This window comes from Streptomyces sp. GS7 (genome assembly GCF_009834125.1).
GTDB lineage: Bacteria > Actinomycetota > Actinomycetes > Streptomycetales > Streptomycetaceae > Streptomyces.
In genome coordinates this window covers 3275754-3501195 of record NZ_CP047146.1, presented here as the reverse complement: position 1 = coordinate 3501195, position 225442 = coordinate 3275754, and the positions used below count along the sequence as shown (strand labels likewise).

General features: G+C 73.0%; 206 protein-coding genes, 3 rRNA genes, 3 pseudogenes and 2 riboswitches (2 of these 214 only partly in view). Of the genes and pseudogenes, 89 read left to right on the top strand and 123 right to left on the bottom strand.

Annotation, left to right across the window (positions count from 1 at the left end):
* Positions 1–1256: the 3' portion of an ABC transporter ATP-binding protein gene (locus GR130_RS15280; protein WP_159505243.1), read on the top strand. It extends 130 nt beyond the left edge of the window; 1256 of the gene's 1386 nt are visible here — the last part of the coding sequence; the start codon falls outside the window, past its left edge; its stop codon occupies positions 1254–1256.
* Positions 1257–1330: 74 nt separating this feature from the next.
* On the opposite strand, the gene GR130_RS15275 is transcribed toward GR130_RS15280, so the two are convergent.
* From GR130_RS15275 to ggt, 3 genes are all read right to left on the bottom strand, one after another.
* Complete coding sequence (locus tag GR130_RS15275; RefSeq protein ID WP_159505242.1) at positions 1331–1573, bottom strand: hypothetical protein; 243 nt, start codon at positions 1571–1573, stop codon at positions 1331–1333.
* 23 nt (positions 1574–1596) lie between these two features.
* Complete coding sequence (locus GR130_RS15270) at positions 1597–2073, bottom strand: VOC family protein (protein ID WP_159505241.1); 477 nt, start codon at positions 2071–2073, stop codon at positions 1597–1599.
* A gap of 499 nt (positions 2074–2572) precedes the next feature.
* Positions 2573–4423, bottom strand: a complete 1851-nt coding sequence (gene ggt, locus GR130_RS15265) for a gamma-glutamyltransferase (protein WP_159505240.1) — start codon at positions 4421–4423, stop codon at positions 2573–2575.
* A gap of 308 nt (positions 4424–4731) precedes the next feature.
* On the opposite strand from ggt, the gene GR130_RS15260 reads away from it, so the two are divergent.
* Positions 4732–5562 carry a M55 family metallopeptidase gene (locus GR130_RS15260; protein WP_236573030.1) on the top strand — a complete coding sequence of 277 codons (831 nt, stop codon included), beginning with the start codon at positions 4732–4734 and terminating at the stop codon, positions 5560–5562.
* Between the two features lie 99 nt (positions 5563–5661).
* Complete coding sequence (locus GR130_RS15255) at positions 5662–6144, top strand: SRPBCC family protein (protein ID WP_159505238.1); 483 nt, start codon at positions 5662–5664, stop codon at positions 6142–6144.
* Here the strand turns inward: GR130_RS15255 and GR130_RS15250 are convergent.
* Both GR130_RS15250 and GR130_RS15245 read right to left on the bottom strand, forming a co-directional pair.
* Positions 6122–6787 (bottom strand): GDSL-type esterase/lipase family protein, encoded by a 666-nt coding sequence (locus tag GR130_RS15250; protein ID WP_159505237.1) that lies wholly within the window; start codon positions 6785–6787, stop codon positions 6122–6124. The genes GR130_RS15255 and GR130_RS15250 overlap by 23 nt on opposite strands.
* Before the next feature lie 461 nt (positions 6788–7248).
* The gene (locus GR130_RS15245; protein ID WP_159505236.1) at positions 7249–8076 is read right to left on the bottom strand and encodes a ZIP family metal transporter; all 828 of its coding nucleotides are present in this window, start codon (positions 8074–8076) and stop codon (positions 7249–7251) included.
* 294 nt (positions 8077–8370) lie between these two features.
* Between GR130_RS15245 and GR130_RS15240 the strand changes: the two genes are divergently transcribed.
* Genes GR130_RS15240 through GR130_RS15230 form a run of 3 tightly spaced genes read left to right on the top strand, consistent with a single transcriptional unit; the run spans position 8371 to position 9663 of the window.
* The gene (locus GR130_RS15240) at positions 8371–8799 is read left to right on the top strand and encodes a nuclear transport factor 2 family protein (RefSeq protein ID WP_159505235.1); all 429 of its coding nucleotides are present in this window, start codon (positions 8371–8373) and stop codon (positions 8797–8799) included.
* A gap of 36 nt (positions 8800–8835) precedes the next feature.
* Complete coding sequence (locus tag GR130_RS15235) at positions 8836–9081, top strand: hypothetical protein (RefSeq protein WP_201304893.1); 246 nt, start codon at positions 8836–8838, stop codon at positions 9079–9081.
* Positions 9082–9102: 21 nt separating this feature from the next.
* Positions 9103–9663: a nucleotide triphosphate diphosphatase NUDT15 gene (locus tag GR130_RS15230; RefSeq protein WP_159505234.1), complete on the top strand. Its 561-nt coding sequence runs from the start codon at positions 9103–9105 to the stop codon at positions 9661–9663.
* Between the two features lie 60 nt (positions 9664–9723).
* On the opposite strand, the gene GR130_RS15225 is transcribed toward GR130_RS15230, so the two are convergent.
* The 4 genes from GR130_RS15225 to pdxR form a co-directional block, all read right to left on the bottom strand.
* Positions 9724–10518: an SDR family NAD(P)-dependent oxidoreductase gene (locus tag GR130_RS15225; RefSeq protein ID WP_236573029.1), complete on the bottom strand. Its 795-nt coding sequence runs from the start codon at positions 10516–10518 to the stop codon at positions 9724–9726.
* Positions 10511–11209, bottom strand: coding sequence for a VC0807 family protein (locus GR130_RS15220; protein ID WP_159505233.1), 699 nt, complete (start codon positions 11207–11209; stop codon positions 10511–10513). The genes GR130_RS15225 and GR130_RS15220 overlap by 8 nt, the downstream gene beginning before the upstream one ends.
* 44 nt (positions 11210–11253) lie before the next feature.
* Positions 11254–11895, bottom strand: a complete 642-nt coding sequence (locus GR130_RS15215; RefSeq protein WP_159505232.1) for a TetR/AcrR family transcriptional regulator — start codon at positions 11893–11895, stop codon at positions 11254–11256.
* A gap of 92 nt (positions 11896–11987) precedes the next feature.
* Positions 11988–13505, bottom strand: a complete 1518-nt coding sequence (gene pdxR / locus GR130_RS15210; protein WP_443043604.1) for a MocR-like pyridoxine biosynthesis transcription factor PdxR — start codon at positions 13503–13505, stop codon at positions 11988–11990.
* Positions 13506–13632: 127 nt separating this feature from the next.
* On the opposite strand from pdxR, the gene GR130_RS15205 reads away from it, so the two are divergent.
* Positions 13633–14058, top strand: a complete 426-nt coding sequence (locus GR130_RS15205; RefSeq protein ID WP_159509989.1) for a carboxymuconolactone decarboxylase family protein — start codon at positions 13633–13635, stop codon at positions 14056–14058.
* 98 nt (positions 14059–14156) lie between these two features.
* Here the strand turns inward: GR130_RS15205 and GR130_RS15200 are convergent, their stop codons facing one another.
* The 17 genes from GR130_RS15200 to GR130_RS15120 all read right to left on the bottom strand — a co-directional run bounded on the left by GR130_RS15200 (position 14157) and on the right by GR130_RS15120 (position 39639).
* Positions 14157–15398: an MFS transporter gene (locus GR130_RS15200; RefSeq protein WP_159505231.1), complete on the bottom strand. Its 1242-nt coding sequence runs from the start codon at positions 15396–15398 to the stop codon at positions 14157–14159.
* Between the two features lie 92 nt (positions 15399–15490).
* Positions 15491–17296, bottom strand: coding sequence for a 3-hydroxyacyl-CoA dehydrogenase family protein (locus GR130_RS15195; protein ID WP_159505230.1), 1806 nt, complete (start codon positions 17294–17296; stop codon positions 15491–15493).
* Between the two features lie 29 nt (positions 17297–17325).
* On the bottom strand, positions 17326–18555 hold the full coding sequence (locus GR130_RS15190) for a beta-ketoacyl-[acyl-carrier-protein] synthase family protein (RefSeq protein WP_201304892.1): 1230 nt from the start codon (positions 18553–18555) through the stop codon (positions 17326–17328).
* Complete coding sequence (locus GR130_RS15185; protein WP_159505229.1) at positions 18552–18806, bottom strand: acyl carrier protein; 255 nt, start codon at positions 18804–18806, stop codon at positions 18552–18554. Before GR130_RS15185 ends, GR130_RS15190 begins: the two co-directional genes overlap by 4 nt.
* A gap of 86 nt (positions 18807–18892) precedes the next feature.
* A complete protein-coding gene (locus GR130_RS15180; RefSeq protein ID WP_159505228.1) occupies positions 18893–19948 on the bottom strand; it encodes a beta-ketoacyl-ACP synthase 3 in 1056 nt (351 codons plus the stop codon).
* Complete coding sequence (locus GR130_RS15175; RefSeq protein WP_159505227.1) at positions 19945–20946, bottom strand: AfsA-related hotdog domain-containing protein; 1002 nt, start codon at positions 20944–20946, stop codon at positions 19945–19947. Before GR130_RS15175 ends, GR130_RS15180 begins: the two co-directional genes overlap by 4 nt.
* A 321-nt stretch (positions 20947–21267) precedes the next feature.
* Positions 21268–22095, bottom strand: coding sequence for a thioesterase II family protein (locus GR130_RS15170; RefSeq protein ID WP_159505226.1), 828 nt, complete (start codon positions 22093–22095; stop codon positions 21268–21270).
* 65 nt (positions 22096–22160) lie between these two features.
* On the bottom strand, positions 22161–23018 hold the full coding sequence (gene fabD, locus GR130_RS15165; protein ID WP_159505225.1) for an ACP S-malonyltransferase: 858 nt from the start codon (positions 23016–23018) through the stop codon (positions 22161–22163).
* 79 nt (positions 23019–23097) lie between these two features.
* Positions 23098–23652 carry a flavin reductase family protein gene (locus tag GR130_RS15160; protein ID WP_159505224.1) on the bottom strand — a complete coding sequence of 185 codons (555 nt, stop codon included), beginning with the start codon at positions 23650–23652 and terminating at the stop codon, positions 23098–23100.
* 73 nt (positions 23653–23725) lie between these two features.
* Positions 23726–24775, bottom strand: coding sequence for a MupA/Atu3671 family FMN-dependent luciferase-like monooxygenase (locus tag GR130_RS15155; protein WP_159505223.1), 1050 nt, complete (start codon positions 24773–24775; stop codon positions 23726–23728).
* A 68-nt stretch (positions 24776–24843) separates the two neighbouring features.
* Positions 24844–26157, bottom strand: coding sequence for an MFS transporter (locus GR130_RS15150; RefSeq protein WP_159505222.1), 1314 nt, complete (start codon positions 26155–26157; stop codon positions 24844–24846).
* Positions 26158–26238: 81 nt separating this feature from the next.
* Positions 26239–27831: an amino acid adenylation domain-containing protein gene (locus tag GR130_RS15145; protein WP_159505221.1), complete on the bottom strand. Its 1593-nt coding sequence runs from the start codon at positions 27829–27831 to the stop codon at positions 26239–26241.
* Positions 27824–31258 carry a beta-ketoacyl synthase N-terminal-like domain-containing protein gene (locus tag GR130_RS15140; RefSeq protein ID WP_159505220.1) on the bottom strand — a complete coding sequence of 1145 codons (3435 nt, stop codon included), beginning with the start codon at positions 31256–31258 and terminating at the stop codon, positions 27824–27826. The genes GR130_RS15145 and GR130_RS15140 overlap by 8 nt, the downstream gene beginning before the upstream one ends.
* Positions 31255–34854, bottom strand: a complete 3600-nt coding sequence (locus GR130_RS15135) for a non-ribosomal peptide synthetase (protein WP_159505219.1) — start codon at positions 34852–34854, stop codon at positions 31255–31257. Before GR130_RS15135 ends, GR130_RS15140 begins: the two co-directional genes overlap by 4 nt.
* Positions 34855–34868: 14 nt before the next feature.
* Positions 34869–36335, bottom strand: a complete 1467-nt coding sequence (locus GR130_RS15130) for a condensation domain-containing protein (protein ID WP_159505218.1) — start codon at positions 36333–36335, stop codon at positions 34869–34871.
* Positions 36336–36528: 193 nt separating this feature from the next.
* Entirely contained in the window at positions 36529–38388 is a 1860-nt protein-coding gene (locus tag GR130_RS15125; RefSeq protein WP_201304891.1) for a non-ribosomal peptide synthetase, read from the bottom strand.
* Positions 38389–38898: 510 nt separating this feature from the next.
* Positions 38899–39639 (bottom strand): SDR family NAD(P)-dependent oxidoreductase, encoded by a 741-nt coding sequence (locus GR130_RS15120; protein ID WP_236573027.1) that lies wholly within the window; start codon positions 39637–39639, stop codon positions 38899–38901.
* A 281-nt stretch (positions 39640–39920) separates the two neighbouring features.
* Between GR130_RS15120 and GR130_RS15115 the strand changes: the two genes are divergently transcribed.
* Genes GR130_RS15115 through GR130_RS15100 form a run of 4 tightly spaced genes read left to right on the top strand, consistent with a single transcriptional unit; the run spans position 39921 to position 43185 of the window.
* Complete coding sequence (locus tag GR130_RS15115) at positions 39921–41423, top strand: sodium:solute symporter family protein (protein ID WP_236573026.1); 1503 nt, start codon at positions 39921–39923, stop codon at positions 41421–41423.
* Between the two features lie 17 nt (positions 41424–41440).
* Complete coding sequence (locus GR130_RS15110; RefSeq protein WP_159505216.1) at positions 41441–42046, top strand: RNA polymerase sigma factor; 606 nt, start codon at positions 41441–41443, stop codon at positions 42044–42046.
* Positions 42043–42360, top strand: coding sequence for a hypothetical protein (locus tag GR130_RS15105; protein WP_159505215.1), 318 nt, complete (start codon positions 42043–42045; stop codon positions 42358–42360). Before GR130_RS15110 ends, GR130_RS15105 begins: the two co-directional genes overlap by 4 nt.
* A 36-nt stretch (positions 42361–42396) precedes the next feature.
* Positions 42397–43185 (top strand): PIG-L deacetylase family protein, encoded by a 789-nt coding sequence (locus GR130_RS15100; RefSeq protein ID WP_159505214.1) that lies wholly within the window; start codon positions 42397–42399, stop codon positions 43183–43185.
* A 50-nt stretch (positions 43186–43235) separates the two neighbouring features.
* Here the strand turns inward: GR130_RS15100 and GR130_RS15095 are convergent, their stop codons facing one another.
* Positions 43236–44045, bottom strand: a complete 810-nt coding sequence (locus GR130_RS15095; protein WP_159505213.1) for an alpha/beta hydrolase — start codon at positions 44043–44045, stop codon at positions 43236–43238.
* A gap of 108 nt (positions 44046–44153) precedes the next feature.
* Positions 44154–44687 carry a SixA phosphatase family protein gene (locus tag GR130_RS15090; RefSeq protein ID WP_159505212.1) on the bottom strand — a complete coding sequence of 178 codons (534 nt, stop codon included), beginning with the start codon at positions 44685–44687 and terminating at the stop codon, positions 44154–44156.
* Positions 44688–44920: 233 nt separating this feature from the next.
* Between GR130_RS15090 and GR130_RS15085 the strand changes: the two genes are divergently transcribed.
* Together GR130_RS15085 and GR130_RS15080 are read left to right on the top strand one after the other, a co-directional pair.
* A complete protein-coding gene (locus GR130_RS15085; protein ID WP_236573025.1) occupies positions 44921–45652 on the top strand; it encodes a metal-dependent hydrolase in 732 nt (243 codons plus the stop codon).
* 110 nt (positions 45653–45762) lie between these two features.
* Positions 45763–46398 (top strand): C39 family peptidase, encoded by a 636-nt coding sequence (locus tag GR130_RS15080; RefSeq protein WP_159505211.1) that lies wholly within the window; start codon positions 45763–45765, stop codon positions 46396–46398.
* A gap of 34 nt (positions 46399–46432) precedes the next feature.
* Here GR130_RS15080 and GR130_RS15075 read toward each other — a convergent pair whose 3' ends face one another.
* Both GR130_RS15075 and GR130_RS15070 read right to left on the bottom strand, forming a co-directional pair.
* Positions 46433–46990, bottom strand: a complete 558-nt coding sequence (locus GR130_RS15075) for a DinB family protein (protein ID WP_159505210.1) — start codon at positions 46988–46990, stop codon at positions 46433–46435.
* Positions 46991–47060: 70 nt separating this feature from the next.
* Complete coding sequence (locus tag GR130_RS15070; RefSeq protein WP_159505209.1) at positions 47061–47645, bottom strand: helix-turn-helix domain-containing protein; 585 nt, start codon at positions 47643–47645, stop codon at positions 47061–47063.
* A gap of 64 nt (positions 47646–47709) precedes the next feature.
* On the opposite strand from GR130_RS15070, the gene GR130_RS15065 reads away from it, so the two are divergent.
* From GR130_RS15065 to rodA, 5 genes and pseudogenes are all read left to right on the top strand, one after another.
* A complete protein-coding gene (locus GR130_RS15065; protein ID WP_236573024.1) occupies positions 47710–48648 on the top strand; it encodes an alpha/beta fold hydrolase in 939 nt (312 codons plus the stop codon).
* 196 nt (positions 48649–48844) lie between these two features.
* Positions 48845–50494 carry an APC family permease gene (locus tag GR130_RS15060; RefSeq protein ID WP_159505208.1) on the top strand — a complete coding sequence of 550 codons (1650 nt, stop codon included), beginning with the start codon at positions 48845–48847 and terminating at the stop codon, positions 50492–50494.
* Between the two features lie 64 nt (positions 50495–50558).
* Entirely contained in the window at positions 50559–51305 is a 747-nt protein-coding gene (locus GR130_RS15055; RefSeq protein WP_159505207.1) for a class I SAM-dependent methyltransferase, read from the top strand.
* Positions 51306–51388: 83 nt separating this feature from the next.
* Positions 51389–51742, top strand: a pseudogene (locus GR130_RS41820) (DUF7639 domain-containing protein); the annotation flags it as partial.
* Between the two features lie 68 nt (positions 51743–51810).
* On the top strand, positions 51811–53007 hold the full coding sequence (gene rodA / locus GR130_RS15050; protein WP_443043602.1) for a rod shape-determining protein RodA: 1197 nt from the start codon (positions 51811–51813) through the stop codon (positions 53005–53007).
* Between the two features lie 106 nt (positions 53008–53113).
* On the opposite strand, the gene GR130_RS15045 is transcribed toward rodA, so the two are convergent.
* Both GR130_RS15045 and GR130_RS15040 read right to left on the bottom strand, forming a co-directional pair.
* Positions 53114–53566, bottom strand: coding sequence for a hypothetical protein (locus GR130_RS15045; protein WP_159505205.1), 453 nt, complete (start codon positions 53564–53566; stop codon positions 53114–53116).
* A gap of 552 nt (positions 53567–54118) precedes the next feature.
* The gene (locus GR130_RS15040; protein ID WP_236573023.1) at positions 54119–54703 is read right to left on the bottom strand and encodes a TetR/AcrR family transcriptional regulator; all 585 of its coding nucleotides are present in this window, start codon (positions 54701–54703) and stop codon (positions 54119–54121) included.
* Positions 54704–54865: 162 nt separating this feature from the next.
* Between GR130_RS15040 and GR130_RS15035 the strand changes: the two genes are divergently transcribed.
* Together GR130_RS15035 and GR130_RS15030 are read left to right on the top strand one after the other, a co-directional pair.
* Positions 54866–56035, top strand: coding sequence for an FAD-dependent oxidoreductase (locus tag GR130_RS15035; RefSeq protein ID WP_159505204.1), 1170 nt, complete (start codon positions 54866–54868; stop codon positions 56033–56035).
* A 506-nt stretch (positions 56036–56541) separates the two neighbouring features.
* Complete coding sequence (locus GR130_RS15030; RefSeq protein WP_159505203.1) at positions 56542–57303, top strand: GNAT family N-acetyltransferase; 762 nt, start codon at positions 56542–56544, stop codon at positions 57301–57303.
* A gap of 63 nt (positions 57304–57366) precedes the next feature.
* On the opposite strand, the gene GR130_RS15025 is transcribed toward GR130_RS15030, so the two are convergent.
* The 5 genes from GR130_RS15025 to GR130_RS15005 all read right to left on the bottom strand — a co-directional run bounded on the left by GR130_RS15025 (position 57367) and on the right by GR130_RS15005 (position 61711).
* On the bottom strand, positions 57367–58110 hold the full coding sequence (locus tag GR130_RS15025; RefSeq protein WP_159505202.1) for a TetR/AcrR family transcriptional regulator: 744 nt from the start codon (positions 58108–58110) through the stop codon (positions 57367–57369).
* Positions 58111–58119: 9 nt separating this feature from the next.
* Positions 58120–58620 (bottom strand): thiol-disulfide oxidoreductase DCC family protein, encoded by a 501-nt coding sequence (locus GR130_RS15020; RefSeq protein WP_159505201.1) that lies wholly within the window; start codon positions 58618–58620, stop codon positions 58120–58122.
* Entirely contained in the window at positions 58617–59036 is a 420-nt protein-coding gene (locus GR130_RS15015; RefSeq protein ID WP_159505200.1) for a hypothetical protein, read from the bottom strand. The genes GR130_RS15020 and GR130_RS15015 overlap by 4 nt, the downstream gene beginning before the upstream one ends.
* Before the next feature lie 201 nt (positions 59037–59237).
* On the bottom strand, positions 59238–59972 hold the full coding sequence (locus GR130_RS15010) for a DUF4389 domain-containing protein (protein WP_159505199.1): 735 nt from the start codon (positions 59970–59972) through the stop codon (positions 59238–59240).
* Between the two features lie 290 nt (positions 59973–60262).
* Positions 60263–61711, bottom strand: coding sequence for a glutamate decarboxylase (locus tag GR130_RS15005; RefSeq protein ID WP_159505198.1), 1449 nt, complete (start codon positions 61709–61711; stop codon positions 60263–60265).
* A gap of 438 nt (positions 61712–62149) precedes the next feature.
* On the opposite strand from GR130_RS15005, the gene GR130_RS15000 reads away from it, so the two are divergent.
* Positions 62150–63172: an alcohol dehydrogenase gene (locus GR130_RS15000; RefSeq protein ID WP_159505197.1), complete on the top strand. Its 1023-nt coding sequence runs from the start codon at positions 62150–62152 to the stop codon at positions 63170–63172.
* A 191-nt stretch (positions 63173–63363) separates the two neighbouring features.
* The gene (locus GR130_RS14995) at positions 63364–64353 is read left to right on the top strand and encodes an alpha/beta fold hydrolase (protein WP_159505196.1); all 990 of its coding nucleotides are present in this window, start codon (positions 63364–63366) and stop codon (positions 64351–64353) included.
* A 57-nt stretch (positions 64354–64410) separates the two neighbouring features.
* On the opposite strand, the gene GR130_RS14990 is transcribed toward GR130_RS14995, so the two are convergent.
* A complete protein-coding gene (locus tag GR130_RS14990) occupies positions 64411–65358 on the bottom strand; it encodes a helix-turn-helix domain-containing protein (protein WP_159505195.1) in 948 nt (315 codons plus the stop codon).
* Between the two features lie 182 nt (positions 65359–65540).
* Here GR130_RS14990 and GR130_RS14985 point away from each other — a divergent pair, with 182 nt between their 5' ends.
* The 3 genes from GR130_RS14985 (at position 65541) to GR130_RS14975 (ending at position 67743) form a co-directional block, all read left to right on the top strand.
* Complete coding sequence (locus GR130_RS14985) at positions 65541–65855, top strand: cupin domain-containing protein (protein ID WP_236573964.1); 315 nt, start codon at positions 65541–65543, stop codon at positions 65853–65855.
* 341 nt (positions 65856–66196) lie between these two features.
* Positions 66197–66337 (top strand): hypothetical protein, encoded by a 141-nt coding sequence (locus GR130_RS14980; protein WP_159505193.1) that lies wholly within the window; start codon positions 66197–66199, stop codon positions 66335–66337.
* A gap of 131 nt (positions 66338–66468) precedes the next feature.
* A complete protein-coding gene (locus GR130_RS14975) occupies positions 66469–67743 on the top strand; it encodes a cytochrome P450 (RefSeq protein WP_201304890.1) in 1275 nt (424 codons plus the stop codon).
* Between the two features lie 33 nt (positions 67744–67776).
* Here GR130_RS14975 and GR130_RS14970 read toward each other — a convergent pair whose 3' ends face one another.
* Positions 67777–69180, bottom strand: a complete 1404-nt coding sequence (locus tag GR130_RS14970; protein WP_159505192.1) for a DUF5685 family protein — start codon at positions 69178–69180, stop codon at positions 67777–67779.
* A gap of 290 nt (positions 69181–69470) precedes the next feature.
* Between GR130_RS14970 and GR130_RS14965 the strand changes: the two genes are divergently transcribed.
* Positions 69471–69935 (top strand): hypothetical protein, encoded by a 465-nt coding sequence (locus tag GR130_RS14965; protein WP_159505191.1) that lies wholly within the window; start codon positions 69471–69473, stop codon positions 69933–69935.
* 118 nt (positions 69936–70053) lie between these two features.
* Here GR130_RS14965 and GR130_RS14960 read toward each other — a convergent pair whose 3' ends face one another.
* Positions 70054–70926 (bottom strand): bifunctional 5,10-methylenetetrahydrofolate dehydrogenase/5,10-methenyltetrahydrofolate cyclohydrolase, encoded by an 873-nt coding sequence (locus GR130_RS14960; protein WP_159505190.1) that lies wholly within the window; start codon positions 70924–70926, stop codon positions 70054–70056.
* Between the two features lie 21 nt (positions 70927–70947).
* A riboswitch (ZMP/ZTP riboswitch) is annotated at positions 70948–71035 on the bottom strand.
* Positions 71036–71100: 65 nt separating this feature from the next.
* The gene (locus GR130_RS39790) at positions 71101–72120 is read right to left on the bottom strand and encodes a hypothetical protein (RefSeq protein WP_201304889.1); all 1020 of its coding nucleotides are present in this window, start codon (positions 72118–72120) and stop codon (positions 71101–71103) included.
* 175 nt (positions 72121–72295) lie between these two features.
* Here GR130_RS39790 and GR130_RS14950 point away from each other — a divergent pair, with 175 nt between their 5' ends.
* The 3 genes from GR130_RS14950 to GR130_RS14940 all read left to right on the top strand — a co-directional run bounded on the left by GR130_RS14950 (position 72296) and on the right by GR130_RS14940 (position 74627).
* On the top strand, positions 72296–72706 hold the full coding sequence (locus GR130_RS14950; RefSeq protein ID WP_159505189.1) for a hypothetical protein: 411 nt from the start codon (positions 72296–72298) through the stop codon (positions 72704–72706).
* A gap of 282 nt (positions 72707–72988) precedes the next feature.
* Positions 72989–73216, top strand: coding sequence for a hypothetical protein (locus GR130_RS14945; protein WP_236573022.1), 228 nt, complete (start codon positions 72989–72991; stop codon positions 73214–73216).
* A gap of 91 nt (positions 73217–73307) precedes the next feature.
* The gene (locus GR130_RS14940) at positions 73308–74627 is read left to right on the top strand and encodes an SPFH domain-containing protein (RefSeq protein WP_236573021.1); all 1320 of its coding nucleotides are present in this window, start codon (positions 73308–73310) and stop codon (positions 74625–74627) included.
* Here GR130_RS14940 and GR130_RS14935 read toward each other — a convergent pair.
* Both GR130_RS14935 and GR130_RS14930 read right to left on the bottom strand, forming a co-directional pair.
* On the bottom strand, positions 74624–75106 hold the full coding sequence (locus tag GR130_RS14935) for a hypothetical protein (RefSeq protein WP_159505188.1): 483 nt from the start codon (positions 75104–75106) through the stop codon (positions 74624–74626). The genes GR130_RS14940 and GR130_RS14935 overlap by 4 nt on opposite strands.
* 181 nt (positions 75107–75287) lie before the next feature.
* The gene (locus tag GR130_RS14930; RefSeq protein WP_159509980.1) at positions 75288–75926 is read right to left on the bottom strand and encodes a TetR/AcrR family transcriptional regulator; all 639 of its coding nucleotides are present in this window, start codon (positions 75924–75926) and stop codon (positions 75288–75290) included.
* A gap of 194 nt (positions 75927–76120) precedes the next feature.
* Here GR130_RS14930 and GR130_RS14925 point away from each other — a divergent pair, with 194 nt between their 5' ends.
* The 5 genes from GR130_RS14925 (at position 76121) to GR130_RS14905 (ending at position 79877) form a co-directional block, all read left to right on the top strand.
* Complete coding sequence (locus GR130_RS14925) at positions 76121–77311, top strand: cytochrome P450 (protein WP_159505187.1); 1191 nt, start codon at positions 76121–76123, stop codon at positions 77309–77311.
* Positions 77305–77535, top strand: coding sequence for a ferredoxin (locus GR130_RS14920; protein ID WP_443043601.1), 231 nt, complete (start codon positions 77305–77307; stop codon positions 77533–77535). Before GR130_RS14925 ends, GR130_RS14920 begins: the two co-directional genes overlap by 7 nt.
* Before the next feature lie 51 nt (positions 77536–77586).
* A complete protein-coding gene (locus GR130_RS14915) occupies positions 77587–78273 on the top strand; it encodes an alpha/beta fold hydrolase (protein WP_328707554.1) in 687 nt (228 codons plus the stop codon).
* A 12-nt stretch (positions 78274–78285) separates the two neighbouring features.
* A complete protein-coding gene (locus GR130_RS14910) occupies positions 78286–78810 on the top strand; it encodes a MarR family winged helix-turn-helix transcriptional regulator (RefSeq protein WP_159505185.1) in 525 nt (174 codons plus the stop codon).
* Between the two features lie 302 nt (positions 78811–79112).
* Positions 79113–79877, top strand: a complete 765-nt coding sequence (locus GR130_RS14905; protein ID WP_159505184.1) for a PE-PGRS family protein — start codon at positions 79113–79115, stop codon at positions 79875–79877.
* 384 nt (positions 79878–80261) lie between these two features.
* Here the strand turns inward: GR130_RS14905 and GR130_RS14900 are convergent, their stop codons facing one another.
* Positions 80262–80654: a zf-HC2 domain-containing protein gene (locus GR130_RS14900; protein ID WP_159505183.1), complete on the bottom strand. Its 393-nt coding sequence runs from the start codon at positions 80652–80654 to the stop codon at positions 80262–80264.
* 49 nt (positions 80655–80703) lie between these two features.
* Between GR130_RS14900 and GR130_RS14895 the strand changes: the two are divergent.
* Positions 80704–81285: pseudogene (locus tag GR130_RS14895) on the top strand (sigma-70 family RNA polymerase sigma factor); the annotation flags it as partial.
* A 333-nt stretch (positions 81286–81618) separates the two neighbouring features.
* On the opposite strand, the gene GR130_RS14890 reads toward GR130_RS14895, so the two are convergent.
* The 8 genes from GR130_RS14890 to GR130_RS14855 form a co-directional block, all read right to left on the bottom strand.
* The gene (locus GR130_RS14890) at positions 81619–82092 is read right to left on the bottom strand and encodes a copper chaperone PCu(A)C (RefSeq protein ID WP_159505182.1); all 474 of its coding nucleotides are present in this window, start codon (positions 82090–82092) and stop codon (positions 81619–81621) included.
* Positions 82089–84374 (bottom strand): heavy metal translocating P-type ATPase, encoded by a 2286-nt coding sequence (locus GR130_RS14885; protein WP_236573963.1) that lies wholly within the window; start codon positions 84372–84374, stop codon positions 82089–82091. Before GR130_RS14885 ends, GR130_RS14890 begins: the two co-directional genes overlap by 4 nt.
* A gap of 95 nt (positions 84375–84469) precedes the next feature.
* The gene (locus tag GR130_RS14880; protein ID WP_159505180.1) at positions 84470–84805 is read right to left on the bottom strand and encodes a hypothetical protein; all 336 of its coding nucleotides are present in this window, start codon (positions 84803–84805) and stop codon (positions 84470–84472) included.
* An 878-nt stretch (positions 84806–85683) separates the two neighbouring features.
* Positions 85684–86151 (bottom strand): cyclic nucleotide-binding domain-containing protein, encoded by a 468-nt coding sequence (locus GR130_RS14875; protein ID WP_159505179.1) that lies wholly within the window; start codon positions 86149–86151, stop codon positions 85684–85686.
* Positions 86152–86240: 89 nt separating this feature from the next.
* Positions 86241–89129 carry an NHLP bacteriocin export ABC transporter permease/ATPase subunit gene (locus tag GR130_RS14870; RefSeq protein ID WP_159505178.1) on the bottom strand — a complete coding sequence of 963 codons (2889 nt, stop codon included), beginning with the start codon at positions 89127–89129 and terminating at the stop codon, positions 86241–86243.
* Position 89130: 1 nt separating this feature from the next.
* Positions 89131–91419 carry an NHLP family bacteriocin export ABC transporter peptidase/permease/ATPase subunit gene (locus tag GR130_RS14865; protein WP_159505177.1) on the bottom strand — a complete coding sequence of 763 codons (2289 nt, stop codon included), beginning with the start codon at positions 91417–91419 and terminating at the stop codon, positions 89131–89133.
* Complete coding sequence (locus GR130_RS14860; RefSeq protein ID WP_159505176.1) at positions 91416–92222, bottom strand: HlyD family efflux transporter periplasmic adaptor subunit; 807 nt, start codon at positions 92220–92222, stop codon at positions 91416–91418. Before GR130_RS14860 ends, GR130_RS14865 begins: the two co-directional genes overlap by 4 nt.
* A gap of 215 nt (positions 92223–92437) precedes the next feature.
* A complete protein-coding gene (locus tag GR130_RS14855; RefSeq protein ID WP_159505175.1) occupies positions 92438–92653 on the bottom strand; it encodes a type A2 lanthipeptide in 216 nt (71 codons plus the stop codon).
* A 675-nt stretch (positions 92654–93328) separates the two neighbouring features.
* On the opposite strand from GR130_RS14855, the gene GR130_RS14850 reads away from it, so the two are divergent.
* Positions 93329–94369: a PHP domain-containing protein gene (locus tag GR130_RS14850; protein ID WP_159505174.1), complete on the top strand. Its 1041-nt coding sequence runs from the start codon at positions 93329–93331 to the stop codon at positions 94367–94369.
* Between the two features lie 13 nt (positions 94370–94382).
* Here the strand turns inward: GR130_RS14850 and GR130_RS14845 are convergent, their stop codons facing one another.
* Genes GR130_RS14845 through tdh form a run of 3 tightly spaced genes read right to left on the bottom strand, consistent with a single transcriptional unit; the run spans position 94383 to position 97606 of the window.
* Positions 94383–95291, bottom strand: a complete 909-nt coding sequence (locus tag GR130_RS14845; protein WP_159505173.1) for a LysR family transcriptional regulator — start codon at positions 95289–95291, stop codon at positions 94383–94385.
* Between the two features lie 51 nt (positions 95292–95342).
* Positions 95343–96536, bottom strand: coding sequence for a glycine C-acetyltransferase (locus tag GR130_RS14840; protein ID WP_159505172.1), 1194 nt, complete (start codon positions 96534–96536; stop codon positions 95343–95345).
* A 41-nt stretch (positions 96537–96577) separates the two neighbouring features.
* Positions 96578–97606: an L-threonine 3-dehydrogenase gene (gene tdh, locus GR130_RS14835; RefSeq protein ID WP_159505171.1), complete on the bottom strand. Its 1029-nt coding sequence runs from the start codon at positions 97604–97606 to the stop codon at positions 96578–96580.
* Positions 97607–97955: 349 nt separating this feature from the next.
* On the opposite strand from tdh, the gene GR130_RS14830 reads away from it, so the two are divergent.
* A complete protein-coding gene (locus GR130_RS14830; RefSeq protein WP_236573019.1) occupies positions 97956–99551 on the top strand; it encodes a S1 family peptidase in 1596 nt (531 codons plus the stop codon).
* 195 nt (positions 99552–99746) lie between these two features.
* Here GR130_RS14830 and GR130_RS14825 read toward each other — a convergent pair whose 3' ends face one another.
* Positions 99747–100541 (bottom strand): VOC family protein, encoded by a 795-nt coding sequence (locus GR130_RS14825; protein WP_201304887.1) that lies wholly within the window; start codon positions 100539–100541, stop codon positions 99747–99749.
* A gap of 205 nt (positions 100542–100746) precedes the next feature.
* Between GR130_RS14825 and GR130_RS14820 the strand changes: the two genes are divergently transcribed.
* The 3 genes from GR130_RS14820 to GR130_RS14810 all read left to right on the top strand — a co-directional run bounded on the left by GR130_RS14820 (position 100747) and on the right by GR130_RS14810 (position 104080).
* The gene (locus GR130_RS14820; protein WP_159505169.1) at positions 100747–103170 is read left to right on the top strand and encodes a SpoIIE family protein phosphatase; all 2424 of its coding nucleotides are present in this window, start codon (positions 100747–100749) and stop codon (positions 103168–103170) included.
* Positions 103171–103279: 109 nt separating this feature from the next.
* Positions 103280–103471, top strand: a complete 192-nt coding sequence (locus GR130_RS14815) for a hypothetical protein (protein WP_159505168.1) — start codon at positions 103280–103282, stop codon at positions 103469–103471.
* Between the two features lie 102 nt (positions 103472–103573).
* Complete coding sequence (locus GR130_RS14810) at positions 103574–104080, top strand: DinB family protein (RefSeq protein ID WP_159505167.1); 507 nt, start codon at positions 103574–103576, stop codon at positions 104078–104080.
* 26 nt (positions 104081–104106) lie between these two features.
* Here GR130_RS14810 and GR130_RS14805 read toward each other — a convergent pair whose 3' ends face one another.
* From GR130_RS14805 to GR130_RS14790, 4 genes are all read right to left on the bottom strand, one after another.
* Entirely contained in the window at positions 104107–104994 is an 888-nt protein-coding gene (locus tag GR130_RS14805; RefSeq protein WP_159505166.1) for a GNAT family N-acetyltransferase, read from the bottom strand.
* A 34-nt stretch (positions 104995–105028) separates the two neighbouring features.
* Entirely contained in the window at positions 105029–106480 is a 1452-nt protein-coding gene (locus GR130_RS14800; RefSeq protein WP_159505165.1) for an amino acid permease, read from the bottom strand.
* 162 nt (positions 106481–106642) lie between these two features.
* On the bottom strand, positions 106643–107599 hold the full coding sequence (locus tag GR130_RS14795) for a hypothetical protein (protein WP_201304886.1): 957 nt from the start codon (positions 107597–107599) through the stop codon (positions 106643–106645).
* Between the two features lie 217 nt (positions 107600–107816).
* Positions 107817–109247 carry an MFS transporter gene (locus GR130_RS14790; protein WP_159505164.1) on the bottom strand — a complete coding sequence of 477 codons (1431 nt, stop codon included), beginning with the start codon at positions 109245–109247 and terminating at the stop codon, positions 107817–107819.
* 120 nt (positions 109248–109367) lie between these two features.
* On the opposite strand from GR130_RS14790, the gene GR130_RS14785 reads away from it, so the two are divergent.
* Together GR130_RS14785 and GR130_RS14780 are read left to right on the top strand one after the other, a co-directional pair.
* Complete coding sequence (locus GR130_RS14785; protein ID WP_201304885.1) at positions 109368–109565, top strand: hypothetical protein; 198 nt, start codon at positions 109368–109370, stop codon at positions 109563–109565.
* Between the two features lie 311 nt (positions 109566–109876).
* The gene (locus GR130_RS14780; RefSeq protein WP_236573018.1) at positions 109877–110533 is read left to right on the top strand and encodes a winged helix-turn-helix domain-containing protein; all 657 of its coding nucleotides are present in this window, start codon (positions 109877–109879) and stop codon (positions 110531–110533) included.
* A 124-nt stretch (positions 110534–110657) separates the two neighbouring features.
* Here GR130_RS14780 and GR130_RS14775 read toward each other — a convergent pair whose 3' ends face one another.
* A complete protein-coding gene (locus GR130_RS14775; RefSeq protein WP_159505163.1) occupies positions 110658–112397 on the bottom strand; it encodes a hydrogenase maturation protein in 1740 nt (579 codons plus the stop codon).
* Between the two features lie 400 nt (positions 112398–112797).
* Here GR130_RS14775 and GR130_RS39785 point away from each other — a divergent pair, with 400 nt between their 5' ends.
* The 6 genes from GR130_RS39785 to GR130_RS14750 all read left to right on the top strand — a co-directional run bounded on the left by GR130_RS39785 (position 112798) and on the right by GR130_RS14750 (position 117715).
* Positions 112798–112953, top strand: a complete 156-nt coding sequence (locus GR130_RS39785; RefSeq protein ID WP_201304884.1) for a hypothetical protein — start codon at positions 112798–112800, stop codon at positions 112951–112953.
* A gap of 127 nt (positions 112954–113080) precedes the next feature.
* Positions 113081–114322, top strand: coding sequence for a hypothetical protein (locus GR130_RS14770; RefSeq protein ID WP_159505162.1), 1242 nt, complete (start codon positions 113081–113083; stop codon positions 114320–114322).
* Positions 114319–114828 carry a hypothetical protein gene (locus GR130_RS14765; protein ID WP_159505161.1) on the top strand — a complete coding sequence of 170 codons (510 nt, stop codon included), beginning with the start codon at positions 114319–114321 and terminating at the stop codon, positions 114826–114828. The genes GR130_RS14770 and GR130_RS14765 overlap by 4 nt, the downstream gene beginning before the upstream one ends.
* A gap of 293 nt (positions 114829–115121) precedes the next feature.
* Positions 115122–115538 (top strand): hypothetical protein, encoded by a 417-nt coding sequence (locus GR130_RS14760; protein WP_159505160.1) that lies wholly within the window; start codon positions 115122–115124, stop codon positions 115536–115538.
* Between the two features lie 102 nt (positions 115539–115640).
* On the top strand, positions 115641–116243 hold the full coding sequence (locus GR130_RS14755) for a carbonic anhydrase (RefSeq protein ID WP_159505159.1): 603 nt from the start codon (positions 115641–115643) through the stop codon (positions 116241–116243).
* Positions 116244–116260: 17 nt separating this feature from the next.
* Complete coding sequence (locus GR130_RS14750; protein WP_159505158.1) at positions 116261–117715, top strand: SulP family inorganic anion transporter; 1455 nt, start codon at positions 116261–116263, stop codon at positions 117713–117715.
* A 76-nt stretch (positions 117716–117791) separates the two neighbouring features.
* Here GR130_RS14750 and GR130_RS14745 read toward each other — a convergent pair whose 3' ends face one another.
* From GR130_RS14745 to GR130_RS14735, 3 genes are all read right to left on the bottom strand, one after another.
* Positions 117792–119786 carry an ABC transporter permease gene (locus GR130_RS14745; protein WP_159505157.1) on the bottom strand — a complete coding sequence of 665 codons (1995 nt, stop codon included), beginning with the start codon at positions 119784–119786 and terminating at the stop codon, positions 117792–117794.
* A gap of 93 nt (positions 119787–119879) precedes the next feature.
* Positions 119880–120677 carry a molybdate ABC transporter substrate-binding protein gene (modA, locus tag GR130_RS14740; protein ID WP_159505156.1) on the bottom strand — a complete coding sequence of 266 codons (798 nt, stop codon included), beginning with the start codon at positions 120675–120677 and terminating at the stop codon, positions 119880–119882.
* 164 nt (positions 120678–120841) lie between these two features.
* Complete coding sequence (locus tag GR130_RS14735; protein ID WP_159505155.1) at positions 120842–121237, bottom strand: TOBE domain-containing protein; 396 nt, start codon at positions 121235–121237, stop codon at positions 120842–120844.
* 257 nt (positions 121238–121494) lie between these two features.
* Here GR130_RS14735 and GR130_RS14730 point away from each other — a divergent pair, with 257 nt between their 5' ends.
* The gene (locus GR130_RS14730; protein ID WP_159505154.1) at positions 121495–121923 is read left to right on the top strand and encodes a TOBE domain-containing protein; all 429 of its coding nucleotides are present in this window, start codon (positions 121495–121497) and stop codon (positions 121921–121923) included.
* Positions 121924–121965: 42 nt separating this feature from the next.
* Here GR130_RS14730 and GR130_RS14725 read toward each other — a convergent pair whose 3' ends face one another.
* The 3 genes from GR130_RS14725 to GR130_RS14715 all read right to left on the bottom strand — a co-directional run bounded on the left by GR130_RS14725 (position 121966) and on the right by GR130_RS14715 (position 126311).
* Complete coding sequence (locus GR130_RS14725) at positions 121966–122484, bottom strand: molybdopterin-dependent oxidoreductase (protein WP_159505153.1); 519 nt, start codon at positions 122482–122484, stop codon at positions 121966–121968.
* Positions 122485–122676: 192 nt separating this feature from the next.
* Positions 122677–125472: a molybdopterin-dependent oxidoreductase gene (locus GR130_RS14720; RefSeq protein ID WP_159505152.1), complete on the bottom strand. Its 2796-nt coding sequence runs from the start codon at positions 125470–125472 to the stop codon at positions 122677–122679.
* A complete protein-coding gene (locus GR130_RS14715) occupies positions 125469–126311 on the bottom strand; it encodes an FAD binding domain-containing protein (RefSeq protein ID WP_159505151.1) in 843 nt (280 codons plus the stop codon). The genes GR130_RS14720 and GR130_RS14715 overlap by 4 nt, the downstream gene beginning before the upstream one ends.
* A 205-nt stretch (positions 126312–126516) precedes the next feature.
* Between GR130_RS14715 and GR130_RS14710 the strand changes: the two genes are divergently transcribed.
* On the top strand, positions 126517–128037 hold the full coding sequence (locus tag GR130_RS14710) for a helix-turn-helix domain-containing protein (RefSeq protein WP_159505150.1): 1521 nt from the start codon (positions 126517–126519) through the stop codon (positions 128035–128037).
* Between the two features lie 24 nt (positions 128038–128061).
* On the opposite strand, the gene GR130_RS14705 is transcribed toward GR130_RS14710, so the two are convergent.
* Together GR130_RS14705 and GR130_RS14700 are read right to left on the bottom strand one after the other, a co-directional pair.
* Positions 128062–128469, bottom strand: coding sequence for a TOBE domain-containing protein (locus tag GR130_RS14705; protein ID WP_159505149.1), 408 nt, complete (start codon positions 128467–128469; stop codon positions 128062–128064).
* Positions 128470–128535: 66 nt separating this feature from the next.
* Entirely contained in the window at positions 128536–128904 is a 369-nt protein-coding gene (locus tag GR130_RS14700; RefSeq protein ID WP_236573017.1) for a MarR family winged helix-turn-helix transcriptional regulator, read from the bottom strand.
* A 478-nt stretch (positions 128905–129382) separates the two neighbouring features.
* Between GR130_RS14700 and GR130_RS14695 the strand changes: the two genes are divergently transcribed.
* The 6 genes from GR130_RS14695 (at position 129383) to GR130_RS14670 (ending at position 134194) form a co-directional block, all read left to right on the top strand.
* The gene (locus GR130_RS14695; protein WP_159505148.1) at positions 129383–130159 is read left to right on the top strand and encodes a GNAT family N-acetyltransferase; all 777 of its coding nucleotides are present in this window, start codon (positions 129383–129385) and stop codon (positions 130157–130159) included.
* 178 nt (positions 130160–130337) lie between these two features.
* Complete coding sequence (locus GR130_RS14690) at positions 130338–130520, top strand: hypothetical protein (RefSeq protein ID WP_159505147.1); 183 nt, start codon at positions 130338–130340, stop codon at positions 130518–130520.
* A gap of 50 nt (positions 130521–130570) precedes the next feature.
* Positions 130571–131233, top strand: a complete 663-nt coding sequence (locus tag GR130_RS14685; protein WP_159509975.1) for a hypothetical protein — start codon at positions 130571–130573, stop codon at positions 131231–131233.
* Positions 131230–132213 (top strand): DUF6895 family protein, encoded by a 984-nt coding sequence (locus tag GR130_RS14680; RefSeq protein WP_159505146.1) that lies wholly within the window; start codon positions 131230–131232, stop codon positions 132211–132213. Before GR130_RS14685 ends, GR130_RS14680 begins: the two co-directional genes overlap by 4 nt.
* Positions 132210–133154, top strand: a complete 945-nt coding sequence (locus GR130_RS14675) for a DUF6895 family protein (RefSeq protein WP_159505145.1) — start codon at positions 132210–132212, stop codon at positions 133152–133154. The genes GR130_RS14680 and GR130_RS14675 overlap by 4 nt, the downstream gene beginning before the upstream one ends.
* Positions 133154–134194 carry a serine hydrolase domain-containing protein gene (locus GR130_RS14670; RefSeq protein WP_159505144.1) on the top strand — a complete coding sequence of 347 codons (1041 nt, stop codon included), beginning with the start codon at positions 133154–133156 and terminating at the stop codon, positions 134192–134194. Before GR130_RS14675 ends, GR130_RS14670 begins: the two co-directional genes overlap by 1 nt.
* A gap of 46 nt (positions 134195–134240) precedes the next feature.
* Here the strand turns inward: GR130_RS14670 and GR130_RS14665 are convergent, their stop codons facing one another.
* The 3 genes from GR130_RS14665 to GR130_RS14655 form a co-directional block, all read right to left on the bottom strand.
* Entirely contained in the window at positions 134241–136280 is a 2040-nt protein-coding gene (locus tag GR130_RS14665; protein WP_159505143.1) for an ATP-binding protein, read from the bottom strand.
* 55 nt (positions 136281–136335) lie between these two features.
* Positions 136336–138198, bottom strand: a complete 1863-nt coding sequence (locus tag GR130_RS14660; RefSeq protein ID WP_236573015.1) for an alkyl/aryl-sulfatase — start codon at positions 138196–138198, stop codon at positions 136336–136338.
* 108 nt (positions 138199–138306) lie between these two features.
* A complete protein-coding gene (locus GR130_RS14655) occupies positions 138307–139017 on the bottom strand; it encodes a methyltransferase (protein ID WP_159505142.1) in 711 nt (236 codons plus the stop codon).
* Between the two features lie 229 nt (positions 139018–139246).
* On the opposite strand from GR130_RS14655, the gene GR130_RS14650 reads away from it, so the two are divergent.
* Entirely contained in the window at positions 139247–139603 is a 357-nt protein-coding gene (locus GR130_RS14650; protein ID WP_159505141.1) for a hypothetical protein, read from the top strand.
* 113 nt (positions 139604–139716) lie between these two features.
* Here the strand turns inward: GR130_RS14650 and GR130_RS14645 are convergent, their stop codons facing one another.
* Together GR130_RS14645 and ribA are read right to left on the bottom strand one after the other, a co-directional pair.
* Positions 139717–140157, bottom strand: coding sequence for an SPW repeat protein (locus tag GR130_RS14645; protein ID WP_159505140.1), 441 nt, complete (start codon positions 140155–140157; stop codon positions 139717–139719).
* Between the two features lie 179 nt (positions 140158–140336).
* Positions 140337–140939: a GTP cyclohydrolase II gene (gene ribA / locus GR130_RS14640; RefSeq protein WP_236573961.1), complete on the bottom strand. Its 603-nt coding sequence runs from the start codon at positions 140937–140939 to the stop codon at positions 140337–140339.
* A 210-nt stretch (positions 140940–141149) separates the two neighbouring features.
* On the opposite strand from ribA, the gene GR130_RS14635 reads away from it, so the two are divergent.
* Positions 141150–141896, top strand: a complete 747-nt coding sequence (locus GR130_RS14635) for a creatininase family protein (protein ID WP_159505138.1) — start codon at positions 141150–141152, stop codon at positions 141894–141896.
* Positions 141893–142735 (top strand): RibD family protein, encoded by an 843-nt coding sequence (locus GR130_RS14630; RefSeq protein ID WP_159505137.1) that lies wholly within the window; start codon positions 141893–141895, stop codon positions 142733–142735. Before GR130_RS14635 ends, GR130_RS14630 begins: the two co-directional genes overlap by 4 nt.
* Before the next feature lie 121 nt (positions 142736–142856).
* Here the strand turns inward: GR130_RS14630 and GR130_RS14625 are convergent, their stop codons facing one another.
* Genes GR130_RS14625 through GR130_RS14605 form a run of 5 tightly spaced genes read right to left on the bottom strand, consistent with a single transcriptional unit; the run spans position 142857 to position 147349 of the window.
* On the bottom strand, positions 142857–143888 hold the full coding sequence (locus GR130_RS14625; RefSeq protein WP_159505136.1) for a lysylphosphatidylglycerol synthase domain-containing protein: 1032 nt from the start codon (positions 143886–143888) through the stop codon (positions 142857–142859).
* Positions 143885–144766 (bottom strand): SAM-dependent methyltransferase, encoded by an 882-nt coding sequence (locus GR130_RS14620; protein WP_159505135.1) that lies wholly within the window; start codon positions 144764–144766, stop codon positions 143885–143887. Before GR130_RS14620 ends, GR130_RS14625 begins: the two co-directional genes overlap by 4 nt.
* On the bottom strand, positions 144766–145884 hold the full coding sequence (locus GR130_RS14615; protein WP_159505134.1) for a glycosyltransferase family 4 protein: 1119 nt from the start codon (positions 145882–145884) through the stop codon (positions 144766–144768). Before GR130_RS14615 ends, GR130_RS14620 begins: the two co-directional genes overlap by 1 nt.
* Positions 145885–145903: 19 nt before the next feature.
* Positions 145904–146302, bottom strand: a complete 399-nt coding sequence (locus GR130_RS14610; RefSeq protein WP_159505133.1) for a 6-pyruvoyl trahydropterin synthase family protein — start codon at positions 146300–146302, stop codon at positions 145904–145906.
* Between the two features lie 51 nt (positions 146303–146353).
* Positions 146354–147349 (bottom strand): zinc-dependent alcohol dehydrogenase, encoded by a 996-nt coding sequence (locus GR130_RS14605; RefSeq protein WP_159505132.1) that lies wholly within the window; start codon positions 147347–147349, stop codon positions 146354–146356.
* A gap of 123 nt (positions 147350–147472) precedes the next feature.
* Between GR130_RS14605 and GR130_RS14600 the strand changes: the two genes are divergently transcribed.
* Complete coding sequence (locus GR130_RS14600) at positions 147473–148192, top strand: CDP-alcohol phosphatidyltransferase family protein (RefSeq protein ID WP_159505131.1); 720 nt, start codon at positions 147473–147475, stop codon at positions 148190–148192.
* 19 nt (positions 148193–148211) lie between these two features.
* Here GR130_RS14600 and GR130_RS14595 read toward each other — a convergent pair whose 3' ends face one another.
* On the bottom strand, positions 148212–148625 hold the full coding sequence (locus tag GR130_RS14595; RefSeq protein WP_159505130.1) for a hypothetical protein: 414 nt from the start codon (positions 148623–148625) through the stop codon (positions 148212–148214).
* 62 nt (positions 148626–148687) lie between these two features.
* The gene (locus GR130_RS14590) at positions 148688–148888 is read right to left on the bottom strand and encodes a hypothetical protein (RefSeq protein WP_159505129.1); all 201 of its coding nucleotides are present in this window, start codon (positions 148886–148888) and stop codon (positions 148688–148690) included.
* 276 nt (positions 148889–149164) lie between these two features.
* On the opposite strand from GR130_RS14590, the gene GR130_RS14585 reads away from it, so the two are divergent.
* A complete protein-coding gene (locus tag GR130_RS14585; RefSeq protein WP_159505128.1) occupies positions 149165–149941 on the top strand; it encodes an alpha/beta hydrolase in 777 nt (258 codons plus the stop codon).
* 56 nt (positions 149942–149997) lie between these two features.
* Here GR130_RS14585 and GR130_RS14580 read toward each other — a convergent pair whose 3' ends face one another.
* Positions 149998–150882: a siderophore-interacting protein gene (locus tag GR130_RS14580; RefSeq protein ID WP_159505127.1), complete on the bottom strand. Its 885-nt coding sequence runs from the start codon at positions 150880–150882 to the stop codon at positions 149998–150000.
* An 87-nt stretch (positions 150883–150969) separates the two neighbouring features.
* Between GR130_RS14580 and GR130_RS14575 the strand changes: the two genes are divergently transcribed.
* From GR130_RS14575 to GR130_RS14565, 3 genes are all read left to right on the top strand, one after another.
* Positions 150970–151797 carry a TetR/AcrR family transcriptional regulator gene (locus tag GR130_RS14575; protein WP_159505126.1) on the top strand — a complete coding sequence of 276 codons (828 nt, stop codon included), beginning with the start codon at positions 150970–150972 and terminating at the stop codon, positions 151795–151797.
* A 393-nt stretch (positions 151798–152190) separates the two neighbouring features.
* Positions 152191–153297, top strand: coding sequence for a right-handed parallel beta-helix repeat-containing protein (locus GR130_RS14570; protein WP_159509973.1), 1107 nt, complete (start codon positions 152191–152193; stop codon positions 153295–153297).
* A 7-nt stretch (positions 153298–153304) separates the two neighbouring features.
* Positions 153305–154333: a methyltransferase gene (locus tag GR130_RS14565; RefSeq protein WP_159505125.1), complete on the top strand. Its 1029-nt coding sequence runs from the start codon at positions 153305–153307 to the stop codon at positions 154331–154333.
* An 84-nt stretch (positions 154334–154417) separates the two neighbouring features.
* On the opposite strand, the gene GR130_RS14560 is transcribed toward GR130_RS14565, so the two are convergent.
* The 7 genes from GR130_RS14560 to GR130_RS14530 all read right to left on the bottom strand — a co-directional run bounded on the left by GR130_RS14560 (position 154418) and on the right by GR130_RS14530 (position 159701).
* Positions 154418–154750, bottom strand: a complete 333-nt coding sequence (locus GR130_RS14560) for a TcmI family type II polyketide cyclase (RefSeq protein ID WP_159505124.1) — start codon at positions 154748–154750, stop codon at positions 154418–154420.
* 56 nt (positions 154751–154806) lie between these two features.
* Positions 154807–155283: an SRPBCC family protein gene (locus GR130_RS14555; RefSeq protein WP_159505123.1), complete on the bottom strand. Its 477-nt coding sequence runs from the start codon at positions 155281–155283 to the stop codon at positions 154807–154809.
* A gap of 1 nt (position 155284) precedes the next feature.
* A complete protein-coding gene (locus GR130_RS14550) occupies positions 155285–155548 on the bottom strand; it encodes an acyl carrier protein (protein WP_159505122.1) in 264 nt (87 codons plus the stop codon).
* 13 nt (positions 155549–155561) lie between these two features.
* The gene (locus GR130_RS14545; RefSeq protein ID WP_159505121.1) at positions 155562–156812 is read right to left on the bottom strand and encodes a beta-ketoacyl synthase N-terminal-like domain-containing protein; all 1251 of its coding nucleotides are present in this window, start codon (positions 156810–156812) and stop codon (positions 155562–155564) included.
* Entirely contained in the window at positions 156809–158077 is a 1269-nt protein-coding gene (locus tag GR130_RS14540; protein ID WP_159505120.1) for a beta-ketoacyl-[acyl-carrier-protein] synthase family protein, read from the bottom strand. The genes GR130_RS14545 and GR130_RS14540 overlap by 4 nt, the downstream gene beginning before the upstream one ends.
* Positions 158074–158508 (bottom strand): cupin domain-containing protein, encoded by a 435-nt coding sequence (locus GR130_RS14535; RefSeq protein WP_159505119.1) that lies wholly within the window; start codon positions 158506–158508, stop codon positions 158074–158076. Before GR130_RS14535 ends, GR130_RS14540 begins: the two co-directional genes overlap by 4 nt.
* 74 nt (positions 158509–158582) lie before the next feature.
* The gene (locus GR130_RS14530) at positions 158583–159701 is read right to left on the bottom strand and encodes a SchA/CurD-like domain-containing protein (protein WP_159505118.1); all 1119 of its coding nucleotides are present in this window, start codon (positions 159699–159701) and stop codon (positions 158583–158585) included.
* 270 nt (positions 159702–159971) lie between these two features.
* On the opposite strand from GR130_RS14530, the gene GR130_RS14525 reads away from it, so the two are divergent.
* From GR130_RS14525 to GR130_RS14510, 4 genes and pseudogenes are all read left to right on the top strand, one after another.
* Positions 159972–161609 (top strand): FAD-dependent oxidoreductase, encoded by a 1638-nt coding sequence (locus tag GR130_RS14525; protein ID WP_159509972.1) that lies wholly within the window; start codon positions 159972–159974, stop codon positions 161607–161609.
* Between the two features lie 174 nt (positions 161610–161783).
* Positions 161784–162089: a hypothetical protein gene (locus GR130_RS14520; RefSeq protein ID WP_159505117.1), complete on the top strand. Its 306-nt coding sequence runs from the start codon at positions 161784–161786 to the stop codon at positions 162087–162089.
* A gap of 8 nt (positions 162090–162097) precedes the next feature.
* Positions 162098–162347 (top strand): annotated as a pseudogene (locus GR130_RS14515) (glutathione peroxidase); the annotation flags it as partial.
* Between the two features lie 1070 nt (positions 162348–163417).
* Positions 163418–163957 (top strand): hypothetical protein, encoded by a 540-nt coding sequence (locus tag GR130_RS14510; RefSeq protein ID WP_159505116.1) that lies wholly within the window; start codon positions 163418–163420, stop codon positions 163955–163957.
* A 428-nt stretch (positions 163958–164385) separates the two neighbouring features.
* Here the strand turns inward: GR130_RS14510 and GR130_RS14505 are convergent, their stop codons facing one another.
* Both GR130_RS14505 and GR130_RS14500 read right to left on the bottom strand, forming a co-directional pair.
* The gene (locus GR130_RS14505) at positions 164386–164673 is read right to left on the bottom strand and encodes a hypothetical protein (protein WP_201304883.1); all 288 of its coding nucleotides are present in this window, start codon (positions 164671–164673) and stop codon (positions 164386–164388) included.
* 235 nt (positions 164674–164908) lie between these two features.
* Positions 164909–165151: a hypothetical protein gene (locus GR130_RS14500; protein ID WP_159505115.1), complete on the bottom strand. Its 243-nt coding sequence runs from the start codon at positions 165149–165151 to the stop codon at positions 164909–164911.
* A 503-nt stretch (positions 165152–165654) separates the two neighbouring features.
* On the opposite strand from GR130_RS14500, the gene GR130_RS14495 reads away from it, so the two are divergent.
* Complete coding sequence (locus GR130_RS14495; RefSeq protein ID WP_159505114.1) at positions 165655–167337, top strand: sensor histidine kinase; 1683 nt, start codon at positions 165655–165657, stop codon at positions 167335–167337.
* Between the two features lie 74 nt (positions 167338–167411).
* Here the strand turns inward: GR130_RS14495 and GR130_RS14490 are convergent, their stop codons facing one another.
* The gene (locus GR130_RS14490; protein WP_159505113.1) at positions 167412–167603 is read right to left on the bottom strand and encodes a hypothetical protein; all 192 of its coding nucleotides are present in this window, start codon (positions 167601–167603) and stop codon (positions 167412–167414) included.
* 370 nt (positions 167604–167973) lie between these two features.
* Here GR130_RS14490 and GR130_RS14485 point away from each other — a divergent pair, with 370 nt between their 5' ends.
* The 3 genes from GR130_RS14485 to lnt all read left to right on the top strand — a co-directional run bounded on the left by GR130_RS14485 (position 167974) and on the right by lnt (position 172099).
* Positions 167974–169962 (top strand): ABC transporter ATP-binding protein, encoded by a 1989-nt coding sequence (locus GR130_RS14485; protein ID WP_159505112.1) that lies wholly within the window; start codon positions 167974–167976, stop codon positions 169960–169962.
* Positions 169963–170022: 60 nt separating this feature from the next.
* A complete protein-coding gene (locus GR130_RS14480) occupies positions 170023–170505 on the top strand; it encodes a nuclear transport factor 2 family protein (protein ID WP_159505111.1) in 483 nt (160 codons plus the stop codon).
* Positions 170506–170566: 61 nt separating this feature from the next.
* Complete coding sequence (gene lnt, locus GR130_RS14475) at positions 170567–172099, top strand: apolipoprotein N-acyltransferase (protein WP_159505110.1); 1533 nt, start codon at positions 170567–170569, stop codon at positions 172097–172099.
* On the opposite strand, the gene GR130_RS14470 is transcribed toward lnt, so the two are convergent.
* Positions 172071–172976: a Gfo/Idh/MocA family protein gene (locus GR130_RS14470; RefSeq protein WP_159505109.1), complete on the bottom strand. Its 906-nt coding sequence runs from the start codon at positions 172974–172976 to the stop codon at positions 172071–172073. The two genes, lnt and GR130_RS14470, sit on opposite strands and share 29 nt — an antisense overlap.
* A gap of 122 nt (positions 172977–173098) precedes the next feature.
* Positions 173099–174325: an FAD-dependent monooxygenase gene (locus GR130_RS14465; protein WP_159505108.1), complete on the bottom strand. Its 1227-nt coding sequence runs from the start codon at positions 174323–174325 to the stop codon at positions 173099–173101.
* A gap of 126 nt (positions 174326–174451) precedes the next feature.
* On the opposite strand from GR130_RS14465, the gene GR130_RS14460 reads away from it, so the two are divergent.
* Positions 174452–175096: a TetR/AcrR family transcriptional regulator gene (locus GR130_RS14460; protein ID WP_159505107.1), complete on the top strand. Its 645-nt coding sequence runs from the start codon at positions 174452–174454 to the stop codon at positions 175094–175096.
* Positions 175097–175170: 74 nt separating this feature from the next.
* On the opposite strand, the gene GR130_RS14455 is transcribed toward GR130_RS14460, so the two are convergent.
* The 5 genes from GR130_RS14455 to fabG form a co-directional block, all read right to left on the bottom strand.
* Complete coding sequence (locus GR130_RS14455) at positions 175171–175647, bottom strand: hypothetical protein (RefSeq protein ID WP_443043761.1); 477 nt, start codon at positions 175645–175647, stop codon at positions 175171–175173.
* Between the two features lie 271 nt (positions 175648–175918).
* On the bottom strand, positions 175919–176587 hold the full coding sequence (locus GR130_RS14450; protein WP_159509969.1) for a uracil-DNA glycosylase: 669 nt from the start codon (positions 176585–176587) through the stop codon (positions 175919–175921).
* 131 nt (positions 176588–176718) lie between these two features.
* Entirely contained in the window at positions 176719–177684 is a 966-nt protein-coding gene (locus tag GR130_RS14445; RefSeq protein WP_159505106.1) for an aldo/keto reductase, read from the bottom strand.
* A 239-nt stretch (positions 177685–177923) separates the two neighbouring features.
* On the bottom strand, positions 177924–178694 hold the full coding sequence (locus GR130_RS14440) for an SDR family oxidoreductase (protein ID WP_159509968.1): 771 nt from the start codon (positions 178692–178694) through the stop codon (positions 177924–177926).
* 52 nt (positions 178695–178746) lie between these two features.
* A complete protein-coding gene (gene fabG / locus GR130_RS14435) occupies positions 178747–179508 on the bottom strand; it encodes a 3-oxoacyl-ACP reductase FabG (protein WP_159505105.1) in 762 nt (253 codons plus the stop codon).
* 482 nt (positions 179509–179990) lie between these two features.
* Between fabG and GR130_RS14430 the strand changes: the two genes are divergently transcribed.
* Together GR130_RS14430 and GR130_RS14425 are read left to right on the top strand one after the other, a co-directional pair.
* Positions 179991–180650, top strand: coding sequence for an NADPH-dependent FMN reductase (locus GR130_RS14430; RefSeq protein WP_159505104.1), 660 nt, complete (start codon positions 179991–179993; stop codon positions 180648–180650).
* 248 nt (positions 180651–180898) lie between these two features.
* Positions 180899–183067, top strand: coding sequence for a S9 family peptidase (locus GR130_RS14425; protein ID WP_159505103.1), 2169 nt, complete (start codon positions 180899–180901; stop codon positions 183065–183067).
* 66 nt (positions 183068–183133) lie between these two features.
* Here GR130_RS14425 and GR130_RS14420 read toward each other — a convergent pair whose 3' ends face one another.
* Positions 183134–183778: a cysteine hydrolase gene (locus tag GR130_RS14420; RefSeq protein WP_159505102.1), complete on the bottom strand. Its 645-nt coding sequence runs from the start codon at positions 183776–183778 to the stop codon at positions 183134–183136.
* 225 nt (positions 183779–184003) lie between these two features.
* Between GR130_RS14420 and GR130_RS14415 the strand changes: the two genes are divergently transcribed.
* The 3 genes from GR130_RS14415 (at position 184004) to GR130_RS14405 (ending at position 187564) form a co-directional block, all read left to right on the top strand.
* Positions 184004–184468 carry a pyridoxamine 5'-phosphate oxidase family protein gene (locus tag GR130_RS14415; protein WP_159505101.1) on the top strand — a complete coding sequence of 155 codons (465 nt, stop codon included), beginning with the start codon at positions 184004–184006 and terminating at the stop codon, positions 184466–184468.
* Between the two features lie 167 nt (positions 184469–184635).
* A complete protein-coding gene (locus GR130_RS14410; protein WP_159505100.1) occupies positions 184636–186117 on the top strand; it encodes an acyl-CoA synthetase in 1482 nt (493 codons plus the stop codon).
* Positions 186110–187564, top strand: coding sequence for a carboxyl transferase domain-containing protein (locus GR130_RS14405; protein ID WP_201304882.1), 1455 nt, complete (start codon positions 186110–186112; stop codon positions 187562–187564). The genes GR130_RS14410 and GR130_RS14405 overlap by 8 nt, the downstream gene beginning before the upstream one ends.
* 24 nt (positions 187565–187588) lie before the next feature.
* Here the strand turns inward: GR130_RS14405 and GR130_RS14400 are convergent, their stop codons facing one another.
* Positions 187589–188515: a LysR family transcriptional regulator gene (locus GR130_RS14400; RefSeq protein ID WP_159505099.1), complete on the bottom strand. Its 927-nt coding sequence runs from the start codon at positions 188513–188515 to the stop codon at positions 187589–187591.
* A 74-nt stretch (positions 188516–188589) separates the two neighbouring features.
* Between GR130_RS14400 and GR130_RS14395 the strand changes: the two genes are divergently transcribed.
* Positions 188590–189735: a DMT family transporter gene (locus GR130_RS14395; protein WP_236573012.1), complete on the top strand. Its 1146-nt coding sequence runs from the start codon at positions 188590–188592 to the stop codon at positions 189733–189735.
* Positions 189736–190216: 481 nt separating this feature from the next.
* Here GR130_RS14395 and GR130_RS14390 read toward each other — a convergent pair whose 3' ends face one another.
* Positions 190217–191548: an aminotransferase class I/II-fold pyridoxal phosphate-dependent enzyme gene (locus GR130_RS14390; RefSeq protein ID WP_159505098.1), complete on the bottom strand. Its 1332-nt coding sequence runs from the start codon at positions 191546–191548 to the stop codon at positions 190217–190219.
* 35 nt (positions 191549–191583) lie between these two features.
* Here GR130_RS14390 and GR130_RS14385 point away from each other — a divergent pair, with 35 nt between their 5' ends.
* Together GR130_RS14385 and GR130_RS14380 are read left to right on the top strand one after the other, a co-directional pair.
* Complete coding sequence (locus GR130_RS14385; RefSeq protein ID WP_159505097.1) at positions 191584–192255, top strand: pyridoxamine 5'-phosphate oxidase family protein; 672 nt, start codon at positions 191584–191586, stop codon at positions 192253–192255.
* Positions 192256–192264: 9 nt separating this feature from the next.
* Complete coding sequence (locus GR130_RS14380; RefSeq protein WP_159505096.1) at positions 192265–192948, top strand: FMN-binding negative transcriptional regulator; 684 nt, start codon at positions 192265–192267, stop codon at positions 192946–192948.
* A 184-nt stretch (positions 192949–193132) separates the two neighbouring features.
* On the opposite strand, the gene GR130_RS14375 is transcribed toward GR130_RS14380, so the two are convergent.
* Positions 193133–194368, bottom strand: coding sequence for an NAD(P)/FAD-dependent oxidoreductase (locus GR130_RS14375; RefSeq protein WP_159509965.1), 1236 nt, complete (start codon positions 194366–194368; stop codon positions 193133–193135).
* A 220-nt stretch (positions 194369–194588) separates the two neighbouring features.
* Between GR130_RS14375 and GR130_RS14370 the strand changes: the two genes are divergently transcribed.
* Positions 194589–195203, top strand: a complete 615-nt coding sequence (locus tag GR130_RS14370) for a helix-turn-helix domain-containing protein (protein WP_201304881.1) — start codon at positions 194589–194591, stop codon at positions 195201–195203.
* 63 nt (positions 195204–195266) lie between these two features.
* Here GR130_RS14370 and GR130_RS14365 read toward each other — a convergent pair whose 3' ends face one another.
* The 3 genes from GR130_RS14365 to GR130_RS14355 form a co-directional block, all read right to left on the bottom strand.
* Positions 195267–196295 carry a DMT family transporter gene (locus tag GR130_RS14365; RefSeq protein WP_159505094.1) on the bottom strand — a complete coding sequence of 343 codons (1029 nt, stop codon included), beginning with the start codon at positions 196293–196295 and terminating at the stop codon, positions 195267–195269.
* Positions 196296–196473: 178 nt separating this feature from the next.
* Positions 196474–197634, bottom strand: a complete 1161-nt coding sequence (locus tag GR130_RS14360; protein WP_159505093.1) for an EamA family transporter — start codon at positions 197632–197634, stop codon at positions 196474–196476.
* A gap of 90 nt (positions 197635–197724) precedes the next feature.
* Positions 197725–198258, bottom strand: a complete 534-nt coding sequence (locus GR130_RS14355) for a Clp protease N-terminal domain-containing protein (RefSeq protein ID WP_159505092.1) — start codon at positions 198256–198258, stop codon at positions 197725–197727.
* Between the two features lie 423 nt (positions 198259–198681).
* On the opposite strand from GR130_RS14355, the gene GR130_RS14350 reads away from it, so the two are divergent.
* Both GR130_RS14350 and GR130_RS14345 read left to right on the top strand, forming a co-directional pair.
* Positions 198682–199206: an HAD domain-containing protein gene (locus GR130_RS14350; RefSeq protein WP_159505091.1), complete on the top strand. Its 525-nt coding sequence runs from the start codon at positions 198682–198684 to the stop codon at positions 199204–199206.
* Between the two features lie 154 nt (positions 199207–199360).
* Positions 199361–199789, top strand: coding sequence for a type II toxin-antitoxin system Rv0910 family toxin (locus tag GR130_RS14345; protein ID WP_159505090.1), 429 nt, complete (start codon positions 199361–199363; stop codon positions 199787–199789).
* 82 nt (positions 199790–199871) lie between these two features.
* On the opposite strand, the gene GR130_RS14340 is transcribed toward GR130_RS14345, so the two are convergent.
* A complete protein-coding gene (locus GR130_RS14340; RefSeq protein ID WP_159505089.1) occupies positions 199872–200498 on the bottom strand; it encodes a PadR family transcriptional regulator in 627 nt (208 codons plus the stop codon).
* A 173-nt stretch (positions 200499–200671) separates the two neighbouring features.
* On the opposite strand from GR130_RS14340, the gene GR130_RS14335 reads away from it, so the two are divergent.
* A complete protein-coding gene (locus tag GR130_RS14335) occupies positions 200672–201493 on the top strand; it encodes a PhzF family phenazine biosynthesis protein (RefSeq protein ID WP_159505088.1) in 822 nt (273 codons plus the stop codon).
* A gap of 101 nt (positions 201494–201594) precedes the next feature.
* On the opposite strand, the gene GR130_RS14330 is transcribed toward GR130_RS14335, so the two are convergent.
* Positions 201595–202437: a CPBP family intramembrane glutamic endopeptidase gene (locus GR130_RS14330; RefSeq protein WP_159505087.1), complete on the bottom strand. Its 843-nt coding sequence runs from the start codon at positions 202435–202437 to the stop codon at positions 201595–201597.
* Between the two features lie 189 nt (positions 202438–202626).
* Between GR130_RS14330 and GR130_RS14325 the strand changes: the two genes are divergently transcribed.
* Positions 202627–204123 (top strand): substrate-binding and VWA domain-containing protein, encoded by a 1497-nt coding sequence (locus tag GR130_RS14325; RefSeq protein ID WP_159505086.1) that lies wholly within the window; start codon positions 202627–202629, stop codon positions 204121–204123.
* Positions 204124–204277: 154 nt separating this feature from the next.
* Here GR130_RS14325 and GR130_RS14320 read toward each other — a convergent pair whose 3' ends face one another.
* Positions 204278–205828, bottom strand: coding sequence for a glutamate-cysteine ligase family protein (locus GR130_RS14320; RefSeq protein ID WP_159505085.1), 1551 nt, complete (start codon positions 205826–205828; stop codon positions 204278–204280).
* Between the two features lie 564 nt (positions 205829–206392).
* On the opposite strand from GR130_RS14320, the gene GR130_RS14315 reads away from it, so the two are divergent.
* Both GR130_RS14315 and GR130_RS14310 read left to right on the top strand, forming a co-directional pair.
* The gene (locus GR130_RS14315; RefSeq protein WP_159505084.1) at positions 206393–206989 is read left to right on the top strand and encodes a hypothetical protein; all 597 of its coding nucleotides are present in this window, start codon (positions 206393–206395) and stop codon (positions 206987–206989) included.
* Between the two features lie 325 nt (positions 206990–207314).
* Positions 207315–207521 (top strand): DUF5999 family protein, encoded by a 207-nt coding sequence (locus tag GR130_RS14310; RefSeq protein WP_328707593.1) that lies wholly within the window; start codon positions 207315–207317, stop codon positions 207519–207521.
* An 80-nt stretch (positions 207522–207601) separates the two neighbouring features.
* On the opposite strand, the gene gcvP is transcribed toward GR130_RS14310, so the two are convergent.
* Entirely contained in the window at positions 207602–210487 is a 2886-nt protein-coding gene (gene gcvP, locus GR130_RS14305) for an aminomethyl-transferring glycine dehydrogenase (RefSeq protein ID WP_159505082.1), read from the bottom strand.
* 189 nt (positions 210488–210676) lie between these two features.
* A riboswitch (glycine riboswitch) is annotated at positions 210677–210774 on the bottom strand.
* Positions 210775–210876: 102 nt separating this feature from the next.
* Between gcvP and GR130_RS14300 the strand changes: the two genes are divergently transcribed.
* Positions 210877–211272: a PRC-barrel domain-containing protein gene (locus tag GR130_RS14300; protein WP_201305173.1), complete on the top strand. Its 396-nt coding sequence runs from the start codon at positions 210877–210879 to the stop codon at positions 211270–211272.
* On the opposite strand, the gene GR130_RS14295 is transcribed toward GR130_RS14300, so the two are convergent.
* The 13 genes from GR130_RS14295 to GR130_RS14235 all read right to left on the bottom strand — a co-directional run.
* Positions 211182–212615, bottom strand: coding sequence for a DNA polymerase IV (locus tag GR130_RS14295; protein WP_159505081.1), 1434 nt, complete (start codon positions 212613–212615; stop codon positions 211182–211184). The genes GR130_RS14300 and GR130_RS14295 overlap by 91 nt on opposite strands.
* A 66-nt stretch (positions 212616–212681) precedes the next feature.
* Positions 212682–213287: a MerR family transcriptional regulator gene (locus GR130_RS14290; RefSeq protein WP_159505080.1), complete on the bottom strand. Its 606-nt coding sequence runs from the start codon at positions 213285–213287 to the stop codon at positions 212682–212684.
* Positions 213288–213472: 185 nt separating this feature from the next.
* Positions 213473–213946: a bifunctional nuclease family protein gene (locus GR130_RS14285; RefSeq protein WP_043263312.1), complete on the bottom strand. Its 474-nt coding sequence runs from the start codon at positions 213944–213946 to the stop codon at positions 213473–213475.
* A gap of 53 nt (positions 213947–213999) precedes the next feature.
* Complete coding sequence (gene ftsR / locus GR130_RS14280) at positions 214000–214746, bottom strand: transcriptional regulator FtsR (RefSeq protein ID WP_159505079.1); 747 nt, start codon at positions 214744–214746, stop codon at positions 214000–214002.
* A gap of 16 nt (positions 214747–214762) precedes the next feature.
* Positions 214763–215599: an FHA domain-containing protein gene (locus GR130_RS14275; protein WP_159505078.1), complete on the bottom strand. Its 837-nt coding sequence runs from the start codon at positions 215597–215599 to the stop codon at positions 214763–214765.
* A gap of 130 nt (positions 215600–215729) precedes the next feature.
* On the bottom strand, positions 215730–216707 hold the full coding sequence (locus GR130_RS14270) for a DUF881 domain-containing protein (protein ID WP_159505077.1): 978 nt from the start codon (positions 216705–216707) through the stop codon (positions 215730–215732).
* A gap of 5 nt (positions 216708–216712) precedes the next feature.
* A complete protein-coding gene (locus GR130_RS14265; RefSeq protein ID WP_003984969.1) occupies positions 216713–217045 on the bottom strand; it encodes a small basic family protein in 333 nt (110 codons plus the stop codon).
* Positions 217042–217965 carry a DUF881 domain-containing protein gene (locus GR130_RS14260; protein WP_159505076.1) on the bottom strand — a complete coding sequence of 308 codons (924 nt, stop codon included), beginning with the start codon at positions 217963–217965 and terminating at the stop codon, positions 217042–217044. Before GR130_RS14260 ends, GR130_RS14265 begins: the two co-directional genes overlap by 4 nt.
* Positions 217966–218049: 84 nt before the next feature.
* Positions 218050–220545: a mannose-1-phosphate guanyltransferase gene (locus GR130_RS14255; RefSeq protein WP_159505075.1), complete on the bottom strand. Its 2496-nt coding sequence runs from the start codon at positions 220543–220545 to the stop codon at positions 218050–218052.
* Positions 220546–220660: 115 nt separating this feature from the next.
* Positions 220661–221269 (bottom strand): CDP-alcohol phosphatidyltransferase family protein, encoded by a 609-nt coding sequence (locus tag GR130_RS14250; RefSeq protein WP_159505074.1) that lies wholly within the window; start codon positions 221267–221269, stop codon positions 220661–220663.
* A 145-nt stretch (positions 221270–221414) separates the two neighbouring features.
* Positions 221415–221531, bottom strand: a 5S ribosomal RNA gene (gene rrf / locus GR130_RS14245).
* 77 nt (positions 221532–221608) lie between these two features.
* Positions 221609–224731 (bottom strand): 23S ribosomal RNA (locus GR130_RS14240).
* Between the two features lie 300 nt (positions 224732–225031).
* A 16S ribosomal RNA gene (locus GR130_RS14235) occupies positions 225032–225442 on the bottom strand (it continues 1118 nt past the right edge of the window).
* Together the 16S, 23S and 5S rRNA genes form the textbook arrangement of a ribosomal RNA operon.

Sequence of the window (225442 nt, the reverse complement as noted above, 5' to 3'; positions counted from 1 at the left end):
TCGACCTGGCCGAGGGCGAGATCGTCGCGCTGCTGGGCAAGTCGGGGTCCGGCAAGTCCACGCTGCTGCGCTGTGCCGCCGGGCTGATCGCGCCCTCGACGGGCAGCGTCGCCTACCGGGGCACACCGCTGACCGGCGCCAACCCGGGTGTGGCGATGGTCTTCCAGTCCTTCGCGCTGCTCCCCTGGCTGACGGTGCAGCAGAACGTCGAACTCGGCCTGGAGGCCCGCGGCATCGGCGAGGAGGAGCGGCGACGCCGGGCGCTGAAGGCGATCGACCTGATCGGCCTGGACGGGTTCGAGAGCGCCTACCCGAAGGAGCTGTCCGGCGGGATGCGGCAGCGGGTCGGCTTCGCCCGCGGCATCGTCGTCGAGCCCGACGCGCTGCTGATGGACGAGCCGTTCTCCGCGCTGGACGTGCTGACCGCCGAGAACCTGCGTACGGAGCTGGTCGGCCTGTGGGAGGGGCACGAGGCACCGGTCAGGTCCATCCTCATCGTCACCCACAACATCGAGGAGGCGGTGCTGCTGGCCGACCGGATCCTGGTGCTCTCCGCCAACCCGGGCCGTATCCAGGCCGAACTCACCGTCGGCCTGCCGCGGCCCCGCGACCGCCAGCACCCCCGCTTCGCGGCGCTGGTCGACACCGTCTACGACATCCTCACCGGCCGCGAGGAGGCCGCCGCCGCGGCGGTCGGGGCGGAGCCCGCCGGCGCGCCGGCGGGCGGTGCGGCACACCGGCCGGCGCCGGCGCCGACGCCGATCAGCGCCCCGCTGCCGAACGTCAGCGTCGGCGGGCTGGCGGGCCTGCTGGAAATCCTGGTCGCCCGCGGCGGGGAGGACGGCCTGGCGGAGATCGCCGACGAGCTCAACTTCGAGGTCGACGACCTCCTGCCGCTCGTCGACGCCGCGGTGCTGCTGGGCCTGGCCCGGACCGACGGCCCGCGGATCGTCGTCACCGACGCGGGCCGGGAACTGGTCGCCGCCGACATCCTCACCAGCAAGCAGCTCTTCGCCCGCCATGCCGCCACCCATGCGCCGCTGGTCCGCGCCATCGTCCAGGCCCTGGCGGCCACCGAGGACCACACCCTGCGCGAGGACTTCTTCCTGGACCTGCTGCGCCGCGGCTTCTCCGCCGAGGAGGCGCGCAACCAGCTGGAGACCGCGGTGGACTGGGGCCGTTACGCCGAGCTGTACGACTACAACCGGGACGACGCCGAACTCACCCTGGAGCCGGGGGCGCAGGCGAAACTGTGACCCGGGGCCCGTCCGGCGGGCCGGCCCCCGGGGCGCGGACGGCACCGGCGGGCCGCCGTCCTCATCGGCGCCGGCTACGGCTGCCGGGCGGCCGCCACGATGCGGTACGCGGCGGCCCACGGCAGCCCCACGTACCGGGTCAGCCACGCCGCGTCGCGCCCCTGCTGGGCGAGGACGTAGGAGAGGTGGACCCAGACGTCGTAGGACGGCGGGGTGTCGGTCGCGAGCGCGGCGGGCGTCGGCGATTCGAGCAGATAGGTGCGCTCGATCCCGTCGTCCAGGACGAGGCGCAGGGCGTTGAGTGCAGGGCGGGTCATGGCGTACCTCCCGGGGGTGCCGCTCAGGAAACGGACGCGACGGACGCGACGGACGCGGCAGACGCGGCAGACGCGATGGATGCGGCCGGCACGACGGGTGCGGCGGGCGCCGGCAGCTCGGCGAGTCCGGCCGGCTCGATGGTCTCCAGGAATTCCAGGCGGTTGCCCACCGGGTCCTGGGTGTAGAAGCGGCGCTGGCCGAGCCGGCTGACACACCAGACGACCGGGGCGCCATGCCGTTCCAAGTGGGCGGCGAGCGCGTCGAGTTCGGTCACCCGGACCGCGGGGTGCGCCCGGCGCGGCGGACGGAAACCGGTCTCGACGTCCACCCTGATCTGCACCTGGCCGCCGTCGGCCTCGAACCAGCAGCCGCCGTGCCGGGCGAGCCCGGACGGTTTGGGGACCTCCGTCATCTGGAGCGCGGTGAGGTAGAAGGCGCGCAGGACGTCTTCGGAGCCGGCCGGGGCGGCCAGCTGAACGTGGTCGAGTGCGACGAGCATGGTGAACGGACCTCCGTTCCCTGTCCCCTGGTCAGAGGGGCAGCCCCTTGGTCAGAGGGGAGTCGAGGGCCGCGGGGTGGCTACCGCGTGCCGGAAGAGTGCGAGGACAAACGGGGAAGGGGCCGATGACGGCCCGGACTACTGCAACTGCAATCCATGTCTCTCGCCTCCTTCCGGCCAAGGACGCACGCGGTGCGCGTCGGTGACGTCTCGACTCGGCGAAGGGCACGCGGGCGGTCCGGCCGCACCGGCCGGCCTGCCCGACTCACCGGAGTTCGAGGGGGCCTGCGCGAAGCGGCCTCTGCAAACCTCAAAGAGTGTAGGCCCGGGTTCGGACGGCGGCGCAACCGCTTGGCGGTTTCTTAACTGACCGGCAATGTGTGTACGGGATCGGCGAGGTACGGGGGTCGACCGGGTGCCCGTCACGGCGTAGCGAGTGCGGTCCCCCTCCCCCGCGGGGAGAAGGACCGCACTCGCCGTCGTTCCGGACCGGCTCGGCTCACCCGGCCTTGTGGACGACCATGGCGGATCCGCCGTCGCGCCGGACGGGTTCGGCGACCGCCTGGATCGTGCCCCGGGGCCGGAACTCCAGCGCGGCCACCGCGCCGATCTCGGGCGACGGGGTGAAGGCCGGCGGTGCCAGCACGAACTTCTGGCCGAGGGCTTCCAGCGCGGCGCGGTCGGGCGACTTGAGGAAGGCGGGTTCGGCTTCGGTCGTGGTCCGGTTCCGCTGCGAGATGCGCGGGGCGGCCACCGCCTGCGGCAGCGTCATGCCCAGGTCGATCCGGTTGACCAGGGTCTGGAGCACGGTGGTGATGATGGTCGCGCCGCCCGGCGAGCCGACGGCGATGTACGGCTTGCCGTCCTTCAGCACGATCGTCGGCGACATGCTGCTGCGGGGCCGCTTGCCGCCGTCGGGGAGGTTCGGGTCGGGTACGCCGGCCGAGATCGGCGCGAAGTCGAAGTCGGTCAGCTCGTTGTTGAGCAGGAACCCGCGTCCCGGCACGGTGATGGCCGAGCCGCCGGTCTGCTCGATGGTGAGGGTGTACGAGACCACGTTGCCCCAGCGGTCGGCGGTGACCAGGTGGGTCGTCGACGGCCCCTCGTAGGCTTCCGGGCTGCCGGTACCGGCGACGCAGCGCGAGCCCGGCCTGCTCGGGTCCGCGGGAGCCAGCGGGCTGGTGAGCGCCGCTTTCGGACTGATCAGGCAGGCCCGGTCCCTGGCGAACTTCTTGGCGAGCAGGCCCTGGGTCGGCACCCGCGAGAAGGCGGGGTCGCCCACCCAGCGGTTCCGGTCGGCGAAGGCGATCCGGCTGGCTTCCAGGTAGTGGTGCAGGGCCTGGACCCGGTCGGCCGGGGAAAGGTGGAAGTTCTCCAGGATGTTCAGGGCCTCGCCCACCGTGGTGCCGCCCGAGGAGGAGGGCGCCATGCCGTAGACGTCCAGCCCGCGGTAGGTGGTTTTGGTGGGGGCCTGCCCCAGGGCGTGGTAGCTCGCCAGGTCCTTCGGCTTCATCAGTCCGGCGCGCACCGCGGGCGCCCCGGCGGCCATCGGCGGCTTCTGGACGGTCTTGACCACGTCCCGGCCGATGTCGCCGTGGTAGATGGCGCCGACTCCCTTGCGGGCGAGTTCGCGATACGTACGGGCCAGGTCCGGGTTGCGGAAGCGCGAGCCCACGACGGGCAGTTCGCCGCCGGGCAGGAACAGTTCGCGGGTGGAGCTGAACTGCCGGAACCGGGCCTCGTTCATCTCGGTCTGGGCCCGGAACTGACCGCTGACGACGAAGCCGTCACGGGCGATGGCCGTGGCCGGTTCGAGGGCCTTGGCCAGCGAGATGGTCCCCCAGTCGTGCAGCGCCTTCTGCCAGAGGGCGGGCGTGCCCGGAACTCCCACCGACAGCCCGGAGTTGACCGCGGTGTCGAAGTCGATCGGCTTGCCCGTCGACGGGTCGATGAAGGAATCCGGCCGCATGCGGGCCGGCGCGGTCTCGCGGCCGTCGATGGTGCGGATCTGGTGGGTGCGGGCGTTGTACGAGACCAGGTAGCCGCCGCCCCCCACGCCCGCCGAGTAGGGCTCGACCACGCCGAGCGCGGCCGCGGTGGCGACCGCCGCGTCCACGGCGTTGCCGCCGTGCTTGAGCACGTCTATCCCGACCTGGGTGGCATAGGGGTTCACGCTGGAGACCGCACCGCCGTTCCCGACGGCGACGGCCTGTTTGGCGGGGGGCCGCTGCCCGGATCCGGTGGACGGCTGCGAAGCGGCCGAGCCGAGAGCGGTGGAGGAAACGAGGAAGGGGACGGTGACCACAGTCGCCGCGGTGACGGCAGCGGCAAGGACACGACGGATAGTCATAAACGCTCCGTATACCTCGGGTGCTGAGGGGGGGTACCGAAACCCTGGCAGCGAGTGACGGCACCAGCAACGAATGGCGAGAAGAATTGCGCTAAACCTGAGGTTCCCGGCCAGTAGTCGGGAGCGGTCCTCGCCCGTGTCGTCCCGGCCGGGACGCTGCTGCCGCGATGGCGGGAAGCGTCCCCCGGCCGGCGCCCGCCGCTTGCCGGTCCGTCGGGTACGGCACTAGCTTCGCCTCGCACCGGCGCCCCGGTGACCTTGGTACCAGCGCGCAGCGACATCGACGGACCACCAGTGGGAGCGCCAACGTGAAGATCTTCGTCTCCTCCGACATGGAAGGCACCACGGGAGTCGTCGACTGGTCCCAGTGCCGGGCCGAGGAGTCGGCCGCCGAATACGCCTACTACCGGGGCCTGTTGCAGCACGAGGTCAACGCGGCGATCGACGGGGCGCGAGCCGGCGGCGCGACCGCGTTCCTGGTCAACGACTCGCACGGGCGGATGGCCAACCTGCGTCCGGACGCCCTCTCGGGACGGGCCCGCTATCTGTCCGGCCGGCACAAGCCCCTCTACATGATGCAGGGCCTGGACCCGTCGTTCGACGCCGTCTTCTTCGTCTCCTACCACGGTTCGATGGCGGGCTCCCCGGCCGCGCTCTCGCACACCTACAACCCCCGGGCCATCAGCGAGGTGCTCCTCAACGGCATCACCGCCGGGGAGAGCGCGATCAACGCCCTGGTGGCGCTGGGCCACCGGGTACCGGTCGCGCTCATCACCGGCGATGACACGACGGCCGCCGAGATCGCACCGTTCTGCCCGGACGTCCGCAGCGTCGTCGTCAAGTCGTCCGTCTCCCGGTTCGCGGCGGACAGCCTGCACCCCGAAGACGCCCGCGAGTTGATCCGCCGGGCCGCCCGGGAGGCCGTCCGCGCGCTGCCGGAGACCGGCCTTCCGCGCATCGCGCTGCCGGCCACGCTGACCGTGCGGTTCCGCAATCCGGACCTGGCCGACATGGCCGCCTGGATCACCGGCGTCGTCCCCGTCGACGCCGTCACGGTCCGGCTCACGGACGAGGACCCGGTCCGCCTCTACCGGCGGTTCGTGACCGTCGTCCTCCTCACCCGGGGCATCGCGGAGTGAGGAAGGCGGCTGCCGACACCCGGATCCCGCAGGTCTGTTGACGTACCGACGCCCCCTCCGCTGAGGTAGGCGCTGCATACCGTCGGCGGAGGAGAACCCATGCGCATACCGCGATTCCCGGAGCCCGGGGCGACCGGCTCGGTGACCATCCGGACCACGCCCGAGGACGCGTACCGCGTCATCAGCGACCCGCCCGTGATGGTCCGGTTCGCCGAGGAGGCGCATCGGGCCCGGTGGCTGGGGGGCGCCGGGACCGCGGCGGTGGGTGCCCGCTTCCGCGGCTACAACCGCAACGGTGTCCGCCGCTGGGTCACCACCTGCCGCGTCACGGACGCCGACGCGGGCCGGCGCTTCGCCTACGAAGTGGCGGCGTCACCGCTCCGCATCCCCATCTCCCGCTGGCAGTACGACATCGAGCCGACCGCCGAGGGCTGCACCGTCACCGAGACGAACTGGCTGCGGGTCCCGCAGTGGTTCGTCCCCTTCGCCATCGCGATCACCGGCGTCTCGGACCGCATCGGGACCAACGAAGCCCACATCACCACCACCTTGCGGCGCCTCAAGACGCACCTGGAGCCGTAGCGCACGAGCCCGCGGGTCGCCGGATTCGGGCGAACAGCGCCGGGTCGACGGCGTCGGCGAGGGCTCGGGCACCGGCTCCTCCCGGATGGACGCCGTCGCCCGAGTCGTACGCCGCGGCCAGCCGGGCCGGGTCGTCCGGGTCCGCGACCGCGGCCGCGAAGTCCACGACGGGCCAGTCCCGTTGGGACCTGATCGCGTGATTGGCCTCCTGCCGGATGCGCTCGTTGCCCTCGGTCCGGAACGGCGCGAGGGTGCTGCCGCCGAAGGGGGTGATGGTGCCCAGGACGGGCCGGAAGCCGTGCTGCCGGGCGCGCGAGGCCAGTGCGAGGAGCCCGCCGGTGATCTCGTCGGCTGCCGGGGGCCGTTCGCCGAGCAGGCCCGGCAGGGCGATGTCGTTGGCGCCGCCCATGATGATCACGTGGGTCGCCTCGGCGACACCGAGGACGTCACGCCCGAACCGCTCCCCCATCGAGGGCCCGAGTCCCGTCCGCAGCAGGCGGTTCGCGCCGAGCCCGGCGTTCAGCACCACGGCGCCGCCGGCTCCCGCGGCGTGCAGCCTGCGCTGGAGGTGGTCGGGGTAGCGCTGCTCGCGGTCCGCCGGGGTGCCGTCGCCCCTCGTGATCGAGTCGCCGTACGCCACCACGACCGGACCGCGCGCCAGTGCGTCGACGAGTACGCGGGCGATCCAGTGCAGCGAACGGAACGGTTCGGCGCCGGCCGGTCGCGGCCGGGCACAGCGGGGACGACCGGCATCCGGACACCTCCGATCTGCGACTGCCGAAAGTCCTGGCGGCACTGGCCGATCCGGTGCGGCTGACGGCCCGCAGCGCATCCTCACCGTCCGCCGCGCGGACCTGGACGCCTGCTTCCCGGGGCTCCTCGCGGCCGTCCTCGCGACGCCTGCGGAGTTGACGGGCGCGCTGTAGGGCGTCACCACGGGGAGCACCGGGCCCGTCGGCACGGGGCACCGCGGCGAACCGCGCGGGGAAAGGCCCTCCGTCAGCACCGGACGGCCCCCGGCAGGGCGGCAATACGGCAGCGGTCCCCGGCAGGCCGTGTGACCGTCCTGCCGGGGACCGCTGCCGCGCGATCAGCGTGCCGCGCTCACGCGCCGGCCGCGGTGACGACGGCGTCCGTGGCGAAGCCGAGGATCAGGCCGAGGAAGATGCAGCAGGTGGTGAGGTTCTTGAGACCGGTCTTGCGGGCCACGGCGAGCAGTTCGATCACGACGTAGAGGATCGAGCCGGCGGCCAGACCGAGAAAGGCGATCGACAGGGTGTCGTTGACCAGGTGCTGGCCGACGACGGTGCCGATGAAGGTCGGGCCGCCACCGATCAGGCCGAGCAGGAGCAGGGTGGTCCAGGAGGGGCGTTCGCCCTCCGCCGCGAGCGGGGCGACGATGCCGAAGCCCTCGGTGGCGTTGTGCAGGCCGAACCCGATGATGAGCAGGACGGCGAGCGAGAGTTCGCCCTGCGCGGCGGAGTTGCCGATCGCCAGGCCCTCGGCGAAGTTGTGCAGCCCGATACCGGTCGCGATCATCAGCGCGAGCGAACCGGCCTGACTGCGCTGCCGCGGCGCCAACTCGGTGGCCGCCGCGGCGCCGGGGCCGGCGGGACGCCCGGCGGCCTGCCGTCGGCGGGCCATCCAGCCGTCGTAGTACACGAGCCCCACCAGCCCGATCGCCAGCCCCGCGACGAGCACCAGCCCGCCGGACGCGACCGGCCCCCAGTGGTGCTTGCTCAGCCCCTCGTCGATGGGCTCCCAGGCATGGGTCAGCACATCCCACACCAGGAAGATCAGAATGCCGATGGCGACGGCGTTCAGCCCGGCCTTGAGCCGCGGAGTCGGCGTACGCAGCCGGCCCAGTGGCAGACCGAGGTAGATGGTGAAGCCGGCGATGGCGCCGAGCAGGGCGATGTTCGTGCTGGACATGACGGGGACTCCAGTCAGCATGCGCGGGGACGACCACAGACAGTAGGTCAGGCAAGGCTCACCTAACAGCCTCACGGGTCGGTTTTGGGAAACCTTGGCGAATTCATGGACCGCAGCCGGGCGTGTTGCGGACCAGTGGGCGGCTGGAGGCAGCAGAGGGCGAAGTCACCTCCTTCACTCCATCCCGGACACCCTCTCCGCTAATCAAGTTTGACTAGCATCTTCGCGGACTCTACTCTCTCCTCACTAGTCAAAGTTGAAGACTGCTCATCGAGCACTACCCAAGGAGCCCCTGTGATCGTTCTGCCCGACACCGGGTACGTCCCCACCGACGAAGACCGCACGAGCCTGGACGACTGGTTCGCGGAGTACGACGCGCACAGCGCGCGACGGAAGATCGAGCGGATGGCCGACATGGCGGTGTTCCCGCTCAACCTCGTGAGCGACGACTCGGCCGGCAACGGCCGTACGGCGCAGTGGAACCGGGAGCAGTTCGTCGCGACGATGACGCGGGTGATGGGCGAGGGCGGCGAGGACATCGCCTTCCGGTCCACACGGACGCCCGTCTTCCTCTCGCCGTCCCTGGCCGTGATGTTCAGCGATTCGGCCATGACGGTGGGGGGCCGGACCCGGCAGTTGCGCTATGCCGACATCCTGGTCAGGCGGGACGGCGTCTGGGCGTTCCAGACCATGATGCAGAGCGGCTGGGGCGACAACCTCTAGCGGTACACCGTCGCCGACCGCGAGACGCTTGACCTGATGGTGGCCGTGCTCCGGCTCAGGCCCGTCATGTTCGTGGTGTTGGCGCCCCCGGTGGAGGTCTGCCGGGAGCGCAATGCCACGCGGGCGGCGGTGGCGCGCGTCGACTACGACGTGGCACCGTTCTACCGGGCGATGGAAGAGGAGTTGGCCGGGGTCGGGTGGTGGCTGGACAGTGCGGGGCTGACAGCCGAGCAGACGGCCGCGGCGATCGCGGCGGGGGCTCATGACAAGGCCGTCGTCTGAGGTGAGGGGCGGGGAGCGGGATTGAAGGGGCAGACGGTCACCAGCCGGCAGCGTGGCGATCGGCCGCCACTGGCGCAGGCCGCGTTCGGGGTCGGCGTCATCGTTCTGGACGCGGACGGCAGGGTACTGCTCGGGCGGCACCGGGCCGGGACGTGGGAGCTTCCCGGCGGCAAGGTCGAGCCGGGTGAGAGCGTGCAGGCCGCCGCCGCACGCGAGTTGGCGGAGGAGACCGGGCTGCGCGCCGAGCCGGCCGCGGTCCGGGTGTTCGCGATGCTGCACGATGCGGTCCACGGCCTGAACCGCATCACGATGGCCGCGGTCCTCACCGCGTACGACGGTGTGCCGTACGCGGCCGAGCCCGAGCACGTCAGCGCGTGGGAATGGCGCTCCCCGGCCGGTCTGCCCAGCCCGCTGTTCACGCCCTCCGCACAGATCCTGGCGGCCTGGCGCCCGGACCTCGACATCGTGTTCCCGGCGGCGCACCGGTTGCCCGTGACGGGAGTCGACGGCGATGCGGTCGACGGCGACGCGGAAGGTGACCGGCCGCGTCGGGTACCGGGGCGTCGGCCCGGGGACGCGTGAACCGGCGGCGGACGCGGCTCTCCCGGCGCCTCGTCGAAGGGGCAGTCACGTAGCGGCGCTTCACGGGTCGGCGGGGTCGTCGGCGCCGTCTCCGGGTGGCCCGGGGACGTCGAGCCGGCTGAGGGTGATGTCGGGGAAGGCGTACGGGGCGATGGGCCGGTTGGCCTGGACCAGCCATGCCTGGCCGGTGTTGCCCGTCTCCAGGATGGTGGCGACGGCCGTTGCCACCCGGTCGGGGTCGGCGACGGCCAGTCCGAGGGCGTCGACGGCGTCGCGCTGGGGTGCCACCAGGCGGGTGTCGACGATGCCGGGGCACACCGCGTTGACGGTGATGTGGTCCTGGTGCGTGTGCAGGGCGAGGGAGCGGGTCAGGCCGATCAGGGCGTGTTTGGCCGCCGAGTAGTACAGATCGCGCGACGGCGCCAGACCGGCCAGGCTGGAGGTGATGACGATGGCTCCGCCGCCGCGGGCCGTGAGATGCGGGAGCGCCGCGTTGGCGCCGTAGACGACGCCGTCGAGGTTGACGCGCATGGCCTGGCGGTAGCGCTCCGGGTCGAAGTCGGCGCCGAGTGAAATGCCCCCGGGGACACCGGCGTTGAGGCAGACGACGTCCAGGCCGCCGAACCGCTCCACTGCGGCGGCGACGGCGGCGCGGTTGTCGTCCGGCCGTCCGACGTCGGTGCGGACGAACAGGCTGCCGGTGGTCCCGGCGAGGTGGGTGCCCCGCTCCACATCGGTGTCGGCGATCACCACATGGTCTCCGGCGGCCGCAAAGCGCCGGACGATGGCCGCTCCGATGCCCTGCGCGCCGCCGGTGACCAGTACGACACGGGGACGGGCCATCGGTTCAGCCACGGCCGCGCACCCGGGCGAGGGCGCCGCTGCGGCGGCCGTACACCATCACGACGGCCTGTGCCAGGCAGAGCATCACGACCAGCGCCACCACGCCGAGCGAGGGAACGCTGTCGACCGGGAGCGTATAGGCCATCACCACGCGGGCGACGGCGTCGAGCAGGAACGCACCGCCCCAGGCCACGCTGGACACCGTCAGCCACCGGCGGACGACGGGGCTGCCGTGCCAGAGGCACTCCAGGCGCCGCGCCATGCCGGGCGGTGTGACCTTGACGGCGACGTCCAAGAGGAAGGGGCGGGCCAGCGCCAGGGATCCGAGGATCCACAGCCCCAGCGCCGCGGTGATCCAGCTCTCCCGCGCCAGCAGCACCCGGGGGTCACCGGTGACCATGGCGACCAGTACGGACAGCAGCATGGCGGCGAGCACGAACAGCGCGGTGGGGTCGGCACGCCGCTGCCGCACCCAGGTCAGGGCGAGGCCGGCGAGCGGTGCGATGCCGGCGAGGACCAGCGACAGCCACTGGCCGGCGCCGGCGGCCCGGCTGCCGTAGAACACGCCGAGGGGAACCACGACATCGAGCGCCAGCGCCGCCCCTGCGCGCCCGCCCGGCGCTCCCCCGCCGCGCGTTCCCCGCGGCTGTGCCGCCTCGTCGGTGACCCCGCGGTCGGTGCGAAGGTCGTGTGTGTGGTCCATCCCTGACTCCCCGTCGTGTGGTTGGGCGTTCTCGGCGCGCGGGCTCATGCCCGCTCGTCCTTCGCTGTGGCGCGGCCGAACAGCTGGACCAGGTCGCGGGCGTAGCCGTCCAGGTCGAGTTCGGGCAGCGCGCCGAGCTGCGGTCCGATCGCGTCGATGGACGCGCGGATCGTCATCGCCATCGTGCGGGTGGCGAACTCCCCGAAGTGGCCCTGCTCCTGGCCGCGCCGCAGGATGTCCTGGAGTGGCGCGAGGCTGTCGCCGTAGACCGACGCGTCGAGCGGCAGGAGCCGGGAACGGCCGTCCTCGTCGGTGAAGTTCATCGCGATCGAGACCAGCGCCCTGACCCGGTCGCGGTGAGTGGCGATGTACTCCACGTTGGCCTCGATGTAGGCCCGCAACTCGTCGGCAGGCGTGGGCTGCCGGCGTGACCGCTCGGCCATGAACTCCGCGCCCTGCCGCGTGACCACGGCCAGGACCTCGTGGATCAGCGCGTCGCGGGTGGCGAAATGGTAGAAGATCGCCTGCTTGGTGATTCCCGCCCGCCGCGCGATCTCGGCCAGCGACGCCCGGTGCAACCCCAGTTCCGCTATCGCCTTGATCGCACAGTCCACCAGTTGCGCACGCCGCGCCTCCTCGATGAAGGTCCGTTCCTGCTTACCGCTCGCTCTGTTTTTTGACCGCACGGTAAAAACGTAGCATGCGTCGACCCGGGTGGTTGACCAAATCGGTTTCCACGTCGTGCCGTTGGCGGCAGTCGGGGCCCGGGGGGGCGGCCTCAGCCGGTGGCCGGCTCGTCGTCCGGCGCGGGCGGCAGGGCCAGGCAGAGGGCGTCGAGGGCGCCGCTGAAGGCGTGCTCGGGCGGGGTGCCGTAGCCGAGGACGAGGCCGTCGTGGGCGGGCATCGGGCTGTCGGGGTGGCGGTAGGGGGCGAGGCCGTTGAGGGCGAGGCCGAGGCGGTTGGCGGCGCGCAGGGACTGCCGCTCGGTGCCGGGCGGGAGGGCCAGGACGGCGTGCAGGCCGGCGGCGATGCCGGTCACCCTGATGTGCGGGGCGTGTCGGGCAAGGGTGGCGAGGAGCTGGCCGCGGCGCCGACGGTAGATCTGCCGGGTCCGGCGCAGGTGGCGGTCGTAGGCGCCGCAGGCGAGGAAGTCGGCGAAGGTGAGCTGCTCCAGGGAGCCGCACCACAGTTCACGGGCGCCCTTGGCGGCCAGGAGGGCGTCGACGAGGTGGTCGGGCACGGCCATCCAGCCGATGCGGAGGGCCGGCGAGAGGCTCTTGCTGAGCGAGCCGAGGTAGACCACGCGGTCCGGGTCGAGGCCCTGGAGGGCGCCGACCGGTTCGCGGTCGTAGCGGAACTCGCCGTCGTAGTCGTCCTCCAGCACCAGCCCGCCGGTGGTGCGGGCCCAGTCGACGACGGCCGCCCGGCGCTCGGCGTGCAGCGGGCCGCCGGTGGGGAACTGGTGGGCGGGGGTGAGGAGTACGGCCCGGGCGGCGGTGCCGCGCAGTGCGCCGACGTCGGCGCCGTGGGCGTCCACCGGGAGCGGGACGAGGTCGCGGCCGGCGGTGGTGAGCAGCGAGCGGTGGAAGTCGAGGCCGTACGACTCGACGGCCACCGTGCCGCGCAGGACGGTGCCGAGCAGGGTCAGGGCCTGGGCGACGCCGGTGCAGATGATGACGCGGTGCGGCGCGGTCCGTACGCCGCGGGCGCGGGCGAGGTATTCGGTGAGCTGGGTGCGCAGTTCGATACGGCCGCGCGGATCGCCCACGCCGAAGGCGTCGTTGGGGGCGGCGGCCAGCGCGCGGCGGGCGGAGGTCTGCCAGGCCGCGCGCGGGAACTCGGCGGCGTCCGGGGAGGTGGGGGTCAGGTCGTAGGCGGGGCGGCGGGGTGGCGGGGCGGAGCGGTGGGTGCGCTCCTGCGGGAGGGGGGTGCCGCGCCGGGCGACGCGGGTACCGGATCCCTGACGTGCCGTCAGCCAGCCTTCGGCGACGAGTTCGCCGTACGCGGAGCCGACGGTGTTCGGGGCGACGCCGAGGTCCTTGGCCAGGCTCCGGTATGGGGGGAGCCGGGTGCCGGGGGTCAGCCGGCCGGTGCCGACGGCCTCGCGCAGGGCGCGCATGAGTTGCGCGCGTTTGGGGCCGGGGCCGGTGAGTTCCAGGTAGAGGTCGGTACCGAGGGCGGAGGCGGCGGCGGTCTGCGCGGCCTCCACGGGCGCCGTTCCGGACGCCGCCGGCGCCCCTTCGGCCTCGTGCCCGGCGTCGCGCACCGCTCCTCCGCCCCCGTCGGTCGACCGCATCGATTGCCCCAACTACCCGCTACGGAAATGCACCATACCGTGGGGCTGATCCACGCCTACCGTTCTTGGCATGACAGCACACATGACAGCACAGGAGATCGCCCAGCCCGTCCGGATCCCGCAGCGGATGAACTTCACCGGCGTCGCCCCGAAGGTCTTCAAGGCCGTCCTCGCCCTGGACGCCGCGGCCCGCGAGGGGCTCGACCCGGTGCTGCTGGAACTGGTGCAGATCCGCGCCTCGCAGATCAACGGGTGCGCCTACTGCCTCGACTACCACACCGGTGACGCCCGCCGGGCAGGCGAGTCCGAGGACCGGATCTACCAGCTCGACGCCTGGGCGGAGTCCAGCCTCTACACGGCGAGGGAGCGGGCCGCGCTGGCGCTGACCGAGGCGGTGACCCGTCTCCCGGAAGGCGTTTCGGACGCCGTGTACGACGAGGCGGCCCGCCACTTCGAGGAGGCGGAGCTGGCGCATCTGATCGCGCTGATCTTCACCGTGAACACCTGGAACCGGATGAACGTCACGACACGCAAGACCCCCGGTACCCGCTAGTCCCCCGCTCCCCCTTCGCGCGGTGGCCGACCTCGCCGTTCCGCACGGCCGGCCACCGCCCGCGGTACGTCCCTCTGTGGCGCGGCCGGGTGCGCCGGTCAACCGGCCGTGGCGCGCCGGGACTTCGCCGTCACGGTGATGCTGACGAGGGCGAGGACCGTGACCACCGCGGCGAAGGCCGTCGCGGCGGTGCCGAGCGAGGTGGCGGTGACCAGGAGGCCGACGCCGATCGCGGGAACCGCCAGGCCCAGGTAGGCGGCGACGAAGTAGCCGGAGACCAGTTCGCCGGCACGGCCGGCCGGTGCCTGGGCCACGACCAGCGCGAGACCGGAGCGGAACGCCACGCCGCCGCCGGCGCCGGCCACCGCCGCGCCGAGGAGGAAGAGCGGCAGGGACGAGGCCGGCAGTGCGGCGACGATGGCGGCCAGGCCGAGCGGGACGACCACCATGCCGGCGATGGCACCGGGGCGCGGCGCCAGCCGGGCGGCGGCGAGTTGGGCCAGCCCGGCGCAGCCGAAGGCGCAGCAGACGACCGTGCCGGCCATGACGGGGCTGGTGGTGTGCAGGCCCTCGGCCAGGAACTTGCCGGCGAGTGCGGAGAGCAGGCCCAGGACCGCGAAGGAGCCGAAGACGGCGACGGCCGCCGCGGTGAAGGCGGGGCGGGCGTCGGCAGGAACGGCGAGGCGTTGCGGGCGGAGGCGGACCGCGGCCGCGTCGCCGGTGCGCACGGTTTCGGGGAGGGCCAGGACGAGTGCGCCGGGCAGCAGCAGGACGGCCAGCACGGCGTACGGGGTGACCAGGGGGTGCGGGGCGTAGCTGATGAGGAGGCCGGAGAGCAGCGGGCCGACACCGAGGCCGACCATGTTGGTGACGGCGGCGACGAGGGCGGCGCGGGGCGGCCGGGGGTGGAGTTCGCCGAGGTAGGCGGTGGCGGCACCGGTGGTGAGACCGACCGAGATGCCGGAGAGGACGCGGCCCGCGAGCAGGCCGGGGAGGGTGGGGAAGGCCGCGAAGACGGCGCAGCTGAGGATGCCGGTCGCGACGGCGGGGACGAGCACCCTGCGGCGGCCGATGTGGTCGGAGAGGCCGCCGGCGAGCAGCAGGGGGCCCAGGATACCGAGGGCGTAGGCGGCGAAGACCAGGGCCACCAGGAGCGGGGAGAGGTGCAGGCGCTGGGCGTAGAGGGGGTAGAGCGGGGTCGGGAGGGTGCCGCCGAGCATGACGGTGAACAGGAGGTAGGTGACGGTGAGGAGGGCGGGGTAGGGCGACTTGTGACGGGTGGTCCGTGTCCCGGAGGGGGCCGGGCGGGGGTGGGTGGCGGTCGGGTTGTCCGTGGTCATCTGGTGCGGCTTCCTGGCCGGGTGTGCGGCCGTTGTGGTGGGTGGCGGGTCCCCCGCCGTGGCGGTTGCCGGGCCGGTGCCGGGTGCCGGCGTCAGGCGGCGGTGGCGGGTCCCGGCCGGGTCGTCAGGTAGGTGCGGACGCCGCGGCCCGGGGTCTTGCGGCCGAGGTGGCCGTGGGCGACGAGCTGTTCCAGCAGGGGTGCGGGGGCGAACTCCGGGCGCCGGCCCGAGGCTTCGTACAGGTGGCGGGTCACGGTGAGGGCGACGTCCGTGCCGACGGTGTCCAGGAGCCGGGTCGGGCCGACGGGCTGGCCGCCGACGGACTTGAGCGTGGCGTCGAGGAGGGCGGGGCTCACGGTGCTGTCGGCCAGGAGGCGCAGCGCGTCGTTGAGGTAGGGGAAGAGCAGGGCGTTGACGAGGAAGCCGGTGCGGTCGGTGCAGTCGACCGGGGTCCTGCCGAGGCGGGCGAGCACGGTGCGGGCGGTGGCCAGGGCGGAGTCGCCGGTGGCGGGGGTGCGGACGAGTTCCACCAGCGGCATGGCCGGGGCGGGGTTGAAGAAGTGCAGGCCGAGGACGTCGGCGGGGCGCCCGCTCGCCGCGGCGCACTCCCGCACGGGCAGGCTGGAGGTGGTGGTGGCCAGCAGAGTGCCGGGACGGCAGACCGTGCCGAGTTCGGCGAACAACTCCCGTTTGGCGGTGAGGTCTTCGGCGATCGCCTCGACCACCACATCGGCCCGGGTGAGCGCGGTGCGGTCGGCGGTGGCCGTCCAGCGAGCCAGCGCGGCGGCCGGGTCCGGGCCGTCCGCGGCGGTGCGGAGCAGGGCGAACTCGACGGCCTCGGTGGCGGCCGCCGCCTTCTGCGGCGTACGGGCCAGCAGCACCGTGCAATAGCCGCCGCGGAGGAAGACCTCGGCGATACCGGTGGCCATCGTGCCGGAGCCGACGATGACGGCGGTGGCGGGTGAGGGGTGCGGCGGCTTCCGGGCCGCGCCGTCCTCGTCGTGGTCGTAGCCGTGGCCGTCGCGGTGGGCGTGCCCTTGCCCGGGTCCCCGCCCCCGGCCGTCGTCCTCCGTACGGGGTTCGCCCCCCTTGTAGTAGCCGCGGCCCGCCTTCGTGCCGAGGGCGCCCGCGGCGGCCATCCGGCGCAGACCGGGCGGGGGCGCGAAGCGGGGGCCGAGGCGGCGGTGGAGCCCTTCGAGGACGGCGAGGGCGGTGTCCACGCCGATGGCGTCGAGGGTGCGCAGGGGGCCGTCGGGCCAGCCGCAGCCGAGTCGGACGGCGGTGTCGAGGGCGGCGCGGCCGGCGTAGCGGTCCGCGTGCATCCAGGCGGCCTGGTTGAGGAAGGCGAAGACCAGTGCGGGGGCGATGCCGCCCGGCAGGTCCGGGGTCCGGTGGGTGGTCAGACCGAGGTGGTGGAGCAGCGCCAGGGCGGTGCTCAGGTGCTGGTCGGGGGTGTGCGGTGCGGTGGCCACCTCGACCGCGGTGAGCGGGTCGGCCCGGAGGAAGCGCACGGCGGTCAGGCCGAGTTCCGGGGTGCCGGTCGCGTGGGCCAGTTCGGCCGCGGTGAGGGTGAGCGCGGTGGTGAGCGCGGGCGCCCGGGTGGCGCGGTGTTCGGCGAGGGCCTTCAGGACGGCCCGTTTGGTGTGGGCGTGTTCCGGGACGGCCTCGATGACGGCGTCGGCGACGGCCACGGTGGCGAGGTCGTGGGTCACCTCGACACCGGTGCCGGCGAGCCGGTGGCGGGCGCGGGACGCCGCCGCCGGATCCGCCTCGATGCCGAGGGTGCGCAGGCCGGCCGCGGCGCACCGGCGGGCCAGGGCGGAGCCCGCGGTGCCGAGGCCGGCCACCGCCACCGTCCGCGGGAGCGTGCCGGGTTGCGGTTGCGTCGGCGTGTGCATGGGTGTGGTTCCCCGTTCGTTCGGCGTGGTCAGGCGGCGGTCAGGACGAGTGCCGCGTTGTGGCCGCCGAAGCCCAGCGAGGTGCTGACGGCCACCTGGAGGTGTGTCGTACGGGCCGTGCCGGTCACCACGTCGACCTCGACCTGCGGGTCGAGGGTGGTCGCGTTGGCGGTCGGCGGGACCACGCCGTGGCGCAGTGCGAGTGCGGTGTAGGCCGCTTCGATGGCGCCGGCCGCGGCCAGGGTGTGGCCGGTGACGCCCTTGGTGGAGGTGACGGCCGGCCGGGAGCCGAGGACGCGGTGCAGGGCGCGGGATTCGGTCAGGTCGTTCATCGGCGTCGAGGTGCCGTGGGCGTTGACGTGGTCGACGTCGCCGGGTGCCACTCCGGCGTCGCGCAGTGCGGTGCGCAGGGCGCGGGTCATGCCGGTGCCGTCCGGGTCGGGGGCGGTGGCGTGGTGGGCGTCGGAGGAGGCGCCGAAGCCGGTGAGGTGGGCGTAGCGCCGGGCGCCGCGGGCCCGGGCGTCGGCCGCGCGTTCCAGGACGAGGACGCCGGCGCCCTCGGCCGCCACGAAGCCGTCGCGGTCCGCGGCGAACGGGCGGGACGCGGTGGCGGGGTCGTCGCGGCGGGCCGAGAGCGCGCCCATGCGGGAGAGTCCGGTGAGGGTGGCCGGGCTGATGGCGGACTCGGTGCCGCCTGCGAGGACGATGTCGCAGAGGCCGGCGGCGAGCCAGTCGCGGGCGATGCCGAGGGCGGCGGCGCCGGAGGCGCAGGCGCTCGCGGTGACCAGGCTGGGGCCGTGGATGCGGTGGTCCATGGCGAGGTAGCCGGCGACCATGTTGACCATGGCCATGGGGATCATCAGGGCGGACACCTCGTCGGGTGCGCCGTCGTAGTACGTCCGGTGCTGCGCCTCGAACGTGGCGGTGCCGCCGAGGGAGTTGCCCATCACCACGCCGACGCGGGTGCCGTCCCAGCTCTGCGGGTCGTGGCCGGCGTCGGCGACGGCCTGGCGGGCGGCCACCATGGCGAGCTGGACGAAGCGGTCCAGCCGCCAGGCGGTGCGCCGGCCGAGCAGGGCGTTGGCGTCGAAGCCGGGGACGCGGCAGGAGAAGTCGACGGCGAGGCCGGCGAGTTGCGGGTCGGGGGCGGCGGCGGAGCGGCCGGCGCGGATCCGCTCCCAGTTGGCGTCGGCGCCGATGCCCGCGGGGGTGACGAGGCCGAGGCCGGTGATCGCCACGTCCCGGTGCGAGGCCGTCATGCCGCGGCGCCCTTCGCGGCGACGACGGCGACGGCGTCGTCGATGCGGAAGGAGGACTGGAGGTCGCCCTCGGCGAGGACGACGCCCAGTTCCTTGCGGACGAGGAGGCTCAGCTCGACGAGGATCAGCGAGTCGATGTCGAGTTCGTCGAAGGTGGCGCCGGCCAGGATCTCGTCCTCGGGCAGCCCGAACTTCTCGCTGAGGAGGGAGATGAGACGGGGCTTGATGTCGGCGGGGGCGAGGGTGGTCATGTCGGTTCCTTGTGGGTGTGGGTGTGGGTGTGGGTGTGGGTGCGGGGGTCGGTTGACGGTGACGGCGGGTGTCCGGTGATGGGGCGTCAGAGCGGGTCGGCCATGCCGGGGACCGGCTCCACGTGCAGGGCGGACGGCCAGTGGAGCGCCGTCGAGCCCCAGGTGAGGCCGCCGCCGAAGCCGGTGAGCAGGACCCGGTCGCCGGGGCGCAGGGTGCGGCGGGCGGCCGCGTCGGCGAGGGCGAGCGGGACGGAGGCGGCCACGGTGTTGCCGACGCGGTCGAGGTTGACGGCCAACTGGTCGTCGGTGAGCCCGAGTTGTTCGCCGACGGCGCGCAGGATGCGGATGTTCGCCTGGTGGGCGACCAGGCGGTCCAGGTCCGTGCCGCGCCAGCCGATCCGGTCCAGCAGCGTGTGCGCGGACTTGCTCATGTTCAGTACGGCTTCGGTGAAGACGCTGCGGCCCTCCATCGCGAAGAACTCGTCGCCCGCGGGCGGCGGGGTGGCGGTGGAGCGCTGCCGGGAGCCGCCGGCGCGGACGGTGATCAGCTCCGCGCCGCTGCCGTCGCTGCCGAGGTCGAAGCCGAGCAGCGCGCCCGGTTCGTCGGCGCTGCCGGCGCGCAGCACGACCGCTCCGGCGCCGTCGCCGAAGATGGCGCGGGTGGTGCGGTCGGCCGGGTCGAGGAGGGTGGAGAAGGTGTCCGCGCCGATGACCAGGGCCCGTTGTGCGGCACCGGCGGCGATCATCGAGGCGGCCGCGGCCAGGGCGTAGAGGAACCCGGTGCACACGGCGCCGATGTCGAAGGCGGCGACGCCGGACAGTCCGAGCCGGTGGGCCACCGCGGGGGCGGTCGCCGGGCACGGGTGGTCGGGGGTGCTGGTGGCCAGTACGACGAGGTCGGTGGTGTGGTCGGCGTGCGGGTCGCCGGTGGTCCGGCGGGCGGAGTCCAGGGCCCGGCGGCCGGCCGCCACGGCGAGGTCGGAGGTGGCCTCGCCGGGGGCGATGACATACCGCCGGCGGATGCCGGTGCGGGTGCGGATCCAGGTGTCGGAGGTGTCCAGTTGGGCGGCGAGGGCGCTGTTGGGGACGGCGGTGGACGGCACGGCGCCGCCCAGCCCGCAGACGACTGCGGCACGGGTCATGACGGGTCCCCTCCCGGGACGAGGGCGGGCGATGCCACCGTGGTGAGCTGGGTGCGGCCCTCGGCGGCGACGGTGTCGTTCTGTTCGAACACGACGCGGAAGCAGCGCATGTGGGGCAGGTGGGTGCCGAGCGCGCCGTCCTGTTCGGCGGGTTCGTAGGCGCTCAGCCGGACGGTGACCGGGGTGTGCGGTTCGACGAAGCGGTGGAAGGCGAAGTCGTAGCCGGCCACCGCGGTGTGCTGAGGCAGCGCGCCCCAGGTCTCGGCGGCGGTGAAGAGGGACAGTTGGCGCGCCGCTTCGAGCAGTGCCATGGCCGGGACGTGGTCGTGGGCGGGGTCGAAGAGCCCGGGGTTGCCGGATGGCACCCGCAGCCGGGCCTGGGCCCGGCCCTGGCGGAGCGAGACCTGGGTGAGGACGACGTTGGCGGGCCGGGTGCGGCCGACGAGGTGGGGCGCGACGGGCGTGCCGGCCGCGACGGGGGCGCCGGGGCGGACGGTGGCGCGCCGGGCGCGCGGCGGGCGCAGGCCGTCGTACAGGTCGCGGGACAGATGGCGCACGCCCAGCGCGGCGGTGCCGAGGCGGCCGGCCGGCAGGGTCATGTCGCAGGTGTAGGTGATACGGCGGGCGGTGCCGGCGCCGGGGCGGTGGCGGGCGGTGACGGCGAGGGCGAGGTCCGCGGGGCCCTCGGTGCGTCCGGCGGAGAGGATGCCGGGCAGTGCGAGGGTGCAGGATTCGAGCAGGAAGCGTCCGTCCGGCTCCAGTTGCAGCAGTTCCCGGCCGCCGTAGGGTCCGGCCTGCCGGCAGCATTCCAGGAGGAGCAGCGGGTCGATTCCGCCGGCCCGGCCCATATCGGGGAGCCGGTCGGTGTAGTAGGGGTGATCCGCCGGAATGCGGGCGGTGGCGAGGTATTCGGTCGCGGTCAGGGTGCGTACCGCGGTCAGAAAGAGTTCGGGGAGTGCCCAGCGGTCGATCGCGGGCAGGTCACGCCCGCTGGGCAATTCCTCCGTGGCTCTTGGGAGTTGCATGGTTCCCCCGGTGTCATCGCGATGAGGTGTCCGCTGCGGAGGCCGCGAACGAGGTGAATGCGGTGAACGACGTGAATGCGGTGCGTGCGATCACGGTGATGAAGGCGGTGCATTCGGTGAATGCCGCGGAGGCATCGAACGCAGCGCATCTGTCGCGGCGGATTCCCCTACCGGAACAATTTCGCGCTGCGGATTTCCCTTTCCGCATCATCGATGATGTCACTGCATTCACTGCCCCGTCAACCCGCTTTTCCGACCGATTCGCAAGCCGCGACGCAATACTTTTCCCGATGTTTACGCGACGTCTGTCATCGCCGTGCGGATATCCCGGACCAACTGCCCGACGACCAATGCCGACTGCCCTTCGAAGTAGAAGTGGCCGCCCGGGAAGAAGTGCTGCCCGAGGTGCACCTCGGCGCCGTCCGCCCACTCCAGCAGATCGTCCCGGTGCACGACCGGGTCGTCCCGACCACCGAAGAGGGACAGCGGCGGCCGGATCTCCGATGCCGCCGTGCGCGGCTCCCAGGTCTCGACGACGGAGAAGTCGGCACGCACCCGGGCCTCGAACAGCGCCCAGACGTCGTCGTCCGCGAGCACGGTCTCCGGCATCCCGCCCAGGGCTCGCAGCGCCGCCCGGAGCCGGCCGGCGGGCATCCGGTGCAGCGCCTCCCCGCCGGCACCCTCCCCCGGGATCGCGTCGTACGGCGCCTCACAGGCCGATACGCCCAGCCAGCGCGGCTGCGGCAGGCCGCGGGTGCCGAGCTGGGCGGCGGTCTCGTACGCGACGAGGGCGCCCATGCTGTGGCCGAAGAGCACAAAGGGCGTATCCAGCAGGCCGGTTGTCGCCTCGATGAAGAATCCGGCGAGGTCGGCGGCGGTGCGCAGCGGGGGCAGTGGCGCCACCCTCCCCCGGCCGGGCGCCTCGAAGAGGCAGACCTCCCAGTCGTCGGGGAAGTGGGCGACCCAGTCGGTGTAGGCGAGATGGGAGCCGGCCGCATGGTGCAGCAGGAAGACGCGCAGGGCCGGATCGGGTACCGGGCGGGGCCGTACGACGGCGTCGGCGGGGGTGACGGGAGGGCCGGGGGCGGCGGCGTCGGAGTCGGGGGTGAATGCGGTGGTCACGGTCGGTTCCTCCGGTGGGTCGGTCGTCGGCCGGCGGGGTGCGGCCGGGTACGGGACAACTGCCGTCACACGCTGGCGAGTTCGCGGCGAAGGGCGCGCAGCATGCGGGTCAGCACGGTGCTGCCGCCGGCCTCCTGGAAGCGGGTGCGGCCCTCGGACAGCAGCCCCTCGACGGTGTGCCGCCACAGCACCGGGTGGTCGATCTGTTCCAGCAGCACACCGGCGATCCCACCGGCTCGGTAGGGCCGGGCGGTGCGGTTCGCGACCACGGGGAAGGCGGGTGCGGCCAGCTCGGCAGCCGCCAGCTCCGGCGCGAACTCCGCCGCCGCCGGGGCCATGTGCGAGGTGTGGAACGGGCCGCTGACGTCCAGGGGGCGCACCGCACGGGCGCCGGCGGCGCGCAGGGCGCCGCCCGCCTCCGCCAGTTCGTCCACGGGGCCCGCGATCACGGTCTGGTCGGCGGTGTTGAAGTTGGCGGCCTCGACGCCCGTGAGGCCGGAGCGGCGCAGCACCAGCCGGAGCACCGCGTCGTCCAGTCCGACCACCGCGGCCATGCCGCCGCCGGTGACCGCGGACATCGCGCGGGCCCGGGCCGCCACCAGCCGCAGGCCGTCGGCGAAGCCGAACACCCCGGCGGCTTCCAGGGCGTTGTACTCCCCCAGGCTGTGGCCGATCGCGAGGTCGGGTTCGCCGTCCGCCTCGCGCATCACCCGCCAGCCGAGGGCGTTGACGGTGTAGACCGCGGGCTGGGTGTACTCGGTCCGGCCGAGGAGCCCGTCCGGGTCGTCGACGCACAGGTCGCGGAGGGAGTAGCCGAGGATCTCGTCGGCGGCTTCGGTCAGTTCGGGGAAGCGGTCGAACCACTCGGCGCCCATACCGGGGCGCTGGGCCCCCTGGCCGGGGAACATCAGGACGTAGCTCATGGGGTGTGTTCCTCGCTGCGTGCGAATCGAAGGGACGGTGCGGGCCGGCGCCCGGGGGTGGCGGGGGTTCCGGTACGGATCACGGGCCGGGGAGCAGCCGGCTGTCGGCGAAGAGCAGCGGCGGGCCGTCCGACAGCACGTCGAACCGCTCCACCCGGCCGAGCAGCACGGTGTGGTCGCCCGCCGGGAAGGCGGCGGCCAGCGAGCAGTCGAAGGCGGCGACGCCCTCGGTGAGCACGGGCGAGCGGGCGTGGCCGGCCGTCCGCCACGGGCGTCCGGCGAAGCCCGCGGCGCCGGGCGGGCGGGCCGGGTCGGCGAAGTGGCGGGCGTCCGCCTCCTGGTGGGCGGCGAGCACGGTGACCGCGAACGAGCCGCTGTGCAGGGCGTGTTCGCGGAGCCGGGAGTCGTTGCCGAGGGCCACCAGGATCATCAGCGGGTCCATCGAAGCGGTGCTGAAGGCGTTGACGGTGGTGCCGTGCGGCTGTCCGTCGGCCGTCGCGGTGACCACGGTGACGCCGGTGGGGAAGCGGCCCGCGGCGCGCCGGAAGCGCCGGCGTTCGGCCGCGTCGGGGCCCGCGGTCCCGGCGGACGGCGCGGGCCCGGTGGCCGTCGGGCTCGCTGCCATGGCACTCATGCGGAAACCTCGCTTCGCCCGGCCCCGCATGCGCGCGGCACGCGCCTTTCGACGATTCGCTCGCCGCGCTCGCTCATGAGGCCGCCTTCCGCAGGTCGTTGAGGTGACCGAGCCCGTCCAGCACGGTCTTGGCCGGCAGGCCGAAGTCGATGAGGCAGGCCACCTCGTCGACGCCGAGGCCGGCCAGCCGCTCGACGATGCGGGCCGCCTTGGGCACCGTGCCCAGCAGCCCGCCGTCCTCGTAGTGGCGGTCGAAGGCCCGGTCGACGACGAAGTCCACGTCCTTCTCGCGGAGCCTGGCCGGGTCGACGCGCCGGGCGCCGGCGGTCTGCGAGCCGAGCAGCAGCCCCAACGAGCTGCGCAGATAGGCCCGTAGCGGCCCGCGCACCTGGTCGCGTACGGCGTCGTCGTCGGTGCCGAGGAAGGTGTGCACCATCAGCGCGACATGGCCGCTGCCGCCGTCCGCGTCCGGGCGGGCGGCGTACGCCTCGCGGTAGGCGGCGATCTTCCCGGCCAGTTCGTCGGGGTCCTGGCCGAGGAGGTGGGTCAGGACGCCCGCACCGAGCGTCCCGGCGGCGCGGAAGGTCTCCACACCGCCCGCGCTGGTGACCCACACCGGCAACTCCCGCTGGACCGGCTGCGGATACGCGCGCACCCGCTGCTCGGTGCCGCCGCCGTCCCGTACGGTCAGCTCCTCGCCGCGCCACAGGTCGCGCACCTGCCGCACCGTGTCGAACAGGACGGTGCGGCGGTCCGCGTAGTTCTCGGGGCGGAGCGCGAAGTCGACGGCGTGCCAGCCGGAGGCGAAGGCGAGTCCGACCCGGCCGCCGGAGAGGTTGTCGACCACCGCCCACTCCTCGGCGATCCGCAGCGGATGGTGCAGCGGTGCCACGACGCTGCCGGCGCGGACCGCGACCCGGCTGGTGACCGCGGCCACGGCGGCGCCGGTGACCGCGGGGTTGGGGTAGAGCCCGCCGAAGGGGTGGAAGTGGCGCTCGGGGGTCCATACGGCGCTGAAGTCGTTCTCGTCGGCGAACCGGGCGCCCTGGAGCACCAGTTCGTAGCGGCCGGGGGAGGCCGGGTCCTGGCCGTCGTCCCCGAAGTAGAACAGGCTGAAGTCCATCGTCTTCTCTCTGTGGTGGGTGGAGGTGGGTGGGGTGGGGTGGGGGCGGCGCTCGGCGGGGGGCCGGGTCAGGCCGAGGTCGGTGCGGCGGCGCCCGAGGTACGGCTCGCGGCGGCGTCCCCGGTGCCGCGGCCGTCGGCCCGATCGCCGCCGGGGCAGTCGTCCGCGCCGTCGAACGGCCGGTTCCGTTCCGCCCAGCGGGCGACCGCCGGGGTGGCCAGGCCGCCGGCCAGCAGCACCGCCGCGAAGACCAGCCAGCCCGGCCATCCCCAGCCGATGAGCAGGGCGGTGGTCAGCACCGGGGTGATCGCAGTCCCGGCGCGCTGGGCGATCCCGTACAGGCCCTGGTATTGGCCGTGCGCATGGGCGGGGGCCAGTTCGTACGACAGCGCCCAGGAGCCCGCCGAGTGCAGCATCTCGCCGATGACCTGGGCGAGGGCGCCGGCCAGCAGGCAGCCGACGGCCATCCAGGCGGGCCGGCCGGCCGACAGCGCGAAGACGCCGCAGGCCGCCGCGAGCAGCACGCCCGAGCGGCGCATGGCGCGGGCGCCGCCGCGGACGTCCTCCGCGCCGCGGCTCAGGCGGACCTGGAACAGCACGCACATCGCGGTGTTGAGGAACATGATCGCCGCGTAGACGGAGACCGGGGCTCGGGTGCGGTCCGCGATCCAGATCGGCAGCGCGGCGGTCAGCAGGGCGTCGGTGCCCAGCACCAGCACCGCGTTGCACAGCGAGACCGCCAGGTACGGCACATCACGCAGCACGTGCCGGTCGCGCTGCCCCTTGGGGGCGCGGCGGGGGGCCTGCGGCGGAAGTGCCAGGCAGGTCAGACCGCCGACGGTGAAGAGCGCGCCGGCGCCGAGCAGCATGGCGGTGTAGACGGTGCGGGAGTCCGCGGACAGCGCCACACCGCCGAGCAGTGTGCCGCCCGACAGGCCGACGTTGATGACGGACTGGAGGTAGGCGCGGGCGCGGACCCGCTCGCCCGGCGGCAGTGCGTCCGCGATCAGCGCGCCCCGGGCGGCGGTGCTCGCGGAGTCGGCCATCGCGGTCAGGCTGACCACGGCCAGGAATCCCGCGAAGCCGCCGGCCAGGGCGTATCCGCAGACCAGCAGCCCCTGGGTGACGCCGAAGGCGAGGGACGCGGTGCGCGAGCCGAGCCGGTCGGAGAGCTGTCCGGCCGGGATGCTGACGGCCATCGCCAGTACCGCCGAGACGGTCAGCCCCAGGCCGACCTGCCCGGCGGGCACGTGGACGGCGCGGATGAAGTACAGCACGCTGACGGAGAGCAGGAAGCCATTGCCCACCGTGCGTGCCAGGTTGCTGATGGTGAGGACGGTGACGACTCCCGGGGGAGGCATCAGGGTGCGCAGTGCCCGCATCGTCTCGCTGCTCCTTCTGCGTCTGCCGGTACTTGGGTGACTGCCGGACTCCCCCGGCCTGTTGGGCTGCTTCCGGGGCGGTCAGGCGGCCGGGGCCGCGGTGCCGAACCGCTGCCGGAGCGCGGGGCGGTCGATCTTCCCGTTGGGGTTGAGCGGCAGCTCGGCCAGATGGACCAGGCGGCGCGGCACCATGTGGACGGGGATGTGCCTGCGCAGCCAGAGCATCGCGGCGGTGGCCTTGAGTTCCTCGCCCGTGTAGCAGCCGACGAGTTCGGTGCCGCCGTCGCCGGGCACCGCGACCACCACGGCTTCCCGCATGGCCGGGTGCCTGCGCATCGCCGCCTCGATCTCGCCGAGTTCGATGCGGTAGCCGCGCACCTTGACCTGGTTGTCCAGCCGGCCCAGGTGGACCAGGGCGCCGTCCTCGTGCCGCACCCGGTCGCCGGTGCGGTAGTAGTGGGCGGCGGTGAGCGGGTGGCGGCCGTCGTACGGTGTGGCCCGCTCGCCGTCGAAGGAGAGGAAGCGGCCGGTGTCGTCCGCCGGGTTCAGATAGCCGTCGAAGCGCTGGGAGCCGCGGACGCACAGTTCGCCCTCGGCGGCCGGGCGGCCGTCCTCGTCCAGGATCAGGGTGTCGAGGAAGTCGTAGACGGGCCCGATCGGCACGGTGCCGTTGGAGGTGGCGGGCCAGTCGTCCGGGTCGGCGGGCAGCCGGAACTCGGTGCAGGCGACGGTGAGTTCGGTCGGGCCGTAGACGTTCTCGATGACCGCGTTCGGGGCCACCTCCTGCCAGGCGGCGGCCTGGCGGTAGGTCAGCTGCTCGCCGATGAAGATGCCGTAGCGCAGCCCGGTGGCCAGTCCGGTGGGCAGATTGCCGAGCCCGGCCGCCACCGAGACGAGCGAGGGCACCGAGAACCAGTGGCTGATGCCGCGCTCGACGAGGTAGTCGACCGGTGTCAGCAGCTCGGTGCGGCCCGGCGCGACCAGTGTGGCACCACCGCCCCAGGTGACGAACAGGTCGAAGACGGACGGGTCGAAGGTCAGGTCGAAGGTGTGCGAGACCCGGCAGCCGGGCCCGACCTCGAAGCGCGCGATGTTGCGGGCGATGTACGGGGAGAGGTTGCGGTGCCGGATCGGCACGCCCTTGGGCCGCCCGGTGGACCCCGAGGTGAACAGGACGTAGGCGATGTCGTCCGGGGCGGTGTCCGGTGCGGGCGGCGCCGGCAGCGTGGCCGCCGTGCCGCCGTACGCCGCCGCCTCGTCGTCGGGCAGGGTGAGACCGGTGTGCCTCGACCTCTCCAACTGCTCCGCGAAGTCGGGTAGTTGGGCGGAGCCCGCCTCGTCCGTGAGGAGCACCTCGGCGCCGGCCAGCTCGTACACGCCCAGGTTGCGGCGGGCCGGGTAGGCCGGGTTGAGCGGGGTGACCACCGCTCCCAGCCGCAGCGCGGCCAGGTAGCCGGCGAACGCGGTGAGGCTGCGCGAGGCGAGCAGCGCGATCCGCCGCGGCGGGCGGCCGTGCGCCGCGAGGATCCGGGCGGCCACCCCGGTGGCGCAGTCGTGCAGCTGCCGGTAGGTGAGGGTGCGGTCCCCGACCTCCAGGGCCGGCGCGTCGGGGAAGCGGTCGGCGGAGCGGGTGAACCAGTCGTACAGCGTGCGGTCGTCGGTGCGGTCAGTCATCTCGGTCCTCGGTGAGGGTGGCGGCGAGCAGCGCCGCGATCTCGGGGTCGTGGGCGGCGGTGCGCCGCAGGCCGTGCAGGAGGAGGTCGCCGACCGGCAGCTCGCCGTCCGGCTGCCGGTCGCGCCAGGCCCCCCAGGCGCGCGCCTGGATCCGGCCGGCGCCGGGGGCGCTCGCCGCCAGGGTGCGGAGCGCGAGCGGGTCCAGGGCCCGCGGGTCGGGGTCGCTCTCCAGGGCCCGCAGAGCGACCGCGCGCTGCCACCGGCGCACGGGGACGCCTTCGGTGGCGAGGCCGGCCGCGGCGAGCCGGGCGAAGAGCGCGCGGACGGTCAGCGGTTCCTCGTCCACCAGGTGGTACGCGCGCCCCACCGAGCCCGGCGCGGCCAGGAGTTCGGCCATCGCGCGGGCCGCGAGCGGGAGCGGGGTGAGCGGCAGCGGCTGATCGTCCAGCGGATGCCGGCCGACCGCCGCACTGCCGATGAGGAGGTGCGCGAGGGCGTCCCCGGTGCTGCCGCCCGGCGCCCCGAGGAGCAGCCCGGTGCGGAAGACCCGTACCCGCATACCGTCCCGCTCGGCGCGCTCCAGGAGCCGTTCGGCCACCCAGGCGGCCTGCGCCGCGCCGCCGCGCCGCGGGTCGAGCGGCTGCTCGCGGCTCTCCTCGATCACCGCTTCGGCGCCGAGCGCGGGCGCGCAGGCGGCGAGCGGGGAGATCAACGTGCAGTCCGGGACGGCCTGTTCGCGCATCCAGCCGAGGATGTCGGCGAACGGGAGGACGCGGTGCAGCCGGGCTTCCCCGTACGGGAGACCCGGGCCGGTGCCGGTGGTCGCGTGCACCACCCGTCCGATACCGGCGGCCGGTTCGGCGTCGTGGTGGCGGCGGAGCGCCTTGCCGACCGCGGACGGCTCGGCGGGGACGATCCGGACCCGGGCGGGGTCGGGCTCCGGGAGGCCGAGCCGGGCCGCCGCCGCGGCGAGCAGCGCCCGGCCGCTCTCCTCGTCGGGCACCGGCAGCAGCCGGTGCACCGGTGCGGCGGACCGTGTCAGCAGCTCGTGCAGCAGGGTGGTTTCCAGTGCGCCGGTGTCGCCGCTGAGCAGCGTGCCGGGGCCCGGTGTGCGGTCGGCGGCCGCCAACTCGCCCAGCGGCAGGGCCAGATCGGCATCCAGCGGATCGGCCTCGCGGCCGTCGGCCGGCTGTGCGGGCCGGGCCGCCGCCGGATCCTGCGGAGTGCCGGGGCTCCGGAGCCCGCGGACGATCTGCGCCATCCGCCCGGCGGTGGCCTGGCCGCCGCCGGCCCGGTGGACGTTGACCGACACGCCGTGGCGGCGCTGGACGGCGGCCTCGATCCGCATGGCGGTCAGCGAGTCGCCGCCCAGCTCGCCGAAGGCGCGGTCCGGACCGAGGTCGGGGATCCCGAAGATCTCCCGCCAGAGGTCGACGAGGTCGGCTGTCAGGTCGTCGCGCTGCCGCCGCTCCGGCCGGGCGTCGGGTGCCGCCAGCGGGGCGGCGAGCGGCGGCAGCCGGTCCAGCGCCCAGTAGCGGCGCCGGGTGAACGGGTAGGTGGGCAGCGGCACCCGGCGCCCGCGGCCCGCGGCCGGCACCTGCCAGTCGACGTCGACGCCGTGCAGCCAGGCCGCGCCGAGCGCCTCGTCGAGCCGGTCGTCGAGCCGGTCTCCGGCGGGGTTGCCGGTTGCGTTGCCGAGGGGGCCGGTAGCAGCGGCGGACAGCGCCTCGGCCGCGATGACGTACCGGTCGTCCGCCGGACCGCCCTCCTCCGGGTCCGTCACGAACTCGGCGCGCCCCCGGAAGGCCGCGGCCAGCCGTTCGCGTACGCCCTCCGGCAGCCCGGCCGGGGGCAGGACCAGCCGGACGCCCCGCCGGGCGGGCGGGGTCGCCGGTGCGGGGGCGCGCAGCGCGGCGGGCAGGTCCACCGGGGCCGCGCACACCACCCGGCGCCGCGCGAAGGCGGTCCGCCCGACCCGCAGCGTATGGGCGGCATCCGCGGCGGCGACCGCGCCGTGCTCCAGTGCGTCGGCCAACTCCCCTGCCATCCGGTCCAGTTCGGTGTCGCCCCGGGCCGACAGCAGCAGCCGCACCCGGTCTCCGGCCGGCGCGGCGGGCCGGACGGGAGGCGGCGGCGGGCCGATGACCACGGTCGCGTTGGTGCCGCCCAGGCCCATCGAATTGACCAGGACGTAGCGGTCGTCGCCGGCGATCCGCTCCGGCTCGACCGGAATGCGGAACGGGCTGTCGGCCAGCACGCCGGGGCTGCGCGGGCGCTCGAAGAGCGGCTGGGCGGGCAGTACGCCGGTACGGGCCACCTCGACGGCCTTGATGAGGCCGGCGATCCCGGCCGCCGGTCCGCAGTGGCCGATGTTGGCCTTGACCGAGCCCAGACCGCAGAAGCCGGTGACGCCCGGGGCGACGCCCAACCCCTCGGTCAGACCGCGCAGTTCGATCTGGTCGCCGAGGGGGGTGCCGGAGCCGTGCGCCTCGACGTAGCGCAGCTGGTCGCCGCGGACCCCGGCCACGTCGAGTGCGGCGGCCACCACGTCGGCCAGCCCGGCGGGGCTGGGCGCGGTGAAGCCGGAGCGGGCGGAGCCGTCGTTGCCGACCGCCGAGCCGTGCACCACCGCGAGCACCGGGTCGCCGTCCGCCAGCGCGTCGCGGAGCCGGCGCAGCACGACGGCGCCTACGCCCGAGCTGAAGGACGTACCGGTGGACCGCGCGTCGAACGGCCGGCACCGGCCGTCCCGGGAAGCCAGCGCGCCGGGGTGGTGCCGGTAGCCGAGCACCGGCTCGTTGACCGCCGCGCCGCCGGCCAACGCCAGGTCGCACTCTCCGGACAGCAGGCTGAGCACCGCGTAGTGCACCGCGGTCAGCGACGACGAGCAGGCGGTCTGCACGCCGACGGACGGTCCGCGCAGGCCCAGCTTGTACGCCACCCGGGACGGCAGGAAGTCGCCGAGGCCGCCGAGGTGCAGCAGCACGTCGTCGACCGCGCCCAGCACGCCGTCCGTCCGCATCCGGGCGGCCTGGAGCGCGGCCAGGTAGGTGCCGGCGCTGCCGCCCGCGAACACGCCGGTGATCAGGGGGTCCCCGCTCGGCGCGTGCCCAGCGGACTCCAGTGCCTGCCAGCACACTTCGAGGAAGATCCGCTGCTGGGGGTCGGTGGCCTCCGCCTCGGTGGGCGAGTAGCCGAAGAACTCCGCGGCGAAGTCCTCCGCGCCGGGCAGCGTGGCCGCCGTCGTCACATAGGCCGGGTCGTCCAGGGTCTCCTCGGTCAGCCCCGCGGCCAGCAGCGCGGACCGGTCCAGGTCGCGGAAGGCCACCCGGCCCTCGGCGATGTTGCGCAGGAACTCCGCGTGGTCGCGGGCGTCGGGGAAGCGGCAGCCGACCCCGATGACGGCGATCGCCGCATCGTCGCTCACGCCCGGACCTCCCCGCCGCGCCGCTCCCGGCCGAGCAGCCGGACGCGTCCGGCGGCCGGGGAGCGCTCGGCGGCCGGTGCCGCCGCGCTCCGCGGCCCGCCCGCGAGCAGTGCCGCCTGGGCGAACACCGTGCTGTGCTGGAAGAGATCGGCGGCGTCCAGTTCGCGGTCCGTCAGCCCGGACAGCTGGTCCAGCAGGACGATCAGCAGCAGTGAATCGCCGCCCGCGTCGAAGAAGTTGACGTCGTACGGGACGCTGTCGACGTCCAGCACCTCCCGCCAGGCGGCGCCGACCCGCTCGGCGAGTGCGGCCGGGTCGGGCCCGGTCTCCGCCGCCTCGGGCGCGGTTGCGGGGTGCGGGGTGGTGTTCTGCTGTGCGTCGGTGAGCACGGGAGCCTCCGGATCGGTGGTGAGGTCGGCCGCGGCGGCGGTCAGTTCGCCGAGCAGCGCATCGACGGTGTCGGCGTCGAAGAGGGCGGTGGCATAGGTGAGCTGGAGGCCGATGCGGTCGCCGCCGGCGGCGGCGGTCAGCTCCAGCTCGTACTTGAGCCTGAGCGCAGGCGGCCGGGCGTAGCGGGTGGCGATACCCGCGCCCAGATCGGGCGGACGGGACGCCTCGTCCAGGGCGTCGACGTAGACAGGGGTGACCGGCGGCCGGCTCAGATCGCGGCCGGGGTGCAGTGCGGCGGCCAGCGCGTCGAACGGGGCGTCCGCGTGCCGGAAGGCGGTCATCGCGGAGGTCCGCACCCGGGTCAGCAGGGTGCGCCAACTCGGGTCTCCGGTCAGATCCGCCCGTACCAGCAGGGTGTTGACGAACATCCCGACGGTCCCGGCCGCCCGGGCGCCGTCCCGGCCGGCCCAGGGGAAGGCGAACAGGAAGTCCCGCTGGCCGCCGCGCCGGGCCAGGACCGCGGCCAGCAGTGCGGTCGCGGTCATGAAGGTCGTGCAGCCCAGTTCGGCGGCGATCTCCCGGATGCGGGCGCTGTCCGCGGCCGGCAGCAGCGTCTCGCGGACGTCCGCCTCGATGCTCTGCGCGGCCGGGCGCGGCCGGTCGTACGGCAGGGCGATGTCCGTCGGCGCGCCGCGCAGCCCGTCCAGCAGGGCGCCGGGCGCGCCGTCCGCCGCCGGAGCGGCGGGGAGCCGGGCCGGGTGCGGGGCGTCCGGCAGGTCGCCCGGGAGCCGCCCGCCACCGCTCAACGTGCGGTAGGTGTCCGCCAGTTCGGTCATGACCAGGCCGAGCGACCAGCCGTCCGTGACGATGTGGTGCACCGCGTACAGCAGCACCGTGCGCTGCCCGGCCAGGGCGATCACCTCACCGTGCGCGGGGGCCTGCCGGGCGAGGTCGACGGGGGCCCAGCACGCGCGCGCCAGATGCTCGCGCAGTTCCCCGTCGGTCCAGGCCGTGCCGTCGACCCGGTCGACCTCCGGCGGGCCGCCGTCGGTCCGGTAGTGGACGCGCCGCGCCCGGGCGTCCAGCGTGAAGCGGGAGCGCAGGCCGGGGTGGCGGGCCAGTACGGCGGCGAAGGCGTCGCGCAGCAGCGCGCGGTCCACCGGCCCGTCGATCTCGACGACGCTGGGCGCGAGATAGGCCGCGCGGAGCGCGGGCAGCCGGTCCATGAACCACAGCCGCTGCTGTACGGGGGACGCCGGGTAGCGGCCGTCGTGCGGGTCCGCGGCGGTGTGCTCCTCCCGGGCCGCGCCGGGGGCCCGGTCGAGGAAGCGGGCGAGTCCGGCCACCGTCGGATCGGCGAGGAAGTCCCGCAGCGGGACCGCGGTTCCGCATTCCCGTTCGACGGCGGCCAGCATCCGTACGGCGAGCAGGGAGTGCCCGCCCAGGGTGAAGAAGTCCCCGTCCGCGGGGATCGCGGCGCCCGCCCCGGCGTCCTCGGCGGCCGCGGTGCCGTCCGGCGACGCGCCGCCCGCGCCCGCTTCTGCCAGGGTCTGGGCCATCAGGTGGGCCACCCGCCGCTGCGTGTGGGTCAGTTGCGCCGGGTGGCGCTCGCCGCGCGGCAGCGTCCGGCCGCCACGCGCCACCAGCGCCGTCAGCGCCGCGAAGTCGACCTTGTCGTTGGCGGTGCGCGGCAGCGCGTCCACCACGTGCACCTCGGCGGGCAGCACGGCCGCGGGCAGCCAGCTCAGCAGCGGGCGGACGACCTCCTCGTGGGTGGGGGCGCGGCCGGGGGCCAGGACCACGTAGGCGACCAGGCGCTCGGGGGAGCCGGCCGGGTGGACCGCGGCCGCCGCGACGGCCGGGTTCTCCTCGATGAGCGTGCGGACCTCGTTCGGCTCGATCCGGTTGCCGAGGATCTTCACCTGGTCGTCGATGCGCCCCAGGTATTCCAACTCGCCGTCGGGGCGCACCAGTACGCGGTCGCCGGTGCGGTACATCAGCGCGCCAGGTGCCGGTGCGTACGGGTCGGGCAGGAACGCCGCGGCGGTGCGCTCCGGCTGCCCGAGGTAGCCGAGCGCCACCCCGGTGCCCGCGACGTACAGCTCACCGGGCACCGCGGCGGGCAGTTCCTCGCCGTGCGGACCCAGCACGTAGGCACGGGTGTTGGGGAGCGGCCGGCCGATGGCCGGGGCACGGTCGTCGCCGGGGTCGGCCACCGCGCGGGTGCTGTTGCAGGACGCCTCGGCGGGGCCGTAGACGTTGCGCACCTCGGCGCCCCACCGGCGGGTGCAGGCGGTGGCCAGGGACCGCGGCAGCGCCTCGCCGCCGGAGTAGACGACCCGCAGCGAGGACGGGGCACCCGGGCCCGCCCTGTCGGCATCGGCCGCGTCAGCCGCTTCGAGCATCGCGTGCAGCAGGCTGGGGGTGACCGAACCGGCCACCGTGGCGCCCTCCGGGCCGTGGATCAGCCGCAGCAGCGCGGCCGGATCGCGGCGTTCGACATCGTCGGCGAGGACGATCCGGGCCCCGGCGAGCAGCCCTTGGACGACGTTGAAGGCGGCGGGGTCGAAGGCGGTGCCCGCGGTCACCAGCAGCCGGTCGGCGGTGTCCAGCGCGCAGTCGTCGGCCCACCACAGGGCGGTGTTGAGCAGACCGCGGTGCGGGACCAGGACGCCCTTGGGGCGCCCGGTGGTTCCGGAGGTGTAGATCACCACGGCCGGGTCCTCCAGACCGGGGCGCCCGGCGTCGAGGGGCTCCATCGCGGCCCCGGAGGCCGGAGCCTGCCGCAGCGCCCGGATCTCCTCCAGCGCGACCGGCTTTGCCGCGGTGTCCAGCCCGCGAAGCAGCTCCGCGCCCGCCTCGTCCACCAGCACCGAGGCGGCCCCGGTCTCCTCCAGGACGTAGCGGATGCGGGCCGGCGGGGTGTCCATCGCCAGCGGTACGAACGCGGCTCCGGCGCGCAGTACGCCCAGCCAGCCCGCCACCAGGGCCCCGCCGCGGGCGGCGAGCACCGGCACGAAGGCGCCGGGCCCCGCACCGTGCGCCACCAGGTGCCGGGCCACCCGGCGCGACCAGTCGTCCAGCTGCCGCCAGCTCAGGTCGGCCCCGGCGCAGCGCACCGCGGTGCGGGTACCGCCGTCGGCGGCCTCCTCGGCGGCGAACCGCAGCTCCAGCAGCTCCACCGCGGTTGCGCCCGGACCGTTCACGGCCGGTGTACTCCTCATGCCTCTCCCTCTCGTGAGACGTCCCGGCCGCCGGTCACGGCGCCGATCCGCTGCCGGTAGTGCGCGGCCAGGTCCCGCCGCCCGCCGTCGAGTACGGTCACCGGCGGCCGGCCGGCGGTCCGCTCGGTGAGGGGCAGCGCGCGCAGCGCGGTACCCGGAGCGGCGACCGCCGCCGCGAGCAGCGTGGTGAAGTTCCCGGCGAGCTGCCGGGCGGTGGACTCGCCGTAACGGTCGAGGTCGTACTCGACGGTGCCGAGCAGCCCGTCGTCGCCGTACTCCAGCGTGAGCGTGACATCGAGCTTGGTGGTGCCGGTCGGCAGCAGTCGGGGCGGGCCGAACCGGGGCCGGTCGCCGAGCCGCGGCGCGGGCGCGTTCTGGAGGACGAAGCCGACGCTGACCAGCGGGCCCGGTTCACGGAAGCGGTCCGCGCCCGCCGCGGCCGCCAACTGCTCGTACGGCAGCCGCTGATGGGACAGCGACCGGAACGCCTCGCCGCGCACCTCGGTGCACAGCCGCGCGAACGGCCGGTCCGGCTCGGGCCGGCAGACCAGCGGCACGGTGTTCACGAAGAACCCGATCAGCCCTTCGACGGCCGGGTGCGCACGGTTGGCGGCGACGGTCCCGAGCAGGAACTCCTCCCGGCCGGTCCAGCGCTGCACCACGGCCTGGAAGGCGGCGAAGAGGACGACGAACGGGGTGGCCCGCAGCTCCGCCGCCAACTCCTCGGCCGCGGTGGACAGTTCGCCGGGCACGGTGAAGAGGTGCTGGGCTCCCCGGCGGTCCCCCTCCGGGACCTGGGGGCGGGGCGGGCAGCTGCCCAGCGCCAGGTCGCCGGAGGCACCCCGCAGCTGCGCGAGCCGGGCGCCGACCCGCTCGGCCGTCGCCGACGGGGCCGAGACCTCCCGGTCCCACTCGGCGAAGTCGGTGTACTGGAGCGGCAGTTCGGGCAGCCGCGGGACGCCGCCGCCGAGCGCCTGGCCGTACGCCGCGGCCAGGTCCTCGTACAGCGCGCCGAGCGACCAGCCGTCCACCGCGATGTGGTGCACCACCAGCAGCATCAGATCGCCGTCCGGGCCGCCCTGCCACACGGCGCAGCGCAGCGGCGGCCCCGCCGCCAGGTCGAACGGCGCACGGGCGTGCCGGGCCAGCTCCTCGTCCCCTTCCGGCGGCCGGGCCGTCACCTCCAGGGGTACCGGACCCGGCGCGCCGACGTGCTGGACGGGGCGGCCGTCGCGCAGTCCATAGGTGGTGCGCAGGATCTCGTGGCGCTCGACGACGGCGGCCAGCGCCGACGCCAGCGCGCGGGGGTCGAGCGGCTCGTACCAGCGGGTGAGGAGCGGGACGTTGTAGGCGGCCGATCCGGGCGCCGCGGCGTCGATGAACCACAGCCGCTCCTGCGCGCGGGACAGCGGCGCGGTCGCGGCGTGGCGACGGGTCAGCGGGGGCGAGGGGAGCCGCGCCATCAGGACCCCTTTCTCGGGTCGTTCTCGGGCCCTTTCGCGGGCCGTGTCTCGGTGGTTTCTCGGGCTGTGCCCGGGTTTCGGCGACCTCCCGTGAGCGGGAGCGGGAGCGGTGGCAGGGGCGTGGGGACGGGGAACGGGAACGGGAACGGCAGCGGGGCGGGCGCCGGGACGGCCCGGCTCCGACGGCCGGCGGTCACGGCAGGCTCGGCGCCGACTCCGCGACGCGCTCGGCGAGTTCGTCGATCCCGGCGGCGAGCAGGACGTCGTACGGTTCGAGGTCGACAGCGAGCAGTTCGCGGATCCGGGACGCGGCCTGGGCGGCCAGCAGCGAGGTGCCCCCGAGCGAGAGGAAGTCGTCGGCGGGGCCGATGACGCGGACGCCGAGCAGCTCGGCCCAGATGCCGCGCAGGACATCGGCGGGTTCGGTGCCCGCGGCCCCCTCCCCCGCGGGGACCGGGCCCGTACCGGCGGACTCCGCGTCCGCGGCGATCAGGGCTTCGATGCTCCGCCGGTCGGCCTTCCCGGTGGAGTGCAGCGGCAGGCTCTCCAGGGGCGTCCAGCGGCCGGGCAGCATGTACGCCGGGAGCGACGCGGCCAACTCGGCGGTGAGCGCGGCGATCTGCTCGTCCGCGCCGGCGGGCGGACCGGACGCCAGGAACGCCCCGGCCAGCCGGGCCGCCGGGCCCTCCCCCACCTTCACCACGAAGGCGGCCTCGGTGCGGCCGGTGGCGACCGCCGCGCGCTCGATCTCCTCCAGCTCGACGCGGAAGCCGCGCAGCTTGACCTGGCGATCCGCCCGACCGATCAACTCCAGTTCTCCATCGGGAAGTTGACGTACGAGGTCGCCGGTGCGGTACATCAGTCCGGCGGTGCCCGGCTCGGGGACGAAGGAGCGGGCGGTCCGCTCCGGCCGGCCCAGGTAGCCGAGCGCCACGCCGGGGCCGCCGATGCACAGTTCGCCGGGCTGCCCGGGTGGCACCGGCCGCAGCGCCTCGTCCAGCACCGCGAGCCGGGTCTGCTGGATGGCCCGGCCGATGGGGATCCGGTCGCGTCCGGCGAGCGAGGCGTCGGTGCAGTCGAAGAAGGTGGCGAACACGGTGGTCTCGGTCGGCCCGTAGCCGTTGACCAGCCGCCCGGGGGCGCCGGCGGCCAGCACCGCGCGCACCGCGGCCGGTTCCAGTTGCTCGCCACCGACGACGAGGGTGCGCAGCGACGCGAGTGCGCCGGGGCTGCTGCGGGCGACCAGGTGGAAGAGCGAGGTGGTCAGGAAGAGGGTGGTGATGCCCTCGTCCCGCAGGAGGGCGGCCCAGCGGTCCAGGGCGAGGTCGACGACGGTCGGCAGGACGACGAGGGTGGCGCCCGCGGTGAGCGCGCCCCAGACCTCGAAGGTGGTGGCGTCGAAGGCGGGGTTGGCGGCCTGCCCGACCCGGTCGCCGGGTGCGATGGTGCAGAAGGTGGCGCCGGTGACCAGCCGGCGTACGGCGCGGTGCGGTACGACGACGCCCTTGGGTGCGCCGGTGGACCCCGAGGTGTAGCCGACGTACAGGGGACTGTCGTCCGTCACCGCCGAATCCGGGACCGCGGCCTCGCCGGCCTCCGCCCCGGCCTCGCCCTCGCCCTCGCCTGCGGGCACGGACAGCCGCCGCAGCCCGTCGACCGCGGCCGTCCGGCCGGCCCGTGCGGTGTCGTTCCCGTCGGCGACGAGGGTGCGGACCCGTGCGTCGGCCAGGATCGTCGCCACGCGTCCGGCGGGCGCCTGGGCGTCGAGCGGCACGTAAGCGGCGCCGGCCCGCGCGATGCCGAGCAGGGCGACGACGAGGTCGGCGCCGCGGGCGAGGTCGACGGCGACCGGTTCGCCCGCCCGCACGCCGTGTGCGGCCAGGGCGGCGGCCAGCCGGCCGGCCCGCCACCACAGCTGACGGTAGGTCAATTCGGTGCCGCCGGGCTCGCGTACGGCACAGGCGTCGGGGTACTCCCGGACGCGGTCGGCGACGATGTGGTGCACCCCGCGTGCACCGGCCCGGGGGGCGGCAGCGTGCGCATACATACCCATGGCTCAATTCCTCAGGTCGAATTCGTGGAACGCGGTCCGCGCGGGCACACCACGGCTTCCGGCAGGGCATGCCGGACCGCCGCACGGCAACCGCCGCGCTGGTAAGGGGAATGAGGCGCGGGAAAACATCCGCCCCGGCACCCGGGCATGCGGAATCGCGCGGCGCCGGCGCGTGCACCACACCGGCGGCCGAATGCGACCGCAGCCGAAGGAAACCCCCGCCCCGTGAAACTGGAAAACCGGCAGCGAAAGAAGACGTGGACGTCCCAGAGGAAAATGCGCGCAGGCGCCCCATCGCGCTTGCGCCGTCCTCTCACCGTGCGATCGCCGGTGGCTTTCAGTCATGAGTTGCGCGGGAATCCCGTTCGGTTTACGCCCCGGCCGCACCTCTTGGAGTGACCTGCGCCACTCCGTACCGCGCGCCACGACGCGAACGGGCCGGCCCCAGGGACCGACCCGTTCTCCGGCCGACGCGTTCCGGACACCCCGCCTCAGGCGTGAACCGTTCGCTCACACCAGATGCCGGCCACCGTCCACCAGCAGCACCTCGCCCGTGGTGTACGCGGCGTGGGCCACCGCGTGCACCGCCTCGGCGACGTCCTCGGGCGTACCGACCCGGCGCTGCGGGGTGTTGGCGGTGATCCAGTCCCGCGAGCCCTCCCACACCTCCTGGGCCCCGTCGTACCAGGCGGTGTCGACCAGGCCGGGCGCTACCGCGTTGACCCTGACGTCCGGGCCGAGGGTGGCGGCGAGCAGCCGCGTCATGTGGTCGACGGCGGCCTTGCTCACGGCGTAGGGGATCGAACTGCCCATCGCCCGGCTGCCGGAGACCGAGGAGATGTTGACGATCGATCCGGCCCCGGTCGCCTTCAGGTGCGGCACGGCCGCGGTGATCACCTGCCAGGTGCCGAAGACGTTGACGTCGAAGATGTCGCGCCAGACCGCGGGTCCGGCGGCCGGCAGGTCGCCGAGCGGGATGAACCGGGTGCGGCCGGCGTTGTTGACCAGAATGTCGAGCCGGCCGAACGCCTCGACCGCGGTCTCGACGATACGCCGGGCGTCGGCCGGGTCGGAGATATCGCCCTGGACGTAGACCGCGTCCGGCAGCGCGGCGGCGAGTTCTTCACCGGCACGGACCGACGAGGCCGAATTCACCACCACGCGCAGTCCGGCGTCCGCCATACGGCGCGCGACGGCGGCGCCGATTCCCGAGGACGAACCGGTGATGAGGGCAACGCGTTGTTCACTCACACAGACCTCCGCATAACTGCCTTCAGAAAGGGGCCATTTCATCTCCCGGGCCGGCCGCCCGCGGTGCGGGCAAAAGAGCCTTGACGGCCCGTGGGGCAATCCCTAGGGTATCAGTGCATGGAATTCATATTCCACATTATGGAATATGAAGGTGGGAGTGGGGGTCTCTCGCCTGCCCCGTCGCCGCCCGCCCGTCCGCCGGGGCCGCCACGGAGAGGGACCGCCCGCCGATCGAGGGGGTAGTCATCAACGCGGCACTGTTCGTCCCGTTCGCGCTCGTCGTGTGCGGGGCGGTGCTGGTCGGGGTCGCCGGCCGGCCGTCCCGAGAACTTCCGCACCCCAGAGGCTGGGCACTGGGCGGCGGACGACTGGGCACGCTGCCCACCGGCTTCCTCATGGGCGGCACGGTCATCACCGCCTACACCTATGTGGCCGTCCCGGGGCTGATGTTCGGCGCGGGCGGGCTGGCGCTCTACGCACTCACCTACCTCCTCCTGCTCACCCCGCTGATCACGCTGGTACTGCCCCGGCTCCACCGCGTCGCGGCCCGGCACGGCATGGTGACCGCGGCCGACTACGTACGCGCCCGGCACGGATCGCACGCGCTGGCGCTGGCCGTGGCCCTCACCGGAATCCTCGCGACCATGCCGTACCTGGCCCTCCAGGTCATCGGTATGGCCACCCTGCTGGACGCGATGGGCCTCCCGGCCGGCACCGCCGCCGGCTGCCTCGGCCTGGCACTGCTCTTCGGGCTCTGCGCCGCGGCCACCCAGCCGGCCGGACTGCGCGCCACCGCCCGGATCGCCCCCGTCAAAGCGCTGCTGACCACCACCGCGCTCGCCGTCACCCTCGTCCTCGCCATCACCCGCCTCGGCGGCCCCGGCGCGGTCTTCGCCGCCGCCGGCCACCGGCTCTCCGGCGAAGGACTGGCCCTGGTCGTCCCGCCGCAGTCCGCGTTCGCCTACGCCACCCTCGCCCTCGGCACGGCGCTCGCCCAGCCGATGTACCCGCAGATCGTGACGGTCGCGCTGGCCGCCGGCGACCGCCGTCGGCTGCACGCCGCCACCGCCGCACTCCCCCTCTGGGCCGCCTCGCTCGCCCTGACCGCCCTGCTGGGCGTCGCCGCCCTGGCCGCGGGCGTACGGGCCCGGCCCGGCCACGCCGAACTCGCCGTCCCCCTCCTGATCCGCACCCTGACCCCCGACTGGCTGACCGGGCTCCTCTTCGGCGCCCTCGCGGTCGGCGCCCTGCTGCCCGCCTGCGTGATGTCCATGAGCATGGCCACACTGCTCGTCCGGAACATCTACACCGAGTACCTCAACCCCACCGCCACCCCCAAGCACGAGGTGCGGATCGCCCGCACCAGCTCCCTGTGCATCATGGCCGGCGCGGTGCTCTTCGCCCTCGTCCTGCACCCGCAGGACGCGGTCAACCTCCATCTCCTCGGCGGCGTCTGGATCCTGCAGACCCTGCCCGCCGTGGCGATCTCGCTCTTCACCCGCTGGTTCCACCACCGCGCCCTGATCGCCGGCTGGGCCGCCGGGATGGCGGCCGGCACCGCGCTCCTGTGCCTGCACGACTTCTCGTCCGTCGTGAACCTCTCCCTCGGCCCGCTGCACGCCTCCGTCTACGCGGCGCTGACGGCCCTCGCCCTCAACCTGGCCGTCTCCGCGGTGCTCACGCCCGTGCTGGACCGCCTCGGCATCCCCCGCAACAGCGACTCCACCCTCTCCGGCCCGCCCCTGGAACGACGCGGATCCAAATACACCGTCATCGTCGACTGACCAAGGACGCCACCACCATGACGTGCGACACCACCACGAAGACCCCTCCCGCACCGCAGCCCGGCCCCGCCCCGGTCGGCACCGCCCCGCCGGCCCGCCTCACCCCGCTCGCCCTCGACCTGAGCGACGCCGACCGGCAGGCCGCCATCGCCCATCTCTTCGACACCCACTACACCCAGCTGCTGCGGCTGGCGGTGCTCCTCGGCGCGGACGCCGACGCCGAGGACATCGTCTCCGAGGCGTTCTACCAACTGCACCGGCGCTGGCCCAAGTTGAAGACACCGGAGGCCGCGGCCGGCTATCTCCGCTCCATCGTCTGCAACCTCACGCGGATGCGGATCCGGCACCTGCGCGTCGCCCGCCGCCACGCCCACCGCGAGGTCGACGAACACGTCAGTTCGGCCGAGCACCAGGTACTCCTCCAAGACGACCACCACGCCCTCGTCGCGGCGCTGCGCTCGCTCTCCGCGCGCCAGCGCCAGGCACTCGTCCTCAAGTACTGGCTGGACCTGAGCGAATCGGAGATCAGCGCGACCATGGGCATCTCGCCCGGGGCCGTGAAGTCGCACACCGCACGCGGCATGACCAAGCTCAAGAGCGTGCTGCGGGGTGCCCTCCGGTGATCGACAAGGCACACCCCGCAAGCGAGAAGGCGGAGCCCGCGATGGACGAGGAAGAGGACTGGCTCCGCCGGGCCTTCGACGAGCTCGCCTGTTCCGTATCGGCCCCTCCCCAGGCGTACCGCAAGGGCCAGGCCCACTGGCGCCGCCGCGCCTACCACCGCAAGGCCCTCATCGCCACCATGGTGCTCGTGGTCGTCACCGTCGTCTGTCTCATCGGCCTCCTGGTCCTGGGCAAGGGCTCGGCCAGTACCCACGTCATCTACGACGACAACCGCACCGGGGCGGGCATCCCGTTCCCGCCCGCGTCCTCCTGAGCGGGCGCGCCCGGACGCCTCCCGCACAATGGCCCCATGGCAACCGTCCTCGCGTTCCACGCACACCCCGACGACGAAGTGCTGATGACCGGCGGCACGCTCGCCCGTGCCGCCGCCGAAGGCCACCGGGTGGTGATCGCGGTCGCCACCGACCACCTGGCCGCCGGCCCGCACACCGAGTCGCCCCGGCTGCGCGAACTCCGGGCGAGCGCCGAGGTCCTCGGCGCGCACCGGGTCGTCCACCTGGGATACGCGGACAGCGGCCACGGCCCGGTGCTCTACCCCGACCCGCCGGGCCGGACGCGCTTCGCACGGGCGGACACGGAGGAGGCCGCCGAACGCCTCGCCGCCCTGCTGCGCGAGGAGGACGCCGACCTGCTCCTGAGCTACGACGCACATGGCGGCTACGGCCACCGCGACCACGTCAAGGTGCACCAGGTGGCTCGGCGCGCCGTCGAACTGGCCGCTACGCCACGCCTGTTGGAGGCCACCATGCCGCGCGAGACCATCGCCCTCACGGTGCGCCTGATCCGCGTCCTGCGGATCCCGTTCCGCTACGACCCGGAAGCGCTGCGCACCGCCTACAGCCCGCGCTCCGCCATCACCCACACCCTCGACGTCCGGCGCTTCGCCCGGCAGAAGCGGGCGGCACTGGCCGCACACCGCTCCCAGGTCACCGGAAACGGTCGGCTGGCCCCGGTGATGAGGACGCTGATCCGCCTACCCGCCCCACTCTTCGGACTGCTGCTGGGCCGGGAATGGTTCACCGAGGTGGCCCTACGGCCGGCACACCGGCCACCCACCGCCGAACAGCGCGCACAATGACCGCAGGCAACGCCAGGTCCCGGTACGACAGTTGCGCCACCAGCCACCCCTCACCCCACCCGGCGCAGGAACTCCGTCACCGCGGCGGCGACGCCCGCCGGATCGTCGTCGTGAATCCAGTGCCCGGCGTCCGGGAAGGAGACCAGGTGCGTATCGGCCCGGCGGTCGACCATCTCCCGGGCCAGGTCGGCGGGCAGCATGGTGCTGCCGCCCCCGCGGAGCACCAGGGCGGGGCAGGTCGAGCCGAGCCAGTCGGCCCACCACTCCCCCGTGTTGCCCTCCTGGACGGCCATCATGTCGTCCCAGTCGAACAGGAAGCGCCACCGGCCCCGTTCCTCGTCCCGGACCGCGCTCTGGAGGAAGTAGCCGACGTCCGCCATGCCGGCCGCCTCCGCCACCTGCCGGGCGAGTTCCTCCTTCGTGGGGGCGGAGGCGGGCCAGCCCCGTACGTCCAGCACCGGATGGGCGATCTCCGGCCGGCGCATCAGCGGACCGGCGTCCTCGATGACCAGCGCGCGCACCACATCGGGGTGGTGCGTGGCGAGTTGAAAAGCCGTCACACCGCCCGACGAGTGCCCGAGGACCACCGCGGGCCCCAGGCCCAGCGCCCGCAGCAGATGCGCGGCGTCCTCGACGAAGTCCTCGCGCGCATAGCCGTCGGTGCGGTCGCTCAGACCGTGGCCGCGCTGGTCCGGGGCGATGACCCGGGCGTGCGCCACGAGCCCCCGCGCCAGCTCCGCGAAGATCGCTCCCCTGCCGAAGGTGCCGTGGAGCAGCAGTAGCGGTGTTCCGCTGCCGCCGAAGTCGACGTACGAGAGGGCGGGGTGGCCACGGTGCGAGGAGAGCTGACGCTGCTGCATGGTTATCAGCCTATTGCGGCCGTGCGCCGCCCGGTGTCCACTCCCGCCCCTTGCTTCCGGCCCGTCTCCCCCAGCGGCAACTCCCGCTTCCGCTACGGGCCGGACGCGCTACCCGGCGTCGGACGGCCGTGTCCCGCGGGGCACGGCGAAGTCGGTGAGCAGAGCCGTCCGCGGGCCGGCCGCCGACCAGGTGCCGCGCTGCGCGAGGACCGCGATCGCGCTGGTCGGGAACTTCTCCCGGGCACGGTCCAGGGCGTCGCCCAGAGCCTGGGCGGCACACCGCAGCACCACGTCCTGGACGGCCGGGTTGTGGCCGACCAGCAGCAACGTCCCTACGTCGTCGGGGGTTTCCCGGACGACGGTGATGACGTCGGCGGGCTCCGCGGCGTAGAGGCGGGGGTCGTGGCGGACCGGCGGCGGGGCCGGGAGCTGCGCGGCGGCGAGTTCCCACGTCTCGCGGGCGCGGGCGGCGGTGGAGCAGACCACCAGGTCGGGTACGCAGTCGGCGTCGCGCAGCCAGCGTCCCGCGGCCGGCGCGTCACGCCGGCCCCGCCCGGCCAGCGGGCGGTCGTGGTCGGCGACGTCCGGCGGCCAGGCGGACTTGGCGTGCCGGAGGACGACCAGTCGGCGCGGTCCTTGCATGGGGGTGGCCTCCCTGTCTCGGTGAGCGGCGACCGTCTCGGGCGAGTCTCGCATCCCGCGCCGCCGTCCCCGCGGCGGCGGACGCCGCGATTCGGATGCGCCGGCGTCCGCGTCCGCGCCTCCTCCGTACCGTTCCGCGGTCCACTCCCCGTGGCCAGGACCACCGGCCCCCCGCCCACCTGATGCGATCACGCTGATAGCGTCTCCGCCGATGTTGAGGGCATGTCACCGGCATGCCACCGAACGGGGAGGACACACCCACCATGATGGGCCACTCGCACGCGGTGAGCGGCGCCCTGCTCTTCGCGGGCACCGCACCTTTTCTGCCGCCGCTGCTGATGCACACTCACCTGACGCCGCAGGAGATCCTGATGGGCACGGTGCTGTGCGCCGGTGCCGCGCTGCTGCCCGACCTGGACCACCACGACGGCACCATCGCCAACTTCCTCGGCCCGGTCTCCAAGGTCCTGTGCCGCTTCGTCGCGTGGATCTCCGGCGGCCACCGGCACGCCACCCACTCGCTGTTCTTCATCGCCCTGATGACGGCCGGCACCTGGGCCGGGGTGACGTACCTGGGCCGGCCCTTCACGCTCGTCATGACCTTCTTCCTGCTGGCCCTCGCGGTGCGCGCCCTCAACCTCTGCCCGCCCGGCCACGGCTTCTCCGCCTGGAGCACGATCGTCGCCATGGCCGGCATCGGCACCGGCGTCATCGCCAAGTTCATCCCCTCGGCCCCAGGCTGGCTGCCGTACGCGATCGGGCTCGGCTGCCTGGCCCACCTGCTCGGGGACTCCATCACCAAGCAGGGCGCACCGTGGCTCTGGCCGCTGAAGACGCGCTACGAGATCGTCATCATCAAGCACAGCGGCAACAAGCTGGAGACCGAGATACTCACCCCGATCATGGGCGTCGCCACCGTCGTGCTGCTCTGGTTCACGGCGCTCTCGCCGCACTCCTTCAGCTAGGGCCGGTCCGGCAGTTCCGGGGGGCCGACGGGCCGGGGTCGCCGCCCGGACCGCGCCCCGCGGCACGTCCGGGCCCGCCCCGCCGCGGCCGTTGCGGCAGACTGCGGGGCATGGCGACCTCCCGCACCTCCGCACGTGTTCACCCGGTCCCGTACCACTCGCAGTGGGCGTCCCCGGAGCTCGTTCCCGCGATCCTCAGCGGGGCGATGTCGGCGGCGGAGGATCCGCGCTGGTCGGCGTACGGGGCCCGGAGCCCCGAGGAGTACGCGTGGTGGTCCTGGCGGCTGTGCGGTGTGGCGTGCCTGCGGATGGCGCTCGCGTACTGGCGGGACGCCGCACCGACCGCGATGGAGCTGGCGGCCGAGTGCCTTGAGGCCGGTGCCTATGTGCGGCACGACGAGGGCCTGCACGGTCTGGTCTACGCGCCGTTCGCCGCCTACGTCGAGCGCCGCTGGGGCCTGACCGCGCAGTCCCGGCCCGATCTCCCGCGGAGCGAGATCCCCGGACTCGTCGCCGCCGGCAGGCTGCCGCTGCTCTCGGTGCATCCGTCCATCCGGGACGCCGACCCCCGGCCGCCGCACCGAGGAGGTCACCTGGTGCTGGCCGTCGGCAGCACGGACGACCATCTCGTCGTCCACAACCCCTCCGGACTCCCGGCGCACTCGCAGGAGTTCGCCCGCGTGCCCTGGGAGACCTTCGACCGGGTCTACGCGGGCCGCGGCGTCGTCCTGGGGCCGCGGCCCTGACGCCCCTCGGCGGTTCCCGTACTCCCGCGCCCGGTCACACGCCGATCGCCCCGTCGATGCGTTCACGGAGCAGATCGGCGTGCCCGTTGTGCCGGGCGTACTCCTCGATCATGTGGATGAGCACCCACCGCAGCGACACCCGACCGCGCCAGCCGTCGTCGCCCGCGACGTCGAGTCCGGGCGCCGCGGCGACGAAGGCATCGGCGAACGCCACCTCGGCGCGCCAGGCTTCCCATGCCGCGGCGATGACGGTGGGGTCGGCCACGGCGCCGTCGAAGTCGCCGTCCGGGTGCGCCGTGGAGGAGAAGAGCCGCGGCGCCTCCTGGCCGGCCAGGACGTACCGGAACCAGCGGCGTTCGACGTCGGCGAGATGCCTGACCAGCCCGAGCAGCGAGAGCGTGGAGGGTGCGACGGAGCGGCGCGCCAGCTCCGCTTCCAGGCCGGAGCACTTCAGTTCCAGGGTCCTGCGCTGAGCGCGCAGGAAGCCGGCGAGCACGGCGCGTTCGTCGCCGGTGGTGGGCGCGTCGAGCCGGTCGTCCCGCTCCTCGTCGACGAACAGTTCGGCTCTTCTGCGCGGACCGCTGGTGCTCATCGTCAACTCCGTTACGGGTTCCGGCGGGTGAGTCGGCGGAGGGGTCCGGCGGCGCGCCACCGGACCCACCCTACTTCCCCGGGTCTTGAGGATCATCCCGCCGCGGGCCGTCAGGCGCAGCGGTCGGCACCTGCTCCGCCGGGAACAGGATCGGGCTGAGCAGATACCGCCTGCGGTCCGGCGACGGCTCGTTCGCCAGCTGCCCGAGGATCGCCGCGCGCATCTGGCCGATCAGCGTGGCCAGTTCCTCCTCGCTGAGCCAGACCGCGTGCTGCCGGTAGCCCACGGAGTCGGCGGTCGGGTCGGCCCCGTCCCGGTCGAGGTAGGCGTCGAACTCGGCGAGCAGCGCGGCCATCGCCACCGCGAAGATCCGGCGGTGGTCCTCCACGGGCACCGCGGCCGCGGTCTCCGCGTCGACCACCGCCCGCGCCCGCTGGAGCCGGTAGCGGCGTTCGACCGAGCCGCGCACCCGCTGTTCGCCGACCACTTCGAGGAGGCCGCCGTCGGCCAGCGTGCCGACGTGCCGGTAGACGGTGGCCTTGGACACGTCGGGCAGCAGGGCGCACAGCTCGGACGTGGTGAGCGTCCGCCCGCCGGACATGGCGTGCACGATGCGCAGCCGCACCGGGTGCAGAAGCAGTTCGACGCTGTCCATGGACGAATGTTCTCACGTCGGATACGTTTCTCAAAGTTGAGAACATTCGAACGAGGGAGCCCCCATGCCACTCCAGCCGACCGACGGCCGCCCCGGAACCGCCGTCACCCCGACCACCGAGCCGCCCCTGGGCCACCTGTACGAGGTCGCGCCCGGCCGCCGGCTGATGCTGCACCGCTCCGGCACCGGCGGACCCACCGTGGTCTTCCTCCCCGGTGCCGGTCTCATCGGCCTGGACTTCCTCAACACCCACGACCGGGTGGCCGAGTTGACCACGAGCGTGCTCTACGACCGGGCCGGCACCGGCTGGAGCTCACCGGTCGGCCTTCCCCGCACCGCCGCCGACGTCGTCGGCGAGCTGCACGGTCTCCTGCGTACCGCCGCGGTCCCCGGCCCGTACGTCCTGGTCGGCCACTCCCTCGGCGGGGCCTATGCGCGCCACTTCGCCCAGCGCTTCCCCGACGAGGTCGCCGGCCTGCTCCTCCTCGACCCCTTCCACGAGGACATCCGCGACCGCGCACCCCGCGAAGTCCGGGAGAAGCTCGCCCTGATGACCGGCCAGGAGGAGCCGCCGGAGCCCACCCGGGAGCAGCTCGACACCGCCCGCACCCAGATCGCGCCGCTCTTCGCCGCATGGCCGGACACCGTGCGCGAACCGCTCGTCGACTACCACCTCACGGCCTGGCGGACCGCGTTGCGCGAGGGCAGGAACGTCTACGACGAGGTCGCCGACGAGCTCCGGCACGCCCCTGCCCTCCCCGACGTCCCGCTGATCGTGCTCAGCGCGACCGGCTACGACGCCACCCAGTCCCAGCTCTGGTCCGAGGAAACCCTCCGCGAGATCAACAGGGGCAAGTGCGCCCTGCACGCCCAACTGGCCGCGTCCGTACCGCGCGGCGCACACCGCGTCCTCGACGACGCCGGCCACGGCTTCCCGCACGAGGAGCGCCCGGACGCGGTACTCCAGGCCATCACCGACCTGCTCGCCCGGCCCGGCGACTGACCGCCGCCGCCAACCCGGGCCCCTGGTGGCGCGCACCCCTCGCGCGCCCATCGCGGGGGACCGCGCGCCGACACCCCGGCGCGGCGCTGCCGTTCTCCCCCGCGTCCTTCCTGAAGTATGGGTGCAAACCTCCCGTAACCGCGCATAGCTCACTGCGCCCGTCGCACCCATCCCCGGCAGAACAAGGGCACGCACCATGGAGATGCACCAGCCGGCCGCCCCGGCCGCGCCCAGGAATCCCGGCCTCAAGCGGGACATCGGGCTGATCGGACTGATCTGGGCCTCGGAAGGGTCCATCATCGGATCCGGGTGGCTGTTCGGCGCCCTGTTCGCCGCGCAGGCGGCCGGCACCGCGGCGCTGGTCTCCTGGGGCATCGGCGCCGTCGCCATCATCATCCTGGCGTTCGTGCACGCCGAGCTGGGGGCGATGTACCCGGTCGCGGGCGGCACCGCGCGCTTTCCGCACTACGCGTTCGGCAGCGCGGCCGGGGCGTCCTTCGGCTGGTTCTCGTGGTTGCAGGCGGTCGCCGTGGCGCCCATCGAGGTCATGGCGTCGCTGAACTACCTGAGCGTGCACGTCCCCTGGGTCCAGACCGAGAAGAACCATCTCACCGGCGCCGGTTACGGTCTCGCCGTCGCCTTCATGGCGTTCTTCGTCGTCGTCAACTTCTTCGGCGTCAAGTGGCTGGCGCACACCAACAGCGTGGCGACGTGGTGGAAGGTGGCGGTCCCGGTCTTCACCATCGTGGTGATGGCCGCCGCCACCTTCCGGGCCGGCAACTTCGGTTACCGGGGCTTCTCCCCGTTCGGTGCCAAGGGCGTGCTCTCCGCGATCAGCACCAGCGGCGTCATCTTCGCCCTCCTCGGCTTCGAGCAGGCCGACCAACTGGCGGGCGAGAGCCGGAATCCGGCCCACGACATCCCCCGCGCGGTCATCGGCTCGATCCTGATCGGCGTCCTCATCTACATGGGCCTCCAGGTGGTGTTCATCGGCGCCCTCCCGCACAGCGCGTTCGCCCACGGCGGCTGGGCCGACCTCTCGTTCAGCGGCAAGGCGGGCCCGTTCGCCGGACTCGCCGGCTCCATCGGCCTCGGCTGGCTGGCCACCCTCCTGTACGTGGACGCGGTCATCTCCCCCACCGGCACCGGCCTGATCTACACGACCGCCACCTCCCGCATCTCGTACGGCCTCTCCCGCAACGGCTATGTGCCGGAGGTCTTCGAGCGCACCAGCAAGGGCGGTGTCCCGTGGTTCGGCCTGCTCTTCGCGTTCGCCATCGGGCTGATCGTCTTCCTGCCGTTCCCCACCTGGCAGAAGCTGGTCGGCTTCGTCACCTCCGCCAGCGTGCTGATGTACGCGGGCGCCCCGCTCGCCTTCGGCTGCCTGCGCAAGCAGGACCCGGACCGGCCGCGTCCGTACCGCCTGCCCGGCGGACTGTTCTGGGCCCCGGTGGCCTTCGTCGTCGCGAACCTGATCATCTACTGGACCGGCTGGGACACCCTGTGGCGCCTCGGCGTGGCGATCGTGCTCGGCTACCTGCTCCTCGGCGGCTCGGCGCTGCTCAGGCTCAACCCCAGGGCCCCGCAGCCGAACTGGCGGAACGCGCAGTGGCTGCCGGTGTACCTGGTGGGCATGGGCGTCATCTCCTGGCAGGGCGGCTTCTGCAGTACGGGCCCGGCATCCAAGGTCTCCTGCGGCGCGACGGACGCCCTCCCCTTGTGGTGGGACATCGCCCTCATCGCGGTGTTCAGCCTGGCCATCTACTTCTGGGCGCACTCCGTGCGACTGCCGGCCCCCCAGACGCAGGAGTACATCGGGTCCGTGGAGGTGGTGACCGGACGATGAGTGCGAAACCGCCCTCGGGATCATAGAATCACCCGAACGGGGAAGATCCTCGAAGGGGGACCGGATGGACCGCAGCATACGCACCGTGGACGACGTACTCAGGCTCCTGGACGGTCTGTTCACTCCGGACGCCGACCGCTGGTCGGAGACCGGGGCCTCCTGGTGGGACGGGTTCTACGCGGACCGCACCAAAGACGTGCCGTTCTTCGTCGCGAAGCCCGACGAGAACCTGGTCTCGTACCTCGACCGCGGTCTGATCACCACCGGCCGCGCCCTCGACCTGGGCTGCGGCCCGGGCCGCAACGCCCTCCACCTCGACGCACGGGGCTTCACCGTGGACGCCGTCGACCTCTCCCCCACGGCCGTGGCCTGGGCCGCCGACCGGGCCCGCGAGGCACAGGCCGGGGTCCGGTTCCACTGCGGCGACGCCTTCGACCTCGTCGGCACCGAACTCCGCGGCCCCTACGACCTGATCTACGATTCCGGCTGCTTCCACCACCTGCCGCCGCACCGCCGCCTCAGCTACCTGGACCTCCTCGACCGCGCCCTGGCTCCCGGCGGCCATCTCGCCCTCGTCTGCTTCGCGGCCGGTGACCAGGGCATGGGATCCGAACTCCCCGACGCCGACTTCTACCGCCAGTCCCGCCTCCACGGCGGCCTGGCCTACACCCCCGAGTCGCTGCGCCACATCTTCGCCGGCCTCACCGAGCTCGAACTCCGCCGCATGCACGACGAATCCCCCGAGTCCGGCCGCTACGGCGAACCGTTCCTCTGGACGGCCCTGTTCCGGCGCGACGCGACCGGTCGGTGAAGCCCTTCCGCGGTGCGCAGCGCGCCTCCCTCAACCGCCCGTCCCCTGGCCTCCGTTGACGCCGGCCCACCGACCGGACGAACGGGAACGGGGCCGCCGCACGCGCCGCGTATCCGGCCGTCCCCGAAGCCCGGCGCCACCACGCGCTCGGCGGCAGGGGCCACAGGGACGGGCCGCGCCGGGCGCCGGCGGCCGGTTCCGGCGGCGAGCGGGAGAGCCGGCGCGACAAGCCGCTCACCCGGAAGGATGACGGCGCGGCCATCGCCTCCTTCGAGGAGGGGGCCCGGAACTTCGCCGCACGAGCCGGGACCGGGGCCCGGGCGATCGCCCGGCACCCCCCGGTGGCGCAGCCCACGGACCAGCCGTCACCGGGCGGATCGCAGTCGTCGGCCGAATACGCCGCGGTTCTACCGCAACGCATCCCGACACGCAGATAGCTTTAGAGGTTGCTCACCATTGAAGGTACTGTCTGCGTGTCATGGCTCGGTACAGGCGGGAGGCCGAGGTGAGCGCAGTCAGCTACCCCGTGCGCGGGACCACTCGTGCGAAGTCGGCCTGGGGCAGAGTCCTCGGGCGGGGCTCGATCATCCGGCGGCTGGACTGGATGCTGTTCGGATCGGCCTTCGCCCTCTCGACCATCGGCGCGGTGCTCGTGTACTCCGCGACCCGCGGCCGTATGGAGCTGAACCAGGGCGACCCGTACTTCTTCGTGCTGCGGCACATCATCAACACCGGGATCGGCCTCGCCCTCGGGGCCCTCACCCTCTGGTACGGCCACCGGCGGCTGCGGGACACCGCGGCCATCCTCTACGTCCTCACGGTGGTGCTGGTCGCGCTGGTACTGACGCCGGTCGGCGCGACGATCAACGGCTCCCGGCGGTGGATCGTGATCGGCGGCGGGCTGTCCATCCAGCCCGCGGAGTTCGTCAAGGTCTCGATCATCATCGCGATGGCGGTGGTCCTCACCGCCAGAGTGGACGCGGGCGACCTGGCCGGCCCGGACCAGCGCGGCATCATCCGGGCACTGGCCCTGGGCGGCTTCCCCGCGCTGCTGATCCTGCTCACCCCGGACCTCGGGCAGGTGCTCGGGATCGTGGCGATCGTGCTGTGCATGCTGATCGCGGCGGGCGCACCGAAGCGGTGGGTCCTGGGGCTGGTGGGGACCGGAGTGGTGGGCGCTCTGGCGGTCTGGCAGTTCCATCTGCTGGACCAGTACCAGATCAACCGGTTCGCGGCGTTCGCCGATCCCGCGCTCGACCCCTCCGGCGTCGGCTACAACACCAGCCAGGCGCGGATCGCGATCGGCGCCGGCGGGCTGACCGGGTCGGGCCTCTTCCAGGGGGCCCAGACCAACGGCCAGTTCGTCCCCGAGCAGCAGACCGACTTCGTCTTCTCGGTCGCCGGCGAGGAACTGGGCTTCCTCGGTGCGGGCCTGATCATCGCCCTCATCGGCGTGGTGCTCTGGCGCGCCTGCCGTATCGCCCGCAGCTGCCCCGACCTGTACGGGACGGTGGTCGCGGCCGGGATCGTCGGCTGGCTGGCGTTCCAGGCGTTCGAGAACATCGGCATGAACCTCGGCATCATGCCGGTGACCGGACTGCCACTACCGTTCGTGAGCTACGGCGGGTCGTCGATGTTCGCGGGGTGGGTCGCCATCGGCCTGCTGCAATCGATAAAGGTCCAGCGGGTGATGTCGGCCTGAGCCGGGCCGCGGACCGGCTCACCCCGTGCGGTACGCCGCCGGCTCCCGGGGAGGAATTCCCGGGAGCCGGCGGCGTGTGCGGCGAGGGGCCCGTTCGGGCCCCGGTCTAGCCGAGCCGCCGGGCGGCGAACACCGACCGCAGCTGCTTCCCGTTGACGAGCACGGCGACCCCGATCAGCGCGAGCCCGCAGACGCCCTGCTCGACCTTCAGCCATATCGGGAAGGTGCCCGGCAGCGCGATGACGGCCGCAATGGCCGCGATCATGACGGCGGAGACGATCCGCAGCCTGCGGTACGCCCCGCGTGAGCCGCGGGCCGTCCGGACGGCGAACGCGAACGTCAGCAGCGCGCTGGCGGCGACGACGGCGCCACGCACCCACACCGCTTCGTTCACCACCGCGGCGTCGTTGCGCAGCGCGACGATGGCGACGAGGGTGAGCACACTGATGCCGAGGTAGCCGCCAGCGAGCCACTTCGTCCCGCGGAACGCAGCCTGGCTGCGCGGATGCTGGAGGTCTTCCTCGGACAGCGCGGCAGGGCGCGGGCTCCGGGCGTTCATGCTGGTCGTCTCCTTGGCGATGCGGACCGCGGCGGCGGTCGAAGCGGTGGCACCGCCCTGTCCGGACGGCTGCTCCCAGCATCCGGCCCGATCGCCGCCCCTACGTCGCCCCCGCGGACGAGACCCGGAGTGATCCTGCGTCAGGGACCGGTCGGGGCCGCCCCGTAGGCGAGGTAGGGGGGATCCCGTAAGGGCCGGAGTTCGACCTCGATGACCAGCGCGGACGCGGGGCGGGGGACCGCAGGGCGTGGGGTTCCAACGAGGTCAGGTTGCGGTTGAGGCTGCCGGAGCGCGACCGCACCAGGACGCCCACGACGACACGGTGGCCGAGCTGAAGCGGGCCGGATATCCCGTCGACCGCCTCTGCCTCAGGCCGGACGGCAGTGCGGCGGGAAAGGCGGAGGTGAAGCGCAACTGCCGGATCGGGGACGAGAAAAGGGGTTCACGCTGACCGCCGGCATCGGCAACCGCGATACCGATCTCCAGGGCGGTCATTTCGAGAAGGGCTTCCAACTGCCGGACGACGACGGCTGGTTGAGCTGACCCGGGGTCCTACCGCCCCAACCCATGGCCCCAGCCGTGTTCCAGCAGGTCGAAGATCTCACGGAAGGCGCGCTCAGGGTCCTCGTGAGTGCCCGGCAGATTCCGGCTCTCCAAGGTGAAGCGGGCCAGCGCGGCGGACTTGAGGTCCCCCTCGGGCGCCCCGGTCGCCTCGGCGATGGCGGCGGCCAGGGCGGTCTCGTACCGGAGCCACATGCGGTGCTGGTACTCCTGGAGAACGGGGGTCGATTCCACCATCCGCCGGAAGGCGCGGAATTCCGGATCGTCGCCGCGGAACGCGGCCCGCATACCCACCAGGTGATCGCGCAGAGCGTGGAGGACGGACTGGCCGGGAGCCCGGTCACGGACCGCCGCGACGAGGGCGGCCTCGTGGTCCTGGTCCTCGTCGAAGACCAGGGCCTCCTTGCCGGGGAAGTGCTTGAACAGCGTGGTCACCGACACGTCGGCCGCCTCCGCGACCTCCCTGACGCCGACGTCGTCGTAGCCGCGCTCCAGGAAGAGCCGTAGCGCGGCGTCCGCCAGCGCCTTGCGCGTCTGGGCCTTCTTGCGTTCGCGACGCCCCATCGCTTCTGTCATGCCGTCCACCCTACCGCAACGGTTGACCGGATACGAAAGTTGAGTTGTTGCACTTATTTAGCTGCTGTGCTTTTCTGGGTGAGGCAGGACGGTCCGCCGGCACACCGCCGCACCGTCCCTTCCACCCTCCCGACCGTGCCCTCCACAAAGGAGCGATCCGCCATGTCCGCACAGCACGTGACGCACACCCCCGCAGACCGCCGCAGCCCCCGTATCGCGATCGTCGGCGGCGGTCTCGGCGGCCTCGTCTGTGCTCGCGTCCTGCAACGTCACGGCCGCACCGTGACCGTCTACGAGCGCGAGCCCTCACCCGAGGCCCGGTCGCAGGGCGGCACCCTCGACATCCATGCCGACACCGGCCAGCAAGCGCTGCGGGCCGCCGGCCTGTTCGACGCATTCAGTGCCCTGGCCCGACCGGAGGGCCAGGAGATCCGCATGCTCGACCACACCGCCACCGTGGTGCGCCGCCTCCTGCCCGAGAACGAGGCCGACCGGCCGGAGATCGACCGCGGCCAGCTCCGCGACCTCCTCCTGAACTCCCTCACCCCGGGCACCGTCCGATGGGGCGCCGGCGTCGACGCGGTCGCTCCGCTCGACGACGGCACCTGCCGCGTCCACTTCACCGGAGGCGCCACCGACGACTTCGACCTGGTCATAGGCGCCGACGGTGCCTGGTCACGGGTCCGTTCGGCACTCTCCGCCGCCCGCCCCCGCTACACGGGCGTCACCTTCGTCGAGTCCTCCTTCGACGACTGCGACACCCGCCACCCCGGGATCGCCCGGCTCGTCGGGCACGGCAGCATGACGGCGAAGGGCAGCCGCAAGGCCCTGACCGCCCAGCGCAACAGCAACGGCCACATCCGCGTCTACAGCGCCTTCCGCGCGCCGCAGGACTGGCACACCGCCCTCGACCTCACCGACGACGCGGCGGTACGCGCCCATCTGCTCGGCCGCTACGACGGCTGGGACGAGAGCCTGCTGGCCCTCCTCCGCGACAACGACGGCGGTTTCGTCCACCGCCCCCTGCACGCCCTGCCCGTACCGCACACCTGGGACCACCTCCCCGGCGTCACCCTGCTCGGCGACGCCGCCCACCTGATGCCCCCGCTCGGCGTCGGCGCCAACCTCGCCCTGCTCGACGGCGCCGAACTCGCCCGGGCCCTCGTCACCGAACCGACCCTCGACAGCGCCGTCCGCGCCTACGAGGACGTCATGCTCCCCCGCTCCGCCGAGCACGCCACAGCCTGCGGCGAGGGCCTGAACCGCATGATCACCGTGGACGACGCGCAAGAGGTGCTCTTCCCCGACCTGGAGGGGATGCGCTCCAGCTGAGGGCGGGAACGCGCTCGACGCCCTCGCGGGACGGCGGGCAGCCGGCACACCACCGAACGCGCCCGCGCGGCACCCCCGTTGGCACGCTTCACATCCCACAGGAGGCTGCCGCCGCCGCGGCGGGGAGGGGCCGCTGATCGGCACCCGCCGGGCGGTGCGGCTACCGCCCGGCCAGGCCCGGTTCGCCACCCGGAGGCGGGGTGCGGAGCCGGTACGGACGGTGTGGATCCCATCGGGGCGACCTACGCGGACCGCGCCTGCGTTCCGGTCACGGATCGCGCCCCGTCCGTCACCATTCGCCCCTGGTCGCGGGACGTCCGCTCCGGCCCGCGCCGCGGATTTGCCCCGGGTCGGGGGCGGTATGCCACAGTGAGCCTGCCGACCGGGCGCCGCCGCGCGCGGGACCCGTCGGGATGCCCCTCCCTCATACCCCGTACAACGGCCCCGGCCGCGCCCTGCGCACGCCCGGATCGTCCCCGCCCCCTCACGTCCTTCCCCAGAGAGCGATGCAGGCAACGACCCTTGTCCCCCGGACCGCGGACCTCTTCGACCAGGGCCTGGAGCGGCAGGCCGGCTCCGCCCTGCTGCGCTTCGGCGCCGCGCGGCAGCGTCCGGCCCACCGGATCAGCTGGTCCGGCGACGGTGCCGCCGCCTGGCTCGACGAGCCGCGCGGCCATGTGTGGAGCGTCGGCGACGCCACCGCCGCCGCCGGGCTCGTACTGCGCGCCGCGCACCAACTTCCGGGCCGCGTCACGGAGTTCACCGGACCCCGAGGGACCGATTCGCTGCTCGGCCGGCACCTGCCGGTGACCGACGCCATCGCCTGGGTCTTCCGCTGGACGGTCCAGGAGCCCCCCGTCCACCGGGCCGAGGAGCGGGTGGTGGTCCTCGGCGAGGCGCACCACGACGAGCTGCTCGCCTTCCTCACCGAACACAGCCCGGCCCACTCGACCGGCCCCGGCTCCTCGGCGGTCAGCCTCTGGGCCGGGATCCGCGGCACGGGCGGGCGGCTGGTGGCGTGCGGTGCGCTGAGCAGTCTGCGCGACAGCGGCGCCCCGCTGATGGCGTCGGTCGCGACCGACGCCGCACAGCGCGGCCAGGGGCTCGGCGCGGCGCTGACCTCCTGGCTGACCCGCTACGCGATCCGCCACCACGGCTTCTGCACCCTGTGGCAGCTGGCCGACAACGCCCCCGCCGAGCGGCTCTACACCCGCCTCGGCTACCGCAACGAGGACCCCTGCGTGGCGGCGCGCATCGCCACGGGCTGACACCGGCGCGCCCCACGGCGGGCGAGCGCCGCACACGACACGCCCGCCGGGAACCGGGGGCCGTCAGGATCCGGCGCCGGTCGGCCCCGGATCCGCTGCCTTCTTGCGCCCGACCGCCGTCTGGGCCATACCGGGCAGGAAGTCGGCGAACAGCTCGTGCACTTCGTGGACCAGCGGGCGCAGGACCCGGAAGCGGGCCAGGGACACCCCACGGGCGGTCAGCCGGGCGCCGCGGCCCGCCAGTTGACGGCTGCGCTCACGGCCGGGCGAGCGGTCGAAGACCCAGTACAGGACGAGTCCCATCTGCGACAGCCACATCAACTCGGGCAGCACGTCGGCGAGTTCGGGCGGGACCTTGGCCTTCGAGCCCGCCAGCACTTCGCGGTGCACGTCGATGGCCGCTTCGCGTGCGTGCCGGGAGTCGGCCGAGAAGGGGCTGAGGGGACTGTCCGGGTCCGCGGCGTTCTTGAAGAACTGGGCCGCGAACTCGTGGTACGGCGCGGCGATGTCCAGCCATGCGCGCAGCACCCCGGCGAGCCGCGCCTCCAGGTCCGTCTCCCGGTCCAGTACGTCGCGGACCGCCGCCTGGTGCTCGGCGGCGATCCGGTCGTAGAAGCCCTGGATCAGGTGCTCCTTGCCCGCGAAGTAGTAGTACGCGTTGCCGACCGAGACCCCGGCCTCCTTGGCGATGACCCGCATGGTGGTCTTGTCGTAGCCCCGTTCCTGGAACAGCCGCATGGCCGTCTCCAGGATCAGGGTGCGGGTCTGCTCGCTCTTGGCCGGTCGGGGCGGGTTCTCTGCTGGCACGGTCAGAGCCTAATCGGGCACCGCGCAGCCACTGCGGCAGCCCTGCGGGGCGGCGGAATCCGCCGGGGCGGCCCAGCCGTTGCCGGGGGCGTGAACCGCCCGGCCGGCGGGCCGTGGGCCCCGGTGCGACTCGCGGTACCTGGCCGCGGCGAGCACCGCGCCACGCGCGAAGCGGAGTCCGGAGGGGGTGCTGAACTTGTGGGCGAGTGGCCGGTACCTGTCCAGCGCCCACAGGCACACGACCCAGGCGGCCGGGCCGCGGTACACCTGCCCGCCGTCCCCGACGACGGTGATCTCCTCCAGTGTGGTGGTGTGGTCCAGCTCCGGCAGGCGCCGCCGGGCCTCCTGCGTACCGGCCGGCACCAGCTCCAGCGGCACCAGCTGACGCTGCCGGCCGAGCCAGTCGCGGAGGAAGGCGCAGAGCGGGCACTGCGCGTCGTACAGCACGGTGAGCCGGCGGACCGGGACGCCGGTGGCGCCCCGGTCCGCGGCGACGGCGGTCGCCGTCATCCCTGCACCTGCCCGGCGGGCGCCGGCCGGGTGTACCCCTGCGGCGCCACCGGCGGAGTCTGCTCACGGTCCATGATCCCGCGCCGGCGGAACTTGTTGAGCGCGAAGACGTTGCCGAGGTGCATCAGCCCGAGCACCAGCAGCACCACGCCGAGCTTGCGCGACAGCGCCTCGAACACCTGCCGGGAGGTGTCGACGGTGCCGTCGTCCTGGAGGTACAGCGCGACGAGGCCGAGGTTCACGAGGTAGAACCCGACCACGAGCAGGTGGTTGACGGCGTCCGCCAGCTTCTCGTTCCCGTGCAGGACGTCCGCCAGGAAGATCCGCCCGTTGCGGCTGAGGGTGCGGGCGACCCAGATGGTCAGGCCGATGCTGACGAGCAGGTAGATGGCGTAGGCGACGACGGAGAGGTCCACGTCCCGACTCCTTCTTGAACGTGTTCAAAAACGTTGACGGTGGCGACTGTAGACCTGTTTTTGAACGCGTTCAAGTGAGGTGCGGAGCCGGGGCAGGAGCGCGGGTGGGGCGGGGAGCGCGCGACCGCGGCCTACCGGCGGGCCACGCTGCGGACCAAGTGGCGCTCCGGCGGCGGGAGTTGCCCGTCCGCCTCGGCGCCGTCACACGCCGGGACGCGGACGCACCCCGTGGCGCGGGCCCGTCGAGGCGCGGCGGTGCCGGTGGAACTGCAGCCGCCTGCCGGACTTCTCCGGGCGCAGCGGCGGAAGCACGTCGGTGAGGAGGAAGAAGTACGCGAGGACGTGCGCCAGCCAGCGGTAGCAGACCATCAGCCCGCGGAACTGGCGCCGCGGATAGTGGCCGGTCCACACGAGCATGCCCGCGGGAGAGGTGAACACCAGGGCCACCACGGCGGCCACCATCAGCAGCGCCGAGAGCCCGCCGAGCCACCACACCAGCCGGACGATCAGGGCGACCAGCACGAGCAGGAGGTACACCGGAAGGGCGCGCAGCCACGACGCCACCAGCCGCCAGCCGCGCGGCATCCGGGGCGGACCGTCGATGTACAGACGGGTCGGGTAGTCGGGGACGGCGCCCAGGCTGAAGGGCGGATAGCGGTCCGTGGCCAGCGCCCCGTAGGAGTAGTAGGCCACCCGCCACGTCCACCGAAGCACCCCCGTGGTGAAGCGGAACAGCACACGCGGATACCGCCCGGTGAAGAGCAGGGAGACGAACGCGAGCGCGCTCGCGGCCAGGAACAGGATGCCCAGCACGGTCAGCGCGATGTGGTGCGGCACGAGCAGCAGCCATTTCACCGCCCAGAGCCAGCGCGACAGCGGCTCGTCCAGCTCCGCCTCGATGCGCACCGGCCGGCACTCCTCCGCGAGCGTTGCCATGACGGTCAGCTCCTTCCCGCAGGGGGAACGACACTCCCAGCCTGACCCGGGCGGCGCGGGCGGACCAGGGCTGTTCGGCCCCTTCCCGCCGGGCTCTTCGACCGCGGCGCGCTCGGCGTTCCCCCACGGGAGGCGGCACCGTGCAGACGCCGCAGGCAGGCGCCGAGCGCTCACCGTGCGGTGCGGGTGCACCCGCCGTGAGCACGCTCATCGGGGGCCCGTCCATACGGCGGGTGCCCTGTCGCGCGTGGGCGGGACGGGGCACCCGTGGTACGGAGCGGCGAGCCGCGCTATCCGCGCGCCACCTGCTCCGGGATGGCCGGGCGGCCGGCGGTCTTGGTCTCGGCGCCGTGCGCGAAGGAACCGGCGTCGTCCGCGTCGCGGTGCGGCTGCTGCTGGGCCTGGAGGCGGGGCAGGACGCGGCGCAGGTCCTCCAGGAACAGGTCGCCGAGGTCGTGGCCGAAGCCGTTGCGGATCACGACGCGCAGCGCCGCGAGGTCGGTGCGGTTGGCGGGGAAGGTGTACGCCGGCACCAGCCAGCCGCGCTCGCGCAGCGCGGCGGAGACGTCGAAGACGGTGAAGTTGGTGATGTCGTCGCTGACCCGGAAGGCGAAGACGGGGAGTTCGCTGCCGTCGGTGATCAGCGTGAACGGCCCGAGCTCGGCGACCTCGGCGGCGAGCCGGGTGGCGACGTCCCGGCAGGTCTGCTGGACGACCTGGTAGCCGTCGAAGCCCAGCCGCAGGAAGTTGTAGTACTGGGCGATCACCTGGGCGCCGGGGCGGGAGAAGTTCAGCGCGAAGGTCGGCATGTCGCCGCCCAGGTAGTTGACGTGGAAGACCAGGTCCTTGGGCAGCGCCGCGGCGTCCCGCCACAGGGCCCAGCCCACGCCGGGCATGACCAGTCCGTACTTGTGGCCGGAGGTGTTGATGGAGGCGACGCGCGGCAGCCGGAAGTCCCAGGCCAGGTCGGGGTCGAGGAACGGGGCGATCATCGCGCCGGAGGCGCCGTCCACGTGGACGGGCACGTCGATGCCGGTGCGCTCCTGAAGGTCGTCGAGTGCCGCGGCGATCTCGGCCACCGGCTCGTAGGCGCCGTCGAAGGTGGAGCCGAGGACCGCGACGACACCGATGGTGTTCTCGTCGCAGAGCTTGACGGCCTCTTCCGCGGAGAGGATGAAGCGGTTGCCTTCCATCGGGACGTACCGCGGCTCGACCTCGAAGTAGTCGGCGAACTTCTCCCAGCAGATCTGGACGTTGATGCCCATCACCATGTTGGGGCGCTCGGTGGACTTGCCCTCGGCGCGCCGGCGGTGCTGCCAGCGGCGCTTGAGCGCCAGTCCGGCCAGCATGGCCGCTTCGCTCGATCCGGTGGTCGAACAGCCCACCGCCGCATGCGAGTCGGGGGCGTTCCAGAGGTCGGCGAGCATGTGGACACAGCGCGCCTCGATCTCGGCGGTCTGCGGGTACTCGTCCTTGTCGATCATGTTCTTCTCGGCGCACTCGGCCATCAGCCGCTGCGCCTGCGGCTCGGCCCAGGTGCTGACGAAGGTGGCCAGGTTCAGCCGGGCGTTCCCGTCCAGCATCAACTCGTCATGGACGATCTGATACGCGGTGTCCGGGTCCATCCCCTCCCCCGGCAGCTCGAACCGGGGAACCTTGAGCGGCTCCCGGCTGAAGACCGGGTTCACGGTGAGATGGGGGCTGGCGTCGCGGTGCTGGTGGGGTCGCTTGAGTGGCATGGTGAGCGTGTCCTCTTCCCGGTACGTGCCGAACCTTGCAGCGGCGACCGGCCAGGCCGACCCTCCCGCCCGGCCCGGCCGGTCCACGCGCGGCGGCCAGGGTAACGGCTTTCACTGTGCGGGCAACGGACACCGCCGGGCCACGGGCGCACCTGCGGCGCCATCAGGCCACGTCGCCCGATTCCTCCGCCCCGCACCACGCGACGTGACGGAGCGGGGTCGCGCGGTGATCGTCACGGAGGGGCGTCGCCGGATCGCCGAGCGTGCGCTCGTCTCCCTTCCGTGTCCCCGTCGTCCCGGTCGTGCCGTCGCACCGCGCGCGGCCGGGCGCCGGATCCCGCGCGCCGTACCCCCGTTCGGCGCGCGGGATCCGGCCGGAGCTGCTCTTCTGGTGGGGGAAGTCCGTGGCGGGAGATCCACATCCGGGGAGAGATCCAGATGAGCAGCTACCGAGTCGCGCAGGCCGGCGCCGTGGGCGCGCCGTTCGAGATCGTCGAGCGGGAGGTGCCGGAGCCGGGCCCCGGCCACGTACGGATCGCCGTGGACGCCTGCGGGGTCTGCCACAGCGACGCGATGTTCGTGGGAGCCATGGTGCCGGGTGTCCGGTTCCCGGTGGTCCCCGGGCATGAGGTCGCCGGGCGCATCGACGCGGTCGGCGAGGGGACGTACAGCGGCTGGCGGGTGGGCGACCGGGTCGCGGTCGGATGGTTCGGCGGCAGCTGCGGGCACTGCACGCCCTGCCGGCAGGGCGACTTCATCGTGTGCCCGCAGCTGAAGGTGCCGGGGTGGGCGTACGACGGCGGTTTCGCGGAGATGATGGTCGCGCCGGCCGACGCGCTGGCCCGGATCCCCGACGGGCTGGCGGCGCCCGACGCCGGGCCGCTGGCGTGCGCCGGGGTCACGACGTACAACGGGCTGCGGCGCAGTTCGGGGCGGCCGGGCGACCTGGTCGCCGTGCTCGGCATCGGCGGCCTGGGCCACCTGGGCGTGCGCTACGCGGTCGCGATGGGCTTCGAGGTCGTGGCGATCGCCCGCGGCGCCGACAAGGGGGACCTCGCCAAACAGCTGGGCGCGCACCACTACATCGACAGCACGGCGAAGACCGGCGTCGCGGACGCGCTGCAGTCCCTCGGCGGCGCCAGGGTCGTCCTGGCGACGGCCGCCAACTCCAGTGCCATCACGGCGACCGCGGACGGGCTGGCCCACCGCGGCGAGTTGGTGGTCATCGGCGCGGACACCGAACCCCTGGGGATCAACCCCACCCAGCTCCTCATGCGCGCCCGGGTCGTCCGCGGCCACCCGTCCGGTACCGCACAAGACGTCCAAGAAACAATGGAGTTCAGCGTGCTGCACGGCATCCGCCCGATGACCGAGAGCATGCCGCTGGAGCAGGCCAACGAGGCATACGGGAAGATGCTGGCGGGGGCGGCGCGGTTCCGGATGGTGCTGACCGGCGGTTGAGGAACGGGCGCCGGTCCGGCGCAGGACGGAAGGGTACCCCGACCGTCCTGCGCCGCAGCGCGTTCCGCCGCCCCGAACCGCCCGCGACCGACCCCGACCGCCCACCACCGCACGGATATCGACGCCGGGGCGCGGCTCGACCGCCGGCCGCCCCGCCGCCGGTGCACGCTCGTCCCGACCCAGGAGGATGCATGTCCCAGTCCGCCACCCAGGCCGCCGGCCGCACCCATCGTCTGGTCCCCTCCCCCGCGGGCCGGATCCATCTCGTGGAGCAGGGCAGCGGACCGCTCGTCCTGCTGGTGCACGGGTTCCCGGAGTCGTGGTACTCGTGGCGCCACCAGATGGCGACGCTGGCCGCCGCCGGGTACCGCGCGGTCGCCATCGACGTGCGCGGCTACGGGCGTTCGTCCAGGCCCGCGAACGTGGACGCCTACCGTATGCGCAACCTCGTCGAGGACAACGTCGCCGTGGTGCACGCCCTCGGCGAGCGGACCGCGGTGGTCGTCGGGCACGACTGGGGCTCGCCCATCGCCGCCCACTCCGCGCTGCTGCGGCCGGACGTCTTCCGCGCGGTCGGGCTGCTCAGCGTGCCCTACACGCCCCGCGGCGGCCACCGGCCCAGCGAGGTCTTCGCCCGGATCGGCGGGGACGACGAGTTCTATGTGAGCTACTTCCAGGAGCCGGGCCGGGCCGAGGCCGAAATCGAACCGGACGTCCGCGGCTGGCTGGCCGGCATCTACGCCGCCCTCTCCGCCGACACCATGCCGGCGCCCGACGCCCCGCCCCCGTTCCTCGTGAGCCCGGGCGGCAGGCTCCGGGACCGCTTCCCCGCCGGCCGGCGCCCCGCCTGGCTCAGCGACGACGATCTCGACGTCTACGCAGGGGAGTTCGAGCGTACGGGCATGAGCGGGGCCCTCAACCGCTACCGGAACATGGACCGGGACTGGGAGGACCTCGCCGACCTCGCCGGCGCCCCGCTCACCCAGCCGTCCCTGTTCATCGGCGGCAGCCAGGACGCCACCCTCGGCTGGCTGGCCGACGCGATCACGGCGTTCCCCACCACCATGCCGGGTCTGGTCGCCTCGCACCTCCTCGAAGGCTGCGGGCACTGGATCCAGCAGGAGCGCCGCGACGAGGTCGACCAGCTGCTGACCAAGTGGCTGGCGAACCTGCCCGGTTGACGGCCGGGCTCGCCTACGGAGGACCGACCTCCCCCTGCCCCGACCCCGCTGCCGCCGTCACGGCTCGGCGCGGAACGCGCGCCGGTAGGCACCCGGCGTCGTCCCCACGGCGCGCAGAAAGCGCCTGCGGAGATTGACGGCCGAGGAGAGGCCGACGCGACGCGCGACGGCCTCCAGGGGGAGGTCGGTGGATTCCAGCAGTTCGCGGGCGGTGGCGATGCGCTGCGCGAGCAGCCACCGCCCCGGACTGGCGCCGAGCTGATCGGCGAACCGACGGGCGAGGGTACGGGCCGACACCCCTGCGTGCGCGGCCAGTTCGTCGACGGTGAGCGGCTCGTCGAGCCGTCCGGTGATCCACTCCAGCAGGGGCGCGAGCGTACCGTCGATCTGGGCGGGGTGCGGCGGCGCCGAGTACTGGAGCTGCCCGCCCTCCCGGTGCGGCGGCATGACCATGCTGCGGGCCACCTGCGCGGCGTACCCGGCGCCGTGGTCCGCGCGGACGAGATGCAGGCAGAGGTCGATGCCCGCGCCGGAGCCCGCGCTGGTGGCCACGTCACCGTCGTCCACGTACAGCACGTCCGGGTCCACCCGCGCGGCCGGGAACCGGTCGGCGAGTTGGCCCGCCCGCGCCCAGTGCGTGGTCGCCCGCCGCCCGTCCAACAGCCCGGCGTGGCCCAGCGCGAAGGCGCCGGAGCAGATGCTGACCACCCGCGCTCCGCGCCCGTGTGCGCGGCGCAGGGCCGCGACGACCGGGGGCGAGGGCGGCTGCTCCGTGGGCAGCCACCCGGGGACGACGACGGTGTCCGCGCGGTCGAGTGCCTCCAGCCCGTCGGTCACGAGCATGTCGTACCCGGCGAGGGTCGGCACCGGACCGGGGTGTTCCGTGCACACCCCGAAGGCGTACCGGGCCGGGATTCCCCGCCGGGAGATCCCGAACACCTCGGCCGCGCAGCCGAGTTCGAAGGTCGACTGCGGTGGATGGACGAGCGCGACCACATGATGCATGGCAGGAAAATACCTCAGGATGTCTTTTCTGACACTCGGCGGGTCGGCGGCGGCAGACCAGGCTGGTCCTCATGACGAACCAGCAGACGAGCCAGCAGACGCAGCAGCAGACACCGCACCCCGCACAGCGGCCGGCGGCGGAAGGGACGGCCGGACGGACGGCGGCGCGGACACGGGAGCAGGTGCCCGGCTACGTCTGGTCCGCCGTACGGGACGCCCCGGTACGGGAGATCTTCCCCGGCATCCGCGTCCGTCCGCTGTGGACCGGGGACGACGGCGCGAAGGCCCAGGTACTGGAGATGGACCCGCACTCCTGCTGGGAGGGCATCGACGTCCACGAACCCGGACCCGAGGAGGTCTACGTGGTCTCGGGGGTCTTCCACGACGGCGAACGGGACTACCCGGCCGGGTCGTTCATCCACGCGCCCGCGGGTTCCTGGCACGTCCCGCAGACGACGACCGGCTGCACGCTGTTCGTCTTCTACCCCGAAGGCTGAACGGTGCCCGACGGGCGGTGGCCCGTCGGGCGAGCCGATGGGCGCCCGCCTGGGCGGAATGCGACCGGCACCGTGGGCCCGGTCGCGCCCCGTCAACCGGAGGCCGGTGCGGGGCACTCAAGGAAGCGGGGCACGTGAGGGAGCGGGGCACGTGAGGGAGCGGGGCACGTGAGGGAGCGGGGCACGTGAAAGAGCGGGGCACGTGAAAGAGCGGGGCAGCTGAAGAATCCGCAGTTCACCGGCGCTCCACCTGTCATGACGAGCCATCAGCGCCATACGCGGGGCCATATAACACCACCACGGCACTAACAATGGCGCCAAGCGTGTGCCATTATGGCGTCATGGACCTCACGCCATGTACGTCGCCGTTCTCCGGCACGAACTGCGTCATCCGGACCCTGGTCAGCCGCGCCGTGGTCGGCCACGTCCGGGTCGGCCACGTCCGGGCGCTGACGGCCCTCCACCGCACGGCGGAGCGCTGAACGGCGCCCCGAAGGCGGCCACTTGGCCCCGCCGCGGCACCACCCGGCTCGCCGCAGGTCGCCGCCCCCTGCCCGCGTGCATCCCGCACGCCGGCATCCCTGCACACCCGCACTCCGCACCGGAGGACACCATGGACCACGAACCCACGCCCGAGACGAGCCCCCAGGCAGCCCCGGCGACCGCCTCGGAACGGCATTCCGACCCGGCCCCCCTTTCCGAGATGCCGGTGACCCGCCCCACCGGATGCCCCTTCGATCCGCCCGCCGAGCTGGCTCACCTGCGCGAGGAGCAGCCGCTCCGCCGCATGCGCTACCCGGACGGGCACCTGGGCTGGCTGGCCACCGGCCACTCCGTCGCCCGAGCGATAGCCGCGGACACCCGCTTCAGTTCGCGCTACGAGCTGATGCACCTCCCCTTCCCGGGAGCGGAGGGCGTCACCCTGCCCCCGGCGCCGGTCGGCGACCTCACCGGGATCGACGCTCCCGAGCACACCCGCTACCGGCGGCTGCTCATGGGCAAGTTCACGGTCCGGCGGATGCGCGAACTCACCACCCGCGTAGAGGAGATCACCGCCGAGCATCTGGACGCCATGGAGCGCCGCCGCGCGACGGCGGACTCGGTGGACCTCGTGGAGGCGTATGCGCATCCCGTCCCGGCACTGATGATCTGCGAACTGCTCGGCGTGCCCTACGCCGACCGCGATTCCTTCCAGCACCACGCGAGGGCGGCGACCGCCACGGACGGGTCCGTGGACGACCAGTACGCGGCGCTGGCCGCACTTCAGGAGTTCGTCCGCGGGCTGGTCGTGGCGAAGCGCGCCGAGCCCACCGACGACCTGCTCAGCGATCTGACCACCACCGACCTCACCGACGACGAGCTGTCCGGTGTCGGCAGCTTCCTCCTCGGCGCCGGTCTCGACACCACCTCGAACATGATCGGGCTCGGCACCTTCGCGCTGCTGACCAACCCGGAGCAGGCCGCGGCCCTGCGCGCCGATCCGGGCCTGGCCGACCAGGCGGTCGAGGAGCTGATGCGCTACCTCACCATCGCCCACACCGGCCTGCGGGCAGCGCTCGAAGACGTCGAGGTGGACGGCCAGTTGATCAGGGCCGGAGAGTCGGTCACCCTCGCGATCCAGGCGGCCAACCGCGACCCGCGCCGCTTCCCCGACCCGGACACCCTCGACCTGCACCGCAAAGCCACCGGCCATCTGGCCTTCGGCCACGGCATCCACCAGTGCCTGGGGCAGCAACTGGCCCGCGTGGAGATGCGCGTCGCCTTCCCGGCCCTCTTCACCCGGTTCCCGACACTGCGGCTCGCCGTCCCACCCGAGGAGGTTCCGCTGCGCACCGACATCACCCTCCACGGCGTCCAGCGGCTCCCCGTCACCTGGGACGTGCGGTAGCGCCGGAGCGCCGTGGGGCCGACCGGCCGCCGGTCAGCAGTCGCAGCAGCTGCAGCAGTCGCAGCAATCGCATCCGCCGTTGGCGCATTCACAGCAGCAGCTGCAACTGTTGCAATTACTGGTGCTGCAACAGGTGTCACAGCAGTCACAGGCTTGGCAGCACCCCTCGCGCGTCTTCCGCGACCACGGGCCCTCGAACTCCGAGGAGCAGCACACCTTGCAGGTGCAGCAGAGCCCGATGGCGAGCGCACAGCCCTCCCAGAAGCCGCGGGGCTTCTTCGGCTCCTGCGGAATGTGCGGCATCCCGCCGCCCCCGCCGCCCGGTCCGCCGCCGTAGCCGCCGCCCTGCCCACCGGGCGGCACGGGGCCTTGGCCGTTGTACGGGTTCTGCCGGCCGTCGTACGGGCCACCGGCCGGCGGCTGGCCGTACTGGGGCGGCTGGCCGTATCCGTTCCCGTTGCCGTACGGGTTCTCGTAGGGATTCCCGGGGTTCCCGTACGGGTTCGGGTTCCCGTACGGGTTCGGGTTGCCGCCCGGGCCGTCGTACGGGCTCGGTGCCCCGTACCCCTGGTGGGAGCAGCCGGCCGTACCGAAGGCGCGGTCCACCGACCGGCGCAGCTCGTGCACCAGCAGGACGTGCACCAGCTTCGAGTCGGTGAACTCCACGTCGCGCAGGGCCAGTCGGATGCCGTGCAGCGCGTCGTCGCACAGTCGGCGGGCCTCCGCGAGGTCGGCGCCGGTGGCGGTGATCGGGTTCCAGGCGCCCTCTGCGGCGTCGGACGTCCGGTCTTCCACGGCGTCGAGGAGGTGTGCCAGCCGCCCGAAGAGCCGCCCCGCTTCGGCCAACGGCGCGGCGTTGCCCGGTCGGCCCGCCAGCACCGCGGTGTGCGCGAAGGCCGCGGCGGTCGCCGTCTCGGTGGGCTCGGTGACGACCGTCAGCGGCGTGCCCGGCCCGGCCAGTTCCTCGATGCCCACCTGCCGGTCGACCGCGTCCACGAGCACGGCGGTGTCGAAGCCGAGGGTGGCACCGGTGCGTGCCCCGGCCCGGTCCCATCCGGCGGCGACCCGGCGCGCCGCGGCGGCCATCGGGCGACGGCGCAGCACTCCGTTCCCGTCGGCGACGTGGTCGCGTATCTTCGCCGAGGCGAGGACGAGGGAGACCGACGCCGCCAGCCGCGCACCCTCCCCCTTCGCCACCGACGCGGTCCGCATACCCCGCAGCGGGCAGGGCCCGGCGGTACGGCGCCGGAGGTCCGCCGGGCCGGACTGAGCATCCGTCAGCACCGAGACGATCAATCCGTCGTAGTTCGTGACGATGCGGGCGAACTGCCCGTGATCGCCGCGCAGCGCGAGGCAGAGGCCGCACAGATGGGCCATCCACTCCGCCTTGAGCCCCTGGGACAGGCGGTGGGCACAGGGCCTGACGATTCCGAACACGTGAAAACAAACCCCCGGGAGACTTCGACTTGGGCCGGCTGCGGCAGCGCATCGTATCCACCTCGCCCATGACCTGCGCGCTCAGCCCGCGCAGGGAGGTGCCACGGACCCCAGTTGCCACAACATGCCCTCGTCGTCCGGGTCGTGGCTTCGGTGCCCCGTTGCCGGATCCGGCCGAGGCCTCCCGATTCCCTCTCTTTTCACTCTTTTCACTGATACCGAAGGTTCGCCCCGCGATGGGAGCATGACCCCGCTCAAGTGGCAGGCACTGCAGGGACATTGGGAGAGCTATGAAGACCGTGCGATATCTGGCCGCCACCTGCGTCGCGGGACTGGCGCTCGGCGCGGGACCGGTGCTGGCTACGGGAGCCGCCGCGGCTCCCGCGGCCACCGGCTCCACCACCGCACGGCCACCGCACCTGGCCCCCGTCCCCATCGGCAGGGGCAGAGTGCTGACCGGCGCCGACAACGGGCACACCGTCACCGTGCACCCCGGAGAGACGGTCACCGTCCGGCTCAACGGCCGCCGCACTCATGGCGTCACGTTCTTCTGGAGCGCCCCGAGGTCCGGCGACTCCGCGGTCCTGCGGCAGACCGACGGGGGCACGACACCGACCGGCGACGCCGGCGGCCGTTTCCGCGCCGGCCACCGCGGAACGGCCGGGCTCAGCGCGCGGCGCACCTGCCGCGCCGGTCACGGGCACGTCTGCCCGCACGTGGTCGTCACCTGGCGGGTGACGGTCAAGGTGTCCTGAAGGTGTCCTGACGGAAGGTTGCGCCCCGAGCGGCCGGTATCCCCGCCGCGGGCCCGGAACCCACGGCGCCGGGGCGTCGCCGCCGCGAGTCCCGTCTCCCGCTCCTGGTCAGCCCTTGTCAGAGGGCCGTCGCCCCCAGTTGCCTGGCCGCCGCGTCGACGGTCTGGGTGAGGAGGGTGGCGATGGTCATCGGGCCGACGCCGCCGGGGACCGGCGTGAGCAGGCTCGCGCGGGTGACCGCCGAGTCGAAGTCGACATCGCCGACGTTGCCGGGGTTGTAGCCGGCGTCGATGACGACCGCGCCGGGCTTGATGTGGTCCCCGTGGAGGAAGCGGGGGCGGCCCACCGCGGCGATCAGGACATCGGCCTCCCGCGTGACGGCGGCGAGGTCGGTGGTGCGGGAGTGGCAGTAGGTGACGGTGGCGTCGCGGCCGAGCAGCAGCATTCCCACGGGCTTGCCGAGGATCGCGCTGCGGCCGACGACGACGGCGTGCTTGCCGGTCAGGTCGACGTCGTAGTGGTCCAGGAGCCGCATGATGCCGCCGGGTGTGCAGGACGCGAAGCCGTCCAGGCCGAAGCTCATCCCGGCGAAGGAGTGGAAGGTCACGCCGTCGACGTCCTTGGCGGGGGCGATCGCCTCGAAGGCGGCGCGCTCGTCGATGTGCGGACCTGCCGGGTGCTGGAGCAGGATCCCGTGGACGCCGGGGTCGTCCGACAGCTCGCCGATCGTGTCGACCAGCTGGGCCGTCGTGGTGGCGGCCGGCAGCGCGATGTGCCGGGAGCGGATGCCGGCCTTCTCGCAGCGGGCGCGCTTCATCCGCACATAGGTCACGGAGGCCGGATCCTCACCGACCAGCACGGTGGCCAGACACGGGGCCTGGCCGGTCTGCCGGGTGAGGGCCGCGGCGCGCTCGGCGGCCTGCTCGACCATCCGGCGGGCGAGTGCGCTGCCGTCCATCAGGCGAGCGGTGGGTGCGGTGGTCTGCGGCATGGGCTGCTCCTGAGCGTCGCGGGGAATCGCCCAGGCGCACGGCAGGGACCACGGAGGCCGAGCCGCTCCCCGGTGGTACTCCACCCAAGCGCCAGTCACGGCTCGGGACCACTCTAGGCGATGGGCGGACGCGGGTCGACGGCGGTGCGACGGGGCACCGCGCCCCCACCGCCGTCAGGGGCCGGGCTGGCCGGGGGTCGAGGGATACGGCGTGCTGGCGGCCTCCCACTGGCTGAGGATGCCGTCCCAGTCGTGCTGGGTGACAGTGACGGCGCTGGGATCCCAGGTGGGGGGCGAGGGCACCGGCGCCGGCTGGGGTGTCCACGCGGCATGCGGATCGTGCGGTGTCCAGGGGGCGGTGTGCTGCTGCGGCATCCAGGGGGTCTGCGGCTCGTAGGGCGGGAGTGGCGGATGTTCCTGACGGGGCAGCGAGGTGGTGTCGGGCTGCTGGACGGGCGGGACGTCGGTCATCCGGCGGTGGCGGCCGATGCGGTCCGAGGGCGGGCGGTGGTGCAGGCGTGGCTCGGAGGCGAGTTGATGGGCGCGGGCGGCCAGGATGGAGACGTCCAGGCCGAGTTCGGCGGCGAGCGCGCCGAGGTCCACGCCGCTGTGCCGGCTGTTCACGAGGACCGCGTCCAGGGCGGGCGACCAGGACGGTTCCGGGGCGGGGGTGTGCATGGCGGCGGCGTACGGCTGCTGGGTGGGGCGGGGCGGGACGTAGGAGGCGGAGTCGGCGGGGGTGGGCGGGGCGGTGGGCGGGCCGGCGGCGAACGTTCCCGTGCGGCTGCCGCTTGCGGCACCCGCCATGACTCTTCTGGCGGTGGCGGCTGCGGAGCTGGGGGTGGATGCGGCGGCGCTCGTCGCGGCGGACAGCACCGGCTCCGGTTGTGGAGCTTCGGCCGGTGGGGCGGGGCGGCGTTCGCGGGCGGACTCCTCCAGCAGGCTCTTGGCCACGGCGCGGGCGTCGTCCTTGCCGACCGTGCGGCGGGCCAGGCGCACTTCGCGGGCGTCGAGTCCGAGCAGGTCGGCCACCACCTCGTCGCTGCCCACGGTCACCGCGAAGGCGGCCAGGGTCCGCGAGCGGCGCGCCTCGGCCTCGTCGAGGAGTCCTTGCGTCCGGCGGACCTCGTCATCGCTGCTGCAAAACGCCTGGGCGAGTACCGCGTGGCGCTCCCACAACTCCCTCGGTTCCATGTCAGCGACAACGTTTTATAGCCGATGTTGGTCCGGTTATCGATGAGAGATCACTGTAAGAGGTGATATTCCCTGCAAAGGGGACGGAGCTTTGGGGTGTTATGCGGGGAAGCATCCGAAGGTGCTCCAGGGTGTCTGCAGTGACCATCTGATGGAGTGAATCGTTTCTACGGCCATGAGTGCTCCCTCGTCCGTCACTGTCGCCGGTCACGGTCAGACCGCCTTCGTCCCCAGCCCCGTGATGCACCACCCGCCGCTCCCGGCTCCGGGTCCCGTCCCCGTACCGCCGCGGATCAACGCGGAGGTACGGATCAACGCGGAAGTCCTGAGACAGACGCCCGTGTACGCGGGCCTGGTGAAGATCTGGGCGGAGCGGTCCGCCACGGTGCCCGGAGTCGCCGATCCGGAGTGGCAGCGGCTGGTCTCCTACCGCGCGCTGATGGAGGAGACGGAAACCGCGCTGGCGGCGCTGCGTCCACACCGGGCGCCGGATGTCCTGCCGTCCCGCCGGCCGATGCCCGGTCCGTCCCTCTCCATCGAACTCTCGGCGCCGCGCGGCCCGTTGCGGCCGGTCGTCCACCATTGACGGTGCGTCGGCGGCACCGCCGGCCGCGGTACGGTGCCGCCGCGCGCGCTCGGTGAACGGCGGGCGGTGATCACGGGGGCCGCCGCGGCGCACGGCCGGGGACCGCCGGCGTCGTGATCGTCGCCCGCTCCGGGAGGGCCGTGGCGCAGCGTCGGGACGCCGTCCGGCCGGGCCTGCGCGGGGCCCGGCCGGAGTACCGTTGAAGTGTGGAAACGGCCGGTTTCCGCGCCGGGGACGGGTTCGCGTCATGGTCACGGTTTCGGGCGAGAACGGAGAGCTCGGGTGAGCGCGACGGATGAGGTGGACTTCAATCCGATCGGGGTGATCGGTCGGGTGACCGTCTCGATCCCGAGCGACGGACCGGGCGAGGTGCTGCTGCCCGTACGGGGCGGGAGCGAGGCGTTCGCGGCCTGGTCCGGCGGCCGGCCCATCGCCCGGCACACGCAGGTGATCGTGACGGACCGGACCTCGGCGCGGTCGGTGATCGTCGTGCCGCTGCCCGCCGCCTGACCGCCCTGCGCGCGGCATCCGCGCGCCCTTCCGCACCGCCCCGTGCACCCGCCCCGACCGAGGCCGGTCCGACGAGACCAGGAGCCTTGCGATGTTGTTCTGGCATGTACCGGCGCCCAATGAGGCGCTGTTGATCTCCGGTTCGAAGCGCCGGGCCGGGGACGCGCAATTCCGTATCGTCACCGGCCATGGGTGCTGGGTGATGCCCGTCAAGCAGAAGGCCAGCGTGCTGTCGCTGTCGTTGCGGGAGTCGGAGATCTCCGAGGACTGCGTCACCCAGCAGGGGATCCGGCTCGCCGTACGGGCGGTGGCCGTGTTCAAGGTCGGTGACGATCAGGCGTCCATCGCCAATGCCGCCCGGCGCTTCCTGGACGAGCAGCGGAGCATGGAGGAGCTGGTGGGGCGGATCTTCGCCGGCCATCTGCGCTCGATCGTCGGCGGGCTGACCGTCGAGCAGATCATCCGCGAGCGGGACCGGGTCGCGCAGGAGGTCAAGGAGGGCAGCCACTCGGAGATGGAGAAGCTCGGGATCGTCGTCGACGCGTTGCAGATCCAGGAGATCGGCGACACCTCCGGCTACATCACCAATCTCGCCGCGCCGCATGCCGCGGCGGTGGCCAGCGCCGCGCGGATCGCACAGGCCAAGGCGGATCAGGAGGCGACCGAGCGGGAGCAGCAGGCGGCGGCGCTGAAGGCGCAGTACGAGCGGGACACCGCGATCAAGCGGGCCGGGTTCCTGGCGGAGACCGAGCAGTACAACGCGCGGGCGGCGCAGGCCGGTCCGTTGGCGCAGGCCAGGGCCTCGCACGAGGTCATCGAGGAGCAGACGGCACTGGCGGAGCGGCAGGCGGCGCTGGCCGCCAGGCGGCTGGAGGCCGAGATACGGCGGCCGGCGGACGCGGAGGCGTACCGGCTGCGCACGCTGGCCGAGGCGCAGCGGGACCGGGTGCGGTTCGAGGCGGATGCCCGTGCGTACACGGAACGGGAGGTCGCCCGGGCGCGCGCGGACGCGAACAGCGCGCTGGCGGCTTCGCTGCGGGACGGCAACCAGGAGCTGATCGCCGCGAACCGCACGGTCGAGAATCTGCCGGCGCTGGCCGAGGCGGCGGCGAAGGGGATCTCCGGGTCCCGGCTGACGGTGCTGAACGGGACGGACGGGGTGAACGACATCGTCTCGGGGATCGTCGGCCAGGGGCTGGCCATTCTCGGCAGCCTGAAGACGGTGACGGGGACGGAGCGGGGCGCGGGGGCGGCGGGCGCGGCCGTACCCGGCGAGGTGTCCGGGCCGGAGGGCGGGGCCCGTACGACGGCGGAGGCGCCGTCGGGCGACGGGGCGGGGAGCCCGGTCATGCCTGTGGGCCCGGGTCGTCGACCCGAGCCCACAGACGCGACGACGCGACGGGACGGCTAGAGGACGCCGAGGACACCGAGGCCGAGGAGGCCGTCCCGGCCGAGACCGTTGCCTTCGGCCGCTTCGGGGCGGGCGAGGTCCTCGCGGTGGCCGCGGTCGCTGCCGCGGTCGTTGCCGCGGCCCTCGTCGTCGCCACGGCCCTCGTCGTCACCGCCACGGCGGCCCTCGTCGTCACTGCGGCGGCCCCCGTCGTCACCACGGCTGCCGTGGTCATCGTCGTCGTAGCGGCGGTGGTCGCCACGGCGGCCGTAGTCGTCGTCGCGGCGGAGGTGATCGCGCCGGCTCTCGCCGCTGCTGCCGCCGTGGCCGTGGTGGCGGCCCGGGGTGTGGTGGCAGCGGGCGTGCGTGCTGTGCGCGTGGCACATGGCGGTGTGCGCGTGGTCGTGGGGGGCCGCGGTCGCGGCGCCGGTCATCGGCACCGCCAGGGCAGCCGCGGTCAGGCCGGCCACCGCGAGCCCACGAGGAATCGAACGAAGCATTCTTCCACCTTTTCTCGGCTGTATGTGCAGAAGAAAGAGCATTCTCTGCATACGGGACAATTAAGGCGGAACTTGGACAACAGCGTCGGCGACCCGCCGGAGGATCACTGGAACGCGGCACGGATTGGGACAGGGGACGGGAGTGTCCGCGGCCGGTGCGGCGCCGGGATCTGGCGCGCCGTCAGCCGCCCGCTCCCGCCGCCCCCTCCCCCGCACCGTCCGCCGGCAGCCCCTCCAGCAGGGAGCCCAGCGCGCCCACCACCAGCCGGCAGACCACGTCCGGGTCGGCGCCGGCCAGCGGCTCCTTGCCGACCACCACCCGCATCAGACCGATGCCCAGCAGCCAGGACACCGCCAGATCGCCGCGCAGATCGCCGTTGTCGGCCTTGGAGAGGGTGGCCAGCACATCGGCGTACTCGTCACCCAGGCCCTTGAGGGCCTCGGAAATCTCGTCGCTGCCGCCGATCGAGCGCAGGCAGACCTCCAGCGAGCGGTCGGCGCCGGGGCCGCGGCCCTCGCCGAGCATGCCGCGCAGCGCGACCTCGAACAGCCGCTCCGCGGGGGTGGTGCGCAGCTGCTCGTGGCCGCCGCGCGCCATGACCTCGCCGAACAGGGCCTTTTTCGAGCCGAAGTAGCGGAACAGCAGGGCCTGGTTGACTCCCGCACGGGCCGCGATGTCGCGTACCGTCGCGCGCTCGTAGCCCCGTTCCGCGAACAGGTCCGAAGCGGCTTCGAGCAACAGCCGCCGGGTGCCCTGCGCGTCCCTGCGGTGCTCGCCTCCGGTGCCGCCGCGCGAGGACTCCGTCATCGCCTCCCCCATCGCCACGCGCCACTCCCCTTTCCGCCGCCCGCCCCGGGCCGCCGTCGTCCGACCTGACCCCGCCATGATCCGTGCTGGACCGCGGTCCCCAACATCCCACAGCCCGTCACGATGACGGCCACAAATGATCGTTGACCGCCGCGGGAGACCGCCCTACGGTGATGTAAGCAGGTGCTTACACAAGGGAGGTCACCGTGACCACAGCCGATACGGCACCACTCACCTATCCCTTCAACACCCCTGAGAGCCTTGACCTTTCGGCGGAGTACGAGCGGGCCCGCAACCGCCCCGGGCTGCTGCGTGTCCGGATGGCATACGGCGAGCCGGCCTGGCTCGTCACGCGGTACGCCGAGGCCCGCCTCGTCCTCGGCGACCAGCGGTTCAGCAGGGCCGACGGAGCGCTGCACGATGAACCGCGGGCGTCCGAGGGGCGCCGGGACAGCGGCATCCTGGGCATGGATCCGCCCGACCACACCCGGCTGCGCTCCTTGGTGGCGAAGGCGTTCACGGTCCGTCAGGTCGAGAAGCTCCGGCCGCAGGTCAAGGAGCTGACCCGGGAGCTGCTCGACGAGCTGGAGGCCGCCGGGCCGCCGGCGGACCTGGTCGACCGCTATGCGCTGCCGATTCCGGTGGCGGTGATCTGCCGGCTGCTGGGGGTGCCGACGGAGGACCGCCCGCTGTTCCGGCGGTGGAGCGACGCGGCCCTGTCGACCAGCTCGCTGACCGCCGAGGAGTTCGACGCGAACCAGGAAGAACTCCGCGCGTATATGCGGGGGTTGATCGAGGAGCACCGGCGCGCACCGCAGGACGACCTGATGACGGCGCTGATCGATGCGCGGGATGTCGACGACCGGCTGTCGGAACTCGAACTGGTCGATCTGTGCGTGGGGATCCTGGTCGCCGGGCACGAGACCACCGCCACGCAGATTCCCAACTTCGTCCTGGCGCTGCTGGACCACCCCGGGCAGCTCGGGCAGCTGCGGGAGCGCCCGGAGCTGATCGGGACCGCGGTGGAGGAGTTACTGCGCTTCGTACCGCTCGGCAGCGGGGCGAGCCAGCCGCGTTACGCCAAGGAAGACATCGATGTCGGCGGCACGCTGGTCCGGGCCGGCTCGCCCGTCCTGGTCGCGGTGGGCGCGGCCAACCGGGACGCGCTGCGGTTCGACGCGCCGGGGACGCTGGACATCTCGCGGGCCGGCAACCAGCACCTCGGCTTCGGCCACGGGGTCCACCACTGCCTGGGGGCGCCGCTGGCCCGGCTGGAACTCCAGGAGGCGATCCTGGCCCTCGTCACCCGGTTCCCGGAACTCCATCTGGCCGGGGACGTGGTGTGGAAGACCGAGATGCTGGTGCGCGGGCCGCGCGTCATGCCGGTGGGGTGGTGAGCGAGGTGGCCTGGCAGGTGGAGATCGATCCGCAGCTCTGCATCGCCTCCGGCGCCTGCGCCGGGATCGCGCCGGAGCTGTTCGTGCTGGACGGCGCGCATTCCCGGCCGGTGCGTACGGACATCGCAGCGGACGAGCGCGCGTTGGACGCGGCGGAGGTGTGTCCGGCGATGGCCATCACGGTCCGGGACGGCGAGGGGCGGGTGATCGGGCCGCGGCCGTAGACGGACCCCCGAGGACGGCGGGGCGCGGCCGGTGGGCCGCGCCCCGCCCTGGTGGTCCTGCCGGGAATCACCGGTCCGGCCGTGGCCATGGACTTCGTCGCACGCGAACTCACGGACCTGGTACGGCCGTTGGTGGTCGACGTGCGCGGCCGGGGGCTGTCGGACGGCGAGTCCCCGGGCCCGGGTGGCGGGGGCGGCGGCTACGGCCTGGCGGCGTACGCCGAGGACACCGAGGCGGTCAGCGCGGCACTCGCGCCGAGCCGACCGGTGCTTTTCGGGCATTCGACGGGCGGGCGGATCGCGGTGGCCGGGTCGTGGCCGCGCCGACCGCGCCGGGAGCAGGAGTTGCGGGCCCGCCGGCCGTCCAGCCGCGAGCGGCGGGCGGTCGTCGCCACCCATCGCGGTTTCGCGACGGAGGACTTCTTCGACCGGTGGCCCCCGGTCCCCGGCCCCGCCGCGCTGCCGTACGGCGCGGACAGCCCCGCGGTCACGGCGGTGGGGGCCGAGGAGGCGCGGGCGCTGCTGCCGTCGGCCTCGTTCACCGCGGTGCCGGACGCGGGCCACATGATCCTCTGGGGCACCCCCTCGGCGGCACCGCGGGCGGCACCGCGCCCGATGCTCGGGTGGGCGCCGTCGGCGGGGCGCGCCGGTGGCGCGGTGCTGGGCGGTGCTGGCGTGAATGATGGTGATGTGAGCATGGCGATGCCGGTCCGCGGTGGCCGGCCCGGCTCACCGTGATTGAGTGGCCCCATGGCTGACGAGACCGCGCCCCACGTGCCCGCATCCCCCGCGTCCGCGCCCGCCGGACCGGCGTCCAGCGCACCGGAATCCGGGATTCCGCACGCCCTGACGGCCGCTCCCGGGTACCAGGTGCGCCGGCTCTACCAGGCGTATCTCGCGGTGTGGGTGCGCGCGGTCGATCCGACGCTCACCGGCCCGCAGTTCGCGGTGCTGACGGCCGTGGACGCGGCGCCGGGGCGGGATCAGCGGTCGATGGCCTCGGCCGTGGCGCTGGACACCTCCACGATGGCGGATGTGGCCCGGCGGCTGGAGAGCCGGGGCCTGATAGTCCGCCGCGCCGACGCCGCGGACGGACGGCGCAAGCTGCTGTACCTCACCGAGGAGGGCAAGCGGACCCTCCACGGCGCCCACGAACGGGCCCGCCGGCTGGACGAACGGCTGCTGGAGCCGTACGACCCCGTGCAGCGCGCCGACCTGATGCGCCTGCTGTCATCCCTGGCCGACCGCTGGGAGGGCATGGCCGGGGACCTCTGACGGGCGCCCCGCCGATACGCCCGAGGGCCCTTCTCGTGTCCTCGGGCCCGCGTGCCGCCCGGGCGTTCACGGCGAGCCCGGCCTGGTCGAGCGGCTCGGCGGTCCGGTCGGACGGGAGCCGGTAGACGTCGAGCGGGAGTTCACGGCCGTGGGCGTGGTCCAGGTGGTGCGGCTCGTCGCCGGTCGTGAAGGCGAGCGGCAGACGTCCGCCCGGGGCCGGCACCCGCGCGAACCCGGCGGGCGGCGCCTGCGACGGGGGTGCGGAGACCCGCGCGGAGGCGGGGTGCGACGATGGGGCTGTCATGGATGCGGGGCGGGTTCTGAGGGGGCTGCGCGCCGCGGTGTTCGCGACGGTCTGTGTGCTCCTGGCTGCGCTGGGGCACGTGGTGATGTCGGAAACCGCGGTGCCCGGTTGGATGCTGCTCGCGGCCGGTCTGCCGACAGCGGCCGGGGCATGGTGCCTCGCCGGCCGGGAACGCGGGCCGGTACTGGTCGGGTTGCTGACCGTGGCCACCCAGGCGGGGCTGCACAGCGCCTTCTCGTTCGGGCAGGCGCTTGCCGCCCCCGCCGACGGGCGAGGGGCCTCGCTGGCACGGGAGTGGGCCAACACCTGGCTCTGCGGCGGGCAGGGACTGTCGGCCGCCGACATCGACGCGGCGCGGATGGCGTCGCAGATGGGTCAGATGGGGGCGGCGGGCCCCATGGGGTCGGCGCATTCCCCGGGAGCGATGGACGCCATGGGCGGCATGCCGGGGATGGCGGGCATGGCGTCGGGGCATCCGGGCATGCACGGCGGCAGCGCCGGCGGCATGCTCGCCGCGCACCTGCTGGTCGCCCTGCTCAGTGCGTGGTGGCTGTGGGGCGGTGAGCGGGCGGCGTTCCGGCTCGTACGGAGCGTTTCCGCCCGGCTGTTCGCGCCCCTGGTGCTGGTGTTGCGGGTCGTACTGCCCGATGCGGGGTCCGCCCCGCGCCCCGCCCGGCAGGAGCCGCGGTGTGCGGTGCGCCGGTTGCTGCTCGCCCATGCGATGTCCTTGCGGGGCCCGCCGCGTGAGCCGGCTGTCGTCTGACAGCACGGTCGAACTTCCCGGCCGGACCGGCACGGAGGCACACAGGCGCACACAGGGGTGGACAACGGCCGCTCCTGCGAAACGGCTCGCCCTGAGAGGCCGTTGCCCCGAGGGCGCTCGCCCTCGGAGGCCGTCGCCGCGTGCCCCGACGTCCGGCTTCGCATTCACCGGTCGCCCGCGCCGTACGCGCGATGACCGGATCACGCAAAGGACTCCAGAGGACTCCCGATGACGAATCCTGTCCGGATGCCGGCGGTTCCGCCGCCCGCGTCCATATCCCTCTCCGTATCCGTATCCGTATCGGTTGTGCCTTCCGGCCCAGCGGTGGGTGAGAGCGGGTACCGGGCACCCGCCGAGGGACCGGCCGGTGGGTGTGCCGGTCGGTCAGTGCGTCCGTCCGCCGGACGCGTCCACCGGTGCGGTGGGCGCGGCGTCCGGTGCGGGCACCGGACGCACACGGGCGAGCAGCGCCTCGACGGCCGCCGGGTCGCCGAGCGGAACCACGGTCCCGCCGGCGGCGGGTGCCCGTCCGTCGGAGGGCGGCGCGCCCGCGTCGGAGGGCGCGGCGCCGGCGGTACGCGTGCGGAGGCCGCCTCCTTCCGCACGCGCGGCGGCGCGGTCGATGGCCGCCGTCAGCGCTCGCGCCTGGGCGTCCCATGCGCGGCAGTCCGGACAGTCCGCGAGATGGCCGTCGAGGCCGCGGGCGGTGATCCCAGGGGGCAGCTCCTCGCCGTCGAGGCGGGCGGAGAGTGCCGTACGGATGCGCGAGCAGAGCATGCGCCCATCCTCCATCACGCCTTCATGCGCGGCGAGGGGCGGTCCCGGTATGCGTGACGGAGCACGGGACGGTGTGCGGGACGACGAGTCGGTGACCGGCTGGGCGCTGGCCGCCCGCACCGGTGACGAGCGGGCCGTCGAGCAGTTCGTGAAGGCCACGCAGCTCGATGTGCGGCGCTATGTGACGCACCTCAGCGGGGAGGCGCAGGCGGCCGACGACCTGGTGCAGGACACCTATGTACGGGCGTTGCGCGCTCTGCCGCGGTTCGAGGGCCGGTCGTCGGCGCGGACCTGGCTGCTGACGATCGCCCGGCGGGTGGTGGCGGATCGCATCCGCTCCCATGCGGTACGGCCGCGGCTGGCCGCGACCGACGACTGGCAGACGGCGGCGGAACGGGTGCAGCCGCGCGGCGTTCCGGGCTTCGACGAGGGGATCGCGCTGGCCGAACTGCTCGCGGCGCTGACCCCGCAGCGGCGGGAGGCGTTCGTGCTGACGCAGCAACTGGGGCTCCCGTACGCGGCGGCCGCCGGGGTGATGGGCTGCCCGGTGGGAACGGTGCGGTCCCGGGTGGCTCGTGCCCGGGAGACGCTGATCGCGCTGCTGGCGGACGCCGAGGCGGGGAGCGCGGCCGGGACCGAGGCGGAGACCGAACGGCGGGGCGCGGACGGCGGGGGCGCGCTTCGGGCCTCCCGCCCGGGGAGCGTGGCGTTCGGAAGACCGGGGCCGGGTGACCGGCAGCCGCGCGATCTCGCCGGCGCCGTGGCCTGACGGTCCGCGGCCCGGCGCCGCGGCGGGTTCACGGTCGGGCGGTGGCCCGTCCGTGAACTTCCCGGCGACGACCGGTTCTTCGGAGCCCGGAGCGGCAGGCGCTCCCGTGTGATCGGGAGCGCCTGCCGCTCCGCCTTCTGCTCCTCCTCCCGCTCGCCGGGGCGAAGCGCCTACCGCATCGCCGGGGCGAGCCGCCTACTGCTCGCCGGGGCGAACCGCACGGGCCCGCACGGTCAGCGGGGGGCTGTCGCGGAAGTGAAAGGTGAAGGTGAGGCGGTCGCCGGGGGTGAGCCGGGGCGGCGGGCTGATCATGACGTCCAGGGTCGCGGGCGTCATGGCCAGCGATCCGCCGGCCGGGACGGTCGCGGAGGGGACCATCGCCATGGTGCGGGCGTTGCGGCCGGCGGGGACGTCACGGCTGAGCATGGTCCGGTGGCCCGCCGGACCGGTGACCGAGGTCAGGACGTCGTCCGCGGTTCCGGTGTTGCGCAGGGTGAAGAACGCGGCGGTGGCGTCGTCGCCGGCGGGGATCAGCACGCGCCCCTCGCCGGCGGTCAGCCGGGCGGGGGTGCCCGCGTTACCGGTCGCGGCCCAGGCCGTGAGCGTACCGAGGGTCGCCAGGCAGGTGAGGAGCGGTACGGCGACCGCCACCAGGCGCGGGCGGTTCATGAGGTCCCCCAAGTGGCCTTGTTGCGAGGTGAGTCGGTGCGCCGGGCGGAGCGTGCGGCGCCCGGGGGCCGCCAGGCGCACAGGCGCAGGCTGTTGCCGACGACGAGCAGGGAGCTGGCGGACATCGCGGCTGCCGCGAGCATCGGGTTGAGCAGACCGACCGCGGCGAGCGGCACGGTGACCAGGTTGTAGCCGAAGGCCCAGAGGAGGTTGCCGCGGATGGTGCCGAGCGTGCGGCGGGCGAGGCGTACGGCGTCGGCGATGGCCTGGAGGTCCTCGCGTACGAGGGTCACGTCCGCGGCGCCGATCGCCGCGTCGGTGCCGCTGCCCATGGCGATGCCGAGGTCGGCGAGCGCGAGGGCCGCCGCGTCGTTGACGCCGTCGCCGACCACGGCGACCCGGCCGCCCTGCTCCTTGAGGGTCGTGACCAGCGCTGCCTTGTCCTGGGGGCCGGCCTGGGCGTGGACCTCGGTGATGGCGAGCGCTCCGGCGACCGTGCGGGCGGTGGCCGCGCGGTCGCCGGTGGCCAGGACGGGCCGCAGGCCCAGGCGGCGCAGATGGTCGACCGCGCGGTACCCGTCGGGGCGCAGGGTGTCGCCGACGGCGATGACCGCTTCCGGGACTCCGTCGACGGTGACGAGGACCGCGGTGTGGCCGGCGGTCTCGGCCGCCCGCACCGCGTCCGGCAGCGGAGCCGGGAGGTCGCCGGGGTCGTCCGGCGGCCGGACGACCGTCACCTCGTGCCCGTCCGCCGTACCGCGTACGCCGAGGCCGGGGGTGGCGGTGAAGTCGCGTACGGAGGCGGCCGGTTGCAGGGGGCGGTCCGCGGTGCGGTCGCGGGCGTACGCGGTGATGGCGCGCGCCACGGGGTGCTCGGAGCCCTGCTCGACGGTGGCGGCGAGCCGGACGGCTTCCTCCGGACCGAGGCCGCCGGCCCGCGGTGTCAGGGCGCCGACCGTCATCCGCCCCGTGGTGAGGGTGCCGGTCTTGTCGAGGACGACGGTGTCGATCCGGCGCAGTCGTTCCAGGGCGCGCGGGCCGCTGACCAGGATTCCGAGCTGGGCGCCGCGTCCGGTGGCGGCCAGCAGCGCGGTCGGGGTGGCCAGGCCCAGCGCACACGGGCAGGCGACGACGAGTACCGCCACCGCCGCGGTGACGGCCGCCTGCGGATCGGCCCCGGCGCCGAGCCAGAAGCCCAGGACGGTGACCGAGACGGTCAGTACGGCGGGCACGAAGACCGCGGCCACCGCGTCGGCGAGGCGCTGCGCCCGGGTCTTGCCGGTCTGGGCGTCCTCGACGAGCCGGGTGATCCTGGCGAGTTGGGTGTCGCCGCCCACGGCGTCCGCCCGGACTTCCAGCAGACCGCCGGAGTTGACCGCGCCACCGACCACCTCGGAGCCCGGCCCGACCTCGACCGGACGGCTCTCACCGCTGATCAGCGAGAGGTCCAGTGCCGAGCCGCCGGCGACGACGGTGCCGTCCGTGGCGACCCGCTCCCCCGGCCGTACCAGGAACCGGTCCCCGACCCGCAGCCGATCGGCCGGGATACGGCGCTCGACGCCGTCCTCGCCGCGTACCGCCACCTCCTTCGCGGCGAGTTCGGCCAGCGAACGGAGCGCCGCGCCGGTGCCCCGCCGGGCCCCGGCTTCCATCCGGCGTCCGGCCAGGACGAACAGCGGTACGCCGACGGCCGCTTCGAGATACAGGTGCGCGGTCCCGTCGCCGGCGCCGGGCAGCAGGCTGAACGGCATCGTCATGCCGGGCGCGCCGGCTCCGCCGAGGAAGAGCGCGTAGGTGGACCAGGTGAACGACGCGGCGACGCCGAGGGAGACCAGGGTGTCCATGGTCGCGGCGCCGTGGCGCAGGCCCCGCAGTGCGCGGAGGTGGAAGGGCGCGGCGCCCCATACGGCGACCGGTGCGGCGAGCACGAAGCACAGCCACTGCCAGTTGCGGAACTGCCAGCCCGGCACCATCGACAGCACCAGTACCGGCACGGACAGCAGGGCGGTCAGCAGCAGCCGCTGCCGCTCGGCGCGCGATCCGTCGTCGTGGCGGCCGGTGTCCTCGGCCGGCCGCCGGGTGCCGTCGGGCTCCGGTGCGACGGGGTCGGGAAGCCGTGCCGTGAACCCGGCGGCCTCCACGGTGGCGATGAGTTCGCCTACGGAGACCGCCGCGGGGTGAGTGATCCGTGCCCGCCCCGTCGCCAGGTTCACCGAGGCGGTCACGCCGTCCATCCGCCCGAGCTTCTTCTCGACCCGCCCCACGCAGGCGGCGCAGGTCATGCCCCCGACGGTGAGGGTCGAGGTGGTGGATTCGGCGTCGGCGGCGCTGGGTCGGGGTGGTGCGGGCGGGGTCCGGCGGGGGTGGGGGTCCGGTGTCATCGCAGGTCTCCCGCGGTCACCGGGCCGGGGGACGGGGCTCCCATGGAGCCCATGCCGGGCATACCGCCCATGCCTCCGTCGCCGGTGGGTTCGGTGGTGCCGGTGCGGGGGCGGTCGGCGGGGTGCAGACCGGGTGCCACGGGGCCGACGGCGGTTCCCACCGCGTACGAGAGGGCGAACAGCAGCGCCAGGAGGGCGAGGAAGCCGACGACCGGACGGGCGGGCAGGAACCGCGCGGGGAACGGGGGACGGGCCGGTGTGCGGGCGGCGGCGGGGGAGGCCGTCCGCTGCTCGCGGTGGGGTGACGCGGGGGACGTCGCGGGGGTGGTCATCGCGTCATCGTGGCAGGTGGGAGCGGGGGTGGGCGGACGATCGCGGGGTGTTCGCGACGTGAGGTTCCTCCCGTTCCCGGAGGGGAACCGGGGGCCGTCGCGGGACGACTAACTGGGTTTGCCCGCGGCGTCGTTCGGAGCGGTGCGGCGCTGCTCGGACCGGCGCGACCCCGGTCGGCCCCGTGAGGCGGCCGGGCCCGCTCGGCCCGTCCCGCGCCTTCTCCGGGCGGGGGGTTTTCCCGGTTCGGCGGGAACCCGGTCCGCCTCCCGCCCGACCTCTCACACGCCGAGCCGTTCCGGCCCGCCCCGAAGGAGACCCCCATGCCCAGACCAGGCCACCCGCCCCCACCCCACCGACCTCTACGGCGCCGACTGCAAGCGTGACCCGTATCCCCTCTACGCCGCGTTGCGGGCGCGCGGCCCGGTGCACCGGGTGCGGTTTTCCCCAGCGGGGTGTGCGCCTGGCCGGTCACGGGGTACGACGCCGCGCAGCAGGCACTGACCGATCCCCGCCTGGGCAGGCACCACTCGCGCGGCAACGCGGCATCGTCACGATCCTGCGCGGTGGAGCGGTGAAGGTGGTCTCGGCGCCCTTGCAGTCGGCGGCCTTCCCGGGAAGCCGGAACCGCCGCTCCCGGAGGCGCCGCTCCCGCTTCCCGTACCGCCGGCACCGCCGCCACCGCACGCGGTGGCGGTCAGCGCGACCGGCATCGCGACACCGCACGACTTCCCAGGGCGCATGGGCCTTCTCCCCTACCTGCAACGCACCGGCCGGTCGGCCGGCCGGCCGCGGGGGCACGCTCGCGGCCCGGCACAGGTAGCCGGCCGGATCACGCGTCCGGTTCCCGGCTCCTGGGCTCTCTGCCGGGACAGCGCACCTAGAGCTCCATCTGCTCCGTCCCGCCGCTCTGGGGCCCGTAGAGTTCCAGCAGCCGCACGCGGGTGCCGTGCAGCCGTTGGGCGACGGTCTCGGCGACGTAGAGGTACATCGCCCGGCCCAGCACCGGGTCCGACTCGCACAGGGCGCGGACGACGGTGGCGTCGAACTCGACGGCCTCCACGGCGCTGACGGTCTCCGCTCCGAGGTGCCAGAGGTAGGGCGGGAACAGCCAGGACCAGCCGAGGAGTTCGTCTCGGCCGAGGGTTTCCACGACAGCGGCCTGCCGGCCGGGGACGCGCTGGTCGAGGGCGACCCGGCCGCTGCGGATGATCCAGAAGCGGTCGGCCCTGCGGCCCTCCTCGAAGACGCGGGTGGCGCGGGGGAAGGACACCTCCTGGGCGGTTTCGGTCAGCCGCCGGCGCCGGTCGGGGGGCATCGCATCGAACAGGTGCTTGACCGTGGGCATCTCGTCCTCCATCCGCCGCCGGCACTCCGCGCAGGCACTGCCGTGCACCCTATGCGCCGGTTCGGGGGGATTACGGGAAGGCCTGCCCCTCACGCCAGCTGGCGCCGCACCAGATCGTGCAGCCGGCCGCCGGTGTCCGCGAGCAGGTCCGCCGGGGCGCCCTGCTCGACGACCCGGCCGTCGGCCATGACGATGACGCGGTCGGCGTCCATGACGGTGGAGAGCCGGTGGGCGATCACCAGGCGGCTGGCGCTGAGCTTGCGGGTGCTGTCGATGACGATGCGCTGGGTCTCGTTGTCGAGGGCGCTGGTGGCCTCGTCGAAGAAGAGGATGCGGGGGCGGCGGACCAGTGCCTGGGCGATCATCAGCCGCTGGCGCTGGCCGCCGGATATCGCGCCACCACCGGAGATCATGGTGTGCAGCCCCATCGGCATCCGCTTGATGTCCTCGGCCAGGCCCGCCATTTCGGCCGCCGCCCAGACCTCTTCCTGGGTGAACGCCTCGGTGCCGCTGATGCAGTCGAGGAGGGAGCCGGTGAGCGGCTGGGCGTTCTGCAGGACCACACCGCACTGCCGGCGCACCGCCGCCTGGTCGAGCGCGGCGAGGTCCTGGCCGTCGTAGAGGACGCTGCCCGAGGAGGGCTTGTCGAAGCCGATGAGGAGGCGGAGCAGGGTCGACTTGCCACAGCCGCTGGGGCCGACGATGGCGACGAACTCGCCGGGTTCGACCTGGAGGGAGACGTCGTCGAGGACCAGGGGGCCGTCGTCGGTGTAGCGGAAGGAGAGCTTGCGCGCCGCGATGCCGCCGGAGAGGAGGCCGGGCTGGGCGCTGCCGCCGCGGACCTCCGGAGCCTCGTCCAGCACCGGCTTGATCTGCTCGAACATCGGGAGGGCGGCGGCGGTCGAGACGAACGCGCCGGTGATCTGGGTGACCGAGGTGAGCAGCATGGTCACCGAGGTGTTGAACGTCAGGAAGGAGCCGGCCGACATGCTGCCGCGGGCGGGGCCGGCCAGCAGCAGGAAGAAGACCAGGGAGCAGAGGGGGAGGTAGACCGCGTTGAGGACGGTGGTGAGGTTCTTGATGCGGCCGGCCTTCTGCTGGAGTTCGCGGGAGCGGGCGAACTCGCGGGCCCAGGCCGCGTACGCGAAGCTCTCGGCCGCCGCGACCCGCAGCTTGGGCAGGCCGCGCAGGGTCTGGAACGCCTGGTTGTTGAGCTTGTTGCCGAGCGTCACCAGCCGGCGCTGCCAGCGCAGTTCCCACAGCCCCATGACCAGGAACACCGCGCCGATCACCAGCAGCATGGCGATCGCGGCGAGGGCGAGCGGGACGCTGTAGAGGAGCAGCAGGACGAGGTTCATGGCGCCGACCGTGGTGGCCTGCACCGCGACCGGCCCGACGCCGGCAAGCACCCGGCGGATGGCGCTGATGCCCATCGCGGCGCTGGCCAGTTCGCCGGTGGAGCGCTCGGCGAAGAACTTCGTCGGAAGGCGCAGCAGCCGGTCCCAGACGGCGGGCTGCAGGGTGCTCTCGATGCGGCCCTCCATGCGCAGCACGGTGAGGTTCTGGAGGAGCATGAAGGCGGCGGACACCACGCCGGAGACGATGACGGCGAGGGCGACCTGGACGATCAGGCTGCGCTCGGCGGCCGGTACGTAGACGCCGAGGACCCTGCCGGTGGCGATCGGGACGAGCGCGCCGAGGCCGACCGTCACCAGGCCGCCGAGAGCGAGATTACGCACGTCCATGCGGGTGCCGCGCAGGCTGAAGCGCATCAGCCGCCACATGCTCATCGGGCGGTCCGGCAGCGGCCGGTAGAACATCACCGCGCGCGGCTCGAACTCGTCGGCGTTGTCCTTGCCGATGCGGATCCGCAGGCCGGAGGCGGGGTTGACCGCCTCGTAGCCCCCGCGGCGCCACAGCAGCGCCACGGGCGCGCCGGACTTGGCGCGCATGCCGACCAGGGGGCCGGCGTCGGTGCGCCACCAGCGCCCGTCGAGGCGTACGGCGCGGGTGCGGATCCGGGAGCTGACCGCGATGCGTTCGACGGGGCTGATCCGGTCGTTGGCCGCGGCGCCCTTGGGGGGCTCGGTCAGGGTGATGCCGGCCGCCGCGGCGACCTGGCGGCAGACCGCGAAGGTGGCGTCGTCGCCGGCCCGGTCGCGGCCCGCGGCGGAGCGTCCCGAGCGGTCCTTGCCGATGGAGGCGAGCAGCGCCTGGTCGGCGCGTTCGCGGACGGCCTCGCCCGCCTTGATGCCGGCGGCGGTGCGGTCCTCGTGGGCGCGCTCCAGCTGCTCGATCCAGCGGTCGACGGCGGAAAGCAACCGGTACTGCTGGTTGACCATGCGCTGCCACAGCGCGGGGTCGACGAGCAGGTCGGCGGCGGCCTCGGCGCTGTAGGAGGCGCCGTACTGGACGCTGCCGGGCGGTACCGGCATCCAGAGGATGTCGTCGTCGGCCACCGCCTCGTCGGTGGGCCTGCCGTCCAGCGGTGCCTCGAACAGCACGCCCAGGCTGCGGGCGGTGCCGAGCGCGAAGGCGTGCTCCAGCGCGGAGGGTGCCTGCCCGCCGTAGGTGTCGTCGTAGCCGTACGCGTACTCGCCCTGCTCGCCGTAGCCGGCGTAGTCGGGGCGGGGCAGTTCGCGCAGCGCGATCCGGCGCAGCCCGCAGTCCTGGGAGGGGCGGCCGAAGAGGGTGTGCTGGGGGCCTTCGACGGGGCCGAGCAGCAGGGCGCCGGCTTCGAGGCGGCCGAGGAAGTGCCAGTGGCCCTCCTGGGCGGCGTCGACGGCGAAGAGGTCCAGGAAGCCGCCGGTGACCAGCCACAGGACGTGCGGTCCTTCCAGGGGGACGTTGCGCAGCCCGGTGCAGTCGACGGGGGTGCCGAGGCCGCCCAGGGCGTACGTCACCGCGTCGCTCTCGCCCGGTCCGCCGGTGGATCCCGCGCCGGGTCCCGTGCCCGGGGACGGGTGTACGGATGCCACGTCAGTGCTCCTTGACCAGCTCGGCGTACGCGCCTCCGGCGGCGACCAGGTCCTGGTGCCGGCCGCGTTCGACGACCACGCCGTGGTCGAGGACCACGATCTCGTCGCTGTCGCGGACGGTGCTCAGCCGGTGGGCGATGACGACGCAGGCGCAGCCGCGCCGCCGCAGGTTGTCCATGATGACCGCCTCGGTCTCGGCGTCCAGGGCGCTGGTGACCTCGTCGAGGACCAGGATGCTGGGGCGCCGTACCAGTGCGCGGGCGATTTCCAGGCGCTGCCGCTGGCCGCCGGAGAAGTTGCGGCCGTCCTGTTCGACGCGGCTGTGGATGCCGTCGGGGCGGCGGGCGATGACGTCGTCGTAGAGGGCGGCGTCCTGGAGGGCTGCGATGACCGCGTCGTCCGGGATCGACGGGTCCCAGAGGGCGACGTTGTCCCGGACGGTGCCCTCGAAGAGGAAGATGTCCTGGTCGACGAAGGAGACCGAGGCGGCCAGCACGCTGCGGGGGATGTCCTCCAGGCGCTGTCCGTCGATGCGGATGGTGCCTTCCCAGGGGGCGTAGAGGCCGGAGATCAGCCGGGAGACGGTGGACTTGCCGCTGCCGGAGCCGCCGACCAGGGCGACCTGGCGGCCGGGGCCGACGGCCAGGGAGAAGCCGCTGAGCAGCGGTTTGTCGAGCGGGCTGTAGCCGAAGGTGATGTCCTCCAGCGTCACATGGCCTTTGAGGCGGCGGGTGCCGGCGTCCGCCTCCGGGCGGGAGTACAGGGTGTCGGCGGGGAAGCTCTCGACGTCCTTGAGGCGGGCGACGTCGGCGGCGAAGTCCTGTATGCGGCCGGCGACGCCGTTGAGCCGGGTGACCGGCGCGGTGAAGCGCGTCACCAGGGCCTGGAAGGCGACCAGCAGGCCGATGGAGATATGTCCCTCGACCGCGCGCAGCCCGCCGATCCACAGGATCAGGGCGCTGTTGAGGGTGGCGAGGGTGGGGGCGACGACCGCCAGCCAGGCGCTGGGAACGCCGAGCCGCTGCTGTTCCTCCAGGGTGCTGGCGTGCTGGCCGGCCCAGCGCCGGAAGTAGCCGCTCTCGCCGCCGGTGGCCTTCATGGTCTCGATGAGCTGGAGGCCGGTGTACGAGGTGTTGGTCAGCCGGGCGGTGTCGGCGCGCAGCTTCTGGACGTGAGTGGCGCGCAGCCGGACGACGATCCGCATCGCGACGACGTTGAGCAGCGCGATCAGTACGCCGATGACGGTGAGTTGGGGGTCGTACGTCCACAGCAGCAGCGCGTAGAGGACCACGACGACGCCGTCCACGGCTGCCGCGGCGAGGTCCCGGGCGAGGGTCTCGGCCACCGCGTCGTTGGACTGGAGCCGTTGGACGAGATCGGCGGGCGAGCGCTGGGCGAAGAAGGTGACCGGCAGCCGCAGGAGGTGGCGCAGGAAGCGGGCGCTGCTGAGGGTGGAGGAGATGATCCGGCCGCGCAGCAGGTTGGCCTGTTGCAGGCCGGTCAGGACGGCGGTGAGCGCCACCATCGCGGTCATCGCGGCGAACAGCGGCCCCAGCAGCGAGGTCTGGTTGCCGATCAGGAACATGTCGATGTACGTACGGCTGAGCGCGGGTACCGCGGCGCCGACGCCGACGAGCAACAGGCTGGCGAGCAGCGCGGCCAGCAGGGTGCCGGTGGTGCCGCGCAGCCGGGCGGGCAGGGCGCTGAGCACGCTGGGCTTGCGGCCCCCCTTGCGGAAGGCGTCGGTGGGCTCGAAGACCAGGGCGACACCGGTGAAGCTGGTGTCGAAGTCCTCCATGGCCACGAAGCGGCGGCCCTTGTCGGGGTCGTTGATGTGCACACCGCGGCGGCCGAGGCGGCGGCCCATGCCGTCGTAGACGACGTAGTGGTTGAACTCCCAGAAGAGGATGGCCGGCGCCGAGACCTCGGCGAGCGCGGCCGGTTCCATCTGCATGCCCTTGGCCTGGAGGCCGTAACTGCGGGCGGCCTTGAGCAGGTTGCTGGCGCGCGAGCCGTCGCGGGAGACGCCGCAGGCTATTCGCAGCTCCTCCAGGGGGACGTGGCGCCCGTAGTGGGCGAGCACCATGGCCAGGGAGGCGGCGCCGCACTCCACGGCCTCCATCTGGAGCACGGTGGGCGTGCGGACGGACTTCCCGGCCTTCCCGGTCTTGGCGGTGGGCGGCGGCCCCTTGCGGCGGCGGGCGGCCGGCGCGGGCTCGGGGCGGTGCCGGCCGCGGCCGGCCGGCGGCAGGTGCTGCGGGGGTGCCGCGGAGTCGTTCGGGGCGGTCACGGGAGCAGCCAATCGATCGGGTGCTGCGCGGCCAGGTGGACGGCGCCGGTGGCCTGGGTCATCGAGTCCAGCGCGAAGGGCGGGCCGTCCGAGGTGGACCAGGCGTAGCCGGAGGCGGTGTGCGCGGTGTCGAGCGTCACCAGGACCGCGACCGGCTGGCCGTGCTGGGAGAACTGCTGGCCGAGCTGGTCGCTGCCGAGGAAGGCGGAAATCCGCTGGCGGGTCTGGGTGTTGCGGCCGATGGCCGCGATCTTGCCGCGCAGTACGCCGTACTGCTGGGTCGGCGCGGACTGGACGCTGAGGTCGACGGCGGCGCCGAGGGGGAGGGTGGCGGCGCTGTCGGCGGGGACGTAGAGGGTCGCGGTCAGCCGGTCCCCGGCGCCGGCGGTCTTCTCGACGGAGGCGAGGTCCGCGCCGGTCGTGACGACCGAGCCGATGGTGGCGGACAGGGTCGTCAGCCGTCCGGCGGCGATGGCGCGGACGACGGTGGTGGTGCCCTGCGCCGTACGGACCTTCACGACGGGCGCGTTGGCGGCGACCTGCTTGCCTTCCTCGGCGAGCACCGAGGTCACCTGGCCGGCGACGGGGCTCTGGAGTACGTAGCTGCCCTGGCCGTGGGTGAGGATCGCCGGGGCGCCGAGGGTCGAGGAGACGGTGCCGGCGAACGCCCAGACGGCGGCGCCGGCCATGACGAGGACCGTGACGATCAGGACGAGCCAGCCCTGCGGCCGGGCGAAGCGCACCGGCAGGTCGAGCTCCTCGGGCGACTGCAGCTTGGAAAGGGCCTGCTGGCGGAACTGCACGTCACTCTTCCCTCAACTGCACGATGTGGTACGGGACATCATGGCACGGCGCAGACGGCCGACGGTATGTCCGGGCGACGAACGGCCAGGCGCCCCGGGGCCCGGTCGGAACCGGGCTGTCCGGGGCACTCGGCCCGGCATGTCGGCAAGGAGGGGGCGCCGACGTGCCGTTACCTCCGCTCGATGCCGGATGTGCCGCTCAGCGGCACAGGGGCTCAGAGACCAGCGGTCAGGCCACCGACGGTGCCGTTCAGGTCCACGCCGCTGGCGCCCTGGACCAGGCTGGTGACGGTGGTGAGCGCACCCGCGACCTGCGGGACGGAGTCGGTGGTGGTGGTGACGGTGCTCAGCACGCCGCCGACGAGGCCACCGGACACGTTGTCCAGGTCGGCGTCGGAGATTTCCTGGGTCTGAACCTGGGCGTTGTTCATGATGTTTCCCTTCGGATCAATATCAAGAAAAAGCACGCGAACGGGCCGTCCGGTGGGGTTGACCCGGCCGCGGCAACGGTAGTCGGAGTCCCGAATTCGGGAAACCCCGTGACTCCCGCGGTGCGAAGGATCAAAGCATGTAGGCCCGTTGCCCTGCTAATCGGACAACCGCCCATCTGGACGCCAACGCCCCACCGAATTACCGGACGTGTACATGCGTCCATGGGTTGGTGGCAGCTTCTTCACATCTCCTGCGGTTTCTTTTCCGTAGACCCGTCGTTGCGCTCCGTAGCGAACTGGACATTCCCGCACCAAACCGCTGAACCGCAGGTCAGGGCTGTGGCACAAAACCATCGGGCGTGTGCCGACTGCGCATTCGGTGTGCAGATTTTCCGAAGGCCACCGATCTTTACGACTCCACAGCGCGGCACCCCGACGGGAAGTCCGGCGAGTGTTTCGGGCACTCGCCCGGGATGTTGCAGAGGCTTTAACCGCACATGATTCTCTGCGACTTCCCCTGTGGTAATGACCGAAATGATCCCCCGATCCATACGTCATTGCCGTGGAAACGGATCGACTATCCAGAGAACGGACATATTCGCATAACTGCGATAGGGGAAGTTCGCGGCACCGCCCGCGGTGGCAGCCGGTCCCCCGCTGGGGCACGGTGGGGAGGTGGATCCCGTGGCGGCGCTGGAGCGGATCGCGTTCCTGCTGGAGCGGCAGGGCGCGGTCACCTACCGGGTGCAGGCGTTCCGTACGGCGGCGTCGGTCGTCGGCGAACTGCCCGCGGAGGAACTGCGCGAGCGGGCGGCGAACGGGACGCTGGGCCGCCTCAAAGGGCTCGGCCCGAAAACCACCCGGGTCGTCGAAGAGGCCCTCGCGGGGCGGCAGCCCGCCTACCTGGCGCGGCTGGCGGAGGAGGCCGGCGGACCGCTGGTCGAAGGGGAGCAGGGGCGGGCGCTGTTGCGGGCGCTGCGCGGGGACTGCCATCTGCACTCGGACTGGTCGGACGGCGGCAGCCCCGTGGAGGCGATGGCCAGGGCCGCCCGCGACCTCGGCCACGACTGGTGCGTGCTGACCGACCACTCCCCCCGCCTCACCGTGGCCCGCGGGCTGACCGCCGAGCGGCTGCGGCTGCAACTGGCGCTGGTGGCGGTGGTGAACGCGCAACTGGCGCCGTTCCGGCTGCTGACCGGCATCGAGTGCGACATCCTCGACGACGGCTCGCTCGACCAGGAGCCGGAGCTGCTGGACGCACTCGACGTGGTGGTCGCCTCGGTCCACTCCAAGCTGCGGATGCCGAAGGGCCCGATGACCCGCCGGATGCTGGCGGCCGTACACAACCCTCTGGTGGACGTGTTGGGCCACTGCACCGGGCGGCAGATCACCGGCAAGCCGCGCCCGGAGTCGGAGTTCGACGCCGGGGAGGTCTTCGCGGCGTGCGCCGAGCACCGCACGGCCGTGGAGATCAACTGCCGCCCGGACCGGTTCGATCCGCCGCGCCGGCTGCTGCGGCAGGCCCTCGACGCCGGTACCCTCTTCTCCATCGACAGCGACGCGCACGCGCCCGGCCAGCTGGACTGGCAGATCTACGGATGCGCCCGCGCCGAGGAGTGCGGCGTGCCGACGGAGCGGGTCATCACCACCTGGACGGCCCGCCAACTGGCAACCTGGACCCGCACCGGCCGGACCCCGCACCGGGCCGCCGGCTGACCGCCCCGCCCGGTCAGCCCTGGGCGGCCGCCGCCGTCCGCAGCGCCGTGAGCACCGGGCGCAGCAGCGGGTGGTCCTCGGCGCCGCGGCGTACGGCGGCGAAGACCCGGCGGGTGGGGGCGACCCCGTCGACCGGGCGGACCACCGCATCCGTCAGATCCATCCCGCGCAGCGCCGAGCGCGGCACCAGCGCGACGCCTGCCCCCGCGGAGGCGAGCGCCACCACCGCCCGGAAGTCGTCCGAGGAATGCTCCAGGCGCGGCTCGAAACCGGCGTACTCGCAGGCCAGGACGACCACGTCATGGCAGGGGTTGCCGGAGTACGGGCCGATCCACGGGTCCTTGGCCAGACCGGCGAGCGGCACCCGCTCCGCGCCGGCCAGCGGGTGGCCGGGCGACAGCACCGCGTCGAACGGCTCGGCGTACAGCGGGACACGGGTCAGCCGCGGATCGTCCTCGCCCGGCGCGCCGCGGTACTCCACCGCGACCGCGACATCGACCTGCCGGTCCAGCACCATCAGCAGGCTGGCGTCGCCCTCGGCGTCCTGGACGCGGACGCGGATGCCGGGCGCGGACCGGGCCAGCTCGGTGATCGCCGGGGCGAGCACCAGGCCGATGCCGGTCGCGAACGCCGCCACCGTCACCGTGCCCGCCTCCCCTGCCTCATAGGCGGCGAGCTCCGACTCTGCGCGCTCCAGCTGGGCCAGGACGGCGTTGGCGTGGCCCAGCAGGATGTCGCCCGCGGCGGTCAGCCGGACACCGCGGGCGCCGCGCTCCACAAGGCGGTGGCCGGTCTCCTGCTCCAGGGCCGCCAACTGCTGGGAGACCGCCGAGGGCGTGAGATAGAGCGCGGCTGCCGCGGCGGTGACCGTGCGGTGGTCGGCCAGCGCGCGGAGGATGTGCAGCCGGCGTGCTTCGATCATGCTTCCAGTCTCGCAGGGTGCGGCCGGTTGTTCCCTTGCGGACCGGTCGCTTCAGCGGGCCAGCGCGGCGCGGGCGGCCACGAAGGCGTCCACCGCGCGGTGCACGTCGTCGGTGGAGTGCGCCGCGGACAGCTGGACGCGGATCCGCGCCTGCCCCTGGGGGACGACCGGGTACGAGAACCCGATGACGTACACCCCGCGCTCCAGCAGCAGCTCCGCCATCCGGCCCGCCTCGGCCGCGTCGCCGATCATGACCGGGGCGATGGCGTGCTCGCCGGGCAGGATCTCGAAGCCCTCCTCGGTCATCCGGGAGCGGAACAGCGCGGTGTTGGCGTGCAGCCGCTCGCGCAGGTCGCCGGCGGACTCCAGCAGGTCGAGCACCTTGAGGGAGGCCGCCGCGATCACCGGCGCCAGCGAGTTGGAGAAGAGGTACGGGCGGGAGCGCTGGCGCAGCAGGGCGACGATCTCGGCGCGGGCGGCGACATAGCCGCCGGAGGCGCCGCCGAGCGCCTTGCCGAGGGTGCCGGTGATGATGTCGACGCGGTCCATCACGCCGTGCAGCTCGGGTGTGCCGCGCCCGCCGGGGCCGACGAAGCCGACCGCGTGCGAGTCGTCGACCATCACCATCGCGCCGTAGCGCTCGGCCAGGTCGCAGATCTCGCGCAGCGGCGCCAGGTAGCCGTCCATGGAGAAGACGCCGTCGGTGACGACGAGGGTGCGCCGGGCGCCCTCGGCCTCCTTCAACTGGCGCTCCAGGTCGGCCATGTCGCGGTTGGCGTAGCGCAGGCGGCGGGCCTTGGAGAGCCGGATGCCGTCGATGATGGAGGCGTGGTTGAGAGCGTCGGAGATGACCGCGTCGTCCGGGCCGAGCAGGGTCTCGAAGACACCGCCGTTGGCGTCGAAGCAGGAGGAGTAGAGGATGGTGTCCTCCTGGCCGAGGAATCCGGAGATCCGCCGCTCCAGCTCCTTGTGGACCTCCTGCGTACCGCAGATGAAGCGGACCGAGGCCAGGCCGTAGCCCCAGCGGTCGAGCGCTTCGTGGGCGGCGGCGACGACCTCGGGGTGGTCGGCCAGGCCCAGGTAGTTGTTGGCGCAGAAGTTGAGGACCTCGCCGGGACGGCCGCCGGCGGTGACCGCGACGGTGGCGGACTGCGGGGTGCCGATGACCCGCTCCGGCTTGTGCAGCCCGGCGGCGCGGATCTCGTCGAGGGTGGTGCGCAGGTCCTCGCGTACGGAGTCGAACATGGGCCTTCCTTAGGGGTGCGTTGGGGGGACCGGGCCGGGGATCAGGCGGCCCAGTCGAGGATGACCTTGCCGCCCTGGCCGCCGGCCGCTTCGGCGAAGGCGGCGTCGAACTCCTGGTACGGATAGCGGCCGGTGATCACCGGTGCGAGGTCGAGGCCGCCTTCGAGCAGGACCGACATCGCGTACCAGGTCTCGAACATCTCCCGGCCGTAGATGCCCTTGATGGTGATCATGGAGGTGACGATCCGGGACCAGTCGACCGGGAACTCCTGGGACGGCAGGCCCAGTACGGCGATCCGGCCGCCGTGCGTCATGTTGCCGATCATGTCGCGCAGCGCCTCGGGGCGGCCGGACATCTCCAGGCCGACGTCGAAGCCCTCGCGCAGGCCCAGTTGGCGCTGGCCGTCCGCGATCGAGGACCGCCCGACGTCGAGGGCGAGGCTGACGCCGACCTTCCGGGCCAGTTCGAGGCGCTGCTCGCTGACGTCGGTGATCATCACGTTGCGGGCGCCGGCGTGCCGGGCGACCGCCGCCGCCATGATCCCGATCGGCCCGGCCCCGGTGATCAGTACGTCCTCGCCGACCAGGGGGAAGGAGAGCGCGGTGTGCACGGCGTTGCCGAAGGGGTCGAAGACCGCGGCGATGTCGAGGTCGACCGGGACCCGGTGCACCCACACGTTGGCCGCCGGCAGCGCCACGTACTCGGCGAACGCGCCGTCCCGGCCGACGCCGAGCCCGACCGTGGCCCGGCACAGGTGGCGGCGCCCGGCCAGGCAGTTGCGGCACTTGCCGCAGACCAGATGGCCCTCGCCGCTGACCAGGTCCCCGGCGTGTATCTCGGCCACGTCCCGGCCGGTCTCGACGACCTCGCCGACGAATTCGTGGCCGATTGTCAGTGGGGCGTTGATGGACTGCTGGGCCCAGCCGTCCCACGACCGGATGTGCAGGTCCGTGCCGCAGATGCCGGTGCGCAGCACCTTGATCAGCACGTCCCCCGCGCCGATCGCGGGCTCCGGCACGTCCGTGAGCCAGAGTCCCGGCTCCGCCTTCTGCTTGACCAGTGCCTTCACCGTTAGAGCTCCCGTACGTGAAGAGGTTGCCGCGCCGTCGCGGGGGCCCGATCCGGCCGCCCGTTCCCCGGCCAGAAATCTCCCCTACGGCGGGCGTGCGGTCCATCGAGGATTTCTTAAGCGCGGCGACAGCTGCCCTTCACGCCCGGCCGGGCGGACGGGCCGGGGAGTGTAGGGCTTCGCAGCGGTGAACGTCGGAATTCATCACAGCTTGAGTGCCACGGGCCCGGGGCGGGCGGGGCTGCGTAGGAAGGGAGGCAACGCACGGGTGCCGGCTCGACGCACCACGGCAGCCCGTGTCCCCCCACCCTGTGCGTCCCTGGAGGTCAGTGAATTGAGCCACCGACATGTGAACAAGCGGACCGGCGTCATGGCCGGCGCCGCCGCGGCCGCCATCGTGGGCGCGGCCGTCCTGCTGCCCAACGCCCATGCGAGCACGGACCGGCCGGCGGCTCCGAGGACGCTCAGCAGCCACGCGGCCACCCAGCTGGCGGCGGCGCTCAAGGCGGACCTCGGGGACCGGACCGCCGGCTGGTACCTGGACGGCGCGAACGGCCACCTCGTCGTGAACGTCCTCTCCCAGGACGCCGCGCAGCGCGTCACGGCCAAGGGCGCCGTCGCCAAGGTCGTCCACAACAGCCTGACCGCGCTGCAGGCCGGCACGAAGACGCTGCGCGACAGCGCCTCGGTGCCGGGCACGGCCTGGTCGATCGACCCGAAGACCAACAAGATCGTGGTGACCGCCGACCGGACGGTCACCGGAGCAAAGATGGCCACGCTCACCAAGGCCACCGCGGCCATGGGCGCGGGCATGGTCACCGTCCAGCGGTCCCAGGGGGTGTTCCAGCGGTACGACGGCGGGAGCACGGGTGGCCCGGCGGGCGGCAACGCGGGGGGCGCAGCGGGGAGTTCGACGGGCGGTTCGGCGGACGGCGGTGCCGGACAGAATGGCGGCGGTGCCGGGCAGAGCGACGGTGGCGCCGGTCAGAGCGGAGGCGGCACAGGACAGAACGGCGGCGGTACAGGACAGAACGGCGGCGCAGGACAGAGCGGTGGAGGACAGAACGGCGGCGGGCAGGGCGGCGGTGGCGCCGCGGGCCCGATCGGCGGCAGCGCCATCTTCGGTGGCAACGCCCGCTGTTCCCTGGGCTTCAACGTCACGGTCAAGGGAGCACCCGCCTTCCTGACGGCCGGTCACTGCGGCAACGACTCCAAGACCTGGTCGGCGGACCAGGGCGGCCAGCCACTGGGTACGGTGAGCAACTCCCAGTTCCCGAAGACCGACTTCGCACTGGTCACCTACAACGACCCCGGTACGAAGCCGCAGAGCGCGGTCGACCTGGGCAACGGCAGCACCCAGCAGATCACCAAGGCCGCGGAGGCGGCCGTCGGCATGAAGGTCCAGCGGTCGGGCTCCACCAGCGGGCTCCACGACGGCACCGTCACGGGCCTGGACGCGACGGTCAACTACGGCAACGGCGACATCGTCAACGGCCTCATACAGACGGACGTCTGCGCGGAGCCCGGCGACAGCGGCGGCTCGATGTTCGCCGGCGACGCGGCCGTCGGGCTGACCTCCGGCGGCAGCGGCGACTGCAAGCGTGGCGGTCAGACGTTCTTCCAGCCGGTCACCGCCGCGCTCCAGGCCACGGGGGCGCAGATCGGCGCCGGGAGCGGCGACGGCAACGGCGCGGGTGGCGCCAACGGCGCAGGAGGCGGCAACGGCGCGGGAGGCGGCGACGCGGGGGGCGCCTCCGGCGGGGCCGGCAGCTCCGGTGCGGGGACCCAGGACCCGGGCTCGACGGCCGGCGCGGGCGCGCAGGATCCCGGTACCGGCGGCCAGGACCCGGGTACCGGAGCCCAGGACCCCGGAACCGGAGCCCAGGACCCGGGTACCGGCAGCGGCGCCGACCCCGGCACGGGAAGCGGCGGATCGATGAACTGACGTACACCGAGGGGGAGTTCACCGCAATACGGCTCCCGCCCGCCATGACCAGGGCGGCGGGGGCCGCTCCCCCGGGACGCCCCAAGTGCCCGGTCATGGCCGCGGAGTTCGGGGGGCCGGGTGCTGCCGGGTCCCCGTCCCGGGCTCCGACGCCGGGTTCCCGTGCCGGGCTCCGGGCGTCGAGGTCCCCTGCCCTCAGACCGGAACCTGCACGGGGGACGTCACCGTGAACAGGCCGCCGTCGGGGTCGCGGATCAGCGCCTGACTGCCCGTGCCGTCCCGCGTGGCGGTCACCGGCGTGGCGGTCCCGCCGGCGGCCACCGCCGCATCGCGCACCGCCCCGATGTCCCGCACCCGGAAGTGCACATGCCACTGCGGGCGCACCCGGGGGTCCGGCGCCGCCTCGACAGCGCCGCCGCGCAGCAGCGCGACGGTGTGCGTGCCGTCGTGGACGACCACCTGGTCGTGCTCGTACGTCACCTGGCAGCCGCCCGGCCGCTCGGCGGCCCAGTCGAAGACCTCCGCGTAGAAGATGGCGGCGGCGAACGCGTCCCGGGTGCGCAGCTCCAGGACCGCCGGAGCGCTGCCCAGGCCCACGGACCAGGCCGTGGTCCGGCCCTCCCAGAAGCCGAAGGCGGCACCGTCCCGGTCCGCGCCGAGGGCGGCCCGCCCGGGTCCCAGCTTCAGGGGCCCGACCGCCACGGTGCCGCCGCGCTCCCGGATCCGCGCGGCGGTGTCGTCGGCGTTCTCCACGGCGAAGTACGCGGTCCAGGCCACCGCGACCTGAAAACTGGGCGTCAGCGCGCCCATTCCGGCGACCGGTTCCCCGTCCAGCAGCGCGACCGAGAACTCCTCCCCCAGGCTGGCCGGCCGGAACCGCCAACCCAGCACGGTGCCGTAGAACGCCTGCGCGGCCGGCAGATCGCGGGTCATCAGACTCACCCAGCAGGGCGCGCCGCGTACCGGAGTGGTGGAGCGTGAGGACGGCATGGCCATCTGCCTCCAGCTGCTCGGTGCTGCCCGACCGGCCGGCGTGTCGTCGGGCCGGCGCCCCTCCCCACTGTGCCAGCGACCCGCCCGGCCCGCACCAAGGGACGGCCGCGGCCCGGTGGTCCCCCGCTCGGGGCGGGGCCGGTTGTGCGGGTCCGGCCCCGGCTCGATGCTTGAAGGTACGGAACCGGGCTGGACAGATGCCATGAACACATGGAACGCGGCGGAGAGCGCCGACTTCCGTGGTCCCCTCGACGTCACCAGGGCGGCCACCGCGGTTCTGGACGCCCTGGGCCGGGTCATCGGGTGGAGCCCGGCCGCCCGGGAGTTGCTGGGCTATGCGCCGCAGGACATCGTCGGGCGGCCGCTGGCGACGTTCCTGCCGTCCGTGTCGCCCGGGGTGGCCGGGGAGCCGTCGTCGCTGCCGGGGCGGGACATCGAGGTCCGTACGGCGCGGCACGCGGACGGCCGGTCGCTGCCGGTGGCGGTCACGGTGTGCGCGCTGCACGACGTCCCGCCGGCCGCCGCCTCGGCCGACGGGGCGCGGCCGGCCCGGGTGCTGGTGGCGGCGGCACTGGAGAACCTGCGGAAGTGGGAGTCGCGGCAGGCGATGCTGCACGGGCTGGCCACCCGGTCGCCGGTGGGGCTGGCGATCTACGACGGCGATCTGCGGCTGACGTGGTTCAACTCCTCGTACGGGCGGGAGATCGGGCTGCCGCTGTGGCAGTTGATCGGCAAGCGGGCGGACGAGCTGTATCCGGGCGGGTTCGTGACCGAGGGGTATCCGCAGGGGCTGGACGAGGTGATGCGCCATGTGCTGGCGACCGGTGAGGCGATCGTCGACCTGCACTTCGTGGGCGAGCAGCCGACCGACCCGGGGACCGAGCACGTGTGGTCCTGCTCGTACTACCGACTGCAGGATCCGGACGGCCGGGTGCTGGGGGTGTGCGAGGACTCCTTCGACATCACCGACCGCTATCGGGCGCAGCGCCGGCTGAACCTCCTGGTGGAGGCCGGCAGCCGGATCGGCACCACGCTCGACATGACCGTCACCGCGCGCGAGGTCGCCGAGGTCGCGGTGCCGGTGTTCGCCGACGAGGTGACCGTCGACCTGGTGCGGTCCGTGCTGGAGGGCGGGGACCCGGATCCGGGTGGGAGCGGGGTCCCGGCGCTGGTGCGGGTGGCGGCCCGTTCCGCGGCCGACCGGCCGGACGAGCCGCCGCGTGCGCCGTACCCGGTGGTGTACCGGCCGGGCACGCTCCAGTACCGGAGTCTGTCCTCGGGCGGGATGATCCGCGACGAGCGGACCATGGTCGTACCGCTGCGGACCGGCGGGCGGCAGATGGGGCTGGTCACCTTCTCCCGCGGCACGCGCCCCGCGGTCTTCGACCGCGGCGAGATCGACCTCGCCGACGAGCTGGTCCTGCGCACCGCGGTGTCGCTGGACAACGCCCGCCGCTTCGCCCGGGAGCACGCCGCGGCCCTGACCCTCCAGCGCAATCTGCTGCCGCAGCGCCTGCCCGACCAGTCGGCGGTCGACATGGCCTACCGCTATCTGCCGAGCGACGACCGGGCCGGGGTCGGCGGCGACTGGTTCGACGTCATCGGCCTGTCCGGGACGCGGGTCGGCCTGGTGGTGGGAGACGTGGTCGGCCACGGCCTCCAGGCGGCGGCCACGATGGGGCGGCTGCGGACGACCGTACGGGCGCTGGCGCGGCTGGACCTGGCGCCCGACGAACTGCTCGGCCGGCTGGACGACCTGGTGGGGCAGACACCGGAGGAGCGCGCCGCCGGGGACGCCGCGGAGCCCGGCCCGGACGACATGGCGACCGGGGTGACCTGCCTGTACGCGGTGTACGACCCGGTGTCGCGGCACTGCACGATGGCGCGCGCGGGGCATCCGCCGCCGGCGGTGGTGGCCCCCGACGGCCGGGTGACCTTCCCGGATCTGCCGGCCGGACCGCCGCTCGGGCTGGGCGGCCTGCCGTTCGAGTGCTGGGAGACCGAGCTGCCGGTGGGCAGTCTGCTCGCCCTGTTCACCGACGGGCTGCTCCAGACCCGCGACCGGGACCTCGACGCGGGGCTGGGCCTCCTCGGCGGGGTGCTGCGCGAGAACCGGCGGCCGCTGGAGGAGCTGTGCGACCGGACGCTGGCGGAGCTGCTGCCGGGCGGGGCGGCGCCGGACGACGCGGCGCTGCTGCTGGTGCGCACCCGGGAGCTGGACGCCCGGCAGGTGGCCGCCTGGGAGCTGCCCGCCGAGCCGGCCGCGGTGGGCACGGCCCGGGAGCTGGCCACCCGGCAGCTGCGGGAGTGGGGCCTTGCGGAGCTGTCGTACGCCACCGAGCTGGTGGTCAGCGAGCTGGTCACCAACGCGGTGCGGCACGCGTCGGGGCCGGTGCATCTGCGGCTGCTGCGCGATCTGACGCTGCTGACGGAGGTGTCGGACACCGCCCACACCGCTCCGCATCTGCGGCACAGCGCGAGCGACGACGAGGGCGGGCGGGGGCTGTTCATCGTGGCCCGGCTGGTCCAGCGCTGGGGCACGCGGTACACGCCGTTCGGCAAGACGATCTGGACCGAACAGGAGTTTCCGCCCGGGTACCCGGGGGCGCCGCGTCCCGGGGGCTGACCGGCGGCGGCCGGCGGCCCGGCGCACGCCGTGCGGGTCCTGGGTGCCCGCCCCATGATGGAACCAGCGAGGTCCCGGCGACTCGGCGGGCGCGGACAGAGGAGGACCTGTGACGACCAATGGCGGCAAGACCCCGGCCGAGCGGCGGCCGGCCGAGCTGTACACCGGTAGCGAGCGGCCCTTCGACGCGGAGGATCTGGTGCGGGCGTCCGGGCGGGAGCCGACGCCCCAGAGCCTGGAGTGGGCCCAGCGCCTGATCGACGAGAAGGGGCGCGCCGCCATCGAGCGGTACCTCCCCTGACGGCGGCGCCGCGGCGGACCGTCCACGGAGGGGCCCGGGCGCCGGCCGCCGAGCGGCGGCCGGCGGTTCCGGCGCGTCCGCCCGCCGCTACGATCGCCTCCCATGACCACCGAACGCATCGATCCGCCCCGGCTCGCCGGTGAGCGGGAGACCTTGCGGGCTTATCTCGACTTCCACCGCGCCACCCTCGCCATGAAGACCGACGGCCTCACCGACGAGCAGTTGCGCAGCCGCTCGATGCCGCCGTCGACGCTCACGCTGCTCGGTCTGGTGCGGCATATGGCCGAAGTCGAACGGGCCTGGTTCCGCCGGGTGATCAACGGGGAGGACATCCCGCTCGTCTGGTCCGCCGAGGGCGACTACCAGGTGGCGTACGACGCGAGCGGGGCCACCCGTGCCGAGGCGTTCGACGCCTGGCAGACCGAGGTGGCCCACGCCCGCCGCATCGAACGGGCGGCGGCCTCGCTCGACGTGACCGCCTACCAGCCCAGGTGGGGCGAGGAGGTCTCGCTCCGCCTGGTGATGCTGCACATGATCCACGAGTACGCCCGGCACAACGGCCACGCCGACTTCCTGCGGGAGGGCGTCGACGGGGCCGTGGGCGCCTGAGCGCGGGCACAGGTCCTGGCTCTGCCCTAACCCAGTTCCAGACTCGTCACGCCGAAGGTGCGCTCCTCGTCCGCCGCCGGGACCCGCCCGGTGTACATCCGCACGGTGTGCGACCTGGGGGTCAGACCGCGGGCGGTGGCGAGGGCGTGGGCGTCGCCGCGGGGTTCGGGTATGTCCATGGTGACCTCGTCGGCCGGGTCGAGCGGGGCGGTGAGCGCGTCGAAGAGCGCTTCGGCGACCCGGGGCGTGTCGGCGAAGAGCGGGCCGATGCGGTAGCCGGACCGGGCGGGCCGGATCACTCCGTAGCCGGCGACCGCGCCGTCCCGCAGGAAGACCCGGGCGGTGTGGCCGTCGGCCGTCAGCCAGCGGGCGACGAACCCGCGCCGGTCGGCGGGGAAGCAGCGGCGGTCGTAGGCGGCGACGGCGTCGAGGTGGGCGGCGGTGACCGGTACGACCTCGGGCGGGGTCGCGCCGGAGGGGGTGGGCCGGCCGGTGTAGCGGAGGGTGTCGTGGGCGGGGGTGAACCCGGCGCGCCGATAGGTGGCTTGCTGGGCGGGGACCGCGTCCAGGCCGACCGTGCGACCGGCGGCGTGCGGGACGGCGGCGCGCCAGGTGGCCAGGCCGTGGCCCTCGCCGCGGTGGCCGGGGGCGACGAGGTAGTAGCCCAGGAAGGCGTAGCGGTCCGAGTAGTTGACGACGGAGACGGCCGAGAGCGTCTGCCCGTCGCGGCGGCCGAGGAAGAAGCCGTCGGGATCGGTCGGGTGGAAGCAGGCGATGTCGCCGCGGCCGGGGTTCCAGCCTTCGTCGGCGGTCCACCGCACCACGTCGTGCCAGAGGTCCAACGGGGCTGCGGTGACGGTGAGTTCACCCGGTGTCCGCGGGGGCTGCTGCGGGGTTTCGCTGAGCGGTCGCATGTGGGGTGCGTCCCTTCTGGTGGGGTGCTGGGGGTCAGATCAGGTCCATGGCCGCGACTTCGTCGGGGCTGCCGTAGCTGACCGGGCCCTGGAACCGGCGGCGGGCGGTGGCGAACCACCAGACGGTGGCGATCAGCAGGACCACCGCCAGCGCGATCGGGGCGTAGTTGAAGGATTCCGGGGTGACCGGGTACGCCTGCGGAAGCATGAAGAGCACGTTGCTGACGGCGATCCAGAGGACGGCGACGGCGGCGACGGGCTTGCCGTAGCGGCCCAGGTTCCACGGTCCGGCCGGGAAGTCGTCCAGCCGCAGCCGCAGGAAGATGGGCACGCCGTAGGCGAGGAAGAGCCCGACGACGTTGACGCTGACGACCGCCGTGAAGGCGGTGTGCGACCACCAGCCGGGCACCACCAGGACCAGCGGGCAGGCCGCGGCGAGCCAGACGGCCTTGACGGGGGTGCGGGTGCGCGCGGAGACCGAATGCCACCAACGGGAGCCGGGCATCGCGCCGTCGCGGGAGAAGGCGAAGATCTGCCGGGTATTGCTGGTCATGTTGGCGAGTCCGCAGAACAGCATGGCGCCGATAACGATCAGCAGCAGGAACTTCGCGGTGTCCACGCCGAGTGCGTCGACGAGAATCTGCACCGGCGGAGCGTCCGCCTTCGCCTCGTGGTCATAGTCGCGGATGGCGTACACCAGAGCGAGCATGAGGATGAGGCCGGTGATCGCGGAGTAGGCGATCGCACGCATGATGCCACGCGGCGCGTTGACGGTCGCCTTCACCGTTTCTTCGGACATGTGGAAGCTGCCGTCGAAACCGGTGAACGTCCAGCTGGTGACCAGCAGTCCGAGCATTCCGCCGTAAATGGCGTTGGTGAAGCCGGTGTTGTTGGCGAAGTGCAGGGCGAACGACGGGGATTGATGGTGCGTCGGAATGAGCGCCAGCGCGACGACGATCACCACCATGCCGACCAGCAGCCACCACACCGAAATCCGGTTCACCACGGCGACCAGCCGCACGGTGTAGGTGTTGGCCAGGGCTTGCACCAGCAATATGGCCGCGGTAATGGCCACCGTCTGCGGTGCGGTGGGCGCGTAGGACGGCCACTGCATGGCGATGAACGCCTGGATGAAGGTGGCCGCGGCGAAGTTGGTGGCGGCGGTGCCGCCGACCTGGCCGACGAAGTTGAGCCAGCCCGTGTACCAGGACCAGGCGCCCTGGTGCCGCTTGGCGAGCTTGCCGGCCGAGAAGTAGAGCGCACCGCTGGTCGGGTACGCGGAGGCGATCTCGCCCATCGCGGCACCCACGAACAGCACCATGACCGAGACGCCGATCCAGCCGAACACCAGAATGCGCGGACCGCCGGCGCCCATACCGAAGCCGAAGGACGAGAAGATGCCCGAGATGATGTTGATGATCGTGAACGAGATGGCGAAATTGTCGAACGCGCGGAATCTCCGGGTGAGTTTCCGCGGATATCCCATGGCATGCAGCGTCGCGTCATCGTCGAGAGCGACGGGATCCGCATTGTCGGGGATTTTCGAGCGGTTTTTCGCGCGAGTTGGGGACGAGGTACGCTCGGGCACTACCGCAACCTTTCTGGTGGGGGGAGATCCGACAGATCGTCGAAACAGTCGGTCGGCGCGTCACATAGCGTGCGGAACGGGGAGACCGCAGGATCGGCGGGCTTTGGTGAGCTGTTCTTCGGGATCGCCGAAGACGCTCCAGGGCATTCGGGAGGCATAGCGCCCCATGGCGGTGAGGACTTCGCGGGCCTCGAATTCGTGTTTCGCCATGTAGAGCGCATGGGCCAGATATGCGAGATCGAGCACCGGGGTGAAGCGGTAACCGGCCACCTGCGGAAACCAGTTGTGGTAGATCCCCATGGCGGTGGTGATCCACTGCGGCTGTTCCCAGGTGCGGTCCGCCAGCAGGGCGTCGGGGTTGTAGTCCTCGACCAGCGCCACCAGTGGCAGCAGCCGGAGCGGCGAGGTCGCGGCGGCCCGCTGGCTCAGGAAGGCGGCGACGTCCCAGCTCGCGCTGGAGGAGCCGCCGTGGCGCGTGAAGAAGAACGAGAGGAAGCGGTGGTGCGCCTCGCGGTGCCACGGGTCGAGCCGGAGGATGTGCGCGAAGAGGTACCAGGGGCCCATCGGCGAGGTCAACAGCCCTTTGGGAGCGGGGTCCTGCTGCCGTTCGAGCCGGGCCAGGGCGAGCTGCGCGACCCAGGGGGTGGGGTCCTCGGGCGCCGATTTCGCGGCACGCTCGCAGGCCGTCTGCGCTATCCGTACCAGGGCGCCCGCCCGCCGGTCACCGGCGTCGGCCATACGCAGCGCCCGGAGCATCGCCACCCGGGCCCATAAAAGGGCCGCTTCCGGACCGGGTTCTTCGTCGAGCCAGCGCTCGGCCAGATCGGAGTCGGCCGCCACGGACGCCAGCACCAGCGAACGGTGGGCCCGTACCTCGAAATCCCGGCGGGCCTCCTTGAGCACCTCGTGGGCGCTGAAGTACCGCCCGGCCCGGACATCCATACAGGCACCCGCCAGCGCCCGGTCATTGGCCGCCGGGCTCCACACATAGTGCCCCTCGAAAGAGTCGGCCGGCATGTTCCCCTCCCGGTCCACGCAGGCACCTTGCGGCTTCCGCGCATTCCGCCCGCGCCGAATTCGGCTGGACCGCCACCGCTGGTCGAACGGCGGCGGCCCACACCCTACTCATTTCCTCCTCATTTCGAAAACACTCGCCTGGAATATCTGGTTCCGCACCTTTTTGCCGCTATGAGATTGAAGGCAAACCACCACCGCGCACAGGAGATTGGCATATTCACTCCGTCCCGCACACCACACAGGCCACCAGCCCCCCGGCCGCCCCGATCGCGCCCGCCACGAGGAACACCGCACCCAGCCCGTCCGCGTACGCCGCCGCCGAGGCGCCCGCCCCGGTCCCCGGCACCGAGCGGTGGAAGACGGTGCCCAACAGCGCGACGCCCAGCGCCAGTCCGAGCTGCCGGGCGCTGTTGGCCGCCGCGGCGGCGACACCGGTGTGCGCCGGCGGGGCGGAGGCCATCGCGATCGCCGGCAGCACGGGCGACACCAGCCCCGCGCCGACGCCGGTGACGACGAGCCCCGGCAGCAACACCGGCCAGGAGGAGCCCGGTTGGGCCACCGGCAGCAGCGCCAGATCACCGAGGCCGACGAGCAGGGTGCCGCCCCCGATGCTCCACCGGGCGGGCATCCGGTGCAGCGCGCCACCGGCCAGTGCGGAGGTGGCGAAGAAGGCGAGCGGCTGCACGGTGATGACGAGCGAGGTGGCGAAGGAGCTGAGCCCGGCGCCGTTCTGGAGCCAGAGCGAGAGCACCGGCAGGAAGGCGAACGCGCCGAGGTAGTAGGCGCCGGACGCGAGCAGCAGCCCGTCGAACGCGGGCTTGCGGAACAGCGCGAGGGGAATCATCGGATGCGCCGACGCCCGCTCGACGGCGGCGAACGCGATCAGCAGCGCCGCACCGAGCCCGAACCCGAACAGTGTCGCGGCGTCGCCCCACCCGGCCTCGCCGCCGCGCACGAAGCCGAAGGTGATCCCGGTCGCGGCGAGGGTGAAGGTGGCGATTCCCGGCCAGTCGACCGGGGCCGGCGTACCGGTGCGGTCGGCCGGCACCCTGGTGGCCAGCCAGAGGGCGGCGGCGCAGAGCGGCAGCGCACCGTAGAAGATCCACTGCCAGGACAGGAGTTGGGTGAGGATGCCGCCGGCGACGTTGCCGATGCCCGCCGCCGCCCCGGCGACCGCGCCCCAGACGGCGAACGCGCGGGCCCGGTCCCGTCCTTCATAGGCCAGGCCGATCAGCGGGACGAGGGTGGCGAACATCGCCGCGCCCGCGATGCCCTGCGCCGCCCGTGCGGCGATGAGGAGTTGAACGTTCCCGGCCAGCGCGCAGCCGAGGGTGGCGGCGGTGAAGACGGCGAGCCCGAGAACGTGGAGGCGCTTGCGGCCGAGCGCGTCCCCCAGGGATCCCATGCCGAGGAGCAGCCCGGCGAGGGCGAGCGTGTAGACGTCGACGATCCATTGCAGGGCGCCGAAGCCCGCCCGCAGATCGCCGGCCATCCGGGGCAGCGCCACGGTCACGATCGTCGTGTAGACCAGCAGCAGAAAGGTGCTGAGGCAGGCGGCCACGAGGGGCAGCCACTTCCCCCTGACGGGGCGGAGGGTGTCGGGGCGGGCGTGGGTGCGAGGCGCCCGGCCGGCCAGGTGTGCGTCCATGGCCTCACCCTGATGTAATGCCCTTATGCAGCTGAACCCTTACGGGTACGACGCGGTGCGCTGTGTGAGCGATCTCACCGATACCCGCCGAACCGCGAGGACGGCCGGAGCCTCGGCGGGGTGCGGCGAGCGGTGGGCGGCGTCGGTACCGCACCCCATCCGACCGGCCTGGTGATGCACCGGCTCGGCCGCCGCGCACTGGCCGAATGCGGCCACGCTGACGCGGACTTCAGCCGCGCCGGGCGGCAGCGCCACCGCTCCCCCACCTGCGCCGACCGCGACGCGGTACACCGGCACCGCGCCCGTGCGCGAGCCTAAGAGCCGGATAAGTAAAGGGTGTTCGTTAAACCAATTCACCGGACCGGCCACGACCCGGTGCACCGCACCGCCGCCCGGCGCGAAGCTCCACAAACATGAAATCGGCTCAAGAGCAACCGTAATTAGCGGAAGCTACTATCCGGAAGCGCGCGATCACATGTAGCGTTCGTTCGGACCGGAGCCGTGACTTCGCATCACGTCATGGCTGAACACGGGCATGGGCGCACTCGTTCTCCCGAGCAGGTTGGGAGCGATTGCCCCGATGGGTGCACCCGCATCACGAGTGCCGGCGCCCCGGCCCGGCACCGTACGTGGGCTGCGCCGCGGTCGCTGCGCAGCAGAACGGCACCCCGAACGTCGAGCACCGCCATGTCTGTCCGAACACGCCTGCTTTGCAAGAGGAATGGGCCCAGATCATGTTTTTGAACTCCTCGACGACCCCCCTTGCGTTGCGACTGGAGGCCGACTTCAGCCGGCCGGCATTGGCCGGCGCCGGCGAAGGCCCGCCCCTGGCGGTCGATCGGCTTCCCGACGGCAAGTGGCAGCTCACCTTGCACGATTTGGAACCCGTATCGATGCACCGACCGACCTCGGACGAGCTCCGCATCATCCTCGCACCACCCTGCGAAGCGCCGCCCGGCCCGGCCGCGGTCGGCGCGCCCGCCCGGGCCCGCGCCGCCCGGCCGGATCCGATCCAGATCGACGAGGCCGCCCGGACGGTCTCCATCGACGGACGGCAACTGAACGTCCCCCGGCTGGAATTCGACCTGCTCGCCCACCTGGTCCTGCACCCGCAGCGGGCGTTCACCCGTCAGCAGCTGATGGACGCGGTCTGGCCGGACTGCCAGTCCAGCGCCCGCACCGTCGACGTCCATATCGCCCGGCTGCGCCGGCGGCTCGGACCGCGCCGCCGCAAGTCCATCAGCACGGTCTTCGGCATCGGGTACAAGTACCTGCCGATGCCGTGAACCGACGGCACCGGGTGTCCGGGCCGGTGGCCGACGGGAAGGTCGACCAACGGCCCGCTGACGCCGCGTCAGCCGACCGGCGCTGGACGTGCCTGCCGGGAGGCGCCGGCCGGGCCCGGGCGTCTCACCTCGTGCCCTGCCGAACCGTTTCGGCCAATGTCCCGGCGGCCACCGCGTTCAGGTGGGCCGGGGTGCCGGCCGGGGCCTCCTTGTGGACGAAGGCACGCCGCAGGGCGTGGTAGGGCTCCTCGGGGTCGAAGAAGGTCCGGCGCATGCGGGCCAGTTCGTCGTCCCGATAGGCGGCGAGCGGGCGCCGCACCTCGTCCCGCTCCCGGTCGGCCTTCTTGGCGGCGATCCGGGCCTGGCCGGCGGGCGCCGCGGCCAGCCGGCGGGCGAGTCCCGCGGTGCGGTCGGCGAAGTCCTCCGGGGCGCAGTCGATGATCCGGTCGACCAGCCCGAGCCGCTGCCCGGTCGCGGCGCTGACCGGCAGGGCCCGCGCCATGAGGCGGTCCGCGGTCTCGACCCCGACCCGGCCGGGCAGGGTGTACGTCCAGTACTCCGAGCCGTAGAGCCCCATCAGCCGGTAGTGCGGGTTGAGGACGACCGCGGAGCGGCACCACACCTCGTCGGCGGCGAGCGCCAGCATCGCCCCGCCGGCCGCCGCGTTGCCGCCGAGCGCGGCGACCACCAGCCGGTCGGTGGTGGTCAGGACGGCGTGCACCAGGTCGTCGATGGCGTTGATGTTGGCCCAGGACTCCGCGGCGGGGTCGGCGGCGGCCTCGATGACGTTGAGGTGGATGCCGTTGGAGAAGAAGTCCCGCCGGCCGCCGAGGACGAGGAGCGAGGTCGGCCGGGTGCGGGCGTACTCGTAGGCGGCGAGCAGCCGCCGGCAGTGGTCGGTGCTCATCGCGCCACCGGGGAAGGAGAAGCGCAGGAATCCGGCCGGTCCGTCCTCGTGGTAGCGGATGTCGGTCCAGGTACGGGTGCCTTGGGCGGGCTCCAGAGGGGCGGGCACCTCGGGCAGCGGCGGGAGGCGGTCGCCCAGCGCCATGGTGGCGGGCAGTTTGAAGGTGGCCGGCTCCCCCGGGGTGCGCGGCGGGCGGAGTTCGGGGATCCAGACGGCGCCGTCGGCGGTCGCCCGGCAGACGGCGCCGTGACGGGTGGCGAGCAGGTCGCCGGGCCGCCCGGTCAGGGTGTCCTCGGGGTGGCCGCCGTGCAGGAACCAGGTCTCACCGAGCAGTTCGTCCCGTACGCCGGGCTGGGAGTCGGCGGCGCGCAGGGTGCGGACCACGGTGGCGGTCGGGTCGGTGGACCAGTCGATGCGGCGGGTGTCCTGGCGCAGCGGCGGCCGGGGGCGGCCGACGACGCGCTCGGCAGCCAGGGCGTGCTGCGGCTGCGGGCGGTGGCCGCCGGACGCGAAGCGGTCGACGGCGGTCAGCAGGGCCGCCATCGCCGCGTCCGCGATCTCGTTGCGGTAGAGGTCGCTCTTGCCCACGCCGGGGACGGGGCAGTTGGCCGTCGCCCAGACATCGCCGGCATCCATCTCGTCGTTGGCCTGGAGGACGGTGACGCCCCACTGTTCCGCGCCGAGGTGCACCGCCCAGTCCACCGAGGAGGGGCCGCGGTCGCCGAGCGGGCCGGGGTGCACGATCAGGCAGGGGTGGGCGGACCACACCTCCCGGGGGATGGCCGTCTTGAGCATCGGGGCCACGACCAGCTCGGGCGCGTGCCGCGGTACCACCTCGGCGAGCGGGGTCCCGCGGGTGACCAGCTCGACGGCGACGCGGTGTCCGCGGTCGGTGAGTTCGGCGTAGGCGCGCTGCGTGAGGCTGTTGAACGCGCCCGCGATGAGCAGAATGCGCACGGCGGACTCCCGGTGGGGTGGACGGTTCGGTCGGTGGACGGTCGTGATCGTTCCCCGTGCGCCGCCGGGAGGCTTCGGACCCGCTGGGCAGGTCACCCGAACGAACTCGAATAAACCCGAACGAACCCGAACGGAACCGGTCATCGATCGCCGTGGCGCGCAATACGGCGGCGCGGCCCGCCCGTCCAGTTGACTGCCCGTCAGAAAATTCCGCAGTCGATCATCTCGAAGGAATCCCGCCAAAGTTGGCGGACCCCGACCCCCTCCGCGTCGCGCGACATTGCCCGCCGTTGACATTGACTTGGCATGCCTTTTACTTTTGGTGAGGGCGGCGTCGGCGCAGGTCGTCGGCGTGGCACCGGTCGCCGCCTCCCCTTCCCCACACCCTTCGGAGGTTCCCGTGGAGCAGCTCATCAAGAAGATGGCCCAGGACGACATCTGGCAGGGCTGGATAGCGGCCAACTCCGCCCGGCAGGCTGCGAAGGACGGCTGTATCAGCGCCGCCCCCAAGTCCGGTTGCATCAGCGCGGCGCCCAAGGCCGGCTGCATTTCCTGAAGCCGGCCCCGGCCGCCCGGCGGCCCGTGGCGGTCCGGCGGCGACTCCCCCCGCCGCCGGGCCCGACGCCGGGCCCCGCGCCCGGATTCGGGACGCGGCACCCATCGTTCGAGCGCAGAGGGATTCCATGGAAGGTCAGCCGACCGCCGAGGTCATCGAGCAGATCCGCGACATTCCGATCTATCGCGAGTCACTGGCCAAGGGCCACTTCCCGATCCTCGACAAGCCGGAGATCGCACGCGGCTTCCCCGACAACTGGATGACGCCCCGCCTGGCCGCCGCGCTGGAGTCCGGCGAGGCCGAGTTCGTGCTCTCCACCGGCACCCACCACGCCCGGATGCAGCTCATCCGGCCCCCGTACTTCCTGCTGCACTCCTACTACCAGCTGTGGAGCGAGCACCCGGACATCGCCGACACCTGGGCCTCCGGCTGCCGGCGGGTATCGCTGACGACGGTGCTGGCGACGGAGCACGTCGCGCGGCTCAACGCCGTCAAGCGCGGCGTACCGCCGGAACCGGTGCCGCCGCCGGCCGACCGCCGGCTCGACGACCGGACCTGCTACCTCAATCTGCGGCTGGATCCGGCGCGGTGGGAGCGCGACGACGTGGTGCGGATGCTCGGCGAGATCGAGGCCGCCCGGGAAGCGCATCCGCAGGGCCTGTACCACCTCGACTGCTCCGGCTACCACCTGGCGCATCTGGTCCGGAAGGTCGGCGAATGGGGGCTGTGGGACGACTTCGCACCGCCGGCCAGCATCATTCACGCCTACGAATACACTCCGGTGAACGTGCGGCGCTTTCTGCACCAGCACTTCGCCTGCCCGATCATCGACCTCTTCGGCAGCACCGAACTCGGCTATCTCTTCTCCAGCGACCGCCGGGGGAATTACCGGCCGCACCTCGACAAGATGAGCGTCGAACTCCATCCGATCGCCCCGGACAGCACGATCCACCAGCTCATCGTCTCCAGCGTGCGCAATCCCCATATGCCGCTGATCCGGTACCGCACGGGCGACCTCGTACGGACGGCGGACGACTCCCCCGATCCGGAACGGATCTCCCAGTTCTGCGGCCGGCAAACGGAGTTGCTGGACACCCGGCACGGCCAGGTCGCCCAGGGCGACCTGGACCGCCGCATCAGCGAGGTGACACCGCAGGTCTTCGTCCACCAGCTGCGGCCGACCGGCGCCACCGAGGCCCGGCTGGCGTACACGACCTTCAACGGCAGGCCCCTCGGGCCGGTCGACACCGTGGCGCTGGAGCGCGGTCTCACCGAACTCACCGGGCGGCTCTGCCGACTCGACCACCGTACGCACATCCCCATCGGGAGGTCGGGCAAATACGCCTGGCTCGCGCAAGGAGAAGCATGACCGGCACCCCGCCGACATCCACCGACCAGCTGACGGACCTGCTCGGTGCGGAGATGTACCGCGAAGTCGTGGATCACTTCGCCGAAAAGACCGACGCACCACGGGATTTCGTGGAGCGCCAGGTGCTGGAATGCCTGCGCTACCTCTTTCTCGTCTCCCGGCACCGCGACCGGCTCAGCGGGCTCTTCCTCCCCGTCGAGCAGGACATCGACGAAATCTGGCACTACCTCATTCTCCAGACCCGCGAATACCGGGCGCTGTGCGAGGAGCGGCTCCCGGGCCGGTTCCTCATCGAGCACCGGAGCATCGCCTACGAGGACTACCACGAAGCCCCCGGCCGTGAGCAGGTGCTGGACGAGGCGCTGCGCTGGATTCCCTTGTACTGCCGGGAGTTCGGGCCGTTCGACCAGGACGCGCTGCCGCACTGGACGATCGTCCGCTTCCTCCACCGGCACATGGGGCTGTCCCTGGCGGACATCGCAGCCCTGGAGCCGCCCGCCGCATGAGCACCCGGACCCTCGACCCGGCCGCGGGGCGGATCCCGGCCCAGCGGCGGATCCTGGCCGTCCCGGCGGTCTCCCAGGTGCTCAGCGGGGCGGGAGACGGCGACGGCACGCATAAATCAGGGAATCTCCGCAACATGGTGTCATTTCCTGTTATCCCACTGGAAACCTGGATGCCGCACTGTGAGGGAGCGGGCGACCGCCCGGCCGAGGCACGGTGAACGGCCGGCCCTCACCCGACGAGTGACGAACGACAGACGAGTAGCCGGTGGCGAGCGGCGAGTAGGCGGAGAGCGATGCGGCGGACGGACACCGGAGCGGCGGGGACATCCCGCCTGCCGGCCCGGCTCCGCTTGCCGCTGACCGCCCTCGCTGTCGTCCTGGCCTTCCTGTTGGGCGCGGCGACCTCCCCGTGCACGGCCAGGCCCGCACTTCCCGCCGGCTCCGCGCTCAAGTCCGCGGGTAACGCACCATCCGCCACAGCCGGTTCCGAAGAGGAGAAGCACCCCCAGCGCGAGACCGGGCACGGCGGACCGCGGCGCCCCGCGTCGTCCTCGGCGGACGCGGCGCCGACCCGCCGTACGCGGCCCGGTCACGGCGCCGATGCGGCGAGCGCCCCCGCCGCCGCGGCCCCTCAGCCCTCCGGCCTCACCACCGCCGCGGCATCGAGACCGGACCGACTCCCGCTTCTGCACTGCGTCTTCCGCTGCTGAGGGCGGCCGTGGTGGCCGGTCTCGCCGCCGGGCTCCACCACCTCGCGCCGCACGTTCCCGCCATCCCCACGGTGGCATCACTCATCAGCAGGAGACCTCCTCGTGGAGACCTTCATCCAGCATGCCCGGGGCCTGACGGCCCGTATCGCCGACCGCAGGGAGGAAAGGGAGACCTTCGGCCGGCTCGCCAACGGCCAGTCCCCCCTCGCCCTGTTCATCACCTGCTCCGACTCCCGGGTCATACCGTCCCTGATCACCGGGGCCCGACCCGGCGAACTCTTCGAACTCCGCACGGCCGGCAACGCCGTGCCCGTCTACCAGGAAGGGATGGCGGCCAGTTCGGAGGCCGCCACCATCGAATACGCGATGCGGGTGCTGCGCGTGGCCGACATCGTCGTCTGCGGCCACTCGCACTGCGGCGCGGTCGGCGCCAAGGCCCGCCGCGAGGATCTGACCGGTGCGCCCGCCGTACGGGACTGGCTGGCGCTCCAGTTGTCCGACGACCTGCCGGCCGACGGCGAACCGGCCGCCGCCGCGGCCGTGCAGCGGCATGTGACCCAGCAGGTGGCGCGGCTGCGCGGCTACCCCTGCGTACGGGAGCGGCTGGACGCCGGCGAGGTGCGGCTGCACGGCTGGTTCTACGAGGTGCACACCGGTTCGGTGTCCGCCCATCAGCCGGCCACCGACGCGTTCCTCCCGCTGTGAAGGCGGGTGGGCGCGTCATGCAGCGATTCCCGTTCCTCCGGGCGGACTTCACCGCCTCCCTCGTTGTCTTTCTCGTCGCCGTCCCACTGTGCGTGGGGGTGGCCGTGGCGTCCGGCGTACCGGCGGAGCTGGGGCTGATCACCGGCGTCGTCGGCGGGCTGCTCACCGGTCTGCTCCCCGGCAGCAGCCTTCAGGTCAGCGGCCCGGCCGCCGGGCTGACGGTGCTGGTCTTCGAAGCGGTCAAGGAGTACGGCCTCGGCGCGCTGGGAGCCCTCGTACTGGCCGCCGGTGTGCTCCAACTGGCCATGGGTGCGCTCGGGTTGGGGCGCTGGTTCCGGGCGATCTCGGTCGCCGTCGTCCAGGGCATGCTGGCCGGCATCGGACTGGTCCTGATCGCCGGGCAGCTCTACGCGCTCGCGGACGCCAGGGCGCCGGGCGGCGGCCTCGCCAACATCGGGTCGCTGCCGCGGCTGATCGGCGACACCGTCGGGTCCGGCACCGCGCTGTCCGCGCTCGCGATCGGCGCCGGGACCATCGCCGTGCTGGTGCTGTGGCCGCGCTGGCGGCGCGGGGCACGGGTGCTGCCGGCGCCGCTGGCCGCGGTCGCGCTGGCCACGACGGCGGTCTGGGCGCTGGATCTGCCCGTCGCCCGGGTGCGGGTCAGCGGTCTGCTGGACGCGATCCAGCCGCCCGGCCTGGCGGACATCGGCCGGCTGGCCGATGTCGGCGTACTGGGCACGGTGCTCGCCTTCGCGCTGATCGCGTCGGCGGAGTCGCTGTTCAGCGCGGCGGCCGTGGACCGGCTGCACGACGGGCCCCGTACCGACTACGACAAGGAGCTGATGGCCCAGGGGGCCGGGAACACGGTGTGCGGGATCCTGGGCGCGCTGCCGATGACGGCGGTGATCGTCCGCAGTGCCGCCAACGTCCAGGCGGGGGCCAGGACCAGGGCGTCGCGGGTGCTGCACGGGGTGTGGCTGCTGCTGTTCGCGGCGGCGTTCCCGGCCGCGCTGGGTGTGGTGCCGGTCGCCGCGCTGGCCGGTGTCCTGGTGCACGCGGGCTGGAAGTTGCTCCCGCTGCGCGAGCTGCGTCCGCTGTGGCGGGAGCACCGCGGTGAGGTGGTGGTGCTGTGCGTGACCGCGGTCGCCATCGTGACGGTGAACATGTTCGAGGGCGTGCTGATCGGGCTGCTGCTGGCCGTCGCCAAGACCGCCTGGGAGACCTCGCAGGTCCAACTGGAGGTCCACACACCGGAGTCCGCCGGGCCCGTCCGGGTGCGGGCCGTCGGCAACGCCACCTTCCTGCGGCTGCCCAGGCTGCTGGACCAGTTGGAGGCGCTGCCCGCCGACCGGGACGTGGAACTGGACGTGAGCGGTCTGCGCCATCTCGACCACGCCTGCGAGGCCGCGCTGGCGAACTGGGCCGAGCAGCACCGCCGGAGCCGCCGCCGGGCGGTCGAGCCGGTCTCCTGACCCGGTGCGCCCCGGCGCGCGGCAGCGCGTCACGGAATGCGACGGCGGAGCCGGAATGATCCGGCCGGCTCCGCCGTCAGAGCGTCACCAGGGAGACCTCGGTGGCCTTGACGCTGGTCCAGACGGCGACGCCGTCGGCGAGGCCGAGTTCCAGGGCCGCCGCGGGGGTGATCTCGGCGACGAGGTCGGGCGCCTCGGGTGAGGTGACCAGGACGCGCAGCCGGCTGCCCGCCGCGGTGATCTCCCGGACGGTGCCCGGCCAGGCGTTGCGCGGGCTGCCCGACGGCCGGTCGAGGTGGACGGAGACGGCTTCCGGCGCGATGATCGCCAACGCCCGTGCGCCGTCGGGGAGTCGGTCGGCGACGACCAGCCGGCCGCCCCCGCCGAGCGCCAGCCCGTCGCCGTCGGCGGTACCCGGCCAGGCATTGCGGCCGAGCATCCGCGCCACCCAGGGGGAGCGCGGGTGGCGGGTGACGTCGGCGGGCGGGGCGTCCTGGAGGGCGCGCCCGTCCTCCAGGACCAGCACGCGGTCGGCGAGCGAGACGGCCTCGACGGGGTCGTGGGTGATGATCAGGCAGACCCCGCCGAAGCCGGCGAGGTGGCCGCGCAGGGTGTGGCGCACCTGGGCGCGGGTCGTCTGGTCGAGCGCGGCCAGCGGCTCGTCGAGCAGCAGCAGCCGCGGCCGGGCGGCCAGTGCCCGGGCCAGGGCGACCCGTTGGGCCTGGCCGCCGGAGAGCCGGTCGGGCCTGCGGTGTGCGAGGTGGCCGACACCGAGCCGGTCGAGCCACCGCTGGGCGGCGCGCCGGGCCTCGGCGCGCGGGACGCCGTGCGCGCGCAGCCCGTAGGCGGTGTTGGTCAGCGCCGACAGGTGCGGGAAGAGCGCGCCGTCCTGGGGGACCCAGGCGACACCGCGGCGGTGCGGGGGCAGGGCGGTGACGTCGGTGTCGCCGAGCCGCAGCGCGGCGTGGGCGCGCGGGGTGAGGCCGAGCAGGGCGCGCAGCAGCGTGGTCTTGCCGGCGCCGTTGGGGCCGACGACGGCGATGGTGGTGCCCGGTTCGGCGTTCAGGGTCAGCTCGTTGAAGCCGGTGACCTCGGCGTGCAGCGGCCAGTGCCCGCCGTCCGCCAGGGGCGGCGCGTCGGGCGCGGCGGGCTGCGCCGGTGGGGGACCCGCCTCGCCGCCGGTGGCGGTGTCCGCCGCGCCGTCGGTTTCGGCGGGGCGCGCGGCGCGGCCGACCCGGTCGGCGCCGCCCGTCCAGCGGCCCCGCAGGCAGACCAGCACGGCCATGGCGATGACGAGCAGCAGCAGCGACACGGAGGTGGCGGCCTCCGGGGCGTCCTGGAGCAGGAGGTAGACCTGGAGCGGCAGGGTCTGGGTGGTGCCGGGCAGATTGCCGGCGAAGGTGATCGTCGCGCCGAACTCGCCGAGCGCGCGGGCCCAGGTCAGCGCGGCACCGGCGGCCAGGCCGGGAGCGACCATGGGGAGGGTGACGGTGCAGAAGACCCGTACGGGCGAGGCGCCCAGGGAGGCGGCGGTCTCCTCGTAGCTGAGGCGGAGCCCGGCGAGGGTGCCCTCCAGGCTGATCACCAGGAACGGCATCGCGACGAAGGTGGCCGCGACCACCGCGCCGGAGGTGTGGAACGGCAGCACGATGCCGAAGGTGTTCTCCAGCCAGGGGCCGAGCACTCCGCGGCGGCCGAAGCCGAGGAGCAGCGCGACACCGCCGACGGTCGGCGGCAGCACCATCGGCAGCAGCACCAGCGACCGGACCAGCGCCTTGCCGGGGAACTCCACCCGGGCCAGCAGCCAGGCGAGCGGGACGCCGAGGAGCAGGGACAGCCCCAGCGCCCAGAAGGACACCAGCAGCGACAGCCGCAGCGCTTCCAGCACGCCCGGGGTGGTCAGATGGGTGCCGAGGTCGCCCCAGCTGGTACGGCTCAGGATGCCGACCAGCGGCAGCAGCAGGAACGCGACGGCGAGCAGCGCCGGTGCGGCCAGCGCGACGGGCGTGCGGGCGCCGGGGGCGCGCAGCCTGCCCGCCGGGCGCGGGGCGGGGGTGGGGAGGCGGGTCATCGGGGTTCCCGGGATCGGTGCGGCCGGCGGACGGCGGGAGCGTACGGGGCGGTCCGCTCCCCCGAGCCGGACCGTCCCGTACGCCCGCGGCGGCTACGGCTTCTGGAAGCCCGCCTGCTGGAGCAGCTGCTGCGCCTCCGGCGTGCTCAGCCACTTCACGAACGCGGCTGCCGCGTCCGCGTGCTTGGAGGTCTTCAGGGTCGCGGCCGGGTAGGAGGCGACGGCGTTCTGCGCGTCGGGGATGTCGATCGCGTCGACCTTCTTCGGGGCGGTGGCGGCGTCCGTCTTGTAGACGATGCCGGCGTCCGCCTCACCGAGTTCGACCTTGCTGAGGACGGCGCGGACGTTGGGCTCCTGCGAGACCGGCTTGACGGTCAGCTCCTGGGCGTCGAGCACCTTCTTGCTGTAGCGGCCGACCGGCACCTCGGGGGCGGCCAGCACGACCTTCAGCTTGCTGTCGGCGAGGTCCTTGAGGCTGCCGACCTTCTTCGGGTTGCCCGGACCGGTCGCGATGACCAGGCGGTTCTTGGCGATGACGGTGGGCGTGCCGGCGTCCGCCCGGAGCCCGTCCATGGTCTTGGTGTCGGCGGTGACCAGGGCGTCGGCGGGGGCGCCCTGCTTGACCTGGGCGGCCAGCTCCTGGGAGCCGGCGAAGGAGAAGTTGAGCTTGACGCCCGGGTGCTCCTTCTCGTAGACCGCGCCGGCCTTCTTGAAGACGTCGGTCAGCGAGGCGGCGGCGAGCACCGTGAGGTCCGTCTTGGCGGTGCTGCCCCCGGAGGCGCTGCCGCCGTCCTTCTTGCCGCTGCTGCCGCCGCAGGCGGCGAGCGGGACGACGAGGGCGGCGGTGACGATCGCGGCGGCGGCGCGGCGGGCGGTGAAGAGGTGGGACATGGTGCGGGACTCCTTTGGACGCGGGGCGACGAAGTCGCCCCAGCGGTTGGGGACATAGCCGCGCCGTGGACGGGCGACGCCGCTGGTGCGGGTGGCCGGTCCCGTCGTGGGGAACGACGGGGGATGGACCGGCCGGTGGTGCCGCGGGGGGGGTGGGTGGCGGCTCAGGTGCGGTCGATGTGCACGCTGGTGGATTTCACCCGGGCGGTGGCCTGCATCCCCACCTCCAGGCCGAGCTCCTCCACCGCCTCGCGGGTCAGCAGGGACACCAGGCGGTGCGGACCGGCCTGGATCTCGACCTGGGCGGCGACGTCGCCGAGCTTGACGGCGGTGACGATGCCGGGGAAGGCGTTGCGCGCGGAGGTGTAGGAGGCGTCCTCCTCACCGCTCGCGGTCTGGCCGACCTCGATGGAGAAGGCGGCGAGATCCCGGCCGTCGATGAGGCGGCGACCGCTCTCGTCGCGGTGGGTGGCCACCTTCCCGGCGTCCGCCCAGCGGCGGGCGGTGTCCGGGCTGACGCCCAGCAGACGCGCCGCCTGGCCGATTGTGTAGGACTGCATGTGCCACAAGATATGAGATATTGGCTCGCATTTACAATTCTTAAGGCGAAGCTATATAGCAGATGCCACCCTTATTGGAGGATGGGCCAATGGCCCGCCGGGGCGGCCGGAGGTCCCGAATACCGAGCGCCGCGGGCCCTATCGGCCCCTATGGCGAAGGCCGAATGCCAAAAGGAATCCGTGCGGCTGCCCGGCTAAAGTAGCGAAGAGACAGCATGACATTTCCTGACATTTCCCTTCGCGATGAGGCATTTCCCATGAGCCTGAGCATCCGTAACCAGATCCCCGGCACCGTCCTCTCCGTCACCCCCGGGGAAGTCATGGCGACCGTCAAAGTGCGTCTTGCGGGCGGCCAGGAAATCACCGCCGCCATCACACTGGAGGCGGTGAAGGACCTCGGCATCACGGCCGGTTCGGCGGTCCGCACCCTCATCAAATCCACCGAGGTCGCCCTGTCCACCGGCCCGGTCGTCGGGGTGAGCATCCGCAACCAGCTCCCGGGCACCGTCGTCGACGTGGCCACCGGCGGCGCCATGGCGGGGGTCAAGGTCGCGGTCGCGGGCGGCGAGCTGACGGCGGCGATCACCAGGGACGCTGTCGAGGACCTGAAGCTGGCAGCCGGCGCCGAGGTCACCGCGCTGATCAAGTCCACCGAGATCGCGCTCGCCGCCGACGGCCGGGGCTGAACCGCCGGGCGGTCCTCAGGACCTGTCCGACCGGGCCAGGCCCTAAGCCCATGGCAGCGGCTCCGGGGACGCGGGGCAGGGCCCGCACCAGATGCCGGTGATCGCGCTGATGTAGCGCGCCCCGCAGCGGTCGGACGGCACCACCAGCTGGCTGCCCGCCGCGTCCAGCGGCCGGCCGTCCAGGGCCGTGGCCAGCAGGATCGGCGCGTCGCCGAAGTCGGCGTCGATCTCGGCCCAGGACAGCACCGTGTGGTGCCCGTCCCCGCCGGTGACGGTCAGCAGGTAGCGGGAGCGGTCCTTGCGGCGCCGGGCGTCGAAGGCAGGCCCCGCGTCGTCCATGACGTCCCGCAGCAGCGGCCCGTCGAAGGTGTGGTGCTGCGGCCCGTTCGTGGCGCAGTCGAAGACCACCGCGGCGTGCCGCTGCGGCCAGCGCTCCCGCAGGTCGGCGACGGTCAGGGCCAGCGGCCGGCGGAGCTGACCGCTGATCAGGAAGCTCCGGGGAGCGTCGGGGACGTGCAGGGGTGCGGCGGCGGGGCGGGGCGGCGGGCTGAGTCGGCTCATTCTGGTCCCCTTGAGACGGTCCGCGGGGTGGCTGCCTGCTGTGATGCCCCATCGTCCCGTGAATCAATCACACATGCCATCCTCAGGTGTATGTTTCCCTTGCGTAAGTGAGAGGAAAGCGGACAAGAGGGCAGCATGTCGGAGGCTTCCCCGATGCGGCCTCCGAGCACACCGCCCCTGGTCATCCGCTGCTCACACCGACCCCTCGCGCGAGGGGTGCTGCCGCGCCGGCCGGCCCTCTTCTCCGCCGGCGGCGCGGTGCTCCTCCAGGGCCAGCCACACCTTGTCGCGGAGGAAGGGCACCTCGGTGAAGCGCACTCCGGTGGCGTCCCGCAGCGCGTTGCCGAAGGCCGGGGCCACCGGGTTGAACGGGCTCTCGCTCATCGACTTGGCGCCCAACGGGCCGATGGCGTCCGAGGTCTCCGTGAAGTGCACCTCGGTGCGCGGGACATCGGCGTAGGCGGGCAGCCGGTAGCGGCGGAAGGCGGGGGTGAGGACCTTGCCGCCGCCGTCGACCAGGACCTGTTCGAAGAGGGTCGCGCCGAGCGCCTGCGCCACACCGCCCTCGACCTGGCCGCGGCACTGCATCGGGTTCATGACCTTGCCGGCGTCGGCCGAGTGGACGCTGCGCAGGATCCTGATCTCACCGGTGCCGGGGTCCACGGCGATCCGGAACCACTGGGCGTTGAAGGCCACCGAGCGGGGTGAGCCGCCCCAGTGCCCGGCCGCCGCCAGCTCCACCTCCTTCTCCCGCGCGGCTTCGTGGAGTTCCTTGAGCGAGACCGTCCGCCCGTCGCACTCCACCGCGTCCGCGAGCAGCCGGCACAGGCTCCGCGGGGTCCTGGCGTGCTCCGCGGCGAACGACAGGATCCGCTCCGCCAGCCCGTTGGCCGCCTTCATCACGGCCTTGCCGGCCACCACCGTGCCGGCCGAGCCGAAGGCGCCGGTGTCGTGGCGCACCACGTCGGTGTCGGACTGCCGGATGGCGATCCGGTCGACGGTGGTGCCCAGCGCGCCGGCGGTGATCTGCTTGTGGACCGTGGTGGTGCCGTTGCCGAACTCCGCGGTGCCGACGGCGATGTCGTACGTGCCGTCCTCCAGGAGCGTCACGGTGGCGTCGGCGTAGTGGCCGCCGGGCGGGCCGGTGGCGATCATCGACATCGCGGTGCCCTGGCCGACCAGCCAGCCCTCGGGGGCGTCCTCGGCGCTGCGGTCGGCGGCGATGGCGTCGCGGACGACCGTGAGGCACTGGTCGAGGCCGTAGCTGGCGATGTGCAGGTCCTCCTCCTCGCCGCCGGGGCTGATCATGTGCTCCCCGGGGCCGATGATGTTGCGCTCCCGGAAGACCAGCGGATCGATGCCCAGGCGCTGGGCCAGCTCGTCCATCGCCGACTCCACCGCGAAGGTGACCTGGCCCAGGCCGTAGCCGCGGAACGCGCCGGCCGGGACGCAATTGGTGTAGACGGAGAAGGCGTTGACCTTCTTGTGGGGCGCGCGGTAGACGGCCATCGACTCGCCGACACTGTGGAACATCACCGCGGGACCGTGGTTGCCGTAGGCGCCGGTGTTGGAGACCACCCGCAGCTGAAGGGCCGTCAGGGTGCCGTCCCGCTTCGCGCCGGCCTTGATGCCGATGGTGAACGGGTGCCGGGTGGTGGCGCCGAAGAACTGCTCGGCGCGGGTGAACTCCAGCTTCACCGGCCGGTGCAGCCGCATCGCGGCCAGCACCACGATGTCCTCGGTCAGCATCTCCTGCTTGCCGCCGAAGCCGCCGCCGACCCGGCCCGCGACCACCCGGACCTCGTCCTGCGGCAGGTCGTAGAGCGCGCACAGGGCGCGCCGGGTCAGGAACGGGACCTGGGTGCTGGAGCGGACCACGATCCGCTCGCCGTCGCCGTCCTCCTTCTCCTCGAAGTACGCGAGGGCGCCGTGGGTCTCCAGGCTGGCGTGCTGCACCCGCTGGGTGCGGAAGGTGTCCTCGTAGACGAGGTCGGCGTCCGCGAAGCCCTCCTCGACGCTGCCGACCTCACCGTGCACCTCGCCGACGACGTTGTTCGCGGCGCGGGCGATCCGGGTCTCCGGGCCCTTGGCGTGGATCACCGGGGCGCCGGGGCGCATCGCCTCCTCCGGGTCGAGGACGTACGGCAGTTGCTCGTACTCGACGGCGATGCGGCGGCAGCCCTCCTCGGCGGCGCCCTCGCTGTCGGCGACCACGGCGGCCACCCGCTGCCCGACGAACCGGACCACGTCGTCCAGCACCCGGGTGTCGTCCGGGTCCTCGGTGGGGTGCTCGTGCCGGGCCGAGGAGAACAGTCGCTCGGGGGCGTCGTGGTGGGTCAGGACGAGGTGCACGCCGGGGACGCGCAGCGCGGCCGCGGTGTCGATGGAGACGATCCGCGCGTGCGGGTGCGGGGAGCGCAGCAGCTTCATGTGGAGCAGCCCCTCGACCTCGATGTCGAAGGTGTAGCGGGCGGTGCCGGTGACCACCTGCGGCCCGGCCGGGGCGCCCAGGTTGCGGCCGACCGACTGCCCGGGGCGGGGTTCCTCGACGTGCTTGGCGCCGCGGATGGCGTCCTCGATCGCGCGGTAGCCGGTGCAGCGGCAGAGGTTGCCCTTCAACGCCCGGGGAAGGTCACCGAGTTGGTCCTCGGTCAGCTTCGCCGTCGTCATCACGAAGCCGGCCGTGCAGAACCCGCACTGGAAGCCCTGGGCGTCGAGGAACTTTCGCTGTACAGGGTGGAGTTCGCCGTCCGGCTCGGCCAGGCCCTCGACGGTGGTAACCCGGCGGCCCTCGGCCCGTACCGCCGGGTAGAGGCAGCTGTGCACCGGCTCGCCGTCTACATGGACGGTGCAGGCCCCGCAGTCACCGGCGTCGCAGCCCTTCTTCACCCCGAACCAGCCGCGGTCGCGGAGGTAGGTGCGCAGGCACTGGCCGGGGCGGGGCTCGGCGTCGAAGGGCCGGTCGTTGACGTGGATGGCGAAGCTCATCGGACACCCTCCCTGGTGGGTTCCTGGCCGTGGGTGAGTTCGGAGCGGATCTCCTCGGCGAGCCGCAGCGCCATGTGCCGCCGCCAGGCGGGCAGTCCGTGGATGTCGTCGAACCACTCGTCGTCGGCGACCGCCCGCTCCAGGGCGCCGCGCAGCGCGGCGGCGCCCGGCGGCGCCGGGAACCAGAGGCGGAACGGCCGTACGGTGGCGGCCGTGACGGTGACGGCCAGCGAGCCGTCCAGCGGGTCGTGGGCGCCGATGACCAGCGCGCCGGAGCGGCCGAGGCCGTAGAGGGAGACCTGGCGGAACGCCGTCCGGCAGGTCAGCGCCCGCGCGGGCAGGGTGACCGAGCGGAGCAGCTCGCCGTCGCCGAGGTCCTTGCGGCCGGCGCCGGTGATGAAGTCGGCGACCTGGGTGCGGCGCAGCGAGCCGTCCTGGGCCTGGAGCAGGCAGCTGCCGTCGAGCGCGGCGGTCAGCGAGATCATCGGGCCGGCGGGCAGGCCGTTGCAGAGGTTGCCTCCGACGGTCGCCATGTTCCAGATCTTGAACGAGGCCAGGAAGGCGCGGCAGCACTGCTCGAAGAGGGGTGCCGCCGGGGCCCGGAAGGTGGCCGCGAAGCGGGAGAGCTGGGCGATGGTGCAGGTCGCGGCGATCTCCAGCGAGCCGTCCGGGAGCTGCCGGACCGGCTCCCAGCCCATCCGGCTCAGGTCCACCAGCCGCCGGATGTGGGGCTGCGGCTCGGAGAAGAGGTAGGTGCCGCCACCCAGCCAGGCGTCGCCGGTGCGCCATGGGGTGCGCTGCCGGGCGTCGCGCACCTCCAGCACCGTGTTCAGATCCATGCCGCCGAGTGAAGCAACGCGGCGGCGGTCCGCACGACTGGTCCGCAGCACGGAAAAAGCACCAACGGCGCGACCCGTACCTGGAGGATCAACCAAGAGGACTATGGGTCTCTGAGGCTTGCATTTACGATGCCATCACGCGCATTCACCTCGTGAATGTGAGATGCCGGGTTGCGTTCCCGGCAGCCGCACAAGGAGCCAGCACATGCACGTCCACGATCTCCTCCAGCTCGCGTCGCTCGATCTGTCCCTCCTGTGGGGCGAGGGCCCGCTGCTCACCCGCGAGGTCGGCGGGGTCACCGCCACCGACCTGGAGGACCCGGCACGCTTCCTCCAGCCGGGCGAGCTGGTGCTGAGCGGGCTGGTGTGGTGGGCACCCGGGGACGGCCGGGCCAAGGCGGACCGCTTCGTGTCGGCACTGGCCGCCGCCGGGGCGGCCGCGCTGCTGGCCGGCGTGGAGACCCACGGCACGGTGCCCGAGGTCCTCGTCGAGTCCTGCCGCGAACACGGCGTCGCGCTGCTCGCGGTCCCCGCGCACACCACCTTCCGGGCCGTCACCGAGGCGGTGTACCTGCGCCAGTGGGGAGACCTCAGCCGCCGCCCCACCGATCACTACGCCCTGCCGGAGAACGTCCGGACCGAACTGGCCGGGCTGCTCGCCGAGGACGCCGCCCCGGACGCCCTGCTGGACCGGGCGTTCGCGCATCTGGGCGGCCCGGCGTGCTACGTGCTGACCGCGACCGGCCGGGAGATCGCCCGCACCCCGGCGGCTTCGGCCCTGCCGGCCACCCGGGCGGCGCGGGACCTGACGGGGGCGGCCGGCACCAGCCTGCGGATCGACGGGGACGCCGGGCCGTACGACGGCTGGTTCCTGCATCTGCCCGGCGCGGCCGACGCGCCGCCGCGGGTGCTGCACGAGATAGCCGAGGTCATCGCCCAGCACCGGCACCACGGCGCCCCGCGGCAGCTGGCCCGGCGGCGGGCGGCCGAGGAGCTGCTGGCGCTCGCCGACGCGGGTGCCGCCGACGGCGCGGCCCTCGAAACCGCGCTGCACGCCTGCGGGTTGCCCGCGACCGGACCGTACCGGGTGGTGGTCGCCGCGCTGGACGGCGACGAGCCCGGCCAGGCACTGAGCGCGCTGGTCGAGGCGCTGCGGCACTCCCCCGGCGAGCCGTTCGCGGCCGGCCGGCTGCCGGGCGGCGAGGCGGCGGCCGTCGTCCGCGCCGGCTCCGACGCCGATCTCCGCACCCCTCTCGCCGAGGTGTGGCCGGCGCTGCACGGCTGCCGTCCGCAGACGCCGCTGCACGCCGGGATCAGCGGTCCGGTGGCCACCGCCGAGGGCCTCGACTCCGCGCTGGACCAGGCGCGTTACGCCCTCGCGGCGGCCCGGTCGGCGGCGCCGGAGGCCGCCGGGGTGACCTGTGTCGACGACCTCACCACCCTGGGCGCACTGCTCGCCGGGGTCCCCGCCGAGGTCCGCAGGGCCTTCAGCAGCCGGGTCCTGGGCCCGCTGGCGCACGGCCGCAGCGCCTCGCACCGGATGCTGCTGGAGACGCTGGAGGTGTTCCTCGCGCAGCACGGCTCATGGGCGCGAACCGCCGAGACGCTGCATCTGCACGTCAACACCGTCCACTACCGCATCCAGCGCATCGAGACGCTCACCGGCCGCGACCTGTCCCGGCTGGACCACAAGCTCGATCTGCATGCCGCCCTGCTGTGCCGCTAGGGACGACCCCGCTGTCGCTCGGGCTCAACTGCGCTCGTCCGCCCGGTCGATGTGGACGTTGGTCGACTTCACCCGGGCGGTGGCCTCCACCCCGACCTCGATGCCCAGCTCCTCGACGGCCTCCCGGCTGACCACCGCGACCACGCGGTGCGGCCCGGACTGGATCTCGACCTGGGCGATCACATCGTCGAGGGTGACCGCGGTGACGATCCCGGCGAACGCGTTCCGCACCGACGTACGGATCTCGCCGGGCACCGGATGCAGCCCCGCCGCCCGGTCCTTGGCGAACGCCGCCAGGCTCACCCCGTCGATCACGCGGTTGCCCGCGCCGTCCCGGTCCATCCGCAGCTGCCCGCCGTCGGCCCAGCGGCGGACGGACTCCGAACTCACACCCAGCAGCCGGGCTGCCTGACCAATGCTGTACGACGGCACCCCCGCACTCTAGACCCCCGGCCGCGACCGCCGGTGCGCGCTCTCCCGGCGGGCCGGCCCGGCACGTCATATGGCCATCCCCGCACGGCCGTTCGGCTGTGCGGGCGGGGCGGTCCGGCCGCGCATCCGCTCGGCCGACTCCTCCAGCGCCGGCAGCGCCGGCAGCGCCGCGTGGAGCAGGCGCCGGCGGTCGGCGGTGAGAGCGGCGATCTCCTCGGCGAGGATGCCGGTGGTCTCCCGGCGCACGGTGCCGAGCAGGGCGGCCCCGTCGTCGTTCCGGCTGATCAGGCCGGCGCGCCGGCCGGCGGGGTCGGGGCGGCGGGCGATCCGGCCGCAGCCGTCGAGCAGGTCCACCGTGCGGGAGGTGGTGGACGGCGCGATGTTCATCCGGGCGGCCGGCTCGCCGACCCGCAGCGGACCGTGCGCCGCGAGCACCGCGAGGGCGGCCGGCCGGCTCGGGTGAGGTCCCGGTGCGGGTGCCGGCCGCGGAGCAGCGGCAGCAGCTGCTGGCGCAACCCGCCGGTGGCGAAGGTGCGCGCCCGAACCGGTCGGAGGCCCATCCGGACACCGGGCCGGCCACCAGGAAGCCCAGGGTCAGCGGCAGCAGGTAGATCCCGGCCCACAGCGGTGTCCGGGTGAAGCCGTAGCACCAGTCGGGCCGGGCGGGGGTGCGGATGCCGGTGTCCCGCAGCTTCGGATACGCCCGGACCGTGCCGAACAGCCCGAAGGGCACCGACACCAGGAAGGCCAGCCGCCAGTCCGCCGGGCCGAGCAGCCCGCCCGGCACCAGCCCGATGAACGATCCGGCGATGCCCGCGACCTGGCCGGGGAGTTTTGGTCGCTTGACATCAATCAATTTAGGACGCCGCGACGGGGGCGGCCAGGGCTGTGCGCCGTCTGCTGGAATGGGCCGATGGATCACGATGCGGTGCTCGCCCTGTTCGACCGGCAGCTGCGCCGGGAGGCGCCCGCCGACTCCCCCGGCGCCCGGGTGGAGCGGGACGGCCCAGTGGTGCGGCAGGTCGGCGGGCCCGACGACTGGAACGGCGTCCTGTGGTCCGGTCTCGACGCGTCCACCGCCGGCCCGGCCATCGCGGCGCAGGTACGGTACTTCGCCGCCCTCGGACGCGACTGCGAGTGGAAGCTGTACTCCCATGACCGCCCCGCCGACCTCGGCGACCGGCTGCGGGCGGCCGGGTTCGTACCGGAGCCCCCGGAGGCGCTGATGGTGGCGCCGGTGCGCGACCTCGCCACGGATGCCGGTCCGCCACCCGGGGTACGGCTCGTGCCGGTGACCGGTCCGGCGGGGGTGGAGCTGGTGGTACGGGTCCACGAAGAGGTCTTCGGAAGGTCCGTCACACGAATGCGGCAGCGGCTGCTGGCCCGGCTCGCGCAGGATCCGGACTCCCTCGTCATGACGGCGGCGATGGCGGGCGGCACCCCGGTGTCCGCGGACCGCATGGAGCTGGTGCCGGGGACGGACTTCGCGGGCCTGTGGGGCGGCGGCACGCTCCCCGCCTGGCGTGGACGGGGCGTCTACCGGGCACTTGTGGCCCGGCGCGCCGAAATCGCCGCCGCACGGGGAGTTCGCTACCTGCAGGTGGATGCCACCGATCAGAGCAGTCCGATTCTGCGCCGGCTGGGGTTCGCCGTGCTCGGCACGACCACGCCGTACGTCCGCAGGGCGTAGCGCCACATCGGTCAACTCTCTTGATTCATAGGGGACTTGGGGTACGGGTCGGCGCCCGGTCCGTCAACACCGCGGCATCGGGGCTCGCCAGAACCATCCACTGATGGCATTAGTCCGGATTGCGGCGGTTTATAGCGGATGTAAGCCTGATACCCCATTCCTCGAAGGAGTTGATCGCATGGTTACGGATCGCACGGCGCCGATCGAAACCACCGCCCTGACCACCGAAGTCGAGGGGCTGCTGTCCCCCGAAGAGCCGGACGGTGTCTTCCGCGACACCCGCGAGTGCGGAGACGGTCTGCTGCTGGCCGCCCTGCTGCTGATCTCGCCCCCCACCCCTCGCCCGAAGACCGACCACTGAGGGGTAGTCCGTTGGCTGAACAGACGCAGGGAGCAGTCCCGCTCAGCGCTGTGATCGCCGATGCCGCAACCGGAGTCGCCCTCGCCCTCCAGGGCGGGGGCGACCCCTACGCACTGTCCCGGATCCTGCGGCAGGGCGATCCGCTCGCGCCGGCCGCGGTCCGGGTACTGGGCGCCGACGCGCTCGCTCCGTACGCGCTGGAGCACCGCGCGGTGGCCGGTGGCGCGGACGACGAGGCGGTGGTGCGGCAGACACTCGCGGCCTACCCTCCGGGGGCGGATGCCTCCGCGGTGTCGGCGTGGAGCTACCGGGGCCTGGTGGAGGCTTCGCACGCCTACCTCCCCGTCGGCAACCGCCCCTGGCCGCGGCCCCCCGAGGCCGGGGCCGACTGGATCTGCACCGACCCCTGGCCCAAGCTGGCGCACCGGGTGTCCCAGCTCGCCGCCCTGGCACTTCCCGGCCTCGCGGCGGACCTGGCGGACCAACTGGCGCCGCGCACCGATGACTTGGCCCGCGGCTTCGTCCGGGCGGTGCGCCGCAGGGACTGGCTCCAGGCGGCCGGGGTCGGCCGCTGGCTGGCCCGGCTCCCCGACGTACCGCCCACCCTGGGGCTGGACGCCGGGCTGGCGTTCGTCCGGCAGATGGGTGGCGACGACCCCAGGGTCGCGCTGCATGTCGCGGCGGCCCGGCGGTTCCACGGGAGGGGTTGGTGACCGGCGACCGGGCCGACCCCGGGCTGCTGGACCGGATGGTCGGGAACAGCCTGGGGTGGCTGGAGGAGATGCGGGAGTACTTCCGTCTGCCGCCGAACACGACGACGGACGCCGATCCCAACATCACCCTCAAACCGCTCGGCGAACTGGCCCAACTCACCCAGCTCATCGCGGGGTTGCATCCGCGGCCGGAGGTCCGCGCCGCGGCGGACCGGCTGTTCGCCTTCGCCTGGCGGGAGACCCGCGAGGGGGAGCTGTTCGCCGAGCTGATCCGCGGCGAGCCGTTCGCCACCTATCCCGTGGAGCTCTACGGGGTGTTCGCGCAGTCCGGGCTGCGGCATCCGGCCGTCGAGGAGCTGGTGCCGACCACGACCGGACTGCGCGGCTGGCGGGTGGCGCGCGAACACCACACCCGTACGCTCGGCGTGCTCAACGCGGAGCGGCGGATCGGGCTGGCCCAGCACGCCGACTTCGACACGGAGTTCGCGCTGACCGGGCTGGGACTGCTGCCCGAGCCCTGGGCGCTGGACCTCAAGGCGGCGTACGGCGTGACGCACGACGTGTTCCATCTCACCGACTGGGGGCGGGACCGCCGGCGGCTCTCCCCCGAGACGGCCGGCTATCTGCGGCTCTGGCTGCCCTCCTGGCTGGAGAACTGGCTGGAGGAGCAACTGTGGGACCTCGTGGGCGAGTTGCTGGCCGTGGCGGCCTGCCTGCCCGAGGCTCCGTACCATCCGGCGGCCTGGCAGCGGCTGGCCGGCGCGCAGGCCGCCGACGGCAGCGTGCCCGAGACGGGCGCCGCGCCGCGCCCCGCCGACCGGGCCGAGGCGTTTGTGGCCTGCTACCACTCCACTCTGGTGACCGCGTTCGCCGGCACCCTCGCCCGTACCGCCTCGGACGGGGCCGAAGCCGGCCCGGTGGCCGGGGTCGCGGCGGCGGTGGCCGGGCGGACGCCCTGCGAAAGCGAGGCAGCGCTGTGACCGTGCCGGCTGCGTCCCTGGTGTCCCCGGCCTCCGCCGCGCTGGTGCACGGCGTCGGCGACCGGGCCCTGGCCTGGATCGACGCGCACCGTGACCACTTCCGGCTGGCCCCCGAGGACCGCGCCACGGGCAGCGCGATGATCGAACGGCTCAAGCCCATCGGGGAGTTGGCCATCAACATGCAGGTGCTCTTCCGGGAGGGCGTGGCAGGATCCCGGCAGCGCACCCGGGCCGGGCAGCTGCTGGACTTCACCTGGCGGGAGCTGCTGGACGGCGGCAACGTGCTGGCCGCCCTCCAGCACGACGAACCGCACTCGCCGGTGCCACTGGAGGTCTACGCGCCCTTCCACGAACTGGGCCACCGCCACCCCGGCCTGGAAGCGGCCCTGGAGGTGTCCCGGCGGACCACCACCTGGACCGCGCTGGAGATGGCGCCCAACCGGCGGCTCGGAGTGCTCAACGCCGAGCGCAAACTCGGGCTCGCGCCCAGCGCCGACTTCGACCGGGCGCTGGAGCGCACCTGGCTGGGGCAGCTCCCCGAGCCCTGGACGGTGCGGCTGCACATCGCGTACGACATCACCCACACCGTCTTCCACCTCACCAACTGGGGCGAGGCGCCCGACCGGATCCCGCCGGCGATCGCCGACTACCTCACCCGGTACCTGCCCGCCTGGATGGCGGACTGGGCGGAGCTCGAACACTGGGACCTGCTCGGCGAGCTGCTGATCGTCGACGCCTGCCTGCCGCGCCCCACACTGGACGCACAGCTGTGGCAGCGTTACGCCGCCGCCCAGTCCGCCGACGGCGCGATGCCCATCCGGCGCGCGATGCCGCAGGGCGATCCGGCGGAGGTCTTCGACCAGGTCCACCACCCCACCCTGGTTGCCGCGTTCGCCTCGGCGATGGCGACGTCCCGGGTGCTGTCCGCCGACGCCGGCTGATGCGGCCCGAAGGCGGCGCGACGGCGCTCGCGGACCGGCTCGCGGACGCGGTCGCCGAGATCGACGCCCCGGACGTCGTGCTGGCCGTCACCCGGCACGGCCGGCGCACCGTGGTCAGCGGCGGCACCGCGCTGGCGCCGCCGACCCCGCGCCATGCGCTGCGCTACGAACTCGGGTCGCTCTCCAAGACGTTCACCGTACTGCTGCTCGCGGAACTGGCGGCGACCGGGGTACTGGGGCTGGACGACCCGCTCACCGCCCACCTGCCGCGGCTGCCGCTGCCGCACCCGCGGTCCCGCCGGATCACCCTGCGGCACCTGGCCACCCACACCTCGGGGCTGCCGCGGATCCCCGCCGACCTGCTGGCCGGCGCGCTGCTGCGCCCGTACGACGACGGCTACGCCCGCTACGACACCGAGCGGCTGCTGCGCACCTTCGCGCGCACCCGCCCGCGGCACCGGCCCGGGACCCGCTGGCACTACTCCAACTTCGGGCTGGCGCTGCTCGGCCCGGCGATGGGCGGTGCGGCGGGCGCCGACTACGCCACCCTGCTCGACACCCGGATCCTCGGCCCGCTCGGGCTGACGGGCACCTCCCTGGCGCCCGGTGCGACCGGCACCGACGCCATCGGCCACCGGACCAACGGGAGCACCCCGGTCCGCAGCGCCGAGATGGGCGCGTTCGCCGCCGCCGGGGCGGTCCGCGCCACCCCCGCCGACCTGCTGACCTACCTGGAGGTCCACCTCTCCCCCGACGGCTCCCCGCTGCCGCGGGCGCTGCGCGAGGTGCAGATCCCGCTGCTGCGGCGCGGCTGGCGGCACCGCAACACCCACACCCTGACGTGGTACCAGCACCCGGCGCGGCACGGGCCGCTGCTCTTCCACGTCGGGGCGACCTTCGGCCAGCAGGCGTTCCTCGGCTACCACCCGGCGACCGGGACCGGGCTGGTCGCGCTCGCCACCCGGCGCGGCCGTTCCTGCCTGCTGGTGACCACCGCCTACGAGCTGCTGTACGCGCTGGCCCGCGAACCGGCCGGCTGACGCCGGGGGTCGCCGCCGGTCAACGTGGCCGCTGTGGCGGCGGCGATCACAGCTCCCCGGCCACGATCCGGGCGACCAGCACCTCGGGGCACTGCTCGGCGGCCCGGCGGAAGGCCGCGACGTACTCCTCGTCGCCGATCGCGGCACGGGCCCGCTGCTCGCACTCCTCGCGGACCGCGCGCAACTCCGGGGTGCCGCGCTGCGGGTGGCCGACCGTGCGCCAGACGGCCTGGCCGGCGCCGTAGACGAGGGCGGCCGACGCGCCGTCGCCCTGCGCGGCGACCGCGGCCGCCAGCACGTCCAGGCCCAGCGCGATCCCGAAGTTGTCGCCGATGTGCTGCTTGGCGGCGAGCATGGCCCGGGCGTGCCGCGCGGACTCCTCGGGCCGGCCCTGGTAGAGGCAGATCAGGGCGAGCTGGTAGTCGGTGTACGAGCGGGACCAGTATTCGCCGCGTACCTCGCAGCCGTGCCGCAGCGCGGTGGCCTCGTCACGGGCCTCGGCCAGCCGGCCCAGGGCGGTGAGCGCGAAGAGCCGTACGAGATGGCAGCGCAGCCGGGCGGCGGAGGCGAACGGGTCGTCCGGCGGCGGGCCGAGGACCTGTTCCGCGACGGTGTAGGCGGTCAGCGGGCGGCCGGCCATGAGGTGGGTGAGGCCGATGAGGTAGCCGGCGGCGAGCGTCGCGTCGGCGCCCTCGGGGGCACCGTCCTCTCGTGCGGCGCGGGCGCACCGGCGGCCGAGCGTCTCGGCGGTGTCCAGGTCGCCCTGGAGGAGGACCGCGACGCCGAGCGCCCACAGCGCCCGGGTGCGGGCCGGACTCGGGACGTCATGGGCGGCGAGGGCGCGCTCCAAGTAGTCGCGGGCCTCGTGCAGATGGCCGCAGCAGCTCCAGAAGAAGCCGATGGCGGCGCCGAGTTCCTGGGCGCGTTCCGGCGCGGCGTGCAGCAGGTGGTCCAGCGCGGTGCACAAATCGACGTGCGCGTCGGCGATCCGGCCGTACCAGCCGACCTGCTGGGGGCCCAGCCAGCCGAGTTCGGCGCGGCGGCCGAAGCCGACGAAGTGCGCGGCGTGCCGGTCGGCGACGCCGGCCTCCTCGCCCAGTTCCGCCAGCCACATCCGGCCGTACTCGCGGAGCGTGTCGAGCATCCGGAAGCGCGTGCCCTCGCGGTGGATCACCGACTTGGCGGCGAGGCCGGCCAGTGCGGCGCGCACGCCGTCGCCGGTGAGCGGGCCGCCCGCGCAGACGGCGCCCGCGGACTCGGCGTCGAAGGTGCCGCGGAAGACGGAGAGCCGGGCCCACAGCAGCCGCTCCAGCGGCTCGCACAGCTCGTGGCTCCAGCCGATGGCGGTGCGCAGCGTGCGATGCCGCGGGGTCCAGGCGGTCTCGGTGCCGTCCAGGGCGTCGAAGCCGGATCCGATGCGCTCGGCGACTCGGTCGAGCGGGCTGTGTGCCAGCTGGGCGCCGGCCAGCTCCAGGGCGAGCGGGACCCCTTCGAGGCGCCGGCAGATCTCCGCCGCGGCCCGGACGTTGGCCGGATCACCGAGCCGGAGGTCCGGGGCCGCGGTGCCGGCCCGTTCGGTGAACAGCGCCAGCGCGTCGTTGTCGCCGGTGCAGGGCAGCGGGTCGATCTCGGTGATCCACTCGCCGACGACGTCCAGCGGCTGCCGGCTGGTGACCAGTACGGTCACCGCGGGGGCGGCGGTCAGCAGATCGCCGACCAGGTCGCGGCAGGCGGCGACGAGGTGTTCGCAGGAGTCCAGGACCAGCAGCAGCCGCTTGTCGGCGAGCCATTCGCAGAGCGCGGCCACCGGGGTCCGTGCCGAGTGGTCGGACAGGCCGACGGCGTCGCAGACGGCGGCGACGAGCAGCTGCTCGCCCCGTAACGGCCAGAGCGGGGTCCACCGGACGCCGTCCGGGAAGCGGGGCGCCGCGGCGCGGGCGGCCCGCATCGCGATCCGGGTCTTGCCCACACCGCCGGGGCCGGTCAGGGTGATCAGCCGGTGCTGGGTCAACTCGTTGTGCAGCTGCCGCAGTTCGGCTCGCCGGCCGACAAAGCTTGTCGACTCATCGGGAATGTCGCTGGTCACCGGCCCAGTTTGCCGCACACCGGAGGGAGCCCACAGCGCGCCGGCCCCGGAGGGATCAGGGGGTGACGATGGGGAAGTCGGGGTCGGGGGTGCTGAGCAGGCCGAGGAGTTCGTGGAGGGCCGCCCCCGGCTCACCCTCGTGGGTGACGGCGGACGGGCCGCCGCCGGTGAGCAGGTCACGGAGCTGGGTGGTGGTGAGGCTGAGGGTCAGATCCGGCAGCCGGTCGCCGGAGGCGGTGGGGCGGCCGGGGGTGCTGAGGTGGGTGAGGGCGCCGTGGGAGAGGGTGAGGTGCCAGGTGCGGTCCTCGTCGGCGAGGTAGAGGTCGATGCAGAGGTGGGCCGACCAGGCCCGGGGGCCGTCGATGCGGATGGCGAGCGAGTCGAGGAGCTGGTCGACGGTACGGGCCCCGACGAGATCGGGTCCGGCGGCCTCCGGGCCGGTGGCGGGCGGGGGTGCGGCGGGACCGCCGCGCAGTTCCATGGCGCCGGTGAGGTAGTAGTTGCGCCAGGTGCCGTTCTCGCAGCCGTATCCCAGCCGCTCGTAGACGGCGGCGAGTTCGCGGCGGGCGCGCAGGTTCTGCGGGGCGGCGAAGACGGCGTGGTCGAGGAGGGTGGCGGCGAACCGGAGGTCGCCGTCGGCGGCGTACCGCTTGCCCGCGTCCACGGTGGCCTCCACACCGCCCAGGATGTCCACGTAGCGCCGGGCCTGCTCGGCCGGCGGGTGCTCCCACAGGTGCGCGGGGTTGCCGTCGAACCAGCCGAGGTAGCGCTGGTAGATCGCCTTGACGTTGTGGCTGAGCGAGCCGTAGTAGCCGTGGTGCGCCCACAGCCGCTCCAGGCCCGGGGGCAGCCGCAGCTCCTCGGCGATCTCGGGGCCGGTGTGCCCTTCGTTGAGCAGCCGCAGCGTCTGGTCGTGCAGGTAGGCGTACAGGTCGCGCTGGTTGGCCAGCAGGCCGCGGATGCGGTCGTTGCCCCAGGTCGGCCAGTGGTGGGAGGCGAAGGCGACCTCGGTGTCGGCGCCGAAGAGGGCCAGGGCCTCGTTGAGGTAGTGGGACCAGCGCCGGGTGTCGCGGGCGACCGCACCGCGCAGGGTGAGGACGCTGTGCAGCGTGTGCAGGGCGTTCTCCGCGGTGCAGAGCGCCTGGTGGGACGGGGAGGCGAAGTTCATCGACGCGGGGGCGTCGGTGCCCGGGGTGAGCTGGAAGACCAGGCGCACGCCGTCGACGATCTCCTCCTGTCCGGTGCGGGTGACGTCCACGGTCGGCGGGATGAAGGTGCGGGTGCCGGTGGAGGCGGTGGTGCCCAGACCGCAGCCGATCTGGCCGCCCGGCCCTTTCGGGAGCCGGGTGCCGTACATGTACTCGGCGCGCCGGGCCATCGCCGGTCCCGTGTAGAGCTGCTCGCCGACCACGTGCGCCCGGAACCCGGCGGGCGCGAGGACCGGTACGGGGTGGTGGCCGGGCGGCAGGACGCCGCGTCCGCCGCCGAAGTGGTCGGCGTGCGCGTGGGTGTAGATCAGGGCGGTGACCGGCCGGTCGCCGCGGTGCTTGCGGTAGAGCTCCAGGGCCGCGGCGGCGGTCTCGGCGGAGAGCAGCGGGTCGACGACGAGGACCCCGTGATCGCCTTCGATGAGCGTCATGTTGGACAGGTCCAGACCGCGCGCCTGATAGATGCCGTCGGTCACCTCGTACAGGCCCTGCCGGCTCACCAGTCTCCCCTGGCGCCACAGGCTCTCGTTCGCGGTCTCGGGGCAGTTCCCGGCCAGGAACGCGTAGTCCTCCGCGTCCCAGACCACCCGCCCGTCCGCCGCGGTGATCCGGGGCGGGTCGAGCGAGGCGATGAAGCCGCGGTCGGCGTCGGCGAAGTCTTCGTGGTCATCGACGGGCACAGCGTGCTCGTCCACAGGCACAGCGGTCACGGCGCGCCACCTCTCCCGGACAGCGGGCCATCACGGGCGCATGGCCCACACGTTTGATTTAACCGAAGATGCCCGGTCGGCGCACGTGTGGGCCACGCGGTCACGGCATCACACCGGCTCGGCCTCGGTGACGGAGAGGCGGTCGGGCCGGGGCAGCGCGGTGACCGTCCGCACGGCGAAGCCCGCGCCGCGGCACAGCCGCTCGAAGTCGTCCCGGGTGCGCTCCCGGCCCCCGACGTCGACCAGCATGTCGAGGTCGCTGCGGTAGCTGATGCCGCGGCCGGACGGGTCGGCCGCCGCGGGCAGCGCGGGCTCGACGATCAGCAGCCGGCCGCCGTCGGGGATCACCGCCCGGATGTGGCCGAGGATCTCCGCGCAGCGCTCGTCGCTCCAGTCGTGGATCACGCTCTTGAGTAGATACAGGTCGGCGCCCTCGGGGGCGGTGGCGAAGAAGCCCCCGGTCACCGGGGAGCAGCGGCCGTCCAGCCCCTCGCGGGCGAGCCGCGGACCGGCTTCGGCCAGACCCGGCGCGCTGTCGAAGACGATGCCGCGCAGCGCCGGGTACGCCCGGACGAGCGCGACGGTCAGGGTGCCGTCGCCACCGCCGGTGTCGGCCACGGTCGTGAAGCGGTCGAAGGCGTAGGCCGCGGGCAGCAGGGTGGCGGTGTGCGCGGTGCCCTGGCTCGTCACGGCGTCGAACTGGGCGGACAGCGCGGGCCGTTCGGCGAGGTGGCCGGAGAAGTCGGTGCCGTGGACGGTGGCGAAGGAGGGCGCGCCGGTGCGCACGCCGTCGTCCAGCCGCTCCCAGGCCCGCAGCATGGCGGGGCCTCGCGGGCCTCGTCGGCGGGCTGGTGCTGCTGTGGCTCGTCGTGCGGCTGGTGCTGCTGCGGCGTCTCGTACGGCATGGCGCCTCACCTCTCCGGTGATGTCCGGACGACGGCGTTACGGGCGGGGCCGGGCAGGGCACAACAACGCCTGTGTGACGGTGCGCACCACGCAGGGGTCACCCGTGGTCAGGTAACCCTGATGTCGCTGGATCTTCGAGGCCATGCCCCCACCCGACCGCCGGCACCCTGCCCGTACGGGCGGCCGGCGGCCCCATCCGGGAGAGGAGGGACGCTCCCTGTCCCCCGACGACGACCGCCAACTCCGCGACCTCGCGGAGACGTTCCGGACCGACGCCGCCCCCTGCCCGCACCCGGGCATACCGGCGGCCGGCGCGGCACCGCCCGTCCGGCGCGGCGCCGTCTGGCTGATGCTGGGCACCGCGATCGCCGTCCTGGTCGCCGGGGTCGCGCTGTCGCACGGTCTGATCCTGGCCGGCGGGCTGGTGCTGGCCGGGGTCGCCGGGCAGCTCGCCGCGCCCGCCCCGCCCGCCGCCCCGGACCGCGATCACCGGCCGTAGCCGGCCGCGGACCGAGGGGTGCCGCCCCACACGTGCCCGGCCCGCTTGCCGTCGCTCTCCTGTCGTACGGCAGCGGGCCGGTGGTTTCCACACGCCCCCGTGGGGAGCGCGCATCAGGTGACAGCGCGGCTCCTCGATGCCACCGCGACGCACATCGCCCCCAGGAGGAAGGTCAGGGCTCCGATGACGATGTTGTTCCAGATGACTCCCTTGTCCGGGCCCGTGCCGACGATCCAGGGCGACACGATCAGCCAGACGCCGATCGCGCACATCGCGCCGCTCAGGCCGTACATACGCTCCGGAGTGACGGTGAACCCGACCGCCAGCAGGGCGATCGCGACACCGATGATGAGGTTGTGGGTCATCAGCGCGGGTTGCGAGGCCGCGTAGTGCACGATCCACGGCGAAGCGGCGCAGTAGAGACCGACCAGGAACACCGGTCCGTCGACCAGCACCACGTCACGCCCTTCGAGCACTCTCTCAGCTCGGGCCCTCATCTCAGAAGCGTCGGGGTGACCAGCGAGATCTCCCCTGGTGTGTGAGACGTCGGCCATACGACTCGCCTCCTTCGTCCACAAGTCAGGCCGCTCCGCGTGGCATCAGCCGCGCACCTTTATTCTGCACTTATGTCGCCTTTATGTGTAGATGTCGAAGGAGAAGAATTTCGCGGACGTGAGCGGCCGGGCCGGCCGGGCGGCCCCCCGGCCGGCGCGTACGGCCGCGGCGGGGCCGGTCAGGACGGGCCCGGGGCGCCGTCCAGATGCGGAAGGTCGTGGTCCAGGCGCTCCCGCTTGGCACGCAGATACCGGATGTTCTCCGCACCGGGCGGCATCAGCAGCGGGACCCGCTCGGCGACATCGATGCCATAGCGCTCCAGCGCCTCGCGCTTGCGCGGATTGTTCGACAACAGCCGTACGGACCGGACGCCGAGGTCCCGGAGGATTCCGGCCGCGGCACGATATTCCCGGGCGTCGACGGGCAGCCCGAGCGCGATGTTCGCCTCGACGGTGTCCAGTCCGTCGTCCTCCTGGAGTTTCATCGCCCGGAGTTTGGCCAGCAGCCCTATGCCCCGGCCCTCGTGCCCCTGGACATAGACGACGATGCCGCGCCCGGCGTCCGCTATCGCCCGCAGGGCCGCGGTCAGTTGCTCACCGCATTCGCAGTGCGTGGAACCGAAGACATCGCCCGTCAGGCACTCCGAATGGATACGGGTCAGCGCCTTCTCCCCCGCCACGTCGCCACGCACCAGGGCCACTTGCTCGATCCCGCTGCGGCGGTCGAGATAGCCGACGGCGCGGAACTCGCCGTGCGCGGTGGGAAGTCGGACGGCCACCATCCGCTGCACTCCCAGACTCGGCGCGACGGCGGTGGGATCATCCCCTGCGACAGCGGCGTCGGCGTCTGGTCCGGCCTCGGCAGCGGTATCGGGGTCCGTCATGGCATGATCGTACCCGCGTTCGGAAACGAGCGGTACACGATCCAGCCTGCGAAAATCCCCCTCAACTGGGCGCCGGCGCCGCCGGGTTGACACCGATCGGAGCTGCCGATGACCGTTCCGGGCCACCGGAGTCCACCGCCCGGCCTGCTGCCGGCGGACACCACCGAGGACGTCCGCGCCGCACGGCCCCAGATGGCGCTGCTGCCCATCGGCAGCTTCGAACAGCACGGCGCGCACCTGCCGTTGACCACCGACACGGTCGTCGCCTGCGCCGTCTCCGCGGAAATCGCCGCGCGCCACCCCGTACTGCTGCTGCCGCCGCTGACCGTCTCCTGTTCCCAGGAACACTCCGCCTGGCCGGGAACCGTCAGCATTTCCGCGCGGACCCTGCACGCCGTGGTGACGGACATCGCCGCCTCGCTCCGCCGGTCCGGCACCGGCACGCTGATCCTCGTCAACGGCCACGGCGGAAACCACGTGCTGCGCAACGTCGTTCAGGAATCCCACGAGAGCGGCGGGACGCGGATGGCGCTCTTTCCCGGATCGGCGGACTGGGCCGCGGCCCGCTCCCGGGCGGGCGTGCGAACGTCCGCGCACAGCGACATGCACGCGGGCGAGACCGAGACGTCGATTCTGCTGCACGCGCACCCCGAACTCGTCCGGCCCGGCTACGCCTCGGCCGACCACCTCGCCGACGACCGGCCGCATCTGCTCACCCTGGGCATGGCGGCCTACACGGAATCCGGCGTCATCGGGCGCCCGTCCCTGGCCTCCGCCGAGAAGGGCGCACAGCTGCTGGCGGGGCTGGCCGAGGCGTTCGGCGCGTATGCCGAACTGCTGGGCGGCGGCCGATGACCGGTGCGCCCGACGCGGCACCCGAGGCCGTCGACCCGGCGGCGGCCTGGGAGCGGCTGCTCCGCGTCCGTACGGCGGACGAGGCGGCGGCGGCCGGGCTGGTGCCGGACGGCGCCGGCGGGGCGCGCTGGGCGGGGGCCGCCGCGCCCGGGGCGGCCTGGCTCGCCGAGCGCTATCTGCCGCTGTGCCTGGCCGGCCCCCGGGTGGCGTTCGGGCAGCTCGGGCAGAGCCTGGACGGCTTCATCGCGACCCGCACCGGCGACGCCGACTACGTCACCGGCGAGGAGGACCGCCGGCATCTGCACCGGCTGCGCGCCCTGGCGGACGCGGTGCTGGTCGGCGCCGGCACCGCGGTGGCGGACGACCCCCGGCTGACCGTACGGGCGTGCGCGGGCCGCGATCCGGTCCGGGTGGTCCTCGATCCACGGGGCCGGGTGCCCCGGCAGCGGCAGGTGTTCACCGACGGCGCGGCGCCGACGCTGTGGGTGGTGGGACCGGATGCGGCCGCGGAGGGCGTCGGGGACGGCGTCGAGGTGCTGGCGCTGCCGGACGCCGCGGCGTTCGCTCCGCGGCGGCTGCTGGCGGTGCTGGCGGCCCGCGGGCTGGGCCGGGTGCTGGTCGAGGGGGGCGGGGTGACCGTCTCGCGGTTCCTGCGGGCGCGGGCGCTGGACCGGCTGTATGTGACCGTCGCGCCGGTGCTGCTCGGCGACGGGGTCCCCGGCCTGCGGTTTCCCGGTACGCCGGTGATGCGGGACGCGCTGCGCCCGCCGCTGCGGCGGGCCCTGCTCGGCGAGGACACGCTCTTCGAGCTGGATCTGCGGGCGGCGGCCGGAGCGTAGCGGCTGTCCCGCGGGGCGGAAGGGCCGCGGCGGACAGTGCGGCTCGGCTCGGCTTCCGGCGGCCGTCCCAAGAGCCGAGGCGAAGCGCGGCGCAAGGCACCGGAGCGGCTCGACGGAGGAGCTATCGGGACGGGTCGGCAACGCCGCCGGGTGCCGTGCCGGGCTCCGCGGACCCGGCCCCGACCCGCCGGACGGCCCCTCGCCGCGCGGCCCACCGGACGACCAGGACCCCGGCGCCGGGCAGGCTCGCGGCGAAGGCGAGCACGCCGTAGACCACGGCGGTGGTGAGGCCCAGTGCCGCGCCCAGCCCGGCGGCGCCGAACGCCCAGGCCGCGACGCCTTCCCGCGGCCCCCAGCCGCCGACGTTCAGCGGCAGCGCCATCGCCAGCAGCGCCAGGACGACCAGCGGCACCAGTTCCGCCGCCGGCGCCCGCGCCCCGGCGACCCGGGCGGCCAGCAGGAACATCCCGAGATATCCGGCCAGTACGACGGCCGAGCCGACCGCGACGCCCGGCCACACGGCCCGGCCGAGCAGCGCCTGCCGCGCCTCGGCCAGCGCGGCCCGGACGGCGCCCCCGCCCCGGCCGCCGCCCCCGCTGGTCCGCCGCCGGCGGCGGAGCAGCGCGGCCACGGCGACGCCCAGCACACCCGCCCCCGCCACCGCGAGCAGCGCCCCGCGCACCGCCCCGGGAGCGCCCGCGGCCCGGCCGATCGGCGCCAGTACGGGCGAGGGCCGCACGGCCAGCACCACCGCGCCCACCACGACCAGGACCACCTGGCCCGCGGCCCGTTCCAGCGCCACCGCCCGCACCCCGCGCCCCAGGTCCCCGGCGTCGCGGCCGTGGCGTACGGCGCGGTGGACGTCGCCCAGCACGCCGCCGGGCAGCGCCGCGTTCAGGAACAGCGCCCGGTAGTAGTCCGCGACGGCCCGGCCGAGCGGGAGCCGTAGGCCCAGGCCGCGGGCCACCAGGCACCACCGCCAGGCGCTGCAGACGGTCGTCAGCACACCGATGCCGAACCCCGCCAGCAGCGTGCCGGCGTCGATCCGGCGCAGCCCGTCCAGGAAGGCGGCCGATCCCAGATGGCGCACCAGCAGCGCCAGGATGCCCAGTCCCCCGAGCATCCGCAGCCAGGACCGGACCCGCCGGTTCATCCCCCGGCCCCGCCTTCCGCGCCGTACGGGCCCGGCAGCGCCAGCAGATCGGTGTGGTGCACCGCGACGCCCAACTCCCCGGCCGCGCACGCCTCCAGCCGCCGCCGCAGATACGCGTCGGCCGCCCGTGCCAGCCCCGGCCGCTGGGCGCGGGCGGCGCCCACCCAGCCGCGCAGCCACTGCTCGGTCAGCGCGCACTCGGGGCCGCCCAGCCGCCAGGGGCTGGCCTGGGTGACCACCGTCGCCCCGCGCCGCTCGAACGCCTCGACGGCCGCCGGCCCCGCATCCGGCCCCAGCAGCCGCCGTCCGCCGTCCAGCCGGCGCTGATGCGCGTTGAAGGCGGCGGCTATCTCGGCGTCGAGGGGGTCGTGCGGGGTGAGTTCGACCCGCCCGGTGACCGAGAGCGCGAACAGCGCCGGGCACCGGGCCCCGGTGCACGCCTCGGCGACCCGTTCCAGCTCCTCCCGGGTGAGCAGGTCGAGCAGGGCGGAGGCGGTGACCAGGGACGTGCCCGCGAGGGCGGCGGCGGTCAGCGCGGCCAGGTCGCCCAGCTCCACGACCGCGGTAACCGGCCTGCCGTCGGCGGCGGTTGACGGCATCCGTACAGCGGCCCGGGAGAGCAGCACCGGGTCGTGGTCCTGGAGGACCCAGTGCTGCGGACCGGGCAGCCGGACCGCGAGCCAGCGCCCCATGGAGCCCGTACCGCAGCCCAGGTCGCGGATCACCAGACCGTCCGGGTCCGGCGTCCGGTCCGGGTCGAGGGCGGGCGACCAGCCGCGCAGCGGCCGCAGCAGCTCCGGCGCGCGGGCGGCGGCATCGGCCCGCTCCCGCAACTCCAGCCACTGCGGACAGAACCGCGGCCTGCCGACCCCGCCCATCACCGGCTCCAGGGCTCGTCCCGGAGCCGTTCCAGCACGTGCGCCAGACTGTGCGACGTCATCTCCCACCCCTCCAGCATGGCACGCCGTCCGCGCGCCGAGATCTTCAGCCGCTGACGCAGCCCGGCGTCGCCGAACCAGGCCCGCAGCGCGGCACCGAGCGCGGCCGGTTCCCCGTCCGGTACGAGGAGTCCGGGCACGCTCCCGTCGGCGGCTCTCCCCACCGCTTCCGGGACCCCGTCCACGGCCGTGGCCAGCACCGGAACACCGCGCGCCAGCGCCTCGGTGAGCACCATGCCGTAGGTCTCGGCATACGAGGTGAGCACCAGCAGGTCGGCGGCGGCGTAATACGCGTCCAGCTCGGCGCCGGCCCGCGGCCCGGCGAACCGGATCCGCCCGCCGAGGCCCGATCGCCGCACCAGCTGACGCAGTTCGTCCGCATGGCGGGCGTCGCGTCCGGTGCCGCCGACGAGGTCGCAGGTCCACGGGACGTCGTCCGCGAGGGTCAGCAGGGCGTCCACCAACCGGTGGTGGCCCTTGCGCGGGGTGATCGCCGCGACGCAGAGCAGCCGGCCGGCGCCGTCGGTGCCCGGCGCCGGCGGCGCGGCGTCAACTCCCGGCCGGGCGACGGCGACCCGGGACGCCGCCACTCCGTGATGCGCGCGGATCCGGTCGGCGGCCCACTCACTGGTGGCGATCACCGCCCGCACGGTGTGCAGGGCGCGGCGCTCGCGGGCGTCCAGGTCCGCCGCCACCCCGGGAGCCAGTCCGGTCTCGTCGGCGAGCGGCAGATGCACCAGTACGGCCATCCGCAGCCGCGCCGCCTCGGGAGCCAGGACGTCGGGAACGCCGCAGGCCACCAGTCCGTCGAGGAGGACCACGGCTCCGTCGGGCAACCCGCCCAGGCGGCGGGCCAGTTCGGCGGCGTCGGCCCGGTCCGGCCGGGGCCAGGCGCCGGGCACCGCAAGGCGGCGGACCCGCCAGCCCCGGTCCGGGAGGTCGCGGCACACCCGCAGGTCGTAGGTGTTGCCGCCGCTCGGCGCGGCCGGGTCTGCGATGCCGCCGGGCAGCACGACGTGCACCACCCGGGCCGGTTCCGCGGTGCCGGCGCGGGTCACCGGCGGGCCCCGTGCCGGGTCACAGGGTGCGCTCGTAACTGGCCCAGGCGATATGGGATTCGTGCAGGGTCACGGTGATCCCGGCCAGTTCGCGGGCGCCCTCGCCGAGGCTGCCGGCCTGCACCCGGTCGGCCAGGCGGTCGGCGATGACCTTGGCCAGGGCCTCGGTCGAGGTGTTGGTCCCGGCGAAGGCGGGTTCGTCGTCGAGGTTGCGGTAGTTCAGCTCGCCGACCACCGCGCCCAGCTCCCGGGTGGCCAGGCCGATGTCGACCACGATGTCGTCGGCGTCGAGTTCGGGGCGGCGGAAGGTGGCGTCCACGATGAAGGTCGCGCCGTGCAGGCGCTGCGCGGGCCCGAAGACCGCGCCGCGGAAGCTGTGGGCGACCATCAGGTGGTCGCGGACGGTGATGCTGAACACGGTGTCCTCCGGGGGGTGTCGCGGTGCGGATGGCTCGGTCGGCGCCGGCCGCTATCCCGGGAGCGGCCCGGCCGCCGGGTAGCGGATGCGGTGGCACAGCGCCGGAAGTTCGCCGGAGGCCAGCCGCGGCAGGACGGACGGCAGCTCCTCGAAGGCGGATTCGCCGGTGATCAGCGCGTCGAAGGCCGGGTCGGCGAGCAGGTCGAGGGCGAGCGCGAGCCGGTCGGCGAAGGTGCGGCGGGCGCGCCGGGCCGGGGCGACCGCGCCGACCTGGCTGCTGCGGACGACCAGCCGCCGGGAGTGGAAGGACTCCCCCAGCGGCAGGCTGATCCGCCGGTCCCCGTACCAGCTCAGCTCGATCACCGTGCCCTCAGGGGCGAGCAGTTCGAGGGCGCGGGCCAGTCCCTCCTCGGTGGCGCTGGTGTGCACGACGAGGTCGCAGTCGCCGTCCGCGTCCGCGGGCAGCGCGAAACCGGCCCCGAGCGCCGCCGCGGTGGCGGCCCGCGCCGGGTCGGGGTCGACCAACTGGACGCGGACGGCCGGGAATCGGGCCAGCAGGGCGGCGACCGCGCAGCCCACCATGCCCGCGCCGACCACCGCGATCCGGTCGCCGAGCAGCGGCGCGGCGTCCCACAGGGCGTTCACCGCGGTCTCGACGGTCCCGGCCAGCACGGCCCGTGCGGCGGGCACGGTGTCCGGGACGGGGGTCACCGCGGCCACCGGGACGACGTACCGCGTCTGATGCGGGAAGAGGCAGAAGACCGTCCGACCGAGCAGCGCGGCGGGCCCCTCCTCCACCACGCCCACATTGAGATAGCCGTACTTGACCGGCCCGGGGAACCCGCCTTCCTGGAACGGCGCGCGCATCGCGGTGTACTGGCTCGCGGGGACGCCGCCGCGGAAGACCAGGCTCTCGGTCCCGCGGCTCACGCCGGAGTAGAGCGTGCGCACCAGCACCTCGCCGGCGCCGGGCCGCCGCAGGTCAGCGGTCCGGATCTCGCCCTGACCTGGGGAGCCGAGCCAGAATGCCCGGGCGGCGCGCGGCAACGTAATCCTCCTGGACGGTGTTGCGATGCGTCGTCGATGCTGGAGAACGCACGGTGCGGATCTTGGTGACGCCGTCACGATACGCGGCGCCCATCGAGTCCGCCAGACGCACCCGGAGGCACGATGGCCGTACAACGGCAGTACGGGACAAGGCCGTTCGCCCCGGACGCCGCCGCGGGCGCGGTCGCGCAGCTGGTGCTGCTGGAGGCGCTGTGCCGGGCGGTCGGGCTGGGGACCGCGGGGTGGCTGGCGGGGTCCGTCTTCGCGGTGGCCACCGTGGCCACGCTCACCCGCGCGCTGTGCCGGTCCTGGCCGGACTCGTTCGGTCCGGCCAACCGCGTCACCCTGGCCCGCGCCACGCTGGTCGGCGGGGTGACCGCGCTGGTCGCCGACTCCTTCGGCCGGCGGCCCGCGGTGACGGCGCTGATCGGACTGGCCACCGTCGCGCTGGTCCTGGACGCGGTGGACGGCCGGGTGGCCCGGCGTACCGGGACGGCGACGCCGCTGGGGGCCCGCTTCGACATGGAGGTCGACGCGTTCCTGATCCTGGTGCTGAGCGTGTACGTCGCGAAGGCGCTGGGCCCTTGGGTGACGGCCATCGGCGCGATGCGCTACGCCTTCGTCGTCGCGTCCTGGGCGCTGCCCTGGCTGCGCGCCGCGCTGCCGCACAGCACGGCACGCAAGACGGTGGCGGCGTGCCAGGGGATCGTGCTGGTGGTGGCGGCGGCCGGGATCGTGCCGCGGGAGGCGGAGTTCGGCGCGGTGGCGGGGGCACTGGCCCTGCTGGTGTGGTCGTTCGGACGGGATGCGGTGTGGCTGTGGCGGGCCCGGGAGCCGGGGTGAGCGGCCGGGGCGACGGGGGTCAGGTGCCCGCGTGCCGTCCCAGGTAGACCACCATCGCCAGGAAGGCCAGCACCAGGTTGGTGACCGCGACGGCGAACAGCACCCGTATCCACAGGCTGCGCCGGGCCGCCTCGTACGTCGCCGTCCGGTGGGTCACCAGGACGGTGCCGGGCAGCCGCGCCAGCCGGGTGCCGGGGCGGACGGCGGTGACCCGGGCCCGCCGGACGCCGCAGCGCGGGGACGTCAGATGGCGGGCGGCGATCTCCGGGCAGGCGCGCCGGTGTCCGCGCGGCGGGCGCAGCGCGCCGGGGCCGAGGTGGTGGCGCCCCCGGCAGGGCCGTGCGGTGCCCGCACGGGAGGCCGTGGGTATGCAGGTGCGGGAGCGGACCGCGCGCCACGGCGGCGGTCCTTTACGTCGCGGTGCGCCGGCCATCGGCGGTCACCCGGATCCGGTGGCGCCGCACGCGGTGCGAGCCGCCCGCGCCGCCGCGCCGCTCACTCGGCCGCCCCGCCCTGCGCACCGGACGCGTTCCCGCCGTCGGGGTCGACGCCGACGCTGCGCGCGATCCGCAGCGCGTCGTCCAGCTCGTCCTCCGCGACGGCCAGGGCATAGGCGTCGTCCGCCGTCCGCGCCGCCGCGACGGCGGCCCGTGCCGCACGCACCCGTTCCCGAACCGACTCGGCGAAACCGCCCACGCATGCCCTCCGCGTTCAGGCCGACCGGCCATCGCGTTCATCTGTTGAATAGCGGAATTCCTCAACTGTAGTCGACGGGCCCGGCGGCTTGAACGGGTGGTGCACAAGCCGCCGGACGAACTCCGGTCGCCGCTCCGGTCGTCCCCGCGCCGGCCCGCGGCCTTGAATCTCCCGTAGCGGGAGCTTCTACGGTCCCGGCAGACGCGGCCGGTCACCGCCCGGCGCGCCGCGTCCGCCACGGCGAGCCGGGCACCGTCACGACGACAAGGAGCAAGGATGACCTCGTTCGTTCTGGTATCGGGGGGCTACACCGGCGGCTGGATCTGGCGCGAGGTCGCCGCGCGGCTCCGGGAGCGGGGGCACGACGCCTACCCGGTGACGCTCACGGGGATGGGCGACCGGCGCCATCTGGCCGGCCGGGAGACGGACCTGGACACGCACGTCGAGGACGTCGTGCAGGTGCTGGACCATGAACAGCCGAGGGACGCGGTGGTCGTGGGGCACTGCTACGGCCTGCTCCCCGCCCTGGGCGCCGCCGACCGCCGCCCGGACCGGGTCGGCCGGGTCGTCTACCTGGACACCGGCATGCCGGCCGACGGCGACACGGGGTTCGACGTGATGCCCGACCCGGTGGTACGGGACCGGCTGCTGCGGCGGGCCGAGGAGCTCGGCGCGGGATGGCGGCTCCCGCCGCCCCCGCTCGCCGACGAGCAGCTGTGGGGCAGCCTCGCCGGCGTGACGCCCGCTGCCCGGGAGCGGCTGGAGCGGCTTGCCGCGCCGCAGCCGCTGGCCACCCTGACCCGGCCGCTGCGACTCACCGGCGCGGCGGCCGAGATGCCGGCCACCGGCGTGTTCTGCACCGCCCACGGCACGAGCATCGCCACCCTGGAAGCCCTGGTGGCCACCGGCGACCCCCGCTACGCGATCCTCACCGAACCCCGGGTCGGCTTCTTCGACCTGGACACCGGGCACTACCCGATGCTGTCCCGGCCCGGCGAGCTGACCGACGTGCTGATCCGGGCGGCGGCGGACGAGGGCCGGCGCCTCGGCTAGGGGCTGCCCCCGGTGGGGCGGGGTCGGAACGGCGACCCACCGGACGAGCGCCGGGCTCAGCCGCCCTGCCCCCAGGCCGCCGCCTTCTCCCGGGCCTCGGCGAGGTCGTCCTCCGTGGGGGCGTCGTCCTGGGTGAGGCTGCGCCGCCAGTAGCCGGTGAAGTCGATCCGGTCCTTGGCGACGCCGCGCTCCCCGGTCAGGTGGCGCCGCAGTGCGCGCACCGCGCCCGCCTCACCTGCCAGCCAGACGAAGGCCGGGTCTTCGGGGAGAACGGCCGCGCGGACCGCGTCGAGCAGCACGCCGGTCCGCCCGGCCGGCGCGCGGTCGCGGTGCACCCAGTGGACGACGAGGTCGGCGCGGGTGGGCAGTTGCTGCTCCTCCGCCGCGTCGGCGACCTCGACGTAGGCCACCGCGCGGGCGCCCGCGGGCAGCGCCGCGGCGAGCGAGCCGATGGCGGGCAGCGCCGTCTCGTCCCCGGCCAGCAGGATCGGCCCGGGGGCGTCGAGCGGCAGCGGCCGGGCATACTCCGCCGCCGGGCCGTACCGGGCGAGGGTGTCGCCCACGGAGGCGGTCGCCGCCCAGCGGGTCGCCGGACCGGCCTGGGCGGGCGCCGCGCCGGGCGCCCCGTGCAGCACGAAGTCGACGGAGAACCGCCGGCGCCCGGGGCCGTAGGAACGCACCGTGTAGCTGCGCATCCAGGGCCGCTCCTCCTCCGGGATGGCGAGGAACGCCTGGTACCAGCTCATGGCATCGCCGTCCGCGGTCGCCTCGGGGAGGCGGGGGACGCGCCGGCCCGGTCTGGGGAAGAGCAGTTTGAGCTGCTGGTCGGGCCAGGTGGGGAAGGCGTCGAGGCCCTCCCCGGAGAAGGTGATCCGGACCATACGCGGGGTGATCCGGCGGACGTCGCTGACGTGGATGAGTGCGACGGGCACGGCCGTCATCGGAGCTCCTCGGGAACGCGCGGATGATATCTTTACGGCGTAAAGAGTTCGACTGGCGACATTACTTTACGCCCTAAGGAGTTGCAAGTGGTGGTATTCGCGGGCCAGGGCGACGCCCGCCGTTCGCTGTCGCTGCTGTGGCGCGCCGACGCCCCCGAGCGGACCGCGAGGACGCGTACGCCCCGCGGGCCCAAACCGGCGCTGAGCGTCGACGCGATCGTCGACGCGGGCATCGCGGTGGCCGACGCGGACGGAATGGCGGCCCTGTCCATGCGCACGGTCGGCGAGCGGCTGGGCCGTACGGCCATGGCGCTGTACACCTACGTCCCCGGCAAGAACGAGCTGGTGGACCTGATGTACGACCGGGCGCTGGCCGAACTCCCCACCGGCTACGACCTTTCGGCGGGCTGGCGGGCCGCGGCGGCTTCCTGGGCGGCGGACACCTGGGAGTTCTACCTGCGCCACCCGTGGGTGCTCCAGGTCTCCCAGGCCCGGCCCGTCCTCGGCCCCAACGAATACGGCGCGCTGGAGTCCCTGCTGCGGGTGCTGTACGCCACCGGGCTGGACTCCGCCGTACTGCGCCGCGTCGTCGGCGTGCTGTTCCACTTCGTCCGCGGCGCCGCACAGACCGTCGCCGAGTCCCGGCTGGCCGCGACCGCCACGGGCGTGCCGGACGAGGACTGGTGGCAGGCCCGCTCCGGCATGCTGACCGAGGTGGCCCCCGACTTCGCGGAGCGCTTCCCGCTGCTGGTCCGCCTGGAGACCGAGGGCGCGGCACCGCCGGCGGACGGCACGCCGTATCTGGAGCGCGAGGCGAAGCGGACCTTCGAGGTCGGGCTCGCGGTCGTCCTGGACGGCGTCGAGGCGTCGGTGGCCCGGTCCGGCGCGGCGCCGGCCCGGGGGCCGTCGGAGTGAGGAAGCCGGCGGGACGGGCGGCGGCCGGTGTCGTCGTACGGCGGTGCGGCGTTGGGCATCCGTGACCGTTCCCCACCCCCTCCCGTGGTTCCTGCCGGCCGGCCTCGTGGCGCTGACGGCGGAGGCACTGCCCGACGGCCCGGCTGACACCCCGTCCGATCCCGGCCCCGCCCCGGGGGCCGGTCCCGCCCCGGGGGCCGGTCCCGAGCCGGGGGCCGGTCCCGAGCCGGGGGCCGGTCCCGAGCCGGCCGCCGCGCACGGGCCCGGGGAGGCCGGGCCACCGGCCGGCGCGCGGCCGGAAGGCCGACCGCCGCACCCGCTGCCGTCAACGGGTTAGCACATGTGGCGGGCGGGGGTGATCGCCCATAGCTTCGCCTCATGGCGCTACGACAGATGACGCGACGGCAGACGGTCTCCCTGGGCTGCGTCGCAGCGGTCCTGGCCGGATGGCCGATGGCCGCTCCGCCGGCCCAGGCCGCCCCGCACCGCGCCGACGGGCGGATCGTCGTCCATCCCGGCGAGTCGATCCAGCGGGCGGTGGACGCGGCCCGCCCGGGCGACACGGTCGTCGTCCTGCCCGGCGTCTACCGGGAGAGCGTCCTGATCACCACGTCGCATCTGACGCTGCGCGGGGTGGACGACGGGACGGTGATCGAACCCGGCGGGACGCGGGCCGCCAACGCCTGCGGGCAGAACGGAGACGGCATCTGCGTCATCGGCGCCGCGGGCATTCCCCTCCGGGACGTCCAGGTGCGCTCGCTGACCGTCAAGGGCTTCCGGCGCAACGGCATGTGGGCCTCGGGGACCGAGGGGCTGCGGGTCCACGACGTGGTCGCCCGGCACAACGGCCGGTGGGGGATCGGGCTGGAGAAGTCGGTGCACAGCGCGGTGCAGGACAACGACGCGGCGGGGAACGGCGATGCGGGAATCTTCCTGGCGAACTCCGCCGACGAGCACGTCGGGGCCATCGACTCCCGCGGCACGCTGGTCACCGGCAACCACCTCACCGGCAACCGGATCGGCCTCACCGTCCGGCGCCTGCGGAACCTGCTGGCCGGCGACAACACCCTGATCGGCAACTGCGCCGGGATGTTCGTCGTCGGCGACGAGAACCGCCCCCGGGCCGGGGCGCTGACCGTCGCGCACAACGAGGTGTCCCGGAACAACAAGTCCTGCCCCGCGACCAAGCGCATGCCGGCCGTCAAGGGCGCCGGCATCGTCCTGACGGGCGTCGAGGAAGCACTCGTCGAGCGCAATCTCGTCCGGGGCAACGTCGGCGCCTCCCCGCTCTCGGGCGGCATCGTGCTCTTCCACAGCTTCGTCAACGCCCTCAACGAGCGCAATCTCGTCCGCCACAACGTGGTGCTGCGCAACTCTCCGGCGGATCTGGTCAACAGGGACCCGGAAGGCCGGGGGAACCGATTCGTCCGCAACATCTGCCGCACGTCCCGGCCGGCCGGCCTGTGCTCGGCGGACGCGTCACCATCAACGGGAGAATAGAGGCGGAATGACCACGGTAAGCCCCACTCCCCAGCCGGCCATGCGGCTGCGGGAACTCGTCTTCGGAGCCGCGTGCGCGGCGGCCGTACGGGCGGCGGCCCGGCTCGGCGTGGCCGACGCGCTGGAGGACCGGCCCGCCGGTGTGGCGGAGCTGGCCGCCGCGGTGGACACCGAACCGCGCGCGCTGCGCCGCCTGTTGCGAGCGCTGGCCTGCTACGGGATCTTCGAGGAGACCGCGGACGGGGAGTTCGCCCACACCGAGATGTCGCGGCTGCTGCGCGACGACGCACCGAACAGCCTGCGCCACATCTCCCTGTGGTGCACCGAGCCCTGGACCTGGGCGGCCTGGCCCCGGCTGGACGAGGCGGTGCGCTCCGGCCGCAGCGTCTTCGACGACCTGTACGGCAAGGGGTTCTTCGACTACCTGCACCAGGACGCCCGGGACTCCGCCCAGGTCTTCGACCGGGCGATGACCACCTCCAGCAGGCAGTCGGCGCGGGACATCGTCGGGCTCCTCGATCTCACCGGGGTGTCGTCGGTGGCGGACATCGGCGGCGGCCAGGGCCATGTGCTGGCCGGCCTGCTGGAGAAGTACGAGACGCTGCACGGCGCCCTGCTCGATCTGCCCAAGGTCGTGGCGAACGCCGACCCCCGGCTGCGGGAGGGCGGACCGCTGGCCGGCCGGGCGCGGATCGTGCCCGGAGACTGCCGTGAGGACATCCCCGTACAGGCCGATCTCTACATCATCAAGAACATCCTGGAATGGGACGACGAGAGCACCCGCAGGACGCTGCGCAAGGTCGTCGAGGCGGCCCGGCCCGGCGCCCGGGTGGTGATCATCGAGAACCTCGTCGACGACAGCCCCTCGATGAAGTTCACCACCGCCATGGACCTGCTGCTGCTCCTGAACGTCGGCGGCGCCAAGCACTCCAAGGAGAGCCTGGTCAGCCACATGGCGGAGGCCGGGCTGCTGGTCCACGACATCCTGGTCGTGAACCCGTATCTGCACGCCTTCGAGTGCACCGTGCCCGAGTGACGGTGCGTGATACCGCGGCCCGCACGGCACGACCGGCGCACTCCCCCGGTGGCGGGGAGGGCGCCGGTCGGGTCCGGGCCGCCGTCAGCGGGCGCCGTCGCGCTCCCAGCGGTAGAACTCCCGGGCCATCGCGTCCTTGGGGCTGCGCCAGGTCTCCGGGTCGTACGCGCTGACGTACGCGGACAGCCGCTCGCTGATGCCGCGGAACTCGGGGTGGTCGTGCACCTTGGCGATCTCCGGGCCGGGCGGCCGGTCGGATTCGATGAGGTGCAGGTAGACGTCGCCGAACTGGAAGAGCGACCGCCGGTTGACACCCACGAGGTGGGGAAGCTCGGTACGGTCCGAGGCCACGAAGACCTCGGCGATGTCCTGGGCCGAGCCGGGCTTCATCCGGGCGACGATCAGAGCGTGGTGCATCGGGAGGATCCCTTCGTTGCCGCCTGCCGGCGGTGCGAACGCGGCCTGGCGGGCCGTCAGTTGACCGGGGCGGCGGAGCGGAGTTCGCGGTCCCGCTGCTCGATCCGGTCCCGGATGAGCTCCATCTGGATCCGGGAGTTGCGGTTGATGTGCTCGGTCATGCCCTTGTCGTCGATCGGGGCCTCGGGCTTCATGGCGAAGTCCTGGGTCCAGTGCAGGGACGTGCCGCCCGGGATCTCCGTGTACTTCCAGTGGATGTCCATGTGCGCGAAGGGGCCGGTCTCGACGCGGCGGGCGCGGACGGTGAACGACGCGCGGTCGACCACCCGCTCCGAGACCCAGCTCCAGACCGTGCCGTTCTCGTCGGGGTGCATGGTCAGCCGGAAGGTGGTCCGGTCGCCGTCCCGCTCCAGCACCTCGACCGAGGCGTACTCGCTGAACAGGTGGGGCCAGTTCTCCAGGTCGTTGGTCATGTCCCAGACGAGGTCGAGGGGGGCCGCGATGGTGATGTCGTTCTCGGTGTGGCCAGGCATGTCATGCTCCTGTCGTAGGTACCGTGTCGGTGTTGACGAGGTCGAGGAAGGCGCGCGGGGTCCTGGCGCGCTCGGAGTTGTCGGGCAGCGGCCGGCCGAACCGGTTCTCCAGTTCGCCCACGATGCCGAGCATCCCCAGCGAGTCCAGGCCGAACTCGGCGAAGGTCGCGTCGGGCCGACTCGCCATGTCCTGAGGGTCGACGGTCAGCCCGGCGGTCGACTTCATCAACCCGGCCAGCTCGTCGAGAGTCAGTCGATCGGTCATGGGAATCTCCTTCTCACGAGGGGGACTTGTCGCCCCGGCGCAGCACCATCGCCGCGTTGGAGCCCATCAGTCCCCGGCTCAGCACCAGCGCCGTCCGAAGATCGGCGGAGCGGGGCTTCCCGGTCACCACGTCGAGGTCATGGCAGACGTCGACGACGTTGGGGGTCGGCGGCACGACACTGCACTCCATCGAGAGCACCGCTGCGGCGATGTCCAGGACGGGAGCGCCGCAGTACGCCCGGCCGAAGCCGGTCTTGGGCGCCGTCACCGGGACCCGTGCCGCGTACCCGCCCAGGGCGTCGGCGAGCGCCAGCGCCTCGGCACGGTCGGCCGAGGCCACGCCGAGCGCGTCCGCGAACACGACGTCGATCTCCTCGGGAGCGCACCGCGCCTCCTCCAACGCGCCCTCGATGGCCCGGGACAGCCCCTCGCGGGACTCCTCCCACAGGGCGGCGCCGGTGAAGGTCGCGGCATGCCCGGCCAGGAACGCCCGGGCCCGGGCGCCCCGCTCCTCGGCCGCCGCCTGCTCCTCGACGACCAGCATCGCGCCGCCCTCGGCGGGCACGAATCCGCAGGCGCCGGTGGTGAACGGGCGGTAGGCGCGGATCGGGTCGTCGGACCGGCTCAGGTCCTCGTACCCGAGCTGGCAGACGACCGAGTACGGGGCGAGCGGCGCCTCGGCGGCGCCCACCACCACGGCGGAGGTGCCGCGGCGGATGGTGCGGGAGGCATGCGCCAGCGCGTCCAGTCCGCCCGCCTCGTCGCTGGCCACCACTCCGCACGGCCCCTTGAAGCCGCCCCGGATCGAGATCTGCCCGGTGCTCGCCGCGTAGAACCAGGCGATGGACTGGTACGGGCCGACATGGCGCGAGCCCTGGCCCCACAGGTGCTGCAGTTCCCGCTGGCCGAACTCACCGCCGCCGGAGCCGGCCGCGGTCACCACCCCCACCGCGAACGGCGAGCGGTTGTAGTCGGCCCGGCCCAGCAGCGCGTCCTCCAGCGCAAGGTTGGCCGCGGCCATCGCGAAGTGCGTGAACCGGTCGGTCTGGACGAGGAAGCGCTCCTCGATCAGCTCGCCCGCGTCGAAGCCGCGCACCTCGCCGGCGACCTTGAGGGGCAGGTCCTCGCACCCTTCGCGGGTGACGGTGTCCAGGACGCTGATGCCCTCCTGGGTGGCCTTCCAGAAGGCTTCGGTGTTCGGCCCGTTGGGGGCGATGACACCGATGCCGGTGACGACGGAACGACGTACGTGCGGGGAGATCATCTCGCCCTCCCACCCGGTCGGGTCAGGACCACCGCTGACTGGAACCCGCCGAACCCGCTGCCCACCGACAGCACCGACCGCAGCGGCAGTTCGCGCGCCGTCTTCGGTACGTAGTCGAGGTCGCACTCGGGGTCCGGGGTCTCGTAGTTGGCCGTCGGCGGCACCACCTGGTGGGTCAGGGCCAGGACGCAGGCGACGACCTCGATCGCCCCGATCGCGCCCAGCGAATGCCCCACCATCGACTTGATCGAGCTCATCGGCACCTTGTAGGCGTGGTCGCCCAGCGACTTCTTGACCGCGGCGGTCTCGTGGCGGTCGTTCTGCTGGGTGCCCGAGCCGTGCGCGTTGACGTAGTCGACCTGGGTGTGGTCGAGCCGCGCATGGGCCAGCGAGCGGTTGATCGCCTCGGCCATCTCCAGACCTTCCTCGGTCAGGCCGGTCATGTGGTAGGCGTTGCCGAAGGTGGCGTACCCCCGTATCTCGCAGTGGACGGTCGCGCCGCGGGCGCGGGCGTGCTCCAGCTCCTCCAGGACGAGGACGGCGCCGCCCTCCCCCATGACGAATCCGTCGCGCCGGGCGTCGAACGGCCGGGAGGCGTGGGCGGGGTCGTCGTTGTTGGCGGAGGTCGCCTTGATGGCGTCGAAGCAGGCCACGGTGATCGGGGAGATCGGCGAGTCCGACGCACCGGCGACGCAGACGTCGACCCGGCCCTCCTCGATGGAGTGGAAGGCGTACCCGATCGCGTCGAGGCCGGAGGTGCAGCCCGTCGAGACGGTCTGCACCGGGCCGTGCGCGCCGATCTGCTCCGCCACCGCCGAGGCCAGCGAACTGGGCGAGAACGCCCGGTGCAGATACGGCCCGGCGGGGCGCGGGTCCACGTCCCAGCGGCGGCCGGACTCGCTGACCGCGACATAGTCGTGCTCCAGGCGCGTGGTGCCGCCGACCGCGGTGCCCAGGGAGACCCCGATCCGCCAGGGGTCCTCCTTCGCGGTGTCCAGCCCGGCCTCGCGCATCGCTTCCTCCGCGGCGACCAGCGCGAACTGGATGTACCGGTCCGAACGGCTCACCTGCTCCTCGCTCAGCCCGTGCCGCGCGGGATCGAAGTCGCACTCGGCGGCGATCCGCGAGCGGAACCCGGCGGGGTCGAAGAGGGTGATGCCGCGGGTGGCCGTACGCCCGGTGGACAGCAGGTCCCAGAACGCGGGGACCCCCACGCCGCCCGGGGCGACGACGCCGATGCCGGTGACCGCCACGCGGCGGATCATGACACCGGCTCCGTCCGTTCCGGTGGGGCCGCGGCCGATCCCTCTTCGGTGCCCTCGGTGTCCACGTGCCCGAGTTCGGGGCGCGGCGCCAGCGGGCCGAGGTGGAAGACCATCCGGGCCTCCACGTCCCCGACGTTGCGGAAGCGGTGCCGCATGTACGGCGGGATCAGCAGCCCCTGGTCCGTGCGCAGCGGGTGCGGCTCGCCGTCGAGGTCGACCTCCAGCGAGCCCTGGACGACGTACACGAACTCCTCGGAGTACGGGTGGTAGTGCTCGCCGATGCGCTCGCCGGGCTGCACGAGAGCCATGCCCATGAAGCCGCTCGTGGCGCCCACCGCGCTGGGTGTCAGCATGGCGCGCAGATCACCTCCGCGCCGGCGGTTGGGCTGGGTCTCGCTGAGGTCCACGATGCGTGGGCGGTACGTGGTCATGGCTGATTCCTCCAGGGGCGTGGTGCCGGCGGATGGGGATGGTGCGCCCGCGACGGGCGGACGGGCGGACGCCGTCAGGCGCCCGGTGCCCAGCGGTCGGTGATGAGGTCCATGTCGGCGCGCGCCAGGAAGTGCGCGAGTTCGCGGTCGTCGGACAGGCCGCCGGCCACATCGGTGTCGAGCAGCCGGCGCAGCACGGCGACCTTGCGGGGACCGCGCGCGCCGAGGGACAGCACGGGGTCGCTCTCGATGGGGACCCGCAGGTCGACGAGCCGGACGACGATGTCGTCGCGCTGGAAGACGGTGCTGCCGTGGACGGGGCACGCCGGGTCGTCGGCGGCCTCCTCGTCCTGACGGGCCAGCATCTTGGCCAGCGGCATACCGCAGCCCTGCTTGGCCGGGTAGAGCAGCGCGTGCCGCCGCACCCGCTCGCGCTCGTGGCCGACGGCCGCCACGTGGTGCACCGCGGGCAGCGCGGCGCGGGTGAAGAACACCCGGGCGGAGTCGGGGTCTTCGAGGTCCCGGTCCTGCTCCAGGTACGGGTTGAGGGCCTCCTCGACCGCGCGGACCTCGGGCTGCCGGGAGACGTGGCGCAGCGCGGCGACCAGGTCGCCCTGCACCTCGATGGCCCGTACGACGCGGTTGCCGTGCATGAAGAGGGAGGTGCGGCGCAGCCGGGTGGTGTCGTCGACCCGGGACTCCGGGGAGGTGTACCCGGCGAGGATCTCGGCGACCATCGGCTCGCTGCCCGGCTTCACGGTGAAGGTCAGGGCGTGCCGGACCACCCCGTCACCGACGCGGGGGGCGACCTGGAGCCGGCCCTTGGGCGGCTCGGGGACGAGTCCGGCGATGTTCGAGGTCTCGCGCAGAACGCTGAAGCGCAGGGAACGGGTGTCGCGGACGCAGCCGTGCAGCGGCTGGACCATCTTGACGTGCTCCTCGCTGTTGACCCAGGCCAGGAAAGGAGGTGCGCTCTCCCATTCGCTGGTGATCAGCCACTGGGAGGGGTTCTCGATGGACTGGCACAGCTGGTCGGTGAGGTGCCCGGGGACGGACGCCACCTGGTTGCGGAGCTGCTCGTAGGCTTCGAGGAAGCGCTGCTGGGCACCTTCCTGCAGATCCAGCAGAAGGACGACCCGGAGTCGGGAACCGTCGAAGGCGGACTGCGATATTCGTTCCGACAGCGTTGTCATCGTCTACGCATCTCCTCTGGGGCCCGAAGACCCCTGTGGTGCGTCGTCAGTTCCGGTGCAATCCGGGGGACCGGTGCGATCCGGGCGACTGAGCCGGATGGGCGGACCGCCGGCCCGGCGTGTCGCGGGGGCTGTCCGTGTTCGATCGTGGCCAAGACCCACGGTCGGCGCGAGATCTGTGAGCCATGCAGGTGAACCGTGATCGAACAGCCCGCAGGGCGGGCATTCGTGCTCCATCTGCCGTACGCCCCGATGGAGCTGGAGCACGCAATGAACCCCAAGGCCGAGCACCGGGTCCCGGTCCTCATCGTCGGCGGGTCCCTGGTGGGACTGTCCGCCTCACTGTTCCTGGGACGCCTGGGCATCGCCCACACGCTGGTCGAGAAGCACGCGGACACCTCCCGGCATCCGCGCGGCCGGGGGAACAACGTCCGCACCATGGAACTGTTCCGGGTGGCCGGCGCCGAACGGCGGATCCGCGAGGCCGCCTCGGTCCTGTCCGACAACCACGGGATCCTTCAGACCCCTTCGCTGACCGGCGACGACCAGGAGTGGCTGTTCCGGGAGATCGACCCGGGCGGCGGGCTGGCCCGGTTCAGCCCGGCCGGCTGGTGCCTGTGCAGCCAGAACGACCTGGAGCCGGTGCTGGTCCGCTGTGCCCGCGAACTCGGCGGCGATCTGCGGTTCGCCACCGAGCTCATGTCCTGCGACCAGGACCCGGACGGGGTGACCGCGGTCGTCAAGAACCGCGACACCGGTGAGCACGCCACCCTGCGCGCGGACTACCTGATCGCCGCCGACGGCCCGCGCAGCCCCGTACGGGAGCGCCTCGGCATCGGCCAGACCGGCCCCGGCGACCTCTTCCACAACGTCAGCATCACCTTCCGGGCCCCCGAGCTGGCGGACGCGGTCGGCGACCGCCGCTTCATCGCCTGCTATCTGACCAACCCGGAAGCCGACGGCGCCCTGCTGCCGGTGGACAACCGCGAGCACTGGGTCTTCCACGCCCCCTGGCACCCCGACCGCGGCGAAACCCTGGAGGACTTCACCGACGAGCGGTGCGTCGACCACATCCGGCGGGCAACCGGCGTACCCGGTATGGCGGTTGAGATCACCGGCAAGGCGCCCTGGCACGCGGCGGAGCGGGTGGCGGAGCGGTACGGGGCCGGCCGGATCTTCCTGGCCGGCGACTCGGCCCACGAGATGTCCCCGACCGGGGCGTTCGGCTCCAACACCGGCATCCAGGACGCGCACAACCTCGCCTGGAAGCTCGCCGCCGTACTGGAGGGCGCCGCGGCTCCCGGGCTGCTCGACACGTACGAGGCGGAGCGGCAGCCGGTGGCCCGGGCGACCAGCGCCCGCGCCTCGGCCCGGTCCGCCGAGCACAGCCACCCCGGCTACGCGGCGGCCCCGAACGCCGGCGGCGGCCGGCAGCGCGGGGTGCTCACCGTCGCCCTCGGCTACTGCTATCCGCAGGGCGCGGTGATCGGCGCCGACCCCGATCTGCCGGTCGTCCCCGAGCAGATGCGCCTGACGGGCGAGCCCGGCACCCGCGCCCCCCACATGTGGCTGCACGGCGCCGGCGAACGCCGCTCCACCCTGGACCTCTACGAGCGGTCCTTCATCCTGCTCACCGGCCCCGAGGACGGTGCGGTGTGGCGCGCCGCCGCCGAGAGCGCCGCCCGGCACTGGTCGGCGCGCCTGGACCACCACCGCATCGGCGACGGCCCGGACGCCGACCTGGCCCCGGAGGACGGCGCCGACTGGGCCGAGGTCCACGGGACGGCGCCGGAGGGCGCGGTGCTGGTGCGCCCCGACGGGTTCGTGGCCTGGCGCGCGGAGGGCCGGGTGGCCGATCCGGAAGGGGCGCTCCGGGAGGTGCTGGGCGGCCTGCTGTGCCGGGAGTGACCCGGTCGGCACAGGCCGCGTGAGGCGACTCAGGAGGACGGGGCCGGCGGGACGGACACGGGCGTCCCGCCGGCCCTGGAACGTATCTTCTGACCGTCACCGGCCCAGGGGCATCTCACGCCGGCACCGGCCCGGTCCCGCAACTCGCAGGGCGATTTGGTGTTGAGTCCGGACATGGACGTCAAGAAGCCCTCGGGCCACCCCTTTCCCCGTATCTCCCTCCCGCACCAGCCACCCCGGCTGCCGCCACCGGTCCCCCGGCGCCCCGCCGAGGGGGACACGCCGATCTTCGACCAGCTCCTCAGGGAGTGGCGGGCCGGCGCACTGCGGCCGGTCGTCTCCTGGCCGATCGACGATCCGGGGAAGTCCCGGCCAGGCACCGCCGTGGGGAGCGACGACGACCGCCCCTACCCGCGGAACCGCACCCAGGAACCCGACCATGTGTCCGTGCGACATTCCGCCGCGCACCCTGACCGGTGAGCCCGGGGCGGCTCCAACAGTGCTTGGCGGGCCGCGGTTTCAACGTGCCGGGCTTCCCCGGCAACCCGTTCGCGGGCCAGGAGCCGGGCACCGCCGAGGAGATCGCCGCCTTCTGCTCGACGACGTACGGCGTCGGCTTCCCGCTGGTCGAGAAGACCGACGTCAACGGCAAGTGGCAACACCCACCCGCGGTACGCCGAACCGACCGGCACACCGGACGCCGAAGGGGCGTTGGGCGCGGCGCAGTGGAACCTCGACGGCCCCCGGCGCACGGGCGGCTGACGTAAACGGTTCACCTCGCTGACGCCAGACCAGCCCAACCACCCTCACGACACTGCCTGCCACGCCGAAGCCGTCCGGCATGGCCGAGGGCCAGACCTGCTACCGGGCCGGCCTTTCCCGACCCCGGCCACATCGCCCTCGCCCACCCGGCAAGAAGCATTCCAGGGCGGATCCAGGAATCTAGCCGTTGCTATCCACCGTTTGGATGATGGTCCCGTGCATGGGGCCAAAACCCGGAACATTCACGTCCCCTCCGTCATCCGCAGGACGCAGATTGCTCGGCTTCACGGTCTGACTGGTACCCGCGCGCGCACCTTCAACAGCACTGGCCGAACCGACAACGCCGAGAACAGCGGCACCAGCGATCGCCATTGCGGCAATAACGTTACGGACGCACATAGTTCCTCCTTGAATTCGCGATCGGTGTTTTACCGAGACCTGCCTTGACCGAGCACCCAAGGTCCATGCCGCGTGCGCTGGAGCTTCAGCCGAACAGGCGACCGTGCATGCCTCATGGCGCTTAGCGCCAAGGAACTCATCACCCACCACGCCCGCGCGCCGCTGCGCCGGGCGTTTTCTCATGCCAGGAAGGCACACACCACAGACCGTTGGAGGCATCGACGTCTCCTCGTACCAGGGGATGGCGCATGACCATCCGGCAGGCCACCACCGCCCGCTGAAGGGCACGGAGGAGCAGGAAGAGGCCATCTCAATTGGCGAGTACGCGGCAGCAGATGACGCCATTCGATGCTGTGCTCCCGGTCAGCCTGCGCTCGGGACCTCCGAGACATGAGGCTTCCGCTGCATCCCGGCCGGCGCTTTCGCCGGCTCCGGACAGGGCGTTGGGGCGGAGTGTCCGCGCCTGTCGCGGCAAGTCGATGCCCTGACCTGCTCGGTGTGCAGCGCGGCTCCCCGTCGGCCACGCGTCGGTGACGGCCAAGGACGCGGCGCGTCGCTAAGTGGCTGCGGCATATTTCGCATTAGCCTCCTATGACTGTACGAAGTCGCTATATCACGGTTTGTATCCTTCGACCACCGGAGAAGAAATGCGCAAGCTTCAGAAGACCGCCGTCGTGACCGTCGCACTCGGCAGCTTCGGCTTCCTCGGCGCCGGCATCGCCTACGCCGCCAGCGGGAGCGGCGGCACCGATTTCGACGTCAAACAGCGAAACTCGTGTCGGTCGAACGACGCGGATGTCGACGCTCTCGGCGAGGTCGGGATCGCCAACGGCCTGGCGGGCAACGCGATCGGCGGTGAGGGCACCCCAGGTGGGCAGAGCACCAGGGTGGGCTCGTCCATGAGCTGCGTCAACAGCGTCGCCTTCAAGGGAAGCAAGGGCGGCGACGAAGGCAAGGGTGGAGGTTCGGAGGGCAGAGAGAGCAACGGAGACAGGGGAGGCGACGCACACAAGGGCGGAGGCTCAGAGGGCCGAGAAGGCAACGGAGGCAAGGAAGGCAAGGAAGGCGCGGAAAGCGCACAAGGCGGGGCGACGCCGGTACGCACGGATGGCGGGGAACAGCGGGGTGTGGCGCCTGGACCCGGTCTCCGCTACACGGTCCGGACGGAGACCCTTACGGCCTCTTAGGACCAGGTCGCGAGAGTCCGCTCGACCCGCAGTCGGAAGGAAAGGCCGCCGGCCGGGCAACTCGCCGACCTCGGCAACCGCCTCGACGCCATCGAACGGAGCCGCCGGCCCTTCCCGGCATCGCCGCTCCGGTCGCCGTCGTCGGACTACTCGTGGCGGACTGGCAAGCCACCGCCGCCCACTGGTACATCGCCCTCCACAACGATCGCGTCCTGCTCACGGCCTACCGCCGCGAGCAGGACGCATCTGTCATGAGGGGAGTAAGAGGGCGGGTCCGCTGGGGCCGGTCAGCCGTGAGCCTTGTGTCGGAGGTTCTCCGCTGAATCGTCGACACCGCGAAAAGAAGGGGGCGGGCCAGATGGCACCCCACCGGACACCCCCTGGCCCCGTCCCGATGTGAAGGAGGGGCTGGCAGGCAACGGCATGGATCAGCACCCGGAAACCATGCTGGGAGACACCTCACCCTTGTCACTCATGATGGAGGTGTGCGCGTCGACATAGCCTGAACCGCCATCGTAGGAGATCTTGTACATCCCGCCGGTGTAGCACTCGACTGTCACCGGCGCCAACGTGGTGAGTTCAGTGGTCGGTTGTTGCCCTACTGGATTTGCGCTCGGCCAGACAGCGACCTTGTCGTAGTTTCCGATCTTGCCGTCGAGGCCACCGCAACCCGCCAGTGCCGCCATACCAAGCGCCACACCAATCACCGAATTCACAGTACGTTTCCTGGTCCCCAATTCCGTTTCCCCCGTCATGAGTAGCTGTCAGATTCATTGCAGCGGAAGGCAATTCTCGGCCTCCGACTGCCGGACGACAAGGGTCAGATGGCGTACGTGTCCGGGCATCGGGGTTCCGCATGTCGCGGTTCGGTGACCCTTGTGGGGTGTCCGTGCGCGCCGCAGAGGATGCGGCTCGGAACAGCGTGAACCCGGAATCCGCAGACGCACAGAGCTACTGCGGCCCCTCGGCATCCCTCCGGCTGGACACCGCAGCCCGCGCGATCACCGACAGGGTCAGTTCCCGCTCCTCGTCAACGACGAGCCACCCCTTCTCCAGAAGCGACTGCAGCGGCGGACGGACCTCGTCTCCCAGCTCTTCCGCCAGGTCGTCGTCGGTGGGAGAGCGGCCGGCCCGGAGGAGAGCGGCCACGTGCATGACGAGCGCTTCCTCCTCGGCGGTGATGTCGAAGTCCATGGTGTGAAGGTATGCGCGCCTCTGGCCTCCAGCCCCCGAAGCCCCCGCGGCACATGGCGGTCGGGGCCTCTCGCTCCCCGGGCTGGCTACGTCATCCCAGGTCATGGGGTGTGTTCATGGGAGAGGAAACCCGAGAAGTTCGTCATCGACCACACGGGCGAGATCGCCGGCCGCTTCCGGCCGCGCACGGAGCCGGCGGCCGACGAGCTGGTGGCCGACGAGCTGGCGGCGGCCATCGAGGCCGCGCTCCCGGCGGCCCGATCCACGGCGGCGGGCCGGCCCGTCCCGGCCGCCGGCCGCCGGTCGCCGGGCCGCTGCGCCCGAGCGCCGCGATCGTCGCGCCCCGCGTGCCTACGGCACGCCGCCGGCCTCGGGCAACGCCATCCGGCTGCGCCGGCCCGGGTCGTCGGAAGCTGCCGCACCGTAACGGTACGAATGCCGTTCTTCCGGCTCGAACTAGACTGTTCGAACGAGCCCGATGCGTCCGACCAGAAGCCGAACGAATGCCGCAGCCCGCAGAGCACCCCGAGCCCGCCGCCGCGCACGACGAATCCGCGTCGGCGGCGGATCTCGCGGAGCGCACCGCACGGAGCCTGCGCGATCTGGCCGGCGGCCCGATCTCCCGGCTTCCGCAGCTGCTGGAGGCGATGGTCACCGTCGGCTCCGACCTGGACGTCCACCACGCGCTGGACCGGATCGCGGAGACCGCCGCCTCGCTCACGGGCGCCCGCTATGCCGCCGTGGGCGTCCTCAACGAGGAGGGCGACGGGCTGCGCGATCTCGTCACCCACGGCATCTCCCCCGAGGAGGCGCAGCGGATCGGACGCCTCCCGGACGGCCACAGCGGGATCATCGGCGCGCTGCTGCACGGCGCGGAGGCGGTCCGGATCACCGACGTCCGCAACGATCCGCGCGCCTGCGGAACGCTCCCCGAGGGGCATCCGCCGATCCGCTCGTTCCTCGGCGTCCCGATCCAGGTGCAGGGCGAGCTGTTCGGCAATCTCTATCTGGCCGGGAAGCCGGACGACGGGGAGTTCAGCGAGGTGGACTTCCATCTGGCGCGGGTGCTGGCCACCGAGGCCGGTATCGCCATGGGCAACGCCCGGATGCACGCCGCCGCCCGGCAGCGCCGGCGCTGGATCGACGGCGCCGCGTCGCTCACCACGGCGCTGCTGGCCGGTCCCGAGACCCACTCCACGACGGAGCACGCGCTCACCGTCGTCGCCGAGAAGGGCCGGGAGCTCGCCGAGGCGGCGACCGGGGCGGTGCTGCTGCCGCACCCCGACGGCGGGATGGAGGTCGTGGCGATCTCCACGGTGCTGTCGGAAGCCGTCCGGACCGAGGCGTTCGGCGGCACGATCCCGCCGGAGAGCCCGGTCCTGCACCAGATACACGCCGGACTCGCGGTCTTCTCCGACGACTTCGCCGGCGACCCCCGCTCGATCTCCCCGCTGTCCCGCCACTACGGCCCGACGATGCTGCTGCCGCTGCGCAGCAACGGGCGGGTGCTGGGCGCGCTGGCGCTGTGCCGGATGTCCGACGGCCGGCGCTTCACGCATTCGGAGCGGACCCTGGGCACCCAGTTCGCGGCCCAGGCCGCGCTCGCCCTCGTGCTCGCCGACCGCCACCGCGACCGGCGACGGCTCGCGGTCTACGAGGACCGCGACCGGATAGCGCGCGATCTGCACGACCTGGTCATCCAGCGGCTGTTCGCCACCGGCATGATGCTGGAGAGCGCCCAGCGGCGGGCCGTCGTCCCCGAGGTCCGGGAGAGCGTCGGCCAGGCCGTCGACGAGCTGGACGCGACGATCCAGGAGATCCGCACCGCGATCTTCGCGCTCCAGCAAGGGCCGCCGGAGGCACCATCGGGGCTCCGCACCCGTGTGCTGCGGGAGGCCCGCGCGGCCACCGGGGCGCTTGGCGGCCGGCCGTCCGTGCAGTTCGTGGGACCGGTGGACGCCAGGGTCGGCGAGGAGACCGGACGGGCCCTGGTGAGGGCGCTGCGCGAGGCGCTGGCCGGGGTGGCGGAACGGGCCGAGAGACCTGAGGAGGCCGGGTCGGCGGCGCCGGCCCGGGTCGTGGTGGACGCCACCGTCGCGCTGGCCGACGGCCGCGAGGGCGTACGGCTGACGGTGGCGCGCGGGGGCGGTGCCGGTGAGCCGGTGGTGTGGGAACAGCCGCTGTAGGCACGGCTGTTCAGCCCCGCGCCCCTTGGGGCTCGGTGGGCAGTGGCCCGCGGTCCGCGGCGGCGCTCGCCGTCCTACGCGGTGCGGCGCACGAACAGCAGATCCCGGGCCACCACGGCCGCGCGCGGGCCCGCCGCCCGCAGTACGGTGTCCAGCGCCGTCTGCCGATGCGCGATGCAACGGCCGCTCGCCCGGGCCGCGTTGGCCTCGTCGACCGCCCAACGGCCGTCCGTGCGGCCGATGTCGGCGACGATCGCGGAGGGCAAGGGCGGGCAGCCGGGTGCCGTCGGCGTAGGCCATGGCCCGGATGCCCTTGTCGTGGGGCGACTTGGCGAAGACCGGGCGGCGCGGCGCGTAGGCGTCGCGGAGTTCGGTGGCGGGGGCGGAGACGGTCGGGTGCGGTGGCAGCAACAGCGTCGCGGCTCCGGCCGCCGTCGTTCCGCCGGGGTCCGCGGTGCCGCCGCGGTCGCCCCCGTGTGGCACGGCGGTCATCGTAGTGAGGGGGTGGCAGGGCGCCCTCAGGGGTGATCGATCCGGAATTCCTTGACCTCAAGATTGGTTTAGGTTCTAGGTTCTTTCTTGTCGCCGGTCACGCACGGCGATCCCGTGACGACCCCGGCAATCAGGAGGCCCGCGATGGACATGGAAGTCACCGCCTGGCATTCGCTGCACAGCACGATGACCGCACAGCAGGGCAGGCGCCGCTTCTCCCGCGGGACGCTGCGCCGTATCACGGCCTTCGCCCGCCCGCACCGCCGCAAGCTCGGCTGGTTCCTGGTGCTCAGCACGGTCACCGCGACGCTCGCGGTGGCCACCCCGCTGCTCGCCGGGCGGGTGGTGGACGCGATCGTCGGGAGCCGCTCGGCCGGTCTGGTCCTGGGGCTCTCCGGGCTGATCGCGGCCATCGCGCTCGCCGAGGCGGGCCTGGGGCTGCTGACCCGCTGGCTGTCGGCGAGCATCGGTGAGGGGCTGATCCTGGACCTGCGGACCACGGTCTACGACCACGTCCAGCGGATGCCGATCGCGTTCTTCACCCGGACCCGCACCGGGGCGCTGGTCAGCCGGCTCAACAACGATGTGATCGGCGCCCAGCGGGCGTTCAGCGACACCCTCTCCGGGGTCGTCAGCAACATCGTGACGCTGCTGCTCACCCTCGCGGTGATGCTCAGCCTGTCCTGGCAGATCACGCTGATCGCGCTGGTGCTGCTGCCGGTGTTCGTACTGCCCGCCCGCAGGGTCGGCCGGCGGCTGGCGGATCTGCGGCGGGAGGGCGCCGACCACAACGCCGCGATGGGCACCCAGATGACCGAGCGGTTCTCCGCGCCGGGCGCCACCCTGGTCAAGCTGATGGGCCGACCGTCCCGCGAGTCCGCCGAATTCGCCGCCCGAGCCCGGCGGGTGCGCGACATCGGCGTCCGCTCGGCGATGGTGCAGACGTACTTCGTCACCGCGCTCACCCTGGTCTCCGCACTTGCCCTGGCCGTGGTCTACGGCCTGGGAGGGTTCCTGGCGCTGCGCGGGCAGCTGGCGGCCGGCTCGATCGTCTCGCTGGCGCTGCTGCTCACCCGGCTCTACGCCCCGCTGACCGCGCTCTCCGGCGCGCACATCGAGGTGATGAGCGCGCTGGTCAGCTTCGAGCGGGTCTTCGAGGTGCTGGACCTCAAGCCGCTGATCACCGAGAAGCCGGACGCCCGCGACGTGCCCGAGGGCCCGGTGTCGGTGGAGTTCGACTCCGTCCGCTTCGGCTACCCCTCCGCGGACAAGGTCTCGCTGGCCTCCCTGGAGGAGGTCGCCACCCTCGACACCCGGGGCGGCGAAGAGGTCCTGCACGGCATCTCGTTCCGCGCCGAGCCCGGCCAGATGGTCGCCCTGGTCGGCTCCTCGGGCGCCGGCAAGTCGACCATCGCCCAGCTGCTGCCGCGGCTGTACGACACCGACTCCGGGGCCGTCCGGCTGGCCGGCGAGGACGTCCGCGAGCTGACCGCCGCCTCGCTGCGCGACGCCCTCGGCATGGTCACCCAGGACGGCCACCTCTTCCACGAATCCATCCGGCAGAACCTGCTGCTGGCCAAGCCGGAGGCGGCCGACGACGAGCTGTGGGACGCGCTGCGCCGCGCCCGCCTGGACGCGCTGATCGCCTCGCTGCCCGACGGCCTGGACACCGTCGTCGGCGAGCGCGGCTACCGCCTCTCCGGCGGCGAACGGCAGCGCCTGACCATCGCCCGGCTGCTGCTCGCCCACCCGCGGGTGGTGATCCTGGACGAGGCGACCGCCCACCTGGACAACACCTCCGAGGCGGCCGTCCAGGAGGCGCTGACCGAGGCGCTCGACGGGCGGACCGCGCTGGTGATCGCCCACCGGCTGTCGACCGTACGGGCCGCCGACCTGATCCTGGTCGTCGAGGGCGGCCGGATCGTCGAGCGGGGCACCCACGAGACGCTGCTGGCGCAGGACGGGCGGTACGCGGAGCTGTACCGCACGCAGTTCGCCGCCGCGGAGGCCGGCGCGGCGAGCCCGGCCGGCTCCCCGGGGGCCGTCGACTCCCCTCAGGCCGTCGACTCCCCGGTGGACACCGCGCCGGAAGCCGGTCCGGACCTGGTCACCGGGGCACCGCTGGTCAACTGACGGCGCACCGGATGGCCCCCGCCCCTTGGCGGGGGCCTCCGCATGCCGAAAACTGAGGCGATGACGCAGCGCGCGGAACACTCGACCGTCATGGACCGCCTCGCGATCGACGACCTGGTCACCGGTTACGCCACCACCGTGGACGACGGCGACTGGCCGGGCTACCTGGCCCTGTTCAGCCGGGACGGCCGGGCCGACTACCGCTCGGCGGGCGGCATCGAAGGCACCGTGGAGGAGGTCGCGGTCTGGCTCGCCCAGATGTTGCGCCTCTTCGCCATACGGCAGCACCTGATCGTCAACCGCCGCATCGCCTTCGCCTCGCGGGACGGCGCCCCCGCCGACACCGCCACCGTCCAGGCCGACTACCTCAACCCGATGCGGCTGGCCGAACCCGACCCGGACGCCGCGGGCCCGGCCTCCCCCGACTACACCTGCGGGGGCCGCTACCACTTCACGGCCCGCCGCACCCCCGATGGCTGGCGGCTGACCGGCGTCGTGGTGCACGAGAAGTGGCGGGAGGTGCTGACGCCTGACCACGCTTGACGGTGAGCGCACATCACGGCGAGAGGTTCACCGCGGCAGCGACCGGCGACAGGGAGCGCAGATGGACACACCGCCCGGCGGCACGGTGCCCCGGTCCCGATCCCTCTGGGCGCGGGGCCCGGCCGCCGCGCTCGCGGGGGCGCTGCCGGCCCTCGCCTTCCCCGAGCCGTCCTGGTGGTGGTTCGCGTACGTCGCCCTCGTGCCGTGGCTGCTGCTGGTGCGCTCCGCGGCTACGGCACGGCGGGCGGCGCTCTACGGATGGCTGGGCGGCGCCGGGTTCATGCTGGCGGTGCACCACTGGCTGCTGCCGAGCCTGCACGTCTTCATCCTCGTCCTGGCGCTGCTGCTCGGGGCGCTGTGGGCGCCCTGGGGGCTGCTGGTGCGGGCCCTGCTGGCCGGCACACCCGGGGCGGGGCGCTGCGCGGCGGCCCTGGTCCTGGTGCCGTCCGGCTGGCTGATGGTCGAACTGGTCCGCTCCTGGCAGTACTTGGGCGGACCATGGGGGCTGCTCGGCGCCAGCCAGTGGCAGGTGCCGCCCGCGCTCCGGCTGGCGTCGCTCGGCGGCGTATGGCTGCTGAGCCTGCTCATCGTGGCCGTGAACACCGCGCTGGCCGAGCTGATCGCCCTGCGCACCGCCCGCCTGCCCGCCGTCGCCGGACTGCTGGGGTGCGCCCTGGCGGGCACCGCTGCCTGGTACGGGGCGCCGCTCCCCCGGCCCGCCGGCACGGTCCGCATCGCGGTCGTCCAGCCGGGCCTCGGCGGCACGCCGACCCAGCGCCTGGCCCGCAGCGAAGCGCTCACCGGTGCGCTGGCGGGCCGTGGGGTGCGCCTGGTCGTCTGGGGTGAGAGCAGCCTCTACCAGGACCCGGCGGACCATCCCGTACTGGCCGGGCACCTGGCCGCGCTCGCCCGCCGGACCGGCGCCGACCTCCTCGTCAACGCCGACGCGACGAACGCCGACGGCCCCGGCATCTACAAGAGCGCGGTGCTCATCGGCCCGCGCGGGCCGACCGGCGACCGCTACTCCAAGATGCGGCTGGTTCCGTTCGGCGAGTACATACCCGCCCGCTCGGTCCTCGGGTGGGCCACCCACGTCGGCAAGGCCGCCGCCACCGACCGCAAACGCGGCACCCACCAGGTCGTGATGCCGATCCCCACCGCGGGCGGGCTGCGGATCGGCCCCCTGGTCTGCTTCGAGACGGCCTTCCCCGACATGAGCCGGCACCTGGCCCGGGACGGCGCACAGGTGCTGGTCGCCCAGTCCTCGACCTCGACCTTCCAGGACAGCTGGGCCCCCGCCCAGCACGCGTCCCTCGCGGCGCTCCGCGCCGCGGAGACCTGGCGCCCCATGGTCCATGCCACCCTCACCGGCGTCAGCGCGGTCCACGGCCCCCGGGGCGAGCAGATCGGCCCGCGCCTCGGCACGGACCGGAGCACGGCCGCCGTCTACGATCTGCCGCTGGCCACCGGCACCAGCCCGTACACCCGTTTCGGCGACTGGGCGGTGTACGGGGCGATCGCCGCGCTGCTGCTCTTCGGCGCGCGGTCCGCCGTCCGGGCCCGCGTCAGGCGGACTGCGCGACCGCTTCCCTGACCACCCGCTCGCACAGCTCATGGGTCCGCAGCGCGTCCTGGGCGGACACCCGCCGCCCGGCGCGTACGTCGTCCAGGAACGCCTGCACGATCTGCTCGATCCCCCGCTGGCGGGCAACGGGGACCCAGTCGCCGCGGCGCCGGATGGTGGGCTGCCCCTTGTGGTCGACGACCTCGGCCAGGTTGACCACCTGGCGCCGGGTGTCCTGACCGGAGATGTCCAGCAGCTCCTCGGTGGAGCCGCTGAGGCGGTTCATCGTGCCGATGGCCGTGAACCCGTCACCGGAGAGCTGGAGCACGACATGCTCCATCAGCCCGTGGCGCACCCTGGCCCGCACATCGATGTGGTCGATGTCGCCCGGTACCAGGAACCGCAGCGTGTCGACGACGTGGATGAAGTCGTCGAGAACGGTCGTGCGCGGGTCCTCGGCCATCCCGACGCGGTTCTTCTGCATCAGGATCAGATCGCGCGGGTGCTCCCGGCACTGCGCGTACCCCGGCGCGAAGCGGCGGTTGAAGCCCACCGCGAGCCCCACCCCGCGGTCCTCGGCGAGCTGGACGATCCGCCGGGTGTCCGCGATGTCGTAGGCGATCGGCTTGTCCACGTAGGTCGGCACGCCGGCCTCGACCAGCCGGGTCACGATCTCGGGGTGCGCCACGGTCGCGGCGTGCACGAAGGCGGCGTCCAGGCCGGCGCCGAGCAGCGTGTCCAGGTCCGTGTGCAGCTGCCGCCCGGTCAGCCGGTAGGTGTCGCCGGCCCGTTGGAGGGTGGCCGGGTTGCGGGTCTGGAGATGCAGTTCGACCCCCGGCCGGGTGCCCAGTACGGGCAGGTACGCCTTCTGCGCGATGTCGCCGAGCCCGATGCAGCCGACCTTCACTCGCTCTCCTCTGATGCGTTTCGGGGGTGGTGCCGGTGTGGCGTGCCGGGTGCGGTCCCGCCGGCCGGATGGCACCTGCGTACGCACCCCGGCCCGCCGCACCGCACGCCGTACCGGAAAGCCTACGGGGCGGCCGGCGGACGCCAGTCGGCGATGCCGTCGAGGCCGCGCAGCACGAGGTCCGGTGCCAGCCGGGCGGTGGCCGCCATCGCGGCGCCGCGCAGCACGCAGGCGGGCCGGGAGCGCCAGGTCGTGAGCCGGCCGATCCGCTCGGCACGGCGTACCACGTCCATGGTGCGCGGCAGCCGCTGCCGGGTGTACGAGGCGAGCGCGGCGGACAGATCCGCGTCCGGGGCGGCCTCGTGGGCGAGGACGACGGCGTCCTCGATGGCCTGGCAGCCGCCCTGGCCGAGGTTGGGCGTCATCGGGTGGACGGCGTCGCCGAGCAGCGCCACCCGGCCCCGGTGGAAGGCGGGCGGCGGGGCGGCCGCGGTGTGCACGTCGTTCCGGAGCACCGCGACCGGGGCGACGGCGGCCAGCAGGTCGGGGACGGGGTGGTGCCAGTCGCCGAACCGGCGCAGGAGTTCGGTCCGCTGATCGGCGTCGGTCCGCTCACCCGGCGGGACGGCGGCGGTGGCATAGGCGTAGACCCGTCCGTCGTGCAGCGGCACGGAACCCCAGACGCCGCCGGGGCCCCAGGTCTCGTGCGCGGCGTAGCGGCGCCCGGCGGGGGCGGCGGGGGCCGGGACGACGAAGCGCCAGGCGGTGAAACCGGCGTAGCGGGGCTCGGGGTGGCCGGGGAAGAGCGTGCGGCGGACGGCCGAGTGGATCCCGTCGGCGGCGACGACGAGGTCGGCGGTCAGCTCCTCGGCGCGGCCCTCGGAGGCGGTCCGCCCGCCCTCGGGCTCGGTGGTCCGGACGCGGGCCGGGCGGTCGTCCCGCAGCGGATCGCCCTCGTCCACGAGGTGGGCCGGGGCTCCGGTCCGTACGGTGCCGCCGGGCAGCCGCCCGGCCAGCAGCGCGACCAGGTCGGCGCGGTGCGCGACCACGACCGGGCCGCCGAACCGCCGGACCGCCGCGGCGTTGTCCGTACGGGCCAGCAGCCGCCCGCTGGGCAGCCGCAGCTCACCGGCCGGCTGCGCGGCGGCCGTCGCGCGGACCGCGTCGCCCGCGCCGACGGTGTCCAGTGCGCGCTGGGCGTTGGGGGCGAGCCCGATGCCCGCGCCCACCGGCTCCAGAGCGGCGGCCCGCTCCAGGACGGTGACCGACCAGCCGCGGTGGTCCAGTGCCACCGCGGCGGTCAGCCCGCCGATGCCGCCGCCGATCACGATCGCGGTCCGCTGCCGCATGTCGCCCCCTGCTGTCCCCGGCGGCAACTACAGCCGTAGTCCCGCATGCTCGTCCGCGGCCCCGCTTCCCGGCACCGCCCCGCGGCGAGACTACACCTGTAGTTTCCGCGCGCTATGCTCACCGGCATGAACGCCCGCGAAAACGCCGCCGCACCCCACGGCACGCTCCTCCCCAGGCACCGGCTGATCGCCGACACGGCCCTGGCGCTGCTGGCCGAGCGCGGGATGCGCGGGCTGACCCACCGGGCGGTCGACGAGGCGGCCGGCCTGCCGCAGGGGTCCACGTCGAATCTCGCGCGCACCCGGGCCGCGCTGCTGGAGGCCGCGGTCCGGCGGCTGGCCGAGCGCGAGGCCGAGGTCCTCGTCGCGGGCGAGACGGCGGACATCACCGGGAGCGGCGGCGGGCGCGCGGAGGCCGGCGACCTGACCTCGGCGGACATCGCCGACGCACTGTCCCTCGCCCTGCACCGCTATCTGGCCGGGCACCGCCGGCTGCTCGTCGCCCGCTACGAACTCGCTCTGGAGGCCACCCGCAGGCCCGAGTTGCGGGCGGTCTACGACCGGGCGGGGCGGGCCTTCCGGGCGCCGGTGGTCGCGATGCTGCGGGCGGCCGGCTCCGCCGCACCCGAACGGCATGCGCTCAGCATGGTCGCGTGGTGCGACGGTGTGCTGTTCACCTGCATCGCCGGCCAGTTCCACGCCGCCGTTCCCACCCGCGCGGCACTGCGCGCCTCGTGCGCGGAACTTCTCGACGGAATGCTGCGGGGGTGAGGATCACCCGAGGGGAAGGCGGGTCGCGGTGCAGTCATCTTGGAGGGGGCTGGTGCCGCGACCTTTCCGGGACGTCAGTGCCACGGGCCCGCCGCGCCGCCGATCCGCAGCTCCAGCCGGTCGATCGCGTCCTTGAGGCTCTGGCGGTATTCGCCGTCGGCGAGGGCGTTGACGGACGCCCTCGCCCGGCGGAGCTGGGCGCGGGCGTCGGCCGGGCGGTCGAGTCCGGCGTAGTCGGCCGCGAGGTTGAGATGCAGCGAGGGGAAGAACGCCCGGAGCGCGACGAGGGGATGGCGGGGCCCCGGGCCGTCCGCGACGTCCGATGCGCCGGCGGCGCTGCCGGTCTCCGCGGGGCGCTCCGTGACGAAGCCCTCCGCCGCCTCCAGGGCCCGCAGATCCCAGTCCAGTTCGTCTCTCGGGTCGTCCTGGGTGTCGGCCATGTAGTGCGCGAGGGCGCAGCGGTGGAAGGCGTCTCCCTGCGGCCCGACTTCCCGCCAGAGGTCTCCGAGGCGGTTGCGCGCCTCTTCCCGGTCACCGGCCCGGTGCAGCATGATCGCCTGGCCGATCCGGGTCAGCACTCCGTCCTCGGGCGTCGCCGCCCGCCGATTCTCCGCCACCGCGCACTCCCCGCGTTCGCTCACCGCCACCACCGGGCTTGCCTCGACGCTAGCGGCGCGCGGCGCGCGCGACGCGCCGAGGGAGGCCGATCGGCCCAGGCCAAAGGCCCCACCTCGGCGCGACCGGGCGCGGGCGCCGGGCCTGCGCTCGTCGCGTACGGGCCGAAGGGCCTCGGCCCGTACGGGCGGCACGGAGGGGGCCGGTTCAGCCCAGGTCGGGGATGCGCCAGTCGATCGGGGTGTGCCCCTGCGCGGCGATCGCCTCGTTGATCTGGGTGAAGGGGCGGGATCCGAAGAACTTCTTCGCGGAGAGCGGCGAGGGGTGCGCGCCCTGCACCACGGCGTGCCGCTCCTCGTCGATCAGCGGGAGCTTCTTCTTGGCGTAGTTCCCCCAGAGCACGAAGACGGCCGGGTCCGGACGGGAGGCGACCGCACGGATCACCGCGTCGGTGACCTTCTCCCAGCCCTTGCCCTTGTGCGAGTTGGCCTCGCCCTCGCGGACCGTGAGAACGGCGTTGAGCAGCAGCACGCCCTGCTCGGCCCAGGGCATCAGATAGCCGTTGTCCGGAACCGGGTGGCCCAGTTCCTCCTTCATCTCCTTGTAGATGTTCCGCAGGGACGGCGGCGTCCTGACGCCGGGCTGCACGGAGAAGCACAGACCGTGGCCCTGCCCCGGGCCGTGGTACGGGTCCTGTCCGAGGACGAGCACCTTGACCCGGTCGTACGGCGTCGCCTCCAGCGCCGCGAAGACCTGCTCGCGGGGCGGGTAGACGGGACCGTTGGCCCGCTCCTGCTCCACGAAGTCGGTGAGCTCCTTGAAGTAGGGCTTCGCCAACTCCTCGCCCAGGGCCTCGCGCCAGGACTCGGGCAGCATGTCGGTGACCACGTCAACAACCTCCGGTGTGCGTTCCGTTCTCACCGACAGAACCTACCGGCGACCACTGACAATCACGGTCCCGGGCCGGAATCCGACGGCGGTGGGCACCCCGGTTCCCGCCCCGCCGCTCACGCCGTGTCCAGCCGGGCGCGCTGGCACGGGTCCAGTACGACGTCCAGCGCGGCCAGGCACTCGTCCAGCTGGGCCACGGAACTGACGCCGATCACCGGCACCACCGGCACCGGACCGCCCATGAGCCATGCCAGCACCACCTGGTTCGCGGTGGCCCCGCTCTCCGCGGCCACCTCCGCCAGCACCCGCAGCCGCACCACCGAGCCCGGATGGTCGTAGCGTTCCGGCAGCGGCCTGTCCTCGCGGGTGTAGGCGCCCTCCATCAGGGGCGAGTAGCCGAGGAGGGTCAGATCGGGGTGCGCGGCCGCGTAGTCGAGGAGTTCCCCGTCGGTCTCCTTCTGGAGACCGGGCGGCAGGTCCCGGCGCGGACGCAGGTAGGTGTGCCGCTGCTGTACGGCCCGGAAGCCGGGCAGTCCGCGCCCGGCGGCGCTCTGCCGGGCCACGGCCAGCCGCCAGGTCGCGTGGTTGCTGGCTCCCAGGGTGCCCACGCGCCCGTCCCGGACGAACCCGGCCAGCGTCCCGACGGTCTCCTCCAGGGGGACGCGGCGGTCCTCGATGTGCGCATAGTAGAGATCGACCCGGTCGGTGCCCAGCCGGCGGAGGCTGCCCTCGACGGCGGTGCGCAGGGCGGTCGCGCCCAGGCCCTCGGCGTTGGCGGGCCACCGGGGGCCGCGGGCCGGGTCGGGCCGGGCCCCCGCCTTGGTGGCGACCACCGTACGGTCCGCCGCGCGCCGGCTGCGCAGCCAGCGGCCGAGCAGCACCTCGCTCTCGTCGCCGGTCGCGCCGGGCACCCAGCAGGCGTAGTTGTTCGCGGTGTCGACGAAGGTGCCGCCGGCTTCGGCGAAGCGGTCCAGGATCGCGAGGGAGGTCCGTTCGTCCACCGTGGTGCCGAACGGCATCGTCCCCAGGCAGACGGCGCTGATCCGCGGCCCCTGATCGCCACCGAGTGTGCGGTAGTACATGGCATGCCTCCCCGGCAGGTCCGCTGACGCACGTGGTGCCGGCCCCTGAGGGACCGGCACCACGGACTCTGCCTGTTGGAGCGCACGCGAAGGCAAGCGAGGGACCGGCAGGCGAGCGCGGTCCCGCACCGGGCGCGACGCCCGGCGCTCGCAGGCTCAGCCCCCGCGGCCCGCCCCACCGGCCGTCGGCGGCCCCGCGGCCGACCGAGTCATCGCTCGGCCTCGGCCGGGCGCCGTCCTCACACCCCGGCGTTCAGGAACAGCCCGCCGTCGACGACGAGGGTCTGCCCGGTGATCCAGCCGGCCGCGTCGGACAGCAGGAAGGCGGCGGCCCCGCCGATGTCCTCCGGGACGCCCAGCCGCCCCATGGGGTAGCCGGCCGCCGCCTCCTCCTCGCGGTTCTCGTAGAGCGCCGACGCGAACTTGGTCTTGATCACCGCGGGTGCGATGGAGTTGACCCGCACCACCGGCGCGAACTCGTGCGCCAGCTGGAACGACAGGTTCACCATCGCGGCCTTGCTCATCCCGTAGGCACCGAGGAACGGCGAGGCGCTGACCCCGGCGATCGACGCGATGTTGACGATCGCGCCGCCGTTGTCCTTCTGCCAGGCGTGCCAGGTGCGCTGCGCGAAGCCGAGCGCGGAGACCACGTTGGTCTCGTACACCTTGCGCGCCACGTTGAGGTCGATGTCGGCTATCGGGCCGAACACCGGGTTCGTACCGGCGTTGTTGACGAGGTAGTCGACCCGGCCGAAGGTCTCCATCGCCCGCTCGACGGCGTCGGCCTGGTGTGCCTCGTCGTGCGCCTTGCCGGCGACGGCGAGCACCCGGTCCGCGCCCAGCGTCTCGGCGGCCTCCTTGAGTGCGTCCTCGTTGCGGCCGGTGATGACGACCCGGTCCCCGCGGGCGATCAGGGCCTCGGCGACGCCGTACCCGATGCCGCGGCTGGCGCCGGTGACCAGTGCCACCTTGCCGGAGAGTGCGGGGCGTTCGCCGTCCCGCTCGGTCATGTCGGTCATATGTGGTTCCCCTGCTCCTGTACTTCTGCGGTGGGTGCGGCGGTCAGCAGAGCGGGCCGCCGGCGACGTACAGGACCTGGCCGGAGACGAAGCCGGCGTCCTCGCCCGTGAAGAAGGCGATCGCGTTGGCGATGTCCTCGGGCCTGCCGACCCGCTGGACCGGGATCTGCGTGGCGGCGGCCGCCTGGAAGTCCTCGAAGCCCATGCCGACGCGCTCGGCGGTGGCGGCGGTCATGTCGGTGGCGATGAAGCCGGGGGCCACGGCGTTCGCGGTGACGCCGAACTTGCCGAGCTCGATGGCGAGGGTCTTGGTGAAGCCCTGGAGGCCGGCCTTGGCTGCGGAGTAGTTGACCTGGCCGCGGTTGCCCAGCGCCGAGCTGGAGGAGAGGTTGACGATCCGGCCGAACTTGGCGTCCACCATGTGCTTCTGGCAGGCCCGCGACATCAGGAACGCGCCCCGCAGATGCACGTTCATGACCGTGTCCCAGTCGGTGTCGCTCATCTTGAACAGCAGGTTGTCGCGGAGCACACCGGCGTTGTTGACCAGGACGGTGGGCGCGCCGAGTTCCGACGCGATCCGCTCGACGGCCGCCGCCACCTGTTCCGCGTCGGAGACGTCGCAGCCGACCGCGACGGCCCTGCCGCCGGCCGCGGTGATCTTGGCGACGGTGTCCTTGCAGGCCGCCTCGTCGAGGTCGAGCACGGCGACGGCGCGCCCCTCGGCGGCCAGGCGCACGGCGGTGGCCGCGCCGATACCGCGGGCCGCGCCCGTCACGATGGCGACGCGCTGTTCGGTGGTGGACATGCGGGTTCTCCTCACCTTCGAATCCTCGGAACCTCGACCAGCGGTCCGCCGCCCCGGTGCGGGTGAGCAACCGCTTAGTAGCCTCAGCAGGGCTGACGCTAGAAGCCCGGCCACCCGCTGTCAACGCCCCACCACCGACCGGTCCGGCACGTCGGCCGCGAGCGGGCGATCCGTACGGAACGGGACGTGCGCCCCGCGGAAGGAAGCCCGCCCCACCGCACCCCCTGCCACGCGTCACCTCACCCCGCCCCACCGCACCGGCAGCCCCGGCAGGCGCTCCACCCGGGCCGCGGGGGGCGGCGATCGGCCCGGTGAGCGCGGTTCCGTCGGCCGGCCGGGCGGCCGTGAAGCGACCCCGGGCCCGGCCCGGGGCACTCATCCGGAGGGCCCAGGTCCTGTCGCACGGCTGCCGGAGCGGGACCAGACTGGGCGGCGGGGCGCCGGTCCGCCGGGCGCGCGCCCCGCGACGGAAGGACGCACCCATGACCTCGGACGACCGCCCCGGCCCGCTGCGGGTACTGGTCTTCGGCGCCGCGCTGCGGGCCGAATCGGCCAACGCCCGCCTCGCCTCCCTCGTGGCGCGCCTGGTCGCCGACACGGGCGCCGCCGTCGACCACGCCGCCATGCGCGACTTCGCGATGCCGATGTACGACGGCGACGTGGAGGTCGCCGAAGGGCTGCCGCCGGGCGCCCTCGCGCTGCGCGACCGGCTGGAGCGGTGCGACGCCTTCGTCCTCTCCTCCCCCGAGTACAACGGATCGGTACCGGGCGTGCTGAAGAACGCGATCGACTGGGTCTCGCGGGTCCGGCCGCAGCCGTTCAAGACCAAGCACGCGATGCTGGTCTCCGCCTCGCCGTCGCTGGTCGGCGGCAACCGCGGGCTGTGGGCGCTGCGGGTCCCGCTGGAGCACCTCGGCACCCGCGTCTATCCGGACATGTTCAGCCTCGCCAACTGCTACTCGGCCTTCGCCGAGGACGGCACGCTCCTCGACTCCGGACTGCGGGAGCGGCTGACCGAAACGGTGGCCGGTTTCCTCAGCCTGGTGGAAGCCGACGTGCGCTATGTCTGCCTGGAGCGCCGCTGGTACGAGTTCCTGGGCGACCGCACCGAGGCGGCCGTCACCCAGCGATCCGAGCAATAGGCGTGCGGACGGCGGCGTTTCCGGGGTACTTTTTCCTCGACGTCGCGGCGATGAGCTGAGCTGAACGCGAGCGCGACGCCCCGGCCGACGACATCCCGTCCGTACGGCCCCCGCATTCCGGCACGGCTCGCGCTCTGCGACCGGCGTACGGATGCGCGCTCCGCCTGTACTCCCGATGCCCAACGGCCCGATGCCGTTGGGCTTTCGCCTGCCCGAAAACGATGCACCGCCCCTAGGAGGACCACACCGTGGAACCGACCACCCGGACCACACAGCGCCCGCGAAGCGCCCCCGGCACCGACAACGCGGCGGAATTCCCCCGGCAGTTCGCCCGCACCCGCCGCTTCTCGCTCGGCGTTCCCCGGCAGTTCGGCATCTCCCCGGACGGCCGGCGGGTGCTCTTCGTCCGTACGGGGTCGGGCAGCGATCCCGTAGGGCGGCTGTGGCAGTACGAGGACGGGGCGGAACGGCTGCTGGCCGATCCGGCGCTCCTGGTGGGCACGGGTTCCGAGGACCTGCCCGAGGAGGAGCGGCTGCGGCGGGAGCGGGCCCGCGACCGCACCGCCGGCGTGGTGGGCTATGCGGCCGACGACGCCGCGCACGTCGTCGCGTTCGCGCTGTCCGGGGCGCTGTGGGCGGTGCGGACGGACGGCGGCGCGCCGTTCCCGGTGCCGGCGGCCGGTCCGGTGGTCGACCCGCGCCCCTCCCCGGACGGCCGGCTGATCGCGTATGTGAGCAACCGGTCCGTCCATGTCGTCGGACTGGGCGGCGGCGACCGGCAGTTGGCGCGGGCCGAGGGGCCGGAGGTCACCTACGGGCTCGCCGAGTACGTCGCCGCCGAGTCGATGGGCCGCACACGCGGCTACTGGTGGGCGCCGGACGGCCGCCGCCTCCTCGTGGCGAGGGTGGACACCTCGCCCGTGGAACGGCGTTACCTCGCCGATCCGGCCGACCCGGCGCGGCCCCCACAGGTGCTCCGCTACCCGTCGGCCGGCACCGCCAACGCGGAGGTCACGCTGCACCTGCTCTCCGTGGACGGCGAGCGGACCGAGGTGGTCTGGGACCGTGCGGCGTACGAGTACCTCGTCGATGCCCGGTGGGACGCGCACGGCCCGCTGATCGCCGTGCAGAGCCGTGACCAGCGCACACTGCGGACGCTCGCGGTCGATCCGGCGACCGGCGGCACCGAGGTGCTGCACGAGCGGACGGATCCCGCCTGGGTGGAGATCGTGCCCGGCACCCCGGCCCGTACCGCCTCCGGCGCGCTGGTGCTCGCGGAGGACGACGGCGAGACCCGCCGGCTGACCGTCGGCGGCCGGCGGGTCACGCCGGCCGGACTGCAACTGCGCGAGGTCCTCGGCGTCGAGGGGGAGAGCGTGCTGTTCACCGCGAGCGAGGACCCCGAGGAGACGCATGTGTGGCGCCATGAGCCGGGCACCGGCAACCGGCGGCTGAGCCGGGCGCCGGGACGCCACACGGGGGCGGAGCGCGGCGGGACGGCCGTCGTGGCGGGGCTCACGCCGCGGGGCGACGAGGTCGTCGTCCTACGGGACAGCGCACCCGAGCCCGCCTCCTACGAGGGCATCGCCTCGCTCGCCGAGGATCCGGTGGTCGTGCCCCGCCCGGTCCATCTCGCCCTCGGGGAACGCGCGTTGCGCGCGGCCCTCTACCTCCCGTCGTGGCACAAGGAGGGCGGCGGGCGACTGCCCGTACTGCTCGACCCCTACGGCGGCCCGGCGATGCAGCTCGCCATACGGGCCCGGGGGTGGTTCGCCTGTGTTTCCCAGTGGTTCGCCGAGCAGGGGTTCGCGGTCCTGGTGGCCGACGGGCGCGGTACTCCGGGGCGCGGCCCGGCCTGGGAGAAGGCCGTGCACGGCGATCCGCTGTGGCCCGCCCTGGAGGACCAGGTGGCGGCTCTGCAGGCCGCCGGGGCGCGCTTCCCCGATCTGGACCTGGAGCGGGTGGCGATCCGCGGCTGGTCGTTCGGCGGCTTCCTCGCGGCGGCGGCCGTACTGCACCGCCCCGACGTCTTCCACGCGGCGGTCGCCGGCGCCCCGCCCACCGACCAGCGGATGTACGACACCCACTGGAAGGAGCGGTTCCTGGGGCACCCCGGCACCCACCCGGAGGACTACGCGCGCTCCTCCCTGGTCGGGCACGGCCATCTGCTGCGCCGCCCGCTGCTGCTCGTCCACGGCCTCGCGGACGACAACGTGGCCGCCGCGCACACCCTGCGCTTCTCCGCCGAACTGCTCGCCGCGGGCCGGCCGCACACCGTACTGCCGCTGCCCGGCGCCACCCACCTGCCGGCCGACGACGCGGTCACCGAGAACCTGCTCCGCGTGCAGCGGGACTTCCTCAAGGACGCGCTGCGGGCCCGGGAGAAGGAGGCGGGGAAGCGGTCCACCGGGGAGTGAGGACGGGGCGCCCCGGCGCGCGGCACGGGCGGCCGCTCGCCCGAGGGGCGCCGCCGCCCTCCCCGGTCACCGGGCGCGGCGCGGTCGCTGCCAGCAGCCGCGCACCTCGTCGGTCGTGGTGATGGTGGCCACCAGGGCGAGGGTGTTGCGGACCATCGCGGGGGTGTATTCGGCCGGCACCCCCGCGATGGCGTCCGCGGGCACCACCGCCACATAGCCGAGGTTGACCGCGTCGAACACCGCGTTGGGGATCGCCACATTCGCCGAGACCCCGGTCACGACGAGTGTGCGGCACCCGAAGTTGCGCAGCAGCGCGTCGACTTCGGTTCCGGCGATCGGTGAGAGACCGTGCAGTCTGCGCACCACCAGGTCACCCTCGGACACCGGTATCGGGTCGGCGATCCGTACGGCGGTGGACCCGGTGAGCTGCTGCACGGGCAGCCGCTCGGCCGCCGTGAAGAGCCGGGCGTTGCGGCTGGCCCCGCGGCCGTCGGGGCGCCGTTCGGCGACCGCGTGCAGCACCTGGACACCGGCGTCGTGCGCCGCCGCCACCAGGCGGGCGGTGTTCGTCAGCGCTCCCGATGTGCGGGCCGCTTCGGCCAGTTCGGGCAGCGCGCTGTCCGTACCGACCACGCCGCGCTGGCACTCGACGGTGAGCAGCACCGTGGAGGCCGGGTCCAGCTGCTCGACGAGCCGGGCGTCCGAAGGCATTGCCAGTCCCCTCTGCGGACGCGCGCACCGGCGTCGGCGTATGCGTCGGCGTCGCGTCCACGGATGCGTTCAGGTCCGCGCCCGCGGCGCGGGCGATCCCGCCCCGGCCGTCTCCGCGGCCGCGGCGGGTGGTCGAAGACGGGCGAGGCTATCCACCATTGCGCCCGTTAGGAAGAGCCCCCATGATTTCTGACACTCTTTCAGATGCAGTGGAGGGCAGTGGGGATGACCGACACACAGCGGCGCGGGCGCCGGATCAGGCTGACCCCCGCCGAACTGGACGCGTTCCTGGCGGCGCAGCGGACCTGCCGGGTCGCGACGGTCGGCGGGGACGGCGCGCCGCACGTAGGGGCGCTGTGGTTCGCCTGGGACGGGACGGCGCTGTGGCTGTATTCGATCACCCGCAGCAAGCGGTGGGCTCAGCTGAGGAAGGATCCGCGGATCTCGGTGCTGGTGGACGACGGGCACGAGTACGGGGAGCTGCGCGGCGCCGAGCTGACCGGCCGCGCGGAGTTCGTCGGCGAGGCCCCGCGGCACGGTGACCCCTGCCCGGAACTCGCCGCTCCGGAGCGGCTGTTCGCCGGGAAGTACTTCGGAATGACCGAGATGCCGCACGACGGGCGGCACGCCTGGCTGCGCCTGACGCCGGAGTCCGTGGTGTCCTGGGACTTCCGCAAAATCCCGGGCTGAGGGCGCGCGGGAGCCGCGCACCGGCCGTCCGTCGGCCCCGCGGCGATCGCGTTGTCGGTGGTCTCTGCGAGAGTGGGGTAGGTCAGCCCGCTCCGCTCGGCGACGTGTACGGGGCGGGGCAGCTCCGGCCGCCGCGGCCGGGCGCCGACGAGGACGAAGGAGATCCGGTGAACGTGCTCTTCCCCGCGCTGCGCGACGGCTCGCCCGCCCCGGCGCTGCGCTTCGGCGACCGTGCGCTGAGCCACCGCCAACTGGCCGCGGTGGCCGGCCCGCTCGCCGACCGGATCGGCGAGCGCAGCCGGACGGGCGGCGCGACCCGCATCGCGATCTGGGCGACGCCGACGCTGGAGACCGCCGTCGGCGTGGTGGCCGCGCTGCTCGCCGGAGTGGCCGCGGTCCCGGTGAACCCCAGGATCGGCGAGCGCGAGCTGGCGCACATCGTGGCGGACAGCACGCCGTCCCTCGTGCTCGCCGAACCGGGCGCCGACCTGCCGGGCCCGCTCGCCGCGCTGCCCCGCCTCGACATCGAGATCGCCGACGCCGCCGCCGAGGAGGCCGTGCCGGGCCCGCTCCCGCCGGAGCCGGCCGACGAGACACCGGCGCTGATCGTCTACACCTCCGGCACGACCGGGCCGCCCAAGGGCGTCGTCCTTCCCCGGCGCGCCGTCGCGCACACCCTCGACGCCCTGGAGGACGCCTGGCAGTGGACCGCCGACGACGTCCTGGTGCACGCCCTGCCGCTGTTCCACGTCCACGGCCTGATCCTGGGCGTCCTCGGCCCCCTGCGGCGCGGCGGCAGCGTCCACCACCTCGGGCGCTTCAGCACCGCGGCGGTCGCCCGGGAGCTGTCCGCGGACGGCACGATGCTGTTCGGCGTACCGACGATGTACCACCGCCTGGCGCTCGACGTCGGCAGCGACCCGGTGCTCGCCAAGGCGCTGGGCCGTGCCCGGCTGCTGGTCTCCGGCTCCGCCGCACTGCCGCTCACCGACCACGCACGGATCACCGCCGCCACCGGACGGCGGGTGATCGAGCGCTACGGCATGACCGAGACGCTGATGAACACCAGCGTCCGGGCGGACGGCCCGGACGCCACGGGCACGGTCGGGGTGCCGCTCCCGGGGGTCTACGTCCGGCTCGTCGACGACGCGGGCCGCGCCATCGAGGCGAGCGACGGCGAGACCGTCGGCGAGATCCAGGTCCGCGGCCCGAACCTCTTCACCGAATACCTGAACCGCCCCGACGCCACCGACGCCGCGTTCGACGGCGGCTGGTTCCGCACGGGCGACATGGCCGTCCGCGACACCGCCGGGAACTACCGCATCGTCGGCCGCAAGGCCACCGACCTGATCAAGAGCGGTGGTTACAAGATCGGCGCCGGCGAGATCGAGAACGCCCTCCTGGCACACCCGGGAGTCGCCGAGGCCGCCGTCACCGGCGCCCCGGACGAGGACCTCGGCGAACGGATCGTCGCCTGGGTCGTCACCGAAAGCGGCCCCGACTCCGGCCCCCCGCCCACCGCCGAGGAGCTCGCCGACCACGTCGCCCGCCAGCTCGCCCCCCACAAACGACCGCGCACCGTCCACTTCCTGGCGGCGCTGCCCCGCAACGACATGGGCAAGGTGCTGAAGCGAGAACTCCATGCATGACAAGACGGCAACGCCCCTGCCCAGCCAACGGCTGACGGCCCGTCAAGCCCTTGCGGCCGTCACGGATGCGTATGTGGACCTGGCAGAGGACGGCGGAGACGTCCCACGGGCGATCGGAACGTCAGGGACAGCCCCGGCACCCACGGCGACGCACCCGCCCGGCGCCCCGGAGCGCGTCCCGGAGGTGGACGGCCCGCTCGGCTGGCGCGGCTACGACGCCTCGCGGGAGCGCGCACGGGCCCGGACCGGCGAGGACGAGTCGGTGATCACCGCACGCGGCACGATAGGCGGCGCCGAAGCCATCGTGCTCTCCTTCGAGTTCGGCTTCCTGGGCGGCTCACTCGGCGAACGCACCGGCGACCGGCTGGAGGCCGCCTACACCCGGGCCCGCGAGCGGCGGCTGCCCCTCGTGTCGCTGATCGCCACGGGAGGCAGCCGCATGCAGGAAGGCATGCGCGCCCTGATGCAACTCCAGCGCGTGGCCCGGCAGTCGGCGCTCAACCGCGCCGCGGGGCTCCCCCAGATCGCCGTACTGCGCGATCCGACGACCGGCGGCGGCTGGGCGACGCTCGGCGCCGGAGCCGATGTGATCCTGGCGCTGCCCAGGGCCCAGGTCGGCTTCGCGGGCTCACGGGTACGCCCCTCGGACGCCGACCCCGCCGCGTACTGTGCCGAGGGGCAGCTCGCCGCCGGCCAGGTCGACGCCGTTGTCCCCGCCGACCGGCTCCGTGCCACCCTGCGGCACTGGCTCCAACTCCTCGGCGGCACCGCAGGGTTGCCCGCGCAGCCCGCCGAACCGGCCCCCGTCCCGTACGCCCTGGGCACGGCCGGCCTCCCGGCCACCGGGTGGGACGCGGTGGGCCGGGCCCGCGATGCCCGCCGGCCACGCGCCGAGTCGTATCTGGACGCGTACTTCGACGATCGGGAGGAGATCAGCGGCGACCGGTGCGGCGGACGCGACCCCGGCATACGGTGCGGATTCGGCCACCACGCCGGCCGGACCATCGCGTTCGCCGCCCAGTGCGGCACGGCCACCCGCCCGGCGGGCTTCCGTACCGCGACCCGACTGGTCCGGCTCGCGGACCGGCTCGGCATCCCGGTCCTCACCCTGGTGGACACCCCGGGCGCCGCCAACGACGCGGACGCGGAGCGCGCGGGCGCCGGCGCGGCCATCGCCGACACGTTCGCCGCGCTGGCCTCCGCCCGTGTGCCGGTCACCTCGCTCCTCATCGGCGAGGGCGGATCGGGCGGCGCCCTGGCGCTCGCCGCGCCGGACCGCCTCTGGGCCACCCCGGACAGCTACTTCTCGGTGATCGCCCCGGAACTGGCCGCCGCCATCCTCAAACGCGGCACCCACCAGATCCACGAGACCGCCGACCAACTCCGCATCCGCCCCCAGGACCTGCTGGAACTGGGCATCATCCGCGAGATCGTCGGCGGGAGGTGAGGGGGAGGGGACGGATCCCGCTCCTCAGGAGTCTCCGTCACCCCTCTCCGCGCCGACGCTCTCCCCTGCCGTCCGCAGCGCTCGCACGGCGGCGCGGATCGAAGGGCGGCGGTCGGCGTCCGCGCGCCAGATGGCGTAGACGTGGCGGCGCATCGTATGCCGTACAGGCACCACGCTCACCCCCGCCGGCACCGGCCCACGCCCCAGCCGCGGAGCCACCGCGACGCCCAACCCGGCCGCGATCAGGGCGAGTTGAGTGTGATGCTCCTCGGCCAGATGCGCGATCCGCGGCTCGACCCCCCTGCCGCGCAGGGTGAACATCAGCCAGTCGTGGCAGAACTCCCCCTGCGGCCAGGAGATCCATTCATCGTCCGCGAAGTCCTCCAGCTCCACCGACCGCCGTCCGGCCAGCGGATGGTCCGACGGCATCGCCACATCGGCGGGGTCGTCGAGCAGCGGAGCCTTGGCCAGCCCGTCGGGCACTGACAGCGGCCGGTTGTACCAGTCCAGTACGACCGCCAGATCGAGGTCGCCGCGTACCACTCCCCGTACCGACTCATCCGGCTCCAGCTCCGTCAGCCGCGGGCGGAGCTGCGGGTGTTCGGCGCGGAGCGAGACCAGGGCGGCGGGAAAGAGACCGCGCGCCGCGGTGGGGAAGGCGCCCAGCCGCAGCTCGCCCACCGCCTGGCCGCGATGCGCCTCCAGATCGGCCTGCGCCAGCTCGACCTGGGAGAGGATGCGCCCCGCATGATCGGCGAGCAGCCGTCCGGCGTCGGTGAGCCGCACCCCGCGCCCGTTCTTGGCCAGCAGCTGCTGACCGGTCTCGCGTTCCAACTTGGCGATCTGCTGCGAGACCGCCGAGGTCGTCACATGCAATCCGTCGGCCGCCGCGCTCACCGAACCGTGCCGGGCGATCGCGGACAACGTCCGGAGGCGATCAAGGTTCAACATGTAAGCAATGCTAAGCGATACCTGCCACGAAATCTCGCTTGTGCTACGCATTTGTGCCCCGCATCGTAGACGCCATGAGCACCGCCGCCGGCACATCCACCGGCTCCAGCCGCACCCCCGCCCCTCCCGCCAGGACCACCGCGACGCCGAGGACACCCGCGACGCCCACACCCCCCGGGGCGACCGCCGTGTCCGCGACACCCACGGCGCCGGAGCCGACCGCGTCGGCTGCGACGACCACACGGCACACGACGACCGGGGGCGTGGCGATCAACCACGCCCGAGCCGGCACGGCAACTGCCGCCGACGCCGCCGCCCCTGGCGGTGAGCGCACCCGCCGGCGGGCCTTCGGCTGGCAGCTCCGCTTCGCCTTCCTCTGCCTGGTCTGGGGCTTCAGCTTCCTCTTCATCAAGGTGGGCACCGAGGGCTTCGCACCGCTGCAGGTCACACTGGGCCGTGTGGCATTCGGCGCGCTGGTGCTGCTGGCGATCCTGGTGATCAAGCGCGAACGGCTTCCGCGGTCGGCGCGGACCTGGGGCCATCTCGCGGTCGCCGCGTTCCTCCTCAACGCGCTGCCGTTCTCCCTCTTCGCCTACTCCGAGCTGACCATCCCCTCCACACTGGCCAGCATCTGCAACGCCACCTCGCCCCTGTGGGGCATGGCGCTCTCGGTCGTCGCGCTCTCGGAGGACCGCCCCACACGCCGCCGGGTCGCCGGGCTGGGCATCGGCTTCCTGGGCGTACTCACCGTCCTCGGCGCATGGCAGGGCTTCGCCGGCACGGATCTGACGGGCACCGCGATGGCGCTCGGCGCGTCCCTGAGCTACCCCATCGGCTGGATCTACGTCCGCCGCACCCTGGGCGGCGGCCGGCACTCGCACCTCGCCATGTCCAGCACCCAGCTGCTGCTCGCCACCCTCCAACTCGCCGTGGTCACCCTCCTGTTCACCCCGCTGCCGACGGCGTACCCGGTCGTCCCGCTGCTCGCCGTCTTCGCCCTCGGCGCCCTGGGCACCGGTGTCGCGTTCCTCCTGCAGTACGGCCTGGTCGCCGAGGTCGGTCCCACCACCGCTCAGATGGTCACCTACTTCATCCCCGTCATCGCCGCCGCCTCCGGCATGGCCCTGCTCAACGAGCACCTCGCCTGGAACACCCCCGTGGGCGCCCTCATCGTCCTCGCAGGCGCCGCCCTCACCCAGAGCAAGCCCCGCAGCACGTAGGACGGAACGCGCGGGACGAATCAGACACGCGCAAGACCGGCACACGTAGGCCCGGCACACGTATGACGGCCACGCTCAGGGAAGGCACGACGGGCACAACGGGCACGCGCGGGACGGACACGGAGCAGACCGGCTTCAGAGCAGGCCGGCTACGGAGCAAGCCGCCTTCGGGCTTCGTGTCCCTTCTTCCTGCCTCAGCCCGCTTCGGTGTTTCAGCCCGCTTCGGCTTCCCTTCCTGCCTCCCCCCGGGGGGGTCCCTCCCCCCACCCACCCCCCGCCACCGCCACCGCCACCCCGCAGACACCGGTCCCGATCGCCCCTCCAACCCCCAACTACCAGGCATCAGGAACCAGAAGGCAGGAGGCAGCAGGCATCTCGCAGTCCCCCGGCCTCAGTCCCCAACCGCCAGGCATCACGCGTCAACGCGTCACTCGCCAGGCATCAGGCACCACGTGCGAACTCCCGGCGTCCCGCACCCCTTTCACTCATACCGCCGCGCCTCCCCCACCCCCGTCGCTGCGGCGACCGCGTCGGCGAGCGGGATGATGTCGTCGGCGGTGAGCCCGGAGACGGTGATGCGTATGCCGGGCGGCGAGTGCATACGGAAGCGCGCGCCCGGTGCGACCGCCCAGCCGGAGTGCAGGAGCCGCGCCACCGCGCCCGTCTCGTCAGGGACCGGTACCCAGACGTTCATGCCGCTGCGCCCGCGCGCCCGCACTCCGCGCTCCTCCAGAGCCCGTATCAGCGCGTCACGCCGCTCGCCGTACGCGCCGGCCACCGTCGGCGGGTGAACCACGGATGTCCGCCAGAGATGCACGACCACGTCCTGGAGGAGGTGGCTGACCCAGCCGGGACCGAGGCGCTGGCGTCCGCGTACCCGGTCGATGGTCACGGAGTCGCCCGTGAACACCGCCAGTCGCAGATCGGGGCCGTACGCCTTGGCAGTCGAGCGCACCAGCACCCAGTGGTCGGTGGTCCCGGAGAGCGGGTGCAACGGAAGGTCGACTATTCCGTGGCCGTGGTCGTCCTCGATGAGGAGCACATCGGGGTGTCCCGCCAGGAGCGTGCGGAGTTCGACGGCACGGGGTCCGCTGATGGCGGCGCCCGTGGGGTTCTGCGCCCGGTCGGTGACGACGACCGCGCGGACACCCTCGGCGAGCGCCGGGGCCAGCCGCTCGGGCAGCGGCCCGTCGTCATCCACGCCGACCGGTACCGGGCGGAGCCCCAGAGCCGGGATCAGGTCCAGCAGGCTGCCCCACCCGGGGTCCTCCACCGCCACCGCGTCACCGGGCCGCAGATGCGCGGCGAGCACGCGCTCGATGGCGTCGAGCGAGCCGCTGGCGACGGCCACCGGCCCCTCGGCCACCCCGTCGCGGTCGAAGGCCGAGCGGGCCAGGGCCGCCAAGTCCTCGTCGACGGCGGGCATGCCGTAGAGCACGGGGCGCCGTGCGCTGCGCGCCGCGGCCTCCGCCAGCGGCCCTTCCAGCGAGGGGAACAGCCCCGGGTCGGGATTGCCGTCGGAGGCGTCCCGGACACCCGGCGGCACCTCGACCCGCAGCGCCTCGCGTGAGGTGCTGGCGGGCCGCGGGCGCACCCGGCTGCCGCGGCGGCCCGCGGTTTCGATCACTCCGCGGTCGCGGAGCGTGCGATACGCGGCCGCGACCGTATTGGGATTGACCTCCAGATAGACCGCCAACTCCCTGAGTGGCGGCAGCACTTCTCCTGGTTGGAGCTCGCCCGCACCGACAGCTCGCTCGACACTGGCGGCAATCTCCGATGCGCGCCGCCCCTCGATCCGATACTCTCCTAGCACAAACTTGATTATGCACTAGTGCAATGGAGACCGCAATGACGCAGGCGAAGTCCTTTGCGCCGACCGAGCGCACCACACCCACCCGCTCCCGTGAGCGCGCGGCGTACGACGAGGCCACGGTGCACGCGATCCTCGATGCGGGATACGTCTGCCACCTGGGCTTTGTGCGCGACGGTGCCCCGGTCGTCCTTCCCACGCTCTACGGCCGCGCCGGAGACCGTCTGTATCTGCACGGTTCGACCGGCTCGCGCCCGCTGCGGATGGCCGGCGGGACGGCGGAGTCGGACCCCGGCCTCCCGGTCTGCGTCACCGTCACGCACGTCGACGGCCTGGTCCTGGCCAAGTCCGCGTTCCACCACTCCGTCAACTACCGCAGCGTCGTGGTGCACGGCGTCGCCCACCAGGTCGTCGCCGAGGACGAGAAGGCCGCCGCCCTCCACGCCCTGGTCGAGCACGTCGTGCCCGGCCGTGCCGCCGACTCCCGGCGGGCGAACGCGAAGGAGCTGGCCGCCACGGCCGTGATCCGCCTCGATCTGCGGGAGGTCTCCGCCAAGATCCGCACCGGCGGCCCGAACGACGATCCCGAGGACCTCGCGCTCCCCCACTGGACCGGTGTGCTGCCCGTCGCTCCCGCATACGGCGCCCCCATACCGGCCGACGACCTGGCTCCCGGCACCCCCGAGCCGGCCTACCTCTCAGCCCGCTGAGGAGCGCCGATGCTGATCCACCCGTGGGACGCACCGACCGACGACGCCGAGTGGCAGGAATGGCTCGCCGCCCATGACTTCGGCCAGCTCGCCGCCAACGGACTCCCCGGCGAGGCCCCGCTGCTGCAACCGCTGCACTTCGCCTACGATCCAGCCCGCCGTGAGGCCGTCACCCACCTCGCCCGCCCCAACCCCATATGGTCCGCGCTGGAGGACCGCCCGACGGTCCTGCTGAGCGTGGTCGACGACTACACCTTCGTCCCCGGCCCCTGGCAGGCGAACGAGGACCAGCCGCCCGAGCACGGCGTCCCCACCAGCTTCTACGCCGCGGTCCAGCTCACCTGCACCGCCCATGTCGTGGATGCCCCGGAGGCCAAGGCCCGGCTGCTGCAACGCCAGATGACGCACTTCCAGCCGGAGGGCGGCTCGGCCCCGGTCGCCGCGGGCGAGGCGCCGTACGGGCGCCTGCTGTCCGGCATCCGGGGCCTGCGTCTCGAAGTGCACGACGTCCGCGCCAAGTTCAAGTACGGCGGCAAGCGGAGCGAGTCGGTCCAGCACCGCATATCCGAGCGTCTCGCCGAGCGCGACGGCCCGGGTGACGCATCGGCCCGCCGCCATCAGCAGCGCCGGCTCGCGGCCTCCCGCGGGTACACGCCACGCGAAGGGGACACGCCGCCGAACTCTCCGTGGTGAGGCCCTGAACCGCCTGGCGAGGAGGGCCCGAGTCCGCCCACCGCCTCCGGCCGACCGGCGAGAAACCCGGTTCCGCCGGCGGCGGGTGGCAGGGCCGCCGGGTGAACGGAACCCCCGCTCACCCGGCTGTCCCCTCCGCCCGGCTCCCCGTCGGCCCCGGCTCCCCCATCAGTCGGCTGCCCGTTCACGAGCCGGAGCCGTGGACCGCGCCAGAGCCCGCGCCGAAGCCCCCACCCGTACCGGTACCGGTACGGGCCGAAGCGGTCGGGTCGGCCGCGGCAGGCACCTCAACCTCACCGGTCGCAATCGCCGCGTCCCCCACCACAGCCGAGACCGCCGGCGAGCCCGCCGACGAGTGCGCCGACTCCCCCGCCCGGTGGGCCGCCACGGTGCGCTCGGTCTCCTCCTCCACCAGGTCGTGGTTCATGGCGAACGCGGCCGCCGCCCCCATTCCGGCCGCGGTCACCACCTGCGCCCGCGGATCGGCGACGTTCCCCGCGGCCCACACCCCGCGCACGCCGGTCCGGCCGGACGCGTCGGTGATCACCCATCCGCCCTCGTCCCGTTCACAGCCCAGCTCCGTCAGCAAGGCGTCCCGCGGCACCATCCGGGGGAAGACGAACACCGCCGCGCGCGGCACCACCCGCCCCTCGGCGAGTTCCACGCCGCGCAGCCGGTCGTCCGCCGCCACCAGGCGCTCGACCACACCCTCCGCGATCCGCACACCGCGGGCCGCAAGCCGCTCCCGCTCCTCACCGGTCAGCTCCAGGGTGTGCGGGAAGAGCACCACATCGTCCGACCACTGCCGCAGCAGCAGGGCATGGGCCACCGCGCCCGGATGGGTGCCCAGTACCCCGAGCGGCCGGTCGCGTACCTCGTAGCCGTGGCAGTACGGGCAGTGCAGCAGGTCCCGGCCCCACCGCTCCCGTACGCCGGGGATTCCGGGGAGTTCGTCGCGCAGCCCGGTCGCCACCAGCACCCGGCGGGCCCGCAGCGCCGGGCCACCCGCCAGATGCACGGTGAAGCCGGGAACGAGGCCCTCCGGCCGGTCCCCCATGCCCTGCCCCGACGTCCCGCGGCCGCCGCCCCGGCCCTGGTCCCCGGCGCGCGCCGCCCGGCCGTGGTCCTCGACGTGGTCGACCTGTCCGTTGATCAACTGCACGCCGTACCAGGCGAGTTCCTCCCGTCCCACCTCCAGCAGGGCCGCCGGCGGCATCCCGTCGCGGGACAGAAAGCCGTGCATATGGGCGGCCGGCGCGTTCCGCGGCGCCCCGGCGTCCACCACCGCCACCGACCGGCGGGCCCGAGCCAGCACCAGCGCCGCGTTCAGCCCGGCAGCCCCCGCCCCGACGACCACCACGTCCGTGACGCCGCGAACACCGCGGAGACCGCCGACACCGCCCGCCTCCTTCGCGTCCATCACGTCTTCCGTTTTCCTTGCTTCCCGCCTGTCCATCACGTCCTTCATGCCCGACACGTCCGTCGCCTCCCGCACGTCGTTCCCGGCCCTCACCTCGCCCATCGCGCTCACCTCACCTGCCGCGCCTCTGTCGCCCATCGCGATCACCTCCACCCGCAGGCTGCGCCACCGGTCCCCCGGCAGCAATCTTTGTTGCCGTTTCCGGGAAACCTGCGGTGCAATGGGCACCGTGGAACACTCACCCGCCATCACCCAGGCCCTCGCCGAGGTCGGCCCCCGCCTCAAGCGGCTGCGTACCGAGCGCGGGGTGACCCTGTCCGCGCTCGCCGAGGCCACCGGCGTCTCCAAGAGCACCCTGTCCCGCCTGGAGTCCGGCCAGCGGCGCCCCAGTCTGGAGCTGCTGCTGCCGATCGCCCAGGCTCATCAGGTGCCGCTGGACGAGCTGGTCGGCGCCCCCGAGGTCGGTGATCCCCGCGTCCGCCTCAAGCCGCAGCATGTGCACGGGAGCACCGTGCTGCCCCTGACCCGCCAGCCCGGCCCCCTTCAGGCGTTCAAGATGGTCATCCCGGTCTCCCGCAGCACCCCGGACCCGTGCACCCACGAGGGCTATGAGTGGCTGTACGTCCTCGCGGGACGGCTGCGCCTGGTCCTGGCCGATCACGACCTGGTCCTGGGGGCGGGCGAGGCAGCCGAGTTCGACACCCGGCTGCCCCACTGGTTCGGCAGCACCGGCGACGGGCCCGTCGAGGTCCTCAGCCTCTTCGGCCGGCAGGGCGAGCGCATGCACGTACGCGCCAAGCCCCGGTCACGGCCGGCGGGTTCGCCCGACCGCTGACCGCGCCGCGCACCGCACCGCCCCGCCCCTGCCGTGACCCACCGGACACGCCCTGGGTGCGGCTCACGCCCGCCGCGCCCCCGCCACGACGCCCCGCGCCTCGGTGACGGCGAGCGCGGCAACGGCCGTCAGCAGCACGGCCGTTCCGGCGGCCGTGGCCATCGTGAGCCGCTCCCCGAGGAACAGCACGGCGATGGCCGCTGCGGACACCGGCTCGATGAGGGAGATCACGGAGGCGGTCGCGGCCCGTACGGCGGCGAGGCCGGCGAAGTAGAGGGCGTAGGCCAGGGCCGTCGGTACGGCGGCGATGTAGGCGATCAGGACGAGGCTGCGGCCCAGGTCATGGGCGTGCGGCCACAGCCCCTCGGCCGCCGCGAGAGGCAGCAGGCACAGTGCGCCGACGGCGAACGCGCCGAGCGTGGAGGCGTACGGATCGGCGTCGCCGCCCTGGTTTCCCAGGCGGCGGGTGGTGAGGGTCATCGCGGCACAGCCGGCGGCGGACAGCAGGGCGTAGCCGACGCCGGCCGGGCGGACGGTGGCGGCGCCGCTGCCGCCCAGGACGAGGATCAGCAGGCCGGCGAGTGCCCCGGTGACGGCCAGGATGCCGCCGGCGCCGAGCCGTTCGCCCATGAGGAGGCGTGCCCCGATGGCGATGAGGACGGGTCCGGCCCCCATGGTGATGACGGTGCCGACGGCGAGTCCGGTGGCTTCGACGGCCTCGAAGTAGGCGGCCTGGAAGACGGCGAGGGCGACGCCGGTCACCAGGATGCGGGTGACGGCGGTGCGCGTCACGGCGGTGCGCAGGTCCGTGATCCGGGTGCGGCGGCGGCTCGTCTCCGGGGGACGCGGGGAGGTGGCAGCCGTGCCGGCGGGGGCCGCGGTGACGGTGCGGCGCCGCCGTACCGCGCGTACGGCGAGCAGGATCAGCAGGCCGCCGACGGTGCGCCAGAAGGTGAGCGAGACCGGGCTGAGGCCGCTGCCGCGGTAGAGGAGGGCGGCGGATGCCCCGGCGGTGCCCCAGGCGGTCGCGGCGAGGGTGACGTAGGCGAGCCCCCGGCCCACGGGCAGGGCGGAGGAAGGAGTGGTGTGCATGGGAGATGTGCTCCGGGAAATCCAGGACGGCGCACTGCGCCGCGGAAGGGTCGCGTGGTCCCGTGTGCAGGCAGCGACGACCGGCTCGGGAGCCTTCCCGGGCCGGGGTTTCCTCGGAGGCCGCCGCCCGCCTTACGCGGCGGGAGGGGGCAGCACAGTCGCATGCATGATCGCGAGCCTACGTCGCGCGCGCACCGGCCGACAAGTCGTCCCCGGAGGCCGCCGCCGCACCGCCCTGCGCGGCACCGGCCGCGTCGTCCTGTGCCGGCACCGCCGGCGCTCCCCCGGCCGCCACCGTGACCGTGTCACCGGGCTTCGCCGCCGGCTTGGCCGACTGCGCGATGAACGCGCCCACCAGGACCACGACTCCGCCGCCGATCTGCGGTGCGGAGAGGTGCTCGCCGAGCAGCACCCAGGCCAGCACCGTCGCGATCACCGCCTCCAGGCACGCGACCACTCCGGCCACCTGCGGGGAGAGCCGCCGGATCGACACGACACCGGTGAGATAGGCGGCCACCGTCGCGACCAGCACGATCCAGGCGAGCAGCAGGACGGCCGGGACGTGGCTGCCGTTCATGTCGGCGGTGCCGCGGAGCACCGACCAGTGCATGTCCCACGGGCGGGCGATGGCGGTGAGGATGACCGCGCCGGTCAGCAGCCCGTAGGCGATCACGCCGAGCGGGTCGGCGGCGTCCTCGCCCTCGCCTTCGCTGCCGTGGTCGGAGAGGACGAAGTAGCCGACCTGGCAGCAGGCCGCGCCGAGCGCGAGGGCGAGGCCGATGGGGTCGAGGCTCAGTCCGGACCAGACCTCGACGACGCAGGCCAGCCCGCCGACGGCCAGGACGACGCCGACGGCGGCGGCGCGGGTGACCGGTCGTTTCTGTACGAAGCGCACCCAGCCCAGGACGAGGGCCGGGGCGAGGTATTCGATGAGCAGTGCGACGCCGACGGGGATCCGGGAGAGCGCGGCGAAGTAGCACGCCTGGACGCCGGCGACGGCCAGCAGGCCGAAGCCCAGCAGCAGGGCGGGCCGGCGCCGGGGCAGATCCCGGTGGCGCCAAGCGACGGGGAGCATGACCAGCGCGGCGCCGGCCACCCGCAGCCAGGTGACGTGCAGCGGTGCGAGTCCGGCGGCGATCAGGGGTTTGGCGGCGACGCCCGAGCCGCCGAACGCGAGGGCGGAGAGCAGTGCGATGCCGAGGCCGGCGCCGCGCCCCCTGGGGGCGCCGTCGCGCTCGGGGCCGCGGGCCGTTGGCGGCCGCTGGGTCGCCAAGGACCCGGGAGTTCCCTGGCCCGGGCCGGTCGTGTGACCTGCCGGGCTCCCCGAAGACGCGTGCATCGGGCCATCATGGCAGCCGAGGTCAGGGGCGTCACCCCTGCTTGCGCCTGTCTCATCTGGCGATACGGGCGGGCGCCCCGGCCCGGCGGATCAGTCGCGTACGGGGCGCTGCTCCCCGTCGAGGCGGGCGGCGAGCCGGGCTGTGTCGACGGAGGCGCGGCGCAGCACTTCGACGGCCCGGGATTCCGGGTCGTCGACCAGGGCGGCGAGGAGGTCGAGGCAGCCGGCGCGGGTGGCATACCGGGCGTGCGCGCGGTCCAGGGCGCCGTCCATCGCGGCGGCCGCGGCCGGTGACCAGCCGGGGACACCGCCCTCGGCGACGACGGGGACGGAGCCGGAGTCCTCCACGGTGCCGTGCCACTGGAGGCCGTAGCCGATGCTGCGCTGGACGAGGTAGCCGAGCAGCCGGGCGACCTGCGGGCCGCCGTCGAAGGCTTCGCGTACCGCGGGGTCCCACTCCAGGAGGCCGTGCAGCAGATGGGCGGTGTCGACCTGCCGGTCGCCGTCCCTGGTGGCCCGCCTGCGGGCGGCGGAAACCACCGACGCGAGCTCCACGGTGAGCTGGGTGCCGAGGTCTTCCTGGGCGGATCCTTCGCCGCCGCTGTACGCAGTACGGTTTTGCACAGTCCCCACCCCACCAGTCCCTCAGAGCCGGAGCATCCCCGGCGGGAAGCATTTGCGCATCCCACCCTGGTTGGGGACGCCCGCGGGGGATCTCATCCTTGCGGAGGATATGCGAAGGGATCATGAAGGCCGGGCATCCCAGCGGAAACGGGTGCACACCGCGCGGCTCCGCCGGTGTCGCCCCGCCCCGGTCACCGCACCGCCTCCCGGGGCGGGCACCAGTGCCCCACCGCCGACCGGGCGCCGGCACTCCGGCCACACCGCCGCTCCCGTATCGCGCCCCGTACGGAAACCGGCGGCGCTCCACCGCACGTCCTCCCCGGCAGGCGCGATCCGGCCGCGCCCGCATGCCGCCCTGGCCTCCCCCCCTGTTCACCGACCGCGCCCACTCCCACCCCCGCTCCTCCATGGCGAAGGATTCCGATGGCCACCCGTCCGCTGCTCTTCCTCGACGTCGACGGCGTGCTGAACCCGGTACTGCCGTCGCCCGGTTTCACGGCGCACGATCTGCTCGCCCACACCGTGCTGCTCTCCGCCGACCACGCCGGCTGGCTACGGGAGCTGTCCGCCGCCTACGAGCTGGTGTGGGCCGCGACGTGGGAGCACCACGCGAACACCCATATCGCGCCGCTGCTGGAGCTGTCCGCGCTGCCGGTCGTCGAGTTCAGCGGCTATCGCAGCCGGCCCGGCGATCCGCGGTTCGCGGGGCCGGAGAGCCTGCTGGCGCGGAAGTGGGCGCCGCTGCTGCGGTACGCCGGCGGGCGGCCGTTCGCCTGGGTCGACGACGTCATGCCCGACAGCCTGGTGCGGCGCAGCCGCCGGTGGGCGGACCGACTGCTGGTCCCGGTCGATCCGGCGCGCGGGCTGCGCCGGCAGCACGTGGACCAGCTGCTGACCGGCCCGCCGCGGCGGCGCCTCCGCCGGAATCTGACGGGACATCAGCGATGAGTGCGCCGCGGTATTGAACCTTCGCCCCCGTGCGGCTACCTTCCGCGGCACCGGCCGGCGCCCCGCCCCGAGCGGCGACGGCAGCCGCACCGCGACCACCACCGGCCGGGGACCGCCGCGGCCGGCGAGGGAACGTCACCGAAGGGGTGATCGCATGGCCGAAGTCACCGCCCGGGCCCGTATCGAGGCACCGGCCGAGAAGGTCTGGGACCGGCTCACCGACTTCGACTCCTACGGGCGGTGGAACGCCACCCACACCGACTTCCCCGACGGCGGCCCGCGGCCACTGGAGGTGGGCGCGGCCTACGCGGAGAACATGAAGCTGATGGGCTTCCCGGCGGAGGTGACCTGGACGGTACGGGAACTGACGCCGGGCCGGCTGCTCGACATCGCGGGCAGGGGCCCGATGGGCGTCAGCCTCGGGATGCGCTACGAACTCACCCCCGACGGCGGGGCGACCGCGGTCCGGATCGACGGGACGTTCACCGGTGCCGCGGTCTCCCTGATGGCGGCCAAGCTGAAGGACTCGGCGAGCGCCGCGCTGAACGAGTCCCTGCGCAGGCTCGCCGGGCAGGTGGCCTGAGGCGGCGGGCGCGACCGTACCCCGCTCGGCCGCACCGCCCCGACCTCGACCACCCTCAGCCGGCGCCGTTCCGCTCGGCTCCTCAGTCCTCCTCGGCGAGGATCAGATACAGCTCCTTGCGGGCCTTGTTGACCACCGCCATGGCCTTCTCCCGCTGTTCGGGACTGCCGGTGGCCCACACCTGGCGGAACGCCTCGACCAGGCCGCCGCCCGCCTTGCGTATCTCGTTCATCGCCTCCCAGTCGACACCGCGGCCGGCGTCCTCCCAGGGGGCGTCGGAGCCGCTGTCGGCTTCGGCGCGGCCGGCGTCGGTCAGCGAGAACAGCTTCTTGCCGCCCTCGCTGGCGCTGGTGATCAGCCCCTCGTCCTCCAGCAGTTGCAGGGTCGGGTAGACCGAGCCGGGGCTGGGCTTCCAGGCGCCGCCGCTGCGCTCGGCGATCTCCTGGATCATTTCGTAGCCGTGCATCGGGCGGTCCTTGAGGAGCGCCAGTATCGAGGCCCGCACATCGCCGCGCCGCGCCCGGCCGCGCGGTCCGCCGCGCCCCCGGCCGCCGCCGAAGGGCGGGCCCCCGAACGGCGGGCCGAAGCCGCCGAAGGCGGAGCGCCGGCGCTCGAAGCCGCCGCCGAACTCCCCCCGGCCGCCTCGCCCTTCGGGACCGCAGTGCTCGTGCCGACGCTCATGGCCGTGTTCGTGTCCGTGGGAACGCATGATGACGTCCCCCCTCTCTGTCCGTTGATCGTCCACTTACTATCGCTCGCAATCTTTGACCGATCGCGATGCCTCAACGATATATCGGGACTGTTCGTCGAGCAAGGCTTCGGGTCCAGTTTTTCGAAATTGGCCTTGGCCTGCGGCTTTGCGCCGCTCCTACGCTCCCGGCCATGAGGATTCGCATCGTCGACGCCTTCAGTGAGCGTCCGTTCACCGGTAATCCGGCGGGAGTCGTCCTGTTCGACTCCGACACCTTCCCGGACGACACCTGGCTCCAGCAGGTCGCCACCGAGGTCAATCTCTCCGAGACCGCCTTCGCGCATCCGCTGCCCCAAGGCGGCGACGCCGACTGGGCGTTGCGCTGGCTCACCCCCGCCGCCGAGGTCGACATGTGCGGCCACGCCACCCTGGCCACCGCGCACGTCCTGCACACCACCGGGACGGCCACCGGCACCGTCCGCTTCCGCACCCGCAGCGGCGTGCTGATCACCACGGCCGACGGCGACGGCTCGATCACGATGGACTTCCCGACCGCCCCGCTGATCCCCGTGGAGGTGCCCGGCACCGTCGCCGAGGCGCTCGGCGCCGAGATCCTCTCCGCCCACGACACCGGCCCGCACGTCGGCGATCTGCTCGTCGAGCTGGCCGACGAGAAGTCCGTCCGGGACCTGTCACCGGACTTCAGGGCACTGGCCGGGCGCGGCGGTCGCGGGGTCATCGCCACCGCGCCGGCCGAGGACCCGGACGCCGGCTACGACTTCGCCTCGCGCTGCTTCTTCCCCTACGTGGGCGTCGACGAGGACCCGGTGACGGGCAGCGCGCACACCGCGCTCGCCCCGTTCTGGTCGGCGCGCCTGGGCCGCGCCGCCCTGGTCGGCCTCCAGGGCGGCGCCCGTACCGGCTTCGTACGGACCGAGCTGCGCGGCGACCGGACGCTGCTGACCGGCTCGGCGGTGACCGTCATCGACGGCGAGCTGCTGGCCGCCGGCTGACCCGTCACGCGCGCCGCGCGGACGCCGCGCCGGGATCGTCCGGGTACGCGAAGGGGCGGGAGCGCCAAGGCCCGCGCCCCTCCTGTCCGTTCACCCGGCGCTCACCCCGTGGGCAGCCACCCCACCCGTCCGGCGAGCAGCGCATAGCCCAGGAACGCCACGGTGTCGATCAGGGCGTGCGCGGCGACCAGCGGCCCGACCCGGCCCCACCGCCGGTACAGCAGGGCGAAGACCACGCCCATCACCATGTTGCCGAAGAAGCCGCCGACGCCCTGGTACAGGTGGTACGAACCGCGCAGCACCGAACTGGCCGCCACCGCGGCCACCGGCGTCCACCCCAACTGCCCCAGCCTGCGCAGCAGGTAGCCGACGACGATGACCTCCTCCAGGACGGCGTTCTGCACCGCGGAGGCGATCAGTACCGGGATCTTCCACCACACGTCGGGCAGCCCTTCGGGCACCACCGTCAGATTGACTCCGGCCGCCCGCGCGCCCAGGTAGAGCAGCAGACCGCTGCCCCCGATGACGGCCGCCAGCGCGGCGCCCATGCCCAGGTCGAACCCCGGCCGCCGCCGGTCGAAGCCGATCGCGCGCAGCCCGCCGGCCCGTTCCCGCAGCAGCAGGTGCGCCACCAGCAGGACGGGCACCAGCGCGGTCGCGATACCGAACAGCTGCCAGGCGAGATCCAGCCACGGCCGGCCGGGCGCATGCGAGGCGTTGAGCGTCGCCGCCTGGTGCTTGAGGCCGCCGGGCTTGGTCAGCGACCCGATGAAGCTGATGAGCGCCGACACCGCGCTGGCTCCCAGGGACAGCGCCAGCACGATCAGCGTCTCGTTCCGCAGCACCCGACGGGGCGACTCGCCGGCCGCCTCCCGGGAACGCCCCGAACCGGCTCCTTCACCTGGAACGTCCGCGTCCGCCACGGGGCTTGTATCCGACTGCAAGGCTTTCCTCCACTTCTGCAATACCGCCACTCCGCCGCCACCGCACCGCTAGGGTCTCGAAAGCAGTTACGAAGATCGCGCGCGACAGGCCGGGGACGGGCGCCATCCACGTGGCGCGGTGACGTCCCCATTGATCCCGATGGAGATCCGGAACTCCGGACTCCGAGTATCAGGAGAGGCGCTACCGCAATGGGACATCACAGCTTGCCCGACGACTCCGCACCGGCGGGCACGGGGGCCCGCCCCCGAAGGCGTCGCCGCACCGTCGCCGTCGCCACCGCCGTCGTCCTCGCGGTCGCCGCCGGCTCCGCCGTGGCGCTGCGCACCGATCTGCTCCCCTTCGGAGGAGCGTGCGGCGGCAGCTCCGTGGAGGTCGACGTGGTCGCCTCCCCGGACATCGCCCCGGCGCTGCAGACGGTGGCCAAGAAGGCCCGCGACGACGCGACCCGCACCGATGGCAAATGCCTGGACGTCAGGGTGCGCGCCCGGCCCGCCGACGAGGTCGCCGACTCGCTCGCCCAGCGGCCGGCCAACCCGGAGTTCCAGGTCTGGATACCCGATTCGAGCCTGTGGGCGGCACAGGTCGCCGACGAGGGCGGATCGTCCCTGACCGCCGCCGGCACCATCGCCTCCTCCCCCATCGCGCTGGGCACCGTCCCCTCCGCCGCCAAGGCGCTGGGCTGGCCGGACACGACCTACACCTGGACCGCGCTGACCCGGGCCGCGACCTCCGGATCCGGGCTGCACCTGGGCGTCGCCGACCCCACCCGCAGCGCCACCGGACTCCTGGCGCTGGCCCGTACGGACGCCGCCAACCGCAAGGAGGCGAAGGACGGCGGCAGGGCCGCCGGCCGCACCACCGCCACCGCCAAACTGCTCTACGAGCGGGTCGCGGACGGCGACGGCCGACTGCTCGCCACCCTGCCCCACGACGCCTCCGGCGCCGAGCAGCGCAATCCGCGCCGCAACCAGGCTCTGCTGCTCTCCGAGCAGGCCGCGTACGCCCACAACACCACGGCCGGCGGGCCCGCCCTCGACCTCCTCTACCCCGAGGACGGCGCCGCCGAGCTCGACTACCCGTACACCCTCGTGAACGACCAGGAGCTGACCGCCGACCAGAGCCGCGCCGCCAACCGCTTCCTGACGCTCCTCGACGACACCGACGGCCAGAACACCCTGCGCGGCCACGGCTTCCGGTCCAGCAGCGGCAGCGCCGACCCGAAGCTGGTCGGCGCGGCCGGCGGGCGCGCACCGCAGCCGTACGCCACCGCCACCACCAACCCGCCGTCGGCCGGGGAACTCAAGGCGCTGCTGGGCATGTGGACCACCACGGTGCAGAGCACCCGCGTCACCACGGCCGTGGACGTCCCCGTGTCGACGGCCCTCCCGGACCCGGGCCAGGGCGGCCGGTCCCGGCCGGCCCTCACCAAGGACTCCCGGCCACAGGCGCTGGACACCTTCACACCCGGGGACGAGGTCCGGCGGTGGAAGTTCGCCGCCTGCCTGGACGGCACCAAGGACTACGTGGAGCTGCCACCCACCGGCCGGCTCGGCGAGGGCGGCGAGAACAGCGGCACGCACCGCGACGCACTCGCCACCGCCTTCCGGTCACCGACGCCCGTGCCCCGCGCCACCGGCCCGTACGCCACCGCGCTCGCCGCGTACCGGCAGGCCCGTGCGACGTGAAATCCCGGCCCCGGATCTCCTCCCCACCGGGCCGCGCTCCGGGAGAACCCCATCCGTCGACGGCATCGGCGCCGCCGGCTCCCCGGCGGCCGGCCCGGAGATCCGCACCGACCGCGGCACCGGCGTGAGCCGACACCCTCGTGCACGGCCCCCGCTACACCCCGTCCGGCGCGGCCCGCCGCTGCGCCGGGACGGTGGCCTCGCCGACCGGCCAGGCCACCGGCCAGGTGTGCACCGGCTCCCCGGTGTGCATCAGCTCGCTGTAGCGCCGGGTCATCGCGGCCAGTGCGGCCTCCCGCGCCAGGCCCTGCCGCCGTGCGTGGTGGAAGGCCGCGGCCTGCCAGGACGCGCCGTTCACCCGGCGGACGCAGCGGGCTTCGATGATGCCCAAGTAGTGGTCGCGGTCGGCCGGTTCGACACCCCAGGCGTCCAGCCCGGCCGCCGCCAGCGGCAGCAGTTCCTGCCGTACCAGCCGTACGGCCGGTATCTCGGCGATGCCGCCGGCCCGCCCGGACCGCGGCCAGCGCAGCACGGCGTCGATGCCGTGGCGGCAGGCGGCGTCGAAGTTGCCGGCCGCGGCGGCGAACGGCAGCCGGGTCCACACCGGGCGGGGCTGTTCGGCCAGCGCGCGCACCAGGCCGTAGTAGAAGGCGGTGTTGGCGACGACGTCGGCGACGGTGGGGCCGGCCGGCAGGACCCGGTTCTCGACGCGGAGGTGCGCCACGCCGCCGGCGACGGCGTAGACGGGGCGATTCCATCGATAAATCGTTCCGTTGTGCAACACCAGTTCGGCGAGGGTGGGCACGCCGCCCTCATCGAGGACGCGTAGCGGCTCCTGCGGGCCGCACAGCGGCAGCAGCGGCGGGAAGAACCGGAGGTTCTCCTCGAACAGTTCGTCGACGGACTCGACCCAGCGCTCACCGAACCAGGTCCGGGGGCGCACGCCCTGCGCCTGGAGTTCGGGCGCCCGGGTGTCGGTGGCCTGCTGGAAGACCGGCGGCCTCGACTCGCGCCACAGTTCCCGCCCGAAGAGGAACGGCGAGTTGGCGCCGACCGCGATCTGGACGGCGGCGATCGCCTGAGCCGCGTTCCAGACTGCGGCGAACCGGCCGGGCGTGACCTGGAGGTGCAGCTGGACGGAGGTGCACGCCGCCTCCGGCGCGATCGACGGCGAGCGGGACACCAGCCTCTCGACACCCTCGATGTCGATGGCGAAGTCCTCCCCGCGGGCCGCCCGCATCTGCTCGTTGAGCAGCACATAGCGGTCGTTCGCGGAGAGGCTGGAGGCGGTGAGGTCACTGGCGTGCAAGGTCGGCAGGATGCCGATCATCACGATGCGGGCGGCGAGCTCGCGGGCCTTTCTTTCCGCATAGCCGAGGCCCGTGCGGAGTTCCTCGGCGAGTTGGTCCAGAACACGTCCGGACAATCGGTGCGGGGTGATGTTGACCTCAAGATTGCACTGGGCGAGTTCCGTCTGGAAATCGCCGCTGGCGATGCGTTCCAGCACCTGCGAGTTCAGCATGCGCGGCAGCCCGTCGGCGCCCGCCAGATTCAGCTCGATCTCCAGCCCCATGAGATTCCTGGGTCGATCGAACCGCTTCTCCGCCAGCATCCTGCGCAATCCCGCCAGACAGTCGTGCAACTTTCTTCGATAACGCTCCCGGTCCGCCAGGTCGATCCCGTCCGCGGCGACCTTCTCCCCCATCGAAGGGTCCCTTCTAGAGTGAACGACCCGCTGCCACGGGCTGCTTGGGGCCGCCCCCGGCACCCCGGGGCACGCGCTACGGTCGATGATGCCCCGGCAATCTGATCGATAACGCCTCACGACCATGACGGTACGGTTAGTCTGACGAGTACCGGGCGCCGGGCATTTTCCTCGGGCATATCTCCATGGCCAGCGCCCTCCGCAATTCGCTCGTAAAAAACACCGACGTGATCCGGCCTACCGCATCACCGAGAAATTACGAGGTGGCATCTCCCCGGCCCGACACAAAGCGGCGGAAACCACCCGGAGCAAGGGGCCGGATTCCGCCTTGCCGGAAATCCGCAAGGCGAGTAGCCGAAACACTTCCAGAACATATGTCGTATAAACTTCGCTGGCGAGGCAGAGATGTGGCGCCAGCGTGGCGGTGTTCCCACCGGTACTCCGGCACCGCGGCCGGCCGTGCCGGTCCGCAGCCGCGGTCAGCCCTGCTCTGACCCCGCCCGCAGACAGCGACGTCCGCACTTCCCCGCTCCACCGTGTCTCCGAAGCGAGAGGCGACCCGCCATGCCGCTGCACATCCCGCCTGCCCCTGCGCCCGCCCTGCGCAGCATCCTCACCGCCCTCAGCTCCCCCACCGCCATCCGCGAGGCCCCCACCTCCGCGCTGCGCGCCCATCAGGGACCGCTGAGCCCCGACCACCCGCTGCCCGTGCACGTCTGGGACGACATCAGCCAGGCAGGCCCGCCGCGCACCCGCCTCGCCGGCTGGCGCTTCCTGGTCCGCGGCGGGGAGCGCGCCCTGGCGACCGCCGAGGCCCGGCTCACCGCGGACGGCTGGACGTTCTCGCGCTTCTGCGACGGCCCCTATGTCGGCGCGACCGAACGAGCCCTGCAGCAGGCGGAGTCGCTCGCCGCGCCGTACCAGCCGCGGCTGCTGTCCGTCCCGGAGCTGTACATGCTCACCCTGTGGCTGCACCACGACACCACCGCGGACGGCGCCGACGGCATGCCCGCCCCCGGTGACCTCCTGGTGCCGCTGGCCCCCGCCCCGCCGGGGATCGCCCCGCACCTCCCGCAGCGCCTGGCCGACCTGCTCCCCCGCCTCGCCCGCCGCCTCGCCCCCGCTCCCGCCCCCACCCCGCTGCTCCGCGAGCCGGCCTGACCGCCGCACCCCCCTCGTACGCCCGCGTACGCCCGCACCGCCGCCCGGCGCCCCGTGGCCCTTCCCTGCCGCGGGGCGCACCGCGCTGCCCACCCGCGCGGGCCCGCCCGCCGATACCACTCCCAACCCCCCGGGAGTCGCGCTCATTTGGGAGCAACCGCCCGCACGGGTGATGCGTCAGTATCGAGTGTGTACCGCTGCTGCGAAATCCCTGCGGAAACACCTCCGTAGGGCAAGACTGGGACCGACAGGAAACGGGGGAGCGGCCATGACCACCTCAGCGAGCCGCACGACGTTCACCACACCGCAGCGAAAGACAATTCCCATGTGCCAGCATCAACCGCCATGCCCGTCAGCGGAATCCACCGACCGGGAGGCCGCCCAACTGGTGGCGCACCACCCCGAGCAGGGCTGGAGCCTGCTCTGCAACGGCGTCCTGCTCTTCGAGGACACCGGTGAGCTGCTGCCGAACGGCCAGGTCATCGCCCCGCACCGGCCGCTCGGCTCCGCCCGGGTCACCGCCGCCGCCTGATCCGCGGCCACCCGACACGTACCACGCACGTACAACAGGGCCCCCGGCATCGCGCCGAGGGCCCTTGATGTTGCCGTGGATCAGCCGTCGTACTCGTCCAGCGGGGGGCAGGAGCAGACGAGGTTGCGGTCCCCGAAGGCACCGTCGATCCGGCGCACCGGCGGCCAGTACTTGTCCGCGGCGTCCACCCCGGCAGGGAAGACGGCCTCCTCGCGGCGGTAGGCGTGGCTCCACTCGCCGGTCAGCGCACCCGCGGTGTGCGGGGCGTTGCACAGCGGGTTGTCGTCCTTGTCCCACTCCCCCGAGCCGACCTTGTCGATCTCCGCGCGGATGGCGATCATCGCGTCGCAGAAGCGGTCCAGCTCGCCCAGGTCCTCGCTCTCGGTCGGCTCGATCATCAGTGTGCCGGCCACCGGGAAGGACATCGTCGGGGCGTGGAAGCCGTAGTCGATGAGCCGCTTGGCGACATCGTCGATGCTCACGCCGGTCGCCTTGGTCAGCGGCCGGACGTCGATGATGCACTCGTGCGCGACCAGCCCGCCGGGCCCGGTGTAGAGCACGGGGTAGTGCGGTTCCAGGCGCTTGGCGACGTAGTTGGCGCTGAGGACCGCGACCTGGGTGGCGCGCTTGAGGCCCTCGCCGCCCATCAGCCGGACGTACGCCCAGGAGATCGGCAGGATGCCGGCCGAGCCCCAGGGGGCGGCGGAGATCGGCCCGACACCGGTCTCCGGGCCCGCGGTGGGCTGCAGCGGGTGGTTGGGCAGGTACGGCGCCAGGTGGGCGCGGACGCCGACCGGGCCGACGCCGGGGCCACCGCCGCCGTGCGGGATGCAGAACGTCTTGTGCAGGTTGAGGTGCGAGACGTCGCCGCCGAACTTCCCCGGCTCGGCGAGGCCGACCAGGGCGTTGAGGTTGGCGCCGTCCACGTAGACCTGACCGCCGGCCTCGTGCACCGTGGCGCAGATCTGGGTGATGTGCTCCTCGAACACGCCGTGGGTGGACGGGTAGGTGACCATCAGGACGGCCAGCTCGTCGCGGTGCTTCTCGATCTTGGCGTGCAGGTCGTCGGCGTCGACCTCGCCGTCGTCACCGGTCTTGACGACGACGACCTTCATGCCGGCCATCACGGCGCTGGCCGCGTTGGTGCCGTGCGCCGAGGACGGGATCAGGCAGACGGTGCGCTGCTCGTCGCCGTTGGCGCGGTGGTAGGCGCGGACGGCCAGCAGCCCGGCGAGTTCGCCCTGCGAGCCGGCGTTGGGCTGGATGGACACCTTGTCGTAGCCGGTGACCGTGGCCAGCCGCTCCTCCAGCTCCTGGATGAGCGTGAGGTAGCCCTGCGCCTGGTCGGCCGGCGCGAAGGGGTGCAGCTGCCCGAACTCGGGCCAGGTGACCGGCTCCATCTCGGTCGTGGCGTTCAGCTTCATCGTGCAGGAGCCGAGCGGGATCATGCCGCGGTCCAGCGCGTAGTCCTTGCCGGCCAGCGTCCGCAGGTAGCGCAGCATGGCGGTTTCGGAGCGGTGCTGGTGGAAAACCGGGTGGCCGAGGTAGTCGTCGGTGCGCAGCAGCGGCTCCGGCAGTGTCTCGACGACCGCCGCGTCCAGCCGCTCGATGTCGCCCCGCACCCCGAAGGCGCCCCAGACGCCGGTCAGCTGGGCGCGCCCGGTGGTCTCGTCGCAGGCGATACCGACCAGGTCCGCGTCGACCTGGCGGAGGTTGACCCCCGCCTCACGGGCCGCGGCGACGACCTCGGCGGCACGGCCGGGAACCCGCGCGGTCAGCGTGTCGAAGTACGCGTCGTGGACCAGCTCCACCCCGCCGGCCCGCAGGCCCTCGGCCAGGATGGCCGCGTAGCGGTGGGTGCGCCGGGCGATCGCCCGCAGCCCGTCGGGCCCGTGGTAGACCGCGTACATCCCCGCCATGACGGCGAGCAGCACCTGCGCGGTGCAGATGTTGCTGGTGGCCTTCTCCCGGCGGATGTGCTGCTCACGGGTCTGCAGCGCCAGCCGGTACGCCTTGTTGCCGTCCGCGTCGACGGACACCCCGACCAGCCGGCCGGGCAGGCTGCGGGCGAACTGCTCGCGTACGGCCATGAAGCCGGCGTGCGGGCCGCCGAAGCCCATCGGAACGCCGAAGCGCTGGCTGGTACCGACCGCGATGTCCGCGCCCAGCTCACCCGGCGAGGCCAGCAGGGTCAGGGCCAGCAGGTCGGCGGCGACGGTGACGACCGCCCCCAGCTCGTGGGCCTGCGCGATCACGGCCCGCGGGTCGCGCACCGCGCCGGACGCGCCCGGGTACTGCAGGAGCAGGCCGAAGACCCCGCGCTCGGCGATCTCCGCCGGAATGCCGCCGGACAGGTCCGCCACGACGACCTCGACGCCGGTCGGCTCGGCGCGGGTCCGGATCACGGCGACGGTCTGCGGCAGGCAGTCGGCGTCGACCAGGTAGACGCCCTGCTTGACCTTGCCGACCCGGCGGGAGAGGGCCATCGCCTCGGCGGCGGCGGTGCCCTCGTCCAGGAGGGAGGCACCGGAGGTGGGCAGTCCGGTCAGCTCGGCGACCATCGTCTGGAAGTTCAGCAGCGCCTCCAGCCGACCCTGCGAGATCTCCGGCTGGTAGGGCGTGTACGCCGTGTACCAGGACGGGTTCTCCATCACGTTGCGCAGGATCACCGGCGGGGTGAACGTGCCGTAGTAGCCGAGTCCGATCATGGACGACAGGACCTGGTTGCGGTCGGCCAGACCGCGCAGCTCCTCCAGGACCTCGGCCTCGGTACGGGCGCGCGGCAGGCCCAGCGCCTCCGCGCTCTTGATCACGTCCGGGACGGCGGCGGCGGTCAGCTCGTCCAGCGAACCGAAGCCGACCTGCGCGAGCATCTTGGCCTGCGCCTCGTCATCGGGGCCGATGTGCCGGCGCTCGAAGGGGGTGCCGCGCTCCAGCTCGGTCAAGGAGATGCGATTGGTGGTCATCTGCGGGGGCCTCCTGGTCAATGCGACCTACGAGGGGCACCACGGCGCTGGTGCCCGGACGGCCTCCCCCTCTGTCATCTCAACCTGAGAGCTTCACCGGTCCGCGGGATGCGGCCCGGTTTTCACCGTCGGTGAGGAGGGGTTCCGGCTTGGTGGCTGACCGTGACCCGCCCTGCTTTCCAGAGTGACCTCACCCACGCGGTACGTGTGCCTGAGAGATTCCGGGGAGGATTTGCTCCTTCGGCGCCCTGGTCGCGAACGACAAAGGACTCTCCCGCATGGGTTCTGCGGCCAATCGCCAGCCTACCAGCGCACTGCTGGAACGATCCTTCGAGTGGCCGAGGCATGAAATGTGCCGTTTCGTAGTTGTCACAAGGCAGTTGCGACCAATTGGAGGGACCGTGCAAGCCGATATCGATCCCCGGAGCCTCATCGGCCGCAAAGCGTTCGACCGGAACGGCGCGAAGATAGGCACCATCGACGAGGTGTACCTCGACGATGCGACGGGTGAACCGGAGTGGGCCGCGGTGCGCACCGGCCTCTTCAGCCGCGATGCGTTCGTCCCCCTGGAACCCAGCGAAATGGTCGGCGACAGCCTGCGCATTCCCTATGACCGCAAGCTCATCAAGGATGCCCCGGACTTCGGCGTCGGCCGGCACCTCTCCCCCGAGCAGGAACTCCAGCTCTACCACCACTACCGCCTCGATATCTCCTCCCCGGTCTCGGACTCGCTGTCCTCGGCCGGCGACTCGGACTTCGGGCGGATCGCCGGCGCCGACGACTGATCAAGGTCACCCGGCAGCGGCAGCGGCTCCCCCGGCCGCAGCGCCGGATCGTCGACGGCGAAGGTCCGCACCCGCCCGGGTGCGGACCCCGGCGTCTCGAACCGTACGGTCACCCGCCCCACCCCGCTGCCCTGCACCCACCCGGCGCCGAACTCCTCGTGGACCACGTCCAGCCCCGGATGCCACCGCCGCGGCAGCTCCTCCCCCGGCTCCGGCGCCGCCTCCGCCTCCGACTCGGCAGGCCCGGCGTGCTCCTCCGCCTGCCGCTCCGTGGCGATCTGGGCGAAGAGATCCTCCTGCGTGAAGTCCGCCAGCCCGCTCACCCCCACGCCCAGCAGCCGCACCCCGCCGGTGGTGTCCACCGTCTCCAGCAGCCGCACGGCCGCCTCCCGCACGACCGCGGGGTCGTCGGTGGGCCCGCGCAGCGTCTCGGACCGGGTGAGCGTCGAGAAGTCGTAGTTCCGCACCTTGATCACCACCGTGCGCCCGGACCGCCCGGCGGCCCGCAGCCGCTCCACGCACCGGTCGGCCAACCGCAGCACCTCGTTGCGCACCCGCGTCCGGTCCGTCAGATCGACCTCGAAGGTGTCCTCGACCGACACCGACTTCGCGTCCCGCTCGGCCACCACCGGCCGGTCGTCCTGCCCCAGCGCCATCGCGTACAGCCCCATGCCGTGCGCCCTGCCCAGCAGCCGCACCAGCTCCGCCTCACCGGCCTCCGCGGTCTCCGCGACCGTGTGGATCCCGCCCCGGCGCAGCGCCTCGGCCGTGGCCGGCCCGACCCCCGGCAGCGTGCGCACCGGCATCGGCCCCAGCAGCTCCCGCTCCGTGCCGGGCTCGATCACCACCAGGCCGTCCGGCTTCGCCTGCTCGGACGCGATCTTGGCGAGCATCTTGGCGCCCGCCAGCCCCACCGACCCCGTCAGCCCCGTGGCCGCCCGGATGTCCCGCCGCAGCTGCGCCCCCACCGCCCGTACCGCGGCCGTCTCCGGCGCGACCCCACCCGCCTCCAGGTCCACGAACGCCTCGTCCAGGCTCAGCGGCTCCACCAGCGGCGACAGCGCCCGCAGCAGCTCCATGACCGTTTCACTCACCTGGCGGTACAGGGTGAATCGCGGGCTGAGATAGGCGGCGTTGGGGCACAGCCGGCGTGCCTGCGCCGTCGGCATCGCCGAGCGCACCCCGAAGACCCGGGCCTCGTACGACGCCGTCGCCACCACCCCGCGCGGCCCGATCCCGCCGACGACCACGGGCTTTCCCCGCAGGCTCGGCTTGGCCGCCTGCTCGGCGGAGGCATAGAACGCATCCATGTCCAGATGCAGGATCGTCGGCGCACGTCTCACACCACCGATGCTGCCGCACACCACTGACAATCGGCCCGACCCGGGCCCGGGACCCCGTACGCGCCGTCAGCCGGCCCGGTTGCGCCGCCGCGCCAGCTCGTCGTGCGGGTTCTTCCCGACCAGCGTCTCGCCGGTGTCCACACGCTCTCCGTGGAGCTGTGACAGCGCGCCCTCCACGTCCCGCCACACCACGCCGACCGCGATGCCGAAGACCCCCTGGCCTCCCTGCAGAAGATCGACGACCTGATCGGGCGAGGTGCACTCGTAGACCGTCGCGCCATCGCTCATCAGCGTCATCCGCGTCAGATCCGCCAGCCCCCGCGAACGCAGGTGCTGCACCGCGGTGCGGATGTTCTGGAGCGAGACCCCGGTGTCCAGCAGCCGCTTGACGATCTTCAGGACGACGACGTCCCGGAAGCTGTAGAGCCGCTGCGTGCCGGACCCGTACGCGGGCCGGATGCTGGGCTCCACCAGACCGGTCCGCGCCCAGTAGTCGAGCTGCCGATACGTGATGCCCGCCGCCGCACATGCGGTCGGTCCGCGGTAGCCGATGTTCTCCGGCTCGCGGTCCCCCGACATCGCGGCGGCCTGTACGGGACCGCGGTTCGCTGCCGCGCCCGAGTGGAGCGGCAACGCCCCTTCCGCCGCCGTACCGTCGCCGGTGATTGCCACGCCGCCCTCCGTCCTCCACGTCCCGGACGGGACCTGCCCTATCGACGGTATGCAGTCACCCGGGGTGCGTCAACGATCGCCGCGCTCGCCACGCCGAGTGATAATCACCCTACGAGTGGTTTCTCGTGACTTGCCACGGGGAAAGGATTGCAGGTTGGCCGGAAACAGGCGTTCGGCTGGCCGAGTCACTGGTTACTGGTGCCGAAGTCCTCGGGCGAGATCTGGTCGAGGAACTCGCGGAACTTCTCCACCTCGTCCTCCTGCTCGTCCGGAATCGCGATCCCCGCGTCGTCCAGCACACCGTCGGTACCGAAGATCGGTGTTCCCGTGCGCAGCGCCAGCGCTATGGCATCGGACGGCCGGGCACTGACCTCGACGCCGCTGGCGAAGACCAGCTCGGCGTAGAAGACCCCTTCGCGCAGATCCGTGATGCGGACCTGCGTCAGCTCCTGGCCCACCGCTTCGAGCACGTCCTTGAAAAGGTCGTGCGTCAGCGGCCGGGCAGGGACCATGCCCTGCTGGGCGAAGGCGATGGCGGTGGCTTCCCCTGGCCCGATCCAAATGGGCAAGTAACGGTCGCCTCCCACCTCCCGCAGGAGCACGATCGGTTGGCTGGAAGGCATTTCCACCCGGACACCCACGACGTCGAGCTCGTTCACACAGCAACCCTAGGACGTGCCCGGCAGGTTTGGGTAGTCGGGCAGTCGTTTGCTCACGGCAGACGGACCCGCAGAGCACTCTGCACCAGCGCCGCGTGAAGCCGTACGGACAGCGTGGCCAGCTCTCTGACGGTGGCCTCGGCATGCGCCCGGGTCTGAGGGTTGCGGTGCCGCCGAAGGGGTGCAACGACCTGCTCGACCAGACCGGCCTCGCGCTCGGCCGCCGCCTTCACGGCACGCAGATGCCGCGGCTCCAGACCGAAGCGGCCCAGCTCCGCGACCAGTTTGGCGACGGCGACGGTCTCGATGTCGTATCCGCCGTCCTCATGCGCGACGATGAGTCCGTACGACTCCCAGTCGGCGAGCGCCGCCTCGTCCACGTCGGCGGCGGTCAGCAGCTCCGCCCGGCCGATCCGGGCCGCCGGCGGGCCCTCCTCGTCCGGGTCGGACACGCCCTCGGCCAGGTCCCGGGACGGCGCCGGAGCCGGGAGCGGCACCTGCTCGCCCCGCTCCAGGGCATCCAGATGCTCCCGGATGACCTTGAGCGGCAGATAGTGGTCCCGCTGCATGCGCAGCACGTTCGCCAGGCGCTCGACGTCGGCCGCCGTGAATTTGCGGTACCCGGAAGGCGTGCGCTTCGGCTCGACGAGCCCCTCGGCCTCCAAGAAGCGGATCTTGGAGATCGTGACCTCGGGGAACTCCTCGCGCAGCGCGTTGAGCACCGTGCCGATGCTCATCGGCTTGCGGTCCGAGGAGGCGGTGCCGGCGGAACCGGCACCGCCTGCCGGTGTATGGCGCATATGCCTTCCCTGGCGGTCAGATACCGACGCCCCGCTGGCTCGCGTAGAAGACCAGGCGGTACTTGCCGATCTGCACCTCGTCGCCGTTGGCGAGGACGACCGAGTCGATCCGCTCACGGTTGACGTAGGTGCCGTTCAGGCTGCCCACGTCGGTGACCGTGAAGCGGCCGTCCGGGCCGCGGCGGAACTCCACGTGGCTGCGGGAGACCGTCACGTCGTCGAGGAAGATGTCGCCCTGCGGATGCCGGCCCGCCGTCGTCAGCTCGCCGTCCAGCAGGAAGCGGCTGCCGGAGTTCGGCCCCCGGCGGACGACCAGCAGCGCCGAACCCAGCGGAAGGGCGTCGACGGCCGCCTGCGCCTCAGGGGACAGCGACGGCGTCAGATTCTGCCCCGTCGCCTCCGCGTCGTACGCCTCGATCCCCGAGATGGAGATCGTCGAGGTCGTCTCGGAGGCGCGCTCGGGCTGTGCGCCCGGACGCAGCGGCGCACCGCAGTTGGAGCAGAACCGGCTCGCCTCGGCGTTCCGGTGCCCACACCTCGTACAAACCGGCAAGGCCAACCCTCCACCCGTGCGTGAGGTTGATGGTTCCTGGGAACCTATGCGGCCGGACCCGGAGGGGTCAACAGAACCCGCGCCGTGCCCCCCGGACGGACCGCCGACCTCGTCACGGAAGAGCGGACGGTCCTCGGCCGCGCCGCTCTCCTCGGGCTGGCGCGTCGCGCGATGCCGCGCGGAGCCGCTGCCACCCTCCTGGCGGGCGCTCTTGCCGAACAGCTTTGCAAACAACTTCACGGGCGATTCCCCTTGTACGAAACAGACCCGCCCGTGGGGCAGGACGAACCCTCGATGCACACACCGGCCGATCCGGACATCCTGTGAACGTCCGTGGCCTTCAGACAGTTTCCCTCACACACCACACGCACGGTGCGTCGACCCCCCGCTACGTCATGCCCTCCCCGGGCCATCACCATACGTAGATGCCTCACTGCGATGACGACCGAGCGTAGTCAGGCCGCTTCGCCTCCCGCAAGGCGTCCACAACGATCTTCTCCTCACGGGTCACAGACACCTTGGCCTGCTCCTTTTCCAGTGTCTGGACCACTCCGCCAGGGATGTTCAGCGCCGGCTCCAGGTCCTCCGGCTTTCCGATGACCTTGAATCGGTACGGCTGCGTGACGCGCTTTCCGTCGACCTCCACCCCGCCCCGGAGGTCCGAGAAGTAGGTGTTCGCGACGACCCGCACGCCATTGACCTGGATGGCCTCGGCTCCGGCCGCCCGCAGCTCCTGGATGGTGTCGAGCAGCTTGTCCGCCTCCACGGAGTGGTGCGGATCGTCGATGGTCAGGTTGATGCCGGGGCCCTGCGTCGCGACGGTCCCGGCCAGCACGCCCAGCTGCGCTTCCTTCTCCACGGTCTGCTTACGGGCCTCCTCGGCCTGGTCCGAACTGTTCTCCAGTTCGGTCTTCTGCCCTTCCAGGCGCCGCTGCTCATCCGTCAACCGCTGGGAGCGGTTGTCCAGTTCGTCCAGGATGCGTACCAAATCCTCTTGGCGCGCGCCCCGCAGCGCACTGCTGTCACTCGTGGAACGTACCTGAATCGCGAGGCCGAGACCCAGAATGAACAGGAGCAACGCAACGATCAGTTGAGCCCGGGTCAGCCGCGGCGGCCACAGACCGGCCACGAGACGCTGCCGGCCGGTCAGCGGCTCCGACGGATTCCCCTCGTCCGCCGCGGCGCCAGAGGCGCCCTCATCCGCCCGTTTGGCGCCACTCTGCCCCGCCTCGTCCGATTCCTCGTCGGAGCCCCGGTGTTCGGCACCCGCACCCGCCTCCCCCGTGGGCGTGCGGGGGCTCTCCGGCGGCATCGGGCGCCGGTCGGCGGGACCGCGCTCCGGACCGGCCTTGCGCTCGGGATACGGCTCGGACTTCTTCTCCGGCTCCGGCGTCTCCTCCGTACCCATCCGCCTCACGCCCTGAAGACGTGCCGGCGGATCGCGGCGGCGTTGGAGAAGATCCGGATACCCAGCACGACCACGACACCGGTGGAGAGTTGGGCACCGACGCCCAGCTTGTCGCCGAGGAAGACGATCAGCGCCGCGACCACCACGTTGGACAGGAAGGAGACGACGAAGACCTTGTCGTCGAAGATGCCGTCCAGCATCGCGCGCAGACCGCCGAACACGGCGTCCAGCGCTGCCACGACGGCGATCGGCAAGTAGGGCTCGACCACCGTCGGCACCACAGGTCGAACCACGAGTCCGACCACGACTCCCACGATGAGGCCCAGTACGGCGATCACGATGTGCCCTTCCCTGTGTCGGCGCCGTCCGCCTTCGCGGCACCGGCCTGCGGCTTAGCTGTACGTACGGTCAAACTGGGCGCGGGCGGCAGCGTGACCTGGCTCTCGGCGGAAATCTTGGTGCGTACGCCGTAGTTCTCCTGCAGCACATGCAGATACTGGCCGTCGGCACTCTCCTGGAACGCGGTGCTGAGCCGCTGCCCGTCCCCCACCGCCAGCACCGTATACGGCGGCACCAGTGGCTTGTTGTCGACCAGTATGGCGTCTCCCGCGGCCCTGATCGCCGAGAGTGACGTAAGCCGCTGCCCATTGACAGCGATGGCCTCCGCACCCGACTGCCAGAGCCCGTTGACGACCCGCTGCAGATCGCGGTCCCGCACCCGCCCGGTGTCCGAGAAGTCGCTGCTCTCGCGCGGCCCGCCGGCACTGCTCTCCGCGCCCTTGGCATCGTCCACGACGAGCTTCACCCCCGGCCCGGTGACCTGCGTCGAACCCGCCAGCAGCGCCAGCAGTTCAGCCTTGTCACCACCGTGCTTCTTCAGCGCCTCACGCTGCATCCGGTCGACGGCGTCCCGCGTCGCGTCGACCCGCTGCTGCTGTGTGTCGGCCTCGGCGGTGCCCTTCTGGATGCGGTGGATCAGCTCCTCGCGCTCCTTGGCGAGGGTCGGCGCCGACACCCGCGCCTGCGCCGCCCCCACCGTCACCACCAGTGCCGCCAAAACCAGCCCGGCTGCCAGGCCCAACTTCGCCCGCAGCGTGCGCGGCAGACCGCGCACGCCGGCCTCGGACCTGCGCGCGGCGGCCTCCGCGTATCCGTCGTCGAGGCTGTGATCCATCACGTTGGTCAGCAGCGACATGGACGCATCGGGACGCGCGGCCGGTCTCCGGGTGTTGCTCCGATCGGGGCGCTGCTGCGACATGCCGCACATCGTCGCATGTCGGCGGCGCGGTCTCCCAATGGCCCCACCGGCGTGCCGGAGCAACGGCACGCCGGTGGGATCGGGTCAGCGACCCGCGCTGTCCACCACGGCCGACCACTCGTCCAGCAACTGCTGCGCCGAGGCGTCGTCCGGCCCTTCCGCCCACAGATGCGTGACCGCCTCGGCCGGGTCGGGCAGCACCAGCACCCACCGCCCGTCGGCCTCCACGACCCGCACACCGTCGGTGGTGTCCACGTCCCGGTCGCCGGCCGCCTCCACGACATGCCGCATGACCAGCCCCTTGACCGCCCACGGCGTCGCCAGATCGCGACGCTGGACGTGCGCCCGCGGGATCCGCGCGTCGATCTGGCTGAGCGTGAGCTGCGTACGGGCCACCAGGCCGATCAGCCGGACGAACGCCGCCGCGCCGTCGAAGACGCTGCTGAACTCCGGGATCAGGAAGCCGCCGAGACCGTCCCCGCCGAAGATCGTGCCGTCCATCCGTCCGACCCGCGTCAGGTCGTCCGGTGAGGTCGTCGTCCACTCCACCTGGGTCCCGTGGTACGCCGCCACCTGCTCGGCGATCCGGGTCGTGGTCACCGGCAGCGCCACCCGCCCGCTGCGCCGCTCCGCGGCGACCAGGTCCAGCATCACCAGCAGCGCACGGTCGTCCTCGATGATCCGCCCGCGCTCGTCCACCAGGGACAGCCGCTCGCCCACCGGGTCGAAGCGCACCCCGAACGCGGCCCGCGCCGAGGCCACGATCTCGCCGAGCCGGACGAGCCCGGAGCGCCGGGCGTCGGCGGTCTCCGTCGGCCGGGACTCGTCGAGACCGGGGTTGATGGTCAGCGAGTCGACGCCGAGGCGCCCCAGCAGGCTGGGCAGCACCAGTCCGGCACTGCCGTTCGAGGCATCGACGACGACCTTCAGCCCGGAGTCGCTGATGCCCGTGGTGTCCACGGCCCGCAGCATGGCTCCCGTATAGGAGTCGAAGACGCTGGCCGGGAAGTGCAGATCGCCGATCTCCCCGGGGAACGCCCGCCGGTACTCCTGACGCGCATAGACGCGGTCGAGCTTGCGCTGCCCGGCCTGCGAGAGATCCGCGCCCCGCTCGTCGAAGAACATGATGTCGACGGAGTCCGGCACGCCGGGCGTGGTGCGGACCATGATGCCGCCGGCGCTGCCCCGCGCGGTCTGCTGCCGGGCGACGGGCAGCGGGACGTTCTCCAGGTCGCGTACCTCGATGGCGCTCGCCTGCAGCGCGGAGATCACCGCACGCTTCAGTGCCCGCGCGCCGCGGGAATGGTCCCGGGCGGTGGTGACCGTGGAGCCTTTCTTGAGCGTGGTGGCATACGCCCCCGCGAGCCGCACGGCGAGTTCCGGGGTGATCTCGACGTTGATGATGCCGGACACCCCGCGTGCTCCGAACAGATGCGCCTGGCCCCGGGATTCCCAGATCACCGAGGTGTTGACGAACGCACCGGCCTCGATGGTCTTGAACGGATAGACCCGCACATTGCCCTGGACGATGGACTCTTCACCGATCAGGCATTCATCGCCGATGACCGCGCCGTCCTCGATCCGCGCGGCCCGCATGATGTCGGTGTTCTTCCCGATCACACAGCCGCGCAGATTGCTGTGCTGACCGACGTAGACGTTGTCGTGCACCACCGCCCGATGGAGGAACGCACCACTCTTGACGACGACGTTGGACCCGACGACGGTGTGCTCGCGGATCTCCACATCCGCTTCGACCTTGGCGTAATCGCCGATGTACAACGGTCCGCGCAGTACCGCGTCCGGATGCACCTCGGCGCCTTCTGCCACCCACACACCCGGCGAGATCTCGAAGCCGTCGATCTCCACATCGACCTTGCCTTCGAGGACGTCGGCCTGCGCCTTCACATAGCTCTCATGTGTGCCGACGTCCTCCCAGTAGCCCTCGGCGACATAGCCGTAGATCGGCTTGCCTTCCTTCATGAGCTGCGGGAAGACATCCCCGGACCAGTCCACCGGAACATCGGGCTCAAAATAATCGAAGACCTCCGGCTCCATGACGTAGATGCCGGTGTTGACGGTGTCCGAGAAGACCTGGCCCCAGGTCGGCTTTTCCAGGAATCGCTCGACCCGGCCGGCCTCGTCCACGATGGTGATGCCGAATTCCAGGGGGTTGGGGACCCTCGTGAGGCAGACGGTGACGAGGGCACCCTTTTCCTTGTGGAACCGAATGAGGTCGGTCAGATCGAAGTCGGTCAGCGCATCACCGGAGATGACGAGGAAGGCGTCGTCCTTGAGCGCCTCCTCTGCGTTCTTCACGCTGCCGGCCGTGCCGAGTGGCTTTTCCTCATTGGCATAGGTGAGCTCCATACCGAGCTCTTCCCCGTCCCCGAAATAGTTGCGAACGAGCGAAGCCAGGAATTGCACGGTCACGACGGTCTCACTGAGACCGTGCCTCTTCAGCAACCGCAGTACGTGTTCCATGATCGGCCTGTTGACCACGGGAAGCAGCGGCTTGGGCATGCTGGACGTCATGGGGCGAAGGCGTGTGCCCTCGCCGCCGGCCATCACAACGGCCTTCATGTCGGAAGCGTCCTCCTCTAAGAGACGACGGTTCTTGCCGACTTCACTTGTCCGGTTCGCCCACTGTTTTCCGCACGGGCCCTGGACCTCGGCACGTTCTGCCGGTTGGGCGAGCTCAGTCGGCTGTGGCGTCCGCCCTGATGATCCGGCGGACCTGGACCACGTAGAGGATCCCTGCCCACCAGTACAGCGCCGTACCCCACCCTGCGAACGCCCATCCGAAAATAGCAGCGAGTGTGTGAAGCCAGCCACTTCCATCGCTCAGTAGCAGCAACGGGAAGGCGTACATCAAGTTGAACGTAGCCGCTTTGCCCAGGAAGTTCACCTGGGGAGGCCCATAGCCGTGGCGACCGAGGAATCCGACCGCGATCAGCAGCATCAGTTCCCGGGCCAGCAGCGCCGCGGTGAGCCAGACCGGCAGGATCTCACGCCACGTCAGACCGACGAGGGTGGAGAGGATGTAGAGACGGTCGGCGGCCGGGTCGAGGATCCGCCCCAGGCTGCTGATCTGGTTCCAGCGCCGGGCGAGCTTGCCGTCCAGATAGTCGCTGACACCGCTCAGCGCAAGGACCAGCAGCGCCCAGCCGTCAGCCTTCGGACCACCGAATTCCGGCCAGAGGATCAACCACAGGAACACAGGCACGCCGACCAGGCGCGCCATGCTCAGAATATTCGGGATGGTGAGGACACGATCTGTCTGGACCCGCGTCTCCTGGACCTCCACGCGGAAGCCTCCTGTGGGAAATGTGCCAATGATGCCCCCGACTTTACCTGCCCCGCCGGCCCCACCGCGCCCCGGGTCCCACGTGCTGGAACGCAAAAAAGCCTCGTCGGGAACCGAAGTTCCCGACGAGGCTTTCTCAAAAATTGTTCGGCGGCGTCCTACTCTCCCACAGGGTCCCCCCTGCAGTACCATCGGCGCTGAAAGGCTTAGCTTCCGGGTTCGAAATGTAACCGGGCGTTTCCCTAACGCAATAACCACCGAAACACTATGAAGAAAACAAACTCCAGCCGACAAGGCGAGTTCGTTACTTCAGAACCTACACAGTGGACGCGAGCAACTGAGGACAAGCCCTCGGCCTATTAGTACCAGTCAACTCCACACCTTACGATGCTTCCATATCTGGCCTATCAACCCAGTCGTCTACTGGGAGCCTTACCCCATCAAGTGGGAGGGAGCCCTCATCTCGAAGCAGGCTTCCCGCTTAGATGCTTTCAGCGGTTATCCTTTCCGAACGTAGCCAACCAGCCATGCCCTTGGCAGGACAACTGGCACACCAGAGGTTCGTCCGTCCCGGTCCTCTCGTACTAGGGACAGCCCTTCTCAAGACTCCTACGCGCACAGCGGATAGGGACCGAACTGTCTCACGACGTTCTAAACCCAGCTCGCGTACCGCTTTAATGGGCGAACAGCCCAACCCTTGGGACCGACTCCAGCCCCAGGATGCGACGAGCCGACATCGAGGTGCCAAACCATCCCGTCGATATGGACTCTTGGGGAAGATCAGCCTGTTATCCCCGGGGTACCTTTTATCCGTTGAGCGACGGCGCTTCCACAAGCCACCGCCGGATCACTAGTCCCTACTTTCGTACCTGCTCGACCCGTCAGTCTCACAGTCAAGCTCCCTTGTGCACTTACACTCAACACCTGATTGCCAACCAGGCTGAGGGAACCTTTGGGCGCCTCCGTTACCCTTTAGGAGGCAACCGCCCCAGTTAAACTACCCACCAGACACTGTCCCTGATCCGGATCACGGACCCAGGTTAGACATCCAGCACGACCAGAGTGGTATTTCAACAACGACTCCACACCAACTGGCGTTGGCGCTTCAAAGTCTCCCACCTATCCTACACAAGCCGAACCGAACACCAATATCAAGCTATAGTAAAGGTCCCGGGGTCTTTCCGTCCTGCTGCGCGAAACGAGCATCTTTACTCGTAATGCAATTTCACCGGGCCTATGGTTGAGACAGTCGAGAAGTCGTTACGCCATTCGTGCAGGTCGGAACTTACCCGACAAGGAATTTCGCTACCTTAGGATGGTTATAGTTACCACCGCCGTTTACTGGCGCTTAAGTTCTCAGCTTCGCCAACCCGAAGATTGACTAACCGGTCCCCTTAACGTTCCAGCACCGGGCAGGCGTCAGTCCGTATACATCGCCTTACGGCTTCGCACGGACCTGTGTTTTTAGTAAACAGTCGCTTCTCGCTGGTCTCTGCGGCCACCCCCAGCTCAGACAGTAAGTGTCATCACCGGAAATGGCCCCCCTTCTCCCGAAGTTACGGGGGCATTTTGCCGAGTTCCTTAACCATAGTTCACCCGAACGCCTCGGTATTCTCTACCTGACCACCTGAGTCGGTTTAGGGTACGGGCCGCCATGAAGCTCGCTAGAGGCTTTTCTCGACAGCATAGGATCATCCACTTCACCACAATCGGCTCGGCATCAGGTCTCACCCTTATATGAGAGACGGATTTGCCTATCTCTCGGGCTACACCCTTACCCCGGGACAACCACCGCCCGGGCTGGACTACCTTCCTGCGTCACCCCATCGCTTACCTACTACAAGTCTGGTCCGTCGGCTCCACCACTCCCCTTCACCCGAAGGATCCAGGGCGGCTTCACGGACTTAGCATCGCCTGATTCAGTATTGGGCGCTTCAAAGCGGGTACCGGAATATCAACCGGTTGTCCATCGACTACGCCTGTCGGCCTCGCCTTAGGTCCCGACTTACCCTGGGCAGATCAGCTTGACCCAGGAACCCTTAGTCAATCGGCGCAAGAGTTTCCCACTCTTGTATCGCTACTCATGCCTGCATTCTCACTCGTGAACCGTCCACAACTCGCTTCCGCGGCTGCTTCACCCGGCACACGACGCTCCCCTACCCATCACAGCAGGCGTTAGCCCTCATGCTGCAATGACATGACTTCGGCGGTGTGCTTGAGCCCCGCTACATTGTCGGCGCGGAATCACTTGACCAGTGAGCTATTACGCACTCTTTCAAGGATGGCTGCTTCTAAGCCAACCTCCTGGTTGTCTCTGCGACTCCACATCCTTTCCCACTTAGCACACGCTTAGGGGCCTTAGTCGATGCTCTGGGCTGTTTCCCTCTCGACCATGGAGCTTATCCCCCACAGTCTCACTGCCGCGCTCTCACTTACCGGCATTCGGAGTTTGGCTAAGGTCAGTAACCCGGTAGGGCCCATCGCCTATCCAGTGCTCTACCTCCGGCAAGAAACACACGACGCTGCACCTAAATGCATTTCGGGGAGAACCAGCTATCACGGAGTTTGATTGGCCTTTCACCCCTAACCACAGGTCATCCCCCAGGTTTTCAACCCTGGTGGGTTCGGTCCTCCACGAAGTCTTACCTCCGCTTCAACCTGCCCATGGCTAGATCACTCCGCTTCGGGTCTTGAGCATGCTACTCAACCGCCCTATTCGGACTCGCTTTCGCTACGGCTTCCCCACACGGGTTAACCTCGCAACATACCGCAAACTCGCAGGCTCATTCTTCAAAAGGCACGCAGTCACGACGCAAAGACAAAATCTCTGCGCGACGCTCCCACGGCTTGTAGGCACACGGTTTCAGGTACTATTTCACTCCGCTCCCGCGGTACTTTTCACCATTCCCTCACGGTACTATCCGCTATCGGTCACCAGGGAATATTTAGGCTTAACGGGTGGTCCCGCCAGATTCACACGGGATTTCTCGGGCCCCGTGCTACTTGGGTGATTCTCAAGCAAGCCGTCAATGTTTCAGCTACGGGGGTCTTACCCTCTACGCCGGGCCTTTCGCATGCCCTTCGCCTACATCAACGGTTTCTGACTCGCCGACCGGCCGGCAGACCGATCAAGAGAACTCCCACAACCCCAACCACGCAACCCCTGCCGGGTATCACACGTGACTGGTTTGGCCTCATCCAGTTTCGCTCGCCACTACTCCCGGAATCACGGTTGTTTTCTCTTCCTGCGGGTACTGAGATGTTTCACTTCCCCGCGTTCCCTCCACACTGCCTATGTGTTCAGCAGCGGGTGACAGCCCATGACGACTGCCGGGTTTCCCCATTCGGACACCCCCGGATCAAAGCTCGGTTGACAGCTCCCCGGGGCCTATCGCGGCCTCCCACGTCCTTCATCGGTTCCTGGTGCCAAGGCATCCACCGTGCGCCCTTAAAAACTTGGCCACAGATGCTCGCGTCCACTGTGCAGTTCTCAAGCAACGACCAGCCACCCACCACCCCAACCCGAAGGCTGAGTTCACTGGGGCCGGCATCGCGAAGGGCGAGCAACGCTCGCACCCTCAGACACCCAACAGCGCGCCCGACCCGACCAGTTAAGACCCACGTTCCACGCCGAAGCAGTACTAATGATCCCAACCGACCGTGCCGAATAGTCAACGTTCCACCCATGAGCAACCAGCATCAGACACTCGCTGATGTACTGGCCTCTGACCAAGCCGAAGCCCGGTAAGAAGTGCTCCTTAGAAAGGAGGTGATCCAGCCGCACCTTCCGGTACGGCTACCTTGTTACGACTTCGTCCCAATCGCCAGTCCCACCTTCGACGATTCCCTCCCACAAGGGGTTGGGCCACCGGCTTCGGGTGTTACCGACTTTCGTGACGTGACGGGCGGTGTGTACAAGGCCCGGGAACGTATTCACCGCAGCAATGCTGATCTGCGATTACTAGCAACTCCGACTTCATGGGGTCGAGTTGCAGACCCCAATCCGAACTGAGACCGGCTTTTTGAGATTCGCTCCACCTCGCGGTATCGCAGCTCATTGTACCGGCCATTGTAGCACGTGTGCAGCCCAAGACATAAGGGGCATGATGACTTGACGTCGTCCCCACCTTCCTCCGAGTTGACCCCGGCAGTCTCCTGTGAGTCCCCATCACC

Excerpts from the sequence above, each read along its gene's own strand:
- GR130_RS15275 (WP_159505242.1), bottom strand. The coding sequence starts at position 1,573 with ATGACCCGCCCTGCACTCAACGCCCTGCGCCTCGTCCTGGACGACGGG.
- GR130_RS15270 (WP_159505241.1), bottom strand. The coding sequence starts at position 2,073 with ATGCTCGTCGCACTCGACCACGTTCAGCTGGCCGCCCCGGCCGGCTCC.
- ggt (WP_159505240.1), bottom strand. The coding sequence starts at position 4,423 with ATGACTATCCGTCGTGTCCTTGCCGCTGCCGTCACCGCGGCGACTGTG.
- GR130_RS15255 (WP_159505238.1), top strand. The coding sequence starts at position 5,662 with ATGCGCATACCGCGATTCCCGGAGCCCGGGGCGACCGGCTCGGTGACC.
- GR130_RS15245 (WP_159505236.1), bottom strand. The coding sequence starts at position 8,076 with ATGTCCAGCACGAACATCGCCCTGCTCGGCGCCATCGCCGGCTTCACC.
- GR130_RS15235 (WP_201304893.1), top strand. The coding sequence starts at position 8,836 with ATGGTGGCCGTGCTCCGGCTCAGGCCCGTCATGTTCGTGGTGTTGGCG.
- GR130_RS15220 (WP_159505233.1), bottom strand. The coding sequence starts at position 11,209 with ATGGACCACACACACGACCTTCGCACCGACCGCGGGGTCACCGACGAG.
- pdxR (WP_443043604.1), bottom strand. The coding sequence starts at position 13,505 with ATGCGGTCGACCGACGGGGGCGGAGGAGCGGTGCGCGACGCCGGGCAC.
- GR130_RS15205 (WP_159509989.1), top strand. The coding sequence starts at position 13,633 with ATGAACTTCACCGGCGTCGCCCCGAAGGTCTTCAAGGCCGTCCTCGCC.
- GR130_RS15200 (WP_159505231.1), bottom strand. The coding sequence starts at position 15,398 with ATGACCACGGACAACCCGACCGCCACCCACCCCCGCCCGGCCCCCTCC.
- GR130_RS15195 (WP_159505230.1), bottom strand. The coding sequence starts at position 17,296 with ATGCACACGCCGACGCAACCGCAACCCGGCACGCTCCCGCGGACGGTG.
- GR130_RS15190 (WP_201304892.1), bottom strand. The coding sequence starts at position 18,555 with ATGACGGCCTCGCACCGGGACGTGGCGATCACCGGCCTCGGCCTCGTC.
- GR130_RS15185 (WP_159505229.1), bottom strand. The coding sequence starts at position 18,806 with ATGACCACCCTCGCCCCCGCCGACATCAAGCCCCGTCTCATCTCCCTC.
- GR130_RS15180 (WP_159505228.1), bottom strand. The coding sequence starts at position 19,948 with ATGACCCGTGCCGCAGTCGTCTGCGGGCTGGGCGGCGCCGTGCCGTCC.
- fabD (WP_159505225.1), bottom strand. The coding sequence starts at position 23,018 with ATGAGCTACGTCCTGATGTTCCCCGGCCAGGGGGCCCAGCGCCCCGGT.
- GR130_RS15160 (WP_159505224.1), bottom strand. The coding sequence starts at position 23,652 with ATGAGTGCCATGGCAGCGAGCCCGACGGCCACCGGGCCCGCGCCGTCC.
- GR130_RS15155 (WP_159505223.1), bottom strand. The coding sequence starts at position 24,775 with ATGGACTTCAGCCTGTTCTACTTCGGGGACGACGGCCAGGACCCGGCC.
- GR130_RS15150 (WP_159505222.1), bottom strand. The coding sequence starts at position 26,157 with ATGCGGGCACTGCGCACCCTGATGCCTCCCCCGGGAGTCGTCACCGTC.
- GR130_RS15145 (WP_159505221.1), bottom strand. The coding sequence starts at position 27,831 with ATGACTGACCGCACCGACGACCGCACGCTGTACGACTGGTTCACCCGC.
- GR130_RS15130 (WP_159505218.1), bottom strand. The coding sequence starts at position 36,335 with ATGGCGCGGCTCCCCTCGCCCCCGCTGACCCGTCGCCACGCCGCGACC.
- GR130_RS15125 (WP_201304891.1), bottom strand. The coding sequence starts at position 38,388 with ATGGGTATGTATGCGCACGCTGCCGCCCCCCGGGCCGGTGCACGCGGG.
- GR130_RS15110 (WP_159505216.1), top strand. The coding sequence starts at position 41,441 with ATGACGTGCGACACCACCACGAAGACCCCTCCCGCACCGCAGCCCGGC.
- GR130_RS15100 (WP_159505214.1), top strand. The coding sequence starts at position 42,397 with ATGGCAACCGTCCTCGCGTTCCACGCACACCCCGACGACGAAGTGCTG.
- GR130_RS15095 (WP_159505213.1), bottom strand. The coding sequence starts at position 44,045 with ATGCAGCAGCGTCAGCTCTCCTCGCACCGTGGCCACCCCGCCCTCTCG.
- GR130_RS15090 (WP_159505212.1), bottom strand. The coding sequence starts at position 44,687 with ATGCAAGGACCGCGCCGACTGGTCGTCCTCCGGCACGCCAAGTCCGCC.
- GR130_RS15085 (WP_236573025.1), top strand. The coding sequence starts at position 44,921 with ATGCCACCGAACGGGGAGGACACACCCACCATGATGGGCCACTCGCAC.
- GR130_RS15080 (WP_159505211.1), top strand. The coding sequence starts at position 45,763 with ATGGCGACCTCCCGCACCTCCGCACGTGTTCACCCGGTCCCGTACCAC.
- GR130_RS15075 (WP_159505210.1), bottom strand. The coding sequence starts at position 46,990 with ATGAGCACCAGCGGTCCGCGCAGAAGAGCCGAACTGTTCGTCGACGAG.
- GR130_RS15070 (WP_159505209.1), bottom strand. The coding sequence starts at position 47,645 with ATGGACAGCGTCGAACTGCTTCTGCACCCGGTGCGGCTGCGCATCGTG.
- GR130_RS15065 (WP_236573024.1), top strand. The coding sequence starts at position 47,710 with ATGCCACTCCAGCCGACCGACGGCCGCCCCGGAACCGCCGTCACCCCG.
- GR130_RS15060 (WP_159505208.1), top strand. The coding sequence starts at position 48,845 with ATGGAGATGCACCAGCCGGCCGCCCCGGCCGCGCCCAGGAATCCCGGC.
- GR130_RS15055 (WP_159505207.1), top strand. The coding sequence starts at position 50,559 with ATGGACCGCAGCATACGCACCGTGGACGACGTACTCAGGCTCCTGGAC.
- GR130_RS15045 (WP_159505205.1), bottom strand. The coding sequence starts at position 53,566 with ATGAACGCCCGGAGCCCGCGCCCTGCCGCGCTGTCCGAGGAAGACCTC.
- GR130_RS15040 (WP_236573023.1), bottom strand. The coding sequence starts at position 54,703 with ATGACAGAAGCGATGGGGCGTCGCGAACGCAAGAAGGCCCAGACGCGC.
- GR130_RS15035 (WP_159505204.1), top strand. The coding sequence starts at position 54,866 with ATGTCCGCACAGCACGTGACGCACACCCCCGCAGACCGCCGCAGCCCC.
- GR130_RS15030 (WP_159505203.1), top strand. The coding sequence starts at position 56,542 with ATGCAGGCAACGACCCTTGTCCCCCGGACCGCGGACCTCTTCGACCAG.
- GR130_RS15020 (WP_159505201.1), bottom strand. The coding sequence starts at position 58,620 with ATGACGGCGACCGCCGTCGCCGCGGACCGGGGCGCCACCGGCGTCCCG.
- GR130_RS15010 (WP_159505199.1), bottom strand. The coding sequence starts at position 59,972 with ATGGCAACGCTCGCGGAGGAGTGCCGGCCGGTGCGCATCGAGGCGGAG.
- GR130_RS15005 (WP_159505198.1), bottom strand. The coding sequence starts at position 61,711 with ATGCCACTCAAGCGACCCCACCAGCACCGCGACGCCAGCCCCCATCTC.
- GR130_RS15000 (WP_159505197.1), top strand. The coding sequence starts at position 62,150 with ATGAGCAGCTACCGAGTCGCGCAGGCCGGCGCCGTGGGCGCGCCGTTC.
- GR130_RS14995 (WP_159505196.1), top strand. The coding sequence starts at position 63,364 with ATGTCCCAGTCCGCCACCCAGGCCGCCGGCCGCACCCATCGTCTGGTC.
- GR130_RS14990 (WP_159505195.1), bottom strand. The coding sequence starts at position 65,358 with ATGCATCATGTGGTCGCGCTCGTCCATCCACCGCAGTCGACCTTCGAA.
- GR130_RS14980 (WP_159505193.1), top strand. The coding sequence starts at position 66,197 with ATGGACCTCACGCCATGTACGTCGCCGTTCTCCGGCACGAACTGCGTC.
- GR130_RS14975 (WP_201304890.1), top strand. The coding sequence starts at position 66,469 with ATGGACCACGAACCCACGCCCGAGACGAGCCCCCAGGCAGCCCCGGCG.
- GR130_RS14965 (WP_159505191.1), top strand. The coding sequence starts at position 69,471 with ATGAAGACCGTGCGATATCTGGCCGCCACCTGCGTCGCGGGACTGGCG.
- GR130_RS14960 (WP_159505190.1), bottom strand. The coding sequence starts at position 70,926 with ATGCCGCAGACCACCGCACCCACCGCTCGCCTGATGGACGGCAGCGCA.
- GR130_RS39790 (WP_201304889.1), bottom strand. The coding sequence starts at position 72,120 with ATGGAACCGAGGGAGTTGTGGGAGCGCCACGCGGTACTCGCCCAGGCG.
- GR130_RS14950 (WP_159505189.1), top strand. The coding sequence starts at position 72,296 with ATGAGTGCTCCCTCGTCCGTCACTGTCGCCGGTCACGGTCAGACCGCC.
- GR130_RS14940 (WP_236573021.1), top strand. The coding sequence starts at position 73,308 with ATGTTGTTCTGGCATGTACCGGCGCCCAATGAGGCGCTGTTGATCTCC.
- GR130_RS14935 (WP_159505188.1), bottom strand. The coding sequence starts at position 75,106 with ATGCTTCGTTCGATTCCTCGTGGGCTCGCGGTGGCCGGCCTGACCGCG.
- GR130_RS14930 (WP_159509980.1), bottom strand. The coding sequence starts at position 75,926 with ATGGGGGAGGCGATGACGGAGTCCTCGCGCGGCGGCACCGGAGGCGAG.
- GR130_RS14910 (WP_159505185.1), top strand. The coding sequence starts at position 78,286 with ATGGCTGACGAGACCGCGCCCCACGTGCCCGCATCCCCCGCGTCCGCG.
- GR130_RS14905 (WP_159505184.1), top strand. The coding sequence starts at position 79,113 with ATGGATGCGGGGCGGGTTCTGAGGGGGCTGCGCGCCGCGGTGTTCGCG.
- GR130_RS14900 (WP_159505183.1), bottom strand. The coding sequence starts at position 80,654 with ATGCTCTGCTCGCGCATCCGTACGGCACTCTCCGCCCGCCTCGACGGC.
- GR130_RS14890 (WP_159505182.1), bottom strand. The coding sequence starts at position 82,092 with ATGAACCGCCCGCGCCTGGTGGCGGTCGCCGTACCGCTCCTCACCTGC.
- GR130_RS14885 (WP_236573963.1), bottom strand. The coding sequence starts at position 84,374 with ATGACCTGCGCCGCCTGCGTGGGGCGGGTCGAGAAGAAGCTCGGGCGG.
- GR130_RS14880 (WP_159505180.1), bottom strand. The coding sequence starts at position 84,805 with ATGACCACCCCCGCGACGTCCCCCGCGTCACCCCACCGCGAGCAGCGG.
- GR130_RS14875 (WP_159505179.1), bottom strand. The coding sequence starts at position 86,151 with ATGCCCACGGTCAAGCACCTGTTCGATGCGATGCCCCCCGACCGGCGC.
- GR130_RS14855 (WP_159505175.1), bottom strand. The coding sequence starts at position 92,653 with ATGAACAACGCCCAGGTTCAGACCCAGGAAATCTCCGACGCCGACCTG.
- GR130_RS14845 (WP_159505173.1), bottom strand. The coding sequence starts at position 95,291 with ATGATCGAAGCACGCCGGCTGCACATCCTCCGCGCGCTGGCCGACCAC.
- GR130_RS14840 (WP_159505172.1), bottom strand. The coding sequence starts at position 96,536 with ATGTTCGACTCCGTACGCGAGGACCTGCGCACCACCCTCGACGAGATC.
- GR130_RS14825 (WP_201304887.1), bottom strand. The coding sequence starts at position 100,541 with ATGCCGTCCTCACGCTCCACCACTCCGGTACGCGGCGCGCCCTGCTGG.
- GR130_RS14820 (WP_159505169.1), top strand. The coding sequence starts at position 100,747 with ATGAACACATGGAACGCGGCGGAGAGCGCCGACTTCCGTGGTCCCCTC.
- GR130_RS14810 (WP_159505167.1), top strand. The coding sequence starts at position 103,574 with ATGACCACCGAACGCATCGATCCGCCCCGGCTCGCCGGTGAGCGGGAG.
- GR130_RS14805 (WP_159505166.1), bottom strand. The coding sequence starts at position 104,994 with ATGCGACCGCTCAGCGAAACCCCGCAGCAGCCCCCGCGGACACCGGGT.
- GR130_RS14800 (WP_159505165.1), bottom strand. The coding sequence starts at position 106,480 with ATGGGATATCCGCGGAAACTCACCCGGAGATTCCGCGCGTTCGACAAT.
- GR130_RS14795 (WP_201304886.1), bottom strand. The coding sequence starts at position 107,599 with ATGCCGGCCGACTCTTTCGAGGGGCACTATGTGTGGAGCCCGGCGGCC.
- GR130_RS14790 (WP_159505164.1), bottom strand. The coding sequence starts at position 109,247 with ATGGACGCACACCTGGCCGGCCGGGCGCCTCGCACCCACGCCCGCCCC.
- GR130_RS14770 (WP_159505162.1), top strand. The coding sequence starts at position 113,081 with ATGGAAGGTCAGCCGACCGCCGAGGTCATCGAGCAGATCCGCGACATT.
- GR130_RS14765 (WP_159505161.1), top strand. The coding sequence starts at position 114,319 with ATGACCGGCACCCCGCCGACATCCACCGACCAGCTGACGGACCTGCTC.
- GR130_RS14760 (WP_159505160.1), top strand. The coding sequence starts at position 115,122 with ATGCGGCGGACGGACACCGGAGCGGCGGGGACATCCCGCCTGCCGGCC.
- GR130_RS14750 (WP_159505158.1), top strand. The coding sequence starts at position 116,261 with ATGCAGCGATTCCCGTTCCTCCGGGCGGACTTCACCGCCTCCCTCGTT.
- GR130_RS14745 (WP_159505157.1), bottom strand. The coding sequence starts at position 119,786 with ATGACCCGCCTCCCCACCCCCGCCCCGCGCCCGGCGGGCAGGCTGCGC.
- modA (WP_159505156.1), bottom strand. The coding sequence starts at position 120,677 with ATGTCCCACCTCTTCACCGCCCGCCGCGCCGCCGCCGCGATCGTCACC.
- GR130_RS14735 (WP_159505155.1), bottom strand. The coding sequence starts at position 121,237 with ATGCAGTCCTACACAATCGGCCAGGCGGCGCGTCTGCTGGGCGTCAGC.
- GR130_RS14730 (WP_159505154.1), top strand. The coding sequence starts at position 121,495 with ATGAGCCTGAGCATCCGTAACCAGATCCCCGGCACCGTCCTCTCCGTC.
- GR130_RS14725 (WP_159505153.1), bottom strand. The coding sequence starts at position 122,484 with ATGAGCCGACTCAGCCCGCCGCCCCGCCCCGCCGCCGCACCCCTGCAC.
- GR130_RS14720 (WP_159505152.1), bottom strand. The coding sequence starts at position 125,472 with ATGAGCTTCGCCATCCACGTCAACGACCGGCCCTTCGACGCCGAGCCC.
- GR130_RS14715 (WP_159505151.1), bottom strand. The coding sequence starts at position 126,311 with ATGGATCTGAACACGGTGCTGGAGGTGCGCGACGCCCGGCAGCGCACC.
- GR130_RS14710 (WP_159505150.1), top strand. The coding sequence starts at position 126,517 with ATGCACGTCCACGATCTCCTCCAGCTCGCGTCGCTCGATCTGTCCCTC.
- GR130_RS14695 (WP_159505148.1), top strand. The coding sequence starts at position 129,383 with ATGGATCACGATGCGGTGCTCGCCCTGTTCGACCGGCAGCTGCGCCGG.
- GR130_RS14690 (WP_159505147.1), top strand. The coding sequence starts at position 130,338 with ATGGTTACGGATCGCACGGCGCCGATCGAAACCACCGCCCTGACCACC.
- GR130_RS14670 (WP_159505144.1), top strand. The coding sequence starts at position 133,154 with ATGCGGCCCGAAGGCGGCGCGACGGCGCTCGCGGACCGGCTCGCGGAC.
- GR130_RS14655 (WP_159505142.1), bottom strand. The coding sequence starts at position 139,017 with ATGCTGCGGGCCTGGGAGCGGCTGGACGACGGCGTGCGCACCGGCGCG.
- GR130_RS14650 (WP_159505141.1), top strand. The coding sequence starts at position 139,247 with ATGCCCCCACCCGACCGCCGGCACCCTGCCCGTACGGGCGGCCGGCGG.
- GR130_RS14645 (WP_159505140.1), bottom strand. The coding sequence starts at position 140,157 with ATGGCCGACGTCTCACACACCAGGGGAGATCTCGCTGGTCACCCCGAC.
- ribA (WP_236573961.1), bottom strand. The coding sequence starts at position 140,939 with ATGGTGGCCGTCCGACTTCCCACCGCGCACGGCGAGTTCCGCGCCGTC.
- GR130_RS14635 (WP_159505138.1), top strand. The coding sequence starts at position 141,150 with ATGACCGTTCCGGGCCACCGGAGTCCACCGCCCGGCCTGCTGCCGGCG.
- GR130_RS14630 (WP_159505137.1), top strand. The coding sequence starts at position 141,893 with ATGACCGGTGCGCCCGACGCGGCACCCGAGGCCGTCGACCCGGCGGCG.
- GR130_RS14625 (WP_159505136.1), bottom strand. The coding sequence starts at position 143,888 with ATGAACCGGCGGGTCCGGTCCTGGCTGCGGATGCTCGGGGGACTGGGC.
- GR130_RS14620 (WP_159505135.1), bottom strand. The coding sequence starts at position 144,766 with ATGGGCGGGGTCGGCAGGCCGCGGTTCTGTCCGCAGTGGCTGGAGTTG.
- GR130_RS14600 (WP_159505131.1), top strand. The coding sequence starts at position 147,473 with ATGGCCGTACAACGGCAGTACGGGACAAGGCCGTTCGCCCCGGACGCC.
- GR130_RS14595 (WP_159505130.1), bottom strand. The coding sequence starts at position 148,625 with ATGGCCGGCGCACCGCGACGTAAAGGACCGCCGCCGTGGCGCGCGGTC.
- GR130_RS14585 (WP_159505128.1), top strand. The coding sequence starts at position 149,165 with ATGACCTCGTTCGTTCTGGTATCGGGGGGCTACACCGGCGGCTGGATC.
- GR130_RS14580 (WP_159505127.1), bottom strand. The coding sequence starts at position 150,882 with ATGACGGCCGTGCCCGTCGCACTCATCCACGTCAGCGACGTCCGCCGG.
- GR130_RS14570 (WP_159509973.1), top strand. The coding sequence starts at position 152,191 with ATGACGCGACGGCAGACGGTCTCCCTGGGCTGCGTCGCAGCGGTCCTG.
- GR130_RS14565 (WP_159505125.1), top strand. The coding sequence starts at position 153,305 with ATGACCACGGTAAGCCCCACTCCCCAGCCGGCCATGCGGCTGCGGGAA.
- GR130_RS14560 (WP_159505124.1), bottom strand. The coding sequence starts at position 154,750 with ATGCACCACGCTCTGATCGTCGCCCGGATGAAGCCCGGCTCGGCCCAG.
- GR130_RS14555 (WP_159505123.1), bottom strand. The coding sequence starts at position 155,283 with ATGCCTGGCCACACCGAGAACGACATCACCATCGCGGCCCCCCTCGAC.
- GR130_RS14550 (WP_159505122.1), bottom strand. The coding sequence starts at position 155,548 with ATGACCGATCGACTGACTCTCGACGAGCTGGCCGGGTTGATGAAGTCG.
- GR130_RS14545 (WP_159505121.1), bottom strand. The coding sequence starts at position 156,812 with ATGATCTCCCCGCACGTACGTCGTTCCGTCGTCACCGGCATCGGTGTC.
- GR130_RS14540 (WP_159505120.1), bottom strand. The coding sequence starts at position 158,077 with ATGATCCGCCGCGTGGCGGTCACCGGCATCGGCGTCGTCGCCCCGGGC.
- GR130_RS14535 (WP_159505119.1), bottom strand. The coding sequence starts at position 158,508 with ATGACCACGTACCGCCCACGCATCGTGGACCTCAGCGAGACCCAGCCC.
- GR130_RS14530 (WP_159505118.1), bottom strand. The coding sequence starts at position 159,701 with ATGACAACGCTGTCGGAACGAATATCGCAGTCCGCCTTCGACGGTTCC.
- GR130_RS14525 (WP_159509972.1), top strand. The coding sequence starts at position 159,972 with ATGAACCCCAAGGCCGAGCACCGGGTCCCGGTCCTCATCGTCGGCGGG.
- GR130_RS14520 (WP_159505117.1), top strand. The coding sequence starts at position 161,784 with ATGGACGTCAAGAAGCCCTCGGGCCACCCCTTTCCCCGTATCTCCCTC.
- GR130_RS14510 (WP_159505116.1), top strand. The coding sequence starts at position 163,418 with ATGCGCAAGCTTCAGAAGACCGCCGTCGTGACCGTCGCACTCGGCAGC.
- GR130_RS14500 (WP_159505115.1), bottom strand. The coding sequence starts at position 165,151 with ATGGACTTCGACATCACCGCCGAGGAGGAAGCGCTCGTCATGCACGTG.
- GR130_RS14495 (WP_159505114.1), top strand. The coding sequence starts at position 165,655 with ATGCCGCAGCCCGCAGAGCACCCCGAGCCCGCCGCCGCGCACGACGAA.
- GR130_RS14485 (WP_159505112.1), top strand. The coding sequence starts at position 167,974 with ATGGACATGGAAGTCACCGCCTGGCATTCGCTGCACAGCACGATGACC.
- GR130_RS14480 (WP_159505111.1), top strand. The coding sequence starts at position 170,023 with ATGACGCAGCGCGCGGAACACTCGACCGTCATGGACCGCCTCGCGATC.
- lnt (WP_159505110.1), top strand. The coding sequence starts at position 170,567 with ATGGACACACCGCCCGGCGGCACGGTGCCCCGGTCCCGATCCCTCTGG.
- GR130_RS14465 (WP_159505108.1), bottom strand. The coding sequence starts at position 174,325 with ATGCGGCAGCGGACCGCGATCGTGATCGGCGGCGGCATCGGCGGGCTG.
- GR130_RS14460 (WP_159505107.1), top strand. The coding sequence starts at position 174,452 with ATGAACGCCCGCGAAAACGCCGCCGCACCCCACGGCACGCTCCTCCCC.
- GR130_RS14455 (WP_443043761.1), bottom strand. The coding sequence starts at position 175,647 with ATGCTGCACCGGGCCGGTGACCGGGAAGAGGCGCGCAACCGCCTCGGA.
- GR130_RS14450 (WP_159509969.1), bottom strand. The coding sequence starts at position 176,587 with ATGCTGCCCGAGTCCTGGCGCGAGGCCCTGGGCGAGGAGTTGGCGAAG.
- GR130_RS14445 (WP_159505106.1), bottom strand. The coding sequence starts at position 177,684 with ATGTACTACCGCACACTCGGTGGCGATCAGGGGCCGCGGATCAGCGCC.
- GR130_RS14440 (WP_159509968.1), bottom strand. The coding sequence starts at position 178,694 with ATGACCGAGCGGGACGGCGAACGCCCCGCACTCTCCGGCAAGGTGGCA.
- fabG (WP_159505105.1), bottom strand. The coding sequence starts at position 179,508 with ATGTCCACCACCGAACAGCGCGTCGCCATCGTGACGGGCGCGGCCCGC.
- GR130_RS14430 (WP_159505104.1), top strand. The coding sequence starts at position 179,991 with ATGACCTCGGACGACCGCCCCGGCCCGCTGCGGGTACTGGTCTTCGGC.
- GR130_RS14420 (WP_159505102.1), bottom strand. The coding sequence starts at position 183,778 with ATGCCTTCGGACGCCCGGCTCGTCGAGCAGCTGGACCCGGCCTCCACG.
- GR130_RS14415 (WP_159505101.1), top strand. The coding sequence starts at position 184,004 with ATGACCGACACACAGCGGCGCGGGCGCCGGATCAGGCTGACCCCCGCC.
- GR130_RS14405 (WP_201304882.1), top strand. The coding sequence starts at position 186,110 with ATGCATGACAAGACGGCAACGCCCCTGCCCAGCCAACGGCTGACGGCC.
- GR130_RS14400 (WP_159505099.1), bottom strand. The coding sequence starts at position 188,515 with ATGTTGAACCTTGATCGCCTCCGGACGTTGTCCGCGATCGCCCGGCAC.
- GR130_RS14395 (WP_236573012.1), top strand. The coding sequence starts at position 188,590 with ATGAGCACCGCCGCCGGCACATCCACCGGCTCCAGCCGCACCCCCGCC.
- GR130_RS14385 (WP_159505097.1), top strand. The coding sequence starts at position 191,584 with ATGACGCAGGCGAAGTCCTTTGCGCCGACCGAGCGCACCACACCCACC.
- GR130_RS14380 (WP_159505096.1), top strand. The coding sequence starts at position 192,265 with ATGCTGATCCACCCGTGGGACGCACCGACCGACGACGCCGAGTGGCAG.
- GR130_RS14375 (WP_159509965.1), bottom strand. The coding sequence starts at position 194,368 with ATGGACGCGAAGGAGGCGGGCGGTGTCGGCGGTCTCCGCGGTGTTCGC.
- GR130_RS14370 (WP_201304881.1), top strand. The coding sequence starts at position 194,589 with ATGGGCACCGTGGAACACTCACCCGCCATCACCCAGGCCCTCGCCGAG.
- GR130_RS14365 (WP_159505094.1), bottom strand. The coding sequence starts at position 196,295 with ATGCACACCACTCCTTCCTCCGCCCTGCCCGTGGGCCGGGGGCTCGCC.
- GR130_RS14360 (WP_159505093.1), bottom strand. The coding sequence starts at position 197,634 with ATGCACGCGTCTTCGGGGAGCCCGGCAGGTCACACGACCGGCCCGGGC.
- GR130_RS14350 (WP_159505091.1), top strand. The coding sequence starts at position 198,682 with ATGGCCACCCGTCCGCTGCTCTTCCTCGACGTCGACGGCGTGCTGAAC.
- GR130_RS14345 (WP_159505090.1), top strand. The coding sequence starts at position 199,361 with ATGGCCGAAGTCACCGCCCGGGCCCGTATCGAGGCACCGGCCGAGAAG.
- GR130_RS14340 (WP_159505089.1), bottom strand. The coding sequence starts at position 200,498 with ATGCGTTCCCACGGACACGAACACGGCCATGAGCGTCGGCACGAGCAC.
- GR130_RS14335 (WP_159505088.1), top strand. The coding sequence starts at position 200,672 with ATGAGGATTCGCATCGTCGACGCCTTCAGTGAGCGTCCGTTCACCGGT.
- GR130_RS14325 (WP_159505086.1), top strand. The coding sequence starts at position 202,627 with ATGGGACATCACAGCTTGCCCGACGACTCCGCACCGGCGGGCACGGGG.
- GR130_RS14320 (WP_159505085.1), bottom strand. The coding sequence starts at position 205,828 with ATGGGGGAGAAGGTCGCCGCGGACGGGATCGACCTGGCGGACCGGGAG.
- GR130_RS14315 (WP_159505084.1), top strand. The coding sequence starts at position 206,393 with ATGCCGCTGCACATCCCGCCTGCCCCTGCGCCCGCCCTGCGCAGCATC.
- GR130_RS14310 (WP_328707593.1), top strand. The coding sequence starts at position 207,315 with ATGTGCCAGCATCAACCGCCATGCCCGTCAGCGGAATCCACCGACCGG.
- gcvP (WP_159505082.1), bottom strand. The coding sequence starts at position 210,487 with ATGACCACCAATCGCATCTCCTTGACCGAGCTGGAGCGCGGCACCCCC.
- ftsR (WP_159505079.1), bottom strand. The coding sequence starts at position 214,746 with ATGCGCCATACACCGGCAGGCGGTGCCGGTTCCGCCGGCACCGCCTCC.
- GR130_RS14270 (WP_159505077.1), bottom strand. The coding sequence starts at position 216,707 with ATGGGTACGGAGGAGACGCCGGAGCCGGAGAAGAAGTCCGAGCCGTAT.
- GR130_RS14260 (WP_159505076.1), bottom strand. The coding sequence starts at position 217,965 with ATGTCGCAGCAGCGCCCCGATCGGAGCAACACCCGGAGACCGGCCGCG.
- GR130_RS14255 (WP_159505075.1), bottom strand. The coding sequence starts at position 220,545 with ATGAAGGCCGTTGTGATGGCCGGCGGCGAGGGCACACGCCTTCGCCCC.